This window comes from Desulfovibrio sp. TomC, from assembly GCF_000801335.2.
Taxonomy (GTDB): domain Bacteria; phylum Desulfobacterota; class Desulfovibrionia; order Desulfovibrionales; family Desulfovibrionaceae; genus Solidesulfovibrio.
The window spans coordinates 1-230,686 of sequence record NZ_JSEH01000003.1 but is presented as its reverse complement, the minus strand read 5'-3'; the positions used below and the strand labels follow the sequence as shown (position 1 = coordinate 230,686).

192 protein-coding genes, 1 tRNA gene and 1 riboswitch (1 of these 194 cut by a window edge) are annotated in these 230,686 nt (G+C 64.4%); of the genes, 100 read left to right on the top strand and 93 right to left on the bottom strand.

What is annotated here, in order from left to right; all coding sequences use genetic code 11:
- The 3 genes in view from NY78_RS04240 to NY78_RS04230 are tightly spaced (each overlapping or abutting the next) and all read right to left on the bottom strand, a layout consistent with a single transcriptional unit that may run on beyond the window.
- Window positions 1-603, bottom strand: the 5' portion of a protein-coding gene (locus NY78_RS04240; RefSeq protein ID WP_231583752.1) for a ComF family protein. The gene continues 258 nt to the left of window position 1, outside the view; the window shows 603 of its 861 coding nt (coding positions 1-603); its start codon is at window positions 601-603; the stop codon falls past the left edge of the window.
- Complete coding sequence (locus NY78_RS04235) at window positions 600-1,187, bottom strand: flavodoxin family protein (RefSeq protein ID WP_043632096.1); 588 nt, start codon at window positions 1,185-1,187, stop codon at window positions 600-602. The genes NY78_RS04240 and NY78_RS04235 overlap by 4 nt, the downstream gene beginning before the upstream one ends.
- Window positions 1,187-1,813 carry an MBL fold metallo-hydrolase gene (locus tag NY78_RS04230; protein ID WP_043632094.1) on the bottom strand — a complete coding sequence of 209 codons (627 nt, stop codon included), beginning with the start codon at window positions 1,811-1,813 and terminating at the stop codon, window positions 1,187-1,189. The genes NY78_RS04235 and NY78_RS04230 overlap by 1 nt, the downstream gene beginning before the upstream one ends.
- Window positions 1,814-2,001: 188 nt before the next feature.
- On the opposite strand from NY78_RS04230, the gene NY78_RS04225 reads away from it, so the two are divergent.
- From NY78_RS04225 to NY78_RS04215, 3 genes are all read left to right on the top strand, one after another.
- Window positions 2,002-4,404 carry a tetratricopeptide repeat-containing diguanylate cyclase gene (locus tag NY78_RS04225; RefSeq protein ID WP_043632093.1) on the top strand — a complete coding sequence of 801 codons (2,403 nt, stop codon included), beginning with the start codon at window positions 2,002-2,004 and terminating at the stop codon, window positions 4,402-4,404.
- A 204-nt stretch (window positions 4,405-4,608) separates the two neighbouring features.
- Window positions 4,609-5,622 carry an acyltransferase family protein gene (locus tag NY78_RS04220; RefSeq protein ID WP_043632089.1) on the top strand — a complete coding sequence of 338 codons (1,014 nt, stop codon included), beginning with the start codon at window positions 4,609-4,611 and terminating at the stop codon, window positions 5,620-5,622.
- 9 nt (window positions 5,623-5,631) lie between these two features.
- The gene (locus NY78_RS04215; RefSeq protein WP_043632088.1) at window positions 5,632-6,717 is read left to right on the top strand and encodes an SGNH/GDSL hydrolase family protein; all 1,086 of its coding nucleotides are present in this window, start codon (window positions 5,632-5,634) and stop codon (window positions 6,715-6,717) included.
- Between the two features lie 63 nt (window positions 6,718-6,780).
- Here the strand turns inward: NY78_RS04215 and NY78_RS04210 are convergent, their stop codons facing one another.
- Window positions 6,781-7,047 carry a hypothetical protein gene (locus NY78_RS04210; protein ID WP_053062132.1) on the bottom strand — a complete coding sequence of 89 codons (267 nt, stop codon included), beginning with the start codon at window positions 7,045-7,047 and terminating at the stop codon, window positions 6,781-6,783.
- A gap of 241 nt (window positions 7,048-7,288) precedes the next feature.
- Between NY78_RS04210 and NY78_RS04205 the strand changes: the two genes are divergently transcribed.
- Window positions 7,289-7,507 carry a hypothetical protein gene (locus NY78_RS04205; protein ID WP_043632085.1) on the top strand — a complete coding sequence of 73 codons (219 nt, stop codon included), beginning with the start codon at window positions 7,289-7,291 and terminating at the stop codon, window positions 7,505-7,507.
- A gap of 328 nt (window positions 7,508-7,835) precedes the next feature.
- Here NY78_RS04205 and NY78_RS04200 read toward each other — a convergent pair whose 3' ends face one another.
- On the bottom strand, window positions 7,836-8,636 hold the full coding sequence (locus NY78_RS04200; RefSeq protein ID WP_043632084.1) for a DUF169 domain-containing protein: 801 nt from the start codon (window positions 8,634-8,636) through the stop codon (window positions 7,836-7,838).
- A gap of 408 nt (window positions 8,637-9,044) precedes the next feature.
- Between NY78_RS04200 and NY78_RS23495 the strand changes: the two genes are divergently transcribed.
- On the top strand, window positions 9,045-11,534 hold the full coding sequence (locus NY78_RS23495; RefSeq protein ID WP_197084201.1) for a PAS domain S-box protein: 2,490 nt from the start codon (window positions 9,045-9,047) through the stop codon (window positions 11,532-11,534).
- A 75-nt stretch (window positions 11,535-11,609) separates the two neighbouring features.
- A complete protein-coding gene (locus NY78_RS04190; RefSeq protein WP_053062131.1) occupies window positions 11,610-12,044 on the top strand; it encodes a hypothetical protein in 435 nt (144 codons plus the stop codon).
- Between the two features lie 18 nt (window positions 12,045-12,062).
- Here NY78_RS04190 and NY78_RS04185 read toward each other — a convergent pair whose 3' ends face one another.
- Together NY78_RS04185 and NY78_RS04180 are read right to left on the bottom strand one after the other, a co-directional pair.
- A complete protein-coding gene (locus NY78_RS04185; protein WP_043632083.1) occupies window positions 12,063-13,220 on the bottom strand; it encodes an HD domain-containing phosphohydrolase in 1,158 nt (385 codons plus the stop codon).
- Window positions 13,210-14,433 (bottom strand): response regulator, encoded by a 1,224-nt coding sequence (locus NY78_RS04180; protein WP_043632080.1) that lies wholly within the window; start codon window positions 14,431-14,433, stop codon window positions 13,210-13,212. The genes NY78_RS04185 and NY78_RS04180 overlap by 11 nt, the downstream gene beginning before the upstream one ends.
- A 209-nt stretch (window positions 14,434-14,642) precedes the next feature.
- On the opposite strand from NY78_RS04180, the gene NY78_RS04175 reads away from it, so the two are divergent.
- Window positions 14,643-15,746, top strand: coding sequence for a C1 family peptidase (locus NY78_RS04175; RefSeq protein WP_043632078.1), 1,104 nt, complete (start codon window positions 14,643-14,645; stop codon window positions 15,744-15,746).
- 249 nt (window positions 15,747-15,995) lie between these two features.
- Window positions 15,996-17,393, top strand: coding sequence for an NAD(P)/FAD-dependent oxidoreductase (locus tag NY78_RS04170; protein ID WP_043632076.1), 1,398 nt, complete (start codon window positions 15,996-15,998; stop codon window positions 17,391-17,393).
- Between the two features lie 76 nt (window positions 17,394-17,469).
- Here the strand turns inward: NY78_RS04170 and NY78_RS22985 are convergent, their stop codons facing one another.
- The 3 genes from NY78_RS22985 to NY78_RS04155 all read right to left on the bottom strand — a co-directional run bounded on the left by NY78_RS22985 (window position 17,470) and on the right by NY78_RS04155 (window position 20,705).
- Window positions 17,470-18,684, bottom strand: coding sequence for a GGDEF domain-containing protein (locus tag NY78_RS22985; RefSeq protein ID WP_053062130.1), 1,215 nt, complete (start codon window positions 18,682-18,684; stop codon window positions 17,470-17,472).
- Window positions 18,685-18,854: 170 nt separating this feature from the next.
- Window positions 18,855-19,292: a hypothetical protein gene (locus NY78_RS04160; protein WP_043632075.1), complete on the bottom strand. Its 438-nt coding sequence runs from the start codon at window positions 19,290-19,292 to the stop codon at window positions 18,855-18,857.
- A 39-nt stretch (window positions 19,293-19,331) separates the two neighbouring features.
- Window positions 19,332-20,705 carry an SH3 domain-containing protein gene (locus NY78_RS04155; RefSeq protein WP_043632073.1) on the bottom strand — a complete coding sequence of 458 codons (1,374 nt, stop codon included), beginning with the start codon at window positions 20,703-20,705 and terminating at the stop codon, window positions 19,332-19,334.
- Window positions 20,706-20,776: 71 nt separating this feature from the next.
- Between NY78_RS04155 and NY78_RS04150 the strand changes: the two genes are divergently transcribed.
- Window positions 20,777-21,622 (top strand): M48 family metallopeptidase, encoded by an 846-nt coding sequence (locus NY78_RS04150; protein WP_082139881.1) that lies wholly within the window; start codon window positions 20,777-20,779, stop codon window positions 21,620-21,622.
- Between the two features lie 4 nt (window positions 21,623-21,626).
- Here NY78_RS04150 and NY78_RS04145 read toward each other — a convergent pair whose 3' ends face one another.
- Window positions 21,627-21,995: a hypothetical protein gene (locus NY78_RS04145; protein ID WP_043632072.1), complete on the bottom strand. Its 369-nt coding sequence runs from the start codon at window positions 21,993-21,995 to the stop codon at window positions 21,627-21,629.
- Between the two features lie 123 nt (window positions 21,996-22,118).
- On the opposite strand from NY78_RS04145, the gene rnr reads away from it, so the two are divergent.
- The 4 genes from rnr to NY78_RS04125 are packed head-to-tail and all read left to right on the top strand — an operon-like array spanning window position 22,119 to window position 27,837.
- Complete coding sequence (gene rnr / locus NY78_RS04140; RefSeq protein ID WP_043632070.1) at window positions 22,119-24,341, top strand: ribonuclease R; 2,223 nt, start codon at window positions 22,119-22,121, stop codon at window positions 24,339-24,341.
- Window positions 24,338-24,751, top strand: coding sequence for a hypothetical protein (locus NY78_RS04135; RefSeq protein ID WP_043632069.1), 414 nt, complete (start codon window positions 24,338-24,340; stop codon window positions 24,749-24,751). Before rnr ends, NY78_RS04135 begins: the two co-directional genes overlap by 4 nt.
- 12 nt (window positions 24,752-24,763) lie before the next feature.
- Window positions 24,764-25,621 carry a substrate-binding domain-containing protein gene (locus tag NY78_RS04130; RefSeq protein ID WP_043632068.1) on the top strand — a complete coding sequence of 286 codons (858 nt, stop codon included), beginning with the start codon at window positions 24,764-24,766 and terminating at the stop codon, window positions 25,619-25,621.
- Window positions 25,621-27,837, top strand: a complete 2,217-nt coding sequence (locus tag NY78_RS04125) for an ATP-binding protein (RefSeq protein ID WP_047960024.1) — start codon at window positions 25,621-25,623, stop codon at window positions 27,835-27,837. Before NY78_RS04130 ends, NY78_RS04125 begins: the two co-directional genes overlap by 1 nt.
- A gap of 37 nt (window positions 27,838-27,874) precedes the next feature.
- Here the strand turns inward: NY78_RS04125 and NY78_RS04120 are convergent, their stop codons facing one another.
- On the bottom strand, window positions 27,875-29,212 hold the full coding sequence (locus NY78_RS04120) for an ABC transporter substrate-binding protein (RefSeq protein ID WP_231583750.1): 1,338 nt from the start codon (window positions 29,210-29,212) through the stop codon (window positions 27,875-27,877).
- A gap of 221 nt (window positions 29,213-29,433) precedes the next feature.
- Here NY78_RS04120 and NY78_RS23490 point away from each other — a divergent pair, with 221 nt between their 5' ends.
- From NY78_RS23490 to NY78_RS04100, 4 genes are all read left to right on the top strand, one after another.
- Entirely contained in the window at window positions 29,434-31,914 is a 2,481-nt protein-coding gene (locus tag NY78_RS23490) for an ATP-binding protein (protein ID WP_082139880.1), read from the top strand.
- Between the two features lie 47 nt (window positions 31,915-31,961).
- Window positions 31,962-32,639: a response regulator transcription factor gene (locus NY78_RS04110; RefSeq protein ID WP_043632064.1), complete on the top strand. Its 678-nt coding sequence runs from the start codon at window positions 31,962-31,964 to the stop codon at window positions 32,637-32,639.
- Complete coding sequence (locus NY78_RS04105; protein ID WP_043632063.1) at window positions 32,626-34,005, top strand: sensor histidine kinase; 1,380 nt, start codon at window positions 32,626-32,628, stop codon at window positions 34,003-34,005. Before NY78_RS04110 ends, NY78_RS04105 begins: the two co-directional genes overlap by 14 nt.
- A gap of 800 nt (window positions 34,006-34,805) precedes the next feature.
- The gene (locus tag NY78_RS04100) at window positions 34,806-36,683 is read left to right on the top strand and encodes a methyl-accepting chemotaxis protein (protein WP_047960023.1); all 1,878 of its coding nucleotides are present in this window, start codon (window positions 34,806-34,808) and stop codon (window positions 36,681-36,683) included.
- Window positions 36,684-36,906: 223 nt separating this feature from the next.
- Here NY78_RS04100 and NY78_RS04095 read toward each other — a convergent pair whose 3' ends face one another.
- Window positions 36,907-37,251 (bottom strand): winged helix-turn-helix transcriptional regulator, encoded by a 345-nt coding sequence (locus tag NY78_RS04095; RefSeq protein ID WP_043632061.1) that lies wholly within the window; start codon window positions 37,249-37,251, stop codon window positions 36,907-36,909.
- 106 nt (window positions 37,252-37,357) lie between these two features.
- On the opposite strand from NY78_RS04095, the gene NY78_RS04090 reads away from it, so the two are divergent.
- Both NY78_RS04090 and NY78_RS04085 read left to right on the top strand, forming a co-directional pair.
- Window positions 37,358-38,137, top strand: coding sequence for an SDR family oxidoreductase (locus tag NY78_RS04090; RefSeq protein WP_043632060.1), 780 nt, complete (start codon window positions 37,358-37,360; stop codon window positions 38,135-38,137).
- A 124-nt stretch (window positions 38,138-38,261) separates the two neighbouring features.
- Complete coding sequence (locus NY78_RS04085) at window positions 38,262-38,573, top strand: DUF1330 domain-containing protein (protein ID WP_043632058.1); 312 nt, start codon at window positions 38,262-38,264, stop codon at window positions 38,571-38,573.
- Window positions 38,574-38,623: 50 nt separating this feature from the next.
- On the opposite strand, the gene uppS is transcribed toward NY78_RS04085, so the two are convergent.
- The 8 genes from uppS to NY78_RS04045 all read right to left on the bottom strand — a co-directional run bounded on the left by uppS (window position 38,624) and on the right by NY78_RS04045 (window position 45,642).
- Complete coding sequence (gene uppS, locus NY78_RS04080; protein WP_269430851.1) at window positions 38,624-39,310, bottom strand: polyprenyl diphosphate synthase; 687 nt, start codon at window positions 39,308-39,310, stop codon at window positions 38,624-38,626.
- A 35-nt stretch (window positions 39,311-39,345) separates the two neighbouring features.
- Complete coding sequence (frr, locus tag NY78_RS04075; RefSeq protein WP_043632054.1) at window positions 39,346-39,900, bottom strand: ribosome recycling factor; 555 nt, start codon at window positions 39,898-39,900, stop codon at window positions 39,346-39,348.
- Between the two features lies 1 nt (window position 39,901).
- Window positions 39,902-40,624: a UMP kinase gene (gene pyrH / locus NY78_RS04070; RefSeq protein ID WP_043632052.1), complete on the bottom strand. Its 723-nt coding sequence runs from the start codon at window positions 40,622-40,624 to the stop codon at window positions 39,902-39,904.
- A gap of 314 nt (window positions 40,625-40,938) precedes the next feature.
- On the bottom strand, window positions 40,939-41,541 hold the full coding sequence (tsf, locus tag NY78_RS04065) for a translation elongation factor Ts (RefSeq protein WP_043632049.1): 603 nt from the start codon (window positions 41,539-41,541) through the stop codon (window positions 40,939-40,941).
- A gap of 12 nt (window positions 41,542-41,553) precedes the next feature.
- The gene (gene rpsB / locus NY78_RS04060) at window positions 41,554-42,348 is read right to left on the bottom strand and encodes a 30S ribosomal protein S2 (protein WP_043632046.1); all 795 of its coding nucleotides are present in this window, start codon (window positions 42,346-42,348) and stop codon (window positions 41,554-41,556) included.
- A gap of 141 nt (window positions 42,349-42,489) precedes the next feature.
- A complete protein-coding gene (locus tag NY78_RS04055) occupies window positions 42,490-43,263 on the bottom strand; it encodes a fumarylacetoacetate hydrolase family protein (RefSeq protein WP_043632043.1) in 774 nt (257 codons plus the stop codon).
- 13 nt (window positions 43,264-43,276) lie between these two features.
- Complete coding sequence (locus NY78_RS04050) at window positions 43,277-44,932, bottom strand: ribonuclease J (protein WP_043632040.1); 1,656 nt, start codon at window positions 44,930-44,932, stop codon at window positions 43,277-43,279.
- Window positions 44,929-45,642 carry a lysophospholipid acyltransferase family protein gene (locus NY78_RS04045; protein ID WP_043632037.1) on the bottom strand — a complete coding sequence of 238 codons (714 nt, stop codon included), beginning with the start codon at window positions 45,640-45,642 and terminating at the stop codon, window positions 44,929-44,931. The genes NY78_RS04050 and NY78_RS04045 overlap by 4 nt, the downstream gene beginning before the upstream one ends.
- A gap of 211 nt (window positions 45,643-45,853) precedes the next feature.
- On the opposite strand from NY78_RS04045, the gene NY78_RS04040 reads away from it, so the two are divergent.
- The 5 genes from NY78_RS04040 to NY78_RS04020 all read left to right on the top strand — a co-directional run bounded on the left by NY78_RS04040 (window position 45,854) and on the right by NY78_RS04020 (window position 52,271).
- Window positions 45,854-46,249: a response regulator gene (locus tag NY78_RS04040; RefSeq protein ID WP_043632034.1), complete on the top strand. Its 396-nt coding sequence runs from the start codon at window positions 45,854-45,856 to the stop codon at window positions 46,247-46,249.
- Window positions 46,250-46,388: 139 nt separating this feature from the next.
- The gene (locus NY78_RS04035) at window positions 46,389-46,697 is read left to right on the top strand and encodes an isoamylase early set domain-containing protein (RefSeq protein WP_043632031.1); all 309 of its coding nucleotides are present in this window, start codon (window positions 46,389-46,391) and stop codon (window positions 46,695-46,697) included.
- A gap of 104 nt (window positions 46,698-46,801) precedes the next feature.
- Entirely contained in the window at window positions 46,802-48,484 is a 1,683-nt protein-coding gene (locus NY78_RS04030; RefSeq protein WP_043632028.1) for a glycosyltransferase, read from the top strand.
- A complete protein-coding gene (locus NY78_RS04025; RefSeq protein ID WP_043632025.1) occupies window positions 48,481-51,123 on the top strand; it encodes a glycosyltransferase in 2,643 nt (880 codons plus the stop codon). The genes NY78_RS04030 and NY78_RS04025 overlap by 4 nt, the downstream gene beginning before the upstream one ends.
- Before the next feature lie 5 nt (window positions 51,124-51,128).
- Window positions 51,129-52,271, top strand: a complete 1,143-nt coding sequence (locus tag NY78_RS04020) for a cytidylyltransferase domain-containing protein (RefSeq protein ID WP_043632023.1) — start codon at window positions 51,129-51,131, stop codon at window positions 52,269-52,271.
- A 330-nt stretch (window positions 52,272-52,601) separates the two neighbouring features.
- On the opposite strand, the gene cobT is transcribed toward NY78_RS04020, so the two are convergent.
- The 3 genes from cobT to NY78_RS04005 all read right to left on the bottom strand — a co-directional run bounded on the left by cobT (window position 52,602) and on the right by NY78_RS04005 (window position 57,997).
- Entirely contained in the window at window positions 52,602-53,672 is a 1,071-nt protein-coding gene (gene cobT, locus NY78_RS04015; RefSeq protein ID WP_043632021.1) for a nicotinate-nucleotide--dimethylbenzimidazole phosphoribosyltransferase, read from the bottom strand.
- A gap of 98 nt (window positions 53,673-53,770) precedes the next feature.
- A complete protein-coding gene (locus NY78_RS04010) occupies window positions 53,771-56,383 on the bottom strand; it encodes a WD40/YVTN/BNR-like repeat-containing protein (RefSeq protein ID WP_047960022.1) in 2,613 nt (870 codons plus the stop codon).
- Window positions 56,384-56,668: 285 nt separating this feature from the next.
- On the bottom strand, window positions 56,669-57,997 hold the full coding sequence (locus tag NY78_RS04005) for an ATP-dependent 6-phosphofructokinase (protein WP_047960021.1): 1,329 nt from the start codon (window positions 57,995-57,997) through the stop codon (window positions 56,669-56,671).
- Window positions 57,998-58,096: 99 nt separating this feature from the next.
- Between NY78_RS04005 and NY78_RS04000 the strand changes: the two genes are divergently transcribed.
- The 5 genes from NY78_RS04000 (at window position 58,097) to mnmE (ending at window position 64,790) form a co-directional block, all read left to right on the top strand.
- On the top strand, window positions 58,097-59,095 hold the full coding sequence (locus NY78_RS04000; RefSeq protein ID WP_043632018.1) for a glycosyltransferase: 999 nt from the start codon (window positions 58,097-58,099) through the stop codon (window positions 59,093-59,095).
- Window positions 59,096-59,202: 107 nt separating this feature from the next.
- On the top strand, window positions 59,203-60,696 hold the full coding sequence (locus NY78_RS03995; RefSeq protein ID WP_043632015.1) for a multicopper oxidase family protein: 1,494 nt from the start codon (window positions 59,203-59,205) through the stop codon (window positions 60,694-60,696).
- A gap of 1 nt (window position 60,697) precedes the next feature.
- Entirely contained in the window at window positions 60,698-62,047 is a 1,350-nt protein-coding gene (locus NY78_RS03990; protein WP_047960020.1) for a TolC family protein, read from the top strand.
- A gap of 139 nt (window positions 62,048-62,186) precedes the next feature.
- Window positions 62,187-63,389 (top strand): aminotransferase-like domain-containing protein, encoded by a 1,203-nt coding sequence (locus tag NY78_RS03985; RefSeq protein WP_043632014.1) that lies wholly within the window; start codon window positions 62,187-62,189, stop codon window positions 63,387-63,389.
- A 9-nt stretch (window positions 63,390-63,398) separates the two neighbouring features.
- Window positions 63,399-64,790 carry a tRNA uridine-5-carboxymethylaminomethyl(34) synthesis GTPase MnmE gene (mnmE, locus tag NY78_RS03980; RefSeq protein ID WP_043632012.1) on the top strand — a complete coding sequence of 464 codons (1,392 nt, stop codon included), beginning with the start codon at window positions 63,399-63,401 and terminating at the stop codon, window positions 64,788-64,790.
- A 155-nt stretch (window positions 64,791-64,945) separates the two neighbouring features.
- Here mnmE and NY78_RS03975 read toward each other — a convergent pair whose 3' ends face one another.
- The 12 genes from NY78_RS03975 to NY78_RS03920 all read right to left on the bottom strand — a co-directional run bounded on the left by NY78_RS03975 (window position 64,946) and on the right by NY78_RS03920 (window position 79,760).
- Window positions 64,946-65,791, bottom strand: coding sequence for a tetratricopeptide repeat protein (locus tag NY78_RS03975; RefSeq protein ID WP_043632010.1), 846 nt, complete (start codon window positions 65,789-65,791; stop codon window positions 64,946-64,948).
- A 131-nt stretch (window positions 65,792-65,922) separates the two neighbouring features.
- A complete protein-coding gene (locus tag NY78_RS03970) occupies window positions 65,923-66,990 on the bottom strand; it encodes an NAD-dependent epimerase/dehydratase family protein (protein ID WP_043632008.1) in 1,068 nt (355 codons plus the stop codon).
- Window positions 66,991-67,386: 396 nt separating this feature from the next.
- Window positions 67,387-68,454 carry an NAD-dependent epimerase/dehydratase family protein gene (locus NY78_RS03965; RefSeq protein ID WP_043632007.1) on the bottom strand — a complete coding sequence of 356 codons (1,068 nt, stop codon included), beginning with the start codon at window positions 68,452-68,454 and terminating at the stop codon, window positions 67,387-67,389.
- A 47-nt stretch (window positions 68,455-68,501) separates the two neighbouring features.
- Window positions 68,502-69,437, bottom strand: coding sequence for a glycosyltransferase (locus NY78_RS03960; RefSeq protein ID WP_043632005.1), 936 nt, complete (start codon window positions 69,435-69,437; stop codon window positions 68,502-68,504).
- Between the two features lie 111 nt (window positions 69,438-69,548).
- Window positions 69,549-71,024: a B12-binding domain-containing radical SAM protein gene (locus NY78_RS03955; RefSeq protein WP_043632004.1), complete on the bottom strand. Its 1,476-nt coding sequence runs from the start codon at window positions 71,022-71,024 to the stop codon at window positions 69,549-69,551.
- 1 nt (window position 71,025) lies between these two features.
- Window positions 71,026-72,054 carry a glycosyltransferase gene (locus NY78_RS03950; protein WP_043632002.1) on the bottom strand — a complete coding sequence of 343 codons (1,029 nt, stop codon included), beginning with the start codon at window positions 72,052-72,054 and terminating at the stop codon, window positions 71,026-71,028.
- Window positions 72,051-73,034 (bottom strand): glycosyltransferase family 2 protein, encoded by a 984-nt coding sequence (locus NY78_RS03945; protein ID WP_047960019.1) that lies wholly within the window; start codon window positions 73,032-73,034, stop codon window positions 72,051-72,053. Before NY78_RS03945 ends, NY78_RS03950 begins: the two co-directional genes overlap by 4 nt.
- A 22-nt stretch (window positions 73,035-73,056) precedes the next feature.
- Window positions 73,057-74,007: a UDP-glucuronic acid decarboxylase family protein gene (locus tag NY78_RS03940; RefSeq protein WP_043632000.1), complete on the bottom strand. Its 951-nt coding sequence runs from the start codon at window positions 74,005-74,007 to the stop codon at window positions 73,057-73,059.
- Between the two features lie 84 nt (window positions 74,008-74,091).
- Window positions 74,092-74,949, bottom strand: a complete 858-nt coding sequence (locus NY78_RS03935) for a 50S ribosomal protein L11 methyltransferase (RefSeq protein ID WP_043632321.1) — start codon at window positions 74,947-74,949, stop codon at window positions 74,092-74,094.
- 271 nt (window positions 74,950-75,220) lie between these two features.
- Window positions 75,221-75,445, bottom strand: coding sequence for a hypothetical protein (locus tag NY78_RS03930; protein WP_231583748.1), 225 nt, complete (start codon window positions 75,443-75,445; stop codon window positions 75,221-75,223).
- Window positions 75,446-75,635: 190 nt separating this feature from the next.
- The gene (locus NY78_RS03925; protein WP_043631995.1) at window positions 75,636-77,954 is read right to left on the bottom strand and encodes a DUF459 domain-containing protein; all 2,319 of its coding nucleotides are present in this window, start codon (window positions 77,952-77,954) and stop codon (window positions 75,636-75,638) included.
- 318 nt (window positions 77,955-78,272) lie between these two features.
- Window positions 78,273-79,760, bottom strand: a complete 1,488-nt coding sequence (locus tag NY78_RS03920; RefSeq protein WP_043631993.1) for an MBOAT family O-acyltransferase — start codon at window positions 79,758-79,760, stop codon at window positions 78,273-78,275.
- Window positions 79,761-79,992: 232 nt separating this feature from the next.
- Between NY78_RS03920 and NY78_RS03910 the strand changes: the two genes are divergently transcribed.
- Both NY78_RS03910 and NY78_RS03905 read left to right on the top strand, forming a co-directional pair.
- Entirely contained in the window at window positions 79,993-81,126 is a 1,134-nt protein-coding gene (locus NY78_RS03910; protein WP_043631989.1) for an SGNH/GDSL hydrolase family protein, read from the top strand.
- A 50-nt stretch (window positions 81,127-81,176) separates the two neighbouring features.
- The gene (locus NY78_RS03905; protein WP_043631987.1) at window positions 81,177-81,575 is read left to right on the top strand and encodes a hypothetical protein; all 399 of its coding nucleotides are present in this window, start codon (window positions 81,177-81,179) and stop codon (window positions 81,573-81,575) included.
- 85 nt (window positions 81,576-81,660) lie between these two features.
- Here the strand turns inward: NY78_RS03905 and NY78_RS03900 are convergent, their stop codons facing one another.
- From NY78_RS03900 to NY78_RS03890, 3 genes are all read right to left on the bottom strand, one after another.
- Entirely contained in the window at window positions 81,661-82,194 is a 534-nt protein-coding gene (locus NY78_RS03900) for a cupin domain-containing protein (RefSeq protein ID WP_197084200.1), read from the bottom strand.
- Window positions 82,195-82,241: 47 nt separating this feature from the next.
- A complete protein-coding gene (locus NY78_RS03895) occupies window positions 82,242-82,667 on the bottom strand; it encodes a MarR family winged helix-turn-helix transcriptional regulator (protein ID WP_043631984.1) in 426 nt (141 codons plus the stop codon).
- A 162-nt stretch (window positions 82,668-82,829) separates the two neighbouring features.
- On the bottom strand, window positions 82,830-83,687 hold the full coding sequence (locus NY78_RS03890) for a ribonuclease H-like domain-containing protein (RefSeq protein WP_043631981.1): 858 nt from the start codon (window positions 83,685-83,687) through the stop codon (window positions 82,830-82,832).
- A 132-nt stretch (window positions 83,688-83,819) separates the two neighbouring features.
- Between NY78_RS03890 and NY78_RS03885 the strand changes: the two genes are divergently transcribed.
- Both NY78_RS03885 and NY78_RS03880 read left to right on the top strand, forming a co-directional pair.
- Window positions 83,820-84,806 carry a hypothetical protein gene (locus NY78_RS03885; protein ID WP_043631979.1) on the top strand — a complete coding sequence of 329 codons (987 nt, stop codon included), beginning with the start codon at window positions 83,820-83,822 and terminating at the stop codon, window positions 84,804-84,806.
- Window positions 84,807-85,043: 237 nt separating this feature from the next.
- Window positions 85,044-85,700, top strand: coding sequence for a hypothetical protein (locus tag NY78_RS03880; RefSeq protein ID WP_043631976.1), 657 nt, complete (start codon window positions 85,044-85,046; stop codon window positions 85,698-85,700).
- 210 nt (window positions 85,701-85,910) lie between these two features.
- On the opposite strand, the gene pspC is transcribed toward NY78_RS03880, so the two are convergent.
- The 6 genes from pspC to NY78_RS03850 form a co-directional block, all read right to left on the bottom strand.
- Window positions 85,911-86,297 carry an envelope stress response membrane protein PspC gene (gene pspC / locus NY78_RS03875; protein ID WP_043631974.1) on the bottom strand — a complete coding sequence of 129 codons (387 nt, stop codon included), beginning with the start codon at window positions 86,295-86,297 and terminating at the stop codon, window positions 85,911-85,913.
- The gene (locus tag NY78_RS03870) at window positions 86,285-86,539 is read right to left on the bottom strand and encodes an envelope stress response membrane protein PspB (protein ID WP_043631971.1); all 255 of its coding nucleotides are present in this window, start codon (window positions 86,537-86,539) and stop codon (window positions 86,285-86,287) included. The genes pspC and NY78_RS03870 overlap by 13 nt, the downstream gene beginning before the upstream one ends.
- A 22-nt stretch (window positions 86,540-86,561) precedes the next feature.
- Window positions 86,562-88,610, bottom strand: coding sequence for a methyl-accepting chemotaxis protein (locus tag NY78_RS03865; protein WP_043631968.1), 2,049 nt, complete (start codon window positions 88,608-88,610; stop codon window positions 86,562-86,564).
- A 19-nt stretch (window positions 88,611-88,629) separates the two neighbouring features.
- A riboswitch (cyclic di-GMP riboswitch) is annotated at window positions 88,630-88,714 on the bottom strand.
- 394 nt (window positions 88,715-89,108) lie between these two features.
- Complete coding sequence (locus NY78_RS03860; protein ID WP_043631966.1) at window positions 89,109-89,471, bottom strand: PspC domain-containing protein; 363 nt, start codon at window positions 89,469-89,471, stop codon at window positions 89,109-89,111.
- Window positions 89,468-89,749: a hypothetical protein gene (locus tag NY78_RS03855; RefSeq protein WP_047960018.1), complete on the bottom strand. Its 282-nt coding sequence runs from the start codon at window positions 89,747-89,749 to the stop codon at window positions 89,468-89,470. Before NY78_RS03855 ends, NY78_RS03860 begins: the two co-directional genes overlap by 4 nt.
- Window positions 89,750-89,888: 139 nt before the next feature.
- The gene (locus NY78_RS03850) at window positions 89,889-90,566 is read right to left on the bottom strand and encodes a PspA/IM30 family protein (RefSeq protein ID WP_043631964.1); all 678 of its coding nucleotides are present in this window, start codon (window positions 90,564-90,566) and stop codon (window positions 89,889-89,891) included.
- Window positions 90,567-90,736: 170 nt separating this feature from the next.
- On the opposite strand from NY78_RS03850, the gene NY78_RS03845 reads away from it, so the two are divergent.
- The 7 genes from NY78_RS03845 (at window position 90,737) to argB (ending at window position 97,858) form a co-directional block, all read left to right on the top strand.
- Window positions 90,737-91,891, top strand: a complete 1,155-nt coding sequence (locus NY78_RS03845) for a sigma 54-interacting transcriptional regulator (RefSeq protein ID WP_043631962.1) — start codon at window positions 90,737-90,739, stop codon at window positions 91,889-91,891.
- A 9-nt stretch (window positions 91,892-91,900) separates the two neighbouring features.
- Window positions 91,901-93,160, top strand: a complete 1,260-nt coding sequence (locus tag NY78_RS03840; RefSeq protein ID WP_043631961.1) for a M16 family metallopeptidase — start codon at window positions 91,901-91,903, stop codon at window positions 93,158-93,160.
- A gap of 19 nt (window positions 93,161-93,179) precedes the next feature.
- Window positions 93,180-93,746 carry an O-acetyl-ADP-ribose deacetylase gene (locus NY78_RS03835; RefSeq protein WP_043631959.1) on the top strand — a complete coding sequence of 189 codons (567 nt, stop codon included), beginning with the start codon at window positions 93,180-93,182 and terminating at the stop codon, window positions 93,744-93,746.
- A 312-nt stretch (window positions 93,747-94,058) separates the two neighbouring features.
- On the top strand, window positions 94,059-94,841 hold the full coding sequence (locus NY78_RS03830; RefSeq protein WP_043631956.1) for a methyltransferase domain-containing protein: 783 nt from the start codon (window positions 94,059-94,061) through the stop codon (window positions 94,839-94,841).
- A gap of 176 nt (window positions 94,842-95,017) precedes the next feature.
- Window positions 95,018-95,560: an ATP-dependent protease subunit HslV gene (hslV, locus tag NY78_RS03825; protein WP_043631953.1), complete on the top strand. Its 543-nt coding sequence runs from the start codon at window positions 95,018-95,020 to the stop codon at window positions 95,558-95,560.
- A gap of 12 nt (window positions 95,561-95,572) precedes the next feature.
- Entirely contained in the window at window positions 95,573-96,946 is a 1,374-nt protein-coding gene (hslU, locus tag NY78_RS03820; protein WP_043631950.1) for an ATP-dependent protease ATPase subunit HslU, read from the top strand.
- Window positions 96,947-96,964: 18 nt separating this feature from the next.
- A complete protein-coding gene (gene argB / locus NY78_RS03815) occupies window positions 96,965-97,858 on the top strand; it encodes an acetylglutamate kinase (protein ID WP_043632315.1) in 894 nt (297 codons plus the stop codon).
- Window positions 97,859-98,094: 236 nt separating this feature from the next.
- On the opposite strand, the gene NY78_RS03810 is transcribed toward argB, so the two are convergent.
- Window positions 98,095-98,751, bottom strand: coding sequence for a flavodoxin family protein (locus NY78_RS03810; protein ID WP_043631947.1), 657 nt, complete (start codon window positions 98,749-98,751; stop codon window positions 98,095-98,097).
- 380 nt (window positions 98,752-99,131) lie between these two features.
- Complete coding sequence (pyrR, locus tag NY78_RS03805) at window positions 99,132-99,668, bottom strand: bifunctional pyr operon transcriptional regulator/uracil phosphoribosyltransferase PyrR (protein WP_269430850.1); 537 nt, start codon at window positions 99,666-99,668, stop codon at window positions 99,132-99,134.
- A gap of 146 nt (window positions 99,669-99,814) precedes the next feature.
- On the opposite strand from pyrR, the gene NY78_RS25405 reads away from it, so the two are divergent.
- The 5 genes from NY78_RS25405 (at window position 99,815) to NY78_RS03775 (ending at window position 103,394) form a co-directional block, all read left to right on the top strand.
- A complete protein-coding gene (locus NY78_RS25405) occupies window positions 99,815-100,135 on the top strand; it encodes an IscA/HesB family protein (RefSeq protein ID WP_231583746.1) in 321 nt (106 codons plus the stop codon).
- A 198-nt stretch (window positions 100,136-100,333) separates the two neighbouring features.
- Window positions 100,334-100,693, top strand: coding sequence for an IscA/HesB family protein (locus NY78_RS03790; protein WP_043631938.1), 360 nt, complete (start codon window positions 100,334-100,336; stop codon window positions 100,691-100,693).
- A 112-nt stretch (window positions 100,694-100,805) separates the two neighbouring features.
- Window positions 100,806-101,141, top strand: a complete 336-nt coding sequence (locus NY78_RS03785) for a hypothetical protein (RefSeq protein WP_043631935.1) — start codon at window positions 100,806-100,808, stop codon at window positions 101,139-101,141.
- A gap of 129 nt (window positions 101,142-101,270) precedes the next feature.
- Window positions 101,271-101,657, top strand: coding sequence for a response regulator transcription factor (locus NY78_RS03780; protein WP_043631932.1), 387 nt, complete (start codon window positions 101,271-101,273; stop codon window positions 101,655-101,657).
- 18 nt (window positions 101,658-101,675) lie between these two features.
- Window positions 101,676-103,394, top strand: a complete 1,719-nt coding sequence (locus NY78_RS03775) for an HD domain-containing phosphohydrolase (protein ID WP_043631929.1) — start codon at window positions 101,676-101,678, stop codon at window positions 103,392-103,394.
- Window positions 103,395-103,888: 494 nt separating this feature from the next.
- On the opposite strand, the gene fabZ is transcribed toward NY78_RS03775, so the two are convergent.
- The 6 genes from fabZ to lysS form a co-directional block, all read right to left on the bottom strand.
- Complete coding sequence (gene fabZ, locus NY78_RS03770) at window positions 103,889-104,359, bottom strand: 3-hydroxyacyl-ACP dehydratase FabZ (RefSeq protein ID WP_043632310.1); 471 nt, start codon at window positions 104,357-104,359, stop codon at window positions 103,889-103,891.
- A gap of 73 nt (window positions 104,360-104,432) precedes the next feature.
- A complete protein-coding gene (locus NY78_RS03765; RefSeq protein ID WP_043631926.1) occupies window positions 104,433-104,939 on the bottom strand; it encodes an OmpH family outer membrane protein in 507 nt (168 codons plus the stop codon).
- Between the two features lie 113 nt (window positions 104,940-105,052).
- Complete coding sequence (gene bamA, locus NY78_RS03760) at window positions 105,053-107,710, bottom strand: outer membrane protein assembly factor BamA (RefSeq protein WP_043631923.1); 2,658 nt, start codon at window positions 107,708-107,710, stop codon at window positions 105,053-105,055.
- Window positions 107,682-108,380, bottom strand: coding sequence for an ABC transporter ATP-binding protein (locus tag NY78_RS03755; RefSeq protein ID WP_043631920.1), 699 nt, complete (start codon window positions 108,378-108,380; stop codon window positions 107,682-107,684). The genes bamA and NY78_RS03755 overlap by 29 nt, the downstream gene beginning before the upstream one ends.
- Window positions 108,373-109,602 carry a lipoprotein-releasing ABC transporter permease subunit gene (locus NY78_RS03750; protein ID WP_043631918.1) on the bottom strand — a complete coding sequence of 410 codons (1,230 nt, stop codon included), beginning with the start codon at window positions 109,600-109,602 and terminating at the stop codon, window positions 108,373-108,375. The genes NY78_RS03755 and NY78_RS03750 overlap by 8 nt, the downstream gene beginning before the upstream one ends.
- Window positions 109,599-111,188: a lysine--tRNA ligase gene (lysS, locus tag NY78_RS03745; protein WP_043631915.1), complete on the bottom strand. Its 1,590-nt coding sequence runs from the start codon at window positions 111,186-111,188 to the stop codon at window positions 109,599-109,601. Before lysS ends, NY78_RS03750 begins: the two co-directional genes overlap by 4 nt.
- Before the next feature lie 220 nt (window positions 111,189-111,408).
- Here lysS and NY78_RS03740 point away from each other — a divergent pair.
- Together NY78_RS03740 and NY78_RS03735 are read left to right on the top strand one after the other, a co-directional pair.
- Window positions 111,409-111,484, top strand: a tRNA-Asn gene (locus NY78_RS03740).
- 300 nt (window positions 111,485-111,784) lie between these two features.
- A complete protein-coding gene (locus tag NY78_RS03735) occupies window positions 111,785-112,192 on the top strand; it encodes a MucR family transcriptional regulator (RefSeq protein ID WP_043631912.1) in 408 nt (135 codons plus the stop codon).
- Window positions 112,193-112,404: 212 nt separating this feature from the next.
- Here NY78_RS03735 and NY78_RS03730 read toward each other — a convergent pair whose 3' ends face one another.
- From NY78_RS03730 to NY78_RS03700, 7 genes are all read right to left on the bottom strand, one after another.
- Window positions 112,405-113,514: a hybrid sensor histidine kinase/response regulator gene (locus NY78_RS03730; RefSeq protein ID WP_043632308.1), complete on the bottom strand. Its 1,110-nt coding sequence runs from the start codon at window positions 113,512-113,514 to the stop codon at window positions 112,405-112,407.
- 22 nt (window positions 113,515-113,536) lie between these two features.
- Complete coding sequence (locus tag NY78_RS03725; protein WP_043631910.1) at window positions 113,537-114,661, bottom strand: response regulator; 1,125 nt, start codon at window positions 114,659-114,661, stop codon at window positions 113,537-113,539.
- Entirely contained in the window at window positions 114,658-119,259 is a 4,602-nt protein-coding gene (locus tag NY78_RS03720; RefSeq protein WP_043631907.1) for a response regulator, read from the bottom strand. Before NY78_RS03720 ends, NY78_RS03725 begins: the two co-directional genes overlap by 4 nt.
- A gap of 231 nt (window positions 119,260-119,490) precedes the next feature.
- Entirely contained in the window at window positions 119,491-119,841 is a 351-nt protein-coding gene (locus NY78_RS03715) for a DUF5320 domain-containing protein (protein WP_156180861.1), read from the bottom strand.
- 48 nt (window positions 119,842-119,889) lie between these two features.
- Window positions 119,890-120,639, bottom strand: a complete 750-nt coding sequence (locus NY78_RS03710) for a DUF134 domain-containing protein (RefSeq protein WP_043631902.1) — start codon at window positions 120,637-120,639, stop codon at window positions 119,890-119,892.
- A 287-nt stretch (window positions 120,640-120,926) separates the two neighbouring features.
- The gene (locus NY78_RS03705) at window positions 120,927-121,295 is read right to left on the bottom strand and encodes a DsrE family protein (RefSeq protein WP_043631899.1); all 369 of its coding nucleotides are present in this window, start codon (window positions 121,293-121,295) and stop codon (window positions 120,927-120,929) included.
- 107 nt (window positions 121,296-121,402) lie between these two features.
- Window positions 121,403-122,185 (bottom strand): hypothetical protein, encoded by a 783-nt coding sequence (locus NY78_RS03700; RefSeq protein ID WP_047960017.1) that lies wholly within the window; start codon window positions 122,183-122,185, stop codon window positions 121,403-121,405.
- A gap of 154 nt (window positions 122,186-122,339) precedes the next feature.
- On the opposite strand from NY78_RS03700, the gene NY78_RS03695 reads away from it, so the two are divergent.
- Window positions 122,340-123,668: a sigma-54 interaction domain-containing protein gene (locus NY78_RS03695; protein ID WP_043631897.1), complete on the top strand. Its 1,329-nt coding sequence runs from the start codon at window positions 122,340-122,342 to the stop codon at window positions 123,666-123,668.
- 145 nt (window positions 123,669-123,813) lie between these two features.
- Here the strand turns inward: NY78_RS03695 and NY78_RS03690 are convergent, their stop codons facing one another.
- From NY78_RS03690 to NY78_RS03650, 9 genes are all read right to left on the bottom strand, one after another.
- Entirely contained in the window at window positions 123,814-124,965 is a 1,152-nt protein-coding gene (locus tag NY78_RS03690) for a polysaccharide deacetylase family protein (RefSeq protein WP_043631894.1), read from the bottom strand.
- 16 nt (window positions 124,966-124,981) lie between these two features.
- Window positions 124,982-126,064 carry a glycosyl hydrolase family 18 protein gene (locus NY78_RS03685; protein WP_043631891.1) on the bottom strand — a complete coding sequence of 361 codons (1,083 nt, stop codon included), beginning with the start codon at window positions 126,062-126,064 and terminating at the stop codon, window positions 124,982-124,984.
- A complete protein-coding gene (locus tag NY78_RS03680; protein ID WP_043631889.1) occupies window positions 126,064-130,929 on the bottom strand; it encodes a tetratricopeptide repeat protein in 4,866 nt (1,621 codons plus the stop codon). Before NY78_RS03680 ends, NY78_RS03685 begins: the two co-directional genes overlap by 1 nt.
- Before the next feature lie 4 nt (window positions 130,930-130,933).
- Window positions 130,934-132,910, bottom strand: a complete 1,977-nt coding sequence (locus tag NY78_RS03675) for a hypothetical protein (protein ID WP_043631887.1) — start codon at window positions 132,908-132,910, stop codon at window positions 130,934-130,936.
- 46 nt (window positions 132,911-132,956) lie between these two features.
- A complete protein-coding gene (locus NY78_RS03670) occupies window positions 132,957-134,627 on the bottom strand; it encodes a glycosyltransferase (protein WP_043631884.1) in 1,671 nt (556 codons plus the stop codon).
- Between the two features lie 510 nt (window positions 134,628-135,137).
- Window positions 135,138-137,282, bottom strand: coding sequence for a right-handed parallel beta-helix repeat-containing protein (locus NY78_RS03665; RefSeq protein WP_231583744.1), 2,145 nt, complete (start codon window positions 137,280-137,282; stop codon window positions 135,138-135,140).
- Window positions 137,283-137,740: 458 nt separating this feature from the next.
- Window positions 137,741-138,988, bottom strand: coding sequence for a uracil-xanthine permease family protein (locus NY78_RS03660; protein WP_043631878.1), 1,248 nt, complete (start codon window positions 138,986-138,988; stop codon window positions 137,741-137,743).
- A gap of 63 nt (window positions 138,989-139,051) precedes the next feature.
- Window positions 139,052-139,678: a uracil phosphoribosyltransferase gene (gene upp / locus NY78_RS03655; protein WP_043631876.1), complete on the bottom strand. Its 627-nt coding sequence runs from the start codon at window positions 139,676-139,678 to the stop codon at window positions 139,052-139,054.
- Between the two features lie 234 nt (window positions 139,679-139,912).
- Window positions 139,913-142,183 carry a methyl-accepting chemotaxis protein gene (locus NY78_RS03650; RefSeq protein WP_043631874.1) on the bottom strand — a complete coding sequence of 757 codons (2,271 nt, stop codon included), beginning with the start codon at window positions 142,181-142,183 and terminating at the stop codon, window positions 139,913-139,915.
- A 374-nt stretch (window positions 142,184-142,557) separates the two neighbouring features.
- On the opposite strand from NY78_RS03650, the gene NY78_RS03645 reads away from it, so the two are divergent.
- From NY78_RS03645 to NY78_RS03635, 3 genes are all read left to right on the top strand, one after another.
- Window positions 142,558-143,784: a binary toxin-like calcium binding domain-containing protein gene (locus tag NY78_RS03645; RefSeq protein WP_043631871.1), complete on the top strand. Its 1,227-nt coding sequence runs from the start codon at window positions 142,558-142,560 to the stop codon at window positions 143,782-143,784.
- 112 nt (window positions 143,785-143,896) lie between these two features.
- Window positions 143,897-144,688: a class I SAM-dependent methyltransferase gene (locus NY78_RS03640; RefSeq protein WP_043631868.1), complete on the top strand. Its 792-nt coding sequence runs from the start codon at window positions 143,897-143,899 to the stop codon at window positions 144,686-144,688.
- Between the two features lie 314 nt (window positions 144,689-145,002).
- Window positions 145,003-145,245 carry a hypothetical protein gene (locus NY78_RS03635; RefSeq protein WP_043631865.1) on the top strand — a complete coding sequence of 81 codons (243 nt, stop codon included), beginning with the start codon at window positions 145,003-145,005 and terminating at the stop codon, window positions 145,243-145,245.
- A 90-nt stretch (window positions 145,246-145,335) separates the two neighbouring features.
- On the opposite strand, the gene NY78_RS03630 is transcribed toward NY78_RS03635, so the two are convergent.
- A complete protein-coding gene (locus NY78_RS03630; RefSeq protein ID WP_043631863.1) occupies window positions 145,336-146,622 on the bottom strand; it encodes an Nramp family divalent metal transporter in 1,287 nt (428 codons plus the stop codon).
- 138 nt (window positions 146,623-146,760) lie between these two features.
- On the opposite strand from NY78_RS03630, the gene NY78_RS03625 reads away from it, so the two are divergent.
- The 4 genes from NY78_RS03625 to NY78_RS03605 all read left to right on the top strand — a co-directional run bounded on the left by NY78_RS03625 (window position 146,761) and on the right by NY78_RS03605 (window position 151,582).
- Window positions 146,761-147,231 carry a MarR family winged helix-turn-helix transcriptional regulator gene (locus NY78_RS03625; RefSeq protein ID WP_043631860.1) on the top strand — a complete coding sequence of 157 codons (471 nt, stop codon included), beginning with the start codon at window positions 146,761-146,763 and terminating at the stop codon, window positions 147,229-147,231.
- Entirely contained in the window at window positions 147,228-148,439 is a 1,212-nt protein-coding gene (locus tag NY78_RS03620) for an HlyD family secretion protein (RefSeq protein ID WP_043631858.1), read from the top strand. The genes NY78_RS03625 and NY78_RS03620 overlap by 4 nt, the downstream gene beginning before the upstream one ends.
- A 4-nt stretch (window positions 148,440-148,443) precedes the next feature.
- The gene (locus NY78_RS03615; protein WP_043631854.1) at window positions 148,444-150,000 is read left to right on the top strand and encodes a DHA2 family efflux MFS transporter permease subunit; all 1,557 of its coding nucleotides are present in this window, start codon (window positions 148,444-148,446) and stop codon (window positions 149,998-150,000) included.
- Between the two features lie 382 nt (window positions 150,001-150,382).
- Window positions 150,383-151,582, top strand: coding sequence for an iron-containing alcohol dehydrogenase (locus NY78_RS03605; protein WP_043631848.1), 1,200 nt, complete (start codon window positions 150,383-150,385; stop codon window positions 151,580-151,582).
- 283 nt (window positions 151,583-151,865) lie between these two features.
- Here the strand turns inward: NY78_RS03605 and NY78_RS03600 are convergent, their stop codons facing one another.
- Window positions 151,866-152,912, bottom strand: a complete 1,047-nt coding sequence (locus NY78_RS03600; protein WP_043631847.1) for a GGDEF domain-containing protein — start codon at window positions 152,910-152,912, stop codon at window positions 151,866-151,868.
- A 164-nt stretch (window positions 152,913-153,076) separates the two neighbouring features.
- Here NY78_RS03600 and NY78_RS03595 point away from each other — a divergent pair, with 164 nt between their 5' ends.
- From NY78_RS03595 to NY78_RS03585, 3 genes are read left to right on the top strand one after another with little or no spacing between them, the layout of a single operon-like run.
- Entirely contained in the window at window positions 153,077-153,418 is a 342-nt protein-coding gene (locus NY78_RS03595; protein WP_043631844.1) for an STAS domain-containing protein, read from the top strand.
- 25 nt (window positions 153,419-153,443) lie between these two features.
- Window positions 153,444-154,109, top strand: a complete 666-nt coding sequence (locus tag NY78_RS03590; RefSeq protein WP_043631841.1) for a methyltransferase domain containing protein — start codon at window positions 153,444-153,446, stop codon at window positions 154,107-154,109.
- Between the two features lie 22 nt (window positions 154,110-154,131).
- Window positions 154,132-155,310 carry a GNAT family N-acetyltransferase gene (locus NY78_RS03585; protein ID WP_231583736.1) on the top strand — a complete coding sequence of 393 codons (1,179 nt, stop codon included), beginning with the start codon at window positions 154,132-154,134 and terminating at the stop codon, window positions 155,308-155,310.
- A 98-nt stretch (window positions 155,311-155,408) separates the two neighbouring features.
- Here the strand turns inward: NY78_RS03585 and NY78_RS03580 are convergent, their stop codons facing one another.
- Entirely contained in the window at window positions 155,409-155,873 is a 465-nt protein-coding gene (locus tag NY78_RS03580; RefSeq protein ID WP_043631834.1) for a hypothetical protein, read from the bottom strand.
- Window positions 155,874-156,279: 406 nt separating this feature from the next.
- Between NY78_RS03580 and NY78_RS25400 the strand changes: the two genes are divergently transcribed.
- Both NY78_RS25400 and NY78_RS03570 read left to right on the top strand, forming a co-directional pair.
- Window positions 156,280-156,627: a type II toxin-antitoxin system RelE/ParE family toxin gene (locus NY78_RS25400; RefSeq protein WP_043631830.1), complete on the top strand. Its 348-nt coding sequence runs from the start codon at window positions 156,280-156,282 to the stop codon at window positions 156,625-156,627.
- A gap of 5 nt (window positions 156,628-156,632) precedes the next feature.
- The gene (locus tag NY78_RS03570) at window positions 156,633-156,980 is read left to right on the top strand and encodes a helix-turn-helix domain-containing protein (protein ID WP_047960032.1); all 348 of its coding nucleotides are present in this window, start codon (window positions 156,633-156,635) and stop codon (window positions 156,978-156,980) included.
- Between the two features lie 97 nt (window positions 156,981-157,077).
- Here the strand turns inward: NY78_RS03570 and NY78_RS03565 are convergent, their stop codons facing one another.
- Window positions 157,078-157,584 carry a 4Fe-4S dicluster domain-containing protein gene (locus tag NY78_RS03565; protein WP_043631826.1) on the bottom strand — a complete coding sequence of 169 codons (507 nt, stop codon included), beginning with the start codon at window positions 157,582-157,584 and terminating at the stop codon, window positions 157,078-157,080.
- The gene (locus tag NY78_RS03560) at window positions 157,581-158,165 is read right to left on the bottom strand and encodes a 4Fe-4S binding protein (protein WP_043631821.1); all 585 of its coding nucleotides are present in this window, start codon (window positions 158,163-158,165) and stop codon (window positions 157,581-157,583) included. Before NY78_RS03560 ends, NY78_RS03565 begins: the two co-directional genes overlap by 4 nt.
- Before the next feature lie 259 nt (window positions 158,166-158,424).
- Here NY78_RS03560 and NY78_RS03555 point away from each other — a divergent pair, with 259 nt between their 5' ends.
- The 4 genes from NY78_RS03555 (at window position 158,425) to NY78_RS03540 (ending at window position 163,687) form a co-directional block, all read left to right on the top strand.
- Window positions 158,425-160,512, top strand: a complete 2,088-nt coding sequence (locus tag NY78_RS03555; RefSeq protein ID WP_043631817.1) for a molybdopterin-containing oxidoreductase family protein — start codon at window positions 158,425-158,427, stop codon at window positions 160,510-160,512.
- A gap of 153 nt (window positions 160,513-160,665) precedes the next feature.
- Window positions 160,666-161,133 carry a MarR family winged helix-turn-helix transcriptional regulator gene (locus NY78_RS03550; protein WP_043631815.1) on the top strand — a complete coding sequence of 156 codons (468 nt, stop codon included), beginning with the start codon at window positions 160,666-160,668 and terminating at the stop codon, window positions 161,131-161,133.
- A 50-nt stretch (window positions 161,134-161,183) separates the two neighbouring features.
- A complete protein-coding gene (locus tag NY78_RS03545; protein ID WP_043631812.1) occupies window positions 161,184-162,827 on the top strand; it encodes an FmdE family protein in 1,644 nt (547 codons plus the stop codon).
- Between the two features lie 62 nt (window positions 162,828-162,889).
- Window positions 162,890-163,687, top strand: coding sequence for a lytic transglycosylase domain-containing protein (locus tag NY78_RS03540; RefSeq protein ID WP_047960016.1), 798 nt, complete (start codon window positions 162,890-162,892; stop codon window positions 163,685-163,687).
- A 43-nt stretch (window positions 163,688-163,730) separates the two neighbouring features.
- Here NY78_RS03540 and NY78_RS03535 read toward each other — a convergent pair whose 3' ends face one another.
- The 3 genes from NY78_RS03535 to NY78_RS03525 form a co-directional block, all read right to left on the bottom strand.
- The gene (locus tag NY78_RS03535) at window positions 163,731-164,198 is read right to left on the bottom strand and encodes a hypothetical protein (protein WP_043631811.1); all 468 of its coding nucleotides are present in this window, start codon (window positions 164,196-164,198) and stop codon (window positions 163,731-163,733) included.
- A 158-nt stretch (window positions 164,199-164,356) separates the two neighbouring features.
- Window positions 164,357-165,505 (bottom strand): YibE/F family protein, encoded by a 1,149-nt coding sequence (locus NY78_RS03530; RefSeq protein WP_043631808.1) that lies wholly within the window; start codon window positions 165,503-165,505, stop codon window positions 164,357-164,359.
- A gap of 393 nt (window positions 165,506-165,898) precedes the next feature.
- Window positions 165,899-167,455, bottom strand: coding sequence for an alkaline phosphatase (locus NY78_RS03525; protein WP_043631806.1), 1,557 nt, complete (start codon window positions 167,453-167,455; stop codon window positions 165,899-165,901).
- A gap of 240 nt (window positions 167,456-167,695) precedes the next feature.
- Between NY78_RS03525 and NY78_RS03520 the strand changes: the two genes are divergently transcribed.
- From NY78_RS03520 to rbr, 4 genes are all read left to right on the top strand, one after another.
- A complete protein-coding gene (locus NY78_RS03520) occupies window positions 167,696-168,862 on the top strand; it encodes a trans-sulfuration enzyme family protein (protein ID WP_043631804.1) in 1,167 nt (388 codons plus the stop codon).
- An 80-nt stretch (window positions 168,863-168,942) separates the two neighbouring features.
- Window positions 168,943-169,536, top strand: coding sequence for a peroxiredoxin family protein (locus NY78_RS03515; RefSeq protein ID WP_043631803.1), 594 nt, complete (start codon window positions 168,943-168,945; stop codon window positions 169,534-169,536).
- A 22-nt stretch (window positions 169,537-169,558) separates the two neighbouring features.
- On the top strand, window positions 169,559-170,164 hold the full coding sequence (locus NY78_RS03510) for a redoxin domain-containing protein (protein ID WP_043631801.1): 606 nt from the start codon (window positions 169,559-169,561) through the stop codon (window positions 170,162-170,164).
- Window positions 170,165-170,331: 167 nt separating this feature from the next.
- Window positions 170,332-170,907, top strand: coding sequence for a rubrerythrin (gene rbr / locus NY78_RS03505; protein ID WP_043631798.1), 576 nt, complete (start codon window positions 170,332-170,334; stop codon window positions 170,905-170,907).
- Between the two features lie 552 nt (window positions 170,908-171,459).
- Here the strand turns inward: rbr and NY78_RS03500 are convergent.
- Both NY78_RS03500 and NY78_RS03495 read right to left on the bottom strand, forming a co-directional pair.
- On the bottom strand, window positions 171,460-171,924 hold the full coding sequence (locus NY78_RS03500) for a hypothetical protein (RefSeq protein ID WP_043631797.1): 465 nt from the start codon (window positions 171,922-171,924) through the stop codon (window positions 171,460-171,462).
- Window positions 171,917-172,897, bottom strand: a complete 981-nt coding sequence (locus NY78_RS03495) for a 4Fe-4S dicluster domain-containing protein (RefSeq protein ID WP_043631795.1) — start codon at window positions 172,895-172,897, stop codon at window positions 171,917-171,919. The genes NY78_RS03500 and NY78_RS03495 overlap by 8 nt, the downstream gene beginning before the upstream one ends.
- A 173-nt stretch (window positions 172,898-173,070) precedes the next feature.
- On the opposite strand from NY78_RS03495, the gene NY78_RS03490 reads away from it, so the two are divergent.
- Both NY78_RS03490 and NY78_RS03485 read left to right on the top strand, forming a co-directional pair.
- Window positions 173,071-173,766 carry a Crp/Fnr family transcriptional regulator gene (locus NY78_RS03490; protein ID WP_043631793.1) on the top strand — a complete coding sequence of 232 codons (696 nt, stop codon included), beginning with the start codon at window positions 173,071-173,073 and terminating at the stop codon, window positions 173,764-173,766.
- Window positions 173,767-173,768: 2 nt separating this feature from the next.
- Complete coding sequence (locus tag NY78_RS03485; protein WP_043631791.1) at window positions 173,769-174,383, top strand: Crp/Fnr family transcriptional regulator; 615 nt, start codon at window positions 173,769-173,771, stop codon at window positions 174,381-174,383.
- Window positions 174,384-174,596: 213 nt separating this feature from the next.
- On the opposite strand, the gene NY78_RS25395 is transcribed toward NY78_RS03485, so the two are convergent.
- On the bottom strand, window positions 174,597-175,214 hold the full coding sequence (locus NY78_RS25395; protein ID WP_047960015.1) for a hypothetical protein: 618 nt from the start codon (window positions 175,212-175,214) through the stop codon (window positions 174,597-174,599).
- A 599-nt stretch (window positions 175,215-175,813) separates the two neighbouring features.
- Between NY78_RS25395 and NY78_RS03475 the strand changes: the two genes are divergently transcribed.
- The 11 genes from NY78_RS03475 (at window position 175,814) to NY78_RS03425 (ending at window position 188,125) form a co-directional block, all read left to right on the top strand.
- Window positions 175,814-176,974 (top strand): sulfite exporter TauE/SafE family protein, encoded by a 1,161-nt coding sequence (locus tag NY78_RS03475; protein WP_043631788.1) that lies wholly within the window; start codon window positions 175,814-175,816, stop codon window positions 176,972-176,974.
- Between the two features lie 68 nt (window positions 176,975-177,042).
- Window positions 177,043-177,600, top strand: a complete 558-nt coding sequence (locus tag NY78_RS03470) for a hypothetical protein (protein WP_047960014.1) — start codon at window positions 177,043-177,045, stop codon at window positions 177,598-177,600.
- A gap of 30 nt (window positions 177,601-177,630) precedes the next feature.
- Window positions 177,631-178,566, top strand: coding sequence for a phosphate/phosphite/phosphonate ABC transporter substrate-binding protein (locus NY78_RS03465; RefSeq protein WP_043631785.1), 936 nt, complete (start codon window positions 177,631-177,633; stop codon window positions 178,564-178,566).
- Complete coding sequence (locus NY78_RS03460) at window positions 178,563-180,614, top strand: PAS domain-containing protein (protein WP_043631783.1); 2,052 nt, start codon at window positions 178,563-178,565, stop codon at window positions 180,612-180,614. The genes NY78_RS03465 and NY78_RS03460 overlap by 4 nt, the downstream gene beginning before the upstream one ends.
- A 5-nt stretch (window positions 180,615-180,619) precedes the next feature.
- Window positions 180,620-180,997: a response regulator gene (locus NY78_RS03455; protein WP_043631781.1), complete on the top strand. Its 378-nt coding sequence runs from the start codon at window positions 180,620-180,622 to the stop codon at window positions 180,995-180,997.
- 7 nt (window positions 180,998-181,004) lie between these two features.
- The gene (locus tag NY78_RS03450; RefSeq protein WP_043631779.1) at window positions 181,005-183,473 is read left to right on the top strand and encodes a PEP/pyruvate-binding domain-containing protein; all 2,469 of its coding nucleotides are present in this window, start codon (window positions 181,005-181,007) and stop codon (window positions 183,471-183,473) included.
- Between the two features lie 14 nt (window positions 183,474-183,487).
- Window positions 183,488-184,540: a protein-tyrosine phosphatase family protein gene (locus tag NY78_RS03445; RefSeq protein ID WP_043631776.1), complete on the top strand. Its 1,053-nt coding sequence runs from the start codon at window positions 183,488-183,490 to the stop codon at window positions 184,538-184,540.
- A 59-nt stretch (window positions 184,541-184,599) separates the two neighbouring features.
- Window positions 184,600-184,974: a hypothetical protein gene (locus NY78_RS03440; protein ID WP_043631774.1), complete on the top strand. Its 375-nt coding sequence runs from the start codon at window positions 184,600-184,602 to the stop codon at window positions 184,972-184,974.
- A 189-nt stretch (window positions 184,975-185,163) separates the two neighbouring features.
- Window positions 185,164-185,484 carry a DsrE family protein gene (locus tag NY78_RS03435; RefSeq protein ID WP_231583735.1) on the top strand — a complete coding sequence of 107 codons (321 nt, stop codon included), beginning with the start codon at window positions 185,164-185,166 and terminating at the stop codon, window positions 185,482-185,484.
- 86 nt (window positions 185,485-185,570) lie between these two features.
- Window positions 185,571-186,743, top strand: coding sequence for an MltA domain-containing protein (locus tag NY78_RS03430; protein ID WP_043631768.1), 1,173 nt, complete (start codon window positions 185,571-185,573; stop codon window positions 186,741-186,743).
- Window positions 186,744-187,003: 260 nt separating this feature from the next.
- Window positions 187,004-188,125 (top strand): PP2C family protein-serine/threonine phosphatase, encoded by a 1,122-nt coding sequence (locus tag NY78_RS03425; RefSeq protein WP_043631765.1) that lies wholly within the window; start codon window positions 187,004-187,006, stop codon window positions 188,123-188,125.
- A gap of 29 nt (window positions 188,126-188,154) precedes the next feature.
- Here the strand turns inward: NY78_RS03425 and NY78_RS03420 are convergent, their stop codons facing one another.
- From NY78_RS03420 to NY78_RS03405, 4 genes are all read right to left on the bottom strand, one after another.
- Window positions 188,155-188,496, bottom strand: a complete 342-nt coding sequence (locus NY78_RS03420; RefSeq protein WP_043631763.1) for an STAS domain-containing protein — start codon at window positions 188,494-188,496, stop codon at window positions 188,155-188,157.
- 86 nt (window positions 188,497-188,582) lie between these two features.
- Window positions 188,583-189,806 (bottom strand): response regulator, encoded by a 1,224-nt coding sequence (locus NY78_RS03415; RefSeq protein WP_043631760.1) that lies wholly within the window; start codon window positions 189,804-189,806, stop codon window positions 188,583-188,585.
- Window positions 189,803-191,779, bottom strand: coding sequence for a PAS domain S-box protein (locus NY78_RS03410; RefSeq protein ID WP_047960013.1), 1,977 nt, complete (start codon window positions 191,777-191,779; stop codon window positions 189,803-189,805). The genes NY78_RS03415 and NY78_RS03410 overlap by 4 nt, the downstream gene beginning before the upstream one ends.
- 75 nt (window positions 191,780-191,854) lie before the next feature.
- Window positions 191,855-192,340 carry an RrF2 family transcriptional regulator gene (locus tag NY78_RS03405; protein ID WP_047960012.1) on the bottom strand — a complete coding sequence of 162 codons (486 nt, stop codon included), beginning with the start codon at window positions 192,338-192,340 and terminating at the stop codon, window positions 191,855-191,857.
- Window positions 192,341-192,695: 355 nt separating this feature from the next.
- On the opposite strand from NY78_RS03405, the gene nhaB reads away from it, so the two are divergent.
- Complete coding sequence (nhaB, locus tag NY78_RS03400; protein WP_043631757.1) at window positions 192,696-194,306, top strand: sodium/proton antiporter NhaB; 1,611 nt, start codon at window positions 192,696-192,698, stop codon at window positions 194,304-194,306.
- Here the strand turns inward: nhaB and NY78_RS22855 are convergent.
- Complete coding sequence (locus NY78_RS22855) at window positions 194,260-197,508, bottom strand: ATP-binding protein (RefSeq protein WP_082139877.1); 3,249 nt, start codon at window positions 197,506-197,508, stop codon at window positions 194,260-194,262. The two genes, nhaB and NY78_RS22855, sit on opposite strands and share 47 nt — an antisense overlap.
- A gap of 260 nt (window positions 197,509-197,768) precedes the next feature.
- On the opposite strand from NY78_RS22855, the gene NY78_RS03390 reads away from it, so the two are divergent.
- The 6 genes from NY78_RS03390 to NY78_RS03360 all read left to right on the top strand — a co-directional run bounded on the left by NY78_RS03390 (window position 197,769) and on the right by NY78_RS03360 (window position 206,339).
- Window positions 197,769-198,371 carry a GAK system XXXCH domain-containing protein gene (locus NY78_RS03390; RefSeq protein ID WP_043631756.1) on the top strand — a complete coding sequence of 201 codons (603 nt, stop codon included), beginning with the start codon at window positions 197,769-197,771 and terminating at the stop codon, window positions 198,369-198,371.
- Window positions 198,364-199,530 carry a hypothetical protein gene (locus NY78_RS03385; RefSeq protein WP_043631754.1) on the top strand — a complete coding sequence of 389 codons (1,167 nt, stop codon included), beginning with the start codon at window positions 198,364-198,366 and terminating at the stop codon, window positions 199,528-199,530. Before NY78_RS03390 ends, NY78_RS03385 begins: the two co-directional genes overlap by 8 nt.
- 258 nt (window positions 199,531-199,788) lie before the next feature.
- Window positions 199,789-200,070 (top strand): amphi-Trp domain-containing protein, encoded by a 282-nt coding sequence (locus NY78_RS03380; RefSeq protein ID WP_043631752.1) that lies wholly within the window; start codon window positions 199,789-199,791, stop codon window positions 200,068-200,070.
- A 19-nt stretch (window positions 200,071-200,089) separates the two neighbouring features.
- Window positions 200,090-201,724, top strand: a complete 1,635-nt coding sequence (locus tag NY78_RS03375) for a PhoU domain-containing protein (RefSeq protein ID WP_043631750.1) — start codon at window positions 200,090-200,092, stop codon at window positions 201,722-201,724.
- 591 nt (window positions 201,725-202,315) lie between these two features.
- Window positions 202,316-202,570, top strand: coding sequence for a hypothetical protein (locus tag NY78_RS03365; protein ID WP_043631745.1), 255 nt, complete (start codon window positions 202,316-202,318; stop codon window positions 202,568-202,570).
- Between the two features lie 205 nt (window positions 202,571-202,775).
- Window positions 202,776-206,339 (top strand): PAS domain S-box protein, encoded by a 3,564-nt coding sequence (locus tag NY78_RS03360; RefSeq protein ID WP_082139876.1) that lies wholly within the window; start codon window positions 202,776-202,778, stop codon window positions 206,337-206,339.
- 260 nt (window positions 206,340-206,599) lie between these two features.
- Here the strand turns inward: NY78_RS03360 and NY78_RS03355 are convergent, their stop codons facing one another.
- The 4 genes from NY78_RS03355 to NY78_RS03340 all read right to left on the bottom strand — a co-directional run bounded on the left by NY78_RS03355 (window position 206,600) and on the right by NY78_RS03340 (window position 210,873).
- On the bottom strand, window positions 206,600-207,808 hold the full coding sequence (locus NY78_RS03355) for a PhoH family protein (protein ID WP_043631743.1): 1,209 nt from the start codon (window positions 207,806-207,808) through the stop codon (window positions 206,600-206,602).
- A 388-nt stretch (window positions 207,809-208,196) separates the two neighbouring features.
- Window positions 208,197-209,078: a phosphate ABC transporter permease PstA gene (gene pstA, locus NY78_RS03350; RefSeq protein WP_043631741.1), complete on the bottom strand. Its 882-nt coding sequence runs from the start codon at window positions 209,076-209,078 to the stop codon at window positions 208,197-208,199.
- Window positions 209,079-209,099: 21 nt separating this feature from the next.
- Window positions 209,100-209,993, bottom strand: coding sequence for a phosphate ABC transporter permease subunit PstC (pstC, locus tag NY78_RS03345; RefSeq protein ID WP_043631739.1), 894 nt, complete (start codon window positions 209,991-209,993; stop codon window positions 209,100-209,102).
- A 76-nt stretch (window positions 209,994-210,069) separates the two neighbouring features.
- A complete protein-coding gene (locus NY78_RS03340; protein WP_043631737.1) occupies window positions 210,070-210,873 on the bottom strand; it encodes a PstS family phosphate ABC transporter substrate-binding protein in 804 nt (267 codons plus the stop codon).
- 303 nt (window positions 210,874-211,176) lie between these two features.
- Here NY78_RS03340 and rpe point away from each other — a divergent pair, with 303 nt between their 5' ends.
- The 4 genes from rpe (at window position 211,177) to NY78_RS03320 (ending at window position 215,357) form a co-directional block, all read left to right on the top strand.
- Window positions 211,177-211,851 carry a ribulose-phosphate 3-epimerase gene (gene rpe, locus NY78_RS03335; protein ID WP_043631735.1) on the top strand — a complete coding sequence of 225 codons (675 nt, stop codon included), beginning with the start codon at window positions 211,177-211,179 and terminating at the stop codon, window positions 211,849-211,851.
- Window positions 211,852-212,050: 199 nt separating this feature from the next.
- Window positions 212,051-213,937: a PAS domain-containing hybrid sensor histidine kinase/response regulator gene (locus NY78_RS03330; RefSeq protein ID WP_231583733.1), complete on the top strand. Its 1,887-nt coding sequence runs from the start codon at window positions 212,051-212,053 to the stop codon at window positions 213,935-213,937.
- Complete coding sequence (locus NY78_RS03325) at window positions 213,934-214,278, top strand: Hpt domain-containing protein (protein WP_043631730.1); 345 nt, start codon at window positions 213,934-213,936, stop codon at window positions 214,276-214,278. The genes NY78_RS03330 and NY78_RS03325 overlap by 4 nt, the downstream gene beginning before the upstream one ends.
- A gap of 119 nt (window positions 214,279-214,397) precedes the next feature.
- A complete protein-coding gene (locus tag NY78_RS03320; protein WP_043631728.1) occupies window positions 214,398-215,357 on the top strand; it encodes a GDP-L-fucose synthase family protein in 960 nt (319 codons plus the stop codon).
- Between the two features lie 409 nt (window positions 215,358-215,766).
- Here the strand turns inward: NY78_RS03320 and NY78_RS03315 are convergent, their stop codons facing one another.
- The gene (locus NY78_RS03315) at window positions 215,767-217,296 is read right to left on the bottom strand and encodes an alpha-L-arabinofuranosidase (RefSeq protein WP_047960011.1); all 1,530 of its coding nucleotides are present in this window, start codon (window positions 217,294-217,296) and stop codon (window positions 215,767-215,769) included.
- A 303-nt stretch (window positions 217,297-217,599) separates the two neighbouring features.
- On the opposite strand from NY78_RS03315, the gene NY78_RS03310 reads away from it, so the two are divergent.
- From NY78_RS03310 to NY78_RS03280, 7 genes are all read left to right on the top strand, one after another.
- On the top strand, window positions 217,600-219,255 hold the full coding sequence (locus NY78_RS03310; RefSeq protein ID WP_043631725.1) for an FG-GAP-like repeat-containing protein: 1,656 nt from the start codon (window positions 217,600-217,602) through the stop codon (window positions 219,253-219,255).
- Between the two features lie 89 nt (window positions 219,256-219,344).
- On the top strand, window positions 219,345-220,211 hold the full coding sequence (locus tag NY78_RS03305; protein WP_043631723.1) for a branched-chain amino acid ABC transporter permease: 867 nt from the start codon (window positions 219,345-219,347) through the stop codon (window positions 220,209-220,211).
- Window positions 220,212-220,214: 3 nt separating this feature from the next.
- Complete coding sequence (locus NY78_RS03300; RefSeq protein ID WP_043631721.1) at window positions 220,215-221,120, top strand: branched-chain amino acid ABC transporter permease; 906 nt, start codon at window positions 220,215-220,217, stop codon at window positions 221,118-221,120.
- 167 nt (window positions 221,121-221,287) lie between these two features.
- Complete coding sequence (locus NY78_RS03295) at window positions 221,288-222,325, top strand: hypothetical protein (RefSeq protein WP_043631718.1); 1,038 nt, start codon at window positions 221,288-221,290, stop codon at window positions 222,323-222,325.
- Between the two features lie 21 nt (window positions 222,326-222,346).
- Window positions 222,347-222,685, top strand: a complete 339-nt coding sequence (locus tag NY78_RS03290; protein ID WP_043631715.1) for a hypothetical protein — start codon at window positions 222,347-222,349, stop codon at window positions 222,683-222,685.
- A gap of 249 nt (window positions 222,686-222,934) precedes the next feature.
- The gene (locus NY78_RS03285) at window positions 222,935-224,104 is read left to right on the top strand and encodes an ABC transporter substrate-binding protein (RefSeq protein ID WP_043631711.1); all 1,170 of its coding nucleotides are present in this window, start codon (window positions 222,935-222,937) and stop codon (window positions 224,102-224,104) included.
- 150 nt (window positions 224,105-224,254) lie between these two features.
- Window positions 224,255-225,343 carry an RluA family pseudouridine synthase gene (locus NY78_RS03280; protein ID WP_043631708.1) on the top strand — a complete coding sequence of 363 codons (1,089 nt, stop codon included), beginning with the start codon at window positions 224,255-224,257 and terminating at the stop codon, window positions 225,341-225,343.
- Here NY78_RS03280 and NY78_RS25820 read toward each other — a convergent pair.
- Entirely contained in the window at window positions 225,300-226,706 is a 1,407-nt protein-coding gene (locus tag NY78_RS25820) for a TrmH family RNA methyltransferase (protein ID WP_156180860.1), read from the bottom strand. The genes NY78_RS03280 and NY78_RS25820 overlap by 44 nt on opposite strands.
- Before the next feature lie 177 nt (window positions 226,707-226,883).
- Here NY78_RS25820 and NY78_RS03270 point away from each other — a divergent pair, with 177 nt between their 5' ends.
- A complete protein-coding gene (locus NY78_RS03270; protein ID WP_043631706.1) occupies window positions 226,884-229,004 on the top strand; it encodes a LysM peptidoglycan-binding domain-containing protein in 2,121 nt (706 codons plus the stop codon).
- Window positions 229,005-229,190: 186 nt separating this feature from the next.
- On the opposite strand, the gene NY78_RS03265 is transcribed toward NY78_RS03270, so the two are convergent.
- Together NY78_RS03265 and NY78_RS03260 are read right to left on the bottom strand one after the other, a co-directional pair.
- Window positions 229,191-229,688 (bottom strand): DUF1499 domain-containing protein, encoded by a 498-nt coding sequence (locus NY78_RS03265; protein WP_043631704.1) that lies wholly within the window; start codon window positions 229,686-229,688, stop codon window positions 229,191-229,193.
- The gene (locus NY78_RS03260; RefSeq protein WP_043631700.1) at window positions 229,685-230,533 is read right to left on the bottom strand and encodes a shikimate dehydrogenase family protein; all 849 of its coding nucleotides are present in this window, start codon (window positions 230,531-230,533) and stop codon (window positions 229,685-229,687) included. The genes NY78_RS03265 and NY78_RS03260 overlap by 4 nt, the downstream gene beginning before the upstream one ends.
- Between the last annotated feature and the right edge of the window lie 153 nt (window positions 230,534-230,686).

The window sequence follows — 230,686 nt, the reverse complement described above, 5'->3', positions numbered from 1 at the left end:
AAGCAGCCGGGCCAGTTCCAGACTCTGGTTAAAGCCCCGCCAGGACAGGCGGCGGGGATAAAGCGGCACCGGCACCAGGCAATCCGGCGCGCCGGCGTCCATGGACCCGCTGCCGCTTCGTCCGGCCGCACGCAGCCAGGCCTCGGCCAGAAACCCGGCCAAAAGCCGGCCCTGGCCAAGACGGCCGCTGAATTTGAACCCCAGCACCAGCTCACGCAACAGCCCCTCGTAGCGGCCGTGGAAGGCAAACCCGTCCCACACCCGGCCGTTTTGGCGACACTCCAGGCAAAGCCCGGGCAGGGCGTCGGCATCGGCCGCAAAGGCGCCGCAGCGCGGGCAATACCCGCCGAGCCGGGGGGCCAGCCCCGGGGCGCAGGCCGGGCACACCGGACTTTTTTCCCCTTCTCTCCCCCCGCTCCTGGCCCCGGGTTCGGCCCAGGCCCCTTCCCCGCCGCCGGCCCCGGCCAAGAGGCCCCGGCAGACCTGGCAGCGATCGCACAACGGCAGGAGCACCCGGCCCAGACGGCCGGCCAAAGCGGCCACATCAGCCAGACAGGCCCGGCCGGCCGTCAGACCAGCCCGACAGGCCGGCACGAGCCTCACTGCCCGGCCGCCTGCCCGGCCGCGACAAACCCGGCCAAGGCCGCAGCCTGGCCGGCCAGATCGCCCGGAGCGTCCAGGCCGCGCACCAGCACCGGCTCGGCAGGCACAAAGCCGAAGGGCCACAGGAAATATTTGAGCGTCAAAAGCGCCCCCTCAAAAAGCCGCTCCCCCTGGGGCCGGCCGGCCACCAGCAGGGGATAGGCCGGCCGGGCCGGCAAGGCCTTGCCCGCTTCCCCGGCCGCCGCCCGGATCTCGTAGCGACGCTGGGCCCGGTCGATGAACGCTTTGAACAGGGCCGGCACGTGGTAGAAATAGATCGGCGCGGCAAAGGCGGCCAGCGGCGCGGCGTCCAGGGCGGCAAAAAGCGCCTGGGCCGCATCGCCCTCCCGGTCGAGCGGACAGCGATGCCCTGCCCCGGCACAGGCCCCGCAGCCCCGGCAGGGGGCCACGGCATGCTCGCGCAGGGCAATCACCCTCGGCCCGGCCCCGGCCCGGGCCAGCCCCTCGGCAAAGGCCAGCCCGGCCGTGTCGGAATTGCCGCCGGCCCGGGGACTGCACAGGAAAACCACCGGAGGGCCGGGCATCACTTGGCGAATTCCGAGAAAAACGGATTGTGGCGCTTTTCATCGCCGACCGTCGTGGCCGGACCATGGCCGGGGTAGACAAGCGTCTTCTCCGGCAGGGAAAAGATCTGGGACACAACGGCCTCGATCAGCACATCGTAGTCGCCGCCGGCAAAATCCGTGCGGCCGATGGACCGGTAAAAAAGCAGGTCGCCGACAAAAACAGCCGCAGCCTCCGGGAAATAATACGACCGGCTGCCCGGGGAATGGCCCGGAGTGGCCAGCACCCGGCAGGGCTGCCCGGCAAGAATCATCTCGCCCGGGGCCACCGGCTGCCAGTCAAAGGGGTCGACCAGGGGCAGGCCCATGAGTCCGCCACGGCCAAGCTCCGTATCCATGAGCATGGCGTCTTCGGCCCCGGCCAGGACCCTGGCCCCGGTCTCGCGGACCAGGGCGGCCACGCCGTAGAGATGGTCGCAGTGCAGGTGGGTCAGGCAGATGGCGTCCAGGGTCAGGCCGCGGGACTGCATCTGGGCCAACACCGGGCCGGGATTGCCGCCGACGTCCACAGCCAGGGCGTTTTGGCCAAAAACAGCCAGGTAACAATTGGTCTCAAGCGGTCCCAGAGGAAACGAAACAATATCCATGCAAGCCTCCGCAATGGCGATGCGGGAAGCGCCTGTCGGGGCCGCGCGGGCCGGTCCGGGGCGCACGTCTTCCCGTTGCCTGGGTCTGCCGCGACTTGCGCCAGGGCGTCAAGGCCGGGGGGAGCCCTTGTTTTCCCGGCCCGGGGGCGCTACACGTTCCCGGCCTGTATACGAAACGGGAGAACGCCATGCCTGCCGCCGCCTTGACCCAGCACGACCTGATCGCCCACGAACATTTTTTACGCGACATTTTCTCCCGCTTCCTGGCCTTTAAAACCCACAGCCTCTATTTCCCCAAATCCGCCGACGACGCCGTAGCCGCCGGATTCGGGCCGGATTTCGCCACCGCCGTTTCGCTGCCCGGCGAACGCCGGGTCATGGTGCCGCTTTGCGCCGAGGGCAGCCTGCTTGGCGTGTTCGTGGCCCGGGGCGCAAGCCTTGGCGCGCCGCGCACCCTGCTTCCCCTGTTGCCGCGCATCGCCGCCATGGCCCTTGGCCAGTTGCGCCTGACCCTGGCGGCGGCCACCGACAGCCTGACCGGGCTGGCCACCGGCGGCGCGCTGCTGGCCGCCGTCACCCGGGAAATCGAAAGCGTCCAGGACCGCATCCTGCCCGGCGCGGCCAGCCTCGTCGATCCCGGGCTGTCGGGCTGGCATGGCGGGTTCGGGCTGGTTGTCCTGGATCTCGACCATTTCAGCCGGGTGGCCGGACGGTTCGGCTTTGTGACCGCCGAGGATGTGCTGGCCCGGGCCGGAGCGGTCATTGGCCGGCTGTGCCCCGAAGGCGGGGTGGCGGCCCGGCTCCACGACGACCTCTTTGCCCTTTTTTTACGGGCGGCCTCGGCAGTGAAGTGCCGGGAGACGGCCGAAGCCGTGCTGGGCGAACTGTCCCGCACCGCCTTCCCCATCCCGTCCATGGGCGAGTCCCTGACCCTGTCGGCCAGCGCCGGCTGCGTCACCTATCCCCAGGACGTACGCGGCGGCCAGTTTGCCGCCTCGCCGGCCGAACAGGCCCGACTGCTCGTCCACAAGGCCAAAAAGGGACTGGCCGTGGCCAAGGATCTTGGTCGCAACCAGGTCATGCCGTACAACCGGATTTTGCCGGAAGGCGGGACGGTGTTGGAAAATCTGCCCATGGCCCGGCTGGCCGTCAGTCTTGGCCGCTGGGTGGAGGCTGAGGCCGGACAACGGTTTCTGGTCTGGTCGCCGCGCCTGGAGCGCACGGTGGACGTGCGCACGACCGACGGCCAGCGCCTAAGCGGCCGCACCCCGGCCACGATCAAGGGCGAAATCGTGCTGGTGGAAGTGGGCGAGGACATGGCCTTTGCCGAGGCGCTCCATCTGGCTGACCCCGACCTGCCCCTGGAACCGGGCGACCGACTGGCCCTGGTCCCGGAAACCGACGACGAGGCAGGCGCCGTCCCGGCCGGACCGCCGCGCAAGGACCCGGCCTCGGGCCTCTACGGCCACCGCGATTTTCTCCGGGCCACCGCCGCCGACCGGGAAAAACGCCCGGCCTTTGCCCAGGCCCTGATCCTGTTGCCCGAAGTGGCCACCCAACGCCGCCCCGGCCGACCGGCCGAGGTCGATATAACCGAAGCGGCTGGCCTTTGCCGCCAGTTTTTCGGACCCAAGGCCGTGGGGGGACGCTTCAGCGCCTCCAAGCTGGTTTTTTTCCTGCCTGAGCGCAGCCCGGAAGCCCTGGCCGAAGCGGCCGAAAAACTCATGGCCGCCCTGCAGGAGCACCTGGGGCTGACCGCGGTGACCGGCATCGCCGGCTACCCCTGCCTGGACTATGCCCGGGGCGATGTGGCCGAGAACTGCCGCAAGGCCCTTAACCATGCGCTGCTGTTGCCCAAGGAGCCGCGTCTGGCCGTGTTCGACACCCTGTCGCTCACCGTCAGCGGCGACCGCCATTTCGCCCTGGGCGACATCTATGCCGCCATGGAGGAATACAAGCAGGCCCTGCTTGCCGACGAAACCAACGCCCTGGCCCGCAATTCCCTGGGCATCTGTCTGGCCCGCCTGGGCCGGCTGCCCCAGGCCCGGGCGGAATTCACCCAGGTCATCAGCCGCGACGGCAAAAACACCATGGCCCTGTACAATCTCGGCTGCGTCCTGCAACGCCAGGGCGACCCGGCCGCCGCCCGAACCGCCTTTCAGAAATGCCTGCGGGCCAACCCCGGCCATGTCTCAAGCCTGCTGCGCCTGGGACGGATGGCCGAGGAGTCCCGGCGTCTGGCCCCGGCCCTGAAATATTACCGCCGGGCCGCCGCCACCGGCAACGCCCCGGCGCTCACCCTGCGCCATCTGGCCCGTCTGGCCCTGACCCGGGGCCGCCTGGACGAGGCCCGGGAGCATCTGCACCAGGCTTTGCTCCTGGACCCCAAAGACGCCTTTTCCCTCCAGCTCATGGCCCGGCTCTATCTGACCGAGGGCGAGGACCCGGCCATAGCCGAAGCCATGGCTCGTCAGGCCGTGGCCCTTCGTCCGGAGCGCAAGGAATTCTGGGTCGAGCTGTCCCAGGCGCTGGCCGCCCAGGGCCGCCACGACGAGGCCAGCGCGGCCAGCGCCCGGGCCGAAGGGGTCTAACGCCGGCCGTCTCCCTGCCCGGCTTCCCATCAGGCCGCCCGCCGCCCCTGTCCGACCCTGGCCGCCGGTCCCGTCCCGCTCCGCCCAGCTGTTTTTTGTGGCCTTTGCACAAAAAAGTCCTTAGGAAAAGCATCGGATCGGGACAACGCCGCAAATCGTCCCGCCAATTTCCTTCACACTGCACCCGGGACGAGCATAATCTTCATGCGTTACTATTCCATTCAGATTCTTCGTATTCTTTTCATGTCCATGGTTCTGTATCTCCATGTCCGGGCATATCTCTTCATCTATGGAGCCCAGACAGGGACCTTCTTCAATATGGTTCCGGATGCGTTCATGGCCGTGGCCCTGCCTTTTTTCAGCATCTCGGGCTTCATCATGTCGTTTTTAATTGATATTGGGTACCGGAACTTTCTTCCCAGGCGGTTGTTGCGGGCCTATCCCACGTATCTGTGCGGTGTGGCCATTTCCCTTGTCGTCGGCTATCTCTTATGGGGAAAGACGCCCGACAAGGGCATCTTCGCCGCCGCCTCCCTCCTGCCCCTTGGACCGGTCGATCTGCCGCTTCGGGTGGAATGGACGCTCATCTACGAAATCGCCTACTACGTCCTCATCACCCCCTTTGCCACGCCCAGGCTGCGCCGCTATTTCCCGGCCTTTCTCGCGGTCTGGGGCGCGGCGGTGCTGGTCGCCTACTTTGCCTTCGGCCTGCAAGACGCCTATGTCTTCAACACTTGGCGTACGGTGTTCTTTTCCGCCTACAACCTCTATTTCATCACCGGAGCCCTGGTCTATTACGTCCAAAAACGCACCCCGGCCCTGCCCTGGATCGCTCCGGTCGGGATCCTGGTCGCCTGCGCCGTCTATACCGTCGCCTCCGGCTGGAACCGGCCCCTTGGCGTCATCAAGTCCATCGCTGAAATCGGTCCCTGGAGCCTGTGTACGGCGGCCACCATCTTTGCCGTGGTCAAGCTCGAAGACCGCTTCCGCCATCCGGTCCTCATGGCCATGGCCGATTTCGGCGAGTACGCTTACGCCTACTACCTCATCCACGCCGTCATCCTGTCGGCGGTCTTTTCCATCATGGTGTACACGCTGGGCTGGCAACTGGACAATCTGCGCGCTTTTATGGCCCTGGGCGTGGTGGCTGTGGGCGGCTACTTCTTCGGTCGGCTCGACCTGGCCCTGCATAACTTCTTTAAAAACCGCTTACGCTAAGGACCGGCTATGCACCATTTAGCCTGCCGCCTGGCCCGGGCCTGCATTCTTGCGTTTCTGGCCGTCCTGCTCCTGGCCATGGCAGCCAGGGCCCAGGAATTCCCCCCGGACCCTGTTTTCGACCAGATCGCCGCCAACCGCGACGCCTACGGCCGGGTGGTGTTCCTGTTTGGCGACTCCGTGGTCATGCTGTGCATGCTGGAAGAAATCGACTTCTCCACGCTCAAGGAGAAGGCGAACGATTCGAAATACATGGTTTCGGCCATGGCCGATCTCATGCGCAAGACCGAAGCTCCGGCCGCAAAATCCGCCGATCCCCTATGGCCCATGCATTCCCTGGCCTCGGCCATGAATACGCTGTTTGCCGCCGCAGGCCGCCTGGACACCCCCGACGGCGGCACAACCATCCCCGCCGCCCAGGTGGTTGCCGCCTATGCCGGTTCCCTGGGCCTGCCCTTTCCCAAGGACGTGGCCGCCAGGGCCGAACAGATCACCAGATACATCAATGAGGGCCTGGTCCGCGACGGCGACATTCTGATCTTCGAGGACGCCGGTTTCCACGGCCAGGACCCAGACGCCTACGAGCGCTACTGGATGCTCCTTGGCCAGACCGTCCTGTCCCGGGCCAACGTCACCCTGGTCATGAGCGATATGTTCGACGCCATCCCCGATGGCATGGTCATGGGGTTTCCGGCCGAGGCCTTCCGTTTCGAGGCGCCCTATCCCTCGGCCGGCGGCCAGCGCAGCCACAATGGGGCCTTGCGCGACGCCGCCGCCAAGCTGGCGGCCTGGCCCGAGAGCAAGGGCAAGGTGGTGTTTCTCGATCTGCGCCAGCGCATGAATGCCTTCAAAGCCGCCCTGGAAACGGATCTTGGCGGGAAGGCCATCATGCCCGAAGGCATCCACCCCAGCCCCTGGGGCGTGGCCTTTATGGCCCGGGAATACCTGCGGGCCACCGGGCTGGCCCAGGAACTGACCAACACACAGCCCTACCTGGACATGCTGGCCGCCAACGCCGCCCGCCTGTCCCAACCCCGCCACGAGGTTGATCCCGTGCGCGCCAAGACCTTCATCGACGCCTGGCTTGCTCCCTGAAAACGCCAACCGGCGCGCCCGCACCCATGGTGCAGGCGCGCCGGCGCTGTCGCCTTCGAGCGGCTACCGGCCCCAGCGGGGCGGCGGCGGATAATAGCCCGGCCCCACATAGACCGGCGGCGGCGCATAGGCCGGACCGACATACACGGTCGGCGCTTCATAAGCCGGAGCCACATAGACCGGAGCCGGGGCATAGACCGGCGGCGGCGGGGCGGCATAGATGGGGACGCTGACGGCAAACCCGGGCGTCACTACGGTGAAAGCCTCGACCGGACCGGCCAGGGCCGCCAGCAGGCAAAGCGTGGCCAGAATGCTACAAAGTCGGCGCATAGTCAGATACCTCCCCGTGTTGAACCAATGAATCAAGCCGGTCAAAGCCAGAAGCGTGCCAACGGCGTCGCAGGCCGCCCCAGGCCGCATGCCGCGCCGGCCGCCGGCCGGACCATGTCCAACGCCCCCGCCCCATGCCGGCTGCTGCGCATTTCGTCGAAATATCCGTAAAACCCTTGCCGGCCGGCCGGGGTCGCGCTAGCCTGACGGCAATCCCGCAGCATGGGACTGGAGGGCGGCCATGGCCATATCCGATCGCATGTGGGAGCGCGCCCTGGCGCTCACCCCCTTCGACACGACCTCAACCGCCGACATGGTGGTTTTTCTGGCTTCCCGCCACTTTGCCTCCGAGCGCCAGGCCCCAAACATGGGGTCCAATGTCCCGGACACGACGCCAACCGCCATATCCACCCATTTCCTCGACACCGGCCTTGGGGCCATTATCCGCACCGCCGTCTGATCGTGAGAAGACGGAAGAGTGCCTCCGGCGGCCGGGGGGATGATCCCCCCGGACCCCTGCAATGGGAGAAGCTAATAAAGAGGTTTTGGGGGCGGATTGGCAAACCGGTCGGCTGCGGACCGGGATAGCCCCCGCTTGACGGGAACCAGCGTTGCTCCGGTCCCATCCGACGCTGCGGCCCTCTCCATTCCCTGCCGCAGTGCCGGCGCAAAGCCGTGACGACAGTGCCGGCCGACCCCAGGCCGTTGCCACAAAAAAAAGCGGCCCCCACCAGGGGACCGCCTCTCCAGACGTCCGATCAAACCGGATCAGGCCGAAGCAAACCGGCTCAGGCCTCGGTATCGGCCGGGGCATTGCCCTTTTTAAAAACGATCAGCGGACAGTTCTTGCAGATGTCGGCCCCGGGGAAGGGCTGGCCCGAACGGGTCAGCGACGCGCCGCCGGTGGCCGCCTTGCGCTCGGCCAGACGCCCGGCCAGCTTGCCGATGTCGGCCCCGGGAATGGCCACGTTTATTTCGCCGCGCTCGGTCTTGCCCGCGTTGTAACTGCCGCTGCAGGCCAGAAACACGTTGGCTTCGCCGGTGTTGAAACACTGGACATTGCCGCCGCAGGCCGCCGAATTGATGGTCATGTTGGGACGCAGGGGGTGGATGTCCCGGGCCGACATCCAATCCACGACCAGATGGTAGGCCTGCATGTTGTCGCAGTAGAAATGGACCACGTCAGGCGGGAAAACGGCATCGGCCAGCGGCGAGACGGCCACGGCCAACAGCTCGCCGGAAAGGCGCGGCTTGCTGCGCACAAACCGCTCGGCCTGCTCCAGGTCGCGCACGTATTTGAGATGCCCCTTGATCTCGGCGGCGTCGATTTCCTTCCAACCGAACACGCACTTGGCATTGGAACAGCCCAGCTGCTCCCGGCCCATGAGCACGGTCAGGCCTTCCATGCGCGCGCCGAGTTCAGCCTGGCAAAAGGTCAGGGCCTTGGCCGGCAGGTAATATTCCGCCTTGGCCTTGAAGGCATCCAGTTCGGACTGATCAAAAAAGTATTTGATGGCAATAGGATAGTGCATAAGACGCAGCTCGTCCATCAACATGCGCTGCATCTCCTGGTACGTCATCGTTTCCATGGCGACTCCTTTGTTCCTGTCGGCTGCCCGGCCCGGCCGGAACATCGGCCAGGACTGGCGCAAGACACGATTGGCCGGTTCCTGCCCGCTCTACGACAGCTCTTGTGGCCGGAGGTTGAAGAAGGATTGGCCTGCTGTCAAGGTACTGATGGCAGACAAAACAAAAGGAATATTGCACCATTACGGTCACGCTTAAAACGATCATTCGTGACATTGCAACTCTAACACGTCAGTGTCCCACCCAAAAACACTTGGTAGTAACCTGATCGCATCAGTCTGCCGTCGGCAGCGCCAGTCAGCCGGCCCGCCCCGGCTCTGCCACAATCCCTCCCTGCTTGCCCCGGCCATGGAAAAGGTCCATAAACCATAAGAATGAATCGCCCCTTCCACCGCCAACCCCCGAGCGCCATGCCCCAAACAAGCCCGCCAAACGAGGCCGACTCCGCCGGACCAGCCCGCCTGCCCGACGCCCTGCTGGAAGCAGCCGGGGACATCGTGGTGGTTCTGGACACTGCCGCCCGGGTCACGACCATAAGCGAGAAGGGACTGGCCTTTCTGGGTCGGTCGCGGCAGACGGTACTGGGCCACGACTTTTTCGAGCTAGCCCTGGCCCCGGCCGACCGCCCCCAGGCCCGGGAGGGCTTTCAGGAAATCTTGGCCGGCCAGGACGGTCCCCACCGCACCCTGGCCGATCACGACCTCGTCACCGCTGCGGCCGGACCGCGCCGCGTGCGCTGGGACATCACCCCCCTGCCCGGACCGGACGGAACCGTCATCGCCGTCCTCGGCTGTGGCCGGGACATCTCCCGGACGCAGCCCGACGCCGCCGGCCTGGACTGGGTCTGCTCGGAATTCACCGCCCTGCTCGACCACTCGCCGGTTGTGCCCCTGACCCTGGCCGGCGCGCCGCCCTATGGCGTCCTGACCATCGGTTCCAGCGCCCAGACAGTCACCGGCCATCCGCCCGAAGCCTTCCTAAAGGACCCGGGCCTGCTTGGGCGCAACATGCCCGCCGAGGACTGGGCCAGGCTGGACCGGGGCTTGGAACGCCTGGCGGTCGGCGGGCGGTTCGACGCCCGTTTCCAGTTGCGCGGCGGCGATGCCCGCACCCGCTGGCTGTCTGCCTCGTTTCACCGTATGGGCGACCCTGACAACGGTTCCCACCTGGCCGGCATCCTCCACGACGTCTCCGCCATCGAGGCCGCCCGGGGACACCTGCGCGAGACCGAAGCCGACTACCGGGCCATCTTCAACGCCGCCAGCGACGCCATCTTCATCCAGGACGCCGCAACCGGGGCCATCCTGGACGCCAATGCCCGGGCCACCGCCCTCTATGGGTATACCCGGGACGAATTGCATCAGCTCCCTGCGGCCCGGCTCAGCCCCGACTATCCGCCCTACACCATGTCCGATGTCCTGGGCAGGCTCAAACTGGCCGTCCACGGCCAACCCCAGCTTTTCGAATGGCTGGCCCGGGACAAGGGCGGCCGGCTGTTCTGGGTGGAGATCAACCTGCGGGCCATGGACTCCGGCCGCTCAGGCCGGGTTATTGCCGTGGTGCGCGACATTTCCGAACGCAAGATGGCCGAGCGGGCCCTGCGCGAAAGCGAAAAAAAATTCCGCCAGCTGGCCGAGGCCATCGGCGAAGTGTTCTGGCTTGGTTCCCCGGATTGGAAGCGCATCTTCTATATCAGCCCGGCCTATGAACGGCTGTGGGGTCGCACCACCAAAAGCCTGTACGAATCCCCCATGTCCTGGCTCGACGTCGTCCATCCCGAGGACCGCGACGCGGTGCTGGCCTTCATCTCCGGTCTGGCCGGCAAACCGCTCACCCCCGGCGTCTTCCCGGAATATCGCCTGCTGCGGCCTGACGGCGAAATCCGCTGGATCCAGGCCCGCATCTTCCCGGTGGTTGACGAAAACGGCATCGTCTACCGGGTGGCCGGCATCGCCGAGGACATCACCGACCAGGTCCGGACCCGCACAGAGCGGGAGCGGCTCAACGAGCGCCTGGAAGACATGGTGCGCGAACGCACCAGGACGCTCAACCGCATGAACCAGGAGCTTATCCGCGAAGTGGCCGAACGCCGGGAGGCCGAAGCAGCCATGGCCGTGGCCAAGGAGGCGGCCGAGGCGGCCAGCCAGGCCAAATCGGAATTTCTGGCCACCATGAGCCACGAAATCCGCACCCCCATGAACGGCATCCTGGGCATGGCCCAGGTCCTTGGCAACACCCCGCTAGACGAGTTCCAGCAGGGGTACCTGGGCGACATCGAACAGTCGGCCTCCGCCCTTCTCAGCCTGATCAACGACATTCTGGATTTCTCCAAAATCGAGGCCGACCGCCTGGAACTGGCCCGGGAACCCTTTGTCCTGCGCGACCTGTCTGCCCTCATTGAAACGAGCCTTGGCGTCCTGGCCCGGGAAAAAGGCCTGGGGCTGTCCGTGGACGTGGCCCCTGACGTTCCCGAGGTCGTCATCGGCGACGCCGACCGGCTGCGCCAGGTGCTGGTCAACCTCGTCGGCAACGCCATCAAGTTTACCGCCCGGGGCGGCGTGGTCCTCGGCCTGCGGCCCGGCAACCCCGTCCCGGCGGATGTCGCCGCCGCCGGGACGGCCGTGGAACTGGTCTTTAGCGTCAGCGACACCGGCATCGGCATCCAACCCAAGGACGCCCAGCGCATTTTTGAGGCCTTCACCCAGGTGGACGGCTCCTACACCCGTCGTTTCGGCGGCACCGGCCTTGGCCTGACCATCAGTCGCCGGTTGATCGGCCTTATGGGGGGGACCATTACCCTGGACAGCGAACCCGGCCTTGGATCGGTTTTCACCTTCACCGCCGTTTTCGGCCAGGACCGGCCCCAAGCCGAGGCTTCTCCCCCACCCGCCGTCGACTGAGCCGGCAACGACACGACAGGCATTATCCTTGCACGAAAATCCCCGACCACGCTGACACGTGGTCGGGGATGGGGTATGAGACAATCCGACCGCTTCCGTAAATGTATCGCCTTCACCGCAGCCGGCCTGGTCGTCATCTGGACCTGCGGCTCATTTTTGACCGCCGTCTACAAACTCGTCTACCATCTGGTCCTGGGGGCCTGGCCCAATACCCTCCTCTACGGCATCGTGCCGGAGGGCTGGCTGCCGGGTGCGGCCGGCCTGCCCCCGGGCGAGCTGCTGGACCGCGTCTGGGCCTTTCTGCTTGGCTGCGACGTCCTCACCTGGCTCTTGATCCTGCCGCCGCTGTTTCTGCTGCCCTGTCTGCTGCTCTTGCGGGCCGAACACGGCGGCATCATCCCGGCGCTGCGCAGCACAGCCAGGCCCTTTACCCCGGACCTGCCCCGGAGCGCCGGCCCGCTGTATCCCATGCGACGGCCTGGCCCGGGCGGCGTCTCCACAAAAAATTGAATCCAGCCCGCGTTGCGTCTAGAGATCGGCCGGAATGATGACCCGGATGGGATCGGTGATGCTGTCATAGCGGGCCAGTTTGGCAATGTGCTCCAGGGACACCGAGGACAATTCATAGCCTTTGGGCAGGACCTTGGTGTTCTGCCCGCCGCGCACAACGAAAATATCCTCGGCCAGGATCATTTTCTCGCGCAGGTTTTTGACTGCGATCTTGACGATGACGTACTTGCCTTCCTCGCCGAGCACCTCGCCAAAAGCGGTCAAGACGTCGGGATCGTAGGCTCCCGCCGTCTGCTTGAGCGTCTTGTAGGCCTCGGCCTTGGCCTGTCCGGCGGTGACCAGGCGGTCGAAATCAAGCAGCACGCGCAGGATGCGCGCCCCCACGGGGAGTTCCTTGCCGCGCGGGGCGTTTTCGGGAAAGCCGCTGCCGTCGAAATTCTTCTCCTGGTAGGCAATGGACTTGGCCACAATGCCCATGCGGGGGATATTGGCCACCAGCCGGGCCGCCACCTCGGCGTGCTGGCGATAGACGGCGGCATCCTCGGCCGAAAGGGCGCGTCCCCGTTCCACCCGGGAGATCACGCCTTCAGGCAGAATGATATAGCCCAGCAGACACAGCATGGCCGCCACTTCCGTCTGCCAGGGCGAGGGGTCGCCACACAGCCGCGACAGGGGGCGGACATAGGGGGCGATGCGGGAAAGGCGGCCGTAAATTTCCGGGCGAAGCAGCGAAAGCACTTCCGAGAGCATCTTGAGGCTGCCGCGCAAGGTGCCTTCCAGCAGCTCCCGTTCGGCCAGCACCAGCCGGTACTGCTCCACGGCAGCGGTCAACGCGCCCATCAGATAGCCGGTCTCGCAGGGCTTGGTCAGGAAGCGGAAAATGTTGCCCTCGTTGACCGCAGCGATGGCGGCCTCCAACTCGGCAAAGCCGGTCAGCATGACGCGCACCGTATCCGGACGCAGGTCGCGCACCTTGGCCAGCACCGTAATGCCGTCCATACCCGGCATCCGCAGATCCGAGACCACCACGGCATACGGCGGATTGTCCCGGACCTTGTCCAGCCCGGCCTCGGGTCCCACAGCCGTGTCCACCTCGAAATGGCCGTGGAGATTGCGCCGGAATCCGGCCAGGATCCGCTCGTCGTCGTCGATAAAAAGCACCCGGTTATTGAGCAAGGCCGTCTCCTTGGCTAAACAGGCTGCGCCCGGCCTCGCGCCAGGCCTCCAGGCGCGGCCCAAGTCCCAGGGCCGTCAGAGCGTCGGTGTCCAGGGGATGTTCGGCATATTGGAGGTGTATCACCACCAGGGCGTGCTCCAGGGCATTGGCGGCGTGAACGGCCGGCACGGCCAGGGGTGCGCCCGGCACGGTCAGACCGGGCTGATGGTGGCGGGCGACGCCCAGGACCACGGACTCTTCGAAGCCCCACAACCCGAGCAGGTAAGCCCCGATCTCGGCATGGGACACGCCGAGGATCTCCATCTCCGCCTGCCAGGTCGTTATGTTGCGGGTCCGGGCCGTTTCCAGCACCCGGGAGTACTCCGCCTCAAACAGATCGGCCAAAATGAGCTTGCCTGCGTCATGGACCAGACCGGCCATGAAACAGACGTCCTCCACAGGCTTGCCGGCTCCTTCCAGAACGGCCAGATTTTTGGCCAGCCGGGCCACGCCCAGGCTGTGTTCCCAGAGACCGGACAGGCCGAAATTGGGATAGCGCCGGCTGTCAAACCGGGAAAAGAGGCTGTGGGACAAGACCAGTGTCCGCACGGTTTCAAGGCCAAGCAAGGTCACGGCCTGCTCCGTGGAGGCCACGCGCCGGGGCAGGCCGAAAAACGAGGAATTGACGAGTTTGAGCAGCCCGGCCGCCAGTCCGATGTCCTTGTCCAGGATCAGGCCCAGCGTCTTAAACGAGGTGTTTGGCGAGCGCAGTTCCTCGGTCAGTTCGGCAAACACCGCCGGCAGCACCGGCAGGGAGTCGATGCGGGCCACGGTCTCGCGCAGCCGCTCGTCGGTAAATATCTCGCGCAGGCCAAGCACCCGGTCGATGGTGGCCTTGAGTTCCTGGGGGGTACAGGGTTTGGACAGATACTGATGGGCGGGTTTGATGGAACGGTAGACAAATTCGCGGTCGGAATGGCCCGAAAGGATCATGCGCACCGTGCCCGGCCAACGCCGGCGCACCGCTTCCAGGAATTCCGGCCCGTCCATGCCCGGCATCCGCACGTCGGACACCACCAGATCCATGGGCGTCTGTTCCAAAAGGGCCAGGGCCGCAGCCCCGCCTTCGGCAAAGTGCATCTCCCACACCCCGCGCCGGTCCCACAACATGCGTCGCAGACCGCCGAGCAGTTGCGGTTCGTCGTCTACGAATAATATTCGCTGCTGTGCCACAGGGCCTCCCCGCCGCCGCGCCCGCCATCCCAACCCACGGGTGTGGCAGTTCTTGGACGGCTTGCCTCCAGACTACACCACCCCGACGCAAAGAAAAAGAACCCGCCCGGGGAAAGACACGGGCAACACTTGTTCAATCGGACTTGCCGGGAAGGGAGCCATGCCCTATTTGTGCGGGAAAGGGCGGCCCCGCGCCCCCCGGGAGCAACATGATCGAAGCCGGCCCGACACCCGCCCAGGCAGGGCTTCCTTCGCCGGCCCGCAACGCTCTGGCCCTGGCGCTGTTGCTTGCCGTCCTGCCGCTGCTCCTGGTCCTTTGGGGCGCGATCCCGGCTGCGGCCGAAGCCGTCTTCGGGCCGGACGACAGTCTGGAAACCATCCGCGAAAAAATCGCCCAGAACGGCTACCAGTTTACCGTGGGCGACACCTGGGTTTCGGCCTTGCCCAAGGAGCAGCGCGAGGCCATGCGATCGCGCGGACGCATCCCGGGCAAAGCCTCTGCCCTGCGAAGCCTTGCCGTCGCGCCCGATCTGCCCCCTCGGGCCAGCCTGCCTGCCGCCTTTGACTGGCGGGACGTCAACGGCAAAAGCGCTATCGGCCCCATCCGCAACCAGGGTTCCTGCGGCTCCTGCTACGCCTTTGCCGCCGCCGCTGCCGCCGAGGGGACCTACAACGTGGCCACCCGGCGCACCAATGCCGCTGTCGCCGATTTCTCCGAGCAATACCTGGCCTTCTGCCTGGGAACCCACGGTCCTTACAGTAACTCTTTCGACGGCTGTTTCGGCGCGGACTATTCCTACACGGAACTGCTTGCCCTGACCGTGGAAGGCATCACCACCGAGACCGCCATGCCCTACGTCGGCGACGACGACCAGGATTGCAGCCGGACCGGCCTGCCCAAAGTCGTGTTCTCCGGCTGGGGGAGGGCCGAATGTCAGGACATCGCCTCCATCAAAAACGCCATCCTGACTTACGGCCCGGTGGATGCGGCCGTGCTCACCACCGCGGCCTTTGACGACTACACCGGCGGCGTCTTCGAGGACGGCCAGACCTCCTGCCTTGAGGAAGGCGCGGATTACACCTGCGACTACACCCCAACCGACCACGCCATCGCCCTGGTCGGCTGGAACGACGGCGACCAGACAACACCCGGCCACTGGATTTTACGCAACTCCTGGGGCACAGGCTGGGGCGAGGCCGGCTACATGCGCATCGCCTACGACGCCGCCAAGGTGTCCTGCTCCGTGGCCTATCTCACCTATCCGGCCCTGCCGGCCTCCCTCCCGGCCCTGGGACCGCTGTTGCTGCAGTAGCCCCGGCCCGGAGCGGCTGTCTTCCCCGCCCGGCCCCATCCCGCCCGGCCCCATCCCGCCCCGCCTGTCCTGCCCGCGCTGCCTGTCCTGACTCGTCTGTTTGTCCTGCCCGTGCTGCCTCTTCTGCCTGTCCGGCCTGGGCTGCCCGCCGCCGCAGCCCAGGCCGGGGAACGCTTGCCAGAGGCCTGCCGCGCCCTGTAGTGTCCGAGCATCTCCCGCCGCGCGCGGGGTTTTCTGCGGAGGTTTTCTGTGGGCGAGCAAGCGCGTACCAGTTTCGACGTCATCGTGGTCGGCGGCGGTCCGGCCGGCCTTTTTGCCGCCTATTACCTGAGCCTGCACTCGGAGCTGTCCGTGCTGCTGCTGGAAAAAGGCAAGGCCCCGGGCAAACGCCGTTGTCCCATCAAGGGGCACACCGACTGCATCAAGTGTTCGCCCTGCAACATCCTCTCGGGCATCGGCGGGGCCGGACTCTTTTCCGACGGCAAGCTCAATTTTATTCCCAAGCTCGGCAAGACCGACCTGACCCAGTTCATGCCCCTGTCCCAGGCCACGGCCCTTATCGAGGAGACCGAAGCCATCTTCACCGGCCTTGGCATGGACGGCCCTGTGTATCCGACCGACATGGACAAGGCCCGGGCCATCCGCAAGGAAGCCCGCAAGCTCGGCATCGAACTGCTCCTCATCCGCCAGAAGCATCTGGGCAGCGACCATCTGCCCGACCACATCGCGGCCATGGCCCAGGGCCTTGCCGCCCGCGGAGTCACCATCCGCACCAATGAAACCGTGCGCGACGTCGTCGTGGTCAACGGTCGCGTGGCCGGGGTTGTGACCAACCACGGCAACTACGAGGCCCCGGCCGTGATCCTGGCTCCGGGGCGCGTCGGCGCGGAATGGATGGGCCAACTGGCCCGCCGCCACGAACTGCCTTTTTACCAGCGCGGCATCGAGGTGGGGGTGCGCGTCGAGGTCCACAACGAGATTCTTTCCGATCTCACCGACATCATCTACGACCCGACCTTTTTCGTGCGCACCCGCAAATACGACGACCAGACCCGGACGTTTTGCACCAACCAGGGCGGGTACGTGGCCCTGGAGAACTACCAGGATTTCGTGTGCGTCAACGGGCACGCCTATATGGACCGCAAATCCGACAGTTCAAACTTCGCCTTTCTGTCCAAGGTGGTCTTAAACGACCCGGTGTCGGACAATCAGGCCTACGGCGAGGCCATCGGCCGGCTGGCCACCATGATCGGCGGCGGCAGCCCCATCCTGCAACGCTTTGGCGACCTCAAGCGCGGCCGCCGGAGCACCTGGAGCCGCATCCGCCGGGGCAGCGTCGAGCCGACCCTGACGTCGGTCACCTGCGGCGACATCGCCATGGCCCTGCCCGAGCGCATCGTGGCCAATCTGGTCGACGGCCTGGAGCAGTTAAACGCCGTGGTGCCGGGCGTGGCCAACGACGAAACCCTGCTCTATGCGCCGGAGATCAAGTTTTTCGCCACCCAGATCGACACCACCTCCGAGCTGGAGACGGCCATTGGCGGCATGTACGTGGCCGGCGACGGCCCGGGCGTGGCCGGCAACATCGTGTCGGCAGCGGCCACGGGGCTGATTCCGGCCAAGGCGATTCTTAAAGGCAAGGGGTAAGGGGAAAGACCGCAACAAATCTTGACTCTTGGCCGGACACGCCCGGCCAACCCGGCCACGCTTCCCTGCCCTGGCGTCAGTCCTTGACCGCCAGGCACTGCACGCAATTGCGGCCGGAGGATTTGGCTGCATACAAGAGTTTGTCCGCCACAGCCACCACTTCAGAAAAGGTCCGGTCCGTGGTGCAGCGCATCGTGGCGACGCCAAAGCTCGCGGTGACGACGCCTGCCGTGCTCGATCCCTGATGGGGAATGGCCAGGTCCTCGAGAGCCCGGCGGATCTGTTCCGCTATGGCGCAGGCCCCGTCAAGGTCGGTCATGGGCAGGATGCAGGCGAATTCCTCGCCGCCGTAGCGGGCCGCCAGATCCGTGGCCCGGGAGGCGTTGGCGGCCAGGATGCCGCCGATGCGGCGCAGGCAGTCGTCCCCGGCCACGTGGCCGTAACAGTCGTTGAAGGCCTTGAAATGGTCGACATCGGCGAGAATCAGCGACAGCTTCTCGCCGGACCGGGTATGGCGGGCATATTCCCGGGTCAGCACCGCGTCGAAATGCCGTCTGTTGGCAATGCCGGTCAGCGCATCGGTCTTGTTGAGCCGTTCCAGCTTGCGGCGGTACTGCTCGTCCTTGCTGCGCAACGACGCCTGGGCCGCCTCCAGCTCACTGTCGCTTTTGTCCTTGGCCAGAAGCAGCATGCTAAAACCGCTGACGATCATAATGCCGTAAATCGAGGGCACCATGACGGCGTAGATGATCGCGCCGAAGGGTTGGAAGCTCTGGGCCACGTCAACGGCCAGCCACAGGACGTGGGCCAGAAACAGCAGGGTCACCAGCAGATAGCTCGCCCCCAATACCCAGCGCAGCAGGGAGCCGGCCCGGTTGTGCCGCAGCAGGACCACGGCCGGCAGGGCGTAAAAAACGGTATGGACGGCAAACACCACTGCGGCCCGGTTCGGCGGCGGCAGCCAGAAGGTCGCCAGACACACGGCAACGATGGCCAGGGCAACAGGCGCATGGACCTGCCGCCCAACCCGGTGGCCGACCAGATAGCAGACGGCCCAGGCTTCGTAGGCGCAGCCGAGCAGCAGCAGGGTATTGGCGCTGGCAATGGTTGCAAACTCGGGCGTCGGTCCCCGCTCAAAGAGGATGAGGGAGCCGACAGCCTGGAGAAATTTCGCGCCGGCCCAGTAGGGAATGCGTTGCGAGGGTTCTTTGCGAAACTGGTCAAGCAGCAGCAATAAAAAAAAGAGGAACGAACCAATAGCCAACAGCAAGATGATCGTTCTGGTGTCCATCGAGTACGTCATGACGGATTCTGGTCGTCGCTCCAAGCCGGACAACAAGACGGCTCACGGTTCCAGGCCCTCTGCCCGCAGGGGCAACGCGGGTCCTGCTTCCTGCACGCCCCAGCCGACGGGGCTTCAGGCCCCAACAGCCCTCCCGCACCGCCGGCCGGCCGGCCTCCCTAGCGCAGCCGGCGGCTGGACAGGCTCCGCTCGTCGTCGGCCATCAGCAGCCAGATGGCAGCGGCCCAGCCCCAGACGGCGTTGACCAGCACCACCACAAGCGGCGTCAGATTGCCGAGATCAAGCCCCATGTAGCCCTTGCCAAGCTGATTGGGGAAAACAACGAACAGCTGCACCAGGGTCGGTCCCAGGCTCACCGCCAGCCCGCGCCAGAAGAACGAATTGACCATGAAACGGGGCACGAAGGCCAATCCCCAGATGGCGCCCCAGACCAGGCGCTGGTACAGCCAGGGCTTGGTCCACTCCGGGGCAAGGGTCACGCCGATGGCCGCTGTCCAGCCATACGCTCCGGCCATCCACACAAACACGCTGTTGGCCAGCGCGCCAAACAGGCCGCCGGTTGCACAAATGCTGGCCCAGGCGAAAATGTTGCGCATCTCGTCCTCCGCAGAAGGCCGCGTACGGCCGCGTCAGGGTCAGTAGGGTCGGCTCAGGATGGAAATGGAGCGTACCCGGTTAAGCAAAATATGACTCGGCCCCACCGCCGGCACTTCCTCGCCGGCCCGAAGCGTCGTCACCACGGCCCGGCCAATGACCAGGCGGCCGTCACGCCCGCTGTTGCTGAATGTATGAAATCCCCACATGTTGTGGAAGAGCACCGGCCGGCCTTTATACTGGCCGACATAGACCATGATGTGCCCCTGCATCCAGACCAGGGAGGCAAAGGGGATCCCCTGGCTGACGATGGTGGCCTCCTTCTGCTCCCCGGGCATGTCGCCAAGGGGTATGGAACCGCCGTAGGCCGCCTGGCTGGCCGAGTTGCGGGGCAGATAGATGCCAAAAGGCGCGAACAGGTCGTGGGTGAGGGCCGAACAATCGCGCCGATCATCCAGCCCGCCCCAGCCGTAAGGCTGGCGCATCATCTGGTTGCCGACGGCGGCCACGTTTCGCGGCGTCATGACCATGGGCATGGCCACGGCCGCGCCGGCCGGGAGCCGTACCCGACGCAGCTCGGCCAGGCCCGTCGCCCCGCGAACCGGCACAGAGACCGTCGCCCCGCCGGAATCCACCGGCCCGGCCAAGGGGAAGATGGCTCCGATATCGACGCCCTGGCCGATTTCCGCCACCTGGACATTGTCGCGGACAACCGCGGCCAGTCGCGGCGAGGAAAACTCGCGCATGACATTTTCATCGACATAGACCACATCTGCAGCCGGCATCCAGCCATGGGTCAGGGCCGATTCGGTATAGAGCCACGAGCCGTCGCGGCTGGCGTGGATAACCAGGATGGGCGTGGCCGGCGGCAGCGAGGTGTGCTGGAGATAGTCGAAAGGATAGCCTTCGCCGGGCAGGCTGGGATCGAGAAAGCGCGGTTCGTTGGTGGGCATCCCGCGTTGGCTGGTGTTTTTGACGGTAATGGCCTTGCGCACGTTGTTGGGAAAGGCGCGCAGATCGGCCCCGGCCAGCAGACTGGCGGCCGACCCGGGATCGTGGGGCACGCCCTGCGTCCCGAAGCCGGGATGTTTCTCATAGGCCTGGAAAATTTTTTCCACATCGCGCCGCTGGGGGCTGGGCTTGGTCAGGTACCAGGGCTTAAGCCAGGCCTGAAGAAACCCTTCCATGCGCAGCGCCGTCTGTTCCTTGGAAAAAAGCGGCCGGTCAGCGGTGGCCGGGTCCAGATAGGCGGTTAAATCCTGGGGCAGGACGCGAATGTCTTCGACTTCGCCCGGGCCTTTGGGCGTCCCTGACGGAACAAGCGGCGGGGCGACGGGCGGTTTGGCGCAGCCCAGCAATAAAGCCAGGACCAGCAATACGGCGTAGGCGGGCAGGCGCTTTAATAAAACACGCATGGCAAAGGCTCCCTTGACCGGCTTGACGTCCGGTGCGGCGGCCGATTAACCGGCCTTGCGGAGGGTAGACGTTGACGCAGGCGAAAACAAGCCCCACCCGGGGTCCGGGATGGGGTAAAATTGCGGCAGCCCGGCAAAAACCGGTCCTCGACGTCGTTGCCGCGGCCGCCCGGCTGGCCCAGCGCCTGCCCCGGCCCCTGCCGGTGGCGGTTCGGGTCAGCGCGCGGGCCAAAAATGTAGTGTTGCGGCTGCTTCCGGGCCGGGGCCTGGAAGTGGTGGCTCCGGCCGGGGTCGAGGCCCATTTGCTGGTGCAGGCGGTTGACGCCCGGCGGGAATGGATCGCCGCCGCCTTCGACCGTTTGGCCGCCGAGGGCATCGCCGTGGGACCGGCCGCCGCTTTCCAGCGCCCAAGCCGCTTGGTGCTGACGGCCTTTGGCCGGGAATGGGGCGTGTCCTACGCGGCCCGGGATCGCGCTACGGGCTGCACGCTTTTGGCCCGGGGGCCGGGGCAGGTGGCGGTCAGCGGCGCCGTGGATGATCCGGCGGCCGTGGCCGGGGTGTTGGCCGCCTTTTGCCGCGACCGGGCCGCAGCCTTGCTGCGTGCCGCCCTGGCCGAGGTCAGCCGGGAGTCGGGGCTGACCTATACCGGGCTGACCGTCCGAGCCCAGCGCACCCGCTGGGGCAGTTGCACGATAAAAGGCCGCATCAGCCTCAATTTCACCCTGGCCTTTCTGCCCTGGGAACTGTGCCGGCTGGTCCTCTACCACGAGCTGTGCCACACCGTTGAGCTCAACCATTCCAAGCGGTTCTGGGATCTTCTGGAGTCGCACATCCCGGGCTGCCGGGCCCTTGACGCCCAGTTGTCCGCCGCCCGCCATCACCTGCCGGGCTGGCTGGCTGCGGCGGCTACGGGCTGACCCGTCAGTCGGCGAGGCCGCAGCCTGGCCGCTCCACCGTCACCTCATCCAGATTTTCGCCGCAAAAATAAAAGACGGTCATCGGCTCGTCGGCCAGACGCAGCACCACGATCCGGCCAAGCGGGCCGTCGGCGGCAAGCGGCATGAGCGCCTCGCACACGGCCGCGCCCTCTTCCGGGGAGCAGGCATCACAAAAGACCTCGAAATGGAGCGCCTCCGGTCCGGGCACCACTTCCAGCCGCGTCACCCCGAGTCCCGAAAGGGCCTCTTCCAACACCGACCCGGCCTCGGACTCGATCGCAGCCACACGCTCAAACGAATAGTCTTCGGGATAGCGAATTTCGCCCAACAGGCGACAGGCAAACGCATCCATGGCCTCTCCTTTGGCTTTTTGTGCCCGGGTATCATGCCCCAAAAGCGGCTGCAACGGCCATCGGGCTTGTGCGACGGACGGCAGGGGGATACAGTAATGGGAGCGCGCAACGCGGGAGGACGCATGACACCGAGAAGAAGAAAAGGAAACCCCAAGAAGGCCCCGGGTACCGGCATTGATGCCGCTGCCGTGGTGCGGGTTTTCCGCGAAAGCGGCAAACCCATGGCCGAAAAGGATATATTGCGCCAGCTTGGCGCACCGCGCGCCCAGATGCACGAAGTATTCACCGTCCTTGAGAGCCTGCAGGAAGCCGGGAAGATCATCCGGGTCCAGCGGGGATTTGGTCTGGTCGAAAGTATGCGCCTGGTCACGGGCGTTTTGGAAATAAGCCGCTCCGGCGTGGGCTATGTGTTGCCCGAAGACAAACGCCGTAAAGATATTTTCATCCATCCCAAGGACATCGGCGACGCCTGGCACGGCGACCGGGTCGTGGCCGCCGTCACCCGGGAACGCAAGGATAAAAATCACGAAGGCCGCGTGGCCCGCGTCATCGAACGCGGCGTCGCCACCCTGCCCTGCCGGGTGATCAAACGCATGGCCCCGGACCTGTTCCTGTGCCGCCCGACCGATCCCCGCCACACCATGAGCTTCATGGTGGACTACCTGCCCCCCACCCCTGAGGACCCGATCCCCCAGGCCGAGGACATCTTAAACGTCGCGGTGGACGAAAAGCTCGAATTCAAGCTCTATTCCGGGCGCGGTCTGGAACTGCTCGGGGCCCAGGGCGACATCGCCGTCCAGGAACGCCTGGTTAAACTCAACCATTCCATTCCCGGTCCCTTCCCCGCCAAGGTCCTGCGCGAGGCCGAAGCCTTGCCGGATCAGCCGGCCGAAGCCGATTTCGCCAAGCGCAAGGACCTGCGCGACCTCGACTTCGTCACCATCGACGGGGTCAAGGCCCGGGACTTCGACGACGCCATATACGTCAAAAAACGCGGTCCGGCCTTCACCCTCTGGGTGGCCATCGCCGACGTGTCCCACTACGTGCCCGAAGGCAGCGAGCTGGACAAAGAGGCCCTGGAGCGCGGCAATTCGTATTATTTCCCGCAGTCGGTGGAACCCATGCTGCCCGAACGCATCTCCAACGGGCTGTGCAGCTTAAACCCCCATGTGCCGCGTCTGGCCATGGTGGCCGAGATCGATTTCACGGCCAAGGGCGTCCCCGGGCGCACGGATTTTTATACCGCTGTCATCGAGAGCAAAGCCCGGCTGACCTATTCCCAGGTCAACCGGGCCTTGATGCTTGGCGACGAGACCGAACGCGCCAACGTTGCAAGCGTGCTGCCCATGCTGGAGACGGCCGAAAAACTGGCCCGGGCCATCAATGCCGTGCGCGCCGCCCGGGGCAACCTCGACTTCGACCTGCCGGAACCGGAAATCCTGTTTAACCTCCAGGGCGAGGCCGAGGACATCCGGCCCAAATCCCGCCACTTCGGACACCAGATCGTCGAGGAATTCATGATCGCGGCCAACGAGGCCGTAGCCCGCTTCCTGACCGAACGCGAGGCCCCGGTGCTCTACCGCGTCCACCCCGAGCCGGACCCGGCCAAGCTGGAGGCCTTTTTCAAGCTGCTCGGCACCACCGACATGGCCACGAAGCTGCCGGCCACCCCCGGCCCGGGCGATCTGGCCACCGTTCTTCACGACGCGGCCGGCTCGGACATCGACTTCCTGGTCAGCCGGATGGCCCTGCGCACCATGATGCAGGCGGCCTATTCGCCCAAAAACGACGGCCACTTCGGGCTGGCCTCCACCTGCTACTGCCACTTCACCTCGCCCATTCGCCGCTACGCCGATCTGGTGGTCCACCGGTCGATGAAGACGGCCATTGCCGGCAAACCGGCCTCGCAAAAGCTTGTGGCCAGGCTGCCCAAGGTGGCCGAGCACATCAGCCGCCGCGAACGGGTGGCCATGGAAGCCGAGCGCGAGATCCTAAAGCGCGTCACCGTGCTCTTTTTGTCCGACAAGGTCGGCCGGTCCTTTACCGGCGTCATCGGCTCCATTGCCGACTTCGGCTTCTGGGTGGAGCTTAAAGAGGTCATGGCCGAGGGCATGGTGCGCCTGTCGAGCCTGTCCGACGACTACTACAAGTTCATCCCGGAACGCCACGAACTGCTGGGCGAACGCACGGGACGGCGTTTCCGCCTCGGCCAGCCGGTGGACGTGGAGCTTTCCGGCGTGGACCTCGGCCGACTGGCCGTGGACCTCTCCCTGATCGAGGGCGGACAGGCCCCGTCAGCTGAGGCCGCCCCGGCCAAGCGCAAAAGCAGAAGACGGAGACGATGACCACCCGCCGCCCGACCAATCGGCTGTATCTGGCCTGTGGCCTGCTGTGGCTGGTCGTGGCCGCCGCCGCTGCCGCCTGCGACTGGCCCACTGCGACCCGACTGGCCGAGCAGCGCTACCGCATGGCCCTGTTGACGGCCAATGCCGTGGACAAGACGTTTCTGCCCACGTTTGCCGTCGAGGGCGACGACCTCGACGGCCCCTACCAACGGCTGGCGGCTGATTTCACGGCCCGGTTCGGACCGCGTTTCAACGTTGCCGCCATCGAAGCCCGCCACAATGCGGCCCTGGCCGGTCTGACCGGCGACCGCTGGCGCATCGTTTGCTTCACCCTGGCCGCCACAGCCGCCATCTGGTGGCTGTTGGCAACCATACGCGCCGTCCTCCCGCCCCCTTTCGGGCGGCCCTGACCCGGAGTACCCATGGCTGCAGGCCTTTTCACCCGTCTGGCCCTTGCCGCAATCGCAACCGCCCTGCTCGGCCTGCCGGCCCTGGCCGCCCCGATCCTGGCCGCCGCCGAAACGACCACGCTGTCCATCCCCGGCACCGGTGACAGCCAGGACCTGCTGCGCATCCTGGCCCAACGCTTCATGCGGGACAATCCCGACATCCAGGTGGAAGTGCCCGATTCCGTGGGGACCACCGGCGGCATCCGCTCGGTCCTGGCCGGCAAGGCCGAACTGGCGCGCACGGCCCGGCCCCTTCGCGCCGACGAAATCGCCGAGGGCCTGACCGAAACCGTTTTTGCCAACGTCCCCGTGGTCTTTGCCGTCCACCCCTCGGTGACCGAGGTTGCAGGCCTGACCTCGGACCAGGTGCTGGCCGTTTTCTCCGGCAACGCCAAAGACTGGTCGGCACTCGGCGGCCCATCCCTGCCCATCGCCCGGGTCTGCCGCGAGACGCCGGAAACGGCCCGGGTCATTATTAACGCCGCCCTACCCGGTTTTGACGCCACCGGCTGCCAGGATCAGGCCATTGCCTACACCACGCCCGAAGCGGTCAACCTGGCCACCGGCCATCCCGGGACCATCGGCTACTTCTCCTTGCCGGCCATAGCCGCCACGCCGCTCGTTCCCCTGGCTTTAAACGGCGTGGTCCCCAGCCTGGAAAATATCGGCCGCAAAGCCTACACCCTGACAATTCCCTTCGCCCTGGTCTACAAGCCGCCCCTGTCGCCGGCCGCCGCCCGATTTCTCAAGGCCCTGGGCAGCCCGGACGCCTTGTCCCTGATGACCCGCCTGGGCTGTCTGCCCGTCCTCGGGAAATCTGCTGCGCCCTGATGCTGCACTCCATCAAAACCCAACTCCTCATGGGCCAAATGACGTTGGTGGCCCTTTTAACCCTGGCTCTTGGCGGCGGCATGTTCCATCTGGCCGTCGACATCCTGGAACGCAAGGAACTGGAAAAGGTTCGCCTGCTGGCGGCCGGATTGGCGCGGGAAACCGCCCTGGCCGTCAATGAGGGCGAAACGCACCTGCGGCTTATGGCCAGCAGCTCCAGCCTGGACCGCTTCGAGCACGCCCACGACTACCACGTCCTGCAAGCCCTGTTCGACCGCTACCGGGGACTCTTTACTTCCCTGGCCTACGTCAACGCCCAAGGCGTGCGGGAGTATGCCGCAACCGGCGCGGGCTACACCGATTCGGCCAAGGCCGCGCCGGATGATTCCCTGGTCACCCAGGCCCTGGCCGCGCCGGGAACGGTTGTTTCCGCCCTGCGTCCGACCGGCGACGGCCGGCCGGCCTGGCTGCTGTTGGCCCTGACCCGCGAAGACTCCTTCGGCCGGCCCCTGGGGGTGTTCCTGGGCGCCCTGCCCGTGGCGGCCATTGCCCGGTCGGTCACCGAACTACGCCTGGAACATGGCGGTTATGCCGTCCTGGTCGATGGGCACGGCATGGTGCTGTCGGTGGCTTCCCCGGATGGCCGCCAGATCCAGGTCGCCGAAGCGTCTCATGGAGCCGAGCCCCTGGCCGACGGCAGCGACGCCGGCGGCCAGGACCTGTTTAACGGCGAACCGAACCTTATTGGAGCGGCCCCGCTGGGGCTGCATGGCCTATCGATCCTGGTGGTGCTGCCGCGTCAACGGGTTATTGACGCGGAGATGAACCGGTTGCGGCTGCTGGCCATGGTCGTGGCCGCGATAGCGGCTTTTACTGCGGTTCTGGGGGCCTTGTGGTGGACGCGCGGCATTACGGGCCCTCTGGCCCGGCTGGCGGCAACGGCCCGGGCAGTCTCGGGCGGCGACCTGTCGGCCCGCGCTCCGACCACCGGACCGTCGGAGACCCGGGAGCTGGGAGCCGCCTTTAATGCCATGACCGAGGGACTGGCCGCCTCGCACCAAGGCCTCACCCGGGCCAAGGAATCCCTGGAGCGAATTTTCTCCAACGTCAACGAAGCGTTGTGGGTGGTGGACGGGGATGGCCGGGTGTCCCTGTGCAACCGAGCCGGCTGCGCCATGCTGGGCTACGACGAGCATGAAATTCTGGGGACGCCGGCGGCGCGCTTGTTTGCCCCGGATGATCCCCTGGCGACGTTTCTGGAGTCCGCCCCGATCCAGAATCTGCTGGCGGCCGGCGGCCTGACGGGCCTGGAAAAGACCCTGTACGGCAAGGGAGGGCGCACCGTGCCGGTGCTCGTGTCTCTGGCCCTGTTGCGCGGTCCGGGCGAGGACGATGCGGGCGTGGTCTGTCTGGCTATGGACGTCACCGAACGCAAACGGGCCGAGGACCTCACCCGGGCGCGCAAGGCCGCCGAGGCCGTCAGCCGGGCCAAAACCGAATTTCTGGCCGTCCTGTCCCATGAACTGCGCACCCCGCTCAATATCATGCTGGGGATGCTCGAACACGTCCAGGCCCTGCCCCTGCCCCCCAAATCCATGGCCGGCGTGGGGCAAGCCCTCAAATCAGGCCAGACCATGCTTGAGGTCATTGCGGCCATGCTCGATTACGCCAGCCTGGAGGCCGAACGGGTGATCCTGCGCCGCCAGCCGTTTGCCCCGGGAATTTTGGCGCTGGATGTGGCCTCCCGCTTTGCCGATACGGCCCAGGCCAAGAATGTGGCCGTGACCGTTGACCTGTCGCCGCTGTTGCCGGCCGCCCTGGTCGGTGATCCGACGCGCCTTTGCCAGGTGCTGACCAATCTGCTGGGCAATGCCGTGCGCTTCACCATGGGCGGCGAAGCCAGCCTGTACCTGGGCGGTCAGGCGGTGGGCACGACCTGGCAGTTCTTGGCCATTATTGTCGACACCGGCATGGGCGTGACCGACGCCAAACTGGAGTACATCTTCGAGCCGTTCACCCAGGAGGACGGCTCCTCCACCCGCCGCTTCGGCGGCCTGGGCCTCGGTCTGGCCATCACCCGCCGGCTGGTTGCGCTCATGGGCGGGACCATCTGCATGGACAGTCGTCCGGGCCAGGGCACAGCCGTGTACGTAAGCCTGCCCCTGGAGATGGACGTCGCAAGCGAGCACGTCAGACGGCCCGCTCCAGTCTCCTGAAGCAGGCCGTCGTCATTTGGCGGGACAGTGTCGCCGGCTATTTCGGCTGGCCGGAGCTGATAAACAGTTCCTTGGCCGTGCCCGGCTCGAACTGGTAGCGGGCGGATTTTTCCCAGAAATACTTGCCGCCGTCATTTTTGAGCACCCAGAAATCGAAATCCCAGTCCTCACGGCGATCGCCGTGCTCGTTTAAGGCCAGCCAGCCCGTTGCCCCGTACATGCGCTCGCAGGTCGTAACGAACCCCTGTTTGAACCGGGCGAAATCCGTGGTCCCGCCGACCCACTGGGCCGTGAAGAAGGCCGCCCAGGCGGCATCGTAAGCCACAACGCTCTGGGTGTCGGGGAAGGTGTCGGTCTTGTCCTGGATGCGACGCTCCACCTGCCCGTAGACATTGGCCCCGCCCTCGCCGTAGCGCGGGCTGGACAGCCGGGTCTTCATGGCCGCCGCCGCACTCTCCGGGTCCTTGGCAATGACGTCGAGCATGGCCGTGGCGCTGGAACCGTACCAAGAAAGCCCGGCCAGCTCGGGCCGCTTGGCCACCGCCTTTAAAATGGGCACGATCTCTTCGCCGCCAGCAAAATAGATGGCCACCTTGGGGGATTTGCCGCTGTGCTGGGCCTGGGCCACCTGTTTGGCCAGATCATCCAGGATGGGCGCGAAATCCTTGCGGTCGGCCGCATACCGGCTGCCGGGCAGGGCCTCGCCGCCAAGCTGCTTGAACCGGGCCTTGACATGCACCGTCATGTCGTCGCCAAACCGGTCGCCCCGCCACAAGGGCACAATGGCCGTGGCCCCTTCCTGACGCATGAGCCCGGTGACCGCCTCGGCCTGATAGGTGTCCGACGGCGAAAGGCGAAAGAGGTTGTCCCCCTTTTTCGACAGGAAAGGCCCGGAACTGCCCTGGCTGATGAGCAGGATATTGTTTTTATCGGCAAATTCCAGGCAGGCCTCGGCCTCGTCGTCGGAGAAGGGGCCGATGACCACCCGCACGCCCCGCCCGGCCAGGGATTTCAATTTTTCCAGGGCCTGCTCGGGATTGCTGCCTGTGTTCTCAAAAAGAAATGTCGCCTGCCCGCTCTGGCCCGAAGCGGCCAGATAGGCATTGATGTCGGCCTGGGCCAGATCCAGGGCGGCCCGGGACGTCTTGCCCGACTCGGCCAGGGAACCCGTCGCCGGCAACAACACGCCAAAGGTCATCGGCCCGGCTTTCTGGGCCAGCGCCGTCCCCGCCGTCAAGGCAAGCAGGAACAGGCAGCCGGCCAGGACGAAGCCACCCGACCACAACACGCCGACGCGACTGAAAATACTCTTCCCATGACCATCCATATCGGCTCCTTGGTCCCGGCGAAACGGGCCGGGCGTGGTGTGCAGCATACGCGCTTTCCGGCCATACCCGCAATGCGCCCAAAAAGAAACCGCTCGCTGCCGCCAGTCCTGACGCCGCGACCGGCGTCGCCATCCTGCCTTCCATCCGATCCCGCCGCGACCCGGGCCGGCCCGCCCCCCTTTCCAAGCTGCGCCTGTTGTCATATAGCCTGGGCAAGTATGGTTCGCCGGGGAGTTCCCGGCCCTCGTCCGGCCCTGGAAGTCCGACAATGAAAGATCCCGCACCCGATGCGCCGACCACCGCCCTGCGCCGTAAGGCCGAATCCCTGATCGCCCAGTCGCCAGAGGAGGAACTGGGACAGTTGTCTGTCGCGGACTTGGCCCGGATCATCCATGAACTCCGGGTCAACCAGATCGAGCTGGAACTGCAAAACGACGAATTGCGCCGCACCCAGGCCGAACTGGCCGAGACCCGCGACCGGTATGCCAATCTCTTCGATTTCGCCCCGGCCGGCTACTTCACGCTGGACCTGCGGGGCGTGATCCTCGCGGCCAACCTCAAGGGTTCGACCATGCTCGGCATTCCCCGAAACGAGCTGCTTGGCAAACCCTTTGTGGTGCGCGTGGCCCGCTCGGATCAGGCGGCCTTTCATACCGCTTTGCGTCGTACCCAGGAAACCGGCCGGCCCCAGACCTTGGAAGTACGCCTGACCCGGCGTGACGGCAGCCGTTTGAGCGCCGAGTTGACGGTCGAGCCGTGGTCCGATCCCGGCCAGGGCCAAACAGAAACGACCCTTCGCATGATGGCTACCGACGTCACCACCCGCTGTGAAGCAGACGACGCCATGCGTCAGGCCAGCCTCATCCTGGAGGCCAGCCCGGCCTATCTCATCCGCTATCCCGTCATCGACGGCGAACCCGGACCGGTGTCCTTTGTCTCGTCAAACATCACGCGGTTCGGCTTTTCCCGCGAGGCCCTGCTCTCCGGAGCTCTTTCCCCCAAGAATCTGATCCACCCCGACGACCGGCAGCGGGTCGAGACGACCATGGGCGAATACGCCGCCTCCGGCCGCGACGCCTTTGCCCTGGACTACCGCCTCCTGACCCAAAGCGGCCAGACCCGCCACGTGACCAACCGCATCCAGTTCACCCGCGATGCCGCCGGCCAGGTCGCCGCCGTCCAGGGACTGGTCCTCGACGTCACCGAGAGCGTCCAGAGCCGACGCGACCTGGACATGGTGCTGGACAGCGCCCCCATCCCCATCGTCAAGGTGCGGCTGGCCGAAAACGGCGACCGCATCCTCGAATACCAGAATCCGGCGGCCGAACGCCTCTTTGGTCCCAAGGCCCGGGGAGCGTCCTGCAAGGACTATCTCTGCAACAAGGACTCCTGCCCGGTCGTGGCCGCCGCCTCAGGCATCGTGCGCGAACGGGAATGCGCCATAAAGACCTTAAACGGCGAACGGATCATGTACAAGACTGCCCGGCGCCTGCCCGGCACGACCAGCATCATCGAGGCCATGGTCGATGTGACCGAGCTTATGCGCACCCGCGAGCGCCTCACCCGGGCCATGGAGGCGGCGGAAACCGCCAACCGCACCAAATCCCAGTTCCTGGCCACCATGAGCCACGAAATCCGCACCCCCATGAACGGCATCATGGGCATGATCGAACTGGCCATGAGCACTGAGCTGACTCCGGAACAGCGCGACTACCTCGATCTGGCCCGCCAGTCCGCCGTCAACCTGCTGGAAATCATCAATGACATCCTTGACTTTTCGCGGATAGAAGCCGGGCGCATGGAGCTTGGACGCACCCAATTTGCCCTGCGCGACACCATGGGCGTGTGCGCGCGGCTCTATAGCGGCCTGGCCGCCCGCCACGACAACACCCTGGAAGTTGTCGTATCCCCGGACGTCCCCGAGATCCTTATCGGCGACCCCGGGCGGCTGGCCCAGATCGTAGCCAACCTTGTTTCCAACGGACTCAAATTTACCAAGAACGGGACGGTGCGGGTACTCGTCCAACCGGCTCCGGCCATTCACTGCCCCGTGTCCGACCCCAAAACCCCGTCGATGACCCTGCTTTTTTCCGTAGCCGACGACGGCATCGGCATCCCCCGCGAGAAACACGCGCGAATCTTTGAATATTTCACCCAACTCGACGCCAGCCTCAACCGCGGAGCCGGCGGCACCGGCCTTGGGCTGTCCATCAGCAGCAATCTCGTCAACCTCATGGGCGGACGCCTCTGGGTCGAATCCGAACCCGACCTGGGCAGCACCTTCTTTTTTACCGCTGTGTTTGAAATTCCCCCCGCCCAGCCGGCTCCGGCCCAGAAGACGCCGGCCAAGTCGCTGGGCACGAAAACGACGACGCCGATGTCCATTTTGCTGGTGGAGGACAACCTCATCAACCAGCTTGTGGCCAAACGGTTGCTCGAACGGCGCGGCCATACGGTCACCGCCGTCGACTCCGGCCAGGCCGCCCTGGATCTGCTGTCCACGACGCCTTTTCACTGCGTCCTCATGGATGTCGAGATGCCGGGGTTAAGCGGCCCGGAAACGTTGCGCCGTCTGCGCAATGTCGAGACCTTCGGCGAGGCTGCCCAAACGGCAGTGATCGCCCTGACCGCCCATGCCATCAAAGGCTACCGCGAACAAATGCTCGAAGCCGGCTTTGACGACTATGTGCCCAAACCCATCGACATGAACGAACTCGATGCGGCCCTGGAGCGTATTGCCGCCAGATGACCAGCCCGACGGACCGGCCCTGGCCGCTGTCCGCCAAGGAGTCCGCTATGCGAGTGCTCATTGTTGAAGACGACCTGGACGCTGCTGCCTACATGGTCAAAGGCCTCAAGGAATCCGGCTATGTGGTGGACCATGTGGCCGACGGACGCGAGGCCCTGTACCGGGTGGCGGCCGAAACCTACGACGCCGTGGTGGTGGACCGGATGCTGCCCGGCGTTGACGGCCTGACCATTGTCAAAACCATGCGCTCGGCCGGCAACCAGACCCCGGTGCTCATCCTCTCGGCCCTGGGCGACGTGGACGACCGGGTCAAGGGCCTCAAGGCCGGGGGCGACGATTATCTGGTCAAGCCCTACGCCTTTGCCGAACTGCTGGCCCGGCTGGAGGCGCTCCTGCGCCGGGGGCGCTCCGACGCCCCGGACACCATCCTCAAGGTGGCTGATCTGGAAATGGACCTGGTGGGGCGCTCGGTGCGCCGGGCCGGCCAGGCCATCGAACTCAAGCCCAAGGAATTTTCCCTGCTGGAATACCTCATGCGCCATGCCGGCCATGTGGTCACCCGCACCATGTTGCTCGAAAACGTCTGGGACTATTCCTTTGACCCCCAGACCAACGTCATCGACGTCCACATAAGCCGCCTGCGGCACAAGATCGACAAGGGCCACGACAAGCCCCTGCTCTCCACCATTCGCGGCGCCGGGTACAGTCTGCGTGATCCCAACTAAACTCCTGCGCTCCTCCACCCTTCGCCTGTCCATCCTGCACATGGCCGCCTTCGGCCTGTCGGTGCTGGTGCTGTTGTGGTTTATTTACACCTCCACGGCCGGCTTCATGGAACGCCAGACCGACGAGACGATCAACGCCGAGATCCAGGGCCTGGCCGAGCAATACAGCCAGCTGGGCCTGACCGGCCTCATCCGGGTCATCAAATCGCGGGTGGCCAAGGACAAGGCCGGATCGAGCGTCTATCTGCTCACCGACTGGAAATTCAATCCCCTGGCCGGCAACCTGCCCGAATGGCCCAAATTCAAGGACACCGGCTCGGGCTGGTTTGACGCCACCCTGGAGGATACGGAAAATTACGAGCCGCGCCGGGTGCGGATGCGCTATTTCCTGTTGCCGGGCAATTTTCATCTGGTGGTCGGACGCGACGTGTCCGAGCGGGTCAAGGTGGAGCGGCTTATTATCGATTCCCTGTTCTGGGGCCTGCTCCTGACCGTTGTCCTGAGCGGGGCCGGCGGCGTGCTGACCAGCCGCTGGATGCTCAAGCGCATTGACGTCATCACCAAGGCCAGCCGCGAGATCATGAACGGCGACTTAAGCCGGCGCATCCCCACCCGGGGGGCCGGCGACGAATTCGACCGGCTGGCCGAGAACTTAAACGCCATGCTCGACCAGATCAGCCGGCTTATGGAAGGCGTCAAACAGGTATCGAACAACATCGCCCACGACCTGCGCGGCCCCTTAAACCGCATCCGCTCGGGCCTGGAGATGTCCTTGACCGGCAACCAGAGTCCCGAGGGCTACCGCGAGGTCCTGGAACACACCATTGCCGAGATTGACGGGCTGCTGCAGACCTTCAATGCCCTGCTCACCATCGCCCAGGCCGAATCCGGGGCGCGCCGCCAGGATTTCACCGACATCGACCTGACCCAGCTGGCCGCCGACGCCGGCGAACTCTACGAGCCGGTGGCCGAGGAAGCGGGCTTGGCCTTCGCCCTGGCCCTGGACCCCGGGGTCACCGTGCCCGGCAACCGCCATCTGCTCTCCCAGGCCCTGGCCAATCTCCTCGACAACGCCGTCAAATATACCCCGGCCGGCGGCACGGTGAGCCTGACCCTCAAGGCCAGCCCGACCGGAGCGGAACTCTCGGTGGCCGACACCGGTCCCGGCATCCCGGCCGAGCACCGCGAACTGGTGCTGGAACGCTTCACCCGCCTGGAATCAAGCCGCAATACGCCGGGCAGCGGGCTTGGGCTGTCGCTGGTGGCGGCGGCGGCCGGACTGCATCAGGCCGAACTTCGCCTGTCCGACAATGTCCCGGGCCTGCGGGTCACCCTGGCCTTCCCGGCCGGCCGGGCCAAAAATTAAATTTTCGTTCATTTTGTGGACATTCCCGCTTCACCTCCGGGTCCTATAGAGTAACCAACGAATGAGGCAACGGCCCGTTCGGACCAAAAGACACACAAAACGAACCCTCTGCCTTGTTTCGCCGGATCAGATGGCCCCTCCCATCCCCAGGCGGTCCCAAGGACGCTCTCCCCCTCCTTGACGAAGCCCTCGCTCCCCGGCGAGGGCTTCCTTTTTAGGGAGCAGCGCAAAAAACAATTCCTAACCAGAATTCATGCAGCCGCCATCGCCGTTTCATGGGCCGGCTTTACATTCTCCCCAACGAAAGGCGGTTCCCCCTCAGCCGCCCGCCCTTGGCAACGTATAACCCAAAGCCCGAAGCGGTCCCCCTCCCGCAAGCGGCCCAGACAATCTCTCCTCCCTCCTCGAAAACAAAATCCCCGCTCCCCGGCGGGGATTTTGTTTTGCCGACTCCAGCGCAAAGTTCATGCGCCATCCATGCCCGTTTCATAATCGGGTCTTATCTGTACAGTGACGGAAGAGGCTTCCCCTCAAGCCCCACCGTCGCCAAGTCTGCTCCCGGAAGCACCATCCGGGGCCGACAAAGTACCGATTCTCTCCTCCCTCCTTCAAAAGCCCCCGCCTCCCCCGGCGGGGGCTGCTTTTTGGGCCTGCATAACAGCCCAAACCACATTCAACGCCAACCACCGGACGCTGCAAGTATTTTCGCATCCCTGTTGATTGCCTTTGGATAATATTTTACTATTTGGTTAATTCCCGCAAAAGTCCCCTGGCCTGCAACCTGTTGGCGGAGGTATCCCGTGACTGCGACTGCATCCGGTTCCGGCGTTGTCCTTGCTCTCCTGCGACGTTTTTCCCTGTCCTGGCGCTTCGTTCTTCTGTTGGTCCTGTTCACGGCGTTTGCTGCCGGCATGGTCCTGGCCTTTTCCACGGAACTGCATCGGTTGGAAGAGCATACGGTGCAATCGGCCCAGACGCTCATGCTTGACGGAGAGCGCCTCAAACTCGCCGTGGCCTCCAATGCCATGGCCGAGGCCATCGCTGCGGCCATCAAAACCGAGACGTCAGCCGAAAAACGCCTGGAAACCATCCGGGCCATGGTGGACACCTTCCGCTTTGAAGACGACAAATCCGGCTACTTCTTTGTCTACAAGGACACGGTCAACGTCGCCCTGCCGCCCAACAAGGCCAACCAGGGCAAGGACCTGGGAGATCTCAAAGACAAAAACAACGTGTACTTCGTGCGGGAACTCCACCAGAAAGCCAAGGCCGGCGGCGGCTTTATCGAGTATATCTTCCCCAAGCCCGGCCAGGGCGACCAGCCCAAGCTGGCCTACGCCGCCATGATTCCGGGCACGGACCTGTGGATTGGCACCGGCATCTATATCGACAACGTGGACCGGGCCAAGGCCGCCATCCGGGCCGACAACGAGGCCCGCATCAACTCGGCCCTGACCACCATCGTCGGCAGCGTGGCCGTGGGACTGGTTGTTCTGATCGGGGTCTGCGCTGTGATCATGGTCTCGGTGACCCGCCCCATCCGGCAGACCACCGAGGCGGCCATGCTCTGCGCCGCCGGCGACCTGTCCGTGCGCCTGGACGCCGTCGGCAACGACGAAGCCGCCCGGATGCAGGCGGCGCTCAATACCATGGTGGCCACCCTGCGCACCAACATGGACGACATTACGGCCAAGACAGCCGAGGCCGAAGACAAGGCCCAGGCCGCTGTCGCAGCCACCCGGCTGGCCGAGGAAGCCACCCAGAAGGCCGAACGGGCCAAGGCCGAAGGCCTGATCCAGGCAGCGGATCGCCTGGGCGGGGTGGTGGCCGTGGTGGGAACGGCCTCGGCGGAACTGTCGGACCGCATCGCCGAGTCGAGCCAGGGAGCCGAGGATCAGTCCCGGCGCATGACCGAGACGGCCACGGCCATGGAAGAGATGAACGCCACCGTCCTTGAAGTGGCCAAAAACGCTTCCAACGCCGCCGGCACCACCGACGCGGCCAAAGCCAAGGCCGTGGAAGGGGCCGAAGTGGTGACCCAGGTGGTGACGGCCATTGGCATGGTCCAAGAACAGGCCACGGGACTCAAGGCGGACATGGACACGCTTGGCCGCCAGGCCCAGGACATCGGCGCGGTCATGAACGTCATTTCCGACATCGCCGACCAGACCAATCTGCTGGCCTTAAACGCCGCCATCGAGGCGGCCCGGGCCGGGGACGCCGGCCGGGGCTTTGCCGTCGTGGCCGATGAGGTGCGAAAGCTGGCCGAAAAAACCATGACCGCCACCAAGGAAGTGGGCGACGCCATCCGGGGCATCCAGGCCGGGGCCAGTCGCAATGTGGGCAACGTGGACGCCGCAGCCGGGGCGGTCACCCGGGCAAACGCCCTGGCGGCCCAGGCCGGCGAAGCCCTGGCCCAGATCGTGGGGTTGGTGGAAAACGCCTCGGATCAGGTGCGCTCCATCGCCACGGCCGCCGAGGAACAATCGGCCACCAGCGACGAGATCAACCGGGCTGTGGACGCGGTCAGCGCCATCTCCGAATCCAATGCCCGGGCCATGGCCGAGGCCTCCCGGACCGTGGCCGAATTGGCCCGGCAATCCCAGGAACTGGCCGCGCTCATGGAAGAACTGGAAGCCGAAGGCCGGGGCGGCAGCAAGCCAAAGGCCCTGGTCTAGGAACCGGGCCGGCCGGCCCATCGGCCCCCGGTCTGGACTGCAGCCGGGCAGGCGGCGTGGCGTCGGGGCAGGCTCCGCATCCGGACACGGTGCGAGAGGCTCTTGCGTACAGAGGGCGGCGTGGCGTCGGGGCAACGGCCAGGCTCCGCATCGCCACAGGCCTTGGCTTTTAAGCGGCTGTCGCCGGCGAGGGCAGCCTGCGACAACCGCCCGGGAGCCCCGTTTATTCCCGAGGGGCACCGGCCTCAGGCCGTTTCTCCGCCCATTGCAACAGGGCATCCAGGGCCGGGCACAGGGCCTGCCCCCACGCCGTCAGGCGGTACTCCACCTTGGGAGGCACTTGCGGATACAGTTTTCGGGAGATCAGGCCGTCGGCCTCCAACTGCCGCAATTGCTGGGCCAGCATCTTGGGGGAAACACCTGGAATGAGCCGCTCTAACTCGCTGTAACGCTGGATTTTTCCACCAAACAAGTGGAATAGAATAATCAACTTCCAGCGTCCCTCAAGCACCTGCAGGGTTTTTTCCACATCCGCCGCCGCTGTTTCGGGCGTATAGGCTTTCCTCATGGGAAGTCCCTCACTTTTCGGTGCGTTCTTGCAGGGTTGCGAGCCTGGGCATAGTTTGGCCGCCAGTCGTTTTCAACAAAGAAGGTACCCGATTGGAGATCAAGCCATGTCCATGAATCTTGAACTTGCGGGCCAGCGCGTCCTGGTGACGGCCGGGACCAAGGGTATTGGCGGCGCTGTGGCCGGGCTCTTTCGCCACTACGGAGCCCGCGTGCTGGCTGTGGCCCGCACACAACCGGAAGATCTGCCGGATGACGCCTTTGTGGCCGCAGACCTGACCACCCTTGACGGCTGTGCCGCGGTTGCCCGGGCGGTTGGCAACCGGCTTGGCGGCGTGGACAGCATCATTCACGTGTTGGGCGGGTCCAGCGCCCCGGCCGGCGGTTTTGCCGCCCTGGACGAGGCGGCCTGGCACAGGGAACTGTCCCTCAACCTGTTTCCCGCCGTGCGCCTGGATCGCGCCCTGCTGCCCGGGATGCTGGCCCAGGGTTCCGGCGTCGTCATCCACGTCACCTCGATTCAGGATCGTCTCCCGCTCCCGGACTCCACGACGGCCTATGCAGCGGCCAAGGCGGCGCTGTCAACGTACAGCAAAAGCCTGTCCAAGGAGGTTTCCCCCAAAGGCATCCGGGTCGTGCGCGTCTCACCCGGCTGGGTCGAAACGGAAGCGGCCGTGGCCCTGGCCGAAAGGCTGGCCGCGAAGGCCGGCAGCGACTATGCAGGCGGCCAGCGGATCATCATGGATGCCCTGGGCGGCATTCCCCTTGGCCGCCCGGCAAAACCCCTTGAGGTGGCAAATCTCATCGCGTTTCTGGCCTCGCCCCGGGCAGCGGCCATCACCGGCACGGAGTATGTCATCGACGGCGGCACGATCCCGGTGGCCTAGCCGGGTAGTCCCGCCAGGAACCGCCAGGTCCATACGGCCCTGTGCCCCGGTGTTCTGCCTGTGCCCGCAGGCCCGGGCGCACACCCAGTCCCTCCCAACGAACCAGCCGACAAGGAGCGCCCCCATGGCTGCCTATCTGATTTTCATTCGCGAGAAGATGCGCGACGAAGCCGAATACGCCCTCTATAAACAACAGGCTCCCGCCGCCATGCTGGGCCACGACATCACGCCGCACGTCATTTACGGCCCCTGCCAGACGCTGGAGGGAGCCGAGGCCCAAGGCGTTGTCGTGCTTGAATTCGCCTGCGCCGAAGAAGCAAAAGCCTTTTACGGCAGCCCGGCCTACCAGGCGGCCTGCAAACACAGGCATCTGGGCAGCGACTATCGAGTCTTTCTGACGGAAGGAATTGAAAAGAACCCGCCGCTTGCGCCGTAATCCGTGGCTTGCCGCCGACGCCGGGCCGGACAGAGTCCGAGGGCGCTCCCCTAGGTCTGGAGCTGCTCGCCGGTCAGGCCGAAGCGGCGGGTGCGGTTCTGGTAGTCGCTTAAAACGGCGTCGAGATGGGCCGGGGAAAAATCCGGCCAAAGCGTGTCCGGGAAGGCGAACTCGCTGTAGGCCGATTGCCACAGGAGGTAGCCGGACAGGCGCATCTCGCCGCTGGTGCGGATGATGAGATCGGGATCGGGCTGGCCGGCGGTGTAGAGTTCCGCGGCCAGGGCCTCTTCGGTGATCCCGTCCGGCGGCGTCCCCTTGGCCGCAAGCCGGCGGCAGGCCCGCAGGATCTCTTCGCGTCCGGAATAATTGAGCGCCAGATTGAGCGTCATGGCCGTGCACTGGGCAGTCTTGGCAATGACGTGGCCCAGCACCTTGCGGGTGGCCAGCGGCAGTTCGTCGATCTCGCCAAGCACCTTGAAGCGAATGGATTGGGTGAGCAGGGTATCGAGCTCGCGGGTCAGAAACCGCACGAGCAGATCAAACAGGAACTTGACCTCCTCAGCCGGCCGGCCCCAGTTCTCCTTGGAAAAGGTGTACAGGGTCAGATGGCCGATGCCGAGCTCCCGGCAACGGGTGAGAATGGCCCGGGCCGACTCGGTGCCGGCCCGGTGTCCCTCGCTGCGGGGCAGCCCGCGCATGGTGGCCCAGCGCCCGTTGCCGTCCATGATGACGGCCACGTGGCGCGGCAGCGGAAGCGTATGGCTGTCCAGGGCTAGATCTCCATGATTTCCTTTTCCTTCTTGGAAAAGGCCTCATCGGTTTTGACAATATAGTTGTCGGTGAGCTTTTGCACGTCTTCCTGGCCCTTGTGCTGGTCGTCTTCGTTGATCTTCTTGTCGCTTTTCTTTTTCTTGAGGGCCTCGTTGGCGTCGCGGCGGATGTTGCGCACGGCCACCTTGGCTTCCTCGGTGTGCTTCTTGCCCATCTTGACCAACTCTTTGCGGCGATCTTCGGTCAGGGGCGGAATGGAGATACGGATGACCTTGCCGTCGTTGACCGGCGTGAGGCCCAGGCCGGACTTCATGATGGCCTTTTCGATGTCGGCAAAGGCTTTGCGGTCCCAGGGCTGGATGGTGATGGTGCGGCTGTCGGGCGTGGCCACCGAGGCCAGCTGGTCGAGCTGGGTGGGGGTGCCGTAATAGTCCACGCGCACGCCTTCGAGCAGGGCGCTTGAGGCCCGGCCGGTGCGCAGCCGGGAGAATTCCTTCTCCAGGGTGGCCAGCACCTTTTTCATCCTGTCTTCGGCGTCCTTGAGCACTGCCTGCATGTTATTCGCCTCCTCTGACAACGGTGCCGACGGGCTCGCCCGTGAGCACCCGGCTCAGGTTTCCTGCGGTAAACATGTTAAAGACCACGATGGGCATATGATTGTCCATGGCCAAGCTGATGGCGGTGGTATCCATGACCCGCAGCCGCTTTTCCAGCACGTCCATATAGGTCAGTTCATCGAATTTGACGGCGTCGGCGTGTTTGGCCGGGTCCTTGTCGTACACGCCGTCGACCTTGGTTCCCTTGAGAATGGCCTCGCTTTTCAGCTCCATGGCCCGAAGCGCTGCGGCCGTGTCCGTGGTGAAATACGGATTGCCGGTTCCGGCAGCGCAAATAACCACCCGGCCCTTGTCCAGATGGTGCAGGGCGCGACGACGGATATAGGGCTCGCACACCTCGCGCATGGTGATGGCCGACATGACGCGGGTGGACAGGCCCTGCTTCTCGAGGCCTTCCTGGACGGCCAGAGCGTTTAAGACCGTGGCCAGCATCCCCATGTAGTCGGCCGAAGACCGGTCCATGCCGGCGGCCTGTTCGGAGACGCCGCGAAAGATATTGCCGCCGCCGATAACCAGGGAAATCCTGGCTCCAAGGGCAGTGGCGTCCACGATCTCCCGGCAAAAATTGGTGATGGTCTGGTTGTCGATGCCAAAGGGCCGACCACCGGCCAATGCCTCGCCGCTGATCTTAAGCAAAACCTGGGAAAACCGCAAATTCGACATGGGGCACCTCGTGATAATGAGAGGGGTATCAGTCTGCCGGCGGGCCGTTGCCGGGCCGCCGCAGGCCGGCGGATGGTCCTTTGCTCCGGGGCTTGGCCGCTTGCCCCGGGAGCCTGCGCCAGCCCCGTATCTGCCCCCTCCCGGAACAGACCGTTGACGCCGCCTTCCGGCCTGGATGCGGGACCGCCTGCGCCCGGGCAGACGATCCCGGCCATCATGCCCGGGTCGGGCGAGAATGCAAAGGGTATCGCCGCCTCCGGCGACTCCAAAAAAAACGGGCCTTGCGGCCCGTTTGACAATCGGTGCGTGGTTGCCTAGGCGGTCTCGCCCAGGGCCATGCGGGTATACCGCCCGATCTGGACGTTTTCACCCAGGACGCCGATCAGCTCGTTGAGCAGGTCCTTGATGGTGACCTTGTCGTCCTTGATAAACGGCTGTTCCAGCAGGCAGATTTCTTTGTAGAACTTCTTGACCCGGCCTTCGACGATCTTCTCGGCAATGGCTTCGGGCTTGCCCTCTTCCATGGCCTGGTGCTTGAAGATCTCTTTTTCCTTGGCCAGCAGCTCGGCCGGCACGTCCTCGGGAGCCAGACACACCGGGTTGGCCGCAGCAATCTGCATGGCCACGTTCTTGGCGAACTCGACGAAGCGCTCGGAACGGGCCACGAAGTCCGTCTCGCACTTGATCTCGACGATGACGCCAAGCTTGCCGGTGGAGTGGATATAGGAGCCGATGACGCCCTCGGAGGTGTCGCGGCCGGCCCGTTTCTGGGCCTTGGACAGTCCCTTTTCGCGCAACCAGGCGATGGCTTTTTCTTCGTCGCAGTTGCACTCGCCAAGGGCCTTCTTGCAATCCATCATGCCCGCGCCGGTTTTATCGCGCAGGGCCTTCACGTTAGCAGCGGAAATGGCCGACATTGGGGAATCCTCCTACTCGACGGTGGTTTCGGGAGCGGTTTCGGGAGCGGCTTCAGGAGCCGCCGGGGCGACGGACTCGGGCGCTTCGTCCTTGTCCATGGCCGCTTCAATATCGACGTCCTTGTTCTGGGCCGCGCCTTCGAGGCAGGCTTCGGCAATGCTGGTGGCAAACAGCTTGATGGCCCGGATGGCGTCGTCGTTGCCGGGGATCACGTAGTCGATGACGTCGGGATCGCAGTTGGTGTCAACCACGGCCACGATGGGGATGCCGAGCTTGCGGCATTCCTGGACGGCGATTTCCTCGCGCTTGGGGTCGATGATAAAGGCCGCCTGGGGCAGACGATCCATGTTCTTGATGCCGCCGAGGTTGGCGGTCAGCTTGGTCACTTCGCGGCCCATCATGACGATTTCCTTTTTGGGGAAACGCTTGATGGTGCCGTCTTCGAACATGCGCTCCAGGAGCTTTAAGCGATCGATGCTCTTCTTGATGGTCTGAAAGTTGGTGAGCATGCCGCCCATCCACCGGTTGGTCACGGAGTACTGGCCGACGCGGTCAGCTTCCTTGCGCACGGACTCCTGGGCCTGACGCTTGGTCCCGATGAAAATGACGCGGCCGCCGCCGGTCACCACGTCGGAGATGAAGTCGTGGGCCTTCTGGTAGAGTTTGACGGTCTGCTGCAGATCGATGATATGGATGCCGTTTCTGGCCCCGAAAATGAACGGACGCATCTTGGGGTTCCAACGGCGCGTCTGGTGTCCGAAGTGGACGCCGGTCTCCAACAGCTGTTTCATTGAAACGTAAGGCATGGGAACTCCTTGGGTTTTCCCTCCACCCCGCCAGAGCAACCGGACCGTCCGGCACCCAGGATCAACAGGCAGGGCGTGCGTGTTTGATGAACAGCGGCTTGTAGGCCGCTTTTTTAAAAAAAGCAAGCGTCCATTCGGCGCTTATTGCAGGGGCGTGGCTTCGGGTTCGGCCCGGACAGGATTGATGAGCACGCCCACGCCGTCGATCTCCACGCGCACCTCGTCGCCCGGGGTGATGGGGCTCGGACCGGCCGGCGAACCGGAGAGGATCACGTCGCCCGGCAGCAGCGTCATGATCGAGGAGACAAAGCTGACCAGGGCAAAGGGCGAAACCACCATGTCGCTGGTGTTTCCTTCCTGGACGAGCTGTCCGTTGACAAACATCCGCAGGCCCAGCGCCGTCGGGTTGTCCACCTCGGTTTCGATCCACGGGCCGATGGGGGCAAAGGTGTCAAAGCCCTTGGCCCGCCCCAGGGTTTCGTCGAGGGCGCGCAGGTCCACGGCGGTCACGTCGCCCGCACAGGCATAGCCGAACAGGTATTTGGCCACGTCGGCTGCGGCCAGGTTGCGACAGGCCCGGCCGATGACCAGGGCCAGTTCGCCCTCGGCATCCACCCGGGCCGAGGCCTGGGGCAGCACGATGGCCTGCCCGGAACCGATGACGGCCGAGGGCGGCTTTAAAAACAGCATGGGCGCATCGGCAGCCTCCCGTCCCATCTCGCGCAGGCGGCTGCGGAAGTTGCCGGCGGCGCAGATGATCTTCGACGGCGTCACCGGCGGCAGCACGGCCACCTCGGCCAGCGGGATGGGATCGGGCAGGCCCAAGGCGCGGTCGAGACAGACAACGGTACTGTTTTCGACCACAAGCTGGGCGTAAAATGCGGCGTCGCCGTGGCGCACCCGAAGGACCTTCATTGCGCGTTCTCCCTTACAGGGTGATGACCAGCGGCACCACCACCGGGTCGCGTTCGAGGATCTTGCGAAAAAACCGCCGCAAGGCGGAGCGAATGCGCTCCTTGAGCAGATCGGACTGGCCCGGGGGCACGTTTTCGTAGATGTCGAGCACGATGCATTTGGCGTCTTCCAGCACGTGGCTGTAGTGCTGCTCGAAAACAAAGCCCTTGGAGAGGATGTTCGGACCAAAGGTCAGTTCGCCGGATTTCTCGTCCACCACCATGACCACGATGACCAAGCCCTCGCCGGCCAGCAGCTGGCGTTCCTTGAGCACGGTGGCCCCGACGTCGCCGACCCCTTTGCCGTCAACGTAGATATGCTCGACCGGGATGGCGTCTTCCATGCGGATAAGCCCCCCGCCAAAGGTCACGGGCTGGCCGTCCTCGATCACCAGGGCCCGTTCCGGGGCCACGCCGCAGGACACCGCAATGCGGGCGTGCTTGACCAGATGGCGATACTCGCCGTGGATGGGGATGAAAAACTTGGGCGAAACCGTGCGCAGCATGAGCCGCAGTTCCTCGGCATGGGCGTGTCCCGAGGCGTGGATGGCCTGGACACGCTCGTAGAGGACCTCGGCCCCGAGCTTGTAGAGGCGGTTTATAAGCCTCGTGATGGCCCGGATGTTGCCGGGGATAAAGCGCGAAGACAAAAGGACCGTATCGCCCCGCTGGATTTTCACCTGCCGGTGTTCGCCGTAGGCCAGACGCGACAGGGCCGAGAGCGGTTCCCCCTGGGAGCCGGTGACCAGCAGCACCACCTGATGGTCGGGCAGGCCCGGCAGCTCGTCCAGGCTGGCCTCGGTCCCGGGCGGAATGCGCAGATGGCCCAGTTCCCGGGCGATCTCGATGTTGGTGAAAAGGCTCTTGCCCGACACAGCCACCTTGCGGCCGGTGGCGTGGGCCAGATCGAAGACTTCCTGCATCCGCTGGATGTGGCTGGAAAAAAGCGTCACCACAATGCGGCCGGCGGCATCGGTGAAGATGTCGCCCAGGGCGGCCTTGATCTCGCGTTCCGTGAGGGCAAACCCCTCGCGTTCGGCATTGGTGGAGTCGGAGAGAAGCAGGGTCACGCCCGGCTTGGCAAAGCGCTTGATGGCCTCCAGATCGGTGGCGTGGCCGTCGAGCGGATTGCGGTCGATCTTGAAATCGCCGGTGTGGACGATGCGCCCGGCCGGGGTTTCGATGCCCAGGCCAAAGCCATGGACAATGGAATGGCAGACCGGGAAAAAGGTGACGCGAAAATCGCCCAGAGTGACCACGTCGCCGGCAGCCACCGGCTCAAACCGGGTGAATTCCCGCAGACTGTGCTCTTCGAGCTTCTTGCCGGCCAGGGCCAGGGTGAATTTCGAGCCGTACAGGGGCGCGTCGCAGGACCGCATGAGCCAGGGCAGCGCGCCAATGTGGTCTTCATGGCCGTGGGTGAGGACAATGCCCTTTAATTTATCGCGGTTTTGTAAAATGAAATCGAAACGCGGGATGACCACGTCGATGCCGAACAGGGAGTCGTCGGGAAACATCAGGCCGCAGTCCACGACGATCATCGAATCGCCGGAAACAAGGGCCATGCAGTTCAGCCCGATTTCGCCGAGGCCGCCCAAGGGGTAGAGGGTCACGGCGGGGGACGAATTCATGAGCGCATCTCCTGGTAGGCCGCGTCCATGCGGTCCCAAAGGTCGTTTTTAAAAGTATCGCGCTGTTTGAGCGAATAGGCGGCGGCAGCGTCAAAAGGCGGCAAGGCCCGGACCCGCACCACGCCGGGCGTCAGCTTCCGGCCATGCTTGGCCAGAATGTTCCCGGAGCCGGATACGATAATCGGGGCCACCATGGCCCGGCACTTCAGGGCCACGATCATGCCGCCGGTCTTGAATTCCTGGAGCCGGGAATAATCCATGGACCGCGTGCCTTCCGGGAAAACGAGCAGGCCCACGCCGCTGTCGACCAGATGCACGGCTTCCTGGATGGACTCCATGGCCTTTCGCCGGTTGCCCCGGTCGATGGCCACGTGGCCCATGCGGCGCATGGCCGGGCCGAACACCGGAATGGCGAACAGGCTCTCCTTGGCCAGAAAGCGGAAATTGTATCCCGGCAGCGCGGCGAAAAGAATCGGGATGTCCATATGGCTCTGGTGGTTGGCCATGAAAATGTACGTGGCCGCAGGGTCCAGGGCCGACAGATCGGCCTCGATGCGCACCCCGGCCGTCCATAGCAGGCACTTGGCCCACTGGCATTCAGACCAGTGGGAGAGCAGGCCGTTTTTGCCCACATGGGCAAACAACCAGCACAGACTGCTGAAAAAAAAAGTCAGCGGAGCAACCGCCAATTTAAACAGCAAAGCTCGCATACATCACGTCCGTTTGCACGTTGGCCAGGGCCGGGCCGGCCAGGAAATGGCCGGCCCGTTTTTCATCCTAGTTTCGCGCGCCAAAAAAATCCAGTCTTGCGGCCTGCCCAGAGGCTGATTCGATTTGCGGCAGCCTTGCATCGATGAGCCTTTTTTGGCACCACGGAAGCTGACGCGTCCCTTTGACCGGGCGCACCCAAAGGGGACCTGCATGAAAATTCTCATTGTGGACGACGATCCTCTTTCCCGTTTGACCCTGGAAGCCACCTTGTCCAGGTTCGGTCCCTGCCTCTGCGCTGAAAACGGCAGCGAAGGCCTCGACCTCTATACCCGGGCGCTTGATGCCGGCGAGCCGTTCTCCGTGGTTTTTATGGATATCCAAATGCCGATCATGGATGGACACACCGCGCTGACCGCCATCCGGGCCCTGGAAAAAGAGCGGGGCCTGCCCCCGGGCCGCGAGGCCAAGGCGGTCATGATCACCTGCCACGACGACGTCAAAAACGTGGCCACCTCGTTTTTCAGGGGCAACGTCACCTGCTATTTCACCAAACCCCTCAATCTGGCGGCCATGGTGGAAACGCTGAAAAAGGAAGCGGTGCTGTAGGTCGGAAGGGACCACAAATTCCCCAAAAAAGATTTTACAACGTCACAGAGAGGGGATATTTTCCGAAGATGCTTCCAAAAGATGCTGTGCGTCCGCCGGTTTCCCGCACAGCGACCGGCCGTCATCGCAAGGAGAGGATATGTCGCTGAAGAAAAAACCGCTCAAAAGCAAGCCCGTTTGCAAGGTCACGTTCACCCTGGCCAAGGAACAGGCCAAAGGGGCTGGCACCGTGCATCTGGTCGGAGAATTCAACGACTGGGACATCCATGCCGCCGCCATGCGTCGACAAAAAGACGGTTCCTTCACCGCCACCCTTGACCTGGACACCGGGCGCGAATACCAGTTCCGCTACCTGATCGATGGGGAAATCTGGATCAGCGACCCCGAGGCGGACAAGTACGCCTTCAGCCCGTTTGGCGACTGCGAAAATTCCGTGGTCCTGGTCTAACGTCGGCAGCCGGCGCTAACCGGCCCGGCGCTCCCCGGAACGCCCGGCCGGTTTGCGCCGGCTGTGCCCGCCCGGGCGCGGGGTAACGCTTCCCCAGCCTGCCCATGGCCGCCCAGATACGCACTGTCTGCCTCATCCATTCCTCCCTGGCCGGGGTCTTCAACCGCCTCGGGGTTTCCGCCGTGGTCATTGATCCGCCCATGGGCACGGCCAGCCTGCCAAGCCTGCTGGCCAACCTGCCCGAACCGCCCGACTGCGTCATCCACCAGGAACATCTCGGCAAACGCTTCATCCTGACCGATATTGAAGCCGCCCCCTGCCCCACCATCTTCTGGGCCCGCGACCCCCATCAAAATTTGTTCTGGCAGCGCCATTACGCCCGCCAGTTTTCCGCCGTGGCCAGCACCCAGCCCCATCTGCTCGATGCCTTTGCCGCGGCTGGCGCGGCCCGGACCGACTGGATCACCTGGCACGGGACCAGCCGCCCCTTTGTGCCCTTTGCCGCACGCACCCGGGCCATGGCCTTTGTCGGCCGCATCACCCCGCTTCGCCGCCGCCGCCAGTGGTTCGCCGACCACCTCGCTGCGGCCGGGCTCGTCCCCTGCCAAAACGCCCACGGCGAGGCCATGGCCGCTCACTACGACGCTGCCCGGGTCGCCCCCAACGAGTGTCTGGCCGGCGAGGTCAACCAGCGCCTGTTCGAGGCCGCGTCCAGCGGCTGCCTGCCCATCTCCGAACGCACCCCCGAGGCCGTGGCCGAACTGTTCGTGCCGGGCCGCGAGGCCCTGTATTACGACGACGTCCTGGAACTCGACGAACAGCTCCGCTTTGCCGCGGCCCATCCCGGGCTGATCGAGAAGATGGCCCGGGCCGCCCATGCCGCCGTGGGGGAGCGCCATCTGGTCGAGCACCGGGCGGCCGCCCTGCTCGCCCTGGCCGCCGAGGCCGTACACAGGCCGGGCAGCCCGGCCACAGGGCCGGCTGCGGCCGAAGCCACGGCCCTGACCTTTTTCCGCCTGTCTCGCAGCGAACAGCTGCCCCTGCCCCAGTCCGTGGTCTGGGACCGGCTCAGCGCCGCCCCGCCCACGCCGGACGTGATCGCGGCCATGCTCCACGTGGCCGTCGACATGGACGAGCGAACGCTGGTGGCCCAGCTGGCCGGCATATGCCTGGCCCGGCCCGACCTGGCCGCCAACGTCCAGGCTGCGGCCCTGACCTGCGCGGCCTGCTGGCGCATGGACGATCCGGAAGGGGCCAGACGGACGTACGCCGCCTATGTGCGGGCCACCGGCCGGACCCAGGCGGCCCGGTTGCACGACGCCTTTGACTACCTGCTTTTTTTCGCCGCCGCCCTCGAAGCGCGCGGCTATGACAGCGCGCCGGGCCTGCTCTTTAACCCGGACCGCCACCTGCCCGAAAACGCGGCCGAATGCCTGGTGACGGCCAAGCAGCTGCGTCCGGACTCCCTGGAAGTCGACCGCCGGCTGGCCGGGATCCTGAGCCGCCATGCCGGGGGGCAGGCCGAGCGGGTGGGGCTTTTGTCCAACCTGTCGCTCCATCGCCGCAACGACTGGGCCTTGGGCCTGGAGTTGGCCCAGGCCAACCTGCACGCCTTTCGCCGCGAACCCGGCCTGGAGGAAGCCATGGACGCCGCCATGGCCGCAGCCGGCCAGGGACAGCTGGCCCGCTTTTCCCGACGCCTCGCCCTGGCGGATCCCTCCGGCCGGCTGCGGGCCGAACTCCTGGCCCGGGGCCTGCCCCTGCCGCCGCTGGAGGCCGCCTCATGAGCCGGCCCCTTTGCGTGGTCCATTTTTCCACCACCCCGCTGGCCGGGATGCCGCTTCGCCTGACGGCCGCCCTGGCCCGCCACGCCGGCATCGAGGCCCGCCTCGTGGACACCACCCGCTTCGGGCTCTTTGGCCAGGACGTGGTCTTTGACGAGACGCCGGAGGCGGCCGTGGCCCTGGCCGAGCGGGCTGACATCATCCATCTGCACAATTACCTGGGCCTGGGCTCCACGGCCTTTGCGCCCCTTGATTTCGCCGCCCTGGCCCGGCGGGGCACGGCGGTGGTGCGCCAGTTTCACAGCACCCCGGCCCTGGTGGCCGGAACCATGGGCATCCCCGTGGCCGAGTTGCTGGCCGATCCCCTGCCGGCCCTGGTCATTGCCCAGTATCCCGAACGTCTCTATCCCCGGGCCTGGGTTGTGCCCAATTTCGTGCCCGAGGACGAACCCGGCTACCAGCCGGCCGACGGCCCGCCTGACGTCGACGTGTTTTTCAGCCACACCAAGACGGTCGGGGCCTTCGAGGACCGCTGGAACACCAAGGCCGCGCCGGAAACGGCCGCCCTGCTGGGGCAGCTTGGGCGCGACCACGGCATCGCCAGCGACATCGTCTCCGGCCTGCCCCTGGCAAAGGCCCTGGCCCGCAAACGCCGGGCCAGGATCGTCCTCGACGATCTGGCCAGCGGCAGCTACCACCTAACCGGCCTGGAAGGGCTGGCCATGGCCAAGCCGGTGCTGGCCTTTCTCGACGGCCGCTGCCTGGAACTCTTGGCCGCCTTTGCCGGCACCCCGCGCTGCCCCTTTGTCAATGTCCGGCTGGAAGAGGCCGGCCCGGCCATCCGGGCGCTGTTGGCCGATCCCGAAGCTGCAACCGCCGTAGGACTGGCCGGGCGCGACTGGCTGACCAGCCATTTTTCCGCCAGGACCCGGGTGGCCTATTACGTTGAGGCCTACGAACGCCTGTTGCGCGACCCGGTGAGCCTTTGCCGCCAGCCGGCCTTGGCCCTCGACGGGCCGGCCAGCCGGTTCTTCGCCAGCGCCCTGCCCGAGGCGGTGCACACGGCCCGGCGGGAACGCCATCTGGCGGCAACCGGCCACCCGCCCCTGCCCCTGGCCACGGGCCGCGACTTTCTGCCCTGGCGCATCTCTCAAAAAAGCCATTTCGCCGCCTTCACCCCGCCGCCGGAATTGGCCTTTCGCGACGCCGGGCTGGCCGATCTCAAATACTACCAGCATTTGCTGGCCTGGCAGGTCCTGTCGGCAGCCCTCCCGGCCGGGGCCAGGGTGCTGGAAATCGGCGGCGGCGTCTCGCCGCTTGGGCGGGTGCTGGCCGGGCGTTTCGCCTACACCAATCTCGACCCCCTGGCCGGGGCCGGCAACGGCCCGACCGGACTGCCGGCCGACCATCCCGGCCGGCTGGTGCGCGCCGCCCTGGGGGACTTGTCCGGCGACCTGCCGGACGCCGCCTTTGACGCCGTCGTCTCGGTCTCGGCCCTGGAGCATGTGCCTGAAGATCCCGACGTCTGGCGCGCCCTGGCTGCTGATCTGGCCCGGCTGGCCCGGCCAGGCGGGTTCCACCTGCACCTCTTCGATGTGGTGGACAAGCCGGACGGTCCCTGGACGAGCAGCTTCCTGCCCTATCTGCTGGCCCGGCTCGGCCGGCAGGGCGAACTGACGTCCTTTGCCGCCGCAACAGCCGACCCGGACTGGCACCATCTGTCCCGGGCCGCCTACGAGCGCAACTGGCTGCCGGTGACCGGCGTCCCCTTTGCCAATTTCGGCCGGGCCTTTTCCTGGAATCTCTTTTTCACGGCCGAGGAACTGGCCCCGGAGGCCGAGGCCGTCCCAGGCCACGCCCCGGCTGTCCTTCTGGCCCGCGACGCCGTCTCGGCCCTGGGCCTGCCGGAAATCCTCAAGCGCACGCCGCTGCCGGCCATCCGCCTGGTCACGCCGTCGCTCAACCAAGCCCCCTTTCTGGCCGCCGCCCTGGACAGCGTGCTCTCCCAGAACTATCCCGCCCTGTCCTATGTCGTCCTGGACGGCGGCAGCACCGACGGTTCGGCCGGCATCATCCGCCGGCTTGGCCCCCATCTGGCCTCCTGGCGAAGCCGGCCCGATGCCGGCCACTACCCGGCCGTGGCCGAAGGCCTGGCCGGGAGCGACGCGCCCCTTTGCGGCTGGCTCAATGCCGACGACCTGCTCCATCCCCAGGCCCTTTTGAAGGTGGCCGACGCCTTCCTGTCCGATCCGTCCGCCCGCTGGATCACCGGCCGCCCCACGGCCTTTGACGCCGCCGGGCAGGTGACCTGGGTGCGCCCGGACCTGCCGGCCTGGACCCCGGCAATCTTTTACAACGGCGATTTCCGGGCCTTTATCCAGCAGGAAAGCACCTTTTTCGCCCGCACGCTGTGGCAGGCCGCCGGGGCCGGCTTTGCCCCGCAGTTTCCGCTGGCCGGCGACTTTGATTTGTGGCTGCGGTTTTTCCAACGGGAACGTCTCGTGACCATCGACCGCCTGATCGGCGGCTACCGTCGCCACGGCAGCAACCGGGCCGTGGTCCTCTACGACCAGTACATGGCCGAGGTGCAGCGGAGTCTGGACCGCCATCGTTCCCATTTCTTTCCGGCCAAGGAGCAGTGAACCGTATGCGCATCGGAGCCCTGGTGCCGGCCCGGATGGGGTCCAAACGCCTGCCCGGCAAGAACGCCGTGGACCTCGGCGGCGTGCCGCTGGTCTGCCGCACCCTGGACGTGCTCCTGGCCAGCGGCGTCTTTGCCGATGTGACCGTCTCGACCGAAAGCCGCGAATTGGCCGACCTCGTTCGCCAACGCTATCCGGCCGGGGACGTCCGCATCCTTATGCGCCCGGACGCCCTGGCCGGCGACGATGCGCCCCTGGCCCAGGTGGCGGATCATTATGTGGAAAACCGCCCCGGGCTTCACTGGGCCGGGCTTTTCATGCCGACCTTCCCCTTTCGCCGCACCGAACGCCTGCACGAGGCCGCCGCCGCCATCCATACCGGCTATGCCCTGCGCGTCCAGGCCGTGCGCCCGGAACAGCACTGGGACCGCGACTATTTCTTTCCCGTTGCCGGCGGTGTTGCCCCGGTCTTTGCCGGGTTTCCCAATCTGCTGCGTTTTTCCTCCACCAGCTACATGCTGTGGCGGCGCGAAACCCCGCAAACCCATGCCATGCGCCTGGGCTACCGCCTGGGCGAGCGGGAATACCGGCTGGACGTGACCCTGCCCGAAACCGTGGATATCGACACGGCCGCCGATCTGGCCCTGGCCGAAAAGATCCTGGCCGGGGCGCGCTACCGCCAGACCGCCGTGACGACCCACGTGGTCGGTCCCTGGTTCGTCCAGACCCCGGCCGGAGCCGACCCCGAGGCCTTCCTGGCCTGGCTTGGCCCCGAGGCCCTGGCTGATCCGACGGCCCCGCCGCTTTTGCTCCAAAAGCCGGCCCCGCCCCTTTTTACGGCCCGGCTGGTCAGCGACCTGCCGGAACTCCATTTCTTAAACCCGGACGCCCAGGCCCACACCTGGTCGCCGCGCTACATTGCCACGGCCAACACCGCCCACTGCCTGCCCGTCTACCAGCACAGCCCCTGCTGGCGCGTTATCCCGCGCACGGCCCCGGACCATGAGACGCCCCGACCGGTAGATCGAAGCGGCCTGGGCCGGCCCATTGCCGCCGAAGACTGTCTGGTCCCGGCCAGCCGGGTGCGCTTTGCCGCCGACATGGAGCGGGAGGCGTTTTACCGGGGGGCCTACGTGCTGGAGGAATAAGGCCGGCAGCGTTGCAACGCGACGCCCGAAAGCAAAAAGAAACGGATCGGGACCTTGCCGCGGCAAGGTCCCGATCCGTTTCTTGAGCCATCCACTCGTCTCTGGATTTCCCCCTGAAAGGGGTCCGGGAAAGCTGCCCCCGACCACCGCAGCAACGGTGGTTCCCGTCAAACACGATTTTTCCCGCTCCCGCTCACCGTCGCGGTAACGCCCCTCCCTTAACCCATTGGGGGGTCCGGGGGCCTCAGGCCCCCGGCCGCCGGAGGCACTCCCCCCTCTCCTCGCATCCCCGGCCGCCGGAGGCCTCTTCTGCCTTCTCTTCTTTTTCACCTACACGACGCCATCGCTGACGCCGGCGGCGGCGAACGTAGCCATATCGTTGTACATATTGGCGCTGGCCCGCATCAGGAACAGGGCCAGGGCAGCGCCGGTTCCCTCGCCCAGGCGAAGGCCCAGGTCGAGCAGCGGCTTTTGGCCCATGGCGCTCATGATGGCGGCATAGCCGGGTTCGGCCGAGGCGTGGCTTAAAAAGGCGTAGTCGGCCACGTTCGGGCAGATGGCCCGGGCGGCTGTGTAGGCGGCGGTGGAAATAAATCCGTCCACGGCAATGGGCAGGCGGTTGGCGGCAGCGCCCAGGACCAGCCCGGCCAGACAGGCGATTTCAAGGCCTCCCAGGGCGGCCAGGATGGCCACCGGGTCGCCTGCGGCCACCACGTCGCTGTGGCGGGCCAGGCCTTTGCCGACGATTTCAGCCTTGCGGCGCACGCCATGGGCATCAAGGCCGGTGCCGGGACCGGTGATGGCTTGCGGGGCCAGCCCCAGATAGGCGCAAAAAAGCGCGGTGGAGGGCGTGGTGTTGGCAATGCCCATGTCGCCGGTGCCAAGGGCCTTGATGCCTTCGGCCGCAGCCGCATCAGCCAGAGAGACGCCAAGGAGCAGGGCCTCGGTGCACACAGCAAGGCTCATGGCCGGACCGGTGACGAAATTGGCCGTGCCCGAGGCCACGCGCGTTCCGGCAAAGCGGGGATGGGCCGCAAAAGGATCGCCCAGGCAGCCGGCGTCCACCACCCGGAGATCCACGCCGGCAGTGGCGGCCAGGACATTGATGCCGGCCCCGCCGGCCAGAAAGTTGGCCACCATCTGCCGGGTGACTTCCTGGGGAAACAGGCTGACACCCTCTTCGGCCACGCCGTGGTCGCCGGCGCAGACATAGATGCGGGCCGGATCGACCACCGGAGTCTGGCCGCCGCGGATGGCAAACAGGCGCTCGGCCATTTCTTCCAGACGCCCAAGGCTGCCGCGCGGCTTGGTGAGGTTGTCGAGATGGGCCTTGGCCACGGGAAAAAGGGCCGGATCAACGGGCGCGATGGCGGCCAGGACATCGGACAGGGTGCGGGACATGAATACTCCTTTGCGTATTGCAAACATCGGACGGCCGGAAGGTGATCCTTCCGGCCGCCTTTTTCGCCTTGGCAGCAACGAAACGGGACGTCCCGACGTTACTGCTTGAGCAGCAGCAGATCGGCCGCCGGCCCGGAGGCGGCCTTGGCCGGCAGGGGAACGTACCAGACGCCCCGGCCGTGGGTGAAGGCGTACAACCGTTTGGACACGGGTTCAACTCTCAGGGATTCGGTGATGACATTGGCAAAGCCGGAATTTTCCACGGCCCAAGAGGCGCCGCCGTCCAGGCTGGCAAAGACGCCGAGGTCGGTGCCGACGTAGAGGCGATTTCGGAAATTGGGGTCGACGACGAGGGCAAAGGTTGGGATGTCGGGCAGGGCCGTCGATCCCGTGCCGGTAATCGTGGTCCAGGTCGCGCCCCGGTTGCTCGATTTAAGCACATGCGGCTGCCCGAAGTTGGAACAGGTGGCGTAGAGGATGCTGGAGTTGCCGGGATCAAAGGCCAGGGAAGCGATTTGGCCGGCTACCGGCGAGGTGGAACTCCAGACGGTGGCGGCAGTGGCGGACAGGGCCGTGGTGGACACAAAGACCGAGCCGTTATTGGTGCCCACGGCGACGAGGTTGGAATTGCCCGGAGCCACGGCAATGGCGCTGACCGTACCGTTGCCGGCAAGGGCGGTGGATGCCTGGGTCCAGGCGTCCGCGCCATTGGTGGTGCGCCAGAGCGTCTTGCCGCCGATCCACAGATTGGCCGGGTTGTTGGGGTCCATGGTAAACGGCGCGATAAAGGCGAAGTTGGCCGAGGCTTCGGTGATGCCGGTGGTGGCCTGGGCAAAGGCCGTGCCGCCGTTGATGGAGCGCTGGAGGCTCAGATTGGTATATTCGCCGTAAAGGGTGTTGGTGTTTTGCGGATTGACAGCCACGCCGCCGCCGTCGCCGCCAAGAAGCGTGGCCCAGGCGTTGGCCCCGCCAGCAATGCTCCCGCGGGTGGTGCCGTTGTCCTGGGCTCCTCCGAAAAAGGTCCCGCCGCCGGGGTAGACCGCGCCATAATAGTACTGGGTGATGCCCAGGCCGTTGTTGAGACTGACCCAGGGCACTTTGGACGCCGTGTCCGAACAGGTCTGGGTGGTGGTGTCGGCCCGGGCGTTGTCCGTACGGAACAGGCCGCCGTCGTTGCCGTTGTAGAGCGTCTTGTTGGTGTCGCCGTTGTAGTTCGGATGAAAGACCAGCACGTGATGGTCGGCGTGGTTGTAGGCGGCAAGGCTGGTATTGGCCCACCAGACCGAAGCCAGCCCCCAGGAGACGCCGCCGTTGTCGGAGCGGAAAAGGTCGATGCCGCCGGTCCAGACGATGTTGGGATTGATCGGGTCCACGGCGATGACATTGTCGTACCAGCCCTGGTTGGCATAGGTGTCCGACGCTTCGCACTGGGCGCAGAAGGCTGAGCAGACGTTGGTCAGCAGCATGTTTTCGAGGACTTTTGCGCCGAGATTGGTATACACGGCCACCCAGCTCGCTCCGCCGTTGACGGACTTGAGCACGGTCAGCAAGCCGTTGTTCCAGTTGCCGGGAGCGTTGGACGAGACCAGGGCGTACAGGATGCTCTGGTCGCTTTTGGCAATGGCCAGGGAGGTGCGATCCATGTTCGTCTGAGTATGCACCGAGGTCCAGGTCTGGCCGTTGTCGGTGGAGCGGTGGATGGCGGCCTGGGTGGGTGCGGTCAGGTAGGTGCCGCACGAGGCGACGAGTGTATCGGCGCTTGTGACGTCGGTGCGAACGACCAGATCGGTGCAGCCGCTGACGTTTGCGGCATCCAGCTTGAGCGTCCAACTCGCGCCGGTATCGGTGGAGACGGCAACGCCTTTGCGGGTGGCGGCATAAAGCCGTGTAGAGTCGTTGGGGCTGACCACAACCTTGTTGACGTAATAAAAATCCTCGTTGGCTGTGGAGGCCAGCTGGGTCCAGTTTGTCCCGGCGTTGGTGGTCTTAAAAATGCCAGCCCCGCGCACAGCGTCGACGTTGTAATAGCCTTCACCCGTGCCGGCGTAGATGATGGAAGAATTTTTGGGGTCCATGGCCATGGAGCACACGGCCAGATTGGAAAGCAAGTCAGTCAGCGGCGTCCAGGTGGTGCCGGCGTTGGTGGTTTTCCACACGCCCCCGGCCACGCCGCCGATATACATGGTGGCCGGCGTGGCCGGGTCGATCACCATGGACCGGATGCGCCCGCCGACATTGCCGGGACCGACGCCGGTCCAGTTGCCAAGCGCCGCCCCGCCGCGGGCGTCGTAGGCCCGACGATCCGCAGCCGGAACCAGGGCGTTGTCGCGGGTGGAGAAAAGCGGCATGTCCCGCATGGCCTCCATGGCCGTGACATAGCGCTGGACCGGAATGGCTGTTTCACCCACCGGGGCGCGTTTTTCGGCAAAAAAGATCTGCGCTTCCCTGGGCTTGTCAAAACTTTTCTTGGGCTTGGCCCGTTTGCGCTCCATGATCTTTTGAAGCCGGGCCGCTTCGGCGACAGGATCAAGGGCGGCCAGTTGCTTGCTTTCCGGCACGCCGGGTTTAAAGGCCGGCGTCGACGCGCCCGTCTCTCCGGCCGGCTTGGCTGAGGAGACCGGAGCTTCGCTCTGGCTGCACCCCCACAGGAGGAGCGTGCAGACGCTTAGACATCCCAATATTCCGGCGGCAGTCTTGAGGTGTTTAAACATCTGGCATCCCCTTGGGCTATGGGTTGGACGGCATGGTTGGCCGTCGGTGCTGCACTGCGCGCTCCCCCGCTTCCCGGGTCCGAGCGACAGTGTTCCCGGTCAAGCGGTTGCTGCAGTCGTCCCGGTCCGCAGCCGAGCGGATTGCCGGCCCCCGTCAAAAACCCCTTCAAAAACCTCTTCCCGTTGGGGGGTCCGGGGGCCTCAGGCCCCCGGCCGCCGGAGGCTTCTTCTGCCTTTCCTGCTCCCGCTCCCCGGTCGCCGGAGGCTTCGTCGCAGGAACACCCATCAAGCCTGATCGGGGGCAAAACGCGGCTGGCCGGTGGAATCGAGCACGGCCTGCCAATAGTCGGAATGGATGTCGATGTGCTTGCGCTCCCGGGTGACCAGCGGCAGCGGCACATGGACGTAGCGGTCGTTGACCGAGCCGATCATCAGCCCGGTTTTGCCGGCCATGCCGGCGTGGACGGCCAGACGGCCGAGGAAGCCGCAGTAGACGGCGTCGGCGGTGTTGGCCGGCACCGAGCGGATGATGTAGCTCGGATCGATGGCCTTCATGGTGATGGGCAGGGCTTTTTCCTTGAAATGCCGTTTGATCTCGGCCGAGAGCAGACCGCAAAAATCGCCCAGGACGGGGTTGCCCGAGGGATCGGTGCGCCCGGTCTCGTCCACCAGGTGCTGCCCCGCCCCTTCGGCGGCCACAATGACGGCATGGCCGCGGGTGCGAAGCCGCGTCTCCAGGACGTCGATCACGCCGCCCGGGCCGGTCAGGGCAAAAGGCTCCTCAGGCACGAGGACCATATTGACGTGTTTCAGACCCATACTGGCCTCGGCCGCGATAAACCCGGACTGGCGGCCCATGAGCTTGACCAGACCGATGCCGTAGGGAGCGCCGACCGCCTCGACATGGGCGCAGGCGATGGCCTCGGTGGCCTGCTCGGCGGCGGTGGAAAAGCCGAAGGTGCGCGAGACGAAATGGATGTCGTTATCCACGGTTTTGGGGATGCACACCACGCCGATGGGCAGGTCCCGGCCGGCGATTTCGGCCCCGATGGCCTCGGCGGCCCGCATGGTGCCGACCCCGCCGATAAAGATGCAAAAGCCGATGCCGAGCCGCTCCATGGCGTCCACGATCTCGTCCACGGGCTGGGAGCCGCGCGAGGACCCAAGGATGGTGCCGCCAAATTGCTGAATCTCGGCCACGTTGTCCGGGAAAAATTCCATCACGTCGTGGCGGCAGGCCGGGATGAAGCCGCGCAGGCCGTAGCGGATGCCAAGGGTGGCGGCCACGCCGTAGTGGTGGTGGGCCTCCATGACGATGGAGCGGATGACGTCGTTTATGCCGGGGCAGATGCCGCCGCAGGTGACGATGGCGATCTTGGTCTTGTGGGGCGAAAAAAAGAGCTGCTGGCGGGGGCCGGCCTCCTCAAAAAAGACCGGAGCCACGTCCTTTGTGGCCAGCGTATCCCTGGAGATGCCGACCAGCACCCCGGCCTCGTCGGTGGTGAAGGCGTCGGAGCATTTGGGACTGGCGCAGGCGCTTTGGCCCAGGGTGGACACGGCCGTGTCGGCCGGGGTGAGGGCCATATTGAGGCTGGCATCCTTGTTGTTGCGCATAGGGACTCCTTGCGGCATCAGAGAGGCTTCGTACAGTTGTTGTCGTGGTAGCCTTTTGGGCTGTTTCCGGCAACAGGGCGCATCGCCCGGGAGGCCTCTTTGGGACGGACCTGTATTTTTCTGCCGCCGCTGCGTTCGGTTTCCGGCGGACTGGTTGTGCTGGCCGAGGCGGCGGCCGGTCTGGCCGCCCTTGGCCACGACGTCCGGCTGGTCCTTCGCGATCCGGCCGCCCCGCCGCTGGCCCTGCCGCCGGGGCTGCCGGTTGTGCCGCTGACCGAAGCGGGCCTTGGCCCGAACGACGTCTACCTTGTGCCCGAGGGCTGGCCCAATGCCCTGGCGCCGGGGTTGGCCGCCGGGGCGCGCTGCGTGGTCTACTGCCAGAATTGGGCCTATCTCTTTAACGGCCTGCCGGACGGCGTGGGCTGGGACCGGCTGCCCGTGTCCTTCCTGGCCGTGTCCGATCCGGTGGCCCGATTCATCGAACAGGCCACCGGGACGCGCCCGCCGGTCCTGCGCCCGGCCATCGACCCGGCCCGGTTTTTCCCGCCCCCGGCCAAGCCGGACCTTGGGCCGGTGCGGGTGGGCTATATGCCGCGCAAAAACAAGGGGCTGGCCGCCATGCTCCGGCACATGGCCGAGGCCCGGTCTGGGCGCACCGGCCTTGTCCTCGACTGGCTGCCCATCGAAAATCTGCCGCCGGACGGCGTGGCCGAGGCGCTTCGCAGCTGCCATGTGTTTCTGGCCACCGGCTTTCCCGAGGGCTGCCCGCTGCCGCCGCTCGAAGCCCTGGCCTGCGGCTGCGTCGTGGCCGGCTTTGCCGGGTTCGGCGGGTTCGATTACATGCGCCAGGCCGGGGACGGCGCGTATGGGCCGTCGGTTGCGCTGCGCGACGTTGCCTGGGGCGGCAATGGTTTTTACGCTGCCGACAATGACGTTTTCGGGGCGAGCGTGTGCCTGGAGCAGGCGTCGCGGCTGTGGCTGGCGGGCGGCGCGGCCTTGGAAGCGGTGCTCGAAAGCGGCCGGCAGACGGCGGCGGCCTATGGGCCTGGGGCACAACGGACGGCCCTGGCCGCAATCTGGGAGGCCCTTCGCCGCTAACCCCCGCGCCTGTTACTTCCGTCCTCCCCCTTGCCTTTTCCCCCGAATTGCTGCTTACCATGGGGGGAAACAATGCTCCGCCGTTGCCCCGGCCGCAAGGAGACACGATGGCAGGCTTTTTCAACCGTTTTCTCCCCTGGCTCGGCCAGGACCAACGCTCCGGGCGTCCCGAAACCGACCCGGCCGAGCATCCCGCCGGCCAATCCGGACGTCGCCGTTTCCTGGCGCTCACCGCCCTGGCCCCGCTTTTTGCCGCTGCCCCGGTCCTGGGCGCAGCCGATCCCCATGCCGGCCACGACGGCCACGGCAATCCGGCCGGGTCCATGCCCGGCGGGCACGGCGGGCATGGCGGCCAGATTTATCCCTGGCGGAATCCCGCCATCGCCCTCACCCCGCCGCCGCGACTGACCGGCAAGGGCGAGGGCGTGGTCATGACGCCCCATGTGCCAAACCTCGGCTATGAACGCGACGGCGAGGTGAAGGTCTTTCGCTTGACCGCCCAGCCGGTCGAACCCCTCCTCCTTAACGGTCCGCCGCCGCCAGGGTCCCTGTGGGACCGCTGGCACAAGGCCAAAGGGGCCATGCACGGCATGGATATCCCCAAGAAAGTGAAGCTCTGGGGATTTAACGGCTCCATGCCCGGCCCGACCATCGAGGTGGTCCAGGGCGATACGGTGCGCGTCATCGTCAAAAACGAGCTGCCCGAACCGACCAGCATCCACTGGCACGGCCTGGAAGTGCCCAACGATCAGGACGGCGTGGGCGGCCTCACCCAACCGCCCATTCCGCCCGGCGCGAGCTACACCTACGAGTTCACCGTGCACCAGATCGGCACGTTCATGTACCATTCGTCATTTAATGAAAAAAAGCAGGTGGGCATGGGCCTGGGCGGCTTTTTCATCATCCACCCCGCCGACGGCACGCGCCGGGTGGACCGCGACTACGCCATCCTGCTCCAGGAGTGGTTCTTCCTGCCCGGCAACGAATACGTGGACGTCACCTCCACCGACCCCAACTGGTTTACCATGAATGGCAAGTCCGCGCCCTCGACCGAGGTGCTGACGGCCGTCGTCGGCCAGACCGTGCGCCTGCGGCTGGCCAACCTGTCCAACATGCACGCCCACCCCATCCATCTGCACGGCGTCACCTGGCGCGTCACCGGCACCGAGGGCGGTCCCATTCCCGAATCGGCCCAGTGGCCCGGCAACACCGTCAATGTCTCGCCCGGAGCCATCCGCGACGTGGAATTCACCTTCACCCACCCCGGCTACTGGCACATGCACTGCCACAAGCTCCATCACGTGGTGAACGCCCATGCCTCGGTGCCCATGGGGGTCATGCCCATGGGCGGCATGACCATGCTTTTTGAAGTGGCCGAGGCCGGACCGGGCCATGGCGGCCACACCCCGCCGGCGCAGGGTCCCCAGGCCGGGCACGGACACGCGCCCCAGACCGCCGCACCCCACGCCGGGCATGGCCAGGATGCTCCGGCCATGGCCGACCCGGACCGGAAACAACCGCCCTCCCCGCCACCCGGCGGCCAGGGCCAGGCAATGCCCGCCTCGCCCCATGCCGGCCACAACCCGTCCGGAGGGAACTGATATGCGCCGCCTCCTTCCCGCTCTGTGCCTGCTGTCCGTGGTTGGCTGCGCCAAGGTGGAGCCGCAAGCCGATTTTGCCAGAATGGCCGCCCTGGTCGCCGCCCGGGAACACGAGCAGCCGTTGTGGCAGCGCACCCCCGCAGACGTGGCCTTCGTGCAACAAGAGGTCGCGGCCATCGTCGCCCGGGGCGTGACCCTGCGCGACGCCGTGCGGCTGGCCCTGATCAATAATCCCGGCGTCCAGGCCCGGTTCGAGGACATCGGCATCGCCCGGGCCGAGGTGGTCCAGGCCGGGCTGCCGCAAAATCCGTCGCTGGCCGTGCTGTTCGGTTTTCCGCTCTTTGCCGGCGGCCCACTGGGCAGCCTGGCCGCCACGGCCATGACCTCGGTTTCCGATCTGGCCGAAATCAAGGACCGCACGGCCAAGGCCCAGGCCGAACTGGAGCGCGACATCCTGCTGGTCGGCCATGAGGCCATGGCCGCCGCCCGGGAAGCCCGCCTCGCCTGGCTGGAACTGGCCTATGCCCGGCGCGGCGCAACCCTGGCCGGGGACGTGGCCGGACAGACCAAAAAACTGGCCGAGGCCGGCAAGCGCTACCGCTCTTTCGGGCTGGCCGACGAGGCCAAGGTGGCCGCCCTGGAAGCGGCCGTGGCCCGGGCCAAGCTGGAAACAGCCGATCTTGCGGCCCGGGAGCAGGTGGCCAAGGCCCGACTGGCCCGGGTCATGGGCCTGCCCGCCGGCCAGGACTTCGCCATCGCCGGCGAGGTTCCGGACAAGGCCCTGCCGCTGCCCGACACGGCCACGGCCGCAGCCTACGCCGAGGCCAACAATCTGACCGTCCAGGCCGCCCGGTTCGCCGAAAAGGCCGCCGCCAGCGGCGTGGCCCTGGAAAACATCCGTTGGCTCAAGGACTTCGAGATCGGGGCCGGCTACGATCTGGACATCGAAAGCAACCGCACTGTCGGTCCCGGGGCCTCGGTGCGCCTGCCCGTTTTCGACCAGAACCAGGCCCACAAGGCCAAGGCGGCCTATCAGGCCCGGCAGGCCGCCCGGCTGGTGGCCCAGGCCCAGGGACAGGCCCGGGAAGAGGCCGTCCGCGCCCTGGAAGACGCCGGGCTGGCCCGGGCCACGGGGCAGGCCCTGGAAACGGGCGTGCTGCCCCCGGCGGCCCGGGCGGCCAAATGGGCCGCCACCTATGCCGGAGCCATGCAGCTCTCCGAGCTGACCGCCCTGGAGGCCTCCCTGGAGCTTTTGCGCGAGCGGCTGCGCCACAACCAGGCCCTGCTCGCCGAACAGGAGGCCTTGGTGCGTCTGGAATATGCCCTTGGCGGGCCAATTCCTCCGGGCTGAGGCGAACCTCTTTCCACCCGCCCGGCCCGACAAAATGCTTTCAACCGGAAACCGTCCGGGGTAGCATGGCGTGACCGGCCGCGTCTGGCGGCCCGTCACGTCGCCAGATCGCGGCCCTCCACATCCAGGAGGTTATGCCGTGCCCGCTTTTGCCAAACGCATGTCCCAGGTGCGCCGTTCGTTTATCCGGGAAATTCTCAAGGTCACCGCCGATCCGTCCATCATTTCCTTTGCCGGCGGCCTGCCCAAGCCCGACCTGTTTCCCACCGGTCCCATAGCCGCGGCCGCAGCCAGCGTATTGGCCGAATCCGGGGCGGCAGCGCTCCAGTATTCCGTATCCGAGGGCGAACCGGGCCTGCGCCAGTGGATTGCCGACCGCTACAAGGCCAAGCGCGGCATGGACATCGATCCGGCCACGGTGCTTATCACCAACGGTTCGCAGCAAAGCCTGGACCTGCTGGGCAAGGTCTTTCTCGACCCGGGCGACGTGGTGGCCGTGGAACTGCCCGGCTACATCGGCGCGATCCAGGCCTTTTCCATGTTCGAACCGGTCTTTGCCGGGGTGCCGCTTGGCCCCGAAGGCCCGGACGTGGAGCGGCTGGTGGACGTGCTGACCCGGCAAAACGCCAAAATGTTTTACGCCGTGCCCAACTTCCAGAACCCGTCCGGTCTGACCTACTCCCTGGCCGCCCGCCGGGCCGTGGCCGAAGCCATGCGCGTGTCCGACGCCGTCTTTGTCGAGGACGACCCCTACGGCGAACTGCGGTTTTTGGGCGACCCCCAACCGCCGGTCTCGGCCTTCATGACCCAGGACCGCTACATGCTCGGCACCTTTTCCAAAATCGCCGCCCCAGGCCTGCGCCTGGGCTGGGTGGTGGCCGATCCCGACAGCCTGCCCAAGCTCGTGACCGCCAAACAGGCTTCTGATCTGCATTGCTCGACGCTGGTCCAGCGCATCCTCATGCGCTACCTGGCCGACAACGACCTCGACGCCCACATCGCCACCATCAAGGCCGCCTACGGCAGCCAGCGCAATCTCATGGTCGAGCGCATCAAGGCCGATTTCCCGGAAGGCGTTACCTGCACCGAACCCGAGGGCGGCATGTTCCTGTGGGTCACCCTGCCGGAAGGCTGCTCGGCCTTTGCCCTGTTTGACCTGTGCATCAAGGAAAAGGTGGCCTTTGTGCCGGGCGAGCCGTTTTTCGTGGACGGCTCGGGCCAGCGCACCATGCGGCTCAACTTCTCCAACGCCGACCCCGAGCGCATCGTCGAAGGCATCGGCCGCATGGGCCGGGCCATCGCCGCCCTGCTTCAAAACCCGGCCTGCGCCGCAGGCAGCTAGGCTGCCGCCATGCGCCTGCCCGCCTCGGACACCATTGCCGCCGTGGCCACCCCGCCGGGCCGCGGCGGCGTCGGTATCGTACGCGTAAGCGGTCCGGCCAGCCGGCCAATCGGCGAGCGTCTGTTTCGGTCCGGCCGGCCGGATTTCGCCGGTCTACAACCCTACCGCCTGCACCACGGCACGTTTTCAACCCCGGCCGGCAAGCTTCTGGATGAAGGCATGGCCGCCTTCATGCCCGGTCCCGGCAGCTATACCGGCGAAGACACGGTGGAACTCTTCTGCCACGGCTCCCCGGCCGTGCTGCGGTCTGTCCTGGAAGCCGTCTATGCCCTGGGAGCCCGGCCGGCCGGCCCCGGAGAATTCACCAAGCGGGCCTACGTAAACGGTCGCCTGGACCTGTCCCAGGCCGAAGCCGTGGCCGAACTCATCGCCGCCCGGGGCGAGGCGCAGGCCGAGCTGGCGCTCACCCGCCTCTCCGGGGCCATGGGCCAGGCCGCCCGGGAACTCGGCGCGGTCCTGGCCGATCTCATGGCCGGCATCTGTCTGGCTGTGGATTTTCCCGAAGAGGAAGTGGAGTGTCTGCCCAAGGCCGCCTTTGCCGAGGGGGTGGCCGCCGTTCTGACCCGCATCGACGCCCTGCTTGAGGCCGGCCGCCGGGCCCGGCCCTACCGCGAGGGGACGACCGTGGCCCTTTTTGGCCGGGTCAATGCCGGCAAATCCAGTCTGTTTAACGCCCTGCTCGGCGCCGACCGGGCCATTGTGGCCGATCTGCCCGGCACCACCCGCGATTACCTGGAAGAATCCCTCGACCTCGACGGCCTGCCCGTACGCCTGACCGACACCGCCGGCCTGCGTTCTACCGAGGATGCCATTGAAAAAATCGGCAAGGAGCGCGGCAAGGCCAAGGCCAGCCGGGCCGAGCTTGGCCTTTATCTGGTGGACGGCTCCGCCCCCTTTGTCCCGGACGCCGAGGCCGAGGCCGTCATCGCGGCGCTGACCCCGGCCAAAGTGCTGGCCGTAATCACCAAGGCCGACCTGCCCCCGGCAGAACCCGCTCCCGCCGCGTTGCTGGCTGCCCGGGGGCTGGCCCAGGTGGCAGTCTCCTCGCGCACCGGTTTCGGCCTGACCGGACTGGTCGCGGCCATGCGGGCCATCCTTACCCGGGACGCCGGCCCGCCCGAACCCGACACCCCGGCCCCAAGCGACCGCGAAGCCGCCGCCCTGACCGCCGCCCGGGCCGAACTGGCCGAACTCCTGGCCGACATCGCCAGGGGCCTGCCCTACGACATCATGGGCGTTCGCCTGGAGACGGCCAGCGCGCTCCTGGCCGACATCACCGGCGAGACCACCCCGGATGCCGTCCTAAACGCCGTGTTCGACCGGTTCTGTATCGGGAAATAAGGTGCGCCCAGGCCGGTAGCCGCCCAGTTTGCCAGCCAACGCCAAGAACCCCTTGAAAAACGTCTTCCTTTGCAGGGGGCCGGGGGGATCATCCCCCCGGCCGCCGGAGGCACGCTTGCGACTTCCGTCCCCATCTCCTTCCTGCCAAAAGGCGGCTACCGCCTTTCAATGCGGTCCTGGATCTCCTGGGCCTCGGTCAGGCTGCCGTCCAAGTCCAGGGCGCGCTGGGCGTAGGCGTAGGCGTCGTCCTTGCGGTTCCATTTGAGGTAGAACTTGGCAATATTGAGAAAGGTCATGGGATGGCCGCCAAAGGTGCGCACCGCGTCGAGATAGAGCGCCTCGGCCTGCTTGAATTCGCCAAGGGCGTCCCAGGCCTCGATGGCCCCGCGCCAGGCCTGTTCGTCCGAGGGCGTGGTCTTGATGGCCAGCATGAACATCTCGGCTGCTTCCGGGAGCAAACCGGCCTCGAAAAAGAGGCTGCCCACTTCGCGCACAATGCCCGGCTCCTCGCCGTAGCTCTCCACCACCCGGCGCAGATAGACCTTGCCCTTGGGGAAACTCTTCTGGGCCAGATGTTCGCGCCCAAGGGCCAGCCACTCGTCGCGCTGGGCCGCCCGCCGCTTTTCCTCCCGGGCGCTTTGGTGCTCTTCGACGTCTTCCATCTTGATGCGAAAAGCCGTGAGCTTTTTGATCAGCAGCGTCTCATCGCCGGCCTTGTAGCGTAAAAAAGGCCCTCCCGAGACGCCGATGCTCTCCAGAAAGGCCACAACACGGGGGTAGCGGCTGAACTCGTCGCACATCTCCACAAACAGCAGATCGACTTCGGACCGGCCCATGCCCAGGGCCGAACTGGTGCCCTTGAGCACCAGGGCATCGTTGGCCGCCTCGATGCACCGATACAAATCGTCGCGCCGCAGGTAGCCCCGGGCGCGACTGATGTTTTCCCGAATGGTGCGGGCATCTGCCAGCATCCGCTGATGATCGACCTTGCGCACCGCCATCCTGCCCGCCTCCATGCTCGTGTCAGGTCATCGAAATCCATGTCGGTCAAAAATGAGGCCCGCAGTTTCCAAGAGCACGAAGCGTTACAACATGACGCTCGTTTTCCGGGAGCGCCGTACTCCCCCCGTTGTTACAGGGCGGAAAGCGTGCGCAGGCTTGTCTCGTTTTCGCGGACCCAATGAAAAAGATCCTGCAGGATCGTTTCCGCACTGCGCTTGGGCTTCCAACCGTAATCTTCCGTCACCCGCCGGTTGTCGCCCATATAAATAGCCAGATCGGCCGGCCGGTTGACCGGGTCACTGCGGATTTCAATGGTGTTGCCCGTCAGCTCCTGGCAAAGCCGCGTGGTTTCCAGCAGCGACAGGCTCGTGTCTCTTCCGCCGCCGACATTGTACACCTTGCCGCGGGCTTTCTCAAGGTCTGACAGCTGGATATCCAGCAGATCGAACAGATCGTCGATGTGCAGCAGATCGCGCACCTGCTTGCCCAGACCGCCAAAACCGATATACGACAGCGATTTCTTGAAATAGTGGGCCTGGACCCACAAGGAAAACACACCCTGGTCGACCTTGCCGAACTGCCACGGCCCGGCAATGACGCCGCAGCGGTTGATCACGCTGCGCACGCCGTACATGGCTTCGTATTCCCGCAGCACGAATTCCGAGCAGAGCTTGGTGGCCCCGTACATGGACTTCGGCCCGTTGAGATCGAAGTCGATGTCCACGCCCGCTTCGGACCAGCCGCGCGGCCCCTGGCCGGACTCCCAGACAAACCGCGACGCTTCTTCCCGTACCCCGATGGCATTGATGGGATCGTAGGGATAGACCCGGCTGGTGGACAGAAACACCACGTCGGCGGCGTTTTTGCGGGCCACTTCCAGACAGTTGATGGTGCCGGTCAGATTGGTGTTGATGAGATACTTGGGCGAGCCGCCAAAGCCGGCCAGCACCGACGGCTCGGCCGAACACTCGAGGAGCACGTCGATCTTGTCGGCCAGTTCCAGGTCTTCCAGGTTGCGGATGTCCCCATGCACAAACCGGATGCCGGCCGCAACCAGACGCGGTACGTTGAATTCCGACCCGCGCCGCTTCAAGTTGTCCAGCACGATCACGGAGCGTTCCGGATATTTCTTCTTGAAGGCCATAGCCAGATTGCTGCCGACAAACCCGGCCCCGCCGGTCACAAGCATGGTCTGCATACAGGACTCCTGTGGGAGACGAGGCGAAGACCTGGGGGAGGGAACCCTTTTTTGCAAAAAAGGGTTCCCTCCCCCAGACCCCCGCCTTCCCCAAAAATTCTTAACGGGGGGATACGTCGATCACCGCTGGTTGATCAACTGAAATGGCGGGGCGGCGACCGCTTCGGTCGCCGCCCCGCCAAAGGAGGGAGTCTGCGGGCACTCCCCGGATGCCTCCGGCGGCCAAAGGGCAGTGCCCTTTGGAATCCCTCCTGGAAGGCAAGGGATTCGCGGGGCAACTCCGATCATTGTAACGCGCTCCCCTTGACAACTTTTCCCATCAAGGGGTCCGGGGGGATTATCCCGCCCGCCGCCGGAGGCATCTTCTCTTCTCTACTATTTCTATGCAACTCTACATTACGCCGTTTCCATGACATCTTTTTGGACGTCATAGATTTCCTGGAGGATGGTCGGCACGGTATAGGCCATCTTCCAGTCGGGGTAGTGCTCTTCGAACTTTTTGAGCCCGCTGATCCACCAGATGTGGTCGCCGATGCGGTTGTCGTCCTGATATTCGTAGTTGAGCTTTTTGCCCGAGATTTCCTCGCACATGCGGATGGCTTCGATCATGGAGCAATTGGAATAGCGGCCGCCGCCCATGTTGTAGACTTCGCCCACGCGCGGCTTTTCGAAGTAGTGCCACAGGCTGTTGACCAGATCGTGGGAGTGGATGTTGTCGCGGACCTGCTTGCCCTTGTAGCCGTAGATGAAATACTTTTTGCCGGAGATGCAGCAACGCATGAGATAGGACAAAAAGCCGTGCAGGCGCGTGCCGGAGTGGGACGGGCCGGTCAGACAGCCGCCGCGGAAAACGCCGGTATTGAGGCCGAAATAGCGGCCGTATTCCTGGACCAGCACGTCGGCGGCCACTTTGGATGCGCCAAAGAGGCTGTGCTTGGTGTGGTCGATGGACATGGTCTCGTCGATGCCGTCGTTATAGATATGGGACGGATCGATTTCCCAGCGGGTTTCCAGTTCCACCAGGGGCAGGTAGTTGGGCGTGTCGCCGTAGACCTTGTTGGTGGAGGTGAAGATGAAGACCGCCTCGGGGCAATTCTGGCGGTAGTTTTCGAGCATCACCAGGGTGCCGTTGGCATTGACGGTGAAGTCCATGTAGGGGTCGGAGGCGGCCCAATCATGGGAGGGCTGGGCGGCGCAGTGGATGACGGCTTTGACGTCTTTGCCGTAGCGGCCGTAGATCTTGGCGATGCCGTCGTGGTCGCGGATGTCGGCGTCGTAGTGGGTGTAGTTTTTATGGGCGGCTTCCAGACGCTGCTTGTTCCACTCGGTGGAGGCGTCTTCGCCGAAAAAGGTTTTGCGGAAGTTGTTGTCGATGCCGACAACGTCAAAGCCCTTATCACAGAAAAATTTCACGGTCTCGGAACCGATCAGGCCGGCCGAGCCGGTAACAATGGCGACTGCCACGGGGATCTACTCCTGTTGGCGGGTTGGGTGCGAGTTTCGAGGGCGGCTTACGCGCTTGGGGCCTGGCGTGTTCTTCTGGCCAGAAACAGTGCGCCCACGAGGAAACGCAGGAAATACATGCCGAAGGCCTTGCCCGGATGGGTTATGAGCCTTCGGTAGCGGCCTTGTTCAATAAAGACGCCAAAAAACCGGTAGACCGCACCGTATTGGCGGGCAATATCCGGGTCTTCCCTGGTCCATTTGGCGATGTAGGCCTCGGCGCTGCCTGTGTAATACGTCTTCTTTTTCAGGTAGCGGCCGAGGTGGAAAGCGGCTTCGTTGTGAAATAAAAGCGGCACGTCCAGCCCGCTGCGGTCCTCGAAGCCGGTCAGCGCATCGAGAAATCCGTCCCTGGGCAGGTTGGAGACATAGGCATCCACCGCGTCGAAATCGTAGCGCGACAGGAGCCCGATGGTTCCAATGCCTTTGAGCTTTTTATCCAGGTCCCAGTCCTCCGGGCCGGTCAGGGAGGCGTCGAAGCCGCCGACGGCGGCAAAAGCATCCTTGGCAATGATGCGCACACCGTCGATGACGGTGCCGTCGTAGAAGCTGCGTTCAAAGCGGCGAACCGACGGAAAATAATCCGCGCCCAGAACAATTTCGGGAATATGCAGGGCCACGTGGCCGGCGGCGTCGAGCAACTCCACGCAGCGGCGGATCACGGTCCGCGACAGGATCATGTCCGCGTCAAGAAACATGACATAGTCGCCCGTGGCCACGTCGAGCATGCCGTAGTTGCGCTGGACCGAGCGTTCCGGTCCCTTGTCGAAGACCAGATCGGTATACTGCCTGGCAATGGCCTTGGTGTCGTCGTCGGAGCCGTTGTCCACGACAATGATTTCCAGGTCTTGGCTGGGAAAATCCTGGGCCGCCACCGAGGCCAGACAGTGGCCGATGTTGGCGGCTTCATTTTTCGTGGTAACGACCACGGAGACACGCGCCATGACTAGCGGCCGCCTGCCGGACGAAGGCAACGGGAGGGAGGGCAGCGGCCAGGGCCGGCGAAAGCGGTGGGCATGGTGGTCATGGCAATATGCAGACGGCTTGTTGCGGGCTTATTTGCAGTCGCAACCCTTGGCGCGGCTTTTGTTGAGCAGATGGCCCAGCAGCTTGGAAGCGGCCCGGGCCAGGAATTTTATGTCGTCGATGTCCCGGATGCTCATGATTTTGCGGACGATAAACGCCGGCGACAAGGCGGCTTTATACAACTCATCTTTAAATTGCAACACGTCGGCATTGGAGATCGGACTTTTCCAGACCGACATGCGCATGTCGTAGTCGTCCCAGTTCTCGGTGGTCAACCAGCCGTTTTGCCTGGCTTCTTCAAAGAGCGGCGTGCCGGGATAGGGCACGACGATGGTGGCTTGCAGGGTATTGAGCAGGCCGCGGGAAAAAAGCGACTTGGCAAAATCGACCGTGCGCCGGGCGTCCTCGCGCGACTCCCAGGGATAGCCGACCATGGTGGTGATATGCGGCTCAAGGCCGGCCTTTTTGGCCATGCGCATGGTCTCCTCGATCTGGGAGACCTGGATGCCCTTTTTAAGCCTATTGAGCGTGTCCTGGGACATGGATTCCAGGCCGATCAGGATGAAGCGGAAATTGGCCTTTTTCAGGAGATTCCACTGGGCCTGGGTCAACTCGCCAACACGCATGTTGCAGCCGAGCACGACCTTTTTATGCAGGCCCTTGCTGATCAGCAGGTTGCAGAATTCTTCCAGCCAGGCCCCGCGCGGAAAGCAGCCCGAGTCGTCGAAAATCTCGCGCACGCCAAGCTCGTTGACCAGATGCTCGATCTCGGCCACGTGCCGGGCCGGGGAGACCGTGCGGTAGGTCTTGCCCGGAAACAGCGTGGTCCAGCTGCAAAAGGTGCACCGGCCCCACCAGCAGTCGCGGCCGGCCATGACATAGGTGCCGGGCGTGTACTTGAAGTTGCCGTTTTTATAGGCGTAGCGTTCCCATTTGGTCAGCTTGCGGTCGATATACGGCAGCTCGTCGAGGTTGTGGGTGAGGCTCCCCACGCCGCCGTCGATGATTGCGTCGCCCTCGCGCCGCCACACGCCGGCCGGCATCTCGGCCAGCGTGCCGGCCAGATGATCGGCCAGATCGGCCAGGATGAAATCGAAGTCGCCGCCGCAGATGACGAAGTCCACCGGGGAATTTTCCATGGATTCGCGCGGCAGGGCAGTCACGTGGTCGCCCATGAGCACCACGCGGGTCTTTGGCAGGGCCTTTTTGAGCTCGGCCACGATCTTCCAGTGGCGCGTGACCACCGGGGTCTTGGTCTCCAGGGCGATGAGGTCCGGGGCCTTGGCGATGAGTTCGCGCATGAAGTCGTCGTAGCGCTTCTCATCGGCGATGCCGTCGTCAAAAGAGACGTCGTGGCCGCGCGCGGCCAAGAGGCTCGCGGCGTAGGCCGGCACCATGGGATAGATGTAGGTGGGGTTGGTGAACCACTGGAACTGGCGATTTTGCGTTAAAAGCGGCGTTCCCTTGTCCGAGGAAAGCGGCGGATAGGCCACGGAAATTTTCATATTACCTGCCAAGAGAGCTGGTCAGCGTTTTGCGGGTGAGGCCATAGAGGAAACGCAGGCCGTACCAGAGGTGGGTCAGGGCCACGTAGGGGATGGCGGCCAGGGCCACGGCCGGGGATTCCTGGCGCATGAGCCGGAGTTCGAGAAAAACGGCCAGGAGAAACAGGCCGTAGGCGCCAAAGCCCAGGCTCAAAAGCGTCCCCAGGATCGGGGCGGGCGAGGCGCCGTCGGCTACATAGAAGAAGCCGTAGGCCAGGGCCACGGCCAGAAAGAGCACCCAGGCGGCCGGGGCGAAATAACAGGGGCGGCGTGAGGTTTCGGGATGCACCCGCACGAAATGGCCCCGGTGCAGGCCATAGTTGCCGACCTGGCGCAGATGCTTGGCCAGTCCCGGGCGGCGGTGGTGCCAGACGAAAAGCTCGGGCAGATAGAGGATGCGGCCGCCCTTTTTGTGGACGAGGTCCAGGCAGAACTTGGTGTCCTCGCCGGGCCAGCAGGCGGTATCGAAGCCGCCCACGGCAAAAAAGGCGTCCCGGCGCACGATCAGATTGACCGTCGGCCAGTCGTCGACAAACCGGCGCGGCGGCGTTGGCCGGTAACGTTCGGGAAAGCCGGTCAGGCGGCTTAAGAAGACCGCGCCTGACGCCCTGGCCCAGAACGGGTCGTCGGGCGGAGTCTCGGCCGGACCGCCTACGGCCGAGACCTCGGGCGAGGCTTCGAACACGGCCCGGGCCACGGACAGCCAGCCCCGGTCGGGATAGGCGTCGTCGTCAATAAAGGCCAGATAGGTTCCCAGGGCCGAGACCGACCCCAGATCGCGTTTGACGGCCGGCGACACCGGCCCGGAGGCCAGAGCCCGCACCCGGGGATCGGCGGTCAGGGCCGCCACGTCCATGGCGTCGTCGGCGACGAGAATGATCTCGAAATCCGTCTCGGCCAGAGCCAGCAAGTGGGGCAGGCTCTCTTGCAGGTAGGGACCAGGGGCCTTGAACGGAATGATGATGGAAAAAAGCGGCGCGTCAAAGCTCACTGCGTCTCGTCCCAGGTTCCGGCGCGGGAGCGCACGATATAGAGGGGCCGGTTGACCACCTCGGTGTGGATATGGCCGATGTAGAGCGACATCATGCCCAGGGCGCACAGGACAATGCCGATCAAAAGCGTGTTGAAGACCGTGAAAAAGGCCAGGGCCGTAATATTGGCCCCGAGAAACCAGTTACTGAGGACCATAAGTCCCAGCACCGGCACGGTGACGGTCATGATCAAAAGGCCCAGGTAGCCGGCCAGGCGCAGCGGCACGAGGGAAAAGGAGGTGAAGCTGTTGATGGCCAGATCAAAGAGCTTTTTGACGGAATAGGCCGGCTCGCCCTGGCTGCGGGCCGGGGCGCAAAAAGAGATGTAGGTCTTTTTGTAGCCCATCCAGTCGATCAGGCCGCGAAACATCCGCGAGCCCTCGGTGAATTTGGACAGCGTCTCCACGACCTTGCGGTCGAGCAGGCGGAAATCTGTGGAATTGGGCGGCAGATCGAGGTCGGTAAACCGGCTCATGAACCAGTAAAAGGTCCTGGAGCCGAGCTTTTTGACCAGGGAGTAGTCCGCGACCTTTTCGCGGATGGTGGCCACGATGTCGTAGCCCTCCTCCCACTTGGCCAGCAGGTCCGGGATGATTTCCGGCGGATGCTGCAAATCGGCGTCGAGACAGACCACGGCATCGGCCCCGATGGCGTGCTCGACTCCGGCGGTAAGGGCCATTTCCTTGCCGAAATTGCGGGAAAACATCAGGCCCTTGAAACGCGGGTCCGCAGCGGAAAGCTCCTCGACGATCCCCCAGGAGCCGTCGCGGCTGCCGTCGTCGACCAGGATGCAGTCCCATTCGTAGGCCGTGGCGTCCATGACGGCCGTGATGCTGTCGCGCAGGGCATAGAGTCCCTGGCCCTCGTTATACACGGGAACCACAAGGGATATTTTGCCGCCCCGCCCGGAGGCGGAGCGGCTGTGCTCGTCATGCGTCATGAAAGGGTCCGCCGGCGGCAGCTTACTGCTGGCGCAGGAATTGGTCGAAGTACTCAATGGTCTTTTTCAGCCCCTCAGCCAGGGCCACCTTGGGTTCCCAGCCGAGCTTGGCCTTGGCCAGGGTGATGTCCGGACGGCGCTGCTTGGGGTCGTCGGTCGGCAGGGGCCGGTACTCGATGACCGACTTGGAGCCGGTGTACTCGATGACCAGCTTGGCCAGTTCGAGGATGGTGAACTCGCCCGGGTTGCCGGTGTTGACCGGGCCGGTGAAGTCGTCCGGCGTATCCATGAGGCGGATGAAGGCCTCAATGAGGTCGTCGACGTAGCAGAACGAACGGGTCTGCTGGCCCTGGCCGTACACGGTCAGCGGCTCGCCGCGAAGGGCCTGGATGATGAAGTTGGAGACCACCCGGCCGTCGTTGGGGTGCATCCGGGGTCCGTAGGTATTGAAAATACGGGCCACCTTGATGCGCAGGTTGTGCTGGCGGCGGTAGTCGAAGAAAAGGGTCTCGGCGCAGCGCTTGCCTTCGTCGTAGCAGGAGCGGAAGCCGATGGTGTTGACGTTGCCCCAATAGGATTCCGGCTGGGGGTGCACCGACGGGTCGCCGTAGACCTCGGAAGTCGAGGCCTGCATGATCTTGGCCCGCAACCGCTTGGCCAGGCCGAGCATGTTGATGGCCCCATGCACGCTGGTCTTGGTGGTCTGGACCGGATCGTGCTGGTAGTGGATGGGCGAAGCCGGGCAGGCCAGATTGTAGATCTCGTCGACTTCCACATAAAGCGGGAAGGTGACGTCGTGACGCAGCAGCTCGAAATGCGGATTATCGAGGAGATGCAGGACGTTTTGCTTGGCCCCGGTGAAATAGTTGTCCAGGCAGAGAACGTCGCAACCCCGGTCGAGCAGGCGTTCGCACAGGTGCGAGCCGAGGAAGCCGGCGCCGCCGGTGACGAGAACACGTTTTTTCAGGTGCATGGCTTGTGCCTTGAAGACGGTTTGAGGTGGTTAGATTACAAACGTGGAAAGCGCCTCAATAGACCCGTTTGCAGCGAATGTAAATCATCGCCAGACAAGCGACGCCCATTCCCCGGACACCCGGCGCTCCGGCTCGGGCAGCCCGACGGCGCGGTAGGCGGCGGTCACGTCGTCGGCCTGGGTTTCCAGGATGCCGGACAGGACCAGCATCCCGCCCTCGGCCACATGGGAGACAATGCGCGGGGCCATGGCCACAAGCGGCGCGGCCAGGATATTGGCCACGACCACTTCGTAGCGGCTGTCCTCGGCCAGACAGCCCACCCCGCCAACGGCCAGGGTCATGCCGTCGGCCACGCCGTTTAACCGGACGTTGTCGGCGGCGCACCACACGGCCTGGGGGTCGATGTCGACGCCAAGGCCGGTCAGGCCCAGACGGCACAGGCCGATGCCGAGGATGCCGGAACCGGTGCCCAGATCGAGAAAACGCATGGCCGGGGTGAGCCAGCCGGCCTGGTGGGCCGTGGCAAAGGCCTCCAGGCACAGGGCCGTGGTCGGATGGTGGCCGGTGCCGAAGGCCATCTTGGGTTCGATCAGGATGGGCCGGCGATCCCCGGTGTCGTGGTCGGCCATCCAGGGCGGCAGGATCTCATAGACGCCGCCGACCTCGATGGGCGTAAAAAAGGCCATCCAGGCCGCGCCCCAGTCCTCTTCCTCAATGGTGGACACCGCTATGGGCAACTCCGGCCAGTCCCGGGCCGCCTCCTCGGCAAACTCCCGGGCCGGGGGCGCGTCTTCCAGGTGGACGCGAAAACGCACGCTCGCGCCGTCTGCGGCCGTGTCCTCTTCCCAACCCTGGGCCGCCCGGTCCGAGAGCCAGGCTTCCACCCGTTCGGCCAGCTCGCCGCTGGCCGCCGTCATATCAACTCGAAGCAATTTGCGCACGGTCACTCCCTCAAAAAAACAAAACAGGAGCATCGCCCCTGTCTTTGAACCGTCAGAAAAAAAAATTCCATTCCAGTGCCGAGGCAACGGCAAACGCCCAGGCGGCTGCGGCGCGGTGGCCCACGCTGCGCCCAAGTGGCAGCCGGCGTCAACCGGTTCCTGTCCCGGGCAAGGCCCGGCCAGGGAGCGAGACGCCTGTGCCCTTCCCACACGGCCGACGGCCGGCTGACGTCGCCCCGGTCCCCGCCTGTGGCGGACCGGGCCGGCCGCACTAGCCCTTGGCGTCGGTCAGGGAGCCGATGCCCGAGGTGTAGGCCCCGAGCACGTCTTTGGAAAGCTGATAGGTCTGGCTCATGTCCTTGGACGTCGCAGTGGCCGAAGGCCCTGTCTCGGTATTCATGGCATCCAAGGTCTTGCTGACAACAGCCGCGCCCACTGTCTGCTTGTCGATGGGAGCGGATTCGCCGATAGCTGACGTGGCACTGATATTGTTCATATTGTCCAACGTTTTGGCTACAATTGCATAGGAAGCCGCACTACCCATCCCATTGCCGTAGGAGTTGCCCATCTCGCCCTCCCGGGACGGGTTCGCTAACTGAAAGCAGCCTAGCCAGGGCCGAATCAACCGTCTTCTTCGTTGCATCTACCCATGCCGCGCATCCCGGTCAAGGGCAGGGAGCCGCGCCCTACCGGGCGGCCATGGCGGCCAGGCCCACCGGCAACTGCACAATCTGGCCGATCTGCAGCCGGACCGGATTGAGCCCGGCGTTTTCAGCCAGAATACGCTGGGCGCTCAAGCCGTACAGCCGCGCCAGTTCCCAGATGGTGTCCCCCTCGGAGATGACGTGCTGGCGCGCCGGGGCGTGGGCCGGACCGACGGCCGGGACAGGCTGCGCCTGCGCCGGCGCACCCTCGGACACGGCCGGGGCCGGGGTCGCGGCAGCCGGCTTCTTCGGCGCGCCCGAGGCCGCCACAGCAGCCAGGGACGACGGCACCCGCAACAACTGGCCTTCGCGCAGATGCAGGGGATCGACGCCGGGATTGGCCGCAGCCAGGGCCTCGACGCTCAGGTCAAAGCGACGGGCGATGCTCCACAGGGAGTCGCCGGCCGAGACCGGGAAAACCAGCAGTTCCGAAGTGGTAATCGGGCCATCAGCCGGCACGGTGACGAGCTGGCCCACCTTGAGGCGGACCGGATCAACCTCGCCGTTAAGCGCAATGAGGGATTCCAGGGACACGCCGAAGCGGCGCGACAAGGCCCACAAGGTGTCGCCCGGGGCCACGGGATACAGGCCCGCGTCGCTGATCGCACGCGCCTCGCCGGAAGCCGGGGCGGTCGCCGGACGCCGGGCCTCGGCCCGGGCGTTTTCCGGCACGGCCAGCACCTGGCCGGGCTTTAAATGCAGGGGATCGAGCCCGGCGTTGAGCCGGGTCAGATCATCCGTCCCCACACCCAGACGCCGGGCAATGGTCCAGAAGTTGTCGCCGTCGGCCACCACGTAGCCGGCCGTGGACCCGCCTGCCGCCTCGGCATGGGGCTTGCCCGCGGCCGCCGGGCGGACGGCGGCCTGGGAGGTGACCGGCAGGGCCAGTCCCTGGCCGATGCGCAGCCGGGTCGGATCGACGCCGGGATTGGCCTCGGTCAGCGCCGCCACGCTCACGCCGTACTGGCGGGCGACGGACCAGAAGTTGTCGCCGTCGGCCACGGTATGGGCCCGGGCCACGGACGGGGCCGGGCTGGACGGCGTGGACGGTCGCTGCATGGCCTGGGCCACGACCAGGGCGTCCACCCCGGCCGGCGCAGCCAGACGCTGGCCAATGGACAGACGCCGGGGATCGATGCCGGGGTTGGCCGCAACCAGGGCGTCAGCCGACACGCCCAGCCGCTTGGCCACGGACCACAGGGTGTCGCCGTCGGCCACCGTATAGGCCAAAGCAGACGAAGCCGGGGCAGCGGCCACAGAGGCCGGCTGGCCGGAGGCGACGACGGCCTGGGCCTTGGCAGCGGACGGGGCTGCCGGCGACGGGGCCGGCTGTTCAACAATTTTCGGGGCGGCCGCCGCCAACACCGGCTTGGCCGGACTCTGGGGCGCGACCGGGGCCGCAGCCTTGGCAACGGCGGGAGCCGGCGCGGTAATCGGAGCCGGGGCCAGGGTCGGGACGGCCGGACGGCCCAGATCAGCCACGTGGATCGGGGTCTGGGCGGCGCGGGCCACCGGGGTGATGTCGCGATTGTCGATGGCGGCCAACAGCGGTCCCCGGGGCAGGCCTGCAGGCGCGGCAATGGTTTCGATCAGGCGGGCGGCCAGCAGGCGCGAACCGGCTCCGGAGATGTGCACCCCGTCGTCGGCCCGAAGCTTCACCACTGCGCCGGAGGCGGTCCTGGCCACCGGGGCATAGGCTCCCCGGGCGTCGGCCAACACGTCGCGCACGTCAATATAGGTGCAATCCGGCAGACTGGCGGCAGTGCCGGCCAGGACGGCGTTGACCTTGTCCATGGAGGCGTTGAAGGCCGCGTCGCCCATAACCGGCACGCCGATCAGATAGACGGCGGCGGACGGGTTTTGCGACCGGGCAATGCTGTGCAGCCGGGCCAGGCGCTTGGCGTACTGCGCTTCCCAGGCCTTGGAGCCAAAGGCTGCGCTGCGCCCTTCGCCGGTCGGCAGAGGCTTGTCGTCGTTGGCGCCGAGCATGATCAGGACCACGTCGGGATGATGGCTGGCCACCTGGGCGGTCAACTGGGCGTCCCAGTCGAAAAAGGCCGGATTGGCCAGCCCGCTCGACACCTTGCCCAGGTAGGCAAAACGTGCCGAGGATTGGCCGGCAAAAGCGGTTTCGAGCTGCTTGCCGAGTCCGATGGACAACGAATCGCCCACGAGCAGGATGCGTTTGACGGCCGGGGCTGCCGGATCGACCTTGGCCGCGCCCGCAACGGGCAGACCGGGAGGAAGGATCAGGGAGACCATCATGACGGCCAGGAGGAGGACCTGACTCGGGTTTCGCATAATCGACACCTCATCGCCGTCCCGACCCGCCGCGCCACGACCCCCATCGTGCGCCAACGCCCCGGACACAGCATGATAATGTAAGAAACGCGACCCTGGATGGTATGAGATTCTCAAACAGCAGACGTCCCTAAACGTCTCGTCCGGTCCTGTGCCCAAGCCTCCCAAAGACTCGTTCCCCAACGATTTTGGGCACTTACCATTGAACGAAACCGCCGATGCTGCGTTCCCATCCTGGGTTTCCACCATAGCAGAACGGGAATACGCTTACAAGAAGAATACCAAATTCTTGCAGTGCTCGGAAAAAACAGGAAAAAACTAAAACTGGAAGTATATAAACGGCAGAACGCCGTCCGGTCCAAGCTTCAAGATGCAGGCCGCCGCCAGCCCAAGGGCCAGCCCCTGGGCCGGGAAAGGCAACCATTCAAAGCTCTTGCGAAAAAAATCCCGCCCCGTCAGATGGAGCAGCTGCACCAGGAGGACCACGGCCACCAAGACCAGACAGGTGGGTCGAAATGTCGCGCCGGTCGGATCAAGGGCCACAGCCCGGCGCAGGATGTCCACGGCCTTGCCGGCATCCTCAGCCCCGAAAAACACCCAGGCCACGTTGACGTAGGCAAAGGTGACCGTCCAACAGGCCGCGTTCCACAGCGCGCTGCCAACGCCCGGACCAGCCGCCGGTTCGGGCAGTCCGCCGGCCGCTTTCAGGGCTTCCTGCCGTCCTGCTTCCCGGGCCGCCAGCCGGGTGGCCCGATACTCGCCCGCCATGTGCGCCCCGATCAGGCCGAAACCGTGGATAAATCCCCAGACCAGGAAGTTGTAGGCCGCCCCGTGCCACAATCCGCCAAGGGCCATGGTGGTCACGAGGTTGACGTACTTGCGGCCCGTGCCTTTGCGGTTGCCGCCCAAGGAAATATAGAGGTAGTCTCGAAGCCAGGTGGAAAAGGTGATATGCCAGCGCCGCCAGAAATCGCGCAGGCTCAGACTCGTGTACGGCGCGTTGAAATTGTCCGGGATGTCAAAGCCCATGAGCAGCCCGATACCCTGGGCCAGATCGGAATAGCCGGAGAAATCGCAATAGATCTGCATGGTGTAGGACAGGATGCCGACCGCGACCGCCGCCGAACTGTAGCCCTCGGGCGCGCCAAAGGTCACCCGCACGATGTGCTCGGACAGGTAACTTGAAATGATGATTTTTTTAATGAGGCCCCGGGTCAGCAGGTAAAAGGCCCGGGTGAAATCGACCTGCCCCACCTGCTCTTTTTTGAGCTGGCCCAGAAAACTGCCGGCCCGCAGGATGGGACCGGACAAAATGGTGGGGAAAAAGGAGATGAAGCAGAACACCTCGACCAGGCTGCGCTCCACCTTGGCCGGGTCGCGGTAGACGTCGATGGCGTAGGACATGCCCTGGAAGGTGAAAAAGGAAATGCCGATCGGCATGATGACGTCGAGCAGCGGGACCGGGCTGGTAAAGGACAGCACCCGGAACAGCCAATCGGCCGAGATATAGAGCATCTCGTAATACTTGAAGAAAATCAACATCCCCAGGGAAAAGCCAACATAGAGGATGAGGCAGAACCGCCGGAACCGGGCATCGCTGGTCTCGGCAAAGACCACGGCGAAAAACCAGGTCAGGAAGCTGAAAACCAGCAGGATCAACAGGAATTTGGCGTTGAAGGAGGCGTAAAAGATATAGGAGGCCAACAGCAGAAACAGTCGATAGGCGCCGGCCCGCGACCGCAACAGCCAATTGAGCGGCAAAATAACGGCAAAAAACAAGGCGAATTCAAAACTGGTAATATTCATCGCGGCTCTTGGCGACCTCCGGGAAGTGAGGCGCAAACTAGCTGCGCCGCCGTCAAAAGGCAACCGGCTTGGGAGCCGGCCGGCCGACCGTCGGCCGGCTGACGCCCGCCTCGCAACATTTTTTCGCTAGATCCCGGGAAGTTGTGCCAATTTCCATTTCGGCCCGGACCTTGCTTTCCCGTTCGTACCCCCGGCCGGCTGCTCCGCGCCGGGCAAACCCAAGGCCGCTGCCATGCCCCATGTCGCAACAGCTTTCCCTGCCAGACGTCCCGCCCTGGCCCTGACCATGGCCCTGGCCATGCTCGTGGCCGCGCCGCGCCTGACCCATCCCGGTCTGGCCCCGCCGCCCGGCCCCGAAACCAGCCTGCACGCCCTGACCGGCCGTCTTGGCCAATTCGACGCCGCCCCGGCCACGGGCACGGACACAGCTACGACCTATGACGCGCTTCGCGCCGCCGTCTCGCCCTCTGCCGTGCGCCTGGCCGTGGACAAGACGGCCAGACATCCGCTCGACGGCCCCGTGGCCATTCACCGCACCACTCGGCTCGGCTCCCTGGCCGCGCCGCTTCGCCTCGTCAGCCTCGCCAGCAAAGAGCCCGCCCCCGAACCCCAACGCCTGGCCCAGGCCCCGCAGCCGGCCGCGCCCCCGCCGCCGGCCGTCAAAACTCTGTCGCCCAGACCGTCCCCGCCGCCAGTGCATGCCGCCCTGGCTCCGGCTGTCCCCGGCAAAAGCATTCTCGTGGCCGGCGATTCCCTGTCGCTCTTTCTGGCCGACGCCCTGCGACCGCTCCTCGCCAACCGCCCCCAGACCGCCTTTGCCTCGCGCGGCAAGGTTTCAAGCGGCCTGGCCCGGCCCGACTTCTTTAACTGGGAACGCGAAATGGCCGCCCTGGTCGCCGCCCACCGGCCCGATACCGTCATCGTCATGATCGCCACCAACGACAACCAGACGCTCACCCGGCCCGACGGCTCCAAAGTGGCCTTCCGCCGCCCCGGCTGGGACGCCGAATACGCCCGCCGCGTCCGCCGCCTCGTGGAACTGGCCCGCACGGCCAATCCGGACACCCGCATCCACTGGATCGGCGCGCCGGTCATGGGCGATCCCAAACTCAATGCCGACGTGGCCGCCATAAACGCCGTCATCGCCAAGGAACTTGCCACCCTGCCCGGCGCCCGCTTTCTCGACGTCTCCCGCACCCTGGCCGATGCCGCCGGCCACTACGCCCCGGCCCAGCAAACGCCCGACGGCCCCCGCGCCACCCGCACCAAAGACGGCGTCCACCTGACCCCCTACGGCGCAAAACTGCTGGCCAGCGCCACCCTGGCCTCCCTTGGCCCCAATCTGGCCGCGCTGGCCAAGCCCTAAAGGCCCGGCACGCCCTTTACCACCCCCACAAGCCATGCTAGAGCCGCCCCATGGAAACCATCCTGCTCAAAATCCTCGAGGTCCAAAACGAGATTTTGGCTGAACTGCGCCTGCTGCGACAAGCCGTCAGCCAGGGCACCCCCCTGGCCGCCACGCCGCCGCCCGCCCAGCCCGGCCACGCCGCCCCGGCCATCGTCGACCAGATGCCGGCCGATCCCGATCCCTTCCTGCCGCAGCCGCCGCCCCAACAGCCCGGCGGCCGACTCACCATCAACGAGCTGGCCGACATCGGCGGCCAATTCCTGAATTCCGGCCCTATCTCCCAGACCAAGGTCAAGCCCGTGGACGCCGCCGACCTCAGCCACTCCATTCTCGATGACATCAAGGCCAAAAACAAAGCCAAACGCAGCGCCTTCGCCGAGTTTGAGAAGTTCGGCCGCGATCGTTGACCGCAAGCCCGGCTCCTGCCCGGTCCGGCATAAGCAAACGCCCCGCAACGCTCTGCATTGCGGGGCGAAGCCAGGCGTGGGCCGACTACAGCCACGAAGGCTTGGAAGCCACAATGACACCGTCGTTTTCAGTGGCCTGCACGAGGCTGTTGGCCTCGGTCTGGAGGCAAAGATACAGCAAAGGGCTTGTTGCGTCGGCCTTCAGGCATCGCTCCCCAGCCGGACTGACGCGGATGACGCTGCCCTGGGCGACGGCGAATTCATCGCCATCCACGTAAAACTGCCCCGTTCCACTGAGGACGACATACACCTCTTCATTTCGTTTGTGCCAGTGCGTGAAGGGAACACTGACGCCAGCCGGCAAGGCATTGACCGACAGCTCCGATCCGGAAAGATCCAACATGTCCTTGAATGTCATCCTTCCAGTCGTCTCCACTCCCGCAAATGACCCGACCGTGTAATTCGTTTGAGCCTTTTCCATACGCTTCCCCTTTTCTGGACGCTGGACCAAACCAGACGCCAGGGTTTGAACACGTTCCTCTAAAGCGCCATCCAACCACATCCGATTGACCGTTTCCGGCCCAGCCAAGGCCATCTCCTGCGGCAACTGCGCCGGCACGTTCCTCCTGTTATTTTGTTCTATATAGAACTATTTTGCTAAAAAAATCACTCCAGGTTGGCCAACACCCGCTCCAACCCGTCGACAAGGGCCTCTTTGGACGTTTCTTCCATGGTTCCCCAGACAGCGGCCAGGAGTATGTCCGAGATTTCCTGAAAATCCTTGCGAAACCCTTCGCCTTTGGGCGTCAGGGCGATGAGAGCCACCCGGGAATCGGACGGAGAGTCCTGACGACACACATAGCCGGCGCTTTCGAGCTTCCTGACCAGCACGGTCAGCGTGTTTTTTTTCCGGTCGATGCTCCTGGCCAACGCGCCCATGGGAACCGGGCCGCAGGCATACAGCGTGGCCAGGATCGCTCCATGGGACGGGGCCAGATCGGGATGCCCACGCCGCTTAAGTTCCGCCACGACAAGCGCATTGGCCCTCTCCCGGACCCGGCTGATGAGCGATACGACATGATCGGTTGGCATGTAAGGAGGAATAGTTCTACGTAGAACATTTGTCAAGCCCGCCCTTTCCCGACAGCCCGGGCCGGGGGACGATCTTAACGAGCATTTCGGCTGCTTAAGAGAAAAGCAAGGCCTGCAGCATGTCTCGCGAGACGAGGAGAACAGCCGTTCCCGAGCCTGACGCTACCGGCCCCAACCGAACCCGGAACCGGGGCGTCGGTCATGCCAGACGCGGCGCAGCACCTCGGTATCGGGGCTGTGGGGATTCTCGCCGGGAGCGGGGATGGGCTGGGTGTACAGGTGGGCGAAGGGTGTCTGGCGCAGGCGTTCGTTTATGGCGTGGGCCAGCAGGACGGGCAGGGCCAGGACATCGGCGGCGTTGTAGGCGAGCAGGGTTTCAAGAACGGCGGGCGTTCCATGGCGGGCATATTCACGCCACAGGAGCACGGCCAGGTAGCCGTCGGCGCCGGCCAGGTCGCCGCGATCGACGCCGTAGTGTTCCTCGCATTTTTTAAGCCCGCCTTTGATGCCGATGCCGCACAGGACATTTCGCAGGTCGATGTGGGCCTTGGGCAGTTTCGCGCCGAGATGGGAGGTCAGGATGGGCGCGTCGAAGCAGCGGCCATTAAAGGTGACGAGCACTTTGCTGGCGGTGATGTCGTCGGTGAAGTCGTGGAGATTTTTGCCGTGAGCGTAGGTCCGGGCGGTATTTTTGCCGTCGTAGAGGGCCACGGCGGTGATCTCGTTTTGGGGGGTGCCGTCGGTTTCGATATCGACGCAGGCGAGGTGGTCGCGGAAATCGAAGAACAGTCGCCAGCTCTCGGCCGGGGGCAGACGGGCGGCGAACCAGTCGGCGTCGCCGGCTTGCAGGCGCTCTTTGGAGGCCAGCAGTTCATCGCGCCACAGGGGCGCTTTGCTGGAGGCCAGCGGCGCTTCCTTGGCGTCGAGAACGTCGTCCCAGGTCAGGAAACCGGCGTCCCAGAGGCGGCGTTCGGTGGAAGGGCCAAGGCCGGGAAGATGCAGGAAGGTATGGGTAAGCACGCGGGTCGTGTACCTGTTTTGGCGAAGGTCCTCAACCACTGCGGGGAGGTGACGGCATTAATTCTGCAAGGGTTACGCTGGCCGGTGTTTTTTTCCGCCGGGCCTGAACGATCATCCAAGGAAGGAGCCCCCATGTCGCGACCGTTTGATGCTGCGCCTGCTTTGTCGCGGAAGTTTCTTGCGTCCGGCGACCGTCGGGAAACCGTCATTGCCCGGGACCTGTACCGCACCGGCTCGTTGCGGGACGATTTCGACCGACTGGCCAGTCCGGCCGTCCCCATGGCGGATGCGGACATCCTGAGTTTCCTGCTCAAATACTTCCATGCCTGCCTGTTTCCCGGTTCCCAGGATCATGCCGTCCCGCTTGGAGAAATAAGTGATCTGCTGGCGCAGTTCTACGAGCTGTGGGTGGGCGACAAGTCTGACCAGGTCCTGCCGCTGGCGGGCGAATACAGCGCCTATCCGCTGCGGATGCTGGCGGATTTGCCGCGCACGGCCCATATTTTCCGGTCGGTGGCCAATCGGCCGTTGCCGCCGGCCATGGTGCAGGACCCGTTTCTGGGCCTTGATCTCGGCACGGGCAGCGGCATTATACTGGCAGCGGCCTGGTTTCAGGCCAAGCGTAACGGCGTGGCCGTCACGCAGCTCTTCGGCGTGGAGCTCGACAGCCAGATTGGCGAACGCACGGGAGCGCTTTTTACGTCCCTTGGCCTCGGCGAAATGCGCATTGGCGATGCCCGTGATCCGGCCCTGTATGCCGGCCTGCCGGACGGACCGATCGCCTTTGTCGGGAATGAGAACGTGCCGGCTCCCACGTCGCGCTACACGGCGGAACCGTTCAGCACAATCCATGCCGCGCTTTTTGCGGCCATGTCGCAGCGCCTTAAAAAGACGATTTTCTTTCCCGAGGCCCTGGTTGTGCGCGACCGGGACGCGGAACTCGACGTCGTGCTGTCAAAAAACAACCGCTTCCAGGTCCCCAGGCACTACCAGTCGCTGCGGCCCAAGCCCCGGTCCATCGTCATTGAGGGTCGGCTGACCAAGTTATGGCAGGTGGGCAAGGATTTCCGGGGGCATATTCCGGAGAGCTGGCTGTCGGTTATGCCTGGGCGCTGGTAGCGGGCAGGCATAACCGACAACGCCGGGCGCGGGGGAGAGCCTGACTTCACTCCAGAACGCTGCCCGGCGGTCCCAGAAAGGCGCCCCGCCACCCGAAAACCCCTTCAGTTCTGGCTGCCATGGCTGCTTTTTGCCATATTTTGCGCTCAGCGCATAAAGTATACATGTTTCCGACCGATATAACGAGTATGAATGAATTCCAGGCCAAAGCGGCCCCTCGTCATTCCAGGAGGCAATATGGATATTCAAATGAACATACATAACGGTTGGCAAGGCGATTCGTTACAAGCCTACCAGGAAGCCACGAAATCCATTCAGAGCGTGACGTCCTCAACGACTTCTTCCAAAGACGATCCTAAGACTGGCGAGAAAATTGAGAGTGGCGACACTATTTCAATCTCAGAAGAAGCTCGAAAAAAACAGGAAGAGTCTTCTGGACCAACATCTGTCACGACTCTATCTGCACAGGCAAGCGCGACAGACGGTGAATCCAGTGACGATACTACTTCAGATCCAAAAGCAATACTTTTGAAACAAATAGACAAGGTTCAGAAACAATTACAAGATGCCCAAGATCGTCTTGCATCCGCAATGTCAAAGACGAAACATGACACCAATAGCGGCAAAGACAAAGCGTCTCAAGAGACTGATGAACAAACTCAAGATGCAGGAACTGCTCAGACAGAGAATCCAGAGAACAGCGACAATCCAGAAGTAAAAACGATTGCGACTGAAGTCAATCTGCTGACAATGACCTTGGCAACGCTTAACGCCCAGCTATTGAAGCAAGAGCAAAAAGGCGGAGCTTCTGGCACAACAACGGGAACTGCAGGGATCAACGAAGGCAGCGGGCTGAGCGGCGGAGTCGGCGAACGCCTTCCCGTCAACGCCTAACACTGTCCGTCTTCCCTGACGCAACCGGAAGCAGTTCCAGTGCCCGCTTGTGACCTGTCTTGCCAGCACCCGGGACGCATTGCGCCGTCCGCTCCCCGCGACTGGTTCGAGGCTCGATAGCGTCACCCCTGCATGGCATCGCGGATTTGGGAACGCGTCCCAGCGACAAGGCCCTCCTGCGCCCGGCGTTGCGGTATGCCCTGGCCCTGGTCAGGGCCGGTGCAGCCGGCGGTCGAAATCATACTCCCGTGAAGTGACGTGATCTTCCAGGCGGCGCACCCGGCGCTCCAGGGCCTCGAAACGGCGCTTGACCCGGGTCAGGGCGTTTTTGCGCGAGCTCACGTAATCATCGTAAAAATCCCGTTCTTCGTCGGAAGCCGGGGCCAGCACCGGCTCGGGCTTGATGACGAATCCAGCGATCAGGTAGGCGGCGAGCATGGGCCAGACGCCGGTAAAGGGCGTGAGCACGACGACGCCCAGACGCACGGCGTAGACCGGCACGTCGAGGAAGACGGCCAGCCCTTTGCACACGCCCAAAATGGCCCCGCGGCGCGAACGGTAGAGATTGCGAAAATCCAGTTCGCTTATGTGTCGCATGGCCCGTTCCCCTTGTTTCGAGCGTCGAGAACGAGGGTTTCCAGGGTTTCGACACGGCTTTCCAGGCGTCCCAGGCTGCGGTGGATCTCCTGGAGCAGCTGGGCCTCATCGGGATCGCCGCCGCGCGGGGCCGAAGAGCCCGGCCGCACCAGACGGACGCCAAGCAGGAAAATGACGCCCATGATGACCAGACCGATCAGGACGGCTCCGGCCACGACCAGGGAGGAAAGCAATCCCATCATGTGTCTGTTCTCCGGGACGGGATCAGGCGATGGCCTTTCCCGACCCCTCACGTTGCATGTCGAGCACGAGTCCGTGCAGGGCTTTGGCCTGACCGGCCAGATTGTCCACAGCCGAGGAGGACTGGTGCATGACCTGGGCGGTTTCGCCGGAAATACGGTTGATGCGGTCCACGGTCCGGCCGATTTCCTCGGCCGCGGCGGACTGCTCCTCGGCGGCGGTGGCAATGGAACGTACCTGATCGGCCACGGCGTCGACAAGCCCGACGATGGCGGTCAGGGCGTCGCCGGAGCGGCGGGCCATGGCCGTGGCCGCTTCGACATTCTGCACGGCCTTGTCAAAGCCGGCCACGTTTTGCTGGGTACCGTCCTGGATGCCCTTGATGGCCGCACCGACTTCCTTGGTGGCGGTCATGGTTTTTTCCGCCAGCTTGCGCACTTCGTCGGCCACAACGGCAAAGCCGCGTCCGGCCTCGCCGGCCCGGGCGGCCTCAATGGCGGCGTTTAAGGCCAACAGGTTGGTCTGGTCGGCGATATCGGAAATGACGTCCATGATGGCCCCAATGCCTTCGGCCTTACGCCCCAGCGCCCCCATGTCTTCCTTGAGGGCGCGGGCCTGATCGGCCACGGCAACGATGCCCTTGACCACGGCCTCGACCACGGCTGCCCCCTCCTCGGCCTTGGAGCGGGCGGAATCAGCGGAATCGGCGGCCTGGGAGGCATTTTTGGCCACTTCAAGCACGGTGGAATTGAGCTGGTCCATGGAACTGGCCGCCTCGGCCACCTGCTTGGACTGGTCCTGGGCCCCCCGACTCGACTGCTCGACCTGGGCGGCGAGCTGCTCCGAGGCGGCGGTGACCGCTTCCACCACGCCTTCAATGCGCCCGGCCGCGTGAAGCATTCCCTCGACCTTGGCATTTTCGGCCATGCGGCAGGCTTCGTCGGCCTTGGCCGTCTCTTCCCTGGCTCGCCTGGCCTCGGCCTCGGCCACTTCCTTGGCCTTGGCCACCTCGTCCATGCGGCAGTCGATGTCGGCGGCCATGGCCGCCAGGGCCTTGGCCAGCACGCCGGTCTCGTCCCGGCTTCTGACGTCCAGGGTCCGGCCGGTTTCCCCCTTGGCCACGGCCCGGGCGAAGTCCAGGCAGGCCAGAAGCGGCTTGGTCAACAGCCGGGCGAACAGCCAGGCCAGGACGGCGAAAAAGATCGTCCCGGCCAGACCGGCCAGACCGATTTTCAGGATGATGGCGTCGCGCGCAGCCAGGGCCTCGGAGATGTCCGTGCCAATAAAGACCATGCCGACAATCTGGTCGCCGTTTTTGAGCGGTTCATAGGCCGTGCGGTACTCACGGCCGAGAATCCGGTTGTCGCCGAGGTAGGTCTTGCCTTGGCGCAGCACGACATCAAGGATGGCCGGATTGTCGAGCTTGGTGCCCACGGCCCGCTTGCCGTTGACTTCAAGGGAGGTGGAAACGCGGGTGTCGCCGTAAAAAATCGTGGCCTCGGCCCCGAGGTCTTTTTTGGCGCTGTCGACCAGAGCGGTGTTGTTGGCGACGTCCTGGCCGATGATGACCACGCCGATGACAGCGCCGTCCTTTTTAATGGGGGCGTAGGCGCGAATGGAAAAACCCACGGTGTTGCCGGGCTCGAACAGACTGACGGCCTCCCCGGCCAGGGCGCGCTTGAGGCCTTCCTGATTGCCGATGTTGTCGCCGGCCTTGTCCGAGTGCGCCCGGGCCACGACAGTGGCCTTGGCATCGGTAAAAACGACCAGATCGACCTTGCCGGAGGCCAGGACCACCTGGCCGAGTTCACGCAATCGGGCGGCATTGCCGGCCAGAACGCCGTCGATGATGTTTGGCCGCGTCGCCTGGGCGCGGGCCATATCCAAATAAGTCTCTTTGTAATCAGCCACTTGTCGGTTGAAGACATTCAAATAACTTCGGACAGCCTGGCCGGTAATGACCTCGTATCCGTTGCGGACGCTGGTGAAGGCGACGCACTGGATGATGGCCACAGTGGCCACGACGGAAGCAATGACCAAGGCCAGAATTTTGGCCGCTATGGAAACCCGCATCACGTCCCCCTCGGTGTTGCCCAGCGGCCCGGCTGTCTCGGCAACATCCTCCGAGACCCGTGGCTTTCCGGACCTGCCTCGCGGCAGGGGTGGCCTTATTGGGATAGAATTTCCTAGCAACACCATGGTTTGGGCGCAAGGGTTAGTTTGACTGTGTAATTATTCCCCATATACTGTTGCACTTTTATGCAACCAGCATGGTTCATATCTTTTCACGGACGGAGAGTAGTGGCTCTTTTGTAGATTGCACTCCGGCCAAAAGCCTTCATCAATTCCGGCAGTGTTGTTTTTTTTCAAAACAACAACACGCCAAATCCACCGCCCCTGGCAGCGCACCACTTCCTGAAACCGGTTTTGTGCCTTTCGCCATGCGGCCGGATAACCGCACCGCTTTCCAACCTTGTTCCTTCTTTCACCATATCGGACTCCGATATCGATCACACGAAGAAAATTCCGGCCCATTGTCCTTCAAACTGCAGCCCGCTGCGGCCCGGCCCCTTAGGAGCGGCGCAGGCGACGGTCGAAATCGTATTCCCGGGAGGTCACATGCGATTCCATCCGGGCAATGCGCGCGTCAAGATCCCTGGCCCGGCGCGACAACCCGCCGACCTTGCGATGCAACCGTCCCGAAGGCCCTGACGGTTCGTCGCCAACCGGCTCCAGGCGCAGGAGAAGGCCGCAGGCCACATAGCCAAGCACGGCCACAAAGCCGGTGGCCACGAACAGCACCACCACAAAGGCCCGGACCACCAGGACCGGCAGGCCCAGGTATTCGGCCAACCCCCGGCATACGCCAAGGGCCATGCCCCGACGGGAACGAAAGAGCCGCCGGCCGGAAGAAGTCGTTTCACTGCGTCTCATCTGTCGCCTCTCTTGTCGGGATCGCCCGGCTGCGGGCGGGTGTTGCCGGCGTTGCCGGGCGTGCCCGGCAGCAGGGTTTCCAGGTTGTCCATACGTTCTTCCAACCGGACCAGCGTCTTCCTGACGTCTTCCAGGACGGCCATGGCCTCGGCGTCGTCGGCGCTGCGGCTGCGGTCGTCGCGCCGGCGCAGTTCGCGCAGGGCGACAATGGCCACGACCACCAGCAGCACTTTGACGAGGGCCGGCAGATGGCCGATATATATGGTATGTTCGAGCACGTTGCGTCCTTGTCGTTACCGCCCCTTGGCCGGTTGGCGGCGTCCGCTTGAAAAGCCTCTCCAGGTGCAGGGGTCCGGGGGGATCATCCCCCCGGCCGCCGGAGGCTTCTTCTGTCTTTCATCGTCCTCGTTTCGCCAACTACCCCACCCGCTTGGCCTTGAGGCGGGCCAGTTCGCGTTCGACGTCTTCGTCGGCGGCCAGACGGTCGAAGCGGGCGTCCAGGCTCTCGTCGTCGGCCGGGCGGCGGCTGGACACTGTACCGGCCAGTTCGGCCTCGGCTTCCAGGCGTTCGATGCGGTTCTCGAATTCCTCGAAGCGGCGCAGGGCGTCGGAGGAATCGACCCGGGAGACGTCTTCGCGCATCCGCTTCTTGCCGGTGGCGCGCATGTGGCGGGCAAGCAGCGTGCGCTGGCGTTCCTTGGCCGAGACGAGCTTTTCTTCCAGGGTGCCGATGTCTTCACGGCAGGCCGCGACCATGCCTTCGACGGCGGCCAGCTCTCCGGCCAGGACATCGGAACGGGCTTCGAGGTCGCGCTTTTCCAGCAGCGCCTCCCGGGCCAGATCTTCGCGGCCCTTGTCCACGGCCAGTTCGGCCTTCTGGCCCCAGCGCACGGCCCGGTCGGCCATGGCGTCGTGTTCGCGGGCGATCTTGGCGGCCTGGGCCATGGTGCGGGCGCAGTCGGCCTTGAGTTCGACCAGCGTTTCCTCCATCTCCTGGATCATGAGCCGGATGAGCTTTTCCGGCTCTTCGGCCTTGTCGAGCATGGCATTGATGTTGGAGTGGATGATGTCTCTGAAGCGGCTGAAAATTCCCATGGCGTTCCTCCGTGCCGCATCTTTGTTGCGGCCTTCGCAGCCCATAAAGCAGGGACCGTGCCAGGAAATAATCGGCAATATTTCGGGCTTATGCCGCTAGCGCCCCAGACAAGTCTTGCAGCATTCGCCATTTTCTGGCATTTTTCGCCACATAAGAGGTGAAACCGACCATGCCGTCCGCCGCCCCCTGGCTGGCCGAAGCCCTGGGCCAGTCCGATGCCTTCCTGGAATTCATGGAAGCCGTGGCCCTGGCCGCCGCCATCGACCGGCCGGCGCTCATCGTTGGCGAACGCGGCGCCGGCAAGGAGCTGGCCGCCGCCCGCCTCCATTACCACTCGCCGCGCTGGCAGGGGCCGTATGTGCCCGTCAACCTGGCCGCCCTGCCGCGCACGCTCATCGAATCCGAACTCTTCGGCCACGAAGCCGGGGCCTTCACCGGGGCTATCCGACGCCGGCCGGGACGCTTTGAAGTGGCCGACGGCGGCACGATCTTTCTGGACGAGCTGCAAACCGTGCCCATCTCGGTCCAGGCCAAGCTGCTGCGGGCCGTGGAATACGGCGTGATCGAGCGGGTGGGGACCAGCCTGCCGGTTGGGGTCAACGTGCGTGTGGTGGCCGCGGTCAACGTCGATCCCCGCGAACTGGTGCGCCGGGGCCGGTTGTTGCCCGATCTGCTTGACCGGCTGGCTTTTTCGGTGCTCTTTGCTCCGCCGCTGCGCCATCGCCAGGGCGACGTCGCCTATCTGGCCGAGCGCTTTGCCGCCCGCTTTGCCGCCGAAATCGGCCGGCCCGAGCCGCCCGTCTTCACCGCCGCGGCCCTGGCCGCCCTGGCCGCCCATCCCTGGCCCGGCAACATCCGCGAACTCAAGACCGTCATCGAACGCGCCGTTCTCCAATCGCCTTCCCCGCGCATCGACCACGTCACCCTCGACCCCTTCGCCCACCCCCACGCCCCTTTTTCCCCTGTTCGCACGGCCCCTTTTCCCCCGGCTCGTACGGCCTTTGAGCACCAGGACGGCAGCGCCCCCCAGCCGCCCGCCGTCCACCCTCCAACCACTCTCCCCCCGCAACCCCTCTCCCTGTGCAGGGGTCCGGGGGGATCATCCCCCCGGCCGCCGGAGGCCTCTTCCGCCTTCTCTTCTCCCCCCCCCACCTGGACCGAAGCCACCGCCGCTTTCGAGACCGATCTGCTCGCCAGCGCCCTGGCCCGGGCCGGCGGCAACCAGCGCAAGGCGGCCGCGCTTTTGGGGCTCACCTACCATCAGCTGCGCGGCCTGTACCGCAAATATGCCGCTGCTCTTGACGCCGCGACCAAACACCCGTAGCCCCAGGCCATGCGCCAAACCACCGAATTCGACAGCCACTCCCGGGCCACACGCCTGCCAAACGGCGTGCGCGTCGTCACCGAACACATGCCCCAGTCCAAGACCGCAAGCCTTGGCCTCTGGATCGAAGCCGGCTCCCGCCACGAGGCCGCCGGCCAGGAAGGCATGGCCCATCTCATGGAGCACATGGCCTTTAAAGGCACCGCCCGCCGCGACGCCCTGACCATCGCCAAGGAACTGGACACCCTGGGCGGCCTGTCCAATGCCTTCACCTCCCGCGAGGCCACCTGCTTTTATATCCGGGTCATGGACGCCCATCTGGTCCGGGCCTTTGATATTTTAAGCGACATCGTGCTCAATGCGCGCATCGACCCTGAGGAACTCGGCCGCGAACAAGCCGTCATTCTTCAGGAAATCTCCATGGTCGAGGAGACGCCCGAGGAGAAGATCCACGAGGACTTCTGGGCCGCCGCCTGGGCCAACCCGGCCCTGGCCCATTCCATCACCGGCACGCCAGCCTCGGTCTCGGCCGCCACCGCCGCCTCCCTGGCCGACTGGCGACAGGCCAATTACCGCCCCGACGCCATCACCGTGGTGGCCGCCGGGGCCATTGACCACGAGGCCCTGACCGATCTGGCCGCCGCCGCTTTTGGCCACCTGTCCGCCCTGGCCGCCGCCCCGGCCCAGCCGGCCGGCCTCTATACGCCGCCCAAGATCGCCCTTCTCCGCGACTGGGAACAAAACCACGTCATCATGGCCTTTCCGTCTGTGGGCAACGCCAGCCCGGACCGCTTCGCCCACACCCTGCTGGCCACGCTCCTTGGCGGCAATATGTCCTCACGGCTCTTTCAGGAAGTGCGCGAAAAACGCGGACTGGCCTATTCCATCTACGCCGGGGTCAACGGCCTGTCCGATACCGGGCTGCTGGAAATCCAGGCCGCCGTGGACCCCGAGCGCACCGGCGAACTCCTGGACGTGGTGGCCGCCGAACTGGCCGCCGTGGCCGACGGGGCCGTGGCCGCCGAAGAACTCGACCACACCCGGGAACACTTAAAAGGCCTGCTCTACCTCGGCGCGGAATCCACCGAAAACCGCATGATGCGCCTGGCCCGCAATATCCTGCTCTTTGACCGCCAGATTCCCCTTGAGGAGACCGCCGCCGCCCTCGACGCCGTCACCACGGCCGACGTGGCCGCCACGGCCAAGGCGGCGTTTACCGAGGCCGCCACCGGCCTTTGCATCATGGGACCCAACGCCGCCCTTCCCTAGACAGCCATCGGAGGCCCCCATGCCCGATACCGCAAACTACCCCATCGGCCACGGCACCCTGCGCCTCATTGAAGGCGACATCACCCGGGATGACGCCGACGCCATCGTCAACGCCGCCAATTCCGCCCTGGCCGGCGGCGGCGGCGTGGACGGGGCCATCCACCGCGCCGCCGGGCCGAAACTGCCGGCCGCCTGCCGGGACATCATCGCCCAAATCGGCCGTCTGCCGGCCGGCGGGGCGGTCATCACCCCCGGTTTCGACCTCCCTGCCCGGCATATCATTCATACCGTCGGCCCCATCTGGCGCGGCGGCTCCCAGGGCGAACCCGAAGCCCTGCGCTCGGCCTATGCCGAGTCCATCGCCCGGGCCGTCGAACACAATCTGGCCACCGTGTCCTTCCCGGCCATCTCCACCGGCGTCTACGGTTATCCCGTCGAGTTGGCCGCCCCCCTGGCCCTTGGCGTCCTGGCCAAGGCCCTGGAAAACGGGCCGCTCCGGGAAATCCGCATGTACCTGCACGGCTCCCAGGCCTTCGCCCTCTGGCGGAGTGCGGCCGAGGCCTTATTGGGGACACCGTCGCGGTAATTGCCTCCGGCGGCCGGGGCTTTGCCCCGGACCCCACCGGGGGGATCATCCCCCCGGACCCCTGCAATGGGGAACGTTTTCAAAGGGTTCTTGGGGTTGACTGGCAATCCGGTCGGCTTCGGACGAGGACAGCCAGCGCTTGCGCTTGACGGGAACCACCTTTGCTCCGCCGGCCGAGGCCCTGCCCCGGGCCGAGAGGATCACCCCGGTCCCTTGACGGGCTGGCAGGCTTTCAAAACCGGCGCACAGTCGGGGCGGGACGTTCCCCGGCCCCAATGGGGGCGTCGCCTCTCGGAGGCAAAAGGACAGGCTATGGCGGATTGGGACAGCGGGCAATATTTGAAGTTTGAACGGGAACGGACCCAACCGGCCATCGACCTGGCGGGCAGGATCGCGTGCAATGCGCCGCAAGACGTCCTCGACCTGGGCTGCGGGCCGGGCAACAGCAGCCGGGTCCTGGCCGGACGCTTCCCTGGGGCGCGCATCCTGGGCATCGACAGTTCCCCGGAAATGATCGCGGCCGCCAGGGCCAATCACCCCGACCTGGAGTTTGCCCTGTGCGACGCCGGCCAGGACCTGGGCAGCCTGGAACAACACGGTTTTGATGTGGTCTTTTCCAATGCCTGCATCCAGTGGATTCCCGACCACCCGGGACTCTTGCGCAACATGTTTGGCCTGTTGCGCCCCGGCGGCGTGCTGGCCGTGCAGACGCCCATGAATTATGACGAACCGATCCACCGGATCATTGCCGAGCTGGTGGCCGGAGCAACATGGTCGGGCGCTTTTTCAAACCCGCGCATCTTTTATAACCTGCTCCCAGGACAGTATTTCGATCTGCTCTCAGACCTTGCGGCGGATTTCACCCTCTGGCAGACCACCTACTACCATGTGCTCGGCTCCCATGCCGACATCATGGAATGGTATCGCGGCACAGGGCTTCGCCCGTATCTTCGCGCCCTGTCCGATGCGGATCAGGCCGCTTTTGCGCGCGACGTCTCCGACCGGGTGGTCCAGGCCTACCCCAAGCAACGAGACGGGCGGATCATTTTCCGGTTTCCCCGCTTCTTTTTTACGGCCACAGCCAAGGCCGTCTGATATTCAGCTGCGCCGGCCTCGGTCCGGGCAACCCGCCCCTGCCCGCCGGACGAACCGGGCAATTTTCGTATGTAACCCCCCATAAAACGTTTTTGGGGAAGGAGGGGGTCTGGGGGAGGAAACCCTTTTTCAAAAAGGGGTTTCCTCCCCCACCCGCCGGAGGCACAGACAAACACATGGAACTACGTGGAACGACGATACTCGCCGTGCGCACCGAGGCCGGGGTGGCCGTGGCCGGCGATGGGCAGGTGACGCTTGGGCAGGCCATTGCCGTCAAGCACACGGCGCGCAAGGTGCGCCGGATGTACAAAGACAAGGTGGTCATCGGCTTTGCCGGGGCCACGGCCGATGCCTTTACGCTCTTTGAGCGCTTTGAGGCCAAGCTGGAAGAATATGGCGGCAATCTAGTCCGGGCCAGCGTGGAGCTGGCCAAGGATTGGCGCAAGGACAAATATTTGCGCCGGCTGGAAGCCATGATGATCGTGGCCGATGCCGGCAACGTGCTGATGCTGTCCGGCACGGGCGATGTGATTGAGCCGGACGACGGCGCGGCGGCCATTGGTTCGGGCGGTCCCTATGCCCTGGCGGCGGCCCGGGCGCTTCTGCGCCATACCCAGCTGTCCCCCCGGGAAATTGTGGAAAAATCCATGGCCATAGCGTCCGAGATGTGCGTCTACACCAACGACCGTCTGGTGGTGGAGACGATTGAACGGGTTTAACGAGGAGTTGCCATGCACGCCAGTCTGACGCCGCGCGAGATCGTTTCCGAGCTCGACAATTATATCATCGGCCAAAGCGACGCCAAACGCATGGTGGCCATTGCCATGCGCAACCGCTGGCGACGCCAGCAGATCGAACCGGTCTTGCGCGAGGAGATCGCGCCGAAAAACATCATCATGATCGGACCCACGGGCGTGGGCAAGACCGAGATTGCCCGGCGGCTGGCCAAGCTGGCCGGTTCGCCCTTTTTCAAGGTCGAGGCCACCAAGTTCACCGAGGTCGGCTATGTCGGCCGCGACGTGGAGTCCATGGTGCGCGACCTGATGGAAATCGGGGTCAGTCTGGTGCGCAAGGAAGAGCTGGCCCGGGTGGCGGTCAAAGCCGAAAAAGCGGCTGAGGAACGCCTGCTCGACATCCTTTTGCCCGAATCCGCCCACACGGGCATGGCCCCGATTCCCATGATGTCGTCCCTGGAAGCTCCGGCCGCGCCGCCCGAAGATTCCACCCTGAGCACCCGCGAGAAGCTGCGCAAGCTCTGGCGCGAGGGCAAACTCGACGACCGCATGGTGCCGGTCGAGGTGTCCGTCCCCTCGCCCCAGGTGGAAATCATGTCCATGCCGGGCATGGAAGACATGGGCAGCCAGTTCAAGGACATGTTCTCCAAGGTCTTTCCCCAGCGCAAAAAGACCCGCTCCATGCGGGTGCGCGATGCCTACGAAGTGCTTTTGCAGGAGGAATCCGACCGTCTGGTGGACATGGACAAGGTGTCCGAGACGGCCAAGGAGCGCGTGGAGCAGACCGGCATCATCTTTATCGACGAGATCGACAAGATCTGCGGCAAACAGGGCGGGGGGCAAGGCCCGGACGTGTCGCGCGAGGGCGTGCAGCGCGACCTGCTGCCCGTGGTCGAGGGCTGCGTGGTCAACACCAAGTACGGCATGGTGAAAACCGACCACATCCTCTTTATCGCCGCCGGCGCTTTTCACTTCTCCAAGCCCTCCGACCTCGTGCCGGAGTTGCAGGGTCGCTTCCCCTTGCGGGTGGAGCTGCGGGCGCTGACGGCCGAGGATTTCTACCGCATCCTGACCGAGCCGCAAAACGCGCTCACCGTCCAGTACCGGGCGCTTCTGGCCACCGAGGGCGTGACCCTGGAATTCACCGACGAGGCCCTTCGCGAAGTGGCGGCCTTTGCCCAGCGCGTCAATGAGGAGACCGAGAACATCGGAGCCCGGCGGCTCTATACCATCATGGAAAAAATCCTGTCCGACCTGTCCTTTGCCGCATCGGACCAGGGCGGCCAGACCGTGGTCGTGGACCCGGCCTACGTGCAGGCCAACCTCGCCGACGTGGCCGAGGACCGGGATTTGTCCCGCTACATTCTCTAGACAACCGGAGAAACGATGATGAACCGCGAACACGCCAAGGCCCATCTGCTCCTGGAGGCCCTGCCCTATATCCGCCAGTTTTTCGGCAAGACCGTGGTCATCAAATACGGCGGCCACGCCATGGTGGATGAGCATCTCCAGGAGAGCTTTGCCTTAAACGTCATCCTGCTCAAATACATCGGCATAAACCCGGTCATCGTCCACGGCGGCGGGCCGCAGATCGGCCAGATGCTCAAGCAGCTCAACATCGTCAGCCAGTTCCACCAGGGCCTTCGCATCACCGACGACGCCACCATGGACGTGGTGGAAATGGTGCTCGTCGGCAAGGTGAACAAGAACATCGTCAATCTGATCAACTTAAACGGCGGCACAGCCGTCGGCCTGTCCGGCAAGGACGGCCGGCTCATCACCGCCCGAAAGCTCGAAATGGTGCTGGAGCGCACCGACGCGCCGCCCGAGATCATCGACCTCGGCAAGGTTGGCGAAGTGACCGGCATCAACACCGAGCTGATCACCACCCTGCTCGACAAGGGCTTTATTCCGGTCATCGCCCCGGTCGGCGTGGACGAACACGGCGCGACCTACAACATCAACGCCGACTCCGTGGCCGGGTCCATGGCCGCTGCCCTGGGAGCCAAGCGACTCGTTCTCCTGACCGACGTGTCCGGGGTGCTCGACAAGGACAAGACCCTCATCTCGTCGCTCGACATCAAGGAAGCCTCCCAGGCCATGGCCGACGGCGTGCTCAAAGGCGGCATGATCCCCAAGGTCGCCTGTTGCATGGAGGCCGTGGACGCGGGCGTGGAAAAGGCCCACATCCTCGACGGCCGGGTGGAGAACTGCATCATCCTGGAGTTCTTCACCAGATCCGGCATCGGCACCGAAATCGTGTGCAAACGGTGCCAGGCGTAGAGAGAAGGGAAGACTGGGAAGAGAAAGACAGGCCTCCGGCGGCCGGGGGGGATAATCCCCCCCGGACCCCCTTGATGGGAAAGATTTAAATGGGTTAGCGTAGATGCACTAGGGGTCGCCCCTTTGGCCGCCGGAGCAATTGCCAGCCAGCGTCCAGAACCCCTTTACAAATTTCTCCCGTTGGGGGGTCCGGGGGCCTCAGGCCCCCGGCCGCCGGAGGCACTCTTTTTCTTCTCTCACACGCTGCCCAGGCCGGCGGCCAGACGGCCGCCCAGGGCGTAGGCCTTGGCCAGATCCTGGGGAAACACCTCTTTACGGCGTTTGGCCTTGGCGTCGGCGTCCCAGACCGTGCAGAGATATTTTGCATAATCGTCAAATTGCAGGGTGTCGTTGGCCGTAAGGATCTCGCAGGCGCCAAAGGTGCGTTCCATGAACCCGCGTGCGCGTTCGAGAAACGAATCGTATTGCCGCTCGACAATGGCCGCCTCCGGCACGTTCATGTCGTAGATGAGGGCTGTGGGAATCTTGCGGGGAAAGATCGAGGCATAGCCCGGGGTGTAGGTCAGGTACGGGAACAGCATCCGTTCCATGAAGGAACGCATCTCCCCGGTTTCCGCCCCGAAATAGACCGGCGTGCCGAGAATAAGCGCGTCTGCGGCGGCGGCTTCTTCCAAAAGCGGCTTGAGGCCGTCTTTGACGGCGCAGCGCCCGTAATTTTTGCCGCCGATGCGCTTGCACTCAAAGCAGCTGATGCAGCCTTTGTAGTCGTAGTCGTAGAGATGGACGAGCTTGGTTGTAGCGCCGGCAGCGGCTGCACCTTCCAGAGCGCTGCCAAGCAGCATGGCCGTATTCCACTTCTTGCGCGGACTGCCGTTAATGGCCAAGATGTTCATGCGTACTGCCTCCTGGGCGGGATATGGCTATCGTGTACGCACAAGTTGCGGGCCGTGCAATGGCTTCCCAAAGAGGTACAGAGGCACTGAAAGGGTACCGACACCGTCAGCGCCCCGGTCCCTCCCGCAGCCGCCCACGGTTTGCGGGTCGAGCGCCCCGATGACCGGCAGCGCCGCCGGCTCCCCGGACCCCTCCCGCAGCCTGCGGCCCAGCTGTCGGCCGGAGAGCGGACAGCACGTTGCCGCGCCGTAGAGGCCAATGACCCCACGCCACTCCCCGCGGGCACGGCCCAACGGGCCGTCTCTGCGCCAGTTGGCCCCCAGGCGGCCCGGGCAGCGGCGTCCGCACCGCCCCCAGACCATGGCTCCGGCGTTGACGCCTAGTCCACGAGCAACACGCTGTCTTCGCCGTCGAGTTCGGCCACGGCCACGTCCACATGCTCGCCGGGTTCGGTATGGACCCGCTTGCCCACATAATCGGCCTGGATGGGCAGTTCGCGGTGGCCGCGCCGGTCAATGAGCACCAGCAGTTCCACGAGCTTGGGTCGGCCGTAGTCCAAGAGCGCTTCCAGGGCGGCCCGGATGGTGCGCCCGGAAAAGAGCACGTCGTCAACGAGTACAACACTCTTCCCATCAAGGGAAAAGGCCAGTTCCGACGGACCGACCTGCGGTTGGACATCGCGGGTGGTCCAGTCGTCGCGGTACAAATTGATGTCAATCTTGCCCAGCGGCACATCGCATTTGCCCCGGGAATCAATGATAGTTTTAAGGCGCGTCGCCAGTTCCGCCCCGCGCCGCTGGATGCCGACCAGGGCCAGTTCGCAGCTCGGGTCGTGGCGCTCGATGATCTCAAAGGCCAGGCGTTCCAGGGTGCGGCGCACCTCGCCCCCGGTCATGATTTTCTTATGTTTGCTCACAGGCTTTTTCCCCCAGGCTTTCAAACCATCTAGCGCAAAAAGGGAAACTCTGGCAATCGCGCCAGCCCTGGCCGGGACGATGGTATTTGACTTTCTGATCGGTCATGCTTAGTTGCATCAAACGAGCTTGTCCCACGGAGGTTCCCATGGTTGAGTTGACAGAATCCGCAAAATCCCAGCTTGATGGGTATTTTGCCGACAAGGAAAAGTCCCCTATCCGGATTTATTTGTCCTCAGGCGGTTGAGCAGGTCCCAAGTTAGCGCTGGCTCTGGATGAGTCGCGCGAGGCGGACGAGGTGCTCGACGTTTCCGGATACACGTTTGTCATAGAAAAGGAACTCTACGAGAAGGCCTCGCCGCTCAAGGTCGACATGACCTACATGGGCTTCTCGGTCTCCTCGAGCATGGAGCTTGGCGGGGGCGGCGGTTGCGGCTCTTCCTGCTCCAGCGGTTCCTGCTCGGTGTAGTTCGCCGGGCGCATACGATGTGCTGTTTAGGCCGGCTTTTTAAGCCGGCCTTTTTTTACGTCCGGCAGGGCGTCCCTTATTCCTGCCGGGTGCGTCATTGATTTTTCCGACCCAAACGGACCTTGGACATAGAGCAGGCTTATTTGACAATCCCATAGGGCGTGATTACCCAATGGTATCTCTCGCCTGGAGGTATCCATGGTTTCTTTGACCGACTCGGCCCGGGCCGAACTGGACAATTACTTTGCCGACAAACAGAAAACCCCTATCCGTGTGTATCTCAACAAGGGTGGGTGCTGTGGCCCGTCCCTGACCCTGGCGTTGGACGAAGCCCGCGACAATGACGACGTGTTTGACTTAAACGGCTACACGTTTGTCGTGGATAAGGAATTGATGGCCGAGGCCAGCCCCATTTCTGTGGACATGACCGATTACGGCTTTGCCGTGGGCTCCAGCCTCCAGCTTGGCGGCGGCTCCTGCGGTTCCGGAGGCGGCTGTGGTTCCGGAGGCGGTTGTGGCTCCGGCGGCGGTTCCGAAGGCGGCTGCGGCTGCTCCTGATACGCACGAACAAACTGTTGACTCTTCCGTATGAGGCCGACCCCTGGGTCGGCCTTTTTTGTTGCGCCCCCAGTTGGTTGACAGGGCCGGATGGGGCACTTAAAAAAAAGGCATGGCAACCAACCAAGACCATCCTATCCGGCTGACGGACGCGGCCAGGGCTGCCCTAGACGCTCTTTTGGGATCCGCCAGCCGTCCTGTCCTGCGTGTTTTCCTCTCGTTCCAGTACGAATCCGGCCCGCGCCTGGATATTGCCCCGGACGCTGCCACTGCTGCCGACACCACCGTGGACCTCGCCGGCATCACGATCTGCATGAATACCCAGTTGCTTGGCCAGGCTGGCCCGGTCACCATTGATTGTGGCCCTGCCGGTTTTTCCTTCGATTCCAGTCTCGATTTTTCCGAAGCTGGCGGAAATTGCGGTGGAGGATGCGGCTCACATCACTGAACAGTCACGACGCCGCCCCCATTTCCTCTTTTTTTGGGGGTTTTTTTTCTGAATCCGTGTGCGACCTTGCCATTGGCCTGACCATTTACTAGTATTCAAATCGGTTGGCGCTACCCAAAGGAGACGGTCATGCCGGGCAAAATTCTCATCGTCGACGATGAGGTGCACATCCGAATGCTCCTTGAGCAAACGCTTGAGGAACTCGAAGAAGATTTTGGCATTGACATCCTCTCTGCCCAAAATGGCGAAGAGGGTCTGGCGCTTATAAAATCACAGAAACCCGATGTCGTTTTTCTGGACATCATGATGCCCAAACTCAACGGCTACGAAGTCTGTCAGCGGGTCAAAGACGATCCGGCCATAACCGACATCGGCATCGTCCTGCTCACCGCCAAAGGACAGGAAGTGGACCGTCGCCAGGGGTTGGAACTGGGGGCGAGCCGCTACATGACCAAGCCCTTCGACCCGGACGAAGTGCTCAAGGTGGCCAAAGAACTGCTGCGTCTTGACCCTTGATGGACCAGTAGTGCTGTCATGGTTGCGCTGCGACGACTGCTTAAGAAACGGGCGCTGGCCCCCCTGCTCGCCCGAGCCCAGGCCATGCTCGGACCGGGCTGGCAGGCAGCGATCCTTGAGGCTTCGGCCCAAACCCCTCCCCCTGGCTGCCGCCTGGAACCCCTGCGCCTCGAAGGAACCCTGCTCGGGTATTTGGTTCTGACCCCGCCCGCCGACGCCAACGACACTGACGACATCCGGCCAGACCTGCCGCAAATGGCCCGGTTCGTGGCCGACTGCCTGGAATCCATCATCGACGGCGAGGCCCTGCGCCGCACCCTGGCCGGGGAAACCCTGACCAAGTACCGTGAAATCTCCATGCTCCACCGGGCCACCCTGGGCCTTAACGGTTCGCTTCGCCCCAAGGACGTGGCCCAGGCGTTGCTGGATGAATGCCGGCGCGGCGAACTGCCGGCCGAAGTCGGCATGGTTTTTTTGCACGTGCCCGGGGAATCGACCTTTACGCCGGTCTGCGCCTACGGCGACGCCGTTGCCTGCACCCTGGACCGGGTGGCTGATTCGGCCCTGTTCCGCGACATCTGCGCCAGCCAGAAAGGCGAGATCGTCAACGATCTGCCGGCCGACAGCCGCTGGGCCGGGGAAGCGCCGCTGTCTTCCCTGCTCCTTTCCCCCCTGGTTTCAGCCAGTCGCTGCATCGGCATGTTGGTGCTTGGCGGCCCGACTCCCATGCTTTTTGAAGCCAGCCACCTGCAATATATCGGCACCCTGGCCACCGTGGCCGGCATCGCCATGGGCAACGCCCTTCATTTCGACGCCATCCAGACGCTCATTAACTCCCTCATGCAGGCCTTGGCCACGGCCATCGACGCCCGCGATCCATTCACCGCCGGTCATTCCCAACGGGTGGCCCGGCTCGGCGTCGCGTTGGCCCGCACCGTTCATTTTGATGCTTCGTATTTTCCAGAGGTCACGTTCACGCCGAGCGACCTGGAAGAACTGCTCTATGCCGGCCTGCTCCATGATGTCGGCAAGATCGGCATTCGCGAGGAGGTGCTGACCAAAGCCACCCGCCTTTCCGCCGGGGCCATGCAGATCATCGGCCAGCGCCTGGCCCTGCTCGGCCTTTCCACCGGTCAGGATCAGACGGACAATTTCGAAGCGCTGTGCCGCATCAACGCCGCAGGTACCGTCACAGCCGAGGACGCCGCCCTGGTCGCACACATCGCAGCCCTGGAGATCCGCTTCGGGAAGACCGTCTTGCCGCTGCTCGAGCCTGAAGAAACCGCCTGCCTGCTCATTGCCCGAGGCAACCTGACCCCGGAGGAACGGCTGGAAATAGAGCGCCATCCGGCTGAAAGCCACCGTATTCTGCAGCACATTCCCTTTCCGGAAAACATGCAGCGGCTGCTTCCCATCATTTCCCAGCACCATGAACGGCTGGACGGTTCAGGCTATCCGGGCCGGCTTCAGGATGCGGATATCCTGCTGCAAAGCCGCATCATCGCCATTGTCGATATTTACGACGCCATCACCATGGCCCGTCATTACAAGCCGGCCCTGCCCCGGGAGAAAGCCCTCGGCGTCCTGTGGCAGGAAGCCCGGGCCGGGCGCATCGACGCGCGTCTGGTGCAGCTCCTCAACGACAACATCGACGCCGTGGAGTGTGACTGCGCCCGGCTGGAACAGCGCCTCGACCTCAGGGATTTTCTGACGTCTCCGAGCGAATCACGGACCTGACCGCTTGTTTGCGGCAGTGACTCGACCCCTCGCTTCCCGTCCACCCCGCCACGCCGCCCGACCTGTTCAAGCCATGCCGTCCCGTGCAAACGCAAAAAGCCGGGACTCCCTGTGAAGTCCCGGCAGTCAGCTCGTCACCGGAGACAGACGCAAACCGGCGTTGCCGCCCAGCAAAAAAAGCTCCAGCCCGGGAGCCCTCCCAACCGTCAGGGCATCCGACCCGCACACCCACAGGCAGTACCGTCTGCTCGTCAGGCGAACATCCCCGGTCGGCTATGGACAGCGCCGTCTTTGCGATTCACAGGCAGTACCGTCAGCGCGTCAGGCGGAACATTCTGGGCACAGGCTAAATCGCCGGCAGCCGGGCCAGAATGGCCGTCGTCCAAACGCGCCTGGCGAGCGTCCCCAAACCATCGCTTCTTTCGATGCATGAACGCCGTCATTCCGCTTTGTTGCGTGACAGGCGCTGCAACGAACGCGACCAAATACCGACGTTAGCCAAGCGTGGCCGCATCGACCACGGCGGCACTCAGCTCCGCCTCGGCCACGACCTGCCCGTCCACGGTGGCCTGGGCCGACATTTTGCAAAGTGTGAGACGGCGCTTGAGGTTGAAGCAGCGCAGCGTCAGCTGGTCGCCCGGGACGACCGGCCGGCGAAACTTGGCCTTCTCCACCCCGGTAAACATGAAAATGCGATTGCCAAGGGGTCCCTCCAGGGACTTGGACACCAAAATCCCCCCGGCCTGGGCCAGGGCTTCGAGGATGAGCATTCCGGGCATGACCGGCGCTCCGGGAAAGTGGCCGGGGAAAAACGGTTCATTGATGCTGACGTTTTTGAGTGCCGTAATGGACTCGCCCGGGACGTAGGCCAGGACCCGGTCGACAAGCAAAAAAGGGAAACGGTGGGGCAACAGCGTTTGAATCTCGTTGATGGTGATCACGCCTGAAGCGTCTTGTCCGGTCATATCCCGTTCCTCCATGTAAAAAAAGCCGGGACGCTTCGTCGCGTCCCGGCCCAAAATCATGCCAGTGCGTGCGCTATTTACCCTTGTCGAACTCAGCCTGGACAGCCGCAGTCACGTCAAGTTTGGGATCGAAGTAGGGGACGGAGTGCGACTCGAGAATGACGGAATAGCCGTTTTTGGTAGCGTAGTCGCTAACGACCTTCTGCAGGCGGGTCAGCAAGGGCTGGAGCACGCCCTGCTGGGCCTGCTGCTCTTCCTGCTGCAGCTTATTGCGGTCTTCCATGTACTTGCGCGCCTTGGCTTCGAAGTCGGCAGCCTTGGACTTCATGGCATCCTGGGACAGGGCCACGCTTTTTTTCTGCAGCTCGTCCTGCATTTTCTTCAGGTCGTCGCCCTGGGCGGCCAGAGCCTTTTCGCGGGATTCAAACCTGGACTTGAGGCCTCCCAACGCGGACTTGCCGGCACTGGAATTGGACATGGCGTCATCAAGATTGATGATGCCGATCTTTCCCTGGGCCTGCGCCGCCATGGGCACAGCCAACACGGCCATAACGATCAGGATCCGAAACAGAACGCCCATTATGTAGCTCCTTGCTGATTCCATGTTTTCGGGGGGCTCGCGCCCCCCGGTGTCATTTCGTGGCTAACCGACCGCCCGCCCAACCGTGGGATGTCCCGCGGAATCAGGCGGTGTTAGAAGGTCTGCCCCATGGAGAAACCGATCTGCGACGGCTGCATGTTATGCTTGGAAGCGTCGAGACCGTAACCGTATTCCACCCGGATAAGGCCCAGGGGCGAGTACCAGCGGACGCCAGCGCCCACGCCCTTGTACAGGTCGAAGTCGACGTCGGAGACATCCATCCAGGAATTACCGGCGTCAAAGAAGGCAACGCCGTACAGGCCGTTGGACTTGCTGATGGGGAAGATGGTTTCAAAGTTGGTGAAGAACTCGGCCTTGCCGCCGATACGCTCATGGGTCCAGGGGTCGCGGGGTGAAATCTTGTCGAGTTCATAGCCGCGGACGTTGTTGATGCCGCCGAGGTAGAAGCGCTCGTACACCGGAATGTCGCCGCCAAAGTTCGGGAACAGGGTTCCGGCCTGACCGCGCCAGTGGAAGACGCTGTCAAAGGGCAGGGGGTAGAAGATGTTCGAGGTGAACATGGGCTTGACGTAGGCGTCATCCCCGCCGACCACGCCGCCGGCGTATTCGAAGCCCAGGGTGTTCTTGGTGCCCTTGGTCGGTTTGGTGGCGCTGTCCACGGTGTCGCGGTCGATTTCGGCGTAGACCGAACTCGTCCAGTGCCAGCCCGCAGACTGGGTGATCACGCTCGAGGCATAGGGGTTGGTGTGATAGATGTGGTAGTGATCCAGGCGGTAATCCCAGGACAGAATCGTGTACTCGCCAAGCGGGTAGGCGAAGCGGGCCTTGGCGCCGGTCGTGGATTTCTTGAAGTCGTCGTAGGCCCGGTAGACCTGATAGATGTCCACGCCCGCGGACAGTTTGGAGTCGTAGACGTGCGGGTTGGTGAACGACAGGATGCCGCGGCTGGACTTGCCGCTGAACATGCCCTGGAACTTGGCGTGGTAGCCCTTGCCAAAGAGGTTCTTCTCTTCGACCGAACCGCCGAAGAACACGCTGTCTGAGGTCGAGTAGCCGGCGCCGAGGCTGATGGAGCCGGTGTTCTTGTCCTTGACCTTGACCTTGATGTCGACTTCGCCGGGGTTGTCGGTGGGCACGGTCTCGATGTCGAGCTTCTCGAAGTACTCAAGCTTGTCCAGACGCTCGTTGGAGCGGCGCAGCTTGGAGCCGGAGAACAAGTCGCCGTCGGCCAGCTTGACTTCGCGACGGATGACGTTGTCGCGGGTCTTGTCGTTGCCCTCGATGGTGACGCGGCGCACATAGACCTTGCGGCCCTTGGTGATGGTGTAGCCCACGTCGATGGTCTTGGTGTCGGGATGCTTTTGCATGTCGACGTCGGCCTCGGCAAAGGCGTAACCGTCGTCGGCATAGAGTTCGGCCAGGGAGTTCAAGTCGTCGCGAACCACCGACCGGTTGAAGTATTCGCCGGTAGCGGCCAATTCGTCGAGCTTGATCCGGTCCATCAATTTGGGCTGGTCGTAGAGCAGGTCGCCGGTAAAGGAGACGGTGCCGACCTTGTAGCGGTCGCCTTCCTCAACCCGGAAGATGACGGTGATGCCGTCGTCGCCGTAGATGACTTCGGGCTGGCCGACCTTGGCGTCAACAAAGCCGCGGTTGGCGTAGTAGGCTTCCAGGGCGGCGGCGTCGCGCTCGAGCATTTCTTCCTTGAGCACGCCCGTGCCGGTAACCCAGGACCAGAAGTGCCGGGTGGAAGTGGCCAGCTCGCCGCTCAGATCGCTTTCCGGGATCTGCTTGGCCCCTTCGATTTTGACTTCTTTGATATAGAGCTTTTTGGGCTCTTTGATGACGATGTTGAGGCGGGCGATGCGGGCATCGGTCTGCTCCAACTCGTAGGTGACTTCCGTTTTGTAGTAGCCTTTCTTGCTGTAGAGTTCGCGGATCTTGCCCAGATCGTCGGCCAGCACCTTGAGGTTTAAGACGCCGCCGGTCTTGGTGCTCATGGCTTCAAGGATGTCATCTTTCTTGACGTCGCCGTTGCCGATGACGCCGATGGCCTGAATGCGCGGTTTTTCCTTGACCACGAAGGTCAGGCGCTTGCCGCCGGGGACGTTGTCCAGGCGCACCTGGACATCGTCAAAGTACCCCATTTCGAAGAGTTTCTTGACGTCGTCGTTGACGGCCTTGGGATCATAGCTCTGGTTGACCTGGCTTTTGATCTTTAAAATGACCACTTCCTTGTCGAGGATCGAGTTGCCCTCGACATCGACTTCGACAATACGGTCGGAACCGCCGCCGGCAGCGGCCACGGCCACCAGGGGACGGATCTTGCCGGCCAGATCGGCGGCGGCGGCGTCGAGTCCCATGACGTTCGGGGCCGAGGCAAAAACGGCCTGGGCTTCGCCCCCGGCCACCTTGGCCACCCGGGCATCGAGGCTCAACCCTTCGCCAACCTTGGAAATACTGCCAAAAACGACATACTCGGCCCGGGCCGCCGAAGCGAGCTTGCGGGCGGCTGCGGCATTGGGCGCCGTTTTGCCGGGTTCGGCCTGGGCCGCGACCCCGGCGGCCTTGAGTTTGTCGGCCAGGATCTGGGGCAGGCTTCCCTGGACGGAATGCAAGGCGTCGGCCGCATTGATCTCAAAAGGCACTACCAGCACTTTGCCGGATTGGGCCAGGGCCTGTCCGGCGGCCATAACCAGGCACGCGACGAGCAACAGCCCTTTAAGACCGAATTTTTTCATTCCGCGCATAGAGTTCTCCACCCTGCAGCTCCAGTCTCCGGCCCATCAGAGCGGCCAGGTTATGGTTGTGTGTGACCACAACCAACGTCATGCCTAACTCGGCGTTGAGGTGGGCGAGCATTTCGCCGACCCGGGCGCCAGTGGCTTCGTCGAGATTACCGGTAGGTTCATCGGCCAAAAGGACAGACGGCCGCAATAGGACGGCACGGGCGATGGCCGCCCTCTGTCTCTCTCCCCCGGAAAGGGTTGTTACCCTGTGTTCGGCCCTTTCATCAAGTCCCACGAGCGACAAAGATGCCCTGGCCTGGGCAAAAGCTTGTTTTCTTTCGGTGCCGGCAATAAGGGCCGGCATGGCCACATTTTCCAGCGTCGTGAATTCGGGCAGCAGATGGTGGAATTGAAAAATGAATCCTATCTCATGGTTACGTATCGACGCCGCCTCTTTCACGGTCAATTTCGCCAGATCCCGGCCGGCAAAATGGATGGTTCCCGAGGTCGGTTGGTCAAGGGCGCCCAAAAGATGGAGCAGGGAAGATTTTCCCGAACCCGAGGCCCCCAGGATGGCCAGGGAGTCGCCCGGGGCGATGGTGAAGTCCAGGCCCGTCAGCACGGTCACTTCCTCGGCCGGCCCCTGGTAGACCTTGCGGACCTTGTTGAGCTCGTAGAGGGCCTCACTCATGGCGAAGGGCCTCCACAGGCTTGAGCCCCGCCGCCTGCCGGGCCGGATACAGGGTGGCCAGAAAGCACAGGGTCAACGAGGTCAGGCCGATCACCACCAGATCGGGCCAGTCGAGCTTCACGGGCAGATGGTCCATGGGATAGACGTCCCCGGGAATCTTGATGAACTGGTATTTTTCCAGGGCCAGGGCCACTCCGAGCCCCAGGGCGAAGCCCAGCGCCGTGCCCACCAGGCCGATGATCGCCCCCTGGAGCATGAAAATGGTGCGGATCGCCGCCGGCGTCGCCCCCATGGACATGAGGATGGCGATGTCGCGGGTTTTCTCCATGACCAGCATGACCAGGGTGGTGATGATGGAAAAGGACCCAACCACCACGATCATGACCAAGATCACGAACATGGCCGTCTTTTCCAGGTGCAGGGCCTTGAACAGATTGCCGTTCATGTCGATCCAGGTGCGCACGAACAGCGGCGGCCCGCCAAGGGCCGTGCGGACCATCGGCGCCAGGCGGTCCACGGCGTCGACGTCGACGGCCTTGAGCTCCAGGCCGGAGACGATGTCGCGCTTGAAACCGAGCAGTTCCTGGGCGGCCGGGATGGAGACATAGGCCAGGGTGGAGTCGTACTCGTACATGCCGGACTTGAACATCCCGCGCAAGCTGAAGGTCTTGACCTTGGGCGAGAACCCGGCGGCGCTCTCCTTGCCGGCCGGGGACATGAGGTTGACCGTGTCGCCCACGGCCAGCCCCAGGCGATCGGCCAGCTCGCGCCCGACGATGATGCCCGGGAACAGCCCCGGAGCGCTCAGATCGTCCAGGCTGCCGGCAATCATCTCCCGAGGCAGGGCCAGCACCCGTCCGGCCGAAGCCGCATCCACGCCGCGAAGGACCACTCCCTTGACCCCGCGCGGACTGGACAGCATGACCTCGGTATAGACGAAGGGCGTGGCTCCGGCCACGCCGGGCACCGCTTCGGCCTTTTCCATGAGCCCGCGGTAATCGTGCATGGCCCCGCCGGCCACCGCCGCCACCATGTGGGCGTTGATGCCGAGGATCTTGTCCCGAAGCTCGGTGGAAAACCCGTGCATGACGCCAACCACCACGATCAGCGAAGCCACCCCGAGCCCCACCCCGAGGATGGAAATCAGGGAGATGACCGAGATGAATGCCTGCTTCTGGCGGGCCGTGAGGTAGCGTCTGGCAATGAAAAGTTCGAAACTCATGAACCCGGCTGGCCTTCAGGCCGCAGCAACGGAAACAGGATCACTTCGCGGATCGAGGCCTGGTCGGTCAAAAGCATGACCAGCCGATCGATGCCGATGCCCTCGCCGGCCGCCGGAGGCATGCCGTATTCGAGCGCCCGAACGTAGTCCTCGTCCATGCGGTGGGCCTCGTCGTCGCCGGCTTCCTTTTCGCGGACCTGATCCTCGAACCGTTGGCGCTGGTCCACGGGGTCGTTTAATTCGGAAAAGGCATTGGCCATTTCCCGGCCGGCGATAAAGAGCTCAAACCGGTCGGTGATCTCGGGGTTGTCGGCGTTGCGGCGCGAGAGCGGCGAGATTTCCGTGGGATAGTGGTAGATGAAATGGGGCTGGATGAGCTTGGGCTCGACAAAGATGTCGAAGAGCTTGGCCTGCACCTTGCCGAGCTTTTCGCCCTTGAGCACCTTCTCGCCGTTTTTTTCCACCAGGGCCTTGGCTGCTTCAAAATCGGCAATGACGGCCGGGTCGATGCCGCCAATCTTCTCGATGGACTCGTGGAAGGTCAGTCTGGCCCAGCCCGGGGCGAGATTGATGGGGTTGCCCTGGTATTCCACCGTGTCCGAGCCGGTTACAGACTTGGCCAGACGCGAAAAAAGGCGCTCGGTCAGGTCCATGAGGTCGGTATAGCGGGCGTAGGCCCAGTAAAACTCGCACATGGTGAATTCGGGATTGTGCCGGGTGGACACGCCTTCGTTGCGAAATTGGCGTCCGACCTCGTAGACCTTCTCAAAGCCGCCCACGAGCAGGCGCTTCAAATACAGCTCCGGAGCGATGCGCATGAAAAGGGGCATGTCCAGGGCGTTGTGATGCGTGACAAACGGCCGGGCCGTGGCCCCGCCGGGAATGGCCTGCATCATGGGGGTTTCCACCTCCATGAAGCCGGAGTCGTCGAGGAAGGCGCGCAGTTCCCGGATGATGGTGGTGCGGGCCTTGAAAATCTCCACCGCGCGCGGGGTGACGATCAGGTCCACGTAGCGCTGGCGGTAGCGGGTCTCCACGTCTTTTAGGCCGTGGTACTTCTCCGGCAGCGGGCGCATGGACTTGGTGACCAGACGCACGGCGTCGGCATGGAGCGTCAGCTCGCCGGTCTTGGTGCGGAAAAGCCGCCCGGACACGCCCACGATGTCGCCGATGTCGAACTTTTTAAAGACCGTGTAGGCTTCCTGGCCCAGGCTCTCGCGCTCGGCAAAGACCTGGATGCGGCCCGAGGAATCCTGGATGGTGAAAAAGGCCACCTTGCCAAAGGAGCGCAGGGACACGATGCGTCCGGCCAGCCGGAAGGTCCGGTCCAGGGCGGCCAGGGCCGCCTCGTCCAGAGGCTCGTGAACAGTCGCCACGGGACCGATGTCGTCGCCTTTTTCAAAGTCGTTGGGATAGAGAGGGACCCCGTCGTCAAGGAGCTGGACGGCCTTGGCGATGCGGTTCTTAAAGACTTCGTTGAGCTCGTCACGGGCGTCCAGGCTTTCGAGCAGAGGACGGAAATCCTCCACCCGCTTGGACTTGACCGCGAGCTTGTATTCTTTCTTACGTGGCGCGTCGCTGCCCACGGCGATTCTCCGTTGCTGCAAATCGGTTGTGCCCCCCGGAACGGCCGGGCAAGCGCATTTGCCTACGAGAAATACCGTGTGGCGTCAAGAATGGCGAGGGAAAGCTTTTCCCCGTCCCGGACGGCGAGCACGGGGCGGCCGAGAGAAATCTTCGCCACCCGCAAAAAACACTCTTGACGGGTCCGCGGGATAGGGATAAATGCCTACCTCGCCTTGCTGATCCCCGGTAGCTCAATTGGCAGAGCGGGTGACTGTTAATCACTAGGTTGGCGGTTCGAGTCCGTCCCGGGGAGCCAGATAATTCAGGGAGCCAGACAAACGTCTGGCTCCTTTTTTTGTTGCCGGGTGTTTCGGCTTTGTCCCGGCCCCGCTCCCCCCGCTTGGCGGCCGGTCTTTCGGGAACGCCTCGCGGCCATACAAGAGGCGAAAAGCGGCGAAGCCAGTCTGTGACGCTTCACTGCATGTGCCTGTCCCGGTTCATTCCATGGCTGGCCAGGCAATATCCCGCATCCTTGATCCAGGACAATACTGGTTGATTTCTACCACAACAGTATTATATCTAGATTTGATTAACCGAAATAACAAACGAGGACCCAATGGAAGATTATCTGCAAAGTGCCCTGGAGATTGTGAAGGCGCAGGCCAGTGCACGACCGATGACCGAAACCGAAATCGTAAGCATGGTCAAATCGTTGGCTGACGGTATCGCCGCTATAGGCAGCGGACAGGCGACGCTCAGTGACGCTGCGGATGCAGCCCCGGCCATGGACCCCAAGAAGGCCATCAAGGAAAGCTCCGTCACCTGTCTGGAGTGCGGCAAAGCCTTCAAAGTCATCACGGCCAAGCATCTGGCCCATCACGACCTGACCCCTGATGCCTACAAAAGCAAGTACGGCTACAAAAAGACCCAGGCTCTTGCCGCCAAGTCCCTGGTGCGTACCCGGCGCGCCAAGATGAAAGACATGAAATTATGGGAACGGCGCGTCAAAAAGACTGCTGAATAAATTGGACCCGGCCGACGTGGACCGCCCGCCGCGTCGGTCGGGGTCTTTTCCCTCCGGCAGGCCTTCGTTCGCGATACCTCCTTGGCAACCGGTGCTACCGTTGCGTCGGTCGGGGTCTTTTCCCTCCGGCCCGCCCCTTTCCCCCGCTTTCCCTGGACACGCCCGGTTCCCGTTGCGGCCCGAGGCTCGCCCCTTGCCGGACAGCCCGAAGCTCACGGGCAGGGCAGGCGCAACACCAGGGTCGTCTGGCCGGGCGTCGAAGCGTCCAGCATCAGGTCGCCTTGCATGGTGCGGGCCATGAGCCGGGCCGAATAGGTGCCAAGGCCCGTGCCGCCGGCCTTGCCGAAGGTGGCGTATTTGTCGAAAAACCGCTCCCGAAATTCCCGGGCTGTTTCCCCCCCGTTCGTGATGCGCAGCTCGCAGCCGCCGTCGCCCGCGCCTTGGACGGAAAATGTCACCTGCTCCCCAGGCGGGGAATGCTCGATGGCGTTTTTGATAAGATTGGACAGCATGCAATAGCACAGCAGATCCTCGCCGATGACCGCAAAGGCCGTATCCTCGGCAACGGACGCGCCGGACAGGAAAAAGGCCAGGGACACCTTCCGAGCCGCCCGCAGCGCGGCAAACTCCGCCGTCACCTTGCGCGCCACCCGGAAAATATCCACCGCCGAAGGCGACAGCTCATAGCGCCCCTGCTCCATTTTCAGCAGATCCAGCGACAGGTTGATCATACTGAGCATCTTGTAACCGGATTGTTCAATGATATCGAGATAGTCGCGCTGTTCCGCGGTCAGGTTGTCGGCGGCGAGCATGAGCTGGGGCAGGGAAATAATGGCATTGAGCGGCCCTTTGAGGTCATGATGGGTGATGTACTCCACGTCCTCGCGCAGTCTGGCCGCTTCGGCCAGGGTCTGGTTCTGCCGCTCCAGGCGTTCCATGGCGGCCTTGAGGGCCAGATGGGTGGTCACCCGGGCCTTGACCTCCAAGGTATCGAAGGGCTTGGTGATATAGTCCACGGCCCCCAAGGCAAAGCCCGTGACCTTGTCTTGAATCTCGGTCAGGGCGGTGAGAAAGATGATCGGAATGGTCCGGGTGGCCGGGTCGGCTTTGAGCCGGCGGCAAACCTCATAGCCGTCCATGCCCGGCATGAGGATGTCGAGCAGCACCAGATCCGGCCGCTGGTTCTTTAAAATCTCCAGGGCAGACGGGCCGTCCAGGGCCACGGCAATGTCGTAGTTGTCGCCAAGCGTTCCCACCAGCGTATCGAGGTCGGTCTCGACGTCGTCGACAATCAGAATAGTCTGCTTGGCGTTTCGTACCATATCAATCACCATTTGGTTACACTCAGGCCACATAGGGGTTCTCCAACGCCTGTCGTTCGTCGTCGTGATCGGCAAAATCCAGGGCGATCTGCCGCATGGCCTCCTGGACGGTCATGAAGGCGTCCACCATGTCGGGATCGAAATGGGTCCCCCGCCCTTCCAGAATAATGGCGACGGCCTGGGCATGCGTGAAGGGTTTTTTATACACTCGCCGGCTGATCAGGGCATCGTAGACGTCGGCAAGGGCCATGAGACGCCCGGAAATGGGGATGGCCTCGCCGGCAAGCCCCTGGGGATAGCCGGAGCCGTCATAGCGCTCCTGGTGGGTGTAGGCGATTTCCTCGGCCAATTCCAGGAAGGAATTGGGACCGAGCTTTAGCGAGGCCGCCTGGATGGCTTCGCGGCCGTAGATCGGATGGCGGCGCATGACCGTCAATTCCGCCTCGGTGAGCTGCCCGGGTTTGAGCAAAATATCGTCGCGCACCCCCACCTTGCCGATGTCGTGCAGCGGGGCCGACTTGTACAAAAGCGTAATGGTCTCGTCGGTCAGAAAGCGGCAAAACCGGGGATGGTCGCGCAACGTGGCGGCCAGAAGGCGCATATAGTTTTTCGTGCGTTTGATATGCCCGCCGGTTTCCGGGTCGCGGTATTCGGCCAGACCGGCCATGGCCTCGATGATGGCCTCCTGGGTCACGGCCAGTTCCCGGGTGCGCTCAAGCACCTTGCTCTCCAAAATCTCGTTTTGCCGGGCCAGTTCACGGCGGGCCTGGGTCAGGGCCAGATGGGTGCGGACCCGGGCCTGGACTTCCAAGGGCTCGAAGGGCTTGGTCACGTAGTCCACGGCCCCGGAGGCAAAGCCGCGGGCCTTGTCGGCCACGTCGGTCATGGCCGTTAAAAAGATCACCGGGATGTCGGCAGTGGCCGGATCGGCGGCCAGCCGCCGGCAGACCTCGTAGCCGTCCATGCCCGGCATCATGATGTCGAGCAGGATGAGGTCGGGACGCTGGGCGGCAGCCAGTTCCAGGGCCGACGGACCATCCATGGCCACGGCCACGTCATAGGCGTCGCCCAGGGTTTCGACCAGGATATCGATGTTGGTTTCCAGGTCGTCGACGACAAGGACCAAGGCGTCGTCCAGGGCGCTCATGACGGCTCTCCCCCTTCCCCGGCCAACAGCCCGGCAACGATTTCCTGGGCCTGGGCGAACTTGTAGCCGGCAATGAGCCGGGCCGCCTCGGACAGTCGCTCACGGACCGGGGCCGTGCAGGCCATGGCCGTCAGCTGGGCCATGACGCTGGCGCAGGGCTTGGGTTTGCGCGCCGTCAGATGCGGCATGAGGGAACGCAGGGCGGGATACAATTCCGGCGGGCAGGCGGACGGACCGCTTTCCTGGCCACCGGTCCGAGCCTCCGCTCCCGAGGACGGCCTGTCCGGGCCAAACGCCTCCGGTCCAGAGGCATCCGGCCCAGCCTGTCCGGCCGCCGCCTCAGGCGCACCATCGCCCGGGGCCGGAGCCAGACCGGCGACCACGGCCACAAAGGCCTCAAGGGCCGTCTCGAAGGCTGGCAGGCACAGGGCTGTTTCCTGCCCATCCGTGTCGCGCAGGGCCTTTTCCAGGGCTGCCGCGGCCTGTTCCAGGGCGGTTGCGCCGACGTTGCCGGCCGCGCCCTTGACCGAATGGGCGGCAATCTCGGCCGTTCGAAAATCGTCAACGCCAAGCGCCGCCCGGATGCTGGCAGGCACGGCCGGAAAGTCCCGGCCCATCTTCAGAAGCAGTTTGCGGTACAGGGCCGTATTGCCGCTCACCCGGGAGAGGCCGCCCGCCACATCCAGGCCGGGCAGGCCGTCGGCCAGGGCGGCGGCAGCGGCCGCATCCGCCGCCCCGGCCACCCGACGGATCGGGCTGCGGGGAATCAGCGACGCCACCGTCTCCAGCAACTCCTCGGGATCAATGGGCTTGGCCAGAAACTCGTTCATGCCCACAGCCCGGCATTTGTCGCGGTCCTGTTGCATGGCGTTGGCGGTCATGGCCACAATGGGAAGCCCGGCCAACCCGGGGAGCTTGCGAATGGCGATGGTGGCGGCCAGACCGTCCATGACCGGCATCTGCATGTCCATAAGGACCAGGGCGTAGGGCGCGCGCTGCACCATGGCCAGGGCGATCTCGCCATTGGCCGCCACGTCAACGGCGTAGCCGGCATCCGTGAGCAGTTCCAGAGCCACCTGCTGGTTGATCTCGTTGTCTTCGACCACCAGCAGCCGCTCCCCGTTGCCGGCCGGCACAGGCCCGGTCATGGAACGGTCGGCCTGGGCCGCAGCGTCAACCTCCTCACGAAAAGCCCCGAGCACCCGCATGACCGTGTCAAAGAGCAGGGAGTTGGTCACGGGTTTGAGCAACACGTCTTCGATGCCGGCGCCCTCGGCCGCCCGGATCACCTCTTCGCGGCCATAGGCCGTGACCATGATCAGACGGGGCAGCGGCGACAGGGGCAGGGCATTGATCTTCATGGCCGTCTCGATGCCGTCCATGTCCGGCATCTGCCAGTCGAGAAAGACCACGTCAAAAGGCTCCCCCTGGGCCTGCCGGTCCGTGACGGCCGCAAGGGCCTCCTGGCCGCCCGGGACGGCTTCCACGGCAAAACTCATGGAGGCCAGCATCTCGGTGAGGACCGTGCGGGCGCTGTCATTGTCGTCCACAACCAGCATGTGCCGGCCGCGCAGGTCCGGATCGGGCAGAAGGACCCGCCGGCGTTTGTTGCTTTTGCCCAGGCGGACCGTAAACCAGAAGGTCGAGCCCTCCCCCGGGGCCGAGCGCACCCCTACCGCGCCGTTCATGAGGGTGGCCAGCCGCTGGGAAATGGCCAGCCCCAGGCCCGTGCCGCCGTATTTGCGGGTGGTGGAGGTGTCGGCCTGGGAAAAGCTCTGAAACAACCGCTCAATCTGTTCCTGGCTAAGCCCGATGCCGGTGTCCCGGACTTCAAAGCTGAGTTCGGCCTCGGACACGTCCTCGCTGGTCAGGCGCACCCGGATGTCGATCTCGCCTGTCTCGGTGAATTTGACGGCGTTATTGGCGAAATTGATCAAAATCTGGCCCAGGCGCAACGGATCGCCCACGAGAATCTGGGGCACATCGGCCGCCACGTCGAAAATGAGTTCCAGGCCCTTGGCTTCGGCCTTTTCCCGGATGAGGGTGGCCACGTTCTCGAGCACTGTCGCCAGATCGAAATCGACGGTTTCGATGCTGAGCTTGCCGGCCTCGATCTTGGAGAAATCGAGGATGTCGTTGATGATGCCGAGCAGATGCTGGCTGGAAAGGCGGATTTTGGTCAGGTAGTCGCGCTGGCGGGGGGTCAGGTCGGTCTTCATGGCCAGATGGGACATGCCGACGATAGCATTCATGGGCGTTCGGATTTCATGGCTCATGTTGGCCAGGAAATCGGATTTGAGCAGGGTGGCTTCCACGGCAGCCTCTTTGGCCGCGGCCAAAGCCCGTTCGGTTTCCTTTTGCTCGCTTATGTCCACGAAGGTGCCGACCAGTCCGCCGGGGCTGCCGTCGGAGCGGCGAAACCCGGCCACATAATAGAGCGTCTCGTGCATCTCGCCGTCGGCAAAGGGGATGCGCATCCCCTTTCGCACCGAACCGGCCGTGGCGATCATGGCCTCGTCCTCGCGCTGGTAGGCTATGCGGTCGGCCTCGGGCAGATACTTGAGATCGAGCACCCGCTTGCCCACAAGCTCTTCGCGGTGCACGGCAAAGGTCTCTTCATAGGCCCGGTTGAAGCCGAGAAACCGGGTATCCGCCCCTTTGTAGAAAACCGGATTGGGAATGGTGTCGAGGAGCACCTTCTGAAAAGCCAGCTGGTCGGCCAGGGCCTTCTGGGCGGCCAGACGTTCGGTGACGTCCAGGGCCAGGGTCAGGGCCAGGGCCAACTCGGCGCAGGCCTTGTCGATATAGCGCTCCTCCTCCTCGGAAGGGCCGCGCAGCAGCCCGATTTCCAGAGCGCCCACGCAGGCCTGCCCTTCGCCCAGGGGCAGGATGCGGATTTCGGTCAGCCGGACCGTGCCCCCGGCCAAGGCCGCCACTGCCGTCTCGGGCAGCTGGCGCAAAATCATGGGCCGTCCCGAAGCCACGACGTCGGCCACCAAGGGGTGCTCCGACGACAGCGTATCGTTGGACTGCCAGTTGCCGCCAAACCGGGCCAGCACCTGGGGGTTGGTCCCATACCGGCCGACATGGACCGCGCCGTAAGGGGCCGACAGAAAGCGGACCAGTTCGTCCAGGCCCTTCCGGGCCAAAAGCTCGGGAGAGAACTCATTGACCAGGGACTCGGCAAAGGCTTTCAGCCCATCCCCGAGCCGCAGCTGGGACTTCAGCCGGGCCAGGAGCTGTTTGTATTCGCTGACGTCCTCTTGGAGGCCGACATAGCCCAACAGCCGGCCGGCGGCGTCGGCCACCGGCGAAATGGCCACCCGGGCATAGTACGTCGAACCGTCCTTGCGCCGGTTGATGAATTCGCCACTCCAGGGCTGTCCGGTGGCAAGGGTGCGGCGCATCGCGTCATAGGTCTCAGGCGGCGTGCGTCCGCTGGCCAGGATATTGGGATTTCGCCCCCTGGCCTCGGCCAGGGCGTAGCCGGTGGTGCGCTCGAACTGCGGATTGACCCACTCGATGGCCATGGCCGCATCGGTGATGACCACCGCCAGCGGACTGACCTCCAGGGCCACCCCCAGGGTCCGGAAACGGGCGGCGGCCCGGACGCGACGCCGCCGCCCCACGGCCACGGCCCAATACAGCAGCGCCGCCAACAGCCCGGCCAGTCCGGCCAGAGCGGCCGTCAGCGCCCGTTCAGAGGCGGGAAACCACAGGGCTGTGTCCTCTATGACCACCAGGGTCCAATCCCCGGCCGGATCATCCCAATCAAGACTGGCGGTCGCCAGCGACCGTTGCCTGCCGTCGTCGTCGACCGTGCCATTCGTGGCGGCAAAGGGCAGCTCGACGGGCCGGACAGTGTCGAAGACCCGGCCGAAGCGGCGCTGCAGCCGGACGGTCTCCAGGCGCTGTTCGGTGATCGGCGGGGCCATGGCGTAGAGCCAGTCGCGGTTGGTTGTGGCAAAGACCACGCCGCCGGGGCTCAGCAGCACGGCTTGGCGGCCGGACCCGGCCAGCATCCCGTCGAGGAAATCCGCCGACAGCTTGGTGACCACCACGCCAAGAACCGCCGAAGAGCGCAGCGGCCCGGCATGGACCGGGGCGGCGTAGTACAGGCCACGCTCAAGGGTCTGGCTGCCCACGGCGGCGTAGACATTGGCCTTGCCGGCCATGGCCAGCCTGAAATAGGGACGAAAGGCGACGTTTAAGCCAACCGAGGAGGAAGTGTCTGTATCGTGGATACGGATTTCGCCGTCAGCGCTGATGAGATAGGTGCCGCTGGCTTCAAACTGCCGCCGCAGCGGTTCCAGGACGTTGTGGATTTCGCTTTGGTCGTTTTCCGACAGTCTGTTGCCCGTCACGGCCAGCTTGATCGTGGGTTGAATCAGGCCAAGCAGGATAGTTGCGCCCATAACCCGGCTTTCAATCGTCTCGGCCAACAGTTCCCGTTGGAGCTTGATGCCCGCTTCGACCAATGCAGCCCGGCGTTTTTCAAATGTCCATGATTTGGCAATTCCCGTTGCCGCAGCGGCGCAGGCCAGGGCAAACGCCAGGCAGGTGGACAGGGCGATGGTACGGCGCAGAAATGGCGTCATCAATGGCCTCGCGGGAATGAATGTACTGCGATCGCTATCGTTGCCGTGATTATCCCGATGCGTCAATTCCCAATCTGCTCCTTACGCTGCCTGACACCCGATAGAAACAGCGAAAACATGCGCCAACCATTTTAAAAGTCCTGCCCGGCAGGCGAACACGACAAAAAAGAAAGGAACCTGCCAACCGCAGATTCCCTTCTTCATTCCCCGGGGCAACAGACTGGTGCTGTCCTAGTGCGCCTGGGAGTCTCCATCCAGACTGGCCAAGCGGCCGTTGACCGCATCGAGAGCGGCGCGCAAGGCCTCGGCCCGACGGGTTAGCGTGTCCCGATCGTCGCTGCACCGGCCCCGCGGATGCCGGCCGGGCCCAAAACCCTCGGCCTGACCGGCTCTGCCGGCCAGCTCGCCCTGGCCGCCCCGGCCGAAACCGCGCCGACGCCCGCCAAAGCCCGGGCCGCCGCAGCCTCGTCCGGCCATCTCCGACCCGCCGGCCGTCCAACGGGCCGGCCCGCCGCAACGTCCCAATCCGCGTCCTGCGCCGCTCCCCTGGCCCTGCGGCCCTGTTCCGTCATGTCGTGGCATTCTTTTTCTCCTGTATCGATGGCCTGTTATATGTATTCTTCGGGCCTTTTAGACCTGGGCGACGCCGCAGGCCGGGCAGATTTCGCCGGCCGGCGCCGCCGCGCCGCAGGCCGGGCACAGGCTGTCCGTACCCAGGGCCATTGGAGCCGTCGCCGTCGGCTGGCCGGCCGGAATGATGCTTTCCTGGTTTCCCTGGCCGCCCTGGTTTCCCTGGCGCAGAGCGCCTTGCACCGGACCGCCGTTCTGGCTGCGCCCGCGCCCCTGGCCCAGACCCGCCCCAGCGCCGTTGCATTGGCCCCGACCTTGGCCCTTGCCGCTCTGTCCCTGCCCCAGGCCCTGCCCCTGTCCCTGTCCTCGCCCCTGTCGGCCGCCCTGGCCCTGGCCACTGCCCCGACCGCATTGTCCTTGTCCTTTCATGGCCTGATCCTCCTGCGCCCCGCCTGTCGGGGAAACCCCGTCATCCAGGGGGCGCATGTCCGTATTGGCTGTTGCCGCCGGCCCGCCGCCGGCCAATTGATAATTGCCGCCCTCAATACGAAGAGCCAATCCGCCGACCAAGGCCCGGGCCACCGTCTGTCTGGCCTCGGTCAGCACCCGGCCGAAGGTGTGGCGCGACACCGCCATATGCGCCGCCGCTGCTTCGGTCGAAAGCCCCTCAAGATCGGCCAGCCGCAGGGCCTCAAGCCCTTCCACGGTCAAAACGATCTCCTCGACGCCGCGAAGCGGCCTTCCCTGCGGCTTGAAATAGGCTGCGGCAGGAACCCCGGCCACCCGGCGCAATCGGCGCTGTCTCGGCATGCTCGACTCCTTCGTAATGCTCATATGAGCAAAATAGGTCGCCCTGTCCCAGGGTCAAGAGGCCGGGCCTCTTATTTTGCTCATATGAGCAAAATAGGTCTCCAAAAGCAAAGAGCCGGCCCAGGGCCGGCTCCGCAACAAGGCAGGTCTGCTGTTCCCGACGGTCCGACCGTCGGCCAGGTTTGTGGGGCGCTTACAAAAAACTTTTCCGGTATTTTTCGAACAAACACTATAAATTCAAAGCTTTGCCGCACGGAAAAGCCTCGCGGCCAAGGCCAGACACACCACTAAAAGGACAGCGACGTCACCCCGTCCTGGATCAGCACGTCCATGGCCGTCCCGCCCGTGCCCAGCACCCACAGCGGATCAAGGTCGTCAGCCGTCACGCCCCGGGCGTGGCAACACGGCGTACAGGCCAGAAACGGCAGCCCCTTGGCGTTCTCGCGCAGCCAGCCGGCATGATCGGCCAGGGAGTCGCCAGTCACCGCCCGTACCCGGTCGGCAATCTCCGGCTTGGCCAGATAGACCGCATCATCCACGAGCAGGATGCCGGCCAGCGCCCCCCGCTCGGCCGCCAGCTTGGCAAACTGAAAGGCCCGGGTGGCCTTGGATTGCTCGTCCGGACCGCAAGACACCAGGAAAAACACCTTCTGCATGGCCATGCTCCTTCTGCGTTCACGTGGCCGGCCGCAGCCGGCCGACAGCGGGCCATACGCCCAAACCGTCCACAACACCCGCCCGGGACTGCCCCGGGCAGTGCCCATCAACCGTCCGTCTTCCCGTCATCCTGCGCCCCGCCGCCCAGATGGGTCAGAAAGGCCGTAAAATTGCCCGTGTACTCAAAGGAACCGACGTGGGTGAACACACTGTGCACGTCTGCAAAGATCTCGCCGCCAATGTCGGTCCAGCGTTTGCAAAAGGCATAATCCTCAGGCAGATACTCGCGCCGCTCGGTGTCGATGCCGGTATCGAAAAAGGCCACGTTGTTGATGTTGTCGTCGTTGGTGTGGGAATAGTCATAGGCCAGTTCCGGATAGGCCTCGGCCATGCGCACCAATACCTCGCGCTTGATCATCATAAAGCCCGTGGCCCCGTATTCCACCGGCAACAGGCCGGTCACCGGCTCGGGCCGGCCCCCGGGCTTGAGCTTGACCGCGTAGTGCATGGCCGCCGCCGCCGCCACCCGGGACAAAGCCTTGCGATCCACCATGCGCAACTTGTCGATGTCGAGATACTTGACCGGATAGATGCCGCAGACCACATCCTTGTCGGCCTCCAGGTATTTGAGCGGCAATTCCGGCGTAAATCCGATGTCGGCGTCAATAAAAAGCAGATGCGTGTATTCTTTGAGGCGCAAGAACTCGTTGGCAATCAGATTGCGCGCTCTGGGAATAAGACTCTCCTGGGCAGGGGTCAGCATCCCGGTCTTGATGCCCTGGCGCTCCAGAAACCCGACGCACGAGACCAGCGCCCGCATATAATGCACCGTCACCTGCCCGCTGTAGGCCGGTGTTCCAATCATCAGCATGGGCGTATTCTCAGCCATGCGCACCCTCCCCTGGCAACCCCTCCCGGGCTGCCCGATTCCCCCTCTATCAAACCCGCCCGGTGAAAAGTCAATTGGTTCCCGCGCCTTGGACACCGACGACGGCCTCGGTTACAAGAACATCCCACCCCGGCCCAAAGGCGGTACTTCGACTATGGCCCTCCCCCGCGATATCCCCTGCGAATCCATCATGGAATCCCTGGCCGACGGCGTATTCACTGTCGACACCGATTTCACCATCACCTTTTTCAATCGCGCCGCCGGCGCCATCGCCGGCCTCGCCCCGGACAAGGCCCTGGGCCGCAAATGCTGGGAGGTCTTCCACTCAAGCCTGTGTGACGGAGGCTGCGCGCTCGGCCACTGCATCGCCAAGGACACCACGCTCCAAAACCAGTCCATCTTCATCGTGCGGCCCGACGGAACCAAGGTTCCCGTCAGCATCAGCGCCGCCCCGCTGCGCGACGGTTCCGGCCGCATCGTCGGCGGCGTCGAAACCTTCCGCGACATCTCGGACATCAGCCGGCTGCGCAAAGAACTCGAAGGCGTGTGCACCCTCGAAGACATCGTCACCAAAAACAAAACCCTGGCCCGCTCCCTGGAACTGTTGCCGCGCATCGCCGAATCCGGCTCCACCGTGCTGCTCCTTGGCGAATCCGGCACCGGCAAGGAACTCTTCGCCCGGGCCATCCACACCTTAAGCCCGGCCGCCCAAGGCCCGTTTATCGCCGTCAATTGCGGGGCCATCCCCGGCGAACTCCTGGAATCGGAACTTTTCGGCCACAAGCGCGGCGCGTTTACCGACGCGAAAACCGATCGCAAAGGGCGCTTCGCCCTGGCTCAAAACGGCACGCTCTTCCTTGATGAAGTCGGCGAACTGCCCCTGGCGCTGCAAGTCAAACTCCTGCGCGTCCTCCAGGAACACACCTTCGAACCGCTCGGCTCCGACGCCTCCAGCACCACCAACGCCCGCATTGTCGCCGCCACCAACCGCGATCTCGAAACCATGGCCGAAACCGGCGCGTTTCGCCGCGACCTGTTCTATCGCCTGAGCGTCGCCCGCATCGCCCTGCCCCCCCTGCGCGAACGGCCCGAAGACATCCCGCTCCTGACCGCCACCTTCATCGAACGCCAAAACCTGCTGACCCAAAAAGCCGTCACCGGCCTGTCCGACAACGCCATGCGGCTGCTCGTGCGCCACAGCTTCCCCGGCAACGTCCGCGAACTGCAAAACATCCTGGAATACGCCTTCATCCTCTGCCCGGCCGGCCGCATCACCCCCGAACACCTGCCCGATTACCTGCTGCCCAAATCCCGCAGTCCCGAAACCCCGCCAGCCATGCCAACCACCATGCGCGCCGCCAAATACCAGGCCGCCAAAGCCGCCCTGGCCCGGCACGACGGCAAAACCATGGCCGCCTGCCGCGAACTCGACGTCACCAAAGACACCCTGCGCCGCATTCTGGCCATAGGGCCAGGGGAGTAAAGGGAGAGCCAGACCCCATTCACTCACGCACGCACACCACTCCACCCGCTTACCACCCCCCATTGCAGGGGTCCGGGGGGATCATCCCCCCGGCCGCCGGAGGCCTCTTCGTCTTTGCCTCCCCTTTTCCCCTACGTCCTCCGCCCTACTTCCCTGCCTGGGGCAGGTAGTACTTCCCGTCGCGCAGTTGCGCCGTCTTGCGCACGAATTCGCCGAGGCTGCCGAGCGTCACGTAGGCGATGTCTTTGTCCTTGGCGAGCAGCGGCAGCAGTGCTTTCCATTGTTCGTTGGTGAATTCGTCGGGGCCGTGGGAATAGAGGCAGCAGACGCCTCCGACTTCTTTGAGTTTGTTGAGGAAGGCGGTGACTTTGGCGGCGAATTCCGGGGTTGAGGGATCGATGCCGAAGGCGTCGCGGGGTTTGACGGCGTAGATCTGATAGAGATTGTAGCCGCCGGGGGAGCCGAGGGCGGCGTTGCCGGCGGTGCCGACGCGGCCGCAGGTGAAGCCGAGGTCACGGGCGACTTGGCGGGAATCGGCGTCGGTGACGAGGAACGGGTAGACCATGGATTTGGCGGCATAGTTGGGGATACCGGCAGCGATGTCGGCCTGGGCGGTTTCCATTTCGTAACGGGCGTTGGCCGGGACGTTGACGAACAACGGCGCGAAGCCGTTTTTGTAAAAGATATCGGTCTTGTTGCGTTCCTGGAGGAACCGGGAGTGGATATTGGCGCAGTAGGGATCGCCGAGTTCGGCCACGATGCCGCGCACGTTGTTTAAGGCTTCAACGAGGAGTTTGAGGCTGGCGTAGCGGCCGTTTTCGGACAGGTCGAATTCGGCCAGGGGTTTGGAATTGTCGTCGACGATGATGCGCAGAGTGGCGTTTTGCTCGTCCACGGCGGCATAGGCGGATTTGGCGGCGGTGCTGAAGTAGCGCAGTTTGATGACGCTGCCCGGGGCCACGGCCACGTGGTCGCGGGTATGGTTGGCTATTTCGTGGCCTTTGGCGACGAATGCGGCCATGCGGGCGTAATCGTCAGGGGTGGTCTTGGCGGTATTGAGGGCCAGGGTGGCTTTCATGCCGAAGGCGTCGCAGTCGGTGGCGAGTTGCGCCCAGAGATCAAAATTCACCAGGTCGTCGATGATGATATTGACGTAGGCGCGGGGGCCTGATCCGGGCAGCGGAACGCCGCGCGTGGCCGGGGAGAGACCCTGGGCCGGGGCGAAACGGGCGGTGGCGGCGAGGAGCAGGCAGACGATGAGGATACCGCCGGCAACGGCGGGATAACGTCGGGACACGAACAGGCCTCCGGGGTCAATGTTTGTGGGTGGCCAGCCAGTCAAACAGGGCCGGGGCATTGCCCCCCAGCCGCCAGACGGCCAGACGGGTGAAGCCGGCAGTCCGGGCGGCCTGCCAGAGCGTCTCAAAGGTGGCGGCGTCGGCGTGCCAGACCTCATGGTCTTTGCCGGCTGCGTCGCGGTAGCGGGAAACGAGGTAGCCATCGAGGGCGGAGCGCGTGGACTGGGCGCTTTTTTGGGCCACCAGGGCGGCGGCCTCGACTTCGGTGAGCTGTTTGGCGGCCTTGCCCTCGGTCCAGTCGAAGCCGCCGGTGGCCAGGGCCAGGGCGGTATCGCCGAGCAGCCCGATGGCGCGCAGGGAATTGGCCTGCTCGGTCAGAAAGGCCGGGGTGGCTTTGGGACCAGGGCCGGAGTGGGAGCCGAAGAGATTGTAGCCCATGAGCACGTAGGCCGGCCCAATGGGCAGGGGAGCTGTCAAGTAGCGGCGCTGGGGCTGGAGCACAATCGACACGGCCAGCCTCTGGGGCGAGGCGGCGGCGTATAGTTCGGCGATGAAGAGGGAAAAATCCGGCCAGGTCGGGGCGGCCACGTTTTCGTAGTCGATTTCAATGCCGGCGAAATGGTGGCGTTTGGCGAGGCGGATCAGTTCGTCGATGTGGGCGGCCCGGGATTGGGGCGTGGCCAGGAGGCGGCGCACCAGTTCCGGATCTTTGAGCTTGTTGCCCTTGCCGGTCGGGGTGGCGATGTCGTTGACCACGGTGAGATAGGCGGGCGTGGGGCCAAAGACGGATGTGACGTCGTTGCCCAGGGCGGCAGTCCAGGCCGGCGACAGGGCGGCATGGTCGCTCTGGTCGAAATAGGCGGCAAAAATACGCACGGAATCAAAGAGTTGCGGATGGGCGCGCCATTCGGCCAAGCCGCTGGCCAGATCCCAATCGGCGATCCAGGCGGTGATGCGGTCGTTTGGTCCCAGGCTGGCGGCGGGTGCGGCGGTCTGGGCCGAGCCCTGCTTCGCCGGAGGCACGCAGGCCCACAGCAGACACAGGGCCAAAAGGGCCAGCGCCAGGGGAAACCCCTGGCGCGCAGCCCGTTTATCCATCAGAAGGTGTAGGTTATTCCGGCCCATGCTTCATTGAGGTTATAGTCTGGCGTACTGAAGTAGGAGTACTTCAGTGACAGCTTTAACCTGTCGCGCATAGTTATGTCCATGCCCGCGTTGGCCCGCCAGACTTCCCGCCAGCTGTTGTTGCGGTCGCTCGAGGTGCCGTAGCCCAGGCTGCCGTTGATGTTGAACCAGCGGGTGGGCGAGTAGCCAAACGATCCGTAGGCCAGATGGGTGGCCAGACTCTGGGGCGCCCAGTACTGGATGGGGTTGCGGTCGCTGTTGGCAAACTGGAAGGCGTAGCCCAGCGAGAACAGGGGGAACTCGGTCAACCGGCGCAGCAGGCGGCCGTCGATGGAGGCGGTGTTGTTGCCGTCGGTGCGCGAGATGCCGTGGACGTTGACGAACAGGTCCCAGAAATCCAGGACGCGGTTGTGGGTAAAAAGGCTCACCCGGTTGGCCATGATCTGGTCGGATATGGCTTCCACGGTGTCGATGCGTTCGTGGGCCACCTGGAGATCCCAGGTGCCGTCGATCTTGACGCCCTTGGGGGCAAGCGGACCGTGCAAAGTGGCCTGCCCGTTGGCCCAGGGGCCGGGGCCGCCGGTGGTGGTGGTCAGCTGGCCCTGCACTTCCAACCAGTATTCGGGATGGAAGAACCAGCGGCCGCCCACGGTCAGGTCCTGGCCGTCCAGGGTCTGGCTGTAGCGCGAGTTGGCGATGTTGTAGAGGTCCCCGGCCGAGACGGTTCCGTTCTGGGCCGCGTTGGCAAAGGCCTTGAGGATCTGGCCCCGGCGTTGGAAGCTCTCGATGGACCACTCCACCCCGCCGACCTTGGCAAAGACGGTGAAGTCTTCGCGGATATGGACGTTGCCGCCCAGGCCATACCAGTAGTAGCGCCGGTTGTCGCTGTCCCACCAGGTGGTGGCGATGGCTTCGGCCTTGGGACGCACCCGCAGTTCGGCCCGGTAGAGCTGGTCGGCGGCGCGCAGCGAATCCGGGGCCAGGGCCACGGCCTTGCGGGCCAGGTCCATGGCCACGGGATCGTCGTAGCCGTAGTAGGCGTTGACCGCCTGATTATAGGTCAGATCAGCCGGATTGACTTTGAGTTCGCCGGCTTCCTCGAAGTAGTTCCCGGCCTGTCCGACCTGCTCGTGCCAGGAATAGACCTTGGCCAGTTCCAGGGACACCTGATGCATGGGGTCGGCCTGATTGAGCCAGGTCTCCAGGCCGGCTGCGTCCATGGCCGGGGACACGGCCTTGGAGGCGACCTGCTTGGGACTCGACACCGGGGTCCAGAAGCCTTCGGGCGACAGCTCGAAAGCCATGGGGAAGGCGTCGGCCACCACCTTGTCGTAGGGGGCGACGTCAGCGGTCAGCAGTTCGTTGGGGGAGGCCCCGCCGGGGTAGAAGAAGACCGGCCGGGTCTTGCCGAGGATTTCACCGGTGGGATCAAGGGCCTTGAGCCGGGCCGCTAGCCGGGCCTGGGCGTCTCCCCCGCCGGCAACGCCGGGATCGGCTCCGGCGGCGTACCACAGGCTGGTCTTCTGGCCGTCGCCAACCGGGACGTTTGGCGGATTGTGGTCGGTGAGCGCCAGGGACCAGCGGCCGGTGCCGACGAGGCGGGCCACCTGCCCGGCGTCGGGCAGATACGGGGTCCCGGGAGTCAGGGATTCGCCGCCAACGATGAGCACGGCCTTGCCGCCGACAGCAGCGAGCTTTGCGTCGATTTTATCGAGCACGGCGGCGTCGGTGCGGTCGATCAACAAAATGACCGAGGGGGCCGTGTCCGTGGCTTTCTGCTTGAGGGCGGCCTCGCCCACCGGCCGGGCGGCCAGATCGTCGATGCTCAAGAACCGGCCGTTTCGGGCGGCCACGGCCTGGATATGGTCGGCGAGCTGGGACAGGCGGACCTTGCCGGCCGCCTCGGTGTCGCGCACATCGGCGTAATACAGGCTCAGCACCCCGGCCCCAGGGCCGAAGTCGCGCAGCTTTTCCAGGGTCGGATAGGCCGGACGGAAGGAGTGGTCGGCCGCAGCGGCAATGGCAAACTTGAGGCTGGCTGCGGCGTCGTCCGGGGCGACCTCGCGCAGGGTCTTGGCCACCTTGTAGGCGTCCTCGGCCTTGCCCGTCAGCTGGTAGACGCTTAGCAACCCGCGAAGCGACGAAAGGTGGCGGGGGTTTTTGGCCAAAAGCGCTTCGAACTGCTCCTTGGCCTCCGGGAACTTCTCCTGATCCAGGAGCACCCGGCCAAGCATGTTCTGCATGGTGAGCGAATCCGGATCAAGGGCCAGGGACCGGCGCACATAGCCTTCGCAGGCGGCCAGCTCCTTGGTGAACTCCGACGCTTCGGCGGCAAACCGCAGGAGTTCCTTGTCCGCAGGATGGCGGACCAGTCCGATTTCGGCCCGGCGCACCACTTCGGAGTAGTTGCCAAGGCCCATGAGCGCCTCGCACAACACCGAACCCAGGGCCGGATCGGCCGAGGCGGCATAGGCGGCGGACAGGGCGTCCACGGTTGCGGCAAACTTGTTTTGGCGAATAAGCGCCCGGCCAAGGCCGGAGAGGTAGTCCAGGGAGCCGGGATTTTCAGCCAGAAGCTTGCGATAAAGCGTCTCGGCCCCGGCCGGATCGCCCAGTTCCAGGCGCACCACCGCGGCGGTGCCAAAAACGGCCCGCTCCTGCTTGGCCACCCGGGCCTCGTACCACGAGGCATACTGCCGGGCTTCGGCGAAACGGTTTTCGGCCGCAAGCAGCGTGATGACGCGCATCCGCATGAGTTCGTCGCCCGGGGCCAGAGCCAGACAACGCTGGAAATGGGTCAGGGCCTTGGTCATGTCGCCGTCGAGGAAGGCAAACTCGCCCAGGGCATAATCCCGGTCAAAGGGCGAAGCGCCCTGGATGGCCTGGGCCAAAAGGGCCTCGGCCTCGGCCGTATTGCCTTGGCGTTTCTTGACCAGGGCCAGATAGAGCCGGGCCTGATTCTGGGCCGGATCGGCGGCAATGGCGGCGGTGAGGAAGGTGGCGGCTTCGCTTAAGCGCCCCACCCGCCACAGCACCTTGCCGGCTTCGGCCTGGACTGCGGCCAGGGATTTGGCCGGGATGCCCGCAGCCCAGGCCGGCGGGGTCAGGAAGAAAAAGCCGTCCACGATCTGCTGATCGGCCAAGGTGCGGGCAATGCGCAGATAGAGTTCGCGGGCCAGGGCCGGGGTGAGCGCCCCTTTGACCAGCCGGCCGTCGGCATTAAACCCGGTCACGCCCATCTGGCCAAGGCCGGTTGCGCCCAGGGCGGCGAGGCTTCGCAACTTGTCCAGCGCCAGGGGAGCCTGCCCGTTTTGCAGGCCGGCCATGGCGGCCAGCAGGTCGACATAGGGTCCGGCCGGCGCACCGGCCACCACCTTGCCAACCAGATCCCAGCGATTCTGGGCGGCCAGACTCCAGGCCAGGCCAAGGGGCGTGACTTCCGGGGCCTGGGCCTTGAGCAGGGCCAGGGCTTCGCCGGTCTTGCCCTGTTCGATCAACAGCGGCACCACCCGGGCAACCAGGGGATCGTCGTTGCCAAGGCCGTCGCTTAAGGCTTCCTTCCAAAAGACAAGGGCGGTGTCGTAGCGATGGGCCGCCCACATGCGCCAGCCGATGTCGCGCATGATGGCCGGTTTGACGTCCATACCGGCCACCAGCGCGCGCACGTCGGCGATGACCTTGGCCGAGTCGGCGGACTGGCCCAGGCGGGCCACCATGACGTTGGCCAACTCGATCAACTGGTCGCGGAAGGGCCTGCGGTTTTTGATGCGGGTCAGGGCAGCCGCGGCATCGGCGTAGGCCCCGTTATGCCAGGCCACAAGGCCCCTGCCGAAATTGACGCCGTCCTGGTCGGCCTCGTCGGCCAGACTGCTCTCGAATTTGGCGGCTGCCTGGCCCTGGCCCGAAGCCGTCAGCGCCAGAATGTACTGGCCCTGGAGCACCGGGTTTTTGGGATCGAACTGAAGGCTCTTTTCCAGGAAGTCGGCGGCCTGCTTATAGTCTTTGGCCGCCAGCCGGGCATCGGCGATCCAGCCGGCCCAGCGGCCGACGTCCGGGGCGTTTCTCCAGTCTTTTTCCCACAAATCGGCGGCCGACGCGAACTTGCCCTGGTTGTAGAGCACCCAGCCCAGCTCGCCGCCAACGGCCACCTTGTCGTAGCCGTTCTGGCCCGAGGCCGTGAGGAGTTGTTGGGCCAGTTCCAGGCGTTTTTCCGCCAGCATGTCCTGGCCGGCGTAGAATTGCAGGGCGGCCAGCACGTTCTTGCGGGCCGCAGCCGCCTGGGCCGTGGCCAGTTCCGTCATGACGGCGGGATCGCCGGCGGCATAGCCGGCAGCCAGCCGGGCCGTGGTCCGGCCTTCGGCCGAGGCCGGGGTCCAGGCGGACAGGAAGCGTTTGAGATCGGACTTCGAGGCCGGTTTGCCCAGGAGATCCAGGGTCAGGGCGGCGGCAGTGTCCTCGCTTATGCCCGAGACGTAGCGGCTAAAGGCCGGGTCCTTGCCGCCGGCCTTCTCATCCAGGCGCAGCAGGGCGGCCAGGGCCAGGATGTTGGTTTCGGCATTTTCGGGTTCGACTTTAAGGGCCACGGCCAGGGTTTCCATGGCCCCGGCGTAATCCTTGGCCCGCAGTTGCAGCGTGGCCTTCTGGTTCCACAGCGGCGGATAGGCCGGGTCCTGGGCCAGAGCCTGGGAGACCAGTTCCATGGCCTGCTCGAGCTGTCCCCGGGCGGCGGCCTGTTGGGACTGGCGCAAAAGCGTCACCACCGAGGCCTCGGCGGCGAAGCCGGTTGCCGGCGCAGCCAAGGTCAGCGCCAGAGTCAGAAGAATGCCTTTGAGTACCATGGCGCTACCTCTTCACATCGTAGGAAACGGTTTGGGAGCCGGCCTGGGAGGCGGCCCGGAACAACATGCGGGTCCGGTCAAAACGATTTTCCAGGGCAGTCAGGGCCGAGTCGTCGGCCGGCGGCGGCGTGTCAAAGAGCAGCCAGTCCGGGGACAGAGCGCGGTCCAGGTCGAGGAGCCGGGCCTGCCAGGCCGCATCCACCCGCAGGGCCACGGAAAAACCCTTGGCGTGCAGGGTGTCGATGGCGACCTTGAGCTGGCCCAGGTCGCCGGGTCCTCCCAGGGGCAGGACAAAGCCGCGCAGGAGCTTGGCAAAAACCATGGAGGCCGGGGCGGTCTCCACGAAATGGACGGTCTGCAAGACGGCTTCCGGTCCCTGTCCGGTCAGGTCGAGATGGACGCCGACGCCATTGACGGAGGCTGTGATGAGGGCGGCGGCATCGCGCAGGGGGTCGGCTTGCAGGGTGTCGGCCGGCAGGACCACGGCCGTCAGCGTGCGGGCATCGCCCAGAGGCACGTCGCCGATGGTCGGGGCGCTGATCCAACGCGGCGGGAAGGTGGACAAGGTCAGGTCGGTAAACGTGGCCGGTTCGGGCGTGGGATCGTCCTCGTCGGCCGCGCCCAGGGCGAAGCTGCCGCGGATGGTGTCGGCCGTCAGCGGGATGGGATAGCGGCTGACGTTCTTGCCGTCCACGCCGAGCAGCAGCCGGTTGCCCTTGACGCACAGGTCAAAGGCGACCGGGCCGGTGTGGTCAAGGGGCAGGACGTATTGGAAGATGGTGTTGAGCGAGGGGCCGTTTTTCTCCTGGACCATGACCCGCTCGGCCGTGGTGCGGATACGCACGAAGGAGCCGGCGTCGCGGTAGCGCAGGTAGATGGTGCTGGCCCCGCCGTCCGGCGGCGTGGTCTTGACCTCGCACAGGAAGTTCTCAAACCCTTCGCTGCCGCGCAGGCGGGCAAAGCCGTCCTTGCCGACCGGGGCGGTCATGGTCAGGCTCTGGCCCATGACGGCCATATCGCCCAGGGTCACCTGCCACAGTCCCTGGCGCACGGACTGGGAGAAATCCATATAGCGGGATTTGGGCTGGCGGGATTCGATTTCCAGGAGCAGGCGGTCGGCCGTCCAGTCCGGAGCGACCTGCATCCGGGTAAGGCCCCTCGGGTTGGCGTCCCGGGGGTTGTAGGTCTCGCCCACCCGGGTAAAGGCCACCGGGAAGTTCTTGGCCAGGGCCGCTTCGTTGGGCCGGGCCTCGGCCGCAGGCAGACTGACGCCGAGGGTATTGGCCGGCATGAAAAGATAGCCAAGCGGGGCCTTGCCGGCGAGGTCCTCGATGGACTGCCGGGCCAGAGTGAAGTCTGCGGCAACCCGGGCGTCGTAGGCTTCCTGTGTTTCTTCGGACGCCCCGGCAGCGCCGGCCAGCCGCTCCGTCAGGTAGTAGGCGTAGCCGCCGGACGGGGTCTGGTTGATCAGTTCGGAGTGGTAGCCCATGGAGCCGACGTCCCAGAAGGGGTTGTCGGCAATTTTGCGCAGTTCCGAGCGGCGCACGAAAAACCGCTGCCAGCCGGTCAGCCGGTCGCCGTACAGATACAGCGCGGCGTTGAAGCCGACGCCGGTCAGGACCGGCTGGCTAAAAAGCACGCTGTCCTTGCGCCCGCCCTCGAACATCAGGTAGAGGGCCTTCTCCGGCAACGGCTTGTTTTTCTCATAAAAATCAACAAGATCGCTTGTGGTTATGGTCTTATAGCCGGCTTTGGCCAGGGCCGTCAGATGCTCCCGCAGGCGGCTTTTGGAGACCAGCGAGTGGACATTCTCGTCAATGGTGATGCCGCCGTAGCCTAAGGCCACAAACCCATCGCGCTGGGTCCAGGCGGCCCGGTCGTGCACCGGCGGCGTGTCTTTTTTAAAGGCCGTCTGGTAGACGAAATACCCAAACGCGACCAAAATGGCGTATTGGAAGAGGTAGCGAAAAAATTTTCTCATGGCGTACGTCCCGTTTCTGTGGGTTGATAACGATTGGCGGGCGCAATCAGCCCATGGCCTGGCCCTTGTCGTGCTTCGACGGCCGGGTTCCCCAGTCGGACTTCCAGAAGGTCAGCACGGCCCACACGATCTGCCACAGGAGCACGAACAAGTAGAAGAAGCAGAAGGGCACACCGTACAGCCACAGATTGGAACGCTTCAAGAGCAGGTAGGAGGTGCACATGAGCATACTCATGAGCAGCACCCCGGCCAGATACATGGTGGGCCATATCCCGTAGGCGACCGGCATGAAGACAAAGGCCCGAAGCACCACCACCGGGGCCATGACCGGCAAAATGAGGCCCAGATAAAACGAGATGGCCATGAACGGCTCTTTGAGCCACATGAACTTGCAGGCCCGAAGGCTCTCGCGCAGCCATGACCGTTTCCAGCGCATCTGCTGGTTAAAAAACTTGCCGTAGGTGGAAGGCACAATGGTGCTGGAGACGGCGGTGTGCTGATAAACGGCATAGTGACTGCCAAGGACGAAGTTGGTGAGGCTTCTGTCGTCGCCGAAGGTGGCCGGCTGGCCCAGGAACTTCTGGTTCACCCAGTCGTCGAGGTAGCGCATGAGCACCTCGCGGCGGTAGCAGGCCAGCGGGCCGGACAGGCAGGTGACCACGTCGAAAATGCTCTCGGCCGCCTTGAAGATGCGAAAGCCGATGAAGTAGCGCACGGCCTGCATGCGGGTCAGCATGTTGGTCCACTTGTTTTCCACTTCGCAGCGTCCGGCCGCGCCCCCGATGTGGGGATTGTGAAACGGCTGGACCATGTGCAAGATCGCGTCGGGCTGCAGAAAACTGTCGGAGTCGACAAAGACCACGAGATCGTTCTTGGCCATGCGCGCCCCGGCGGCCAGGGCCTGGCGCTTGCCCTGGTTCTGCTCGAAGGCGTGGATGGTCAGCCGGCCGCCCGCCTCGTCCCGGATCTTGGCCTCCACGGCCCGGGCCACGGCCACGGAGTTGTCCGTGCTGCCGTCATCCACCAGGATGACTTCGAGGAGTTCCTCGGGGTAGTGCTGGTTCAGGCAGCCGCGAATGGTCTTTTCGATCCATTCCTCTTCGTTAAAGCAGGGAATGACGATGCTCACACTGGGCTGAAAGCCGGGAACCACAGGATAGGGCTTGTAGAGGGCGGCAAAGAAAAAGCGCGAGAGCAGGTAGAAAACGGCGCACAGCCCGTAGAGAAAAACCGGCACGTCGAACCAGAAATAAAAAATGCTCTCTTTTTTGATAAACCACACCCCAATCAGGGTGAGGAGGATGCCAAGCAGGGAGGCCGTCTCGAAATACCGCCAGCGTTTGCGGCGCAGATACTGGGACATCGGCTTGGCAAATTCAAAGGCCGCATACCCGGTGGACGAGTCCACCCGCACCACCCGGGCCGGCAGCTTGACAAACGATTCGTACCCCTCGGGCATGGTCCCGGCGCTTAGGAAAAACCGCACCACGGTCTTGTCCCCCACCCGCAGCGGCTTGTCCGGCTTAATGAGCATTCCCCCTTCGGAGATGTCGACTGTCTCGCCCGAGGCGTAGCGATACTTGCCGTCGGCACTGTAGACATCGGCCTGGCCCTGGGAAAAATAGCGTTCTCCGGCGGTCCTGCGGCCCTCGCTTTTGGACGGTATGTCCGGGAGGAAGCGGCGATCAGGTCTTGTTTGGGGGAATACTTCCGTCATCGTCTCAACCTCCGCAGCTATCGGTGTCATGGACTTGGGCTGGGGGGAAAACAGCTTCCGCCAACCTTTTTCCTCAACTTCGTGTTTCAATTATTCAAACTGTGCAACCGCCCGATTGACGCATCCAGAGGATTCTTCCACCCGGCTCGTCCGGTTTCTCGGCCCACGGTTTTCTCCAACATTGTATAATATTGTAACAATACATCGCGGTTAGGGGGGATCGGCAACGGGGCCTGGATCATGCGTTGTCAAATAAAAAATAGGCTGCCGGCCATCGTGCAAAAATGAAACCATAACCCAAGCAACTCCCCGCTTCCTCTGTGAAGCCATGCAGCTTATTTCAACAAAACGTATTCCCCAAAAAACATATTTTCAGGGCCAGACCGCATCCGACCCGGCGGCCTCGCCTTGCGCCGCCCGCCTGCGGCCAAAGGCCGCACTGGCAACAAACCGTCAGGGCAGGGATTCCTGCCGCAGGCTCCCGCTGGGGAAGGTCATTGCCGGGGGAGATCATTGCAGGAGCAGGAGCAGATTGGCTGCCGGCGATGCTCCTGCCGGATTGAAGGAATTTGCCTGGTACAACCCAACCGTGGGGGTGGTTCCGGCCGAAACCACCGCCCCGCCAAAGTCCGTCTTGGCTGTGGCGTAGGCCGTTCCGGCCCGCAGAAGCGGCGACCCGTAGAGAGGCCGGTAGTCGGCCACCGGCGGCCAGACCGTGCGCACGAAGGTCGAGCCAGACGAAGACTGGGCGTTTTGGGCCACGTACTGGCGTATCCCGGCCAGGGCAGCGGTCTGGATCTGGCCGTCGGCCGCGATCAGCGCCAGCAGGGCCGACCATTCGGTCAGGTCGTATTCGTTCGCGCCGTGGCTGAAAAGCGACACGGCCGCGCCGGTAAACTTGGCCCATTCCAGGAAGGCCGACACCCGCCGGCCCAGGGTGGCCGCGTCGAGATGCCGACCAAAGATGAGGCCGGGCTGCGTGGCCCAGATATTGAGCGTGTCATAGCTGCCCGGGGTGGTCCCAGCGTACAGGCCGCCCATGGCGTACGACCCGTCGTAGCCGCTGCGGGCCGCAGTGTAGCCGGCAGCGGCTGTGGCCGCGATCACGGCGGGGTCCGCGCCCAGGAACGGATAGACGAAACTGCCGCAGGAATAGGCCACGGAACTGCCCGGGGCCGTCAGCCTGGATTCGATCAGGGTCTTGGGGGCTGTGATCTCGTCGGCAAAAAACTGGGCGTCGTTTCGCAGCAAGGTCGCCGTGACGTTTTGGATGGACACGCCGGACACGCCGTTTAAATCCCGCGAGAGCACCGAAGCGCTCGTGTAGGTGGTCCCAGCGATGGTGATCAGCCCGCAGGTAAAGCCCGACTTGGCGTTGATGGCAGTGCACACCTTGCCGATGGTGTCGGTGGCGCTGTCGGCCAGATTCAGGCTGAAATTGGCGTTTGCGTCGCCGGCGGCCGTCACCGTCAGGGTCGTGGCCGCCGTGCCCGTGCTGGCCACCGTGACCTTGGCCCCGGTCCCTCCGCCGGCATAGGCCAGGGTCATGAGCTTTGTTTCCGGCAGATAGACATGGTGGGCGCTGTGGGCGGCCACCTCGTTGCCGGCATTGATCAGGGCCTGGGCATCGGCCCAGTTCGCGTCTACGGCGTCGGAGGCGTCCAGGGCCAGGGTCAGCTGCATGCCATGGCTGCTCGTCAAGGCGGCCACCTGGGTCGCGTACGAGGCGTTGGCGGCGTCGTCGATGCCGAGGTTGAGCAGGGCCGCCCGCCGCCCGTGGGTCAACTGCGGAGAACCGGGAGTGAGCGGGGACACTTCCGTGACGTCGCCGCTATAGCGCAGCCCGGTCATTTCCACCGGGCTTTTGTCCTGGAAAAGACAGTTGGTCAGGGTCACCGGCGCGCTGGTAGACGCATTCTCAATGAGGGCAGTCGCGGCAAAGCCGTTGCCCAGGGCCAGACAGTTGGTCAAATGGATGCCGCCGGCAACAACAACGCCCGACGGGACATAGAGGATGTCGCCGGCAAAACCAGCCAGCAGGCAGTTGTTGAAATCCACTTGCGAGGCGCTGTTTACATAGATGGAGCCATATTCCATATCGCCGAACAGACAATAGTTGAAGACGACCGGAGAGCTGCCGGAGAGGACCTCCACCACCTTGCTGTAGACCCGGTTGCCAAGCCGGGCCTCCTGGATGGTGCAGCGCGAGAAGGTGGCCCCGCCGGCGCCGATGATGAGCAGCCGTGGGCCCGGACCAATGGCGCAGGCCTCGAAGGCGGGAGACCCGGCCGTGATATGGACCACGGCAAGATCGGTGTTGCTGGTATTGTTGTTGGCCGAACCATCAAAGGTCAGACCCTTCCAGACGGTCTGATGGGAAACGGTGAGGACCTCTTGCCCATCGCCGGCCTTGACGACCACCTGGGAGTTGTACCCCGACGCCGTGCTGCCGACCACGGTGACCCCGGCGCTCACCGAGTGGATGGCCTCGGAGTAGAGGCCCCCGGCCACCTCGACCACGTCGCCGCTGCCGGCAACATTGAGGCCCTCCTGGATGGAGCCGAAGGCCGTGCCCCAGGTCGTGCCGTTGCCAGAGGACCCCGCCTTCACATACCAGGTGGCCGCCTGGGCCGGAACGCCCTGAAGTACCGTCAAACCTGCAGTCAGGATAAAAAACAGTGTTGCCAATCCAACGCGGCCCAGGCCGTACGCAACCCTTCCTTGAATCATCCTGTCGTTATATAGAATTTAACAACCGGAGCAACACCCTTTTTCAGGCGTTGGCCAAAAAAAAGGGACCGGGGGTCAGACCGGTCCCGAGGAGGGAGCGAGGGAGCTGCCCCTTGGCGACGGGCAGGCGTTTCACTTTCTTATTTCGTTAATCGACCGATTGAGGTTTGAGCACCGCATCAGCCAGACGGGACAGGGCAAAGCAGACCACAACCACCATGGATACAAGAAGAAGTTTTTCTACGAACATGGGCGTTACCTCCGCTTGCCAGGTATTGAGCAACACGCGTGCCATCTCCTGCCCGCCTGCGCCCGGGCCGGGGCATAAAAAAAGCCCCGGGCGGATCGCCCGGGGCCTGTGCGGCCGCAGCCGGCGACGGGATTCAGGCGTCCTTGGGCGAACGGGGCAGGACCGCGTTTAAGACCACCCCGATCACGCCGGCCAGACCGATGCCTTCCAGGTGGATGCCGCCAAAGGAGAAGGCCATCTTGCCCATGCCAAAGACGATGATCAGCGCCACAATGGCCATGTTGCGCGGCTCCATGAGATCGGCCCCCTCGCGCACCAGGGAGTTGAGGCCGACCACCATGATTGCCCCGAATAAAAGCAGCATGATGCCGCCCATGACCGGGGTGGGGATGGTCTGCAACAGCGCCCCGAGCTTGCCCACGAAAGCCAGACAGACAGCGGTCACCGCCGCCCAGGTCATGAGCGCCGGGTTGTAAATCTTTATAAGCGACACCGCGCCGGTCACCTCGGCATAGGTGGTCAGCGGCGGGCCGCCCAGGCAGCCGGCCAGGAAGGTGGCCACGCCGTCGCCCATAAGCGAACGGTGCACGCCCGGATTTTCCAGATAATTGCGCCCCGTCACCTGGCCGATGGCGATGACCCCGCCAAAGTGCTCGATGATGGGGGCAATGGCCACCGGCACGATGACCAGGATGGCGTCGAGATTGAATTCGGGGCCGACAAAGGACGGCAGGGCAAACCACGGGGCAGCGGCCACGGCCGAAAAATCCACCATCCCCAGGAACAGGCTGGCTATATACCCGGCCCCGATGCCGCACAAAATCGGCACCAGCCGCAGCAGCCCCCGGCCCCGGATGGCCACCAGCACGGTGACGGCCAGGGAAAAAAGCGACACCCCCATGGCCATGGCTTGCGGATAGAGGACAGCCGCCCCGTCGCCGGTCTTGCCCATGGCCATGTAGACGCCGACCGGGGCGAGGATCAGACCGATGACCATGATGACCGGGCCGGTGACAATGGTGGGCAGCAGTTTGAGCAGGAACCCCACCCCGCGCCATTTGATCGCCAGCGCCGCCAGCATGTAGGCAAACCCCACGCAGGCCAGGGCCCCGAGCGTGGCCGGCACGCCATAGGTTTTGACGCAAAACATGATGGGCGCGATAAAGGCGAACGACGAGCCCAGAAAGATCGGGATGCGAAATTTGGTCAGCACCTGATAGATCAGCGTGCCAATACCGGCGCAAAACAGGGCCACATTGGGGTTAAGCCCGGTCAAAAGCGGCACCAGCACCAATGCGCCAAAGGCCACGAACAGCATTTGCGCGCCGACGGGAAAATCCCGCAACCGCAGTTTATAATCAGAGCCCGATTTTTCAGCCATCACACCCTCCGGTTATCTTTTGCCGGGGCCGCACTGCCGGGCCGGCGTCAAAGCGCAGCCGCCCTACTTCGTTCCGAAAATCTTGTCCCCGGCATCACCGAGGCCGGGCAGGATATAGCCGTTTTCATTGAGGCGCTCATCAATGGCCGCCGTGTAGACGGCCACGTCGGGATGCTCTTTTTCCAACCGGGCCAGCCCCTCCGGGGCGCAAACCAGGAAAAGGCCCATAATGCGCCGGCAGCCGGCTTCTTTGAGCAGCTTGACCGTGGCGATCAGGGTGCCGCCGGTGGCCAGCATGGGGTCGAGAATCATGGCGTGGCGCTTGTGGATCTTCTTGGCCAGTTTGACGTAGTAGCTGACCGGCTCCAGGGTCTCTTCGTTGCGGTACATGCCGACCACGCTGACCTTGGCCCCGGGGATCATGTCGAGCACGCCGTCCATCATGCCAAGCCCCGCCCGCAGGATAGGCACGACAGTGATCTTCTTGCCGACGATCTGATCCACCTCCACCGGGCCGGCCCAGCCATGGATCATTTTCTTCTCGGTGGGCAGGGATTTGGTGGCCTCGTAGGTGAGCAGCCGGCCGATTTCATTGGCCAGATCACGAAAATCCTTCGTGCTCAGGCCATTTTCGCGCAGCAGACCGAGCTTGTGGCGCACCAGGGGATGATCGACGACGGTGACGGGCATGGCTCTCTCCAGGTGTTTGCGGTGGGGCGGGGTTGCCGGACCGGGACGTGCGGGCAAAGGTAGCGCAAACGGCCGGTCCCGGCCATCGAAACAGACGCGGACGGGACGCGTCCGGGGCGAGTTGTGCCGGCTTGGACCGGCCGGGTCAAGAGGGATAAACGGGCAGAGGCAAAGACGGCAAACGGGGAGAGGACGCTGGTCCCCTCCCCGTTGTCTGCGGTGCGCCGGGCTGGATCAGTCGGCCTTGAGCGAGGCCACCAGACGATTCAGGTTCTCGGCCTGCTGCGCCAATTCCTCGACCGACCCGGCCGCCCTGGCCATGGACTGGGCGGTGTCGTCGGATATGCGGTTGATGTCTTCCACGGCCCGGTTGATCTCTTCGCTGGCGGCGGACTGCTGCTCGGAGGCCGTGGCGATGGAGCGCACCTGATCGGCGGAACTCTCCACGATGGACACGATCTCTTCCAGGACCGCGCCCGACTGGCCGGCCAGCTCCGTGGCCTGATCCACGGCCCGGACCGCGCCTTCGACGCCGTCGATGCTCGACTTGGCCCCGGCCTGGATGGCGTGCACGGCAGCGCCCACTTCCTTGGTGGCGGTCATGGTCTTTTCCGCCAGCTTGCGCACCTCGTCGGCCACCACCGCGAACCCGCGCCCGGCGTCGCCGGCCCGGGCGGCCTCAATGGCGGCGTTTAGGGCCAGCAGGTTGGTCTGGTCGGCGATGTCTGAAATAACGCCGATGATGTTGCCGATGCCGTCGGCCTGACGGCCCAGCGCGTCCATGTTGGTGCGCAACGTGGCCGCACGGTCCTGGACGGCGCCTATGGCCGCCACCACCTGACGCACCATGCCGGCCCCTTCCTTGGCCTTGTCCCGGGCGGTTCCGGCGCCGCTGGCGGCCTGGGAGGCGTTTCTGGCCACTTCAAGCACGGTGGCGTTCATTTCCTCCATGGCCGTGGCCGTTTCCCCGGCGTGCTGCCGCTGGATGTCGGCCCCTTCCTTGGATTGGTCTATCTGGGAAGCCAGCTCGCTTGAGGCGGCCGAGACGGCCTGGGCCACATCCTCAATATGGGCGGCTGCGTCGAGCCGGCCCTGGCGCTGGGCCTCGGCCGCCTGACCGCGGGCCACCTCGGCCTCGGCCACGGCCGCCCGGGCGCGTTCGGCCTCAGCTGCGGCTTCGCTGGTTTTGTCTTCGGCCTGAGCGATCATTTTCTTGAGGTTGTCGACCATGCGGGTGAGCGCCTTGGCCAACACACCGGTCTCATCCACCTGATTGATGGCCAGGGTTTGGGTGAAATCGCCCTCGGCCACTGCGCCGGCAAAGGCTGCGGCCTGACGCAGAGGGCGCACCAGACCGGCGGCGAAAATCCACAGCACGGCCAGGGCCACGACCGTGACCCCAAGGCCCACGCCGATCTGCCAGACGGTGCTCTCATGTCCCAAGGCCGCCATCTCGGCGTCGAGCTTCTTGCTTTCGGCCAGCACGACGTCCGGGTGCACCCGGATGAGAACGGCCCAGGGCCGGTCGGTGCGGCCGAGCTGAATCGGGACCAAGGCCCGGTAGTTGCCGGAGACGTCGCTGATGTCAATCACGGACCGGCCTTCCTTGACCGCCTTGGCCAGTTCTTCCCAATCCTTTGAGATCGTGCTTAAAGGCTGGCCCACGGTCTCGGGCTTCTCGCTGCTGGCCACGATCAGGCCGTCATGGCTGACGATGGCCACATCGCCCTGGCCGCCGTAGAGGCTGGTATCGACCTTCTTGGCCAGCTCCTGAAGAAAGTTGAGGCGCAGGTCGGTGCCGGCCACACCCAGGAATTTGCCGTCCTTTTTGACCGGCACGGACAGGGTGGTCAGCCATTCCTGGCGGCCCTGAACGATGTAGGGGAAGGGGTCGAGAACGCTTTCCTTGCCGGATTCCCGGGGCCAGAGATACCAGCCGCCCTTGCGCACGCCGTTGGGATGGCGGTCCTGGCTCTCAAATTCGACCAACGGCTGCTGGGCAATCTTGCCGGCTTGATCGCGGTTCCAGTAGGGGACAAAACGACCGGTCTCGTCGTGATCGCCCTTGGCTGCGCCGGCGAATTCCTTGTCCCGGCCGTCCAAGGCTCCGGGTTCCCAGGCCGAATAGGCGCCCAGATACTGCGGATTGTTTTTGAGAACTTCCACCAAAATGGTGTCGAGCACTTCGCGGGCCGGGTTTTTTACGCCGTCCTGCCCGGCCAGGCCGGCGAACTGCTCGCGCAGCACCTCAAAGGTCTTGGCCATGGTCCGGGCGGTGACGAGGTTGTCTTCCAGGGCGCTCTGGATGACGGCGGCCTGGGTGGCCGCCAGGGCGCCAAGATTGCGCTTGGCCTCGTCTTCCAGCAAGGTTCCGACCCGTTTTGACACAAAGGACTGGGTCTTGCCCGACGAATACAGGCCATAGCCGACCAGGGAGGCCGCAGTGGCCAGCAGGCAGACGCCGGCCAGCAAGATGATTTTAGCTTGTATGGATTTGAGTTGCATGCAATGTCTCCCTTGGCCTCCGCTCGGTTGAGATATGATCGTGCCACGGATTGCGGTACTCCGGACACCCGGAGAGTCACCTTTTGGTTCCCATTCGTGCGATTCGGCCAAGCCCTCTGATGGACGCAGGGGGCAGCCCCCGCCGCTACGACAAAGAGTCGGCACTGGACAGTCACAAATTAGCATCAAACCTGACACACTGCAACAGCTCGTTTCTCACTGTCATTCACCAACAGCAACCCCAACCAACCCCTGCAACCCGTCTGCCGCTTGACATTTATTTCAAAGCATACCTATTCTTTAACTAACAATATTATTACAACTATTCCCAAACACAACAGAACGACCGGCCCATAGCCACACCAGGATTTCACATGGCAGCCCATATCAAAAATGTCATGATCTGTTGCATGCTGGCACTGCTGCCCGGACTGACGGCCTGGCCAGACGTCAGCCACGCCGACGAATTCAACCTGCCGCTTTTCCTCCCGGCCATCACCGCCCCCCTGTCGCGCGACACCGACGGCGACGGGCTGCCCGACGTCTGGGAACGAAACGGCTACTTCGTCGGCAACACGTTCGTGGATCTGCCGGGCATGGGGGCCGACCCCCTGCACAAGGACCTGTTTGTCTGGATGGACTACATGATCCATCCGACCAAGGGGAGCCTCGGGCCGTCCCAGACTGTCATCGACAACATAAAGGCCGTGTTTGCCCATGCGCCCGTGACCAACCCCGACGGCACAACCGGCATCCGCATCCATCCCATCCTCAAAAACAGCGTCCTGTACGCCGAGACCCTTGGCGTGCAGAATAATTACACCCAGGTCTGGGTGGATTTCGAAACCCGCAAGAACCTCTCGTTTGACCCGGCCTATGCCAAATCTTTTCGATACATGATTTGGGCCAACTCCTACAACGAGGATTCCTCCAGCGGCCTGGCCCGCGATATCCCGGCCACGGACTTCCTGGTCAGCCTGGGCCTGTGGGGTCCGACCGGCGGAACAGACTGGGAAAAGCTCGGCACCTTCGTCCACGAGCTGGGCCATTGCCTGGGACTCACCCACGGCGGCTCGGACCACGAAAACTACAAGCCGAACTATTTAAGCGTAATGAATTATTCTTTCCAGACCATCGGCCTGTACCAGGACGGCCACTGGGGGGATGGGGGCTATCCGCTGCAGTTCGACTACCAGCGTCTGACCACGCCGACCCTCAACGAGGCCGCCCTCAATGAGAATCTCGGCCTGACCGGGGCGGACAGCGTGGCCGGCTACGGCACGTACTACTATTACAACAGCGGGGCGCAAGGGGCGCTGGCCGGCGATGCCGCCGCTCCCATCGACTGGAACCATAACGGCTCCATAGAGGCCAATGTCGCGGCCGACATTAACGGCGACGGGTCCATAACGGCCCTCGTGGCCCAGAACAACTGGGCCAATATCAACTACAACGCCGGCGGGCTGCTCGGCCCCAGGGCCACCCGTGCGGCCAGAGCCGCCGCCGACAGCCGGCCCATGCCCGACGAACTGCGCCGGGAACTGGACCTTGAAACCAGCCGCCGGCTGTCCCAATCCCGTACCCAGGCGGCCGCCCCGTAGCGGTCTGTCCGAATGGGCCGCCGAGCGGGCATCGCCTGGGCCGCATGACTTTGCCGGCCCGGGCTGCTATCAGGCCTTGCCCGCAGCCCCACATTCCACCAAGCGAGACGCCATGGATCCCTGGTTCGAGAGCCACTTTGTGCACGCCGCCCGCATTGTTTGCGGCTTTTTGGCTGAATGCGCCCCCCTGGCCGGAGCCCGCATCCTCGATTTCGGTTGCGGCGACGGCATCACCGCCGCCGGCGTGGCCGCCCTGGGAGCCGGGCTGGTCGTCGGCGCGGACATCCATCCGTCGTTTCTCCACCTGCCGCAACTGGCCGCCGCCAATACCGGCAGCCCGGCCCTGCCGGCGAATCTCGCCTTTGCCCAGGTGGGGCCGGATTGCCGGCTGCCCTTTGCCGAAGGAACCTTTGACGCGGCCTACAGTTGGTCGGTGTTCGAGCATCTGCCCGATGTGCCGGCCGCCCTGGCCGCCCTGCGTCTGGCCTTAAAACCCGGCGGGCACTGCCTCATCCAGATCGATCCGCTCTATCTCTCGCCCTTTGGCTCCCATCTGCGCCGCCTGGTGGACATTCCCTGGGGCCATCTGCTCATGAGCACGGCCGCCTTTGTCAAACAGGCCGGCAGCGCCGAAGACGATGCCGACAATACGGAAAAAGGGGACCTGCTCTACAGTCAAAACGACTTCGCCGCCTACCGGAAGCATCTGATCGAACAGTTCCTGGATCTCAACCGCCTCACCGTGCGCCAACTGCTCCACGCCGTCCAGACCTCGGGCCTGACCTTGCTGCGGGCCGTACCAGTGCGCGTCTCCGGCGAGTTCATCCCGCCGCAGTCGCTTTTGTGCGCCTATTCCCCGGACGATCTGCTGACCAGCACCGTGTACCTTCTGCTGCGCCGCTAGCCGGCCGCCTGTACGGCCGCCCTGCGCCGCGCCCGGGAACCGGTGCGCATTGCATTTTTGAAATATGGCGCTGTTTGCCGGCCGCCTTGCCGCCTGCGGCACAGGGCAATGCGCCGCACCCCGCAGCGATGCGCTGTCCGGACGCGGCCGCCAAGCGCCCTTGTGCACCCTGCCCGCCGCCGCCCGTGAGTCGGCAAACCGGCCGAAAGCGCCTGGGACAGCCCTTGGCAGGGGTTTTATGCCAACGCTTCTCTTGCACTCCCCTGCGTAGCGTTATATTCCACGAAAAAATGTTCCGTTCGAGGAGGGATCCCATGAAAAAGTTCATCGTTTTCGCCGCCGCCCTGACCCTGGCCCTGTCCGCTGTCCCGGCCTTTGCCAAAGGCAAAGCCAAGAAGGCCGCCCCCAAAAAGACCTGGCAGTGCACGGTCGGCGCCAACACGGTCATGACCGGCTCTGTGGACGAGTGCATGAAGCTCGGCGGCATGGTCGCCAACTACCCCGGCCCGGACAAGGCCGCCCCGATGAAGGGCAAGGCCAAAAAAGCCAAAAAGTAGTTTCCGTTTTTCGAGGGGAGAACGCCGCCGCCCGGCCTGACCGGACGGCGGCGTTTTTTCGTGGGGCCGTCAGGCCAGCGTGCGGAGCCGTCAGGACAGGGTACTTATGAGCAGCATGATGTTGAGGCCGATGACCACCAGGGCCACCACCGCCAGAACCGCCGTGGTAAAGGGCTTGTTGACATAGGGTCCCATGACGGCCCGGCGCGAGGTCAGGCACAGTTGCATGACGATCGTGATGGGCAGTTGGATGGACAGGACGATCTGGGACCAGATCAGCCCTTTGAGCGGATCGCCCACGAAAAGCACGGCCGCCGCCCCGCCGACCAGGGTGATGACCACACCCATGCGGGAATGGCTGTCGCGGATGTCGTAGGGCTCGCTGAAGATGCCGGCAAAGATGCTGCCGCCGGCCATGCCCGCCGTCACGCTGGAAGCCAGCCCGGCCAAGAGCAGGCTGACGGCGAAAACCAGGCCCGCCGCCGAGCCGAGCAAGGGGTCAAGCAGGGACCGGGCCTGCTCCAGTTCCGACACCGGCAGGCCGTGGCTGAAAAAGGCCGCCGCGGCCAGCAGGATCATGGAGCTGTTGATGCAAAACCCGACCGTCATGGAAAACAGCGTATCCAGATATTCGTACTTGAGTTGGCGTCGGATCATGGCCGGCTCGTCCAGGTTCCACTGCCGGCTCTGGATGACCTCGGAATGCAAAAACAGGTTGTGCGGCATGACTACCGCCCCAAGGACGCTCATGACCACCGGCAGCGACCCTTCGGGCAGCTGCGGGCGCACCCAGCCCACGACCGCCGCCCCCCAGTCGATATGCACCAACGACAGTTCAAAGACGAAGGACATCCCGATCAGCGACACGAAGCCGATGATGTAGCGTTCCAGGTGGCGGTAGGATTTGGAAAAAAGCATCCACAGCACCACAGCCAGCACCATGAGCGTCCCAACGCCAAGGGGCAGCCCAAAGAGCATCCGCAAGGCAATGGCCCCGCCCAACAGCTCGGCCAGGGAGGTTGACACCGAGGCCCCGACAGCCGTGGCCAGGGCCGTTACCGCCACCCCCCGGGGCAAATGGCGCATGGCCGCCTCGGACAGGCAAAGCCCGGTGGCAATGCCGAGATGGGCCGCATTGTGCTGCAACACGATGAGCATCACCGTGGACAGCGTCACCATCCACAAGAGCGCATAGCCGTAGTCCGCGCCGGCCGCCACGTTGGAGGCCCAGTTGCCCGGATCGATAAATCCCACGGTCACAAGCAGTCCCGGCCCGATATATTTAAAAATCTCCAGGGCCGTCAGTCGGGGCCGGACCCGGTCGCGAAACCGGACCATATCCCCCACCGCCTGCCACATCCGATGCAATGCCTGCATGATCGCCTCCTCAAACTTCCCGCCAACCTGTCAGACACCCCCGCCCGGGGCAAGACCTTCCGGAACGTCTTGACGTCAATAGTTGCCATGTATATTTTCCGCACGACAACTTTTCCGCTCGTCCCAGGATGCCCCTTTATGGATGCCAGCACGTTTTACGACATCGACCGCGCCATCGGCTACACCGTGGGCCACGCCGCCGCCAGGATCAAAATGGCCCTTCGCCGGGCCTTTGCCGCCGCCGGCCACGACGTCACCCCGGAGCAGTGGATCGTGCTCTACCGTCTGTGTGAAACCACCGGCATGACCCAGGTGGGCCTGGGCGAACGCACGGTCAAGGACAAGACCTCCATCACCCGCATCCTCGACCGCCTGGAAACGCGAGGCCTCATATCCCGGCGACGCGACGCCCGCGACCGTCGCAGCCAGCGCCTGTTCCCGACGCCCGAAGGCGAAGACGTGGTCCGCGCCCTGGCTCCGGTGGTGCGAAATTTCGCCGCCATCGCCTATGCTGATCTCACCGACGAGGAGGCGACGATCCTGCGCCGCATTCTTGCGCGCATCGAAGCCCGTCTCGACGCCATGCCCGAACCCAAGGACGAACCATGAAACCGCTTTTCCGCCCCAAGCATAAACCCGAAGGCCAGCCGATCAACCGCAAAAAGCGGCTCATGATCATCGCGGCCGCCGCCATCGCCGTCCTGGTCCTTGGCTATGCCATCTACCTGCGGGGCAAGGTCACCACCGACGACGCCTTTGTGGATGGCCGCATCCACCCCATCACCCCCCGGGTGGCCGGCTACGTCAACGAGGCCCCGGTGGAAGACAACCAGCTCGTGGCCGCCGGCGACGTCCTGGCCGTGCTGGACCCCACCGATTTCGAAGTGGCCCTGGCCCAGGCCCGGGCCGATCTGGCCTCGGCCGAAAGCCAGTTCTCGGCCCAGGAACTCGGCGTCCCCCTGCAACGCTCCCAGACCTCGTCCAAGGTGACCTCGGCCAACGCCCAGCTCGAAAGCGAGCAGCGAAGCCTGGAGCAGGCCACCAAGGAACGCGACGCCGCCATCCAGGACGCCGCCCAGATCGAGGCCCAGCTCGACCAGGACAAGCTCGACTGGGGGCGCATCAGCGTCCTTCGCCACAAGGACGCCGTGTCCCAGTCCGACCTCGACACCATCGAAAACAAACGCCGGGCCCACGAGGCCCAGCTGCGGGCGGCCCGGGCCAAGGCCGAAGGGGCCGGACGCCGCCTGGAGTCGATCCTGGCCGACATCAAACGTCTGCGCTCGGAAATCGTTCTGGCCCAGACCGGCGAGGAGCAGGCCGTCATCCAGTCCAAGGAAGCCTCGGCCCAAAAGGCCCGGGTGGAACTGGCCCGGCAAAAGGTCAAGCAGGCCGAACTCAACCTGTCTTACACCCGCATCGTCTCCCCCGTGGCCGGGCATGTGACCAAAAAACAGATCGAATCCGGCCGGCTGGTGGCGGCCGGGCAGGCCCTTATGACCGTCGTCCCCCTGGAAACCAAGGACCTGTGGGTCACGGCCAATTTCAAGGAAACCCAGCTCAAAGACGTGCGCCCGGGGCAGAAGGTCGAAATCGACGTGGACACCTACCCCGGCCATCCCATTACCGGCATCGTGGAGTCCATCATGGCCGGCACCGGCTCGGTCTTCTCGCTGTTCCCCTCGGAAAACGCCTCAGGCAACTACGTGAAGATTGTCCAGCGTATTCCGGTCAAAATCGTTTTCGACAAGGATAACGAGGCGCTGCCGCCGCTTCGTCTGGGCATGAGCGTGGTGCCCACCATCCACACCAACTGATGCGATGGCTGACTCCGCCCCCAATAAATGGCTCATCACCCTGGCGGTGATGATCCCGACGCTGATCGAAATTCTCGACACGTCCATTGCCAACGTGGCCCTCGGGCATATCCAGGGCAGCCTGTCGGCCGGCCAGGACGAGGTCACCTGGGTGCTCACCTCGTACCTGGTCTCCAACGCCATCGTCATCCCGATCAGCGGCTTTCTGTCCAAGGTGCTTGGCCGGCGCAATTATCTGATAGCCTCGGTCGTGATCTTCACCATTGCCAGCATGCTGTGCGGGCTGGCCACAAGCCTTGGCATGCTGGTCTTTTTCCGCATCATCCAGGGCCTTGGCGGCGGCGGGCTGCAACCCATGTCCCAGGCGATCCTGCTCGAAGCCTATCCGCCCCGGGAACGCGGCCTGGCCATGGCCATCTTTGCCATGGGCGCGGTGCTCGGCCCCATCCTCGGCCCGCTCCTTGGCGGCTACATCACCGACAACTATTCCTGGCGCTGGATTTTCAACATCAACGTGCCCGTCGGCATCCTGGCCGTGGCCATGATCTGGCTCTACATCAAGGACCCGGACTATCTGGAGCGGCGCAAGGCCGGGGAATCCGTGGACTACATCGGCCTGGCCCTTTTGACCGTGGGTCTTGGCTGCCTGCAGATCGTGCTCGACAAGGGCCAGCAGGACGACTGGTTCAGTTCGGACTTCATCTTCAGCCTGTCCATTGTGGCCGGCCTCGCCCTGACCGCCTTTCTCATCTGGGAACTGGTCTGCAAACACCCGGTGGTCGATCTCAGAGTGTTCAAGGACCGCAGTTTCGCCACTGGCAACGTGGTCATGTTTTTCGGCTATTTCGCCTTTTTCGGGGCCATTGTGCTGCTCCCGCTCTACCTGCAAAATCTCATGGGCTACTCGGCCTTTCTCGCGGGCGTGGTCCTTGGCCCGGGCGGGCTCATCATGCTGGCCGTGCTGCCCATCGTCGGCAAGATGACCACCAAGATCGACGCCCGCTTCATCTTGTGGGTGGGCCTTTTAATCAGCGGCTATTCGCTGTTTAACATGTCCGGCTTTTCGCTCGACATCGACATCGGCACGGCCATTGCCGCCCGCAACATCCAGGCTGTGGGCATCGCCTTTTTCTTCGTGCCCCTGTCGTATCTGACCATGGCCTACCTCCCGCGCCAAGCCATGAACAACGCCTCGGCGATCTTTAATCTTCTGCGAAACCTGGGTGGCTCCTTTGGCGTGGCCTTTGTCACCACCCTGCTCGCCCGGCGCGCCCAGTTCCACCAATTGCGCCTGACGGAAAATCTCACGCCCTTTGACCTCAACTACCAGACGGCCCAGGATCGCCTGGCCGCCTACCTCGCCCCCAAGCTGCTCGGCATCCACGACGCCGCCCAGACCGCCGGCGCGACCCTCTACCGGCTCATGCTCAGACAGGCCAACGCCATGGCCTTTTGCGACGTGTTCTATGCCCAGGGCCTCATGTTCCTGGGGCTGGCCGTCATGATGTGGATCATGAAAAAACCGCCCATGGGCTCCAAAATGCCCGAGGGGATGCACTGACAAACGCCGGCATTTCGACGATCCGACGTTGCCTCAAGGCCGCCTGCGGGCGGCCTTTTTCATGTCCCTTGTCCCGGCCGGCCGGCCCGGCCGGGACATCTTTTCCCAAAGCCCGTTTCCGGTCCGGGTCATTAATTCCCCGATTCGGACGGGGGTGTTTCTTTTTTACCCATACGCCAAAGGCCCCGCCCCCGCGCTCATTACAGCTGTGTAAACCATCCCCGGAAGCCAACGCCGGGCTGATTTGGCCATCTCGACCGGAACGGCCTGCCTCCATCCCCCCGGAAACAGTCCCGATCCTGGCTGGCACGGGAATTGATAGCGTTTTCCCGGACCGCCGCCTTCAGACGGACCCCGAGCAACCAAGCAAGCGAGGTACGGCATGGGCAGCTGGCAGTGCAAAATCGACATCAACCGAGTCTTTATCCTGCAACCAACCCGGCCGACGACCTATTTCGGCATCGGCGCCCTGGCCAGGATCGACGACATCCTGGCCGGCCTGGCCCAGTCCGGCTGCGACGCCGTCCTGGTCGTCACCGATCCCATTGCCTATAAGGCCAGCACCGCCTGGGACACCGTGCGCCCGGCCCTCAACGCCCACGTCACCTGGGACCATTACGACGGCGTGCGCCCCAATCCGACGTTCGCCAATTGCGAGGCCGCCGCCAAGGCCGGCCGCCTCATAAACGCCAAGGCCGTGTTGGCCATTGGCGGCGGCAGCGCCCTAGACACCGCCAAAACCGCAGCCGTGCTACTGGCCCACCCCGGCAAAAAAGCCGCGGATTTCTTCGAAAAAAACGCCGCCATCACCGCAGCGCTCCCCATCATCGCCATCAACACCACCCACGGCTCCGGCTCGGAATGCAACGCCTTCGCCACGGCCCAGTCCGACGGCGAAGACAAACCGGTCATCCACTCGCCCCACCTCTACCCGGCCTTCACCATCGAAGACCCGAGACTCACCGTCTCCCTGCCGGCCAAACACACCGTGGCCACGGCCGTCGACGCCCTGACCCACGCCCTGGAGACCGCCACCGCCACCACGGCCTCGCCCTATTCCATCTGCCTGGCCAAAGACGCCATCCGCACCATTGCCGCCTTCCTGCCCACAGCCATCCGACAACCCGGCAACCTCACCGCCCGCTATTGGCTCATGTACGCCTCGGCCATTGCCGGCATCAGCTTCGACCTCGGCAGCCTGCACATCACCCACGCCCTGGAACACACCATGAGCACGCTCAATGCCGACGTCACCCACGGCGACGGCCTGGGCATCCTCCTGCCGGCCGTGTTGCGCGAAATCTACCCGGCCACCCCGGAAATCCTGGCCGACCTGCTCCACCCCCTGGCCCCGGACCTGACCGGCAACCCGGGCGAGACCGATACCGCTGTCGAACGTCTCAAACAGTGGTTCGCCAGCATCGGCCAGCCGGCCAGCATGTCCGCCTACTTCACCGGGGCCGACGTGCCGGCGCTCACCCGCCTGGCCGTCAAATCGCCCCTGTCCAAGCAACTCCTGCCTCAGGCCCCCATCCGGGTGGACGGCTCGGTGGTGGAGCGGATCTTTCAGAATTCGTTGTAAGCGGCAGGGACAGCGGAAGACTGAAGCGATTCCATCCCGAGACAAGGGAATTGATGGCCCCAGGCCACAGCCAGAACGGCGCTGTCCCGCAAGACCCGCCGGGGTGCGCCTCTGGACCTGTCAGGGAGAATGCCCTCGCCTCGTCCCGTCCTGCCCCTGGATGGGAGGCATGGCGCGGACGCAGGACGGGGCGGCTGGGGATGCGGGAGGAAATGAAGACTGCGGGACGTCGGCACGCTCGGCCGCCTTGCCGTCTGGATGGTTGGCGCGGCCCCCGCGCCGCCTACCCTTTCACGTACACGCACACCTTGTTTCGCCCGGAGGATTTGGCGATATACAGGGCCTTGTCGGCGGCGTCGACGAGGTGGGCGATGTCGGCGGTGGGACAGTCGGCGAGCAGTTCGGCCACGCCGATGCTGACGTTGATCTTGATGCCGGCCGCCAGGATCTGTCCGTCCGGGTCGCGGATGACGAAGTTGTAGCGTTCGATTTTGCGGCGAATGATGTCGGCCAGCTCTTCGGCTTCCTGTTTGGAGACATCAAGCAGGGTGACGGCGAATTCTTCGCCGCCGTAGCGGGCGGGGAAAATATCGCGGTCCTCAAGCTGCTTCATTTCCTCGGCAAAGCCTTTGAGGATGGCGCCGACAACGACCAGGGCCTGATCGCCGATGCGGTGGCCGTGTTCGTCGTTGAAGCGTTTGAAGTGGTCGATATCGAGCATGAAAAGCGACAGGGGCCGGCGTTCCAGGGTGGACAGGGCCACGGTGCGGCTCATGTGTTCGTCAAACGCCCGACGATTGGAAATGGCGGTCAGGGCGTCGGTGAGGGTGAGCGCCACCATCTTCTCGGCGTCTTCCTCGATCATGGCCACCATGTCTTTGAACCCGCGACGGATGGTGCCAAGCATCCGTTCGACGTCGCCGCCGGATTCCACGGCATCAACGGCAACGCTTTCGAGTTTCTGCACGCCGCCTTTGTGCCGAAACAGCGTGTCCTGGAACTCCTGGACCAGGGCGGCGGTCTCGGCCAGGGTGCGGGTCAGGGCGCGGTTCCAGGGCGCGCTTAAAATGCGTTCGTTGGCCTTGATGACTTCACGAAATTTCTCTTCGGTGAAGTCCCTGGCCCGCAGCACTTCCATGCCCAGGGCCTGGAACTGTTCCTTCTGCTCGTTGTCCAGAAAATCATAGTTCTTGATGCTGCGCATATACAGGATCAACCCGCGCCATTTGGAGTCCTTGGGGACGCCGACCCGGTCGAGCATGGCGCAGACCGATTCGGCACAGACATCGTGCGGACACGGCTTTCTGGCGGATTCCGGGACCTTGTTCATGGGCGGGGTTCACCTCGTGTTGCAACGCAGAGAAGGGCACGCGGGATAGTATACATGCATTTTCGTCCTACCGGAAGGGGCGGGCGGCGGATTGTGCCGGCTTGCCCGTGGGGGGGCGGCATGGTAGGTGTCCGGCCATCGCCCTGAGGCGATTTGGAGGCGCAATGAACTTGGTTGTGACGCAGCAAGGCCGGCTGACCCTGGTGTCCGGCCTGCCCAAAATGTTCGATTATACAGTCTGTCCGGATTTTCAGCGGGAGCTGGCCGCCCATTTGGAAGCCACGCCCGCCGTGTTGGCCTTTGATCTGTCCGGGGTGGATTTCATGGATTCCAGCGCCATTGGCAGCCTCATTACGGTGCGAAACCGGCTGTTGGCCGGCGGCGGGACCGTGGCCCTGTGTTCCATGGGCGAGGGCGTGGCCAAGGTGCTGCGCATTGCCGATCTGGGCAAGGTGTTTGCCCTGTATCCCGATACGGCATCGGCCCTGGCCGCCTGTCAGGCCTGATCCTTCCCTCCCGGCCGTTTCCAGCATGTTGATCCGCTACACCCCTGGCGCAACCGGCCCGGCCGCGCAGTTGCGTCGGGCGGTCCGGGCCGTGCTCTATCTGCCGACCGCCTGCCGCATGGCGGCCGATTCCTGCTATCCCTGGCTCAATGCCGGCGCGGTCCGCTTCCTCAATCGCCGCCTCACCCGCCGTATGATCGGGTTTGAGTGGGGCGGCGGCCGCAGCACGGTCTTTATCGCCCGGCGGGTGCTCACCCTGGTCACGGTCGAGCACAACGCCAAATGGCGGCGAAAGACGGCGGCCCTGCTGGCCCGGCACTGCATCGGCAATGTCCAAAGCCGCTTCCTGCCGCCCGGGGATGCGCCCGGACACCCCCAGGCCCGGCCGGCCATCTGGCAGCGCCTGGGCCATGTCCATCGACGGCCGGAGTTTGCCGCCTACAGCGACGCCATCCTGGATTTCCCCGAAGACAGCCTGGATTTCGTCATCATCGACGGCCGGGCCAGGGTCGAATGCGCGCTCAATGCCATAAGCCGGGTGCGGCCGGGCGGGTTCCTGGTGCTGGACAACAGCGAATGGGAAAAATACGCCCCGATCTTTGCCATAACCGCCGGCTGGACGCGCCAGGACTTTGAAAACGGCGTGTGGCGCACCAGTATTTTATGCCGGCCTGTCGCGGCCGGCGGGTGACAGGAGCGCCGCCAAGGCTTATATGCCGGCTATGACAGTCCCCAACGAGCAGCTCACCCTGCGCTTTGCCCGGTCCATGTCCGAAATCGACGGCCCAGCCTGGAACGCCCTGGCCGAGCCCCTGGATACCCCTTTTTTCGAATGGGAATGGCTGAAACTCTTAGAGGATTCCGGCAGCGCCGCCCCGGCCCGGGGCTGGTATCCCAACCACCTCATCGCCAGCTCCGGCGGCCGGCTCATCGGCGCGCTGCCCATGTACCTCAAGTGGCATTCCGACGGCGAATTCGTCTTCGACCAGCTCTGGGCCGAGGCCGCAGTGCGCCTGGGCCTGCCCTACTATCCGCGTCTGGTCGGGGCCACGCCGTTTACGCCGGCCACGGGCATGCGCTTTCTCATGGCCCCCGACGTCAACCAGATGCGCCTGTCGCGGCGGCTGTTTGAGACCATGGAGCAGTACTGCCAGGGCAACGGCATCCAGGGCGCGGCGCTCCTTTTTACCGAACCGGAGTTTGCCGCCTCGGCCGAGGACTACGGGTTCTCCACCTGGCGGCACCAGGGCTATATGTGGCGCAACCGGGGCTTTGCCGATTTCGAGGCGTTCCTGGGAACGCTCAACGCCAACCGGCGAAAGGCCATCCACCGTGAACGCAAAGCCCTGGCCGATGCCGGCGTGACCGTCGAGATCGTGGCCGGCTCCGACATCCCGGACTCGTTTTTCCCGCTCATGCAGCGCCTCTACGAACGGACCAACACCAAGTTCGGCCCCTGGGGCTGCCGCTACCTCACCGACGAATTCTTCGAGGGCATGGCCGGCGCGTTCCGCCACCGGCTGGCCTTTGCCGCCGCCTACCGGCCCCGCCGGCGCGATCCCATCGCCCTGGCCATGCTGGCCGGCAAGAACGACATCCTCTACGGCCGCTACTGGGGCGCCTTCGAGGACGTGCCGTTTCTCCACTTCGAGCTGTGCTACTACGCCCCCATCGCCTACGCCATCGCAAACGGCATCACCCGCTACGATCCCGGCATGGGCGGCGCACACAAGGCCCGGCGGGGATTCGTGTCCGTTTCAAGCTACAGCGCCCACCGCTTCTTCGACCCGCGCATGGACATGATCTTTCGCACCCACATCGACCGGGTCAACCAACTCGAAAAGAACTATATCAATGAATTAAATGATTTGCTGCCGGCGCGACGGGGGTAGTGAGTGGATCACAGGCAGCACGAATACGCCGCAAGACAGGCAACCATGGCCAAGACAGGTGAGCGGAACGGTTAGCCAGGGAAAAGCCATGTGCCGGGCTATCGACCAAGGGACGCCACGAAAAGAGCAAAGAGCCTGAATAATCCGCAGCATATTACCAAAAATCCCACCGCCATGAATTCTTGCAAGGCAATTGCCGCCGCAGCCCGCAACAAGCCGAGACGCTTTCCGCCACCCAGCCGCACGAACCAAGCACAAAGGAGAGTCTGAACAACGAACAGCAACATCAAAGCATAAACAGCTATGTCGAGAAACTTCCATTCTCTTGTTATTATACTAATAAATTTATTTAAAATCACACAGACAATAATTACATCTGGCCAAAAGCAACACACAAGATATAACAATCTCGCTGCGAATGGAAATAAGACAGATGCCAGACACACAACTTTAAGTACATCATAAAAATCGTGCTTCCCTTTGGTCACAAACCAAAGCGCCCCCTGCAGCAACAGCACGCCAGGAACAAAATACAGACAACTGAGCACTATCCAGAGAAACATCGTTCGTTTCCGTATCCTTTGCGATAACGGCTCAGACCAATACGCATCACTGCTTCAGCCACACGAAAAGCGCCTCTTCAAAGGATGCCCTAGTCGTTTGCAAGGCCAAGCACTGTAATGCGCTCAGCTTATAGTTTGTTGTATAATTTTTCTTACTTCAAGAATAATATTTCGTCATCCTCCAGGCCAAGTCGACACCACGCCAGATCCCGCAGGCCTCCGTTTGACGACACGGCACGAGTGGGGACAACGCTTTGCCTCTGCGGGCGGGGCCGCATCCCACCTCCCAACCGCAGCAACGATACAGGGCCAGCCCCCGGGATACCCTCCCGCAGACCGGCCCAAAATATCATGTAACCAACCCCTCGTGCCTTGACGCCTGTCGTCCACTGCACTACCTTGAGCCATGTTCCCGCCGCCGATCACGGTCGTCGAAACGGCGACATTTAAAAACGACGCCGACAGCCTGCTCGGCGAAGAGGAACGGCTCGAACTCATCACCTCGCTGGCGCGCAATCCCGAAGCCGGCAAGGTGATGCCCGGCACGGGAGGCGTGCGCAAGCTGCGTTTTGCCAGGGCGCATGAAGGGAAAAGCGGCGGCTACCGGGTCATCTACTATTTCTATAACGAAGATATGCCCCTGTTTGCCCTCATGCTCTATCCGAAAAACGCAAAATGCTCCCTCACCCAGGGAGAACGCAACGCGCTTAAGCAACTGGCCCGGGAACTGATCGACTCCTACAATCCGAGGTGACCGTCATGACCGCCATGGGTGAAAAACTGCTGCAAAGCATGCGCGAGGCCGTGGCCTACGCCAAGGGCGAGGCAGGAACCGAGGACTACCGGGTCCACGCCGTATCGGTGGACGTCCGCGAGATCCGCAAAAAGCTCAAGATGACGCAAAAGCACTTTGCCCAGGAGTTCGGCTTTTCTCTGGACACCCTGCGTCACTGGGAACAGAAACGCCGTACGCCGGAGGGTCCGGCCAGGGCCTATCTGCTCGTCATTTCCCAAAATCCCGACGCGGTGCGAACAGCCCTGCAAAGCGCCGCGCAAACGCCTCCCCCGACGACTTCCCCAAAGGGAGTCCCCGCCGCAAGCGCCTAGAAACGCCCCGTTCCCTGCCCAGACCAAACACAACGGGCCGACGCCCGGGAGACTCTCCCGGACGCCGGCCCGAAACGATTGCCGTCAGACGGCCGGGCTAACTCTGTCTTAACAGCAGCCGCTTGCCGTAGACGTCGCGCTCATCCTCGTTTTTTTTTCCAGGCCGCACAAAGCGCAGGGCGTGGGCGGTGCAGCCGGTCACGCAGGACGGGTCCAGGCCGTCGTCGAGGCGCTCGCGGCAATAGTCGCACTTGACCACCTTGCCGGTGGCTTCGTTCCACTGGGGAATGCGCCAGGGACAGGCCTGGATGCAGGCCTTGCAGCCCACGCACAGCTCTTCCTTGACGTAGACGATGCCGTCTTCCTCGCGCCGGAACATCGCGCCGGTCGGGCAGGCCGGGACGCACCACGGCCGCTCGCAGTGAAAGCACGACATGTAGAGGTTCAACAGGCGCGGTTTGCCCTTGACCATGTCCGGGCCGATGGAAACCAGCTTGCCGGGCTTGGCCGAGGGCGGCACGGCGTTTTTGACCTGGCAATGCACTTCGCAGGCGTGGCAGCTGATGCAGCGCTTCTTGTCCAGTTGGATCATGTACTTGCTCATGCGTGTTCCTCCAAGGGGGCAGCCGGCGACGAGGCCGGGACGTTGGCCGCCTGCCGCGCCAGCCGGGCCAGCAGGTCGAGGCGGAAGTCCGCGCGCGAAGCGCCGACGAAATAGGCGTGGCCGGAAAAGCGCAGCGAATCCACGGGACAGGCCTTGACGCACTGGCCGCACAGGCTGCACAGGGAATAGTCGTAATAAAACGCGCCCGGGACCTTGCACCCCTTCTGGGGAGCCGGGGCCATGACCGCGGCCCGGGCAATCAGCTCGCCGGCCATCTCCACCCCTTCCATGTTCTCGTGCCCGTCGACGCTGCCGCTGCCAACAGCGCAGCCCACGCCCAGGCATTGGGACGGACAGGCCCGAACACAGGCCCCGCAGGCGATGCAACGCGGCAGGGCCGGATTGTCCTCGCGGCCAATCAGTTCCACATGGCCCCGATAGGTGTCGAGATTGCCCACTTCCTGGCGGGGATAGATGACCGTCACGGCCGGCCGGGTAAAGGCCTTGCCCGTGATGCCCAGACCGACGAACAGGCTTTTAAGCCCGGTCGCCGCTTCGCTGATCAGATCGGCTAGAGACACGCTTGACCTCCCGGGGACTTCGCCCCTTGGACCAAAGCCATGGTTTCCCCCAGTCTAAACGGGTTTTTAGCGGCCTTGTCAACGGATGGGGCACAAGTTCCCGGCTTCACAATCATCTTGGTCTCAGGGCGTGATTCTTTAGAATGCACGTTCCTCATTTCACAACACTTTTTCCTTGCCACGAATCACGATTTCCTGCTAGTGCGTGAAGACTCAAAACTCTCCGGCACACGCAACGCCGCCTCAATCGGAGCAACTCATGAATCGAAAAAACGTCTACAGCGTCTGCGGCATGTGCACCGTACGGTGCCCGATGATGGTCACGGTCGAGGGCAACAAGGTGGTGTACCTGCAGGGCAACCCCCATGCCGCCGGCATCAAGGGGGCGCTTTGCGCCCGCGGCGCGGCTGGCGGGGCGCTTATCGCCGATGACGAGCGGCCCCAGTTTCCCATGATCCGTGCCGGGGCGCGCGGCGAAGGCAAATGGCGCAAGGCGTCCTGGGAAGAAGCCCTGGCCTACGTTGCCGGCGAACTCTCCCGTATCCGCGAGGCCCACGGCGCACGCTCCATCCTGCTCTCCGACCGGGGCGGCCCGTTCCGCGACATGCACCGGGCCTTTCTAAAAGGCCTTGGCAGCCCCAACTACTGCAACCACGATTCGGCCTGCGCCAGAAACGTCCAGCACGCCGCCCTGTCCCTGTTCGGCTTCGGCCGCAAGGACGTGGCCTACGACTACAAGAACAGCAAGCATGTCGTCTTGCAGACCAGAAACATCTTCGAAGCCATCAACGTCAAAGAGGTCAACGATCTCCTGGACGCCAAAGACGCCGGCTGCAAGATCACCTGCATCGACGTGCGTTCCACCGTGACCGCCGCCAAAGCCGACACCTTTCTCATGGTGCGCCCGGGCACGGACTATGCGTTAAACCTGGCCGTCATCCACGAACTGCTCACCCGCGATCTCTACGACAAGGACTTCGCTGCCGCCTGGATCAATGATCTCGACGCCTTGCGGGCCTTTGTCGCGCCGTATGACGCCGACTTCGCCGCGGCCGAGACCGGCCTGCCAGCCCGGCGCATCCGCGAGCTGGCCGACCAGCTGGCCGCCGCCGCGCCGGCCGTCATCTGGCATCCCGGCTGGATGACCGCCCGCTACGGCGATTCCTTCAACGTCTGCCGCACCGCCTACATCATAAACGCCCTGCTCGGCTCCATCGGGGCCAAGGGCGGCCTGCCCCAGATGAACAAGCCGGCCCATGTCGGCCGAAAGGGTCTCAAGCAGCTTGTGGATCTCTTCCCCAAGCCCGAAGACAAGCGGGTGGACGGCGTGGGCTGGATGGAAGGCCGCAGCCACTTCGAAGCCGGTCCGGGACTGGTCAATCTGGCCATCGAAGCCATCGCCACCGGCCAGCCCTATCCCATCAAGGCCTATATCGTGCACCGCCACGATCCGCTCATGTCCTTTCCGGACACGGCCGACGTCAAAAAGAAGCTTGATAACCTGGAGCTGCTCGTCTCGGTCACCTTCTCCTGGTCGGACACGGCCTGGTATTCCGACGTGGTGCTGCCCATGTCGCCCTACCTCGAACGCGAATCCATGATCGCCTCCAAGGCCGGGGCCGCGCCGCAGTTTTTCGTGCGAAAGCGCGCCCTGGCTCCCCGCTTCGACACCCGGGCCGACTGGGAGATCTACCGCGATCTGGCCCGGCACATGGGCTTAAAAGAGCTTGATTTCGACTCCATCGAGGCCATCTGGGACTTCCAGCTCAAGGACACCGGGGTCGCCATGGCCGATTTCGAGGCCACGGGCATGGTCAAGCTCGGCGGCCCGCTCCTGCGGCCGTTGGACGAAAAAAGCTTCAAGACGCCGTCCGGCAAGATCGAGATCCTCTCGGCCAAGCTTGCGGCCGACGGCCTGGAGTCGCTGGCCCCCTACGTCTCCCCGGCCGCGCCGCCCCAGGGCCGCTACCGCATCAGCTTTGGCCGCATCGGGCTGCACACCCAGGGCCACACCGTCAACAACCCGCTGCTCTTTGCCCAGATGCCGGAAAACGAGCTGTGGATTAACGATGTTGAAGCCGGCAAGCTCGGCATTGCCGACGGGGCCATGGTGGAAGTGCGCAACGGCTCCCATGCAGGCACGCTGCGGGCCAAGGTCACCGAGGGCATACATCCCGAGACGGTCTTCATGGTGCATGGCTTCGGCCACACCCTGCCGGTGGAGAGCCGGGCCAGAGGCCGCGGCGTGGCCGACAACGAGCTTATGCCCCAGGGCATTGCCAACTGGGACAAAGGCGGCGGCGGCGTGTGCATGCAGGAGCACTTCGTGACGGTGCAGCCGGCCTGATCCGTTGGTTCCGACGACGAGGGGAGTGTTGCGCCGTTGGCCACACTCCCCTGCCGCCACAGTCAGGAACCGTGTCCAAAATCCGTCATCGCTGTCACGGTTTCCTGAAAAATCGTTGACCAAACGGCATCAGGCCGTTATGTTAAAAACATCATGGATGGTTCACTGCTCACCCCCGAGGACGTTCGTCCCTTTCCATTGCGCCAATCCCTGGGCTTTCTGCTGGTGCGCACCGCGCTCAAGCTACGCCTGCTCGGCAACACGATTCTCCAGGACGCCGGCGAAGACATCACCGTGGACCAATGGGGCATCTTGAATCTCTTGTGGGAAAGCGACGGCCAGACGCCGGTGGAACTGGCCCGGCGCGCCGACAAGGACAAGCCCAACGTCACCCGCCTGCTCAAAATTCTCGAAGACAAAGCACTGGTGATGCGAAAGCCCGATCCCAAGGACCGGCGCAGCCATCGCATCCACCTGACCGAGGCCGGCAACGCCCTCAAAGACAAGCTCCTCGAACTGGGCGTCCAGTGCCTGGAACGCGCCTGTCTGGGCCTTTCCAGCCAGGAAGTCGCCACGCTCAAAGCTCTGCTCAATCGCGTCTACGCCAACGTTTCCGAGTAACCCAACCGGGCCGCTGCCTCTTGTGCGGACGGACGCCTACGGGATGTACTATGTCAAAAATGACCGAGCTCAAGGCTCATGACAGCTCTATTGGCCCCCACACCTTTGAAGAATTTCTGGGCGTGGCCGCCGCCTTCCACGGCAATCCCGCCCCGGGGCTTATCATCGGCGGCTTCATGGTCGACGCGGCCCGGTCCATGCTGCCGGAAGGGACGCTCTTCGACGCCGTGGTCGAGACCAAAAAATGCCTGCCCGACGCCGTGCAGATCCTGACCCCGCCAAGCTACGGCAACGGCTGGATGCGGGTCATCAACCTCGGCCGCTATGCCTTAAGTCTCTATGACAAGTTCACCGGCCAAGGCTATCGGGCCTGGCTTGATCCTGTTCACCTGGGCAACTGGCCGGAAATCCAGGCCTGGTTTTTAAAGACCAAGCCGAAAAAAGAACAAGACCGGGCCGTGCTTTTTGCCGAGATCAAGGCCGCCGCCCGCAGCATCTGCCTGCTTGCGCCGGTGACCATCCGCCCCGCGTTTATGATCAAGCCCAACATGGGGGCCATTGCCGTGTGCCCGGCCTGCGGCGAAGGCTACCCCAAAGCCGACGGGGCCATCTGCCGCGGCTGCGCCGGCGAGGCGCCGTATGTCATCGAATCCGACTCCCCGCGCCTGCGGGCCGTGCCGGTGGGCGAAGCGGCCGGACGCCGGGTGCTCCACGACATGACCCGCATCGTGCCGGGCGAGTCCAAGGGCGTGGAATTTGAGGCCGGGGCCGACATCCACGCCGGCGACGTCTGCCGGCTGCAGACCATGGGCAAAAACAGCCTGTACGTCGAAGACCTGTCCGAGCCGCTGGGCGATTTCGTCCACGAAAACGAGGCCGCCCTGGCCTTTGCCCAGGCCATGGCCGGGGTGGGGCTGGTCACTTCCGGCCCGCCGCGCGAAGGCAAGGTGGAACTGGTGGCCGAGGCCGGAGGCCTCTTGACCGTGGCCCGGGACCGGTTGGTGGCCTTCAACTGCATCGAAGGCGTCATGTGCGCCTCGCGCCAGTCCCATCTCGTGGTCGAGGCGGGCAAGGCCGTGGCCGGCTGCCGGGCCATCCCGCTCTATCTGCCGCGCCGCGTCTTTGACGTGGCCATGCGGGTGCTGGCCGACGGACCGCTGTTCACCATCCGGCCCATCCGCCAGACCAGGGCCGGGGTGCTGGTCACGGGCACGGAGATCTATTCCGGCATCATCGAAGACAAGTTCGAGCCGGTGGTGCGGGCCAAGATCGAGGCCCTGGCCGGCGAGGTCGTGGCCGTGCGCAAGGTCCCGGACGACCGGGCCGCCGTGGCTGCGGCCGTGGCCGAACTGCTGGCCGCCGGGGCCGATCTCATCGTCACCACGGCCGGGTTGTCCGTGGACCCTGACGACGTCACCCGCCAGGGCCTGGACGACGCCGGGCTGACCGACGCCGTGCACGGGATGCCGGTGTTGCCCGGAGCCATGGCCATTGTCGGACACATTGGCGGGGCCGACGTCATCGGCGTGCCGGCCTGCGCCCTTTTTCACCGCACCACCAGCTTTGACCTGCTCCTGCCCCGGGTGCTGGCCGGACTGACGCTCACCCGTCACGATCTGGCCGAGCTGGCCGAAGGCTCCATGTGCCTGTCGTGCCGCTCGTGTACCTACCCCAAATGCCCGTTTGGCAAATAACCGCCCCTTGACCGGCCGGGTTCGCCGTCCTATTGGAGAATGGCGAACCCGCCGGAGAACCAATGACCAATGTTTCCGTCCCGCTTGCCCTGGGGATTTTGCTGCTTTTTGCCCCTGTCGTGGCCAACGCCTTTACGCTGTACGGCTATGAGGACGACTACGGCCTCGTCCACTTGAGCGAAGAGCCGCGCGACGAACACTACGTGCTCATCTACGAAGGCCCGACCGATCCCAAACTCGGTTTTGCGGCCATCAAAAAACGCATTGAGGAAAAAGGGGCCGTTTCCAAGGACCGCAAGGACGGCTGGATTCTCGAAGCGACCAAGGCCTATCGGCGCATGGGTCTGGCCCCGCTTGGGCCGTCAGGCTATCCGGCGGTCATCGAATCCGGGCCGCTCCTTGATCTGGTGCGCACCAAGAGCGCGGCCTCGGGCCTGGCCCCGGAGCTGCTCTATGCCGTCATCGAGCAGGAATCGCGGTTTTCCTCCTGCGCCGTGTCGCCCAAGGGCGCAGCCGGTCTCATGCAGCTGATGCCCGACACCCAGGCCCAGTTCGGCGTGGCCGATCCGTTCGATCCCGAACGCAACGTGGCCAGCGGGGCGAAATTTCTCCGCCAGCTCATCACCCGCTTTGGCGACGTGCGCTTGGCTCTGGCCGCCTACAATGCCGGCCCGGAGACGGTCGCCCGCTGCGGCGGCGTGCCCAACATTGCGGAAACGCTCAATTATGTGGATCGGATCATGACCCGCTACGCCATGCTCAAAGACAGCCACCCAGGCCTGTCCCCCCAAAAATCCCCTGCGGCCAAGCCCAAGGCTGCGGCCAAAGGCAAGTCCAAGGCCGCCGCGCCCGCATCCTGACCGACAGGACCCCGCCTCGGCTAGCCGCACGCCCCAAGCACGCTCACTGTGTCGCGCCAGCCGAGCCCCGGGGGCTTTGCCACAACCGGCGCTGGACCCAAAAGCCAAACACCAGACTGGCGACGAGCAGCAATGGGAAGACCAAGAATCCGAAGACGTTGCCTTCCATGTCCATGGCCGCGACGGCTCCCGTGAGCGGCAGCATAAAAAGACACGGCCGATGGGCGACCAGAAAGGCCTCCCAGGCCTCCGTCTTGGCCTGGGGCCGAAATCGCCGGCAGAGGATACGCCACAGCTGGCAGCGGGCCAAAAACACCGCCGCTGCAAACAGGGCGAAGACCGGCAGCACCAGCGACACGACGTTGGTCCCACGCGCAACCGTACCGTAGGGACTGGCCATGGTGCAAAAATAGGCGGTCAGAAAGGCCGGCGGATAGCCCACGGCCGCAGCCAGGACGTACAAGGCCCGGGTCGGAAGCGAGAGCGGTTGGGACGTAGCGGGTCGATCCATGACGCCTCCGCAGGACTCGGCACAAGAGGGCATGCTCCACCATGTGCCCCGCCACGCCTGCGGCGTCAAGCAGCCCGGCCACGGCCCGACGCCGGGGTCCAGGGCCACTCCCCCACCTCTGCACGTCCAGGGCAGCGTCCTGGCCTTTGTCCTCTTCCCTATCGCTTCTCGCGCGCCGCCCCTGTGCCCCGCGCCAAGAGCATCCCCCCGGCCGCAGCGGTCAGCGGCGCGGCCGTGACCAGCCCGAAACTGCCAACCAGCGTGTTGGCGATCTCGGCAGCCACATGCGGCATGGTGGCGACGTTTATAAGCGGCACGCCCTGGGCCATGACCACCATGAGCAGGGCCAACGAGCCGCCACAGTAAGCCAACAGCAGCGTGGTGGCCATGGTGCCGACCACCACCCGCCCGACGCGAAAGCCCGACCGGCACAACGCCATGCGCCCGATCTCCGGGTGATGCGCCGCCACCTCGGCCTGGGAAGCGGCCACGTCCATGGCCACGTCCATGATGGCCCCGCTGGCCCCCAGACAGATGGTGGCCAGAAACATGCGGCCAAGATCCAGGTGGGCAAAGCCGGTATAAAGGAGCGTCTCGGCAAAGGGCTTGACCGCGCCGGGCAGGGCAAAGCCCGGGGCCGTGGCCAGGGACAGCAGACAGGTGACGGCCACGCCGCCCAGGGACCCCAGATAGGCGGCCACAGCCCGGCGGTTGACCCCGCCGACCAGGAACACGACCCCGGCCATGAGCGCCGCCGTGACCCCAAGCACCGTCAGCATGGGATCGACCCCGCCAAGCGTCAGCGGCACCAGCACCTTCCACAGAAGCAGGGCCGTAAAGACGAACGACAGCACGGCCTTGACCCCGGTCATGCCGGCATAGGCGATAAGGACCAGGGCAAAGAGGCCCAAGAGCAGGCCTTGCAGCCCAAGCCGCCAATGGTCCTGGGCCACGGCCGAGACGATTTTCCCGTCCCGAAGGGACAAGACGACCAGGGCCGTTTCGCCTGGGGCAAAGACCTTGTCCATCTCAAGCTTGCCAAGCAAAATGTTGTCGGCAACGATTGTCTGGCCGGCATAAGGCCCGGCCAGCGGCACGACCGACACCCGCTGCTCGCCCTCGCGCACGAGGCCATATTGGCGCACATAGGCATTGTCCACGGCCGTCACCGTGGCCTTGACCTGCAAGGCGTCGGCCGGCAACCGCTCCTCAAAGCCGGTGGGCAAAAACCACAAGCCGACGCACAAGGCCGCGACCACGGCCAGCAGCAGCAGATCCTTGCGCGCCCCCAACGAAAAACGTCTCATAGCTTCCCTTTTTCCCGAAACCCACCCTGGCCCGGGACAGCGTTGGGGCCGCAGCTCGCCGAAAGAACACTCCGGCGGGCTGCGGCCCCGTCAAACAGACTTCAAGATCACAAGGCGGTCCAGGGTCCGGCCGACCGGATGGTCAGTCAGGGCAAACAACCCGTCTCCTCACTTTCCCCCTTTGGGAGATCCGGAGGCCGCAGGCCACCGGCCGCCGGAACAACAGTGGTTCCCGGCAGGCCAGCCACCGGGGTTTCCGGTCTGCTGCCGACCGGACTGCCAGCCAACGCCGTTCCCCCCTTAACCCCTTGCCTCCAGGTGGGATTCCAAAGGGCTCAGCCCTTTGGCCGCCGGAGGCCTCTTCCGTCTTCTTTTCTTCGCACGCTCTCTCGTCTACTTCTCGGCCAGGGCGGCCATGATCTTTTTGGACAGATCAGTGTTGTCGTAGTAGCCGGCGAAAACGTCCGAACCCGAGCCAACGGCCGAGGTCATGACCGGCACCCCGGTGTGGGAGTAGCTGGTCCAGGCAATGCCGGCCTTGTTGTCGAGAATGTGGGTCAGGGTCACGGCCAGGGGCTCATAGCCGCCGTAGGCCCGGTAGTCCATTTCGTTGCCGGACTTTTCCGCGTCGCCCTGCATGGACCGGGTGAAGGCGTCCTTCACGGCGGTCAGCTCGAAGTCGCGCAGATGCATGCCGTAGGGGTTGGCCGGGGAGGTGTTGTTCTCATCGGGCTTGGCCACGGTCTTCATGGCCTCAAGGTCGGCGGCGGCCGGGACAACGAGGCCGAAGCTGTCCTTGATCATGGGAATCACGTCTTCGAACTTGGCCGAAGCCGCGTCGTGGGTCTTTTTGTATGCCTTAAGCGCCGTGGTAAAGCCCTCAAACGAGTCCTTCTGGCTTTTCAAGTAATCGTAATAGTTGCCGTAGCGCGTGCCGGCAAAGCCCAGGGTCATGCCGCCGCACTCGTGGTCGCCGGTGACGACGATCAGCGTTTCCTTGGGATGGGCTTCGGCGAATTTGACCGCCTCGGCCACGGCGGCGTCAAAGGCCACGGTGTCTTGAATGGAGGCGGCGGCGTCGTTGGCGTGGCAGGCCCAGTCGATCTTGCCGCCTTCGACCATGAAGAAAAAGCCCTTGGGGTTGTCGAGCAGCTCGATGCCTTTGGTCGTGTATTCGGCCAGGGTCAGGCCTTTCGTGTCGCCGTCGAGGGCGTAGGGCAGGGCCTTGTCGGCGTCGAGTTCGGGATTAAGGGCCACGAGCCTGGCCCCGGGCTTGGCGGCCAGGATGGCGTCGCGGGTATCGGCCACGGCGTAGCCGGCGGTTTTGAGCACATCCAGGGCGTTTGGCTTTTCACCCTCGGTCTTGGATTTCTTGCCGGCCGGGTCTTTGAAACCGCCGCCGCCAAAGTAATCAAAGCCGCTTTTGGCCGCGTCCAGGGCGATTTCGTAGTAGTTGTTGCGGCTGGTCTGGTGGGCATAGAAGCAGGCCGGGGTGGCGTGGTCGAGCGACACGCTGGAGACGACGCCGACCTTCATGCCCTGGTCGCGGGCCTTTTCCGCCAGGGTGGGCACGGGTTTTTTGGCCCCGTCGACGCTAATCGCCCCGTTGTAGGTCTTGACCCCGGAGGCCAGGGCAGTGCCGGCTGCGCCGGAATCGGTGATGATGGAATTGAGCGAATAGGTGGTGGTCATGCCCTGGACCGGGAGCTTGTTCATGGTCAGCTTGACGATGCCGGGCTCGGATTTGCCGTCTTTGGCGGCCAGGAAATACTCGGCGGCGCTGCGCTGGGGCATGGCCATGCCGTCGCCGATGAACAGGAACACGTACTTGGGGGCGTTGCCGGCCCCGGCGTGGGCCTGGGCGGCAACGAGCATGATGATGGCCAGGACGATCCAGGCCACACGGTTGATCGTGGCCGCGCAAAACGGCGGCAAAGCGTGTCGACGCATGGTGTGTTTTCCTCCGTTGGGGGTATCGCGTCCCAGATAGCCCGGCCCGTGTGACACGGAGGTGACATGGCTGTTGCGTTTACAGCCGTGGCTCTTTCCGCTCCGCCCGGCCCCCGGGCCAAAGGCCGCGTCCCCGACCCCAGGTCCGTTGCCGCCCGGGTCGAAGCAGCTGTGATTGCCTTGGCAACCATCGGGTTCCCGGCTACATTTTCTGAAAACCGATACCAAGGAGGAGCCGCAATGGACATCACGAGCCTGGGAGAAAACACCCGTAGCGTCCGGGCCGGGGAACAACTCGACCGCACGGTCGGCGGCGTCACCACGCCCATTCACACCGCTGCCGCCTACATGGCCGCCGAAGGCGTGGACGGAGCCTACCGCTATCCGCGCTACTGCAATATCCCCACCCAGGCCGCGCCGGCCGAAAAGCTCGCCGCCCTGGAAGGGGCCGCCGCCGGGTTGGTCCTGGCTTCGGGCATGGCCGCCATCTCCTCAAGCCTGCTCGCCGTGCTCACCACCGGCGACCACGTGGTGCTCCAGGCCGACCTCTACGGCGGCACCCACCGCTTCCTCATGGCCGAACTGGCCCGTCTCGGCATCGGCTTCACCCTGGTCCCGGACGCCGACCCGACCACGCTGGAAGCCGCCGTCACCGAGCGCACCCGGGTGGTCTATGTGGAGACGCCAAGCAACCCGCTGTTGCGCATCATCGACCTGGAAGGCACTGCCGCCATGGCCGCCCGCCGGGGCCTTGTCTCCATGGTGGACAACACCTTTGCCTCGCCCATCAACCAGCGCCCGCTGGAACTTGGCTTCGACCTGTCCATCCACAGCGGCACGAAATACTTAAACGGCCACAGCGACCTCAACTGCGGGGCCGTGGCCGGATCGAAATCCCTGGTCGACGCCGTCAAGGAACGGGCCGTCAACTTCGGCCAGACCCTTAACACCTACGACTGCTATCTGCTTGAACGCGGCATGAAGACCCTGGCCCTGCGCATGGCCCGCCACAACGAAAACGCCCAGGCCGTGGCCGAGTTCCTGGCCGGGCGCAAAGGCGTTGCCGCCGTCCACTACCCGGGCCTGCCAAGCCACCCCGGCCACGCCCTGGCCAAACGCCAGATGCGCGGCTTTGGCGGCATGATGTCGTTTGATCTCGACTGCCCGCCCGAGGCCGCCCGCTGCTTCATGGACAACCTGGAACTGGTGCTCGAAGCGGTCAGCTTAGGCGGCATCGAATCCCTGGCCTGCTTCCCGGCCGTCACCTCCCACGCCAAAATGTCCCGGGAGGGCCGGCTGGCCATCGGCGTCACCGATACCCTGGTGCGCCTGTCGGTTGGCTGCGAAGACGCCGAAGACATCATCCGCGACATCTCCCGGGCCATGGACGCCGCCACTATCGCCTGAAGCCCTTTGCCCCGGGCCGCAGAATGCTTATACAAGCATTTCGCGGCCCGGCCGCCCAACACCGTCGCATCGGAGGGAGCATGAAAGGTCTTCTTGCATTCGTCGCCGCCTTGATCCTTGTCGTCGCCGCCAGCACCCGGGCCATGGCCGTGGAAGCGTCCGAAGCCCCGGGGGCCAAACCCCTGCCCGTGGGCACGGCCTTTCCCGACGTGCCGCTTATCGGTCCCCTCCCCCCCACCCTGGCCGCCAGCCTCGGCATCGCCGCCGCCGGCCCCACGCCCATCAACACCGTGGACGCCGACATCCTCGTGGTCGAAATTTTCAGCATGTATTGCCCGTTTTGCCAGCGCGAAGCCCCAACCATAAACGAACTCCATGCGCTCATCGACAAGCGCGGCCTGGGCAAACGTATCAAGATCATCGGCATCGGGGCCGGCAACTCCGACACCGAAGTGGACATCTTCCGCAAAAAATACAACGTGCCCTTTGCCCTGTTCTCGGATTCGGCCTTTGCCGTGCACCAGCGCGTCGGGCAGGTGGGGACGCCGTTTTTTTACGTGTTGCGCAAAAACCCCGGCAAGGGTTACGAGATCGTCCTGACCCACCTCGGCCTGATCCCCTCCCCGGCCGACTTTCTTGCCGCCATCACCGCCAAGGCCGGCATACAGCCCTAACGCGCAAACCCAAGGAGCCCCCATGCGCAGACTCGCCCTGCTCCTGGCCGTTTCGGCCCTGCTCGTTGCCGCTTCGGTCGCCGCCGCACAATCCCCGCAGGAATCCCTGGCCAAAAACATCTTCCAGGTGCCCCATCTGCCGCCCACCGACAGCGTGCCGACCGTGGCCGTCGGCAACCCCATGCCCGACTTCGACCTGCCCGCCGTCGACGGCTCCCGGGTCCGGCTGGCCGACTATGTCGGCAAAAAAAATCTGGTGCTCTCCTTCGTTCCCGCCGCCTGGACCCCGGTGTGCTCCGGCCAATGGCCCGGGTACAACATCGCCCGGGACATTTTCGAAGCCAACGACGCCGCCCTCGTCGGCATCTCCGTGGACAACATCCCCACCCTTTTCGCCTGGACCCGGGAAATGGGCGGCCTGTGGTTCCCCGTGGCCTCGGACTTCTGGCCCCACGGCGGGCTGGCCAAAAAACTCGGCATCCTGCGCAGCGACGGCACGGCCGAACGCGCCCTCATTTTAGTGGACAAACAAGGCACGATCCGTTTCATTGATGTGCACGACATCAACACCAGACCTGACCTCGGCCCGCTCCTTGAGGCCATGGAAAAGGTCCGAAGCGGCCAATAAGCGCCGGCCCGGTCCATCCATGGCCTGCAACAGGCCGGTTGGTGCAGCCGTCGGGCGCCCGCACCAACCGGCACTGCTTGCACGCAATGGCACCTTGCCCGCCCACATCCCATCGTCACACACCCCCTGCACCGGGGAACCAACACCAGCACCATAACGGAGGACGCATGAAATCGCTCAAAGGCTCCAAGACCGAGAAAAACATCCTGATCGCCTTCTCCGGCGAATCCCAGGCCAGAAACCGCTACACCTACTTTGCCTCGGTGGCCAAAAAAGAAGGCTTCGAGCAAATTTCCGCCATCTTCACCGAAACCGCCGACCAGGAAAAAGAACACGCCAAACGCCTGTTCAAATACCTCGAAGGCGGCGAAGTGGAAATCACCGCCGCCTATCCGGCCGGGGTCATCGGCAATACCGTGGCCAACCTGCGCGAAGCCGCCGGCGGCGAATCCTACGAGGAAAACGACATGTACCCCTCGTTCGCCGCCATCGCCCGCGAAGAAGGCTACCCCGAAGTCGCCGCCACCTTCACCCACATCGCCAAGGCCGAAGGCTTCCACAAACGCCGCTACGCCGCCCTGGCCGACAACATCGAAGCCGGCAAAGTCTTCGCCCGCGAAGGCAAAGTCACCTGGCGCTGCCGCAACTGCGGCTACCCCATGGACAGCGACCACGCCCCGGACAAGTGCCCGGCCTGCGAACACCCGCAAGCCTACTTCGAAATCGCGCCTGAGAATTGGTAGAGGAGACGGGAGAGGCAGAGGAATGCCTCCGGCGGCCGGGGGGATGATCCCCCCGGACCCCTGCAATGGGGGTTGTAAGCGGGTGGGGTAGTGTGTGGTGTGCGGGCGTGAGAAAATGGGGGTTGGGATTGGGCTGGCAGTCCCGGCCGGAAGCCGCCCGGAACCGCCAGCCCAATCCCAACCCCCAACTCGCCAGCGTCCGGGCCGGTTTGGCGCGATCAAAGCCTCGCGCCAAACCGGCCCGGACGCATTTCTGAAAGATGGGCAGACGTTTTTTCGCAAGCACGGATTGCTGGTTCTGCTGCCTTCCCGGGCGAACCGGTTTGTTGGAATTGGGGCCGCCGTGCTCCCCGCGCTTCGCGGGGAGTGTCGGCGGCCCCAATTCCAACAAACCATGCGGCAAAGCCGCCAAGCGCTCCCGCGCCAACAGTCTTCCCGTACTCCCCCACCCGCAACAGTCCCTTACTCCGTCCAGGCCATGCGCCCCATTCAGGGGGTCCGGGGGGGATGATCCCCCCGGCCGCCGGAGGCCTTCCCCCTTATTTCACCACGTTACTCACCTACATAACTCTCCGCCACAGCCGGTCGCCGGCCCCTGACCAGGGCAAACGCCAGCAACCCCATGGCCAGTCCGAGGTGGGTCCAGTCCAGGTAGCGCACCTGCATGGGCGCGACCAGCGGATGTGACCCGTTTTGCAGAACGCGCACCAATCCGGTGATGGCCAGTGCGCCATAGAGCGCGATGCGTTGGCGACCGGCTGCGGTGAGCTGCGGCCGGTTGGCGCCTGCGCCGATCCAGGTTGTGGCGAAAACGGCCAGGAGGCAGACGAGTACCGCGGCCAGGACGAGATGGAGGGCGGCGGTGATCTCAAAATCGCCGAGCCAGTGCAGGCCGGGGATATCGGCAATGTAGTAGCGGGAGAAGATGGGCATCTGGCCCATGCCGGTCAGGGCCAGTCCCAGGGCGGCCAGGAGCAGCAGACGTTTTTGCCAGCGGGGGAAAAGCGGATCAGGCATGGTCGTCCTCCTTGGGGGCGGCGTTCTTGAAGCGGCCGGCCAGGCGCAGCAGGCCGGCCGCGATGCCGGCTATGGGGGCCATGAGGACCGCTGTGGCCAGGTTTTGTTCCTTGCCCATGACGTCGGCTGCGGCGTGGAGTCCTGGCTGGCCCGGGCCGGTTTTCAGGGCGGCGTTCAAGTCGGCGAAGGGCACCGGGGAAACGTAGAGCGTGTTGGTGCCGCCGTTTTCGGTTTCGCCGTAGATGAAACCGCCGATCGATTTGGCCATGGCGTGGGCGGCGGCGATGATTTCGGCCCGCGGGCCGATGGTCTGGACCTCGTAGGGACAGGCTTCGAGGCAGGCCGGCTTGCCGCCGGCGGCCACGCGACTGTGGCAGCGGTCGCATTTGTACATGACCCCGTTGCCGGCGAAGGCGGGCAGGAGATCGAGATACAGGCCAACGCCGGTCTGGCGTTGGGGGATGGCCCAGGGGCACACGGTGCGGCATTTGGAACCGCCGAGGCAGATACTGGCGTCAATGGCCACGGCTCCGTCGGCGTGGCGCACGGCCGAACCCCAGGGGCACAGTTCGACGCACGGCGGGTGGGTGCAGTGCATGCAGCGCCGGGGCATATTGACGGTGACCGGAGCGCCGTTTCGGCTGACCGTGGCGGACTGGATGAAAAGCCAGTTGTAGGGGGTCAGCCGGGTGTCGAGATCGCGCTTGTCGGAAAAATCCTCGGCCTTGACCCGGGCCGGGTACATTTTGGGAAAAGGCTTTTTCGGCTCGGGATAATCGGCCGCGTGGGCGTCGCGGCAGGCGGCCACGCAGGACCCGCAGCCCACGCACTTGGACAGGTCATAAAGGGTGGCCAGTTGTTCGCCGGATGCGGCGGCGGCGTCGCGGGCGATAAGCGTCGTGGCCACGGCCGGGGCGGTGGCCAGGGCGGTGCCGGCTGTACCGAGTGTTCTCAGAAAGGCGCGTCTGTTCATGCCGACGGACTCCTTGCCGGCTGTTGCCGGATGCCCGGTACATACGGGATGTGGCCGGTGTGGGCATTGATGTCGATCAACGGCCGCACGATTGCGTCTTGACGCGGACGGGAGAAGACCGCCACTACGCGGGTGTGGAGACATTCCGGCCTGTTGCCGGCCAAGGGGAGAACATGGATCAGGTTGCGCGAATGGTTCTTTTGCGGTCGCTGCCGTTTTTTGGCGGCCTGGACGAAGCGCGACTGGCCCGGCTGGCGGCCGGGGCGGTGGTGTCGCGGCATGGTCCGGGCGGGATTATCGCGGCCCGGGACGACGCCGGCGAGGCCTTTTATCTGGTGGCCTCGGGCCGGGCCAAGCTCTACCAGATCGGTCCGGACGGCCGGGAACAGACGCTCTACGTCCTTGGCCCGGGCGAACCGTTTTGCCTGTGCTCACTGGTGGACGCCGGGGAATTTCCCGCCTTTGCCGCTGCCCTGGAGGAGACGCGGGTGCTGGCTTTTCCGGCCAAGGCCCTGGCCGAGGCGGCCAAAGAGGACCCGCAGGTGCTTTTTGATCTGTTGCGGCTCATGTGCCGACGGCTCAAACAGTCCATGGCCATGGTCGAATCGTTGGCCCTGGTCCCGCTTTCCGGCCGGGTGGCCGGCTTTGTGCTGCACGAGGCCTCGCGCGGGCTTGGCGGCGAAACGGTGCGCCTGACGATCAGCCACCGGGAGCTGGCCAAGATCGTCGGGGCCACGCCGGAAGCCTTGTCCCGGGCCTTTAAAAAACTGGCCGAGGCCGGGGTTGTGGCCGTGCGCGGCCGCGAGGTGGACATCCTCGACCGGGCCGGGCTGGCCGCCGAGGCCGGGCTGGCCGGCGGGGAGGCGTAAGCGTGGAACAGGTTGACGGACCCGACGCAACCGCTTTGCTCGGGCTTATGCAAAAACTGCCGCTGTGGGCGGATTTCATCGAGGAAGACCTGGATCTGCTCATGCGGGCCGGGGCGGTGCGGCTGGTGCGCTTTGGCAGCGGCGAGACCATTGTCGAGGAAGGCAATTACGAGAAGACCTTTTTCGTGCTGCTGCGCGGCCATGGCCGGGTGGTGCGCAGCGGCAGGCTTGTGGCCTCCCTGGATGCGCCGGGCACCATTTTCGGCGAAATGAGCTTTGTCCTGGGCAAAGGCCGCACGGCCACGGTGGTGGCGGATACGCCCTGCGATTGTCTGGCCGTGGACATGGGCTATGTGGATTTTCTGCCCAGTCCCGAACGCGAGGATTTCCTCATCCGCATCTTTCGCCGTCTGGCCGCCATCGTGACCGGCCGGCTGGGGTCGGCCAATGCCCGCAAAGCCGCGCTGTTGACCGCCATCCGGGAACGCCGCGAGGCCCTGCGCGCCCATGTGGCCGCCGAACAGGCCGTCTTATCGGGACTTCGCCAGGAACTGGCCGGACTCGATACCGCCGACGACGAGGAAGTCCTGCGCCAGTTGCTCGACCGACAGTTTTAGGAAGGGAGAAGAGGAAGATGCCTCCGGCGGCCGGGGGGATGATCCCCCCGGACCCCTGCAAAGGGGGAAGGGTACAAGGGAAAAACGGGCACTCGCTTGCACTGCGGTCGGCCGGGATCCATGGCCGCCCAAGTCTACGCCTGACGGCAGGCTGAAGTTCCGGGACCAAGGGGACGCCGTCCCCGTGTACTCTCCCCTCAATCCAGTGTTCTGTTATACGGCGGACTGAGACGTCTTCGGATCGGAAGCCGGGAGGACAGCCTCGGACGGCCCATCAACGGCAGTGGCCGGCGGGACGCCGGGCGGCAGGTCGGAAGGGGCGTCAGGCGGCGTTTCGGTCGGCGCACCGGACGACAGGTCGGAGGGTGCACCGGGCGGCACATCCACGACGCCGTCTGCCGCCGGGGCCGGACTCCCCTTGCCCGCCGGCTCCTGGGGGGCCATGGTCTTTTGGGCGGTGGCCAGCACGGCCCCGACGAACTTCGCCCGGTTGGGATAGGCCATGGACCCGAGGAAATCACGCACGGACGCAAAGTCCTGGCAGACATGGGCGTATTCCTGGCGACCGGCTATGTCTTCGGTTTCGGGATAGGTGACGACGTAATAGAGAAAAAAACGGCCGGCCTGGGTGCGAAAGAGGGCCAACAGCTCCACCCGCCCGCCCGATGGCGGCATCAGCCCATCCGGCAGGACTTCGCGGCGATAATAGGCCAAAAGCGTGCCCGTTACGGCCACAGCCGATCCGTTTCGCGGCAGGCGGTACTTCTTGCGCTTGCCAAGGAGCTTGTCTCCGATGTCTTTTTCTTTCTTCGGTCGCAAAAAGGGCAGCATAATCACAGGCCTCCGCAGGCAGGGACAGGCTCCGCGAGACGGGGCCGGGTTGCCGGCATATAGCCCCAAGGCGGCAGGCGGGTCAAAGGGAAAGGCGTGGGTTTCTCCTTGCCCTGCCCAGGAGATTGAGGCATGGTTGCCCTGCCGGGACCGAAGTCCCGGAAATCAGGGCGGGTCGGCGACGGCAACGCCCTTTTTTATGGCCTGACTTTGTGAAAATGATCACAAACTTTCCTTCGATTCTCGCCCCTTTCCCGCCCTGGTTCGCCGTTCATTGTGAAAAACAGAATGATAGCAACACATTCTTGACAGAAAGCGGCTGCGATGCTCTATGATGCAACAAAAGCCCCACGGTCCCGCAACGGATCACAAAGGCTCGGGCCGCACCCTGGAGCACTCCGGTCACATAGCGACGATGTTGGCAGTCTTGCCCCGCATCGCGCACAAGCGACCACCGTTTCCAGAAGCGGCCGATGGTGCGGCGGCAGGCATCGCGTCTCCCCGCCCGTGGCAGCAAGGCAGTAGCGGCAGGCGGCTCGTCCGGCCGCACGCACCCACCAAGCAACGCAGTTTCGCCGCCAACCAGAAGGAGGCCACAGGTGAAGAACTGGAAATGGACCCTGCCCGTCGGGCTTTTGGCCATCGTGGCCATCGCTTTATGGTTTGAACCCGCCTTTGCCGACAAACTCTCCGACGCCATCGCCAAGGCGCCGGTCGGTTCCGAACCGGGCCAGATTCCGGCCGATCCCAATGCCGTCAAGGGCTTCCTCGGCATCCCGGGCTCGCCAGTGGTCAACCCCATCCTGGCTTTTTGCTGGGCCGTGTGGGTGGGCTGGATCTTCTCCACCGTAGGCGCGTTTGGCGGCGTCATGTCCGGCGTCGGCCACATGAGCGTCTTCGGCTTCGGCAGCTACGCCGGCAGCTTCAAAAAAACCGCTCCGGAGCTTGGCAAGGTCATCACCGACTCCATCAAGGCCTCCAACCAGTTCCTGGTCGGTCTTTCCGCCGCCATCAGCTCCTTTAACTATCTCAAGATGAAACGCCTCGTGCTGCCCCTGGCCATCACCCTGGGCCTTGGGTCGCTGATCGGCGCCTGGCTGGCCCAGGAACTCTCGGCCGGCAAGCTCGATTTCAAGTCCTACCAGGGCTATTTCGGCCTGTTCGTCCTGCTCCTTGGCTGCTGGCTGTTTTACGAGACCACCCCGGCCGGCCAGTCCAAAAAGCAGACCGCCAAAAAGGCCGCCCAGGCTTTCGAAGCCGCAGCCAAAAAGATCAAGTGCGGCGAATCCGTCGACGCCTCCTGCGACGGCCTGCACATCACCCAGTTCACCCTGTCCAAGTGCGCCTTCACCTTCTACGGCGTGCCGTTCCAGTTCAATCCGCTGATTCCTTTCCTCGGCGGCATCGTCATCTCGGCCGTGGCCGCCTTCCTGGGCGTCGGCGGCGGCTTCCTGCTGGTGCCGTTTCTGACCAGCGTCACCCAGCTGCCCATGTATCTGGCCGCCGGGACCTCGGCCCTGGCCGTTTTGGTCAGCATGGTCACCAGCATCATCACCCTGCTCTCCAAAGGCACGCCCATCGAGTGGCACTTCATTGGCCTGGAGATGCTCGGCATCGCCGTCGGTTCCTTCGTCGGCCCCATGACCTCGAAGTACTTCTCCGACGTGTGGCTCAAGCGCCTGTTTATCGTGCTGTCCGCCTACGTCGGCATCGGCTATCTGCTGGCCGGCTTTTTCAGCATCAAGCTCCCCGGTATCTAGATCGCAGACACGTCCCCCTGGACACGGCTCCCCGTCCCGGCTACCTGGGACGGGGAGCCTTTTTGGTTATGAACGACTTTTTCCTACGCGCCTTCATCGTCATCGACGCCATTCTCGTGGCCCCCTTCCGCTGGTTCGACAACGCCCAGGCCGGTTTTTTCTGCGGTCTGGCCGTGCTGGCCTTCAGTTGCGCCGTCCTTGGCCGGACCTGCGCCGCCGGCGTCGCCCGGGTCCACCGGACCAAGCGCGAAGGCCAGGACGCCGAAATCAAACGCCATCAGGACCTGTCCTTCTCGGCCCTGGCCGCCAAGGACCGCGAGACATACCTGGCCGCCAACCATCTGGCCCAGGAGGCCTACGGCAATTCCATGGCCCTGGGCGCCGGCCGGGCCGCGGCGCTTATCTGGCCGGCCCTGCTCGTCCTGGCCTGGGCCAGCTGGCGCTTTGCCGGCGTGCCGCTGCCCCTGGTCGGCCAGTCCGCCGGCCCGGCCGTCTTTTTCCTGCCGCTCTATATTGCCGCCCTGTGGGGCCTGTCCCGATTGCAGCGGGCGCGGCAGGCGCGGCAGGCCCGACGCGCCGCCGGGGACAGTCCCGGTGCGACCCACTTTCCTCCCGGCCCGAAGTGACGTATCCTCCCCGCCTCAGGGGGTGAATTGATGCGGCGAAGGGAGTTCCTGCTGGCGGGCCTTTTGATGCCTTGGCTGACCGCCTGCGGTCACGATGAGGACGCCGTGCGCGTGGACCTCTCCAGGCGCGAAGAACCCACCCTGCGAAAGCTCCCCAGGGCCGTCACCTACGCCTACCTGCCCCAGTACGCCCACACCGTTTCCTACGAACGCCATCGCCTGCTTCTGGAATACCTCACCCGGGCCACCGGGCTTTCCCTGCGCCAGGTGTTTCCCGACACCTTCGAGGAACACGTGCGCATGGTGGAGCGCGGCGAGATCGACATCTCCTTTTCCAATCCCTTCGCCTATATCCGCATGGCCGCCAGCGGAGCCAGGGCCTTCGCCCGCATCATCGAACCGTCGGGCAAGCCGGATTTCAAAAGCCAGATCATCTGCCGCCGCGACAACAAGGCGCTTTCCTCCCTGGCCGACTGCCGGGGCAAACGCTGGATGGCCGTGGACCCGTCATCGGCCGGCGGCTATCTGTACGCGCTGGGCGAATTTCTCGACAACGGCATCCATCGGGCCGACTTCGCCGAGATTTCCTTTGCCCCGGGACCGGGCGGCAAGCAGGAAAAGGTCGTCCTGGCTGTGTTTGCCGGCGTCTGCGACATCGGCTCGGTGCGCGACGGCGCCCTGGACATCCTGCGCGACAGGATCGACCTCGGCCAGATCCGCGTCCTGGCCGAAAGCAAAGCCTATCCCGGCTGGGTCTACTGCGCCCGCCCGGGGCTGCCCCCGGAGACCACGGGCAAGATCGCCAGGGCCTTTTTCGCGCTTAATCCCGAGCGGCCAGACGACGCCGTCATCCTGACCACGGCCGGCATGCGCGGCATCATCCCGGCCGTTGACGCCGACTATAATTCCGTGCGCCGCCTGGCCGAAAAGCTTGGCCTCGACGCCATGGCCGGGGGCGACGAATGATGCCCCGCCTGTCGGCGCTCAGTTTCCGCACCAAGATCAACTGCGGCATCGTGCTCATCGTCGGGCTGATCGCCATTCCCCTGGCCTACCTGACCTGGCGGGCCGCGGCCGAATCGCTCCAGGCCGAGACCCGCAAACGCGGACTGGTGCTGTCGGAAAACCTGGCCATGCGGGTGTCCGACGCCATGCTGTCCATGGATCTCTTGCGCCTTAAAAACATGGTCGACGAGCTCGATAAGGTCGACGACATCAGCTACGCCTTTATCCTCGACCGCCAGGGCAGCGTGCTGGTCCATACCTTCACCGGCGGCTTTCCCGTGGAGCTGCTCGACGTCAACGCCCCCCGGGAGGGCAAGCCCAACATCCGCCTGCTCGACACCGGCCGGGAGTTCATCGACGATTTCGCCGCCCCGGTGGTCATTGTCGGCACGCCGTTTGGCACGGCCCGCATCGGCCTGTCGCGCACCAAGGCCGAGGCCGCCGCCGACCGGCTGGCCCTGATGATCGTTTTTTATTCCGCCGCGGCCATGGTGGCCGCCCTGGCCCCGTCCACGCTCTTTGCCCGGCGCGTCACCGAACGCATCAATCGCTTGAAACTCCACGCCGAAGAGGTGGTCAAAGGCAACCTCGACCACCGGGCCGGACCGTCCGTCCTTCGCCCCTGTTCGGCCATCCTCGACTGCGACAAGACCCTGTGCCCGGCCTACGGCGACAAGAGCCGCCGCTGCTGGCTGACGGCCTCGCCGGACCAGCGCGGCGACGGGCCGGAATCCTGCCGGGACTGCCCGGTCTACCGCGACCAGAAGGGCGACGAGATTCAGGATCTGGCCGAGACCTTCGACGTCATGGCCGTGTCGCTCAAAACCCATCTCGACGAGCTGCGCCAGGCCGAACGGGTGCTCTCGCGCCAGGAACGCCTGCTGCGCACCATCCTCGACGCCACCCCGGATTTCGTCTGCCTCATTGATGAAAATTCCAACTATCTGGCCGTCAACCGTGCCTTTGCCACCTTCGTCGGCCGCCCCACGGAGGCCATCGTCGGCAGCACCGACCGCGACATCTACCCCGAGGACGAAGGCCCGGACATGCACCGGGAAAACCGCCGGGTGCTCGACGCCGGCCGGCCAAGCGACCGCGAAGTGGGCTTTCGCCGCCCAGGCGCGCCGCAGTGGCTCCATATCGTGCGGGTGCCGGTCACCGACCCGGCCGGCCGGGTCATCGGGCTGTTGCGCACGGCCCGCGACGTCACCCAGCTCAAGCAGTTCCAGGAGCAGCTCATCCAGTCCCAGAAGATGGAGTCCATCGGCAAACTGGCCGGCGGCGTGGCCCATGAAATCAACACGCCGCTTGGCGTCATCCTCGGCTATTCCCAGCTCCTCCAGGAAGACGTCCCGGCCGATAGCCAGATCCGGGCCGATTTGCAAACCATCGAGAAACAGGCCAAGGTCTGCCGTAAAATCGTGGCCGACCTGCTCGGTTTTTCGCGGCAGGCCGAAAGCGCCAAGATAGAAATGTGTTTCAACAATTCGCTTATGGAAGCCATCAGCCTCGTGCGCCACGCCCTGTCCCTGGACAAGATCGCCATTGTGACGGATCTCGACGAGCGGATGCCCATCATTTACGGCGACCCGGAAAAACTCAAACAGGTCTGGATCAATCTCCTGTCCAACGCCCGCGATGCCCTGGCCGGACGGGGCGGGGCCATCCTGGTGCGTTCGCGGCTCTTTGCCGCAGACCAGCGGGTCACGGCCTGGTTTGGCGACACCGGCCCCGGCATCAGCCCGGACAACCAGAGCCGCATCTTCGATCCCTTTTTCACCACCAAGCCCGTGGGCCAGGGCACCGGCCTTGGACTGTCCGTGTCCTTTGGCATCATAAACGACCACGGCGGGGCCATCCGGGTAGAGACCCCGGCCCCGGAAGGCTTTTTCGACGCCCTGACCACTGGCGACGAAGACGCGCCTGGCACGGTCTTCGTCGTCGATCTGCCCCTTGAACATGAAGAAACCCTCGGCGGGCAGCGCCCGGCCGATTCCACGGAGGCATAACGCCCATGGCCGACATCATCGTGCTTGACGACGTCATTGACGCCGGGGTCGTCATCAAACGCATTCTGGAGCGCAAGGGACACAGCGTCGCCGTCTTTACCGAGGAGGAGGAGGCGCTCACCCATGTGGCCAAAAAAACCCCGGCCCTGGCCATCCTCGACATGAAGCTCAAAAAACTGAGCGGCGTGGAAGTGCTCGAAGAGATCAAGAAACGCTCGCCCACAACCCGGGTCATCATGCTGACCGGCTATCCCACCCTGGAAACGGCCCGGGAATCGGTGCGCCTGGGGGCCTGCGAATACTGCGTCAAACCCATCGACAAGGACGAACTCGAACGCAAGGTCGAGGAAGCCCTGGCGGCCCCGTTGCCGGGCGAAGGCTGATCGGGGCGTGTTTTCCAAGGAACTCTTTCGCCGCTGGACCTATCAGGTCTTTGCCCCGGGCGTACTGTTGCGGGAAAAGTACAACGCCTTTCGGGAGCTGTTGCGTTTCGACGACGCCTGCCTGGAACTCATTGCCGCCATCGAGGACATCCACTACGGCGGCGCGGCCGTGGACTGGGCCCGGGTGGTCCATCTGACCCGCCGGCTGCGCACCTCGGTCGGCGAACTGGTGGACCGCCTGGCCCGCCTGTCCCCCTCCCGCCACCTCGATCTGCCCGAATACGCCCGCAAGGTGGATTTCTACGTCCAGATGGCCCTGGACCTGCCGGGCGGGGACATGTCCCCGCCCTTTGTCGCCCCTCTGGCCGAACTGGCCGGCGACCTAGCCCGGGGCGGGGGCAAGGCCGCCAATCTGGCCCGGGCCGCCGCCGAGGCCCGGGTGCCGGTGCCGGACGGCTTTGTGGCCACCACCGGGGCGTTTCGCTATTTTCTCGAGGCTTGCGAACTGCGCCCGGGCATCGATCGCCTGCTTCGCCGGGTGGATCTGGCCCGGCCCGATGCCGTGGCCGATATTGCCGGTGAGATCCGAAGCCTCATCCTGACAGCCCGGGTGCCCGAGGAAGTGGCCGGCCCCATTGCCGAAGCCGCTGCCCGCCTGGGCCAAGGGCCGCAGGGAACCGTGCTGCAGCTGGCCGTGCGCTCCTCGGCCGTGGCCGAGGACGGCCGGGCCTCCTTTGCCGGCCAGTACGAGAGCGTGCTTGGCGTCGATCCGGCCGGAGCCGTGGCCGCCTACCGCCGGGTGGTGGCCGGCAAGTACACGGCCAAGGCCATCACCTACCGGGTGCTGACCGGCTACGCCGACGAAGAAACGCCCATGGCCGTCCTCTTTTTGCCCATGCTGCCGGCGGCCGCGTCCGGGGTGCTCTATACCCGCGACAGCGCCGACCTGGACGCGCCCATGACCGTCTACGCCGTGCCGGGCCTGGGCGCGGACCTCGTCGAGGGCGCGGCCAGCCCCGAGCGTCTGGCCCTGTCCCACGCGCCGCCCCACTTTCTGCTTGATCGCCAGACCCTGGACGCCCCGCTGTTGACCGAAGCCGCAGCCAGCCGGCTGGCCAGCCTGGGACTGGCCCTGGAGCGGACCTTTGGCACGCCCCAGGACGTTGAATGGGTCATCAGCCCGGACGGCAGGCCAACCATCCTGCAATCGCGGCCCATGGCCGTGGAGGATGGCCCGTCTCTGGCCCAAGAGGCTCCAACGCCGCCGCGACCGGTTGGCCTGCCCCCCCTTTTGACCGGCGGCATGCGCGCCTCGGGCGGCTGCGCGACCGGCATCGTGCGCTTTGCCGCCACCATTCTGGACATCGACGCCATTGCTCCGGGCACGGTCCTTGTCACCCCCACCCTGCCCACCACCCTGGCCCGGGCCGTGGACCGCCTGGCCGCCGTCATCGCCGTCTCAGGCAGCCGGGCCGGCCATTTCGCCTCGGTGGCCCGGGAGTTCGGCCTGCCGGTCATCACCGGGGCCGCCGACGCCTTTTCGGCCCTGACCGAAGACATGGAAGTGACCGTCGATGCCGACGCCGCCCTGGTCTACCCCGGACAGGTGGCCGCCCTCCTGGCCCGCACCGCCGCGCCCAGGGCCGGCGAAGGCTCGCCCGTGGCCGAGCGGCTGGCCCGGCTGGTGCCGCTGGTGGCCGGGCTGACCCTGACCGACCCGTCTTCGCCGGATTTCACCCCGGCCAAGGTCCGGTCGCTCCATGACGTCGTGCGCTTTGCCCATGAAAAAGCCGTCACGGAAATGTTTTCCCTGGTCGGCGAATCCGGCCGGGGGCTGGCCTCGGCCAAACGCCTGCGCAGCCACCTGCCGCTGACCATGTACGTCCTGGACCTTGGCGGCGGCGTGTTCGAGTCTGCCGCCGGCGACAAGGAACTGCGCCCCGACCAGATCAAAAGCGCCCCCATGTGGGCCTTGTGGTCCGGGCTGGCCGCTGACGACGCTCCCTGGCCCGAGGGGCCGCCGATTACCGACGACGCGGCCCTTGATCGCACCAGCGCCGGCCTTTTTATCAACGACTCCAAGCATCTGGCCAGCTACGCCGTCATCTCCGACACCTACGCCCACGCCATGCTGCGTTTTGGCTACCATTTCACCGTGGTTGACGCCCTGTGCGGTCCCGAAGACGCCCAGAACTACGTCAATTTCCGGTTCAAGGGCGGCGGGGCCGGCTTTGACCAGCGCACCCTGCGCCTGTCCTGCATCCGCCGGGTGCTGACCCATTTTGGCTTTGAGGTGCGGGCCGCCGGCGACCTGCTCGACGCATCCCTCACCCGCATTCCGGAAAAAACCGCCCAGAAACGGCTGGCCATGCTCGGCTGCCTGCTGGCCGCCAGCCGGATGCTCGACATCCGTCTGGCCAGCGAGGCCGACGCCGACGCCTGGGTCGCGGCTTTTCTCGAACGCACCGACCGCTGAGGCGAGACCCTGCCATGGCCGCCCAAAACCACGCCTATCCCCTGACCTGGGTGACCAGCCATCTGGCCGTGGGCGGCGCGCCCATGTCCCATGCGCAGCTCGACTCCCTGAAAAGCCAGGGCGTGACCGCCATCCTCAACCTGTGCGGCGAATTTTGCGACCTCCACGAAATCGAGGCCGCCGCCGGCTTCGAAGTCCATTATCTGCCCATCCCCGACGAAGGCGCGCCGGACATGGCCGCCCTGGAAACCGCCCTGGCCTGGCTCGACGAGGCCATCTACCTCGGCAAAAAGGCGCTCATCCACTGCCGCCACGGCATCGGCCGCACCGGCACGGTCTTAAACGCCTATCTGCTGCGCCGGGGCCTTGGCCACAAGGGCGCGGCCAAGGTGCTGCGGCCGCTGCGCTCCAAGCCGGCCAATTTCGACCAGTGGCGGACGATTCGCCGCTATGGCAAGACCGCCGGGAAGCTCACCGTGCGCGAGCCCCGGCTGGAATCCGGCCGGGCCGTCAATCTGGCTCCGTTTCTGGCCGATTACGCCGCCCTGGCCGCCCTGGCCGGGCAGGCGGCGGCCGGTGTCCCGTGTTGCGGCCGCGACACCGACGCCTGCTGCCGCCGGCCGCTGTGGCTGTCGCTGATCGAAGCCGTGGCCCTGGCCCGGGCCATCGACCTGGGGCTGCCAAGCGAGGTGCGCCACAGCGTCATCGAGCAATCGGCCGAGGCCTCGCGGGAGATGGACGACCTGACCCGGCGCTACGGCGATTCCCGGGAGCTGTGCCTGTCGGCCTGGTCGCGGCTGTGTCCGCTGGCCCGGGACGGAGCGTGTCTGGTCCTGGCCAACCGCCCCATCACCTGCATCACCTACGGCGCGCCCGGCGAAGCCGTGGCCGCCCTGTGGGAAAATACCCTGGAACCGGGTCTGACCGAACTGTCGCGCCAGGTGTTCCTGGCCCTGGCCGGCGCCCTGGGCGATGGGGCGCTGCCCTACTTCGCCCTGCCCGACGTGGCCTCGGGACGCTACGTCTCGGCGGTGTTTCAATATCTGCTGGCCCTTTCCAGGCGTTGACCGCAACCGCCGGGACGGCGTAGGAGAGCGGGTCACACACCGCAACGAAGGAGACTGCCATGGCTGAAGATTTCAGGACGCTTCTCATGGAATCGGACCGGCTCGAAGACGGCGACCGCTGGTTCGGCGACATCCAGATCGGCGGCTGGTTTTATTTTTCGGCCCAGGCCGGGCCGTTTCACGACAGCCGCCCCCGGACGCTCCTGGAAAACCCCATGGGCTACGAATCCTTTGACCTGCGGTTGCAAACCGTTCAGGGCGTGATCAGCTACGGGCGCTACGGAGCCTGGGAAGATCTCAAGAACAAGCCCTGGGCCAAATTGTTCAAAGAGGATCGCCCCACGGTCCTGCACGCCCCGGATGTGCCGGTGGCCATCTGCCAGCAGATTTACGAAGACCTGCTCGCCTACGCCCGCACCAATCCGGTGCCGTAACAGGCGCATTGCCCCGGGGAACCTCGGCCCGCAGCCGGTTCCCCGGCCCCGTTTGCCCAACAGCCCGTCCGTCTCTCCCCACCCACTCGCTCCAGACCCAGGCCGGCCTGTCCGCCTGACCCAGCCCGGGCCTTGGCTGTTGCCCAATCGATCATTTTTATCTATCGATTGTGGCCGGAGGCATAGACCATGCAAATACTTATCACCCTGTCCAGCCCGGACCCCGAGATCAAGTGGAACACCGTACGCTTCGGCAATTTTCTGCTGAGCGAAGGCGAAGACGTCACCATCTTCTTAAACGGCCCGGCCGTGGACCTCATGGCCGGCGACAGCCCGCAGTTTCCCATCGCCGAACAGGCCAAGCTCTTTGGCTTAAGCGAAGGCGTGCTGGCAGCCTGAGGCAAGTGCCTGGGCATCCACGGCGTGGAAGCCAACGCTCCGGTCACCCTGTCCAATATGCCGTTTCTCTATGCCGCCATGCAGGCCGCCGATCGCATCATGAATTTCTAGGTCGCGGCCTGCGCAGGCGGGGAAGGGGGCAAGGCCGTCGCAATGCCCCCTTCCCCTCCTGTGCGGGCCGCGCTATAGAAAGTGGCATGATGCGACCCGCCAAACGACACTTCCGTGCCCTGGCCCTGGCCACCTGTCTGGCAACCTGCCTTCTGACCGGCTGCGCCGGCCTGGAGGACGCCCCACGCCCGGCTGCGGCCCAGCAGACCACTGCCGCCCAGACGCCCGCGGCAACCTCCCAGGTGCGCGCGCCTGTTGCCCCGCCCATCACGACGCCCTGGAACAGCCGCATTTCCCCGGCCAGCCAGCAGATCACGAGCTTTGCCGCCCTGGCCCCGGCGGTTGACCGCTCCATCGCCTATGCCGCCCGCAAACCGGCCAACGCCGTGGCCGTGGACCAGCCCGGGGCCCGCCTGACCTGGGGCCAGCTCCACCAAAGCCTCACCACCTTCCGACGCATCCTGCCCGAACTCGACCGCGACCCGACCGTGCTGGCCAAATATTTCACCTGGGCGCCGCTTGCCACCGATACGCTCCTGACCGGCTACTACGAGCCGACCATCGAGGTCTCGCGCACCCGCCAGGGCCAATACATCTGGCCCATCTACCGCAATCCCGGAGCCTCGGGCAAACAGCACAGCCGGGAAGCCATAGACTACAAGGGCGTCCTTGCCGGCCGCAACCTGGAATTGGGCTTTGCCAAGGACCCCATCGCGGTCTTTTTCCTGCACGTCCAGGGTTCGGGCAAGCTGCGCTACATCGAGGACGGCTCCACGATCTATGCCCTCTTCGACGGGCACAACGCCCACCGCTACGTCGGCGTCGGCCGGGTGATGGTGGAACGGGGCTGCTTCCCCGAAGAAGAGATGAGCATGCAGCGCATCCGCCGCTTCCTGGAGGAAAACCCGTCCCAGGTGCGCGAGTATCTGACCAAAAATCCGAGCTATATCTTTTTCAAGGCCTCCCAGACCCCGCCGGTCGGGGCCATGGGCGTGCCCGTCACCCCCCACGCCAGCGTGGCCGTGGACCCGGGGTTCGTCCCCTACGGCACGCTCCTCGCCGTCGACGGCGACCTGCCCGGCTATCCGCCCGGGACCGGCCCCGGCGTCGAGCGCTTCACCGGCTTCGTCATGGCCCAGGACACCGGCTGTATGCGCGGCAATCATTTTGACCTCTACCTCGGGCCGGGCGAAAAAGCCGCCCATCAGGCCGGCCTCATGAAAGGCACGGCCAAGGCCTACGTCCTTCTGCCCAAGTAGGGAGGGAGAGTAGGAAAGGCAGAAGACGCCTCCGGCGGCCGGGGGGATGATCCCCCGGACCCCTGCAAAGGGAAACGTTTTTCAAGGGGTTCTTGGCGCTGGGCTGCCAGTCCGGGCGGCTTTTGACCGGGACAGTCGAAGCATGCGCTTGATGCGGAACCCCGTTGCTCCTGCGGCCAGAGGGAGAGATAGCCCTTTGGAAATCCACTTGGGCAAAGGGAACGGGCGGGCCAAAGGCCCCCAAAGCTGTGGCGGGAGTTATGACGCGCGTCCTTATCGCCGACGATAACGCCATTTTCCGGGAAGTGCTCAGGCGGCACGTGACATCGCTCTTCGGCTTTGCCGTGGTCGAAGCCGAAAACGGCCTGGAGGCCGTGGCCCTGGCCGAAACCGTGCACCCGGACCTGATCCTGTTGGACCTCTTCATGCCGGGCATCGACGGCATCGAGGCCATCCGCCGCATCCGGGCCGTCCCCGCCCTGGCCGACGTGCCCATCATCTTCCTGTCCGGCGAAACCGACCGTTGCGTCTGGGCCGAAGCGCTTTCGGCCGGGGCCAACGATTTCATGCCCAAGCCCTACCACCGCCAGGAGCTGGCCGCCCGCATCAACCTGCACTTGAAACTCGCCACCCTCGGCCAGGAGCTGCGTCGCCAAAACGATCTGCTCACCCGGGAACAGTATCTGGCCGGCTGTGTCCAGCGCCAGCTGTTGCCCAAGGACCTCGATTTCCCGGGCATCGAGTCGGCCGTGGTCTATCAGGCCCAGGAACAGGTCGGGGGGGATTTCTACGAAGCCTGGGACGACGGCTCGGCCGTCAATGTGGTCATGGCCGACATCTCCGGCCACGGGGCCTCGGCCGCCATGCTCATGGCCGTGTGCAAGGGACTGCTCTTGTCGCTGCGCCAGGCCCGCCTGGTTCCGGAAGAGATCATGGCGGCGCTCAATGCCATGCTGTGCGACCTGCTGCTCGGCGGCGACCTGGACATGTTCGTGACCCTGGCCCTGTGCCGCATCGACCGGAATGTGCCCCTGCTCTCCGTGGTCTCGGCCGGACATGTGCCGGCCTATGTCATCGGGCGCGAGGGCTTAACCGAACTGCCGTCCCAGGGACCGGCCCTTGGCCTCCTGCCCCAGTTCGACTGGACCTCCCGCACCATCCCCTTTGGTCCCGGGGACAGCCTCTTTCTCTATACCGACGGCCTGACGGAACTGCGCGCCCCGGACGGGACGTTTTTCGGCGAGGACAGGGTGCTTGAGCACCTGCGCCCGGGTATTGCGCCCAAAGACCTGATCGGCGAGATCATCGAAACCGCCCTGCCCTTTTGCAAGGGCATCCTCCACGACGATCTGGCCATGGCCGTCCTGCGCCGGCTCGTCTAAGCCGCCCCCTCGCCCGCCCCGGCCAAACCTCAGGCGTAGCGGGCCAGCCCCGAGGCCCGATCGGCAAAGACGTCGAAGACCGCCCCCAGCGTCACCACCCGGATGATCTTGTCCACATGGGGATGCAGACGGCAGATGCCCATGCGGCCGCCATGGGCCAAAACGGCCTTTCGCACCGACACCATGGCCCCGATGGCCTTGCTGTCCATGAAGTTGACCGCCCCGAGATCGAGCAGCAGGTCATCGGCCTTGGCCGCCGCGTAGCGCTCGAGCACTGCGTCCTTGAAATCCGCGCTCCCGGTGTGGTCCACTTCGGGAGTCAGCACCGACACCACCAGACATCCGCCGACCAGTTCCGCCGTCAGGTCCATGCCTGTTCCTCACAACCTGCCCTGGGGAGCGGCCGCCGTGTGCCGCCGGATCGGGAAACGCCAGGGCCGGACGCTTCCCGCAGTGCTCAACCCCCGCTGTCCGCGCCGCCCTGCTCCAGCACCTTCTGACAGGCCTCCCGCCAGACCGGCAGCCGCGGGGCCAGGCCCGAGGCCGCCAGATACAGTTCATCCAGGGGATTTATGGCATAGTCGCGGCTGATGACCACCAGTTCGTGCTCCAGCCGGTTGGCCACGTGCACGGCCAACAGCGGCGAGAAACCGGCCCGCCGGTCGCGCCCGGGTTCGTGGTGGAGATAGACCGCCCGCACCACGGCGTCTTCGACCCCCCAAAGCCCCAGCAGATAGGCCCCGACCTCGGCATGGGAGGCCCCGAAGAAATGCTGTTCCATGTCGAGAATGGTCCCCTGGCCGGCCTGGCAGGCCCGGATGACCTCCAGATACAGTTCGGGAAAATTGGTGGCCATGACCAGCTTGCCCACGTCGTGGAGCAGTCCGGCGATATAGCAGTGTTCGCGCGCCTCGCTTGGGGCGTCCTCCTGGGCCGCAATCTCCCGGGCCAGCCGGGCCGTGCCCAGACAGTGGCTCCACAGCTTCTCCAGGTCGAAGTCGTGAAACGCCTCTTTGTCGAAACGCCCGAACAATCCGACCCCGAGCACCAGGGCCTTGACCACGTCAAGCCCGAGCAGATTGACGGCATGGGCCGGGCTGGAGACATGGGTGCGCAGGCCGAAAAAAGCCGAATTGACCAGTTTGAGCAGCCCGGCGGCCATGCCCACGTCCTGGGCAATGAGTGCGGAAACCTCGCGCACGGACGGATCTTCCTGGGCCAGCACGTCGAGCAGGGCGGCGTACAGGCGCGGCACTGTCGGCAACTGGTCGAGCTTGGCCACCACGTTTTTGACCCGCTCGTCGAGAAACACCTCACGCAGGGACAGTCCCCGGGAAATGACGGCCTTGAGTTCCTCGGGCCGGCAGGGTTTCTGCAAAAACTGATGGGCCGGACGCACGGTCTGCATGATCATGTCCCGGTCGGAATGGCCTGACAGCACGATGCGGATGGCCCCGGGATTGTGAATTTGCGCCTCGCGCAGAAACATGGCCCCGTCCATGCCCGGCATCCGCATGTCGGCCACCACCACGTCAAAGGGCTGCTCGGCAATCATGGTCAAGCCGGTCGGTCCGTCCTGGGCGAAATCCATCTCCCACTCCCCGCGCATGTCGTGAAACATGCGGCGCAGGGCCGAAAGCACGTTGGGTTCGTCATCGACGAACAGAATGCGGGTTTTCACGAATCGTCTCCCTGGGTGGCGGCCAGGGCGGCCTCAAGGCCAAACGGCACCCGGACGGTAAACGTGGACCCCTGCCCCGGCACGGAATCGAAATCAATGGTGCCGCCGTGCTTGGTCACCACGATGTTGTGGGTGATGGCCAGCCCCTGGCCCGTGCCCTTGCCCACTTCCTTGGTGGTGAAGAAGGGGTCGAAAATCTTGCGCCGGTTGGCGTCACTGATGCCAACGCCCGTATCGGCCACCGAAAGCTTGAAAAAATCCCCGTCGGCTTCGGTGCGGATGGTGATGCGGCCCTTCTCGACCGTGCCCTTGACCTTCTCGGCCACGGCATGGGCGGCGTTGACCAGGATATTTAAAATCACCTGGTTAAAATCGCCGGGGAGACAGAACACCGGCGGCAGGCTGCGGTCGAGTTCAAGAATCACCTCGCTTGCATACTTCCACTCGTTTTTGGCCACAATAACGGTGTTTTCCACCGCTGCATTGAGGTCCACGGCGGTTTTTTCCTCGCCGCCGGGATGGGAGAACTTCTTCATGGCCGACACAATGGCCGTCACCCGGCCCACGCCTTCCACCGACTGTTCCAAGGCCCGGGGGGCCTCGTCGAGGAGAAATTCCACATCGGCTTCGCGTCTCGCCGCCTCGATCTCCTCCAGGGCCGCCGGATCGCCGCTGTCGGCCGCCAGCCGCCGGGCCACGGTCTCGATGCGGGCAAAGGCCTGTCCAAATCCGGCAAAGGCCGTGGACAGAAAATGCAGGTTGTCGCCGATATACTGGGTCGGGGTGTTGATCTCGTGGGCAATGCCGGCCGCCAGTTCGCCCAGGGATTCAAGCTTCTGGGCCACGGCCAGCTGGCGCTCCAGGGTCTTGCGCTCACTGATGTCAAAGACGATCTCGAAAAGCCGCAGCTCGCCCCGGCGCGGGGCCGTGACCACGGTTTTAAGCACCGGCACGGTGCGCCCGTCCGGCCGGATCAGGCGCATCTCTTCGTTTATGATATTGCGCTCGGTCAAAACGGAGCAGGTGCCCAGGAGCCGCCCTTCGTTGTCGCTCCAGGCGATGTCGCCGCAGGGCCGGCCGACCAGTTCCGCCCGGCTGCGGCCGCACAGCTCCTCGGCCGTGGCGTTGACGTCCTCCACGAGCTGGGTCTTGGGATCGATGATGAAAATACCGGCCCGGATACCGTTCAGGATGCGCCGCAACACTTCCTGCTCGCTTCGCAGATCCTTTTCCACCCGTTTGCTGTCGGTGACGTCGGTGGCCACGCCCACAATGCCCTGGGCCGAGCCCTCGGCATCGTCGAACCGGGCGCGGTGAAAGACCAGATGGCGTTCCCGGCCCGAGGCGTCCTCCACGGCGATTTCGAACTGCTGCACGCCGCCCCGGCTTAAAATCTCGCGATCCTTCTCTGCCAAAAACGCCCCCACCTCGTCGGAAAAGATTTCGGCGGCGGTCAGGCCCGGGGCGCTTTGGATGGAGACGCCGAGAAAGGTCTCAAAGGCCCGGTTGATGCCGAGATAGTGGCCCTCGGTATCCTGGACGTAGATGGGATTGACGGCGGCGTCCATGAGACTTTTGAGGACGGCCAGCCGGCCGGTCAGGCCGATTTCGTCAAAGGAACTCAGGGCCGTATCCAGGGCGACGCCCAGTTGCGGGAGCGACAACGGCGGGGCAAGCAAGCCCTGGGGATGGCCGGCGGCCAGGGCGGAGAGGAACTCGGGAGCGCCGTCCAGGGCGTAGCAGACCACGGGAAGGCCCTGACTGTGAAAATCGCGGACCAGGGCCGCAGCCGCCGGGGCCGCGCCAGGGGCCGCGACCAGGACCACCGCCGCCGGCAGTTCCCCACCCGGGGCCGCGCCAAGCACGCTATAGCCAAGGGCGGCCAGGGCCGGGGCCAGTTCTTCGGGCACCCCGTCTCCGGCCGCTACGAGCAGGATGCCCGTGCGGACGCCGTCGCCATCCCTGCCATCCATGATCCGCCCCGTTGTTTCGGCCGTTTTAAGTGATACTGGCTGATACTAGGGCATAACGGCGGCGGCGTTCAAGCACTATATGCTGCGGCGGCAACCTTGTGCGCCCCCGCTGCCTGGGAGCGGCTTGTCCGGGGCTGTCCCGGCGGCGGCGCAGTCGGTGCGCCCTGCAATCAAATCGGCCAGGGTGATGGAGTCGAGCTTTTCGTGCATGGCCCGGGCCGCCTCCATCCACACGCCCCGGGTGAGGCACTCGGCGGTGCGCGGGCAGGGACCGCCCTCGCCGTTGCATTCGACCAGGGACAGGTCGCCTTCCAGGGCGCGCACAATGTCGCCCACGGAAATCTCGGCCAGGGGCTTGTCCAGTTCATGGCCGCCGCGCGGACCGCGACGGCTGCGCACAAAGCCGGCATCCTTGAGTTCGCGTACGAGTTTTTCCAGATATTTGACGGAAACCCCCTGGCGGGCGGCAATGTCTTTGATGCGCACCGGACCGTTTTGGCCATGCATGGCCATATCCAGGATCATACGGGTTCCGTAGCGGCTTCGGGTCGTGAGTTTCATTGGCTCGGCCTCCTGGCCGGTGACGTCCCGGACCCGGCCACGCGGGACCGCATCCATACGTTTAAAGTAGACAAATAGCTCCCCGGCGTCAATGAAAACAGCATGATTCCCGGCCGGTTGCAGGCTCTTCTGCAAAGGGGACTGTTTGCGCCTGCCAAACCACCAGCAACCGCTTTGATAATAAACCGTCTGGTCCAACCGGGGGATACCATTGGTCAGGGGCTAAAAACCATGGGAACGGCGCGGGGTTGCGGCTAAAGGCGGAATGCGCCGGCCGGGTTTGGTCCCCGGGCGGCACTGTGTTATGGACTCCCGGCGCTCTGCGCCGTCGCACATCCAGCCAAGGAGTCGTTTCATGCCTCGGACCCTGCCCCGGGCCTTTCTGGCCAACCTGCTCGGCAACGCCCCGGACTGGTACAAACTGACCATTGCCGCCTTCCTCATGGCCAATCCCATTTTGTTCCATACCGTCGGGCCGTTTGTTACCGGCTGGCTGCTCATTGCCGAATTCATCTTCACCCTGGCCATGGCCCTGTCCTGCTATCCGCTGCCGGCCGGCGGCCTGCTCGCCATGGAAGCCGTGATTCTGGGCCTGACCAGCCCGGCGACGCTCTCTGACGAAGCCGCCCACAACTTCCCGGTCATCCTGCTGTTGATCTTCATGGTGGCCGGCATCTACTTCATGAAGGACATGCTCCAGTACGTCTTCACCAAGATCCTCATGCAGGTGCGCTCGAAAATCGCCCTGTCGCTCCTGTTCTGCTTTGCCGGGGCCTTCCTGTCGGCCTTTCTCGACGCCCTGACCGTGACGGCGGTGATCATCGCCGTGGCCTACGGCTTTTACGAGATCTACCACCGCCATGCCTCGGCCGGGAAAAACCGGCTTGGCGACGAAGACGGCCTCGACGAGGTCAGCCGGCGCGATCTCAAGCAGTTCCGTGGCTTTTTGCGTAATCTCATGATGCACGGGGCCGTGGGCACGGCCCTTGGCGGGGTGTGCACCCTGGTTGGCGAGCCGCAAAACCTGCTGGTGGCCCAGGAGATGGGCTGGCATTTCGGGGAATTCTTCCTGCGGGTGGCCCCGGTATCCATGCCGGTGCTGGCGGCGGGCCTGGCCACGACCATGGTGGTGGAGCGCTTTGCCCTGTTCGGCTACGGCTTCAAGCTGCCGACCGAGGTGCGGCGCATCCTGGCCGCCGAAGACGCCCGGCGCGACGCCTCCATGACCCTGCGCTATCGGGCTGGGCTGTACGTCCAGGCCGCAACGGCCGTCTATCTCGTCATCGCCCTGGCCCTGCATCTGGCCGAGGTCGGCGTCATCGGCCTGTCCGTCATCATCCTGCTGACCGCCCTGTGCGGCAAGACCGAGGAGCATCAGATCGGCCAGGCCTTCACCGAGGCCCTGCCCTTTACCGCCCTCTTGGTGGTCTTTTTCGCCATCGTGGCCGTCATCCACGACCAGCACCTCTTTGCCCCCATCATTGAGTACGTCGTGTCGTTGTCCGGCAAAAAACAGACCGCAGCCTATTATCTGGCCAACGGCCTGCTTTCCATGATCAGCGACAACGTCTTTGTGGCCACGGTCTACATCACCGAGACCAAGGCCCATTTCGTCAAGCTCTTCGCCGCCATGCCCGAGCTTGGCATGGACGGGGCCGAGCTGCTGGCCCGGCTGACCGACGCCAAAAACACCCGCGACGCCGTGCTGGCCGCCGTGCCCCAGGCCGCCCTGCCCCAGGTGACGGCCACCCTGGCCCAGTTCGACCGGCTGGCCGTGGCCATCAATACCGGCACCAACATCCCAAGCGTGGCCACGCCCAACGGGCAGGCCGCCTTTCTCTTCCTGCTCACCTCGGCCCTGGCCCCGCTGATCCGCCTGTCCTACGGCGAAATGGTGAAGCAGGCCCTGCCCTACACCATCACCATGACCCTGACCGGGCTGGCTGCGGTCTGGTTCTTTCTGTAAGCCGCCCGTTGCCCTGACTGGTGGCCATGGCCCGGGTTATGGCCGCCAGTAATTCCCGGGCATCCACCGGCTTGACCACATAGTCGTCCATGCCGGCGGCCAGACAGCGCTCCCGGTCCCCGACCATGGCATGGGCGGTCATGGCCAAGATGGGCACGCCCCCGCCGGGCAAGTCCCGTATGCGCCGGGTGGCCTCCAGACCGTCCATGACCGGCATCTGCACGTCCAGCAGCACACAGGCAAATGTCCTCCCGGCCACGGCCGCCACCGCCTCTGCCCCGTTTTGCACTGTGGTCACGCAAAACCCGGACCGTTCCAAGAGCTTGCGGGCGGCCAGGGCATTGACGGCATCATCCTCGGCCAGGAGAATTTGCGGGGGTTGGACCGGGCGCGGCTTCTCCCCAACCAAGGGCACAGGGCCTGCCGGAATCGCCTGCGGCTCCCGGGGCAGCCCCAGGGGCAGCATGAGATAAACGGTGGTGCCGCGCCCTTCCTCACTGTCAATAGCCAAAGAGCCATGCATGAGTTCGACCAGCCGTTTGCTGATGGTCAGCCCCAGGCCCGCCCCCTGCTGGGCCCGGGTGTAGGAGCTGTTGGCCTGGATGAAGGCTTCGCCGACCAGGGCGAGCTTGTCATCGGGAATGCCGGCCCCGGTATCGGCCACGGTAAAAAGAAGCCGGACCTGTCCGGGAGCAACCTGGGACAGCCGGGCGATGTCCACATCCACGCGGCCCCGGCTCGTAAACTTCATGGCGTTGCCGACCAGATTAAACAGAATCTGGCGCACCCGGACCTCGTCGCCGACTACGGCTCCAGGCACGTCGTCCAGGGTGCGGCAGGCCAGGACCAGCCCCTTTTCCAGCACCAGCGGGGCAAAGGTTTCGCGGATGGCCGCCAGCAGGTCTGCCAGGGAGAAGGGAATGGCCGTAAGGACCATCCGGTCAGCCTCGATGCGCGACAGATCCAGGATGTCGCTTAACAGCCGGGTCAGTCGGCTGCCGGCGCGGCGGGCCATGGCGGTGTATTCCCGTTGTTCGGCGTCGAGTTCGGTGGTGTCCAGGAGCTGCATCATGCCCAAAAGGCCATTGAGCGGTGTGCGAATCTCGTGGCTCATGTTGGCCAGAAATTCGCTTTTGGCCTGGCTGGCCGCCTCGGCCCGGCGGGCCAGAAGCCGGGCCTCGCCCACGGAGGCCTCAAGGTCCTGCTTGGATTGGGCCAGGGCGGATTCGACGGCCCGGCGGGGGGTGATATCTTCGATGACGGCAATGAAATACTCCGGTTCACCGGCACTGTCGCGGACCAGGGCCACGGTGAGACTGACCCAGACCACCTGCCCATCCTTTTGGATGTAGCGCTTCTCGATATTGTAACTTGAAACCCCGCCGCTCAGAAGCTGTCCGACCCAAGCAAGGTCTGCGGCCAGATCGTCGGGGTGGGTGATATCCTGAAAACGCTTCCCCAACAGCTCCCCGGCCGTGTAGCCGACAATGGCGCAGAGTTTGCGGTTGACCCGCAGCCAGCGTCCGTCCGGACCGACGTGGGCGATGCCCACGGCGGCTTGTTCAAAGGTGGCCTCAAACCGCCGGTTGCTGGCCAGCAGGGTCTGATCGTTGCGCCGTTTGTCGGCCACGAGCCGCCCGATCCGGGCCAGCAGTTCGCCGTCGTCAAAGGGCTTGACCAGATAGTCCTGGACGCCCTCCCGCAAGAGATTTTGCCGCAAGGCATCGTCGGCCTTGGCCGTCAGCATGACCACAGGCACGCCGTCGAGTTGCGGCCGCTGCCGCATGTCCCGCACCATGGCCTCGCCGCCAACCACCGGCATCATGACATCGGAAACAATGAGATCCGGGGCCAGGGCCAGGGCCATTTCCAAACCCTCCTGGCCGTTTCGGGCCTGAACAACACGGTAGCGGCGTTTGAGAATACCGGTCACATAGGCGGCCATATCCTCGTTATCCTCGACCACAAGCACAAGCGGGGCATCCGCCAACGGGAACGCATCGTCCGAGGCGTCTCCCTCGGCCGGCGACGGCAAGGCCATATCCATGAGTCCTGATTCGGCGCTTGCCGCAAACGGCCTGTCGGCAACAGTGCTCCCCGGCGGGGCAGCCAGGGGCAGGACAAGGGTGAAGGTGGCACCCTTGTTGTCATCGCCCGTCAGCCGGATGTCACCGCCGTGCAGGACGGCAAATTCCCGGGCGATGGCCAACCCAAGGCCCGTGCCGCCATGACGGCGGGTCGCCCCGTCGTCACCCTGGCGAAAGCGCTCGAACACAACAGACCGCAAGGCCTGCGGCACACCCGGACCGTTGTCGGCCACCGTCAGGCGGGCCTGCTCCCCCGTATTTTCGAGAGACAGGCGCACCCGGCCGCCCTCGGGGGTGAACTTGAACGCATTGGACAGGAGGTTGAGCACGATACGCTGAATCTTATCACCATCCGCTTCGCCCGGGCAGGTGTCCGGAACGACGACTTCCAGACTGATGCTGCGTTGCCGGGCCAGCGATTCGAAACAGGAGGCTACGAAACGGACCAGATGGGCCAGATCCACGCGGCCGTAATGCAATTCCATGCGCCCGGCATCGAGTTTGGCCACATCAAGCAGATCGCTGACGTGATGGTAGAGCAGCCGGGCATTCCGCTCCATGAGGCGCAACTCCCGACGCTGGGGATCATCCGGGGCCACCTCCGCCAGCCTCGCGCGCAAGGGGCCGAGAATGAGCGTGAGCGGGGTACGCAGTTCGTGGCTGACGTTGGCGAAAAACCGGGTCTTGAGTTCATCGAGTTCCCGGGTCTTTTCATAGAGACGGGTGATTTCGGCATTGGCCTGCCGGGCGGCATCCAGGGCCTTTTGGGCCGTATCCCGGGCCTGGGCCAGCCGGCGGTGGGTCAGGCTGAACAGCGCCCCCATGGCCAGGAAGATGAGCACCGAAACAAGACTCACCGGCCCGCCCGAGATAAAGGACAACGGCGGCTCCATGAAAATCAGCGAGGCGAGCAGGGCCGAAAGGAATGTTGCCGCCAATCCGCCGGCCATGCCGCCGAGCTGCGAACTGAAAAACACCGCCGGGAAAAACAAGAACCAGATGTAGGGCTTGATCGCACCCCAGAAAATCCACTGCAGGGCACAGGCGGCAAAAGGAAGTGCAATCGCCGCCCCCAGTTGCAACCATCTTTGGGAGAAAACAGGCTTGTGGCCCATAACAGCTCCGTTTCTGCAACACATCAGCGGGCAAAGCCAACAAACCGCCCCCCATCTGGACACGCCGCAGCAGACAAAGAGAATGGGGGAAAGGGTACACCCGCGAAATGATGTCTGGCAAGAAAGGAGGCTAATTGCTTTCTCGCAACCACTGGGCTGCCGCCCTGCCTTGCCATCAAACCGTCATCGTCCTATCGTACGATTGTCGTGAAACGCCGGAAGGATTTTCCTCCGGACGGCATGATTCCCGGGAGGACTGCATGTACGGATCGCGCAAACGCAAATTCGAACTGGTGCTGCCCCGCGTCGAGGCCCTGCGCGCCCTGGCCGACCTGACCGCCAAGGCGGCCGACGGGGCCTTGGTCATCGGCGAAGAGACCGTCGTCCTTGACGATTTTACCAGCCTGAAAATCGGCATCAAACACTTCGGCGCTTCGTCGATGCTCAAGGTGTCGCTCAAATACCCCGCCCTGGGCCTAGACGCCCTGCCCCGGCCCGAAGCCGAGGCCCCGGAGAGCCCGGACGATCCGGCGACTGCCGATCAAGACAACGCCGAACCCCTTGAAAAAAATGGCCTTCCTCGCTACAAGGGCCTTAAAAAACGCATGAAGCAGACCTTCAAGGCCATCGTCATGGCGCTTCGGGCCGGTGTTGTCCCCGAGGCCGGAGTCGCGGCCGCCTTTATCGCCGACTCCCGGCTCATGACCCGCTACCCAGGCAAGGGCGACGCCTTCTATCCGGCTTATGACGCTGAAGTGGACCAGTTCGAGACCGCCGTCGCCGCCGGCGACATCGCCGCCATGACCGGCTCGGTCGCGGCCCTTTCCCGCATGAAAAAGGAGTGTCACAGCCGCCATGCCTGATTCCCCGACCGCAATTGAGCCGCGTTGCGTCGAAATCGACCTTTCGACCGTCGATCCTGCCGTCACCGAAGACGATGAGCGCGATTTTCTGCGCATTAACGACTTTGCCTTAAGCCCCGAACAGATAAGCCGCATCGTCGCCCCGGCCCGGGTCTACCCCCGCCAGGAATACGTTCTGGCCGCCCACTGGCACCCCGAGCACGTGCCCATGGAGCTGCTCAAACAACGCATTAACGCCCTGTATCCCAACCGGGTGGACGAGCTGATCATCCCCACCCAGCACAACGTGCTCATGGAATACGACGGGTATCAGGGCGTGGAAGTGGACTGCTATTCCAGCGGGTTTAACCGCAAGGTACAGCTTCTGCTTCATTTCAAGGGCCTGGACCCGGAGCGGGCCGACGTGCTGAAGTCCATGCTCGGCCACACCCACCGCTACCGGGCCTCCCAGCTGTTCGAATATCTCGACGCCCTGGCCGAACCGGCCTTCGAGGACCGCCGCCAGAAGGCTGCCGGCCGCACCAACGCCGAAGAGGAACTCGTCACCTTCGTGCGCCTCCAGGCCGCCAAAATCAAAAGCCTCATCCTGGCCCACGAAGCCGATCTTCCGGATGACGTCTACAAGAACAAACTCGTGCGCAACTACCTCGACGCCCTGCGCAGCCGCTTTGGCGACCGGCTCATCAACCGGGCCCAGGTCTATGCCAAGGCGGTCAAGGATCTGGTCAAGGAAGAATTCTCCCTGTCCTATTTCTACCGGGCAAGCGAGGTCATCGAGGAGGCCCGGTCGCTCGGGGCCGGCATCGTCATCCCCCACCCGGAACAGTTCTGGCCCATCCTCTTGGCCGACTACGACGTGGACGGCATCGAGGTCTGGAATCCCCAGTCCCAGCTCTACACCGAATTTCTCATCAACGTGGTCAACCGCCGCAACCGCATGGGCTGGCACGGCAAGCGCCCCATCCTCATCTTCATGGGCGACGACTGCCACATGAGCGAGAAAACCCGCCCCGTGACCGAACAGGACCCGGACAAGGCCGCCCGGGAAATCGGGCTCCAGCCGGCCTGGCACGACTTCAGCATCCGCAAAAGCCTCATCATAAACGGCATGAGCCGGCGCAAGATCATCGACGAATACCGGACCCGACTGGCCGGGTGATGTGGGAATAAAAAGGCGGAAGAGGCCTCCGGCGGCCAAAGGGCACTGCCCTTTGGAAACCCACCCGGGGTGAGTTTGATTGGACTGGGCGCGTTGCCGAGTCGATATGCGAAAGTTGGGCAAGAAAAAACGAGCAGGGGCCGGACACCGGGGCAGCCGGAATGAGCCCTTGAAGGGGACCCCGGCCGCCCAAGCCGCCCGAATGGACTTTGTTGCCGCTTGGCCTCGCCAGCGGCTGCGCCAGACAGGAGAAAAAGCGTGGAGAAGGATACCCGGTTTAAATACGAGTCCACCCAGGACGCCCAAACCCTGCGCCGCTACCTCGAAGCCATCACCGCCGGCTTTGCCTCGGGGGAATTGCGCCTGGGCAGCCGCGAAGGCGAAGTGGTGCTCCATCCCAAGGGCATGCTCGGCTTTCTGGTCGAGGCCAAGTCCATGGACGGACGCATGAAGCTCCATCTTAAATTTTCCTGGCGGGAAACCTCCGCCGAGGACGACGGCGACGCGGGCCTGACCATTGCCCCGGGCGAGCAGTCCTGACACCCGGGAGGACCGGTCTATGCGCATTCTGGAAGGCATCGAGGAAAATTTCCGATTCATGGTCCTGGAGGTCTCCAAACAGGTGGGCAGCGCCCTGACTGTGGTGGAAAGCCCGGACCCGGAGCAGATCAAACGGATTGAAAGCCGCGACGACTATATCGACAACTTAAAGAGCGTCATCGAAAACGCTTGCTGGGGACGCATCCACGGTTCCACCGACCGCAACAAGCGCACGCTCGACCTCGTACGCGCCGCCAACATCATCAACATCAACCTGGAACGCATCGCGGACTACGCCGTCAACGTCGTCAACCAGGTCCAATACCTGACCGACCCCAAGTTTATCCGGCGCTACAACTACCGCGCTCCCTTTGTGGACGTGGACAAGGCCCTGGGGCTGGTTTTTTCGGCGCTCACCCGACAGGACGTCAAACTGGCCCTGCGCATCTGCCGGGCCGAGTTCTCCTTGGACGACCATTTCAAGACCGCCTTCGATGCCATCCTGGCCGACCTGCGCCGGGGCGAATCCCCGGAAAACGCCATCTCCAGTTTCAACATCTTCCGGTATCTCGAACGGATGGGCGACGCCCTGCTCAATATCGGCGAGGCCGTCATCTTTGCGGCCCTGGGTGAAAAACTCAAGATCCATCAGTATCAGGCACTTCAGGATACCCTGGAACTTGGCGAGGAAACGCCCATCCCGGCCGGCGACTTCCATTCCATCTGGGGGACCCGCTCCGGCTGCCGCATCGGCCGGGTCCAGGAAGAGCACGGCGCACGCTCCAAGGGCGTGCTGTTTAAGGAAGGCAATGCGGCCAAGCTGGCCAAGGAAAAAGAGAATATCGAACGCTGGGAGCGGCTTTCCCCGGGACTGGCCCCGAGCATCCAGGCCTTTCAGACCGAAGGCGACTCGGCCTCCATGCTCCTGGAGTATCTGGGCGGCTGCAATGTGCAGCAAATCGTGCTCACGTCCGACCGGGACATCATCGAAAACGCCTGTTTTCTCATCACCCAGACCGTAGGCGGACTGTGGGAACAGACCCTGGTGCGCCGGCCGGTTGCGGGCGAGGCCGTGGCCCAGTTGCGCGCCCGTCTCGACGACGTGCTGCGGCTGCATCCGGCCTTTGCCGACGAGGCCAAGACCATCGGCAATCAGTCCGTTCCGGCCCTGACCGATCTCCTCACCGCGGCCGAAGCGGCAGAAAAGACCCTGGCCGCTCCTTTTGCCGTCTTTTTGCACGGCGATTTCAACCTCAACAATCTCGTCTACGACCATACCGCCCAGCGTATCCACTACATTGACCTGAACCGTTCCCGGGACGGCGACTATGCCCATGATACGGCGGTCTTCCTGGCCTCCAATTTCCGGCTGCCCTTTTTCGATCAGGCCGTGCGCAGCCAACTCGAGCTGGTCATGCACCGGTTCCTGGAATTTGCCCGGGGGTTTGCCGCCGAACAGGGGGATACGACCTTCGAAGCCCGATTGACCTTTGCCCTGGCCCGGGCCCTGGCCACCTCGGCCCGCTTCGAGGTCAAACGTCCCTTTGCCCAGGAACTGTTCCACCGGGGCGTCTATCTGCTGACCCGGGTTGTGGATCATGCCGGCCGCCCCTGGGAGGAGCTGGCCTTTCCCGACCCTGTCCTCATCTTCTGATCCCCGGGGAACACGTCACCCTCTCCCGGCAGACAAACCGCCTCCCCGGCCGCGCCATCGCGCAGGGCCATACCCGCCAGCCCAGGCATCCCCCCCGGCACTGCACGGAACAAGGCTGGCCTCCAGCAAGAGTCCCCTGCAAGCCCATCCCGGCCGGCTCCCTGAGCCGGCCGTTTTGTTGCTGCGCCAACATGCAACAAAAGGCCAAGAGTCAGCACTGCATACCGTACATTCTCTATGCGCACATATGACATCGGCTGACGCAAATTTTGCATTTACCCCTTGCCCAACAAGGCTATACAGCAACATACTGTTTCAAGCAGCGTTCAAACAACACAAAATACTCTGCAAAACGACATACACACCATTTCATATGAAATAATTTCAAAGACCAGCATATGCTCCCAACGCCCATGGATATATCCTCTTTGCCAAGTAGTCGCCGAAATTAGCCAGACTCCATGCATGGAGCTGATTTCGCAGGTCTGAAATATTCTGTATGTTTTTCTTGATTTTCGAATCCAGGGTGCTAGGATGGATCAATAGGGCGTTCATAATGCATCGACATCGTTTAACAACGAGGAGGAGCGTATGAAAAAGAGGATTGTGACGTTGCTGCTGGCTGCCTTGTGTGTCCTCACCCTCGCCTTCGCCGCACCGGTCATGGCTGGCACGGCGGCCAACATGGCCACAAGTTGGCAAACCGGCACCACCATCAATGCGAACTTCAATTTCGGCAATCCGGCCACGACAACCACCACCAAGCTGCCGGAACAAGTGCAAACGGCCATCACCTTCGGCACCCTGGAAACCTACCTGATGTCCGCCTTGTTGTTCGGCTTCTAGTTCGTTCCGTCAACGTCGTTTAAGCCCCTGCCCGGCAGGGGCTTTTTTTTGTGCGCCGAGACGCGTTTTGACGGATATCAAGCCGCCCCCTTGCCTCGGCGCTTCGACCCGGCTATGCTTACAATATTGATGCACAGCCGTTGATGTCCCGATCGGCGAACCCGTTGCCGCATTACGTCCAACCCCAGGCAAGGATACCCCGCTCATGCCCCAGGGCCTTTTGAGGACGGCCGCTCGCATCGCCGTCGCCCTCTTTGGAGCGATGTTTGTCGTCCTCCCCGGCAGCTGGCTGGTGTGGCATTCGGAAAACGCCCGCTTCGCCACGGCCCGGCGGGCCGAAATCCAGCTCATCCTGTCCGAATCCCGTCTGGCCCTGGACGCCGCCCTGACCGCCCGAATCGCCATCGTACGCGCCCTGTCCGCTTTTGCCGCCAGCAATCCCGAGGCCACGGCCGCCGCATTCGACACCTTCGCCCAGATTCTCAGCCAAAGCCTGCCGGACATCCGCTCCCTGCAACTGGCCCGCGATCTGGTCGTTTCCCACATCCATCCGACCATCAGCAACGCCGGCATCCTGGGCCTGCCCCTGCTTTCCCGCCTGCCGCCGGCTCAAAGGGAAGCGCTGCAACAGGCCATCACCGCAGACAATCCGGTGCTCGACGGCCCGGCCCCCCTGCTCCAGGGCGGCACTGGCCTCATTCTCCGTTTCCCGGTCTCCATCCCCGGCGCAGCCGGCCAACCGCCGCGGCTGTGGGGACTGAGCACCGTCATCCTGGACGCCAGTGCTTTTTTTGATCTGGCCATCTCCCCGGCCTCCGGCATCCGCTTGGCCATCCGCGCAGCGCCTGCCCAGGGCCAGCCCGACCGCCTGCTGGTCGGCGACGCCTCCGTTTTTGGCAACGCCCCAGTCCTCCTTTCCATGGAAACACCGGGCGGTTCCTGGCAACTCGCCGCCATTCCGGCCGCCGGCTGGTCGGCCATGCCCGTTCCTCCCACCCTGGCCGCCGGCAGCGTCATCCTCTGGGTTGTGCTGTCTGCCGCCCTGTTTGTCCTTATATCCTGGCCGGCCCGCCTGAGCGCCGCCGTGGCCCGGGCCACGGCGGCCCTGGATAGCGCCCGCGACGAACTGGAACACACGGTGGCCCAACGCACCGCCGCCCTGCTCGCCGCCAACGAGGCCCTGCGCAGCAGCGAAACCCGCTACCGGGCCTTTATCGACGCCACCAGCGGGATGGCTTTTTTAAAAGACGACCAGTTGCGCTATCTGGTGGTCAACCGAAACCTCTGCGATTTCTATGGGCTTCCTGCCAAGGACATTCTCGGACGCGACGACGCAGCCGTCATGCCGCCGGCGTTGGCCGACAACTGCCGCCTGTCGGATCTGGCCGCGATGCACGGCAACGAGGTTGTCGCCACCCTGGAATCCATGGGCGACCGCCATTTTGAGGTCCGCAAATTCCCCGTGCCCCTGGGAGACGGCAAGACCGGCGTCGGCGGTTATGTTTACGACGTCACGGACCGGCTGGCCGCCGAAAACGCCCTGCGCCAAAGCGAAGAGGCCCTGCGGACCCTCTACGACAACGCCCCGGTCGGCATCTTCACGTCCACGCCTTCCGGCCACTACCTCAAAGCCAACCGTTGCCTGGCCCGGATGTACGGTTTTGACTCCCCTGAAGAGATGCTCGACCAGATCAGCGACATCCAGGACCAGATCTATGTTGATCCCGCCGAGCGCCAAAGCCTGCTCGATCTGCTGAAAACCCGTGGCTTCTTGTCCAACCATGAGATCCGGCGGCACACCCGAACCGGCGACATCGTCTGGGTCTCGCTCAACATCCTGGCCGTGCGCGACGCTTCCGGAGCCATCATCCGCCTGGAAGGCTTTTGCGTCGACATAACGGCCCGCCGGCAGGCTGCGGCAATTCTGGCCCAGCGGGAAAGCGAACTGCGCGTCATTTTCGAAAACTCCCCGCTGGGACTGGTGGCCTATGACTCCGCCGGCGCCATCATTAAATGCAATTCCCGCTTTCTTGACATCATCGGGACCACGCTTGAACAGGCCCTGGGCGCCAATGTGCTGGCCCAAATGCCGGAATTTGCCCGAAACGCCCTGACCACGGCCTTAAACGGCAGTCCCACCCTGGTGGAAAGCCCGTACACCACCGTTCTTGGCGGGCGCAGCCTGACCCTGCGGGCAGCCTTCAACCCGGTGGCCGCCGCCAATAGCGCCACGGCGGTCATCGCCTCGGTGGAAGATGTGACGACCCAGCGGAGGCAGGAACAGAAGTTGCGCCTGCTGCGGGCCGCGGTGGAACAATCGCCGGCCTCCATTGTCATAACCGACCACAACGGGAGCATTGAATACGTCAATCCCTATTTCACCGAGCTGACCGGCTACGCTGCCGCAGAAGCCTTTGGCAAGACCCCCCGGGTGCTCAGCAGCGGCGTTCACGACCGGGCCTTTTTCCAGGCCATGTGGGAGACCTTGCAGGCCGGAAACATCTGGCGGGGAGAGCTTTGCAACCGCAAGCGCAACGGCGAGCTGTACTGGGAGAATTCCTCCATCTCGCCCATCCGAAACGACCAGGGCCAGATCACCCATTTTGTCGCCGTCAAGGAAGATATTACCGCTCAAAAACAGCGCGAAACCCGGCTGCACCGGCTGATGACCGAATTCGAGGCCATTTTTAACGCCTCGTCCGTCGGCATCGTCCACCTCGGCGGCGACGGCCGGGTGGTGCGGGCCAACAAGCGGTTTGCCGACCTGTTCGGGACGGTCCCGGAAACCCTGGCCGGCCAGGCCCTGGACGCCATCCACGAAGGCGAAAACCGCCGCCAGGCCCTGCGTCAGGAGATCTTGGCCGGCGTGGCCGCCGGTGGGGACGCCTACGTGGAAGAACGGTTCCATAACCGCTCCGGCCAGCCGTTCTGGTGCGCCGTCCATGCCCGACGCATCGACCCCGAACTCCCGGAAGCGGGTTCCCTCTGGGTCTTTGACGACATCACCGCCCGCAAAGACCTCGAAGCCATCCGCGAGGACGTGGAACGCATCATGCGCCACGACCTCAAAGCGCCGCTCAACAGCATCCTGACCCTGCCCGAACTGGTCGCCGCCCTGGGCGAAACCACCGAGGAACAGCGCGACATCCTGGCCGAAATCGAGCAGGCCGGCCGGGTCATGCTCGATCAGATCGACCTGTCCCTTGACCTCTACAAAATGGAAACCGGAACCTACGTCCCGGAGGTGCAGCGCATCAATCTGGGGCACATTCTGGCCACTGCGGCAGACATGCTGGCCCCGGTCGCCAAGGCCCGGGGCGTCGCCTTCGCCCTCCCGACCGACCAGCCGGCCGTCTTCGCCCTGGGCAACGCCCTGCTCACCCAGACCATCGCCGGCAACCTGCTCAAAAATGCCGTGGAAGCCGAAGACAACGGCAGTGCCGTGACCGCCCGCGTCTTTGCCGCAGATGGCCGCGCCGGCTTTGCCGTGTCCAACCGAACGCCGGTCCGCCCTGAGATGCTCCCAGTCTTTTTCGAGAAATACGCCACCAGCGGCAAACGCGGCGGCAGCGGCCTTGGCACCTACTCCGCCCGGCTCATGACCGAATGCCAGGGCGGCGAAATCCGCCTGGACACCTCCGAAGCCGACGGCACGACCGTGACGGTGCGCCTGCCGGCAGTCGTGCCGGAAGAAGAAGAGAGGGGGGAGAGAAAGAGCGCCTCCGGCGGCCGGGGGGATGATCCCCCCGGACCCCTGCAAGAGGAGTAGTTTTTTTGGGGTTCAAGGCGCTCCTGGCGTTGGCAGGCACTCCGGTCGGCTGCAGACCGGGACAGCCCGCGCCTATGCTCGACGGGAAACACCGTTGCCCCGGCGCCAAAGGGGCGCCCCCTTGAGCCCCGCAGGGGCATGAGGTCCCGGCGAACAGGGCTTGTGGGGTTCGATCGTTCACGCCTGAGCCAAACGAGAAGCGGCCCTCTTACGGGCCGCTTCTCGTTTGGCTCAGGCGTGCCGGCAGGACGGTTTGCCGCTTACAGCTTCGATTTCAGCACCATGTCCGTGATCGGGCCGCGCGAGCGCTCGCCCTTGAGCACGATATGGGCATAGTTGGGGAACCCCTTGAACTTGCGTACGATCCAGTTGAGCCCGTTGTTGGCCTCGTTGAGATAGGGGTTGTCCACCTGCGAGGTGTCGCCAAGGACCACGCACTTGACTCCCTCGCCCATGCGGGTGAGCAGGGCGCGCACTTCCGAACGGGCCAGATTCTGGGCCTCGTCGATGACCACAAAGGCATTTTCGATGTTCATGCCGCGCACAAAGGCCAGGGGCAGGATTTCGAACTTCTTCGGGTTGACCCGCAGCATCTCGTCGTTGGGATTTAAAAACACCTTGTTGGCCGCCCGGCAGCGGTGCAGCTTGACCAGCAGTTCAAAGACGTATTTGACGTACGGCTCCATCTTTTCCGACACATCGCCGGGCAGATAGCCCATCTTGGCCCCGATCTCGATCGTTGGTTTGAGGACGAAGATTTTCTCGAACTGCTTTTTTTCCTGCACCGCGAAAAGGGCCGCGGCCAGGGCCAGAAACGTCTTGCCGTAGCCGGCCTCGCTTTGGATGGAAACGAGATCGATATGCGGGGCCATGATCAGTTCCAGGGCCAGATTCTGATACACCGTGCGCGGCCGCACATTCCAGACGTCGCAGGTATGGTTGATGACCCGCTCGCCGTCCGGCGTATGGAGCACCGGCTTGCCCTCGCGCCAGGTGAAACAGTTGGGGACGATCTCCTCGCCTTCCTCCGCAAAGCCGGTATAGCGCTGGGATTCGGACTCAAAGGGCTTGGAATCGCGCAGTTCCTCGCTTTTAAGGCCCCGCAACTCGGCCTGGAGCTTCAAGATACGGTCGTTGGTGACCAGGATCGGGTCTTCGATGGATGAAGCCTGGATCTCGTCGAGGATGTGGTTGTCGACGATGTCGGTGAAGGCCGAGTGGCTCTTGTCGTTTTGAATGAAGTGGATGGCGTCGCGGTGTTCGCTTAAGACGCCGATGACATTGGCCACAATATGGCGCAGCTTGGGTGTCTTTTTGAGTCCTTCCAGCTCCATGAGCACGTGGTAGGGAATGTGGATGGCGTTTTCCACGCCGTTTCGCAGTTTGAGCACGCACTGCGGGTTCTCGATGAGCACGTTGGTGTCCAGGACGTAGTTCTTGCGTCCCTGGGCGTTGCCGCCTTCGGTCATGCCGATCCTCCCTGGTTTGCCGCATACGCCGACTGTCGAGGCCCCGCCCCCCGGCGAAACGCCCCTGCCGGCTGCCAAGCCTGTATCAGCCGGCCGCCCAGACGCTGTGCGCCCGGGCCGGCCATGCAAAAAGCGGCGGGACGTGCCTCACGCCTCGCCGCTTTTTCACTTGTTTCACCGCCGTTCCGAGCATCGGCTGGTTTCCCGCGCAATGGTCCAAAATGGCCCTATCCCCGCTGCCTGTTCCGTATCGGACCGCCAGGGGCGACGGCGGCATTTCCCGGGTTCGCGTCATGTCCGCGAAAATCGTTCCTGCGCTTATACAAGACTACACCCAGGGAGATTTACGTATTCTCAAAGCATCCTGCCGTATCCTGCAAAGGGCACGCTAGCGACGCTGCTTTTGCAGCTTGGCCCGGTACAGGATGGCCCCGAGGTTCATGCCGAGCACCAAAACGATCAGCACCAGGGCCGTGCCGTATTGCAGCGGCCTGGTCTTGACGATGTCGGTGCCGGCCGTGGCCAGGACGTAGATGTGGTATGGCAGGGCCATGACCGAATCGGTCAGATTGGTCGGCAGATAGGGCGTGAAGAAGACCGCCGCCGTGAACATGATGGCCGCCGTCTCGCCGGCCACCCGCGACAGGCCGAGAATGGCTCCGGTGAGCATCCCGGGCAGGGCCGCCGGCAGGACCACCAGCCGGATGGTCTGCCACTTGGTGGCCCCAAGGCCGAGCGAGGCCTCGCGGTAGGTCTGGGGCACGGACTTGAGCGCTTCCTCGGCCGTGCCGATGATGACCGGCAGGACCAGGATGGAGAGCGTCAGGATGCCCGACAGCAGGCTCACGCCCAGGCCGAAGAAGGTGACGAAAAAGGCCAGGCCAAAGAGGCCGAAGACCACCGAGGGCACGCCGGCCAGATTGTTGATGCCCAGGCGAATAAGCCGCAGGGTGCGGCCCGGCCGGGCGTATTCGTTCAAGTAGACCGCCGAGGCCACGCCCAGCGGAAAGGCCACGGCCATGGTGCCAAGGCTCAGATAGAGCGTCCCCAGGATGCAGGGCAAAATGCCGCCGGCGGTCATGGAGTCGCGCGGCATCTCGGTTAAAAAGGTCCAGGAGATGGCCGGCAGGCCTTTGATGAGCAGGAAACCGCAGATAAGGACCAGCGCGGCCATGTTGATCACCGAGGCCGCCCCGAAGACGCCCCACATGATCTTCTGGGTGCGATGCCGTCTGGCCAGTCCGGCGTGGGCGATGGCGCTTGGATTCATGACAAGGCTCCTTGGCAGGGGCTACAGGGTGGCCGCGCCGACCTGCTTGTGCTTTTCGGCCACGTGGCTGGCCACGAGGTTGAAGACCAGGGTGAACAGGAACAGCACGATGCCGATGGCGAAAAGGGCCCGGTAGTGGTTGCCCCGAAACGAGGCCTCGGCCATTTCCGCCGCAATGCTCGACGGCATGGGCCGCACCGGTGAAAAGATGGAGTTGGGGATCATGGCCGCGCCGCCGGCCACCATGAGGACGACCATGGTCTCGCCGATGGCCCGGGACATGCCGAGCATGACGGCCGTGGAGATGCCCGACAGCGAGGCCGGCAGCACCACTTTGGCGATGGTCTCGAAATGGGTCGCCCCCAGGGCCAGCGAGGCTTCCTTGAGCTCACGGGGCACGGCGTAGATGGCGTCTTCAGACACCGAGCAGATGGTGGGCACGGACATAAAGGCCAGCATGACGGCGGCATTGAAGAGATTGAGTCCGGTGGCCAGATCAAAGGTATCCTGGAGATACGGGGCCATCACCACCATGCCGAAAAAGCCGATGACGACCGAGGGCAGGGCGGCCAACAACTCCACCACGGGCTTGAGGCAGTCCCGGGTGCGCCGGCTGGCGATCTCGGCCAGATAGATGGCGGTCAGGACGCCAAGCGGGATGGCAATGGCCGAGGACAGGGCCGTGACGGAAAGAGAGGCCACAATGAGCGGCAGGATCCCGAAAGCCGGCGGATCGGAGGTGGGATACCACAAGGAGCCGAAGAGAAAGTCGGAGACCGAGACGATGCCGAAAATCGGCAGCCCCTCAATGAAAAGATACACCATGATCAGCGCCAGGACCACGATGGAACTGAGGGCAGTCAGGAAAAAGAAGTTGCGGACCAAAGAGTCCTGGGACTTGCGCGAAAAGGCCATGGCGTCTCCCCCGGGGACGCGCCCCGGCCTGTCTGGCAGGCCGGGGCGCGGACAATTGATCGAATGTGGCGAGGGCCTAGTTCAGGGGAACGAAGCCGGCTTCCTTGACGAGCTTCTGGCCGTCGGCGCTCAGCAGAAAGTCGACCAGACCCTTGGCGGCGCCGGCCGGAGCGCCGTTGGTGTAGATATAGAGTTCACGGGAGATGGGGTACTTCTTGGACTTGGCATTCTCCGGAGTGGGCTCGATGCCGTCAACCTTGAGGCCCTTGGTGGACGCGTCAAGGTAGCCGATGCCGACGTAGCCCATGGCGTTCTTGTTCTTGCTGACGGCCTGGACGACCGCGCCGTTGGAGGCCTGCATGAGCGCGCCGGGGAACACGCGTTCCTTCTTCATGACCAGACCTTCCCAGGTCTCGTAGGTGCCCGAAGAAGTGTCGCGGGAGATGACGACCACCGGGCCTTCGCCGCCGAGGTCCTTCCAGCTGGTGACCTTGCCCATGTAGAGGTCCTTGAGCTGGGCCAGGGTGATCTCGCCAAGCTTGTTGGCCGGGTTGACGATGGGCACGATGGCGTCAATGGCGCAAACCGTCTGGGTGGGAGTGATGTTCTTGCTCTTGGCCAGATCGATTTCCTTGGGCTCAATGGCGCGCGAAGCCATGGCGATGTCGGTGGCGCCGTCGATCAGGGCCTTGATGCCGTTGCCCGAACCGCCGCCGGACACGGAGATCTTCACATCCGGATGGGCTTTCATGTAGGCCTCGACGACCTTCTGCATGATGGGCAGGACGGTGGTGGAACCGTCAACCTTGATGCTGGTGTCGGCCAGGGCGGTAGAGGCCATCAGCAGAAACACAGCCACGATGCCAATAAGCTTTTTCATGTAAGTCCTCCGTAAAAGTACTTGTCACGCCACGATTGGCGCGAATTGACCAACGTCACGTGCCGGAAGGTAGAAACGCTCCGTTACGGTCCGGTGACGAGGCCACGGAAAACGCGTGACGCTCCCGGCCACGGTCTGTATCTGCCTTATTTTCATCATAACTCGCCAGGCACTTTGTGACAACAACCGCGAGAAGCATTCCTTCGGACTCGCAAGTGCCCCTGCCTTGACCGCAATCGCCGGCCGGTCTATCAAAATGCAAACGACGCCGTCAGGCGTCGGACTTGTGCCGCCGGAGCCGTCATGACCCCACCGTTTATCCTGTCCCCTTCGCTGTTATCCGCCGACTTCAGCCGGCTGGCCGACGAACTGGCCGCCCTGGAGGCCGCCGGTCTTACCTGGGTCCATCTCGACGTCATGGACGGCCTGTTCGTCCCCAACATCACCTTCGGCCCCCCGATCATCGCTGCGCTTCGCCGGTGCAGCAAACTCTATTTCGACACCCATCTCATGATCGAGCGGCCCGAACGCTACATCCCGGCCTTTCGTGACGCCGGGGCCGACCTCATCTGCGTCCACGCCGAGGCCACCGTCCATCTGGAACGCACCGTGGCCGAAATCGCCCGCCTGGGCGCGGCCCCGGCCGTGGCCCTCAACCCGGCCACGCCCCTGTGCGCCGTCGAGTACCTGCTGCCCCAGCTGGCCATGGTGCTGGTCATGACCGTCAACCCGGGATTTGGCGGCCAGTCGTTTATTCCCTTCTGCCTGGACAAGGTCCGGGACCTGGCCGAGCTTCGCCGCCGCAAGGGGCTGTCGTTTCGCATCCAGGTCGATGGCGGCGTCAGCCCCGACAACACGGCCGCCCTGCTGGCTGCCGGGGCCGACGTCCTGGTTTCCGGCTCGGCCTTTTTCGGACATCCGCCGTACAAAGAGCGCCTGGAGGTTTTTCACGCCGCTGCCGGCCACGGTCCGGCCTAGCCTCGAGGCCTCGACAGACCGGCCTGTTTGTTGAGACGTCAACACATAAACCAAGTCCGTTGCTTCTCGAAAAATCCGCATGAAAATTCTTGAACGCAACACGAGACGTCCCGCCCCGGGCCGACATCGCCCCCGCCCCCCCTTCAGGGCCGCCAGGGCCTTGCTGCATGCCCGCCCCTTGGTTGATCCCGACAGACGAATGGCCCGGCTGACGTCCATCATCGCGGCCCTGGACCAGGCCATCGCCTTTATCGCCCCCAGCGGCATCATCGCCGAGATCAACGACCGCTATCTGGCCTGGCTTGGCCTGTCGCGCGCCGATGTGCTCGGACGCCCCCTTGAGGCCCTTGACCTGGAAACCGAAGACTACCAGGCCACAGCCTTTCTCAACCTCTTTCGCCGGGGCGTGGCCCATTCCCCTGTCTCCTTTGAAAGCCGGGTGGGCGAGCGCGACGTCACGGTCAAGCTCCAGCCCGTCATCGAGGATGACGTTTTTGCCGGGCTTATCGTGTCGCTTATCGACGTCACCCCCCTGGTCGAAGCGCGCCTGGGCGTGGAACGCGAAAAACGCTTCCTCGAACAGGTCATTACCATCGCCGGCGCAGCCATCTGCATCGTCAACCGCGACGATGTGGTGGTCACCATCAACGACGAATTCACGGCCATCACCGGCTATACCCGGGATCAGGCCCTGGGCCGAGCCCGGCCTGAACTGCTGCGCGAATCGCCGCCCTCGCCCTGCCCGGCCTCGACCCGCGACGCCACCGTGCAAAAACGCCAGTCGCACATCCTCACCCGCTCCGGCCGCCGGGTCACCATTTTAAAAAACGCCGCCCCCCTCCTCGACGCCGACGGCCGCTCCACCGGCGGCATCGAATCCTTCGTCGACGTCTCCGACCTCATCCGGGCCCAGGTCGAAGCCGAGGATGCCAGCCGGATGAAATCGGCCTTCCTGGCCAACATGAGCCACGAAATCCGGACCCCGTTAAACGCCATCATGGGGCTGTCCCAACTGCTTTTAGCCGCCTCCCTGGCTCCCGAACAGCGCGAGTGCGTCGAAACCATGCGCTCGGCCGGCGAAGGCCTGCTCGTCATCCTAAACGACATCCTCGACTTTTCCCGCATCGAAGTCGGCCGTCTGGAAATCCGGCCCGCTCCCCTGGACATCGACCGGCTCCTGGAAGAAGTGCGCCGGGTGATGGCCCAGGCTGCCGACGAGCAGGGCCTGACCCTGACCATCGAACGCGACCCCGCCTTGCCCCGGGTTCTCGTGTGCGACCCGGTGCGCCTGAAGCAGATCCTGCTCAACCTGCTTTCCAACGCCATCAAATTCACCTCCCGCGGCCGGGTCGTCCTCTCCGTGGCCCGCACCCCTCCCCGCTCCAGAGACGATACCCGGAGCTGGACCAAGTTTTGCGTCCGGGACACCGGCCCCGGCATCCCGGAGCACATGCGCGAACAGATCTTCGAACCCTTTGTCCAGACCGAAGACGCCACAGCCAGAAACCCCGGCGGGACCGGACTTGGCCTGTCCATCTCTAACCGACTGACCAGCCTGCTCGGAGGCACGGGCCTGGAGGTCGCAAGCGTCCCCGGTCAAGGCAGCACCTTCTTTTTCACCCTGCCCCTGGCCGAACCCGAAGCCGCCGCCACCCGTCCGGCCGAACTGCCGCTACCGCCCGCAGCCGATTTCGGCGGCCTGCGCGCCTTGGTGGCCGAAGACAACCCGTTCAACCGCTTCCTGCTGCAAAAAATTCTGGAAAAACTCGGCGTCGGCCACACCGACTTCGCCAGCGACGGCAACGAAGCCCTGGCCCTGGCCCTGACTGCCCGCCCCCCCTACCACATCATCTTCATGGACCTGCGGATGCCGGGTCTGGGCGGCCTGGAAGTCACCCGGCACATTCGCCAGGCGGGCTTCGATACACCCATCGTCGCCCTGACCGCCCAGGCGGCCGAAGAGGATGCCGCCCGCTGCCGGGAGGCCGGCATGACCGCCTACTTCTCCAAACCCTACCGTATAAACGACCTCGAAGCCGTGCTGACCGAGCTGGCCTGCGGCAAATCGACCCGGGGCGTTCCATGACCGGCAATGCCAGACAACGCGCCCTGGCCTTCCTCCGCGAGGACCACCAGCTCACCCGGGACGAGGCCGAGGAAGCCCTGGCCGTGGCCGCAACCGTCCTTGACGCCGGCCTGGCCCGCCTGGCCCGCGCCGCCGACGCGCAAAACGCCGCCGCCTGCGCCGACGCCGCCCACGGCCTCAAGGGCAACCTCTTGAACCTCGGCCTGCCCGAACTGGCGCAGACCGCCCAACAGGCCACCGATATGGCCGGTCAAGACGATCTGGCCGCCGCCAAAGCCGCCGGAGAGCGCCTGGCCCTGGCCCTGGCCCCGCTGCTCCCAGGACAGCCGCCAAAAACCTGAGGCAACGGCAAGGCATCTCCAGCGCATGCGCCAGACGTCCTTTTTTTTCAAATGCCCGCCGCGGCCGCAAAGGACGCCCCACTAGGCAGCCCGGCCGGGCCATGCTACGGAACCACGCCATGAATACTCCCGAAACCGTCAGCGTAAACGGTCCCATCTATATCGCCGGACACCGGGGCCTTGTCGGCGCAGCCATCCTGCGCGCCCTCGCCAGCCAGGGACACGCCGTCCTCACCCGCACCCACAGCGAACTCGACCTGACCAATCAGGCCGCTGTCCGCGAATTTTTCCAGGCCACCCGGCCCGCCGCCGTGTTCCTGGCCGCCGCCAAAGTCGGCGGCATCCACGCCAACGACACCTATCCGGCCGACTTCATCCGGGACAATCTCCTCATCCAGACCAATGTCATCGACGCCGCCCGCAACGCCGGCGTCGAAAAGCTCGTCTTCCTCGGCTCCTCCTGCATCTATCCCAAATTCGCCCCGCAACCCATGCAGGAAAAGGACCTCCTCACCGGCCCCCTGGAAGAAACCAACCAGTGGTACGCCATCGCCAAAATCGCCGGCATCAAAATGTGCCAGGCCTACCGCCGCCAGTACGGCTTCTCGGCCATAAGCCTCATGCCCACCAACCTCTATGGCCCTGGCGACAACTTCACACCCGTCAATTCCCACGTCATCCCCGGACTCATGCGCCGTTTTCACGAAGCCAAACTGCGCGGCGACGCTTCCGTCACCGTCTGGGGCACCGGCAACGCCCTGCGTGAATTCCTCCACGTGGACGACATGGCCCGGGCCTGTCTCGCCTGCTACGCCCGCTACGACGACGCGGAAATCATCAATATCGGCTCCGGCGAAGAAATCACCATCGCCGGGTTGGCCGCCCTCATGGCCAAGACCACCGGTTTTGCCGGCTCCATCGTCTTTGACCCCAGCCATCCCGACGGCACCCCCCGAAAAGCCCTCGACGTCAGCCGCCTCAGAACGCTCGGCTGGCAACCCACCCTCTCCCTCGAAGAAGGCCTCCGCCAGACCTACCAGTGGTTCCTGGACAATATCGAATCCGCCCGAATGGCTTAATGAATACCCGGGGCGCTGCCCCGGCTCCCCGGATGGGGGCGCATGGCGTGGACGGGGTAAGGGACTTTTGTTGGAATTGGGGCCATCTTTCAGAAATGCGTCCGGGCCGATTTGGCGTGAGGCTTTGATCGCGTCAAACCGGCCCGGACGCTGGCGAGTTGGGGTCTGGGATTTGGCTGGCGGTTCCAGGCGGCTTCCGGCCGGAACCGCCAGCCAAATCCCAGACCCCATTCTCTCACGCCCGCACAGCACCCCACCCGCTTCCCCCCCATCGCAGGGGTCCGGGGGGATCATCCCCCCGGTGGGGTTCGGGGCAAGGCCCCGATTCTCTTCGCCTTCCCCTCACCCTCACCCTGACCCTGGCCTTCTCCACCCCCCCTCCTTCCCAGGCACCGACTCACCCGCCTGCCTACACCAGGGGCACCGTGACGATGGTCAGCGACACGGCCGGCAGGTCCAGGCGCAACTCGTTGCCCGTGATGGGGATGGGGTTTTGCCAGTGCAGCTGCGGATGTTTGTCGTCGGGGCCTTGGCCGGACCAGACGGCCCGGGAGGCGTGTTGGCCGGGTTTTGCGTTGTCGAGGCGGACGGCGGCCTGCCGGGCGGCATCTTTATTGATGAGAAAGAGGGTGAGTTCTTTTTTGCGATCATTTCGGGTGGCGAAGGTGCGCACGCCCGGGATGTCGGTGGTGGCGACGAGGCGCGAGCCGAGGCGGTCGGCCAGAAGTTTGATGGCTGTGCCGGTTGGCAGGGGTTCGTTTTTGGCGTCCAGCGCGTCCCAGAGTTCGGGATTTTGGACGTTATTGAGCCAGCGGGTGGCCCAGACCTGGGCCGTGACGACGCGGGGATCGCTTATGGCCTGGGCGAGCATATCGAGCAGGACGAGGGCGTGTCCGAGGGTGTTCTCGTGTTTCCAGCCAAGATTTTGGGGATGTCCGTACCAGTCGGCTGAGTTGATTTCGGTCAGCAGGTAGCGCAGGCGTCCGGCCAGTCCCGGGGGGCCGTAGGCCCGGGCGGCCTTGTCGACTTCGCCCACGCCGAGCATGGGAGCGGGCTGGGTGCGGTAGGGATCATAGCCGAACCACTCGTAGCAGGGATATTCGTGGACGGAGACGAAGTCGATGCTGGGGCCGGCCTCGGCAAAGACGGCCTGCCACCAGATCGTCTGATCGCCCATCATATTATCGAGACTGCCGACATCGGTTGCGCCGACCGGCCCGTTGGCCCCGATTTTGATAGTGGGATCGACGCCTTTCATGGCGGCGGAAAACAGGGTGAGGTCCCGGGCGTAGTCCTTGGCCCGGGAGCCGCCGTCGTAGACGTAAAAATAGGATTCGTTGCCGATTTCGAAATATTTGACGCCATAGCCGCGTTCGATGTTGGCGTAGCGCACGAGCGACACGGCATTTTGCAGCAGTGTGGCCATATCCGGGGCCGTGGACCCGTTGTTGGCCGGCCGATACATGGCGTCATGGGGGATGACCACCACGGGTTCGGCCCCGGTCTGGCGGCACAGCTTGATAAAGGCGTCAAAGTCCAGGGGCGTGGCGGTATACTGTTTGGCCCCGAGGTCGTAGACGCGGCGGTCGTTGGAGGGCCATTCATCGGGACCAAGCCGGGCCAGGGTGGGTTTGGGCTTGCGGTAGGGCGGCGCGGCCCAGAGGGTGACGTCGGATTTGGCCCCGCCGGGGTAGCGCAGAGAGCCGACGCCAAGATCAGACAGGGCGCGGGCCAGAGGCCGGGCACCGGGGGGGCGGTTGGCGTCGTCGTCCAAAAGATAGTTGAGGTTGATGCCGAGGAGCTTGCGATCAGTCGGACGCAGGGTTGTTTCGGCGGCAACGACAATGGTTTCGGGCGTCCCGGCCTGTCCGGCGGCCGGGGACAGGCCGGAGAGCAGCACGACGGCCAGGGTCAGAGTCAGCAGCGGTCTGCGAACCATAGGCGCAGTTCCTCCAGGATTCGGGCGGGTGCAGGGGTAGCCCTGACCGAACGATTAGGCAAGGGGAAGGGGCTGCGGTTCTGTGACGTTATGGTAAGTTTTGCATGCCGCGGCAGGAACGTGGCGTAACCAGACGGAGTCACGGACGACATGACCGGACACGCGGACGGAGGAAAGAGGCTTGCCGGGCCTTGCAACACCCCTGGCTTGATAGTAATGCAGGGCCTCGCGGCGATCCGGCTCGATCTGCCGACGCCACGTCCCCGGACAACACGGTCCGATATGGACCCGGAGGAACCCCCTATGATGCTTTTCCGTCGCCTTGTCCTGCTGGTTGCGGCCCTGCTGTGCCTGCCGGCGTCCGCTTTGGCCGCTGAGGTCAAGACGTTTGCCGTAGCCCCGTTTACCGTCCATGGGCCTGAGAAATACCAGTATCTGGGCCAGGGCGTGCAGAGCATGCTCGAATCGCGAATGAACTGGCCCGGCCACCTTGCCCCCATGGACAAAGCCAAAGCCGGGAACAAACTGGCCAAGGCTCCTGCCTCCGAGTCCGAAGCCAAAAAGACGGCCAACGACCTTGGCGTGGATTACCTCGCCTACGGATCGGTGACGGTTTCTGGCGAACAGGCCAGCGTGGACATCATGGTGGTGGGGCGCGACGGCAAGAAATGGCCCAAGTCGCTCGACACCAAGATTGCCGAGCTGATCCCGGCCATGGAGCGCACGGCCCAGACGCTTAACAACGAAATTTTCCAGCGCCCGGCCACCCCGGCTGCCGGCAAGGGCGGCGCTCCCTCCAGCCAGCTCAATTCGGATTTCGTGGTCAACCAGACCAACGGCGACCAGAAGGGCTATCTCAACCCGAGCTTCCGCTACGCCGGCCCCTCCGACACCCCGGGCGTCTGGCGCAGCCAGTCCATGCCCATTGTCTCGCGCGGCATTGCCGTCGGCGACTTCAACGGCGACGGGCAAAACGAAGTGGCCATCCTGGCCCAGAACTCGGTTGAGGTCTTCAACTACAAAGACCGCCAGCTGATGCCGATTGCCAAGTATCAGACCCCGCCCAACATCATGCTGCTCAACATCAGCACCCTAGACATCAACGGGGACGGCAAATCCGAGATTATTGTTTCGGCCAGCTACTTCAAAGAGCCGCGTTCGTTCATCCTGAGCCTTGACGGCAACAAGCTGGTTGAGACGCAAAAAGACATCAAGCTCTACCTCAACGTGGTGCCCGTCGCGCCGGACTTCAACCGCCAGCTGGTCGGTTCCAAGGGCGAGCCGAAGGAAATCTTCGTCCAGGGCGTGCACAACGTCATCTTCTCCGGCGGCCAGCCCCAGCTGTCCACCCGCATTCCCCTGCCCAACAAGGCCAACCCGTTCAACTTCGCCTTTGTGCCTGAAAAAAGCGGCTACAAGGTCATCATAAACGACGACCAGGACCGCATCGTGGTCTATACGGCCAAGGGCGAGCGCGTGGCCGCCACCGAAGAACAGTACTGCGGCTCGGCCGTCGGCCTGGAATTCGACCCGCTCATGGCCCCCATGGAAAAGCCCAAGAGCGACCACCTCTGGACGTACTACTACATCCCGCTGCCCATGATCGTCAGCAATCTGGACAAGGATGAACGCTACGAAGTGCTGGTCAGCAAGAACATCTCTCTGGCCGCCCAGTTCTTCGAGACCTTCCGCACCTTCTCCCAGGGTGAAATTCATGCCCTGTACTGGGACGGCGTGGGCATGAACCTCTTGTGGAAGACCCGGCGCATCAAGGGCACCATCACTGGATACGCCCTGGCCGACATCGACAACGACGGTCAAAAAGAGTTGGTGGTGTGCCTCACCACCTGGCCGGGCGCGGCCGGCGTCTACGCCCGCCGCACCATCGTGCTGGCCTACAAGCTCGATCCCGCGAGTGCGGGCCAGGCCGGCGAGTACGGCATCGACCAGTCCGAGTAGCCCCACCCCTTGACACCACGACGGGGGGACCGCATCGTGCTGCGGTCCCCCCGTTTTTGCGTCTGTAACCCTGGTTTGCCGAGGTCGCCTTGCTTGCCTTGTATCTGGCCCAGATCGTCAATTCGGGACTGGCCCTGGGGGCCGTCTACGGCATCATGGCCCTGGGCTTTTCCCTGATCTTTTCCGCCAGCCGGCTGATCAACTTCGCCCAGGGCGAGTTGCTGCTCCTTGGCGGGCTTATCATCACCAGTCTGGCCGGCGTCATGCACCTGCCGCCTGTTGTGGCCCTTTTTGCGGCCAGCCTGGCCGGGTATCTCCTGGGCCGGGTGCTTTTTGCCTCCACCCTGGGCCTGACCCTGCGGGCCGCGCCGCTGCGCCAGCTCATGCTCACCGTGGCCGCCAGCCTCGTCTTCCAGGGCGTGGCCATTTTGGCCTGGGGCAAAAATCCGCTCATGCCGCCGCGCCTCATTCCCATGCCCGATCTGCGTCTGGGGTCGCTTTTCCTGGGCCGCGATACGGCCACGGCCCTGGTCTTGGCCGTGGTCTGCATGGTGGTGCTGGGCGTCTTTTTAAACAGCACCCGTCTGGGCCGGGCTCTTCGGGCCACGGCCCAAAATGCCGTGGGTGCGCGGTTGCAGGGGGTCGATACGGTCTTTTGCCACGCCCTGTCCTTTGCCCTGGCCGGCGCGCTGGCCTCCCTGGCCGCCCTGGCCGTCGGTCCCCAGACCGGTCTTCGCTACGACATGGGGCTTGGCCTTGGGCTCAAGGGCTTTGCCGCCGCCACCATTGGCGGCTACACCTCCCTTGGCAAGGTGTTTGCCGGCGGCCTCGTCCTGGGACTGGCCGAGGCGACGCTGGTGCTGACCTTGTCCGGCGAAATCAAGGAAACCGCCATCTATGCGCTGATCATCATCCTGCTCGTGGCTGCCCCGCGAGAGCACGACGAGCGTCCGTAAGCCATGCACCCATCCCGCCGCACCTCGCTTGCCCTGTTTTTCGCCGCTCTGGCCGCCGTCGGCCTTGTCACGCCCGGTTTTCGGCTGCTGGCCGTCAACCAACACCTGTTTCTGGCGGTCAACGTCCTGGCGCTGAATTTCTGCCTTGGCCTTGGCGGCCAGATCTCCCTGGCCCAGGCGGCCTTTGCCGGGCTTGGGGCCTATGGCTCGGTGCTGCTCCATGCCCGCTTTCCCGGGGCCAGCCTGCTGATTGTCCCGGCAGTGGTGCTGGGCACGGGCCTGTTGGCCGCCATGCTCAGCCGTCCCATGGAACGCCTGGGCGAAGGCTTTCTGGCCATGGCCACCCTGTGCGTCTCCCTGGTCTTTACCAATCTGGTGCTGTCCCTGGAAAGCGTCACCGGCGGTTCGGCCGGGCTCATGGCCGACAGCCGGCTGACCGTGCCGGGCATCGGGGAGCTTGGGGGCGACAAGCTGACCTTTTTCCTGTTTGCCGGCCTGCTGGCTGTCGGCTCCTCCATCTTTTTGACCCTGCGCGACAGCCGCCTTGGCCGCGCCCTGGCCGCCTGCCGCGACGACAGCCAGGCCGCTTCCAGCCTCGGCATCGACCGGGCCTCGGTGCGCTCGTTGTCCTTTGGCCTGGGGGGCGGCCTTTCGGCTGCCGCCGGGGTGGTCCACGGCCACTACACCGGCTTTATCAGTCCCGAGCAGTTCCACCTGGAGCTCTCGCTCAAGGCTCTTCTGTTTCTCGTCATCGGCGGTCCGGGCAATCTCCTGCGGCCGATCCTGGCCGCCCTTGTCCTGGAAACGGCCATGGGCTGGCTTTCGGTGCTCGGCGACGCCCGCACCCTGGTCAACGGGCTGTTGCTCGGCGCGGCCCTGCTCGCCGGCTACTGGCGCATGAAAAAATAAGCGTTTTCCTTTCGCACCCTTCCCACGTTTTTCCCAATCTCCTCTGCGCAAGCCGTTGACAGATTCTGTCAGATTGGTACTCACGTCTTATTAATTAGACAAATCTATATATCTAATAGTTTTTGCTGATATAATTTCGCATAAACTTATTTCCGGAGGGTTCCATTATGACCAGTATTGGATTCCTATGGCGTGACCAAGAACAATCGCGGCTTTGCACCCCTGTCCTGGCGTCAGGTCTGCTGTTCCTGCTGCTAACTCTGGGCGCATGCGCCCAGAAGACGCTGCCGACAGCGATCAAACTGAGTCAGGCCGGGCAGGAAGCGGCAACGCAACTGCAGGAAAACACAATTCTGACCAATGACCAGCTCAACAATCTCAACAAGTATGCCCTATTTCATGCTGCCTTTCGCGCTTCTGCCTGCCAAGAGATAAAAAACAAGGATGCCGATGCATGCACAGACAATTTTAACACCGAGAAGGAAATACTCACAACCATAACTTCGATTCAAAAAGTACTTGGTACGTATTCAGCGTGGATAGTCAATCTTCGAAAATCCTATGTCGCCATGGGAGAGCTGGCCTCCTATGATGCCAGTGGAAAATTTATTACCGCCTTCGACAGCCTCTCAGCATCCACTGGTCCCCTTGCGGCTGCTATAGGCGTCCCCTCCCCATCGACAGAGCTAACCAATATCTTCCGCTATGCCGGTGGGAAAATTGTCGGTTTTGTCCAAGCCAATAAAATCATTGACGCAAGCAAGGCAATTCATGCCGAATTGAATCAGGCGATTGAACTGCTCTCCGAATACAAAAGAAAGGAGCAGTACACCTCGCTCCAGAAGGCGTATGCCCGCACGTTGCGAAATGCCACGCTCCTTCTGTCCAGCCAGGGAGCGCTCTCTTTCAAACCTCTTGTCAATGAAATCGGCGCATCTGCCGGCCTTGCCGCCGCGCCCGATACAGACAAGCTTATCCGAAACAACAAGCACCTGAGAGTTGGCCTCAATGCCGTCATCATCGAAATCTACAATCAGAAACTTGAAAAAATTGCACTGACCTATGACAAATGTCTTGAAGCGCTTATGGCTCTCGTCAAAGTCCACGTGGAACTTGAAAAGGATGCCGGCATTGATCTGACCCAACTCACGTCTCTCATCGACCAGCTCAAAGCCCTGGCCGTAAAGATCGACACCCAGAAATAGCTCTTCAAAGGAGGTTTAATCATGTCCGAAACAACGCGTGAGACGTGTTTGGAGAGTCTTAAGACCGCCTTTGACGTTGCGGACGAGGCCTATGTGTACGCGGTCTCATCCGAAGCGCCGCAAGAACAGCAGGACACCCTCTACACCGCTAAATTGAAGGCAGAGAAACTCTATCTGAAAGCAGTCGAAAGTTCTCTTTTCGAGGACAAGCCCGAAGTCGATGCTCTCACACAACACCTTGACGCTGCCATCAAAAAAGCCAAGGATAGCCTCAACCATCTTGAATCCATTGCAAAGATCATCGAAGCAATAGCCAAAATCCTTGAATGGGCCGGAAAACTTGTGCCCTATTTTCTCTGATCTCCGTGCCACTGTCAGGGGCCGGGGCCGCAATCCCGTTGCCGGTGTCCTGTCAACAGCGTGCACCCTTGCACTGCCTTGCCCAGTTTCCAGGCGACGTCCCCGCGCCACGCCAACCGTGGCGCGGGGACGCTACCCCATTTCCCCGGCTCGGGTGCCCACCTTGCAAAAATGATTTACAACGCGCCCCGATGCGGTAAAAAAACCCTGCCATTTGCGCTTAGACCACACCGTATCGGAGGCTTCCCCATGGCCAAAGTCCTGCTCCTGCTTGCTGCGCTCCTGTGCCTGCCCGCCACGGGCGTTTTTGCCCAGGCGACCGGCGAACCCATTCTCATCGGCGGGCTTTTCGCCCAGTCCGGACCGGCCGCCGTCGTCGGCACGCCAAGCAAGCTTGTAGCCGAAATGACCGTCAAACAGATCAACGACATGGGCGGCGTGCTCGGCCGCCCGCTCAAACTTATTGCCTACGACACCGAATCCTCCCCGGACGTGGCCCTGCGCCAGGCCCGCCAGCTCGTCGAAGGCGACAAGGTCCTGGCCATCATCGGCCCCACCTCCACCGGCGAAGGGCTGGCCGTTAAAAAGTACACCGAGGAAAAGCACGTCCCGGTCATCATGACCGTGGGCGGCGATGCCGTCATTGCCGGCGGCAAGTTTGGTCCCTACGACTGGACCTTCAAGGCTCCCCAGCGCACCGCCACGGCCGTGGCCAAGATATACGACTACCTCAAAGGCAAGAACATCAAGAAGATCGCGGTGCTCTGCTCCAAAGACGCCTTCGGCCAGGACGGGTTGACCGAACTTACGGCCAACGCCGCCAAATTCGGCATCGAGATCGTGGCCGAAGAGAGCTTTGACAACAAAGGCACGGATTTTTCGGCCCAGGCCTTCAAGCTCCAGGCCGCCAAACCCCAGGCCGCCGTGGTCTGGACCATCGGACCGGCCGGGGCCATAGCCGCCAAAAACTTCGCCGCCCTGCCCGGCGAACGCCCGCTGCTCGTGCAGAGCCACGGCCAGCCCGGTCCCAGCTACCTGGAGATGGCCGGCGAAGCGGCCGGCGGCACGGTCATGCCCGGCACCAAGCTCATGGCCCCGGAATCCCTGCCCGACGAAGACCCGCAAAAGATCGTCATCGAATCGTTTATCAAGGCCTACAAGGACAACGGCATCCAGGAGAAATTCCCGCTCAACACCCACTCGGGCTATGCCTATGACGCCCTGACGCTGTTGCGGGCGGGCCTGGAAAAGGCCGGCAAGGCCGATCCCGAAGCCCTGCGCGCCGCCCTGGAGAAACTTGAGCGCGTGGTCGGCGTCTCCGGCGTCTACACCCTGTCCGCCGAGGACCACAACGGCCTGGGCCAGGATTCGATGATCATGCTCATCGTCGACTCCAACCGCTTCAAACTCGCCCCGTAGGCGGCGAGGGCGCAGCGAAAAAGCAAACGCGAGAAGATGTCAGGGGAACCTTTTGAAAAAGGGTTCCCCGCATGCTCCCCTCCCCAATAACGTTTCACGGGGGGGTGTGATTCCCGCCTGTCTGGACACACCCGGTGTCAGTGCCGCACTATGAAAACGCCCGTCCAGACCTTCACCGTCACCCCGGCCGAAGCCGGCCAGAAGCTGCTGCAATACCTGGCCCGGCGTCTGGGGTCCGGTCTGCCCCAGGCTGTCCTGCAAAAATTCATTCGCACCGGACAGGTGCGCCTCGACGGCAAACGCTGCAAGCCCTTTGACCGGGTGGGCCAAGGCCAGCTCGTGCGCGTGCCGCCCTATGACCCGGACGGGACCGGCGGGCCGGGGCGCCAAGGGCCGTCTCCCGGACCCGAGGACCGGCCAAAGACGCCCGCGCGGGCCGCAGCGACAGGCCGCGACGGCCGGGCAGGGCCATCGGGCAAACCGGCCGCGCCGCCTGCCGCCCGGACCAGGGCCGCAGCGCCCAGCCATCCGCCGCTGGACATCCTGCACGAAGACGACGACCTGCTGGTGGTCGTCAAACCGGCCGGCCTGCCGGTGCATCCCGGCTCCGGCCACACCGTGGCCCTGACCACGCTTCTAAACGCCCGCTATCCCGACGCCCCCTTTCGCCCCACCCCGGCCCATCGCCTGGACCGTGACACCACCGGCCTGCTCTTGGTGGCCAAAAGCTACCGGACCCTGCGCCGCATCCACGACGCCATGCTGACCGGACAGGCCCGCAAGGACTATCTGGCCTGGGTCTGGGGACGGTGGCTTTTAGGCGAAGACAACGAGTGGGTGACGCTGCGGGACAGGCTGGCCAAGGAAGGCGGGCCGGGCAAGGAACGGATGGTGTCCGGCGAGGTGGGCAAGGAAGCCGTGGCCAAGGTGCGACTTTTGGTGTCCATGCCCACCGCCAGTCTGGTGGAAGTGCGCCTGGAAACCGGACGGACGCATCAGATCCGCGCCCAGCTGGCCTCCCGGGGCTATCCCCTGGTCGGCGACGCCAAGTACGGCGGCGGCGCGCCGCCCATGCGGCTGCACGCCTGGCGGGTGGTGCTGCCGGGAGCGGCCTATTGCGCCCCACCGGCCTGGGAAGCGCCCTGGACGGTCACCCGCCCCAGACGCGCCTCCCTGGCCGAATGCAGCGACCGGGTCAGTTCCCCTGATCCAGAATCGACGCCAGACGTCCCAGAATAATCGCCCCGGCCTGGGCCACATTGATGGAATCGAGCGGCCGGGCCTGGGGAATGCGGTAGATGGCCTGGCAGCGCTTGAGCACGCCGGGCCGGATGCCTTCGTCCTCGCTGCCAAGCACCAGGATGATGGGGAAGTCCGGCGTGGCCGTATAGATGTTTTTGGCCTCGGCCTCGCCAGCCGCGCCAATGATGGTAAATCCCGCCTCGCTGGCCTCGTCCAAGGCCCGGGCCAGATTGGACACCTTGGCCACGGGCAAACGGGCCAGCGTCCCGGCCGAGGCCTTGGCCGCGCCCGGTCCAAGCCGCGCGCCTTCATGCTTGGGCACGATCAGGCCGCCGCCGCCCAGGGCAAAGAGCGTACGGGCCAGGGTGCCGACATTGCCCGGGTCCTGCACCCGGTCCAGGGCCAGGGAAACGGGCAGGGGCGCATTCCTGGTGGCCTCCAGCACGTCTTCCAGGCTGGCCAGATCCCCGGCCGACAGACGGGCCAGGAAGCCCTGATGGTTGCCGGGATAGATCTTGTCCATGTCGCCGGCCGGCATGAACCGATAACGCACCCCGGCAGCGGTGCAGGCCGTGACAATGGCGTCCACGTCGGCCCCGCGAAGGCCCTGGCGCAACAGCACGTCGTCCACGCTCTGCGGGCTTTGTTCGATCAGCTCGCGCACGGGCTTGCGACCCGGCAAAATGTCCTCGGGCAACACGGTCGGCACGATCGGCGTCGGCTCGGCCCGGACAAACGGACGCGGCTGCGCCTCGCGCTCGGGCCGCTCGCCAGAGCGGCGGCCGGCATCGTAGGCCTGCTGGCGGTCGCCTTCGGGCTTGCCCTTGTACCCGTCGCGGCGGTCGGACTGGCGCTCGGGGCGCTGGTCATTATCGCGGCGCGGCCGGCTCTGGTCGTCGGTCCGTTCCCGTTTTTCCCCGCGCGGCCCGGTTGGACGGCCGGAACGGGCATCCCCGTCACGACGCGGACGGCCCTGGTCGCCGGCCCGGTCGCGGGAATCGCCGCGCCCGCCGGTGGAACGGGTCGGACGCTGGTCGCCGTCACGGCGCGGGCGGCCCTGGTCGTTGTCGCGGGAATCGCTGCGCCCTCCTGAAGGACGGGTCGGGCGCTGGTCGCCGTCGCGCCGGGGACGGCCCTGGTCGCCGGTGCGTTCACGCTGGTCGTCACGTTGTCCGGTCTTGCGGGCCGGCGGCCGGCTGGACGGATGGCCGGAACCGGAAGTATTGCGTTTTTCGGAGCCGGAACCGGAGGCAGAGCGCTTCTCGGAACCGGAATTTGAGCGTCGGTCATCGCGCTGTTCGGAAGGGCCATCAGGCCGGCGGTTCGGGGACGGCCGGCGATTACGATCATTTTTGGTCATGCCGCAAAATGCCGTATAACGCTCGTTTCCACAAGGTCTTTTTCCTTGCGCTTTCGTCAACTTTGGACTAAAGGATACAGAATTATTAATAGATTGAGCCTTCTAAGAGTCCTTCGACAACCTCCTCGGGACGGCGAAACCCGCCTTCCGGTCTTTTTTCCTTTTGGAGTATGGTGCATGGGCCGTTATCTCCTCTTCGTCCTCCTCCCCGCTTTTCTGCTGCTCTCCGGCTGTTCCGGGAAACAGTATGACAAATCCAACGCCGACATGAAGGCCAACCTGGAGCCTGAACTCTGGGATACCTCCCAGATTTTAAAAAACCTCCAGCGCGGCCGGCCCCTGACCGAACAGGAAAAAAAGGCCCTGGCCTCGCGCGGAGCCATCCAGTTCGACCTTGACGTCAAGGAAAACGAGGAAGTGCAGGTTTTTCTCCAGTACTTCTCCATCGACAAACGCGGGTCCATGGATACCTGGCTGCGCCGGGCCGAACCGCATCTGCCCTATGTGCGGGCGGTGCTGGCCAGCTACAACCTGCCGCCGGACCTCATTGCCCTGCCGTTTATCGAATCCGGCTACAACACCATGGCCTATTCGCCGGTTGGCGCGGGCGGCATGTGGCAGTTCATGCCCTATACCGGCCGCCGCTTCGGGCTGACCGTCGACTGGTGGGTGGACGAGCGGCGCGATCCCTACAAATCCACGGTGGCCGCCGCCAAATACTTAACCAAACTCTACCAGATGTTTGGCGACTGGAATCTGGCCCTGGCCGCCTACAATGCCGGCGAAGGCAAAATTTCCCGGGTCATGGCCGCCAGCGGCCAGTGCGACTTCTTCGACATCGCCAAAGACCCCAAGCTGCTCAAGGATGAAACCCGCCACTACGTGCCGAAATTCCTGGCGGTCCTCAAGATCTTCCAGAACCTCGACACCCTGGGCTTTAAAAAGGTCAACTGGCAGGCCGGCCCCAACCTCAAAGAGGTTCCGGCTCCTGGCGGCACCGATCTGGCCGCCCTGGCCCAGGCCTGCTCCATGCCCTGGGAACAGTTTCGGGAATACAACCCGGGCTTTCGCCGCCAGGTCAGCCCGCCGGATATGACCGTCAACGTCTACGTGCCCGTGGCCAAAGAACAGGTCGCCCTGGCTTTTTTAAATAATCCCGGCAATTACCCGCCGGTCGGCGGCCAGACCTACACCGCCGAAGCCGGGGACACCTGGTGGAACATCGCCCGTAAATCCGGGATGCCGGTGGCCGAGTTGCGCCAGTTAAACGCCTCCCTGCCCGAAACCCTGCCGCCCGGCCAGACCGTGCGCGTGGCTTTAAGCGCCTCGGGCGCCGACAATTCCGCCCTGGCCGAAGGTCCCGACGCCTGCGCCCCCAAACCGTTCGCCGCCGCCAAGCCGCAACGGCACCGGGTCAGCAAAGGCGACAGCGTCGGCAGCGTGGCCCGCAAATACGGCGTGTCCACCCAGGAACTCCTGGCCGCCAACAAGATGAAACACGCCGGCCGCCTCACCCAGGGTTCCTGGCTCAACATTCCGGGCGGCCAGGCTGCCGCCCCGGCCCAGGCCGCTGCGGGCGTGAAGGGAAACGCCCCGGTCAGTCTGGCCGAGGCCGAAGCCAGCCACACCGTGGCCAAAGGCGAGACCGTCGGCTCCATTGCCGCCAAACACGGCGTCTCCCCCCAGGAACTCATGGCCGCCAACAGCCTGCGCTCGCCCAAGGAACTCCTGGTCGGCAAGCGTCTGAGCATCCCGAAAAAGCCCGGCTCAAAAGCGCCCGAGCCGGCCGCCCCGGCCCCGGTCCAGACCGCTTCGGCCGGCTCCTATACGGTCAAAGCCGGCGATACGGCCCACTCCATCGCCCGCAGCCAGGGCATCGACCCCAAACAGCTCGCCGCCGCCAACCCGGGCCGCCTCGACAAACTGCGCCCCGGCGACAGGCTCACCCTGCCCGGCGGGTCCAAGGCGCCGGCTCCCGCGCCGGTCCAGGCTGCTGCCGCCCCGGCCCCGCGCGAACCGGCCAAATACGACAAAGCCGCCAAGCCGGCCGCCGCGCCCCAGCCCCCGGTGGCCAAGACCTTTGCCCAGGCCGCGCCCCAGCCGGCTCCTGCGCCGGCCGCCAAACCGCAGGCCGCCAAACCGGCCAGCAAGTCGGTCAATTACAAGGTCAGCCCTGGCGACACCCTGTGGGGCATTGCCAAGAAATTCAATGTGGACCCGTCCTCGCTCATGGCCTGGAACAATATGAAAAGCTCCAGTTCGCTCCAGACCGGGGCGCAGCTCACCATCCACCAGTAAGCCGACCGCAACCGCAGACGAAAAAAGGGCGCGCCCGACTCCCGGGTGCGCCCTTTTCCATTGGACCGCCTGTCCTGTTTTCCCGTGTGCCGACGGTCGTCTCCGCTCGGGCCAACCAAGAATCAATACGCTGAATTTACACTATTTATTCACAAAAAAACATACCTGTTTTTTGTGAACGCGGCACTACAGGCCGGCGTCCTTGACGATGGCTTCCAGGCGATGGCGGTTGACGCCAAGATCGCTGTGCCCGACCCGGGAGGCGGAACGCATATGCAGCAGACCGGCCGCCGGGTCGTAGAGAAATTCCAGGTCATCCACAAAGCCAAAGCGCGACGACCGGGCCGTGGCCTGGATATACCGCTCGGTAGCGGCGACCACGGTATACTTGCCCTGCCCCAAAACCTTGATCAGGGTCGGGATGGGATTTTCCGCGCAAGCCCGGGGGGCGATATAATGCAGCGGATCGTTCTTGCTCACCGTGCTCGAGACCCAGTTGGGCTTTGCGCCATCAGACCGCAGCGGCCCGCCCGTCGGCGACACCGAGGGCGGCATCTTACGGCTCACCATGCCCAGCCAGATGAATAAAACCACGCCGACCACCACGACCACCAGCAGCACCACGGCCGCAACCTGCCCCACAGACTCGAAAAACCGCACCAAGGTGCGCAGCGTATCCATCATGTGACGTCGTCCTCCGTCTCCCCGGGGGAGTCGTTGCCATAGAGCGCTTCCAAAATAAGCGGCCGCAACTCGTCGTCAGGCAAGGTCAGCCCGGTCCAGAGCCGGAACTGCTCCACGGCCTGATAGAGAAACATCTCGATGCCCGGCACCACGCCGGCCCCGGCCGCCACGGCGCCCAGGACCAGCCGCGTCTCGTGGGGATTGTACACCAGATCGAACACCACCGTACCCGGCCCAAGCGCCCCGGCCGGATAGGGCGATACGCCCTCAAAACGCCCGGCCATGCCCATGGGCGTGGCATTGGCCACAAAATCCGCCCCCCAACCCGCCCGGTCGTCCCAGGCCACGGCCGCAACGCCAAATTCCCGGGCCAACGCCTCGGCTTTTTCCAAGGTGCGCGCGGTAATGGCCACCTCGGCCACGCCCAGCCGTCGGGCCAAGCCGGCCACCGCCGCCCGGGCCGCGCCGCCCGCCCCCAGGACCAGCGCCTTCTTCGGCGCAATGCCCCGAACCGCCAGCGGCCGGCAAAAGCCCTCGACATCGGTATTATCAGCCCAAAGCACCCCGTCGCGCCAATAGAGCGTGTTGACGGCCCCGACCGCCTGCCCAAGCTCGGTCACCGCGTCCACGTACCCCATGACCGCCGTCTTGTGCGGAATGGTCACACTCAGACCCTCAATGGGCGTCTGCCGCAACCGGGCCATGAACGCCGCCAGTTCCTCAGGCAGCGTCGGCCACGGCCGATACCTGGCATCCAGGTCAAAAAGCGAAAACCCCCAGTTGTGCACCAAGGGGCTTAACGTGTGGCCCAACGGATGGCCAATGATCCCAAATTGTCGCTGCATGGCGAAGATGTCCTTGGGGGGAGAGAGGCGAAGATGTGGGGGAGGGAACCCTTTTTTGGGAAAAAAGGGTTCCCTCCCCCACACCCCCTCCTTCCCCAAAAACTTTTAAAGGGGGGGTGCGCAAGCACGACTGCCGCGCCGATGCCCCATCCC

What these genes read in the sequence shown, in the direction of transcription:
- NY78_RS03615 (WP_043631854.1), top strand. Translation starts at nt 148,444, where the DNA reads ATGGCTGACTCCGCCCCCAATAAATGGCTCATCACCCTGGCGGTGATG.
- NY78_RS04050 (WP_043632040.1), bottom strand. Translation starts at nt 44,932, where the DNA reads ATGAATTCGTCCCCCGCCGTGACCCTCTACCCCTTGGGCGGCCTCGGC.
- NY78_RS03285 (WP_043631711.1), top strand. Translation starts at nt 222,935, where the DNA reads ATGGCCAAAGTCCTGCTCCTGCTTGCTGCGCTCCTGTGCCTGCCCGCC.
- NY78_RS03880 (WP_043631976.1), top strand. Translation starts at nt 85,044, where the DNA reads ATGGATATTCAAATGAACATACATAACGGTTGGCAAGGCGATTCGTTA.
- upp (WP_043631876.1), bottom strand. Translation starts at nt 139,678, where the DNA reads ATGCCCGTCACCGTCGTCGATCATCCCCTGGTGCGCCACAAGCTCGGT.
- rpe (WP_043631735.1), top strand. Translation starts at nt 211,177, where the DNA reads ATGACCCCACCGTTTATCCTGTCCCCTTCGCTGTTATCCGCCGACTTC.
- NY78_RS03360 (WP_082139876.1), top strand. Translation starts at nt 202,776, where the DNA reads ATGCCCCAGGGCCTTTTGAGGACGGCCGCTCGCATCGCCGTCGCCCTC.
- NY78_RS03705 (WP_043631899.1), bottom strand. Translation starts at nt 121,295, where the DNA reads ATGCAGAAGGTGTTTTTCCTGGTGTCTTGCGGTCCGGACGAGCAATCC.
- NY78_RS03290 (WP_043631715.1), top strand. Translation starts at nt 222,347, where the DNA reads ATGTCCGAAACAACGCGTGAGACGTGTTTGGAGAGTCTTAAGACCGCC.
- NY78_RS03660 (WP_043631878.1), bottom strand. Translation starts at nt 138,988, where the DNA reads ATGGCTGAAAAATCGGGCTCTGATTATAAACTGCGGTTGCGGGATTTT.
- NY78_RS25400 (WP_043631830.1), top strand. Translation starts at nt 156,280, where the DNA reads ATGTTCCCGCCGCCGATCACGGTCGTCGAAACGGCGACATTTAAAAAC.
- NY78_RS04110 (WP_043632064.1), top strand. Translation starts at nt 31,962, where the DNA reads ATGCGAGTGCTCATTGTTGAAGACGACCTGGACGCTGCTGCCTACATG.
- NY78_RS04090 (WP_043632060.1), top strand. Translation starts at nt 37,358, where the DNA reads ATGTCCATGAATCTTGAACTTGCGGGCCAGCGCGTCCTGGTGACGGCC.
- NY78_RS03535 (WP_043631811.1), bottom strand. Translation starts at nt 164,198, where the DNA reads ATGGATCGACCCGCTACGTCCCAACCGCTCTCGCTTCCGACCCGGGCC.
- NY78_RS03295 (WP_043631718.1), top strand. Translation starts at nt 221,288, where the DNA reads ATGACCAGTATTGGATTCCTATGGCGTGACCAAGAACAATCGCGGCTT.
- hslU (WP_043631950.1), top strand. Translation starts at nt 95,573, where the DNA reads ATGCACGCCAGTCTGACGCCGCGCGAGATCGTTTCCGAGCTCGACAAT.
- NY78_RS03420 (WP_043631763.1), bottom strand. Translation starts at nt 188,496, where the DNA reads ATGGACCTGACGGCGGAACTGGTCGGCGGATGTCTGGTGGTGTCGGTG.
- NY78_RS04085 (WP_043632058.1), top strand. Translation starts at nt 38,262, where the DNA reads ATGGCTGCCTATCTGATTTTCATTCGCGAGAAGATGCGCGACGAAGCC.
- fabZ (WP_043632310.1), bottom strand. Translation starts at nt 104,359, where the DNA reads ATGACCGGACAAGACGCTTCAGGCGTGATCACCATCAACGAGATTCAA.
- pspC (WP_043631974.1), bottom strand. Translation starts at nt 86,297, where the DNA reads ATGCGACACATAAGCGAACTGGATTTTCGCAATCTCTACCGTTCGCGC.
- NY78_RS04055 (WP_043632043.1), bottom strand. Translation starts at nt 43,263, where the DNA reads ATGAAGGTCCTTCGGGTGCGCCACGGCGACGCCGCATTTTACGCCCAG.
- NY78_RS03755 (WP_043631920.1), bottom strand. Translation starts at nt 108,380, where the DNA reads ATGAGTGAGGCCCTCTACGAGCTCAACAAGGTCCGCAAGGTCTACCAG.
- NY78_RS03710 (WP_043631902.1), bottom strand. Translation starts at nt 120,639, where the DNA reads ATGCCGAGACAGCGCCGATTGCGCCGGGTGGCCGGGGTTCCTGCCGCA.
- NY78_RS04235 (WP_043632096.1), bottom strand. Translation starts at nt 1,187, where the DNA reads ATGCCCGGCCCTCCGGTGGTTTTCCTGTGCAGTCCCCGGGCCGGCGGC.
- NY78_RS03840 (WP_043631961.1), top strand. Translation starts at nt 91,901, where the DNA reads ATGCGCCAAACCACCGAATTCGACAGCCACTCCCGGGCCACACGCCTG.
- NY78_RS03845 (WP_043631962.1), top strand. Translation starts at nt 90,737, where the DNA reads ATGCCGTCCGCCGCCCCCTGGCTGGCCGAAGCCCTGGGCCAGTCCGAT.
- NY78_RS22985 (WP_053062130.1), bottom strand. Translation starts at nt 18,684, where the DNA reads ATGGACACCAGAACGATCATCTTGCTGTTGGCTATTGGTTCGTTCCTC.
- NY78_RS03510 (WP_043631801.1), top strand. Translation starts at nt 169,559, where the DNA reads ATGCGCAGACTCGCCCTGCTCCTGGCCGTTTCGGCCCTGCTCGTTGCC.
- tsf (WP_043632049.1), bottom strand. Translation starts at nt 41,541, where the DNA reads ATGTCGGCCATTTCCGCTGCTAACGTGAAGGCCCTGCGCGATAAAACC.
- NY78_RS04155 (WP_043632073.1), bottom strand. Translation starts at nt 20,705, where the DNA reads ATGCGTGTTTTATTAAAGCGCCTGCCCGCCTACGCCGTATTGCTGGTC.
- NY78_RS03960 (WP_043632005.1), bottom strand. Translation starts at nt 69,437, where the DNA reads ATGGCGCGTGTCTCCGTGGTCGTTACCACGAAAAATGAAGCCGCCAAC.
- NY78_RS03325 (WP_043631730.1), top strand. Translation starts at nt 213,934, where the DNA reads ATGACCGGCAATGCCAGACAACGCGCCCTGGCCTTCCTCCGCGAGGAC.
- NY78_RS04215 (WP_043632088.1), top strand. Translation starts at nt 5,632, where the DNA reads ATGCACCATTTAGCCTGCCGCCTGGCCCGGGCCTGCATTCTTGCGTTT.
- NY78_RS03540 (WP_047960016.1), top strand. Translation starts at nt 162,890, where the DNA reads ATGACCAATGTTTCCGTCCCGCTTGCCCTGGGGATTTTGCTGCTTTTT.
- NY78_RS03385 (WP_043631754.1), top strand. Translation starts at nt 198,364, where the DNA reads ATGCCTGATTCCCCGACCGCAATTGAGCCGCGTTGCGTCGAAATCGAC.
- NY78_RS03940 (WP_043632000.1), bottom strand. Translation starts at nt 74,007, where the DNA reads ATGCACCTGAAAAAACGTGTTCTCGTCACCGGCGGCGCCGGCTTCCTC.
- NY78_RS03600 (WP_043631847.1), bottom strand. Translation starts at nt 152,912, where the DNA reads ATGAACAAGGTCCCGGAATCCGCCAGAAAGCCGTGTCCGCACGATGTC.
- NY78_RS03640 (WP_043631868.1), top strand. Translation starts at nt 143,897, where the DNA reads ATGGATCCCTGGTTCGAGAGCCACTTTGTGCACGCCGCCCGCATTGTT.
- NY78_RS03785 (WP_043631935.1), top strand. Translation starts at nt 100,806, where the DNA reads ATGGCAACCAACCAAGACCATCCTATCCGGCTGACGGACGCGGCCAGG.
- NY78_RS03565 (WP_043631826.1), bottom strand. Translation starts at nt 157,584, where the DNA reads ATGAGCAAGTACATGATCCAACTGGACAAGAAGCGCTGCATCAGCTGC.
- NY78_RS03865 (WP_043631968.1), bottom strand. Translation starts at nt 88,610, where the DNA reads ATGCGGGTTTCCATAGCGGCCAAAATTCTGGCCTTGGTCATTGCTTCC.
- NY78_RS04205 (WP_043632085.1), top strand. Translation starts at nt 7,289, where the DNA reads ATGGCCATATCCGATCGCATGTGGGAGCGCGCCCTGGCGCTCACCCCC.
- hslV (WP_043631953.1), top strand. Translation starts at nt 95,018, where the DNA reads ATGGAACTACGTGGAACGACGATACTCGCCGTGCGCACCGAGGCCGGG.
- NY78_RS03670 (WP_043631884.1), bottom strand. Translation starts at nt 134,627, where the DNA reads ATGACGGAAGTATTCCCCCAAACAAGACCTGATCGCCGCTTCCTCCCG.
- NY78_RS03885 (WP_043631979.1), top strand. Translation starts at nt 83,820, where the DNA reads ATGTCGCGACCGTTTGATGCTGCGCCTGCTTTGTCGCGGAAGTTTCTT.
- NY78_RS04025 (WP_043632025.1), top strand. Translation starts at nt 48,481, where the DNA reads ATGAGCCGGCCCCTTTGCGTGGTCCATTTTTCCACCACCCCGCTGGCC.
- frr (WP_043632054.1), bottom strand. Translation starts at nt 39,900, where the DNA reads ATGCAGGCAGTGCTCAAGGACGCCGAAGACAGGATGAAAAAGGTGCTG.
- NY78_RS04210 (WP_053062132.1), bottom strand. Translation starts at nt 7,047, where the DNA reads ATGCGCCGACTTTGTAGCATTCTGGCCACGCTTTGCCTGCTGGCGGCC.
- NY78_RS03695 (WP_043631897.1), top strand. Translation starts at nt 122,340, where the DNA reads ATGGCCCTCCCCCGCGATATCCCCTGCGAATCCATCATGGAATCCCTG.
- NY78_RS03545 (WP_043631812.1), top strand. Translation starts at nt 161,184, where the DNA reads ATGTCAAAAATGACCGAGCTCAAGGCTCATGACAGCTCTATTGGCCCC.
- NY78_RS03280 (WP_043631708.1), top strand. Translation starts at nt 224,255, where the DNA reads ATGAAAACGCCCGTCCAGACCTTCACCGTCACCCCGGCCGAAGCCGGC.
- NY78_RS03470 (WP_047960014.1), top strand. Translation starts at nt 177,043, where the DNA reads ATGAACGACTTTTTCCTACGCGCCTTCATCGTCATCGACGCCATTCTC.
- NY78_RS03495 (WP_043631795.1), bottom strand. Translation starts at nt 172,897, where the DNA reads ATGAACAGACGCGCCTTTCTGAGAACACTCGGTACAGCCGGCACCGCC.
- NY78_RS25395 (WP_047960015.1), bottom strand. Translation starts at nt 175,214, where the DNA reads ATGCTGCCCTTTTTGCGACCGAAGAAAGAAAAAGACATCGGAGACAAG.
- pstA (WP_043631741.1), bottom strand. Translation starts at nt 209,078, where the DNA reads ATGAATCCAAGCGCCATCGCCCACGCCGGACTGGCCAGACGGCATCGC.
- NY78_RS03830 (WP_043631956.1), top strand. Translation starts at nt 94,059, where the DNA reads ATGGCGGATTGGGACAGCGGGCAATATTTGAAGTTTGAACGGGAACGG.
- NY78_RS03930 (WP_231583748.1), bottom strand. Translation starts at nt 75,445, where the DNA reads ATGAACAATATCAGTGCCACGTCAGCTATCGGCGAATCCGCTCCCATC.
- NY78_RS03645 (WP_043631871.1), top strand. Translation starts at nt 142,558, where the DNA reads ATGGCAGCCCATATCAAAAATGTCATGATCTGTTGCATGCTGGCACTG.
- NY78_RS03265 (WP_043631704.1), bottom strand. Translation starts at nt 229,688, where the DNA reads ATGATGGATACGCTGCGCACCTTGGTGCGGTTTTTCGAGTCTGTGGGG.
- NY78_RS04005 (WP_047960021.1), bottom strand. Translation starts at nt 57,997, where the DNA reads ATGCGCAACAACAAGGATGCCAGCCTCAATATGGCCCTCACCCCGGCC.
- NY78_RS04145 (WP_043632072.1), bottom strand. Translation starts at nt 21,995, where the DNA reads ATGGATGCGTTTGCCTGTCGCCTGTTGGGCGAAATTCGCTATCCCGAA.
- NY78_RS03430 (WP_043631768.1), top strand. Translation starts at nt 185,571, where the DNA reads ATGATGCGACCCGCCAAACGACACTTCCGTGCCCTGGCCCTGGCCACC.
- bamA (WP_043631923.1), bottom strand. Translation starts at nt 107,710, where the DNA reads ATGCGCGGAATGAAAAAATTCGGTCTTAAAGGGCTGTTGCTCGTCGCG.
- NY78_RS03340 (WP_043631737.1), bottom strand. Translation starts at nt 210,873, where the DNA reads ATGAAAAAGCTTATTGGCATCGTGGCTGTGTTTCTGCTGATGGCCTCT.
- NY78_RS03750 (WP_043631918.1), bottom strand. Translation starts at nt 109,602, where the DNA reads ATGAGTTTCGAACTTTTCATTGCCAGACGCTACCTCACGGCCCGCCAG.
- NY78_RS03330 (WP_231583733.1), top strand. Translation starts at nt 212,051, where the DNA reads ATGGCCCGGCTGACGTCCATCATCGCGGCCCTGGACCAGGCCATCGCC.
- rpsB (WP_043632046.1), bottom strand. Translation starts at nt 42,348, where the DNA reads ATGCCTTACGTTTCAATGAAACAGCTGTTGGAGACCGGCGTCCACTTC.
- NY78_RS03300 (WP_043631721.1), top strand. Translation starts at nt 220,215, where the DNA reads ATGCACCCATCCCGCCGCACCTCGCTTGCCCTGTTTTTCGCCGCTCTG.
- NY78_RS03585 (WP_231583736.1), top strand. Translation starts at nt 154,132, where the DNA reads ATGCCGGCTATGACAGTCCCCAACGAGCAGCTCACCCTGCGCTTTGCC.
- NY78_RS03365 (WP_043631745.1), top strand. Translation starts at nt 202,316, where the DNA reads ATGAAAAAGAGGATTGTGACGTTGCTGCTGGCTGCCTTGTGTGTCCTC.
- NY78_RS03605 (WP_043631848.1), top strand. Translation starts at nt 150,383, where the DNA reads ATGGGCAGCTGGCAGTGCAAAATCGACATCAACCGAGTCTTTATCCTG.
- NY78_RS03375 (WP_043631750.1), top strand. Translation starts at nt 200,090, where the DNA reads ATGCGCATTCTGGAAGGCATCGAGGAAAATTTCCGATTCATGGTCCTG.
- NY78_RS03765 (WP_043631926.1), bottom strand. Translation starts at nt 104,939, where the DNA reads ATGGGCGTTCTGTTTCGGATCCTGATCGTTATGGCCGTGTTGGCTGTG.
- NY78_RS03515 (WP_043631803.1), top strand. Translation starts at nt 168,943, where the DNA reads ATGAAAGGTCTTCTTGCATTCGTCGCCGCCTTGATCCTTGTCGTCGCC.
- NY78_RS04200 (WP_043632084.1), bottom strand. Translation starts at nt 8,636, where the DNA reads ATGGAAACGATGACGTACCAGGAGATGCAGCGCATGTTGATGGACGAG.
- NY78_RS03410 (WP_047960013.1), bottom strand. Translation starts at nt 191,779, where the DNA reads ATGGATGGCAGGGATGGCGACGGCGTCCGCACGGGCATCCTGCTCGTA.
- mnmE (WP_043632012.1), top strand. Translation starts at nt 63,399, where the DNA reads ATGCGCCTGCCCGCCTCGGACACCATTGCCGCCGTGGCCACCCCGCCG.
- NY78_RS04010 (WP_047960022.1), bottom strand. Translation starts at nt 56,383, where the DNA reads ATGTTTAAACACCTCAAGACTGCCGCCGGAATATTGGGATGTCTAAGC.
- pstC (WP_043631739.1), bottom strand. Translation starts at nt 209,993, where the DNA reads ATGGCCTTTTCGCGCAAGTCCCAGGACTCTTTGGTCCGCAACTTCTTT.
- NY78_RS25820 (WP_156180860.1), bottom strand. Translation starts at nt 226,706, where the DNA reads ATGACCAAAAATGATCGTAATCGCCGGCCGTCCCCGAACCGCCGGCCT.
- NY78_RS03625 (WP_043631860.1), top strand. Translation starts at nt 146,761, where the DNA reads ATGGATGCCAGCACGTTTTACGACATCGACCGCGCCATCGGCTACACC.
- NY78_RS03555 (WP_043631817.1), top strand. Translation starts at nt 158,425, where the DNA reads ATGAATCGAAAAAACGTCTACAGCGTCTGCGGCATGTGCACCGTACGG.
- NY78_RS03570 (WP_047960032.1), top strand. Translation starts at nt 156,633, where the DNA reads ATGACCGCCATGGGTGAAAAACTGCTGCAAAGCATGCGCGAGGCCGTG.
- NY78_RS04120 (WP_231583750.1), bottom strand. Translation starts at nt 29,212, where the DNA reads ATGCTGCACACCACGCCCGGCCCGTTTCGCCGGGACCAAGGAGCCGAT.
- NY78_RS03780 (WP_043631932.1), top strand. Translation starts at nt 101,271, where the DNA reads ATGCCGGGCAAAATTCTCATCGTCGACGATGAGGTGCACATCCGAATG.
- NY78_RS03700 (WP_047960017.1), bottom strand. Translation starts at nt 122,185, where the DNA reads ATGGCTGAGAATACGCCCATGCTGATGATTGGAACACCGGCCTACAGC.
- NY78_RS03635 (WP_043631865.1), top strand. Translation starts at nt 145,003, where the DNA reads ATGAAAAAGTTCATCGTTTTCGCCGCCGCCCTGACCCTGGCCCTGTCC.
- NY78_RS03945 (WP_047960019.1), bottom strand. Translation starts at nt 73,034, where the DNA reads ATGACGCATGACGAGCACAGCCGCTCCGCCTCCGGGCGGGGCGGCAAA.
- NY78_RS04135 (WP_043632069.1), top strand. Translation starts at nt 24,338, where the DNA reads ATGACCACCCGCCGCCCGACCAATCGGCTGTATCTGGCCTGTGGCCTG.
- NY78_RS04225 (WP_043632093.1), top strand. Translation starts at nt 2,002, where the DNA reads ATGCCTGCCGCCGCCTTGACCCAGCACGACCTGATCGCCCACGAACAT.
- NY78_RS03860 (WP_043631966.1), bottom strand. Translation starts at nt 89,471, where the DNA reads ATGAGACGCAGTGAAACGACTTCTTCCGGCCGGCGGCTCTTTCGTTCC.
- NY78_RS03490 (WP_043631793.1), top strand. Translation starts at nt 173,071, where the DNA reads ATGGATCAGGTTGCGCGAATGGTTCTTTTGCGGTCGCTGCCGTTTTTT.
- NY78_RS03405 (WP_047960012.1), bottom strand. Translation starts at nt 192,340, where the DNA reads ATGAAACTCACGACCCGAAGCCGCTACGGAACCCGTATGATCCTGGAT.
- NY78_RS22855 (WP_082139877.1), bottom strand. Translation starts at nt 197,508, where the DNA reads ATGGGCCACAAGCCTGTTTTCTCCCAAAGATGGTTGCAACTGGGGGCG.
- NY78_RS04190 (WP_053062131.1), top strand. Translation starts at nt 11,610, where the DNA reads ATGAGACAATCCGACCGCTTCCGTAAATGTATCGCCTTCACCGCAGCC.
- NY78_RS04030 (WP_043632028.1), top strand. Translation starts at nt 46,802, where the DNA reads ATGGCCGCCCAGATACGCACTGTCTGCCTCATCCATTCCTCCCTGGCC.
- NY78_RS04045 (WP_043632037.1), bottom strand. Translation starts at nt 45,642, where the DNA reads ATGCGAGCTTTGCTGTTTAAATTGGCGGTTGCTCCGCTGACTTTTTTT.
- rbr (WP_043631798.1), top strand. Translation starts at nt 170,332, where the DNA reads ATGAAATCGCTCAAAGGCTCCAAGACCGAGAAAAACATCCTGATCGCC.
- NY78_RS03595 (WP_043631844.1), top strand. Translation starts at nt 153,077, where the DNA reads ATGAACTTGGTTGTGACGCAGCAAGGCCGGCTGACCCTGGTGTCCGGC.
- pyrH (WP_043632052.1), bottom strand. Translation starts at nt 40,624, where the DNA reads ATGTCGAATTTGCGGTTTTCCCAGGTTTTGCTTAAGATCAGCGGCGAG.
- NY78_RS03425 (WP_043631765.1), top strand. Translation starts at nt 187,004, where the DNA reads ATGACGCGCGTCCTTATCGCCGACGATAACGCCATTTTCCGGGAAGTG.
- NY78_RS03260 (WP_043631700.1), bottom strand. Translation starts at nt 230,533, where the DNA reads ATGCAGCGACAATTTGGGATCATTGGCCATCCGTTGGGCCACACGTTA.
- NY78_RS03680 (WP_043631889.1), bottom strand. Translation starts at nt 130,929, where the DNA reads ATGGTACTCAAAGGCATTCTTCTGACTCTGGCGCTGACCTTGGCTGCG.
- NY78_RS04125 (WP_047960024.1), top strand. Translation starts at nt 25,621, where the DNA reads ATGCTGCACTCCATCAAAACCCAACTCCTCATGGGCCAAATGACGTTG.
- NY78_RS04035 (WP_043632031.1), top strand. Translation starts at nt 46,389, where the DNA reads ATGTCGCTGAAGAAAAAACCGCTCAAAAGCAAGCCCGTTTGCAAGGTC.
- NY78_RS03530 (WP_043631808.1), bottom strand. Translation starts at nt 165,505, where the DNA reads ATGAGACGTTTTTCGTTGGGGGCGCGCAAGGATCTGCTGCTGCTGGCC.
- NY78_RS03590 (WP_043631841.1), top strand. Translation starts at nt 153,444, where the DNA reads ATGTTGATCCGCTACACCCCTGGCGCAACCGGCCCGGCCGCGCAGTTG.
- NY78_RS03955 (WP_043632004.1), bottom strand. Translation starts at nt 71,024, where the DNA reads ATGAAAATTTCCGTGGCCTATCCGCCGCTTTCCTCGGACAAGGGAACG.
- NY78_RS03440 (WP_043631774.1), top strand. Translation starts at nt 184,600, where the DNA reads ATGGCTGAAGATTTCAGGACGCTTCTCATGGAATCGGACCGGCTCGAA.
- NY78_RS03810 (WP_043631947.1), bottom strand. Translation starts at nt 98,751, where the DNA reads ATGAACATCTTGGCCATTAACGGCAGTCCGCGCAAGAAGTGGAATACG.
- NY78_RS03500 (WP_043631797.1), bottom strand. Translation starts at nt 171,924, where the DNA reads ATGCCTGATCCGCTTTTCCCCCGCTGGCAAAAACGTCTGCTGCTCCTG.
- NY78_RS03580 (WP_043631834.1), bottom strand. Translation starts at nt 155,873, where the DNA reads ATGTTTCTCTGGATAGTGCTCAGTTGTCTGTATTTTGTTCCTGGCGTG.
- NY78_RS03790 (WP_043631938.1), top strand. Translation starts at nt 100,334, where the DNA reads ATGGTTTCTTTGACCGACTCGGCCCGGGCCGAACTGGACAATTACTTT.
- NY78_RS03990 (WP_047960020.1), top strand. Translation starts at nt 60,698, where the DNA reads ATGCGCCGCCTCCTTCCCGCTCTGTGCCTGCTGTCCGTGGTTGGCTGC.
- NY78_RS03920 (WP_043631993.1), bottom strand. Translation starts at nt 79,760, where the DNA reads ATGAATATTACCAGTTTTGAATTCGCCTTGTTTTTTGCCGTTATTTTG.
- NY78_RS03775 (WP_043631929.1), top strand. Translation starts at nt 101,676, where the DNA reads ATGGTTGCGCTGCGACGACTGCTTAAGAAACGGGCGCTGGCCCCCCTG.
- NY78_RS03520 (WP_043631804.1), top strand. Translation starts at nt 167,696, where the DNA reads ATGGACATCACGAGCCTGGGAGAAAACACCCGTAGCGTCCGGGCCGGG.
- NY78_RS04020 (WP_043632023.1), top strand. Translation starts at nt 51,129, where the DNA reads ATGCGCATCGGAGCCCTGGTGCCGGCCCGGATGGGGTCCAAACGCCTG.
- NY78_RS03390 (WP_043631756.1), top strand. Translation starts at nt 197,769, where the DNA reads ATGTACGGATCGCGCAAACGCAAATTCGAACTGGTGCTGCCCCGCGTC.
- NY78_RS03910 (WP_043631989.1), top strand. Translation starts at nt 79,993, where the DNA reads ATGCCCCATGTCGCAACAGCTTTCCCTGCCAGACGTCCCGCCCTGGCC.
- NY78_RS23490 (WP_082139880.1), top strand. Translation starts at nt 29,434, where the DNA reads ATGAAAGATCCCGCACCCGATGCGCCGACCACCGCCCTGCGCCGTAAG.
- rnr (WP_043632070.1), top strand. Translation starts at nt 22,119, where the DNA reads ATGACACCGAGAAGAAGAAAAGGAAACCCCAAGAAGGCCCCGGGTACC.
- cobT (WP_043632021.1), bottom strand. Translation starts at nt 53,672, where the DNA reads ATGTCCCGCACCCTGTCCGATGTCCTGGCCGCCATCGCGCCCGTTGAT.
- NY78_RS03715 (WP_156180861.1), bottom strand. Translation starts at nt 119,841, where the DNA reads ATGCCACGACATGACGGAACAGGGCCGCAGGGCCAGGGGAGCGGCGCA.
- NY78_RS03455 (WP_043631781.1), top strand. Translation starts at nt 180,620, where the DNA reads ATGGCCGACATCATCGTGCTTGACGACGTCATTGACGCCGGGGTCGTC.
- NY78_RS03650 (WP_043631874.1), bottom strand. Translation starts at nt 142,183, where the DNA reads ATGCAACTCAAATCCATACAAGCTAAAATCATCTTGCTGGCCGGCGTC.
- NY78_RS03310 (WP_043631725.1), top strand. Translation starts at nt 217,600, where the DNA reads ATGATGCTTTTCCGTCGCCTTGTCCTGCTGGTTGCGGCCCTGCTGTGC.
- NY78_RS03465 (WP_043631785.1), top strand. Translation starts at nt 177,631, where the DNA reads ATGCGGCGAAGGGAGTTCCTGCTGGCGGGCCTTTTGATGCCTTGGCTG.
- NY78_RS04220 (WP_043632089.1), top strand. Translation starts at nt 4,609, where the DNA reads ATGCGTTACTATTCCATTCAGATTCTTCGTATTCTTTTCATGTCCATG.
- NY78_RS03685 (WP_043631891.1), bottom strand. Translation starts at nt 126,064, where the DNA reads ATGGATAAACGGGCTGCGCGCCAGGGGTTTCCCCTGGCGCTGGCCCTT.
- NY78_RS03975 (WP_043632010.1), bottom strand. Translation starts at nt 65,791, where the DNA reads ATGGCGGTGCGCAAGGTCGATCATCAGCGGATGCTGGCAGATGCCCGC.
- NY78_RS03675 (WP_043631887.1), bottom strand. Translation starts at nt 132,910, where the DNA reads ATGAGAAAATTTTTTCGCTACCTCTTCCAATACGCCATTTTGGTCGCG.
- NY78_RS03270 (WP_043631706.1), top strand. Translation starts at nt 226,884, where the DNA reads ATGGGCCGTTATCTCCTCTTCGTCCTCCTCCCCGCTTTTCTGCTGCTC.
- NY78_RS04230 (WP_043632094.1), bottom strand. Translation starts at nt 1,813, where the DNA reads ATGGATATTGTTTCGTTTCCTCTGGGACCGCTTGAGACCAATTGTTAC.
- NY78_RS03315 (WP_047960011.1), bottom strand. Translation starts at nt 217,296, where the DNA reads ATGGTTCGCAGACCGCTGCTGACTCTGACCCTGGCCGTCGTGCTGCTC.
- NY78_RS03355 (WP_043631743.1), bottom strand. Translation starts at nt 207,808, where the DNA reads ATGACCGAAGGCGGCAACGCCCAGGGACGCAAGAACTACGTCCTGGAC.
- NY78_RS03460 (WP_043631783.1), top strand. Translation starts at nt 178,563, where the DNA reads ATGATGCCCCGCCTGTCGGCGCTCAGTTTCCGCACCAAGATCAACTGC.
- NY78_RS04130 (WP_043632068.1), top strand. Translation starts at nt 24,764, where the DNA reads ATGGCTGCAGGCCTTTTCACCCGTCTGGCCCTTGCCGCAATCGCAACC.
- NY78_RS03720 (WP_043631907.1), bottom strand. Translation starts at nt 119,259, where the DNA reads ATGACGCCATTTCTGCGCCGTACCATCGCCCTGTCCACCTGCCTGGCG.
- nhaB (WP_043631757.1), top strand. Translation starts at nt 192,696, where the DNA reads ATGCCTCGGACCCTGCCCCGGGCCTTTCTGGCCAACCTGCTCGGCAAC.
- NY78_RS03895 (WP_043631984.1), bottom strand. Translation starts at nt 82,667, where the DNA reads ATGCCAACCGATCATGTCGTATCGCTCATCAGCCGGGTCCGGGAGAGG.
- NY78_RS04175 (WP_043632078.1), top strand. Translation starts at nt 14,643, where the DNA reads ATGATCGAAGCCGGCCCGACACCCGCCCAGGCAGGGCTTCCTTCGCCG.
- NY78_RS03905 (WP_043631987.1), top strand. Translation starts at nt 81,177, where the DNA reads ATGGAAACCATCCTGCTCAAAATCCTCGAGGTCCAAAACGAGATTTTG.
- NY78_RS03925 (WP_043631995.1), bottom strand. Translation starts at nt 77,954, where the DNA reads ATGCGAAACCCGAGTCAGGTCCTCCTCCTGGCCGTCATGATGGTCTCC.
- NY78_RS04095 (WP_043632061.1), bottom strand. Translation starts at nt 37,251, where the DNA reads ATGAGGAAAGCCTATACGCCCGAAACAGCGGCGGCGGATGTGGAAAAA.
- NY78_RS03620 (WP_043631858.1), top strand. Translation starts at nt 147,228, where the DNA reads ATGAAACCGCTTTTCCGCCCCAAGCATAAACCCGAAGGCCAGCCGATC.
- NY78_RS03320 (WP_043631728.1), top strand. Translation starts at nt 214,398, where the DNA reads ATGAATACTCCCGAAACCGTCAGCGTAAACGGTCCCATCTATATCGCC.
- NY78_RS03995 (WP_043632015.1), top strand. Translation starts at nt 59,203, where the DNA reads ATGGCAGGCTTTTTCAACCGTTTTCTCCCCTGGCTCGGCCAGGACCAA.
- NY78_RS03445 (WP_043631776.1), top strand. Translation starts at nt 183,488, where the DNA reads ATGGCCGCCCAAAACCACGCCTATCCCCTGACCTGGGTGACCAGCCAT.
- NY78_RS03525 (WP_043631806.1), bottom strand. Translation starts at nt 167,455, where the DNA reads ATGCGTCGACACGCTTTGCCGCCGTTTTGCGCGGCCACGATCAACCGT.
- NY78_RS03550 (WP_043631815.1), top strand. Translation starts at nt 160,666, where the DNA reads ATGGATGGTTCACTGCTCACCCCCGAGGACGTTCGTCCCTTTCCATTG.
- NY78_RS03870 (WP_043631971.1), bottom strand. Translation starts at nt 86,539, where the DNA reads ATGATGGGATTGCTTTCCTCCCTGGTCGTGGCCGGAGCCGTCCTGATC.
- NY78_RS03630 (WP_043631863.1), bottom strand. Translation starts at nt 146,622, where the DNA reads ATGCAGGCATTGCATCGGATGTGGCAGGCGGTGGGGGATATGGTCCGG.
- NY78_RS03735 (WP_043631912.1), top strand. Translation starts at nt 111,785, where the DNA reads ATGGAAGATTATCTGCAAAGTGCCCTGGAGATTGTGAAGGCGCAGGCC.
- NY78_RS04040 (WP_043632034.1), top strand. Translation starts at nt 45,854, where the DNA reads ATGAAAATTCTCATTGTGGACGACGATCCTCTTTCCCGTTTGACCCTG.
- NY78_RS03725 (WP_043631910.1), bottom strand. Translation starts at nt 114,661, where the DNA reads ATGAGCGCCCTGGACGACGCCTTGGTCCTTGTCGTCGACGACCTGGAA.
- NY78_RS03850 (WP_043631964.1), bottom strand. Translation starts at nt 90,566, where the DNA reads ATGGGAATTTTCAGCCGCTTCAGAGACATCATCCACTCCAACATCAAT.
- argB (WP_043632315.1), top strand. Translation starts at nt 96,965, where the DNA reads ATGAACCGCGAACACGCCAAGGCCCATCTGCTCCTGGAGGCCCTGCCC.
- NY78_RS03970 (WP_043632008.1), bottom strand. Translation starts at nt 66,990, where the DNA reads ATGCAGACCATGCTTGTGACCGGCGGGGCCGGGTTTGTCGGCAGCAAT.
- NY78_RS03835 (WP_043631959.1), top strand. Translation starts at nt 93,180, where the DNA reads ATGCCCGATACCGCAAACTACCCCATCGGCCACGGCACCCTGCGCCTC.
- NY78_RS03730 (WP_043632308.1), bottom strand. Translation starts at nt 113,514, where the DNA reads ATGGTACGAAACGCCAAGCAGACTATTCTGATTGTCGACGACGTCGAG.
- NY78_RS04160 (WP_043632075.1), bottom strand. Translation starts at nt 19,292, where the DNA reads ATGCGCAACATTTTCGCCTGGGCCAGCATTTGTGCAACCGGCGGCCTG.
- NY78_RS23495 (WP_197084201.1), top strand. Translation starts at nt 9,045, where the DNA reads ATGCCCCAAACAAGCCCGCCAAACGAGGCCGACTCCGCCGGACCAGCC.